Origin of the sequence: Chitinophaga skermanii (genome assembly GCF_003259335.1) — a bacterium.
GTDB classification, from domain to species: Bacteria; Bacteroidota; Bacteroidia; order Chitinophagales; family Chitinophagaceae; genus Chitinophaga; species Chitinophaga skermanii.
Genome location: NZ_QLLL01000004.1, coordinates 15,689 through 246,374, shown reverse-complemented (window position 1 = coordinate 246,374; position 230,686 = coordinate 15,689). Strand labels below are relative to the sequence as shown.

Sequence of the window (230,686 nt, the reverse complement as noted above, 5' to 3'; positions counted from 1 at the left end):
AACCCGTACTACGGTAGCATGTGGGGCATGAACCCATACTGGGGTAGCGGTTGGGGTTATGGTTATCCATACTATGGCTTCAGATCAGGGTTTTATATGAATATTGGCTTCGGTTGGGGCTATAATAGCTTCTACGATCCATTCTATAATCCTTGGTACGGTGGCGGATTTTACGGTGGTGGTTTCTACCCACATTACTACTATGGTGGTGGTGGAGGTTACTACGTGAAAAACCCGAACAATCGTAATAGCTCTTACGTAAGAACAGTTGATAATAAATGGGGCAATACCGGCTACGCACCAGCGCGTGTCGATAGGAGAAATTATACGCCGAATCCAACTGCTAGAACAATGGGTAACACCGCCAGCACAGTTGGCGCTAGTGCACCTAGAAGAGTGTTCACCGGCAGTAATACGGAACGTACAATGTCTGCTCCTAATCGTACCAGCAATGGCTATGCTCCTGCAAGAGTTAACAGGGGTAGCAACTGGGGTGTTGATAACAACAGCCGCAGTAATCCATCTTGGATGAACCAAAACAACAACAACTCTAGGCCAAGTCAACCTAGTTACACACCATCAGCACCTTCCAGATCATCTTGGGGCGGTAGCTCAGGTGGTTCTACTGGCGGCTCAGGCGGTGGATCAGCACCGGTAAGAGTACGTAGGGGATAATTTGTAGACTTTTCGAAATCATTACATATGACCATACCCCGTCTCTAATAGAGACGGGGTATTTTTTACCATCAACTTATTGCCAACAGAACAGATGTACAACTTTACAAAGCAAGTCCTTATCACCTTTATTAGCCTAACATTCGTTTCCAGCCTACACGCACAAGAAGCCAGCGATGGTATTAAGTTTGCACAACGCCAAGCCACAGGAACTGCACGAAGCCAAGCCATTGGCGGTGCCATGGGTTCATTGGGTGGTGATATTTCAGCGGCAGGCGTAAACCCAGCAGGCTTGGGATTCTTTAAAACCAGCGAGTTTAGCATAACGCCCGGCTTCAACTTCTTTACGAATAAAACAGCGTATCCATATACTTCAGACAATTTAAATCAAAAAGGAACTTATTCGAACGACCGTAGTTTGCTTACCATTCCAGCCGCAGGCTTGGTATTACCACTCGGCGAAGCAGCAGGAACGAACTGGCGTAGCTTCACATTGGGTATCAACTTCACCCCAACAACGAACTTTGCCAATAAAACGTACCTAGAAGGCGATAACTACAGGTATTCGATGACCGACAAATGGGTGCAAGACCTTCGAAACCAAACAGCAACCGTTAACCACGTACTGGGCGATTATACACACGAATTATATTCCGATGGGGCTAAACTAGGGGTAGCTACTTACCTACTCGACATCATGACACTCAACGGTAATAGTGATTGGTATTCCAGTGCAAATGCCGCAAATGGCTTATTGCAAATTGACCGGGTAACGGAGAAAGGCTTTTCTTATGAACTATCGGCCGCTGTAGCAGCTAATTATGGTGATAAATGGATGTTTGGTTTAACCGTAGCCAATGAAAACCTCACATATAAAAAGGAACGCGCTTATTCGGAAGATGATATTTCTGGCGTAAATGATAACGAATTTGCGTTCTGGGAATACCAAGTTAAGCAGAAAACCAAAGGTGATGGCTATAATGTAAAACTCGGCGTCATCTACACCCCTACCAGCAGCATTCGAATTGGCGCAGCCTTTCACACACCTACTTGGTATCAAATGGTGACTACAAACGATAACGTGATGATAACCAATACCGAGAACTTCGAAGTAGATGGCTCTTCGGAAAGGTCATCCGCCACCCGCAACTTCTACGGTAACAATCCTTCAGAATTGATTTACAAATACCGCACACCTTACAAGGCGTTGGCGAGCGTATCTTATATATTTGGCACCAGGAAATTTGAGCCCAAAGCAGTAGGCTTTATTACCGCAGATGTAGAGTATATCGATTATACCACCACTCATTACCGCATTACAGAACAAAAGTATAACCAAAATGTACTGAACGCTGAAATCAAGCAAAACTACAAGAGCGCCTTTAACACACGCATTGGCGGCGAGTTAAAGATCGATTGGTTAGCATTGAGAGGCGGTTTCGCGTACAATGGTTCACCTTATAACTTTGGCGATGCCGATGGTAGCACGAAAAAGATTTCGGGCGGTGTAGGCTTTAGAAAGCATGGTGTATTCCTCGATCTTACATATGTGCATACGATGAGTAGCATCCCTTATTACAGCTTTAATATAGCACAACCGAAGGGTACGCTTGCTAATTATGGCGGTGTAAGCGATATACGAATGGGAACGGTCGCCGCAACATTCGGTGTAAAATTCTAACAAAGGAAAGTCTCTACGAAGTAGGGACTTTTTTTATGCCTGTACAGTAGATTGGATATGCGACATCATGCCATCGATATCCGTGGCATCGAACCATTGCATAAGGGGATCTCTACGGAACCAAGTGAGTTGGCGTTTGGCGTATTGGCGGGTATGGGTTTTAATTTCCTCTACGGCTTTAGGAAGATCAATTTTTCCATCGAGGTAATCGAATATTTCGGTGTAGCCTACTGTTTGTAGGGCATTGTGATGACGATAAGGCAGCACAGCTTTTACCTCTTCAACAAGACCTTGTTCCATCATGATATCTACACGTTTATGAATATTGGCGTGCAATTGTTCTTTGGGCAATGTAACCCCGAGCTTGATAATATTAAAATCCCGCTCTGCTGTATTTCCCTTTCTATACGTTGTAATCGATTGACCGGTAGCTTCTAGCATTTCCAAGGCGCGCATTAATCTTTGCGGGTTTTGGGTTTCCGCGCTGGCATAAAACACGGGATCGCGTTCTGCGAGGGTTTGTTGTAGCCATAATAAGCCATTAGCTTCGTATTCGGCGCGCACTTTTTCGCGGATATCAGCGGGAATGTTAGGCATATCGTCCATCCCTTCACAGAAGGCTTTGATATACAAGCCTGTTCCGCCGCACATAACGGCGATATCGTGGTGTTCGAAGATATTGGCAGCATAACCAAGTGCTAATTTCTCGTAAGTACCGGCGTTAACGAGTTCTTGGATGGAATGCGAGTTGATGAAATAGTGATGAATAGCGGCGAGTTCGGCGGCATTGGGTTTAGCCGTGCCGATGCTGATTTCGCGGTAACACTGGCGCGAATCGGCTGAAATAATTTCCGTACCGAACTGCCGTGCAATACGAATAGCGGCAGCTGTTTTACCGGCAGCTGTGGGCCCTCCTACTATAATAACCGTCTTCTTTTTCATCATCTTACGCCAATAAAAAGGGTGGAACTACGATAACATAGTTCCACCCTTTGCTATCTTACAATCAATTAAAAATTATCTTCGTTTCCACCTTCATCCATCATACCATCATCACCATCTTCCGACATTTCATCTTCTCCTTCTTCTCCATACCCTTCGGCATCCATGCCTTCGCGGTTCAGATCGTATTTCTCTTCCATTTCAACGAGTTTATCGCCGATGATGCCTTTTGTACCGTATTGACTAGGTGCTAAACCTTCTTTACGTGCACATAAAGGATAAGTGGATTTAGTACTTTCTTCTTTCGACACACCAATTAACTCTACAAGGAACGTCCATTGCTTTGCATAGTCGTACATGTAAATAAACTTTTGGTTAGGCGCTTTTACGGCGGAACCAATTGGTGTATCGGCCATTAATAATGGCTCTACTTGGCGAACCTGGTCGTCAAATTCCAAAACAATTTCACGTCCACGTTGCCAGTTATCATTACTGCGGAAGAATGATGCTTTGTGTTTCGCATCGAATTCGTATGCAGTTAAAATCGCTTGATGCAATTGCAAGAAGCTTTGATCTGGTTTGATGGCAATATCCCTGTATACACTTTCGTCTTCTTCCCAATAAACCCTGAATTTCAGAACCGGCATATGTAAAAGTTATAGGTGTTTTGATTTTAGCTTGAAGTATTAATTTGTGTTTGTCCCTGTTGCATGCAATGCTCGAATCTCAACATGCGGTACTGTAAAATTATGGAATTTATTTTACAGGCGTCAAGTTTAACTCGGCAGCTTTTTCTAACATGAACTTATATGCGTCATCGTAATTGTTGGTAATCACGCCATCGAGTATTGCTTCGCGGATGGCATTTTTGAGATCACCTACGATTCTACCCGGTGGTAAATTGAACACTTCCATGATCATTTCACCCGTGATAGGTGGCTGCCAGTTGCGGATGCGGTCTTTTTCTTCTACATCTTTCAGGCGTTGCCTTACTAATTCGAAATTCTCGAGGTGGCGGCGCACTTTGGCTTTGTTTTTCGACGTTATATCCGCTTCGCAAAGCATCATCAACGCTTCAATGTCATCACCGGCATCGAATAATAAACGACGTATAGCCGAATCCGTTATATTCTCTTTAGTTAAACTAATAGGACGCAAATGTAGTTCGACTAATTTCCTTACCAAGCGCATTTTAGCATCTTGCGGCAACTTAAGCTTGGCGAAGATTTTGGGAACCATTTTGCCTCCCACTGCATCGTGCCCGTGGAACGTCCATCCATGGCCTTCCTCGAAGCGTTTGGTGGCAGGTTTGCCAATATCGTGTAATAATGCGGACCAGCGCAACCACAAGTCGCGTGTATTCCGGGAAATATTATCGATTACTTGTAAAGTATGGTAGAAATTGTCTTTATGCCCCTTCCCTTCTACCATTTCAACGCCCACTAAATCAACCATCTGGGGGAAGATGATCTTTAAGATGCCTGCTTTATACAACAAATCCAAACCTACGGAAGGCACCGGGGAGAGCATAATTTTATTCAGCTCGTCGGTAATGCGTTCTTGGGAGATGATTTTGATGCGTTGGGCATTTTCCTTGATAGCGGCGAAGGTATGTGGCGCAATAGTGTAACCCAATTGGGAAGCAAACCTAATGGCGCGCATCATACGCAAGGGATCGTCGCTGAATGTGGTGTTAGGATCGAGGGGCGTTTGGATGTTTTTAGCTTCTAAGTCGCCTACCCCGTTGAATGGGTCAATTAAAGTACCGTAATCCGCCTCGTTTAAACTTACGGCCATGGCATTGATGGTAAAATCTCTACGATTTTGGTCATCTTCCAAGGTGCCGGGTTCTACAACTGGGTTGCGGGAATTTCGGCTATAGCTTTCTTTACGGGCACCTACAAACTCGAGTTCTACATCGAACCACTTGATTTGCGCGGTACCAAAATTCTTGAAGAAGTTTACTTGTGGCACAGGGTCGAGGCGTTTCGCTACTGCTTCGGCCAACTGAATACCATCGCCAATGCACACAATATCAATATCTTTTGTATTTCTATTAATGAGTTTATCTCTTACAAACCCACCCACGACATAGCAGGGTACACGCTGTTCAGCGGCGGCATCTGCCACCAGTTCAAACAGCTTGCGCTCTTTCATTGTACAAGGTATATCCAATTCTTTCCTGCTCATTGTGGTGTATAAATTATTATTTTTTCGAGGCGCGAAAATAGGCAATCGAAACGTAACTAGGTGATATGATGGTGAATTTATATGATATTATGGTCTTATTACAGTTAATTCCCCTTCATTGTTGATTTTCACGATAGTAGAAGCCACTTGTTGAGCAAGATCGTTTTGCCTGTATTTTACTACATAATCTACGCCGTTTACAATTTCCGGGGCCACTTCGGTGAAGTTAGCCGGGGAAGGCCGGCCGCTGATGTTGGCCGACGTAGACACGAGGGGTTTACGTAAACGCTTCACGAGGTGTTTACAGAATTCGTCCTTAACAATGCGAATGGCAATGCTGCCATCTTCATTGATTACATTGGAAGCCAGGTTGATAGCTCCTTCATAAATCACCGTTGTAGGCTTATTAAAACGACTGAGAATATCTGCTAATTCGGGATATGGCGCTACGATATACTGTGATAATTCGCGTAAATCGGCCATGAGAATAACTAGACTTTTCTTTTCATCGCGATTTTTCAGTTGATAAATTTTCTTTACAGCCTCTTCATTTGTGGCATCGCAACCAATGCCCCAGATAGTGTCGGTTGGGTACAAAATATTACCACCATTGCGCAAGCTGGCAAGGCAATTGACAATGTCTTGTTCAAAATCCATAGCTGCAAAAATAATAAATCCGCGCTATTACCGCTTGATGGCCGTTAAAGTATTCATTACGCCCTTCGCAAAGTTCTGAGCAGAAAACTTTTGTGCATGCATAATGCCTCGTTCAGTCATGTCGGCAGCCATGTCGCGATCCGTTAACAGCGACATCATAGCTTCGGCAATAGACGCGTGGTTGAGCGGGTCGATATAAATAGCCGCATTACCACCGGTTTCACTGAAACACGAGCCTTGGCTGGTAATAACAGGCGTTTTGCTCCAGAGGGCCTCCAAAATAGGAATGCCAAAACCTTCAAAAAGAGATGGATATATAAGACCTGTAGCACATTGGTACAGGGCGGGCACGTCGTGGAAGGCGAGTTTCCGGGTATCGTTGATCCAGATAAGGCGATCTTGTAGGCCATATTCCGCGGCGGCGGCTTGTACTTTCTTTTTATAGGTGGTCCCTTGGCCGAGAATGACCAATGGCACATCGGTTTGATCGCCCAGCAAATGCATGGCTTCAATAATACCGAGGAGGTTTTTACGCTCGATAATGGAACCTACATATAGGAAATACTGGTGTGGTAGGTAATATCTTTCGCGGAAGCTGGCTTTTGCGGCAGCGGGCCAAACGGCTTCGAAAATCGGGTTACAACATTGGTAAACGACATCGATTTTGCTGGAAGGTACATGATAGAACTGGATCAAATCTTCCTTGGTTTGCTCGGAAATGGCGATGACGCGATCGGCCGCATTACATGCATAACGAGCTTTTCGGCGGTAAGTAAATACGTCGATCGGGTTATATTGCTTCGGGTAGCGTTCAAAAATAAGGTCGTGCATGGTTACAGCACTTGGGATGCCGGTTTTATGAATCCCAAATGGGAGTTCATGACTTAAACCGTTGTATACGTCGACATTTTCGCGGATAAGGTCCTTTGTCATCCATCGACTTCTCCATAAACCTTTCAATTTACGTTCGAAAGCGGATTGTGGGCCGTGGAAGATGGTACCGGGAACGTCCTTTTCCTTGAACATTTGGCTATGTTTCGGAGCGAACAATAGGTATTCGTGTTGCGGATAGTATTTTGCCAACGCTTCAATTAAAGCACGGCTATAGTTACCTAGGCCGGTATTATTTTGATAGGCGCGTTTGGCATCTAAACCAATTTTCAAGGGCGACATGTTTATGTGACAATTATACGTGAAACCTTCATAGTGGCGGGATAAGCCTGGAAGTATTCACATGAATAGGCGGCAAAATAATTAAAACTAATCAATTAATAGAAAAATTCGATAGAACAAATCGTTATTAGATTTGATCTTTGCGTCCTATTTTTGCGTAAAATTTACAAATAATGGAATTACAACAATTGATACTGGCTGCGTGGAACGACAGGGCGTTATTGCAGGATAATACATATTCCGATGCAGTAAGAGCGGTGATTGAAGCAGTTGATAAAGGTCATTTAAGAGTAGCCGCACCCACTGAAAACGGCTGGACAGTGAATGAATGGGTGAAGCAAGCCATCCTCATGTACTTTAGCATCCAACCAATGGAAACGTTGAGCGTACCTCCATTCGAGTTTTATGATAAAATGAAATTGAAGACCAATTACAAAGAATTGGGTGTTCGTGTAGTGCCGCACGCGGTAGCACGTTATGGCGCTTTCATTGCGAAAGGAGCTATTTTGATGCCTTCTTATGTAAACATTGGTGCTTATGTTGATGAAGGAACGATGGTTGACACATGGGCAACAGTAGGTTCATGCGCACAAATTGGCAAACATGTACACTTAAGCGGTGGTGTTGGTATTGGTGGTGTATTAGAACCATTACAAGCGAGCCCAGTTATCATTGAAGATGGCGTGTTCGTAGGTTCACGTTGTATCGTGGTAGAAGGTGTTCGTGTTGAGAAAGAAGCGGTATTGGGTGCAAACGTAGTATTAACACAATCTACAAAAATCATTGATGTAACAGGTCCAGAACCAATAGAATACAAAGGTCGTGTACCAGCACGCAGCGTTGTAATTCCTGGTTCATACACAAAGAAATTCCCAGCAGGCGAATTCCAAGTGCCATGTGCATTGATCATCGGTCAGCGTAAAGCTTCAACTGATTTAAAAACTAGCTTGAACGATACATTGAGAGAATTCAACGTAGCTGTTTAATATCCATAAGGCTGGGTACGAGGTACTTCGGCGGGATAAAATATACTAAAGGCCGTTTCTACATATGTGGAAACGGCTTTTTTAGTTGGGAGACCAGGAAATCCTAGTTTTGAACCTAATAACTTTGTTCTTCTTCATATATACCTCAAAACATATCTCTATCCTGTTGGCTTTATAGGAATTTTATAAAACATAGCCATAATAGTGTAACACATCTGCCTTATAAGCATGCTACCTTTGGTTCATTGAAACTTAGCATGAAAAAACAAGGTATACATACAAGCGCCATGGGATTCTTCCTTCTTTTCAGTTTACAACTGGCAGTGGGATTTATTTGCTCGCTCGTTATGTTTCCTTCAGCACATGCCCAAAGCAAGCAGCAGCATGCCCAGCATCATTGTTGTACCGAGCAAGGACAAGCTTACACGCAACTAGCGAAAATCCTAGCCGATAACGTAGAACACGCTGCGCAACCGCAATGTACAGTACCTACGCATTTGTTTGCACAAGAGCAAATGGAGCATACAGCTTATACATTGTATGATACTGCCAGCTTGTACAAGGGTGCGTTTCACCGGGTTATACCCGATATTAGGGTGGCTATTCAAAGCTTCCAAGTCTGATCTTCGTTATTGATTTCACTTCTCTACACGACCCAAATTTCATTACCATAAATCAATAACACATGAAAAAGATTTTCTTGGCACTAGCTGTATTCGCTTCCACTGCTACTCACCAATTATTCGCACAACAACAAAAACTATCTTCCTTATTAAACCAATACTATAGCATTAAAGATGCCTTAGTAAGCAGTAATAGTAAATTAGCCGCTACCCAAGCAGCCGATTTCGTAAAGGCAGCCAATAACGCCGAGCTTACAGGGGAAGATGCGAAAGTATTTGCCAACTTGAAGGACAAATTAGTAGTAGCAGCGCAAGAGATTTCTACAGCTAAAAACATCGACCAACAAAGAACTTCTTTCATTACATTATCTAACGAAATGTACACTTTGGCGAAAGGCGCCCATTTGAGTGAAACACCGATCTACCAACAGTATTGCCCGATGGCAAAAGCCGGTTGGTTAAGCAACAACAACAGCATTAAAAATCCTTACTACGGTAACCAAATGCTCACTTGCGGTAAAGTGGCCGACACAATCAAATAAGCAATTTTCAACAAATTACTTGCGGTGCTGGTTGTAATTATACCGGCACCGCCCTTTTACACAATGGATATGAAAAGAATTTCTTTCGTCGTGGTAATGTTGCTTTGGGTAACGCAAACATTTGCACAACAAACTTCACGACCCAAAACAGTTCGATACGACTTATACATCAACGATACAACCGTAAACTACAGTGGAAAAACCAAGCAAGCGATTGCTATAAATGGCAGCATTCCTGGTCCTACTTTGGAGTTTACTGAAGGCGATACCGCCGAAATTTACGTGCATAACCAAATGCACCATGAAACTTCTATTCACTGGCACGGCATTATATTGCCGAATGAGCAGGACGGGGTTTCATACCTAACAACAGCGCCTATTAAAGGGCATAGCACACACAAATTCGTATTCCCTATTGTACAGCATGGTACATATTGGTACCATAGTCATACCATGTTCCAAGAGCAAAGCGGGATGTATGGCGCACTCATTTTCCATGAAAAAGACAAGCCCAAAATGCCCGAACAAACGCTATTACTCAGCGATTGGACCGACATGAATCCGCATGAAGTGAACCGTTACTTGCACAATGCGAATGATTGGTTTGCCATTAAAAAAGGTTCTACTCAAAGCTATGGTGAAGCAATTAAACATAAGCATTTCGGTACGAAATTGAAGAATGAATGGAAACGAATGAATGCCATGGATGTGAGCGACGTTTATTACGAGAAATTCTTGAGTAATGGGAAGAACGTCGATCAGAACACCTCCTATAAAAAAGGCGATAAAGTACGCTTACGTTTAATTAACGGTAGCTCTAGCACTTATTTCTGGGTTAACTTTTCAGGCGGTAAAATGAGCGTTATAGCAAATGATGGTGCGGATGTGGAACCCGTTGAAGTAGATCGCCTATTAATTGGGGTGAGTGAAACATACGACGTGGTAGCTACCATCCCGGAAGACATGCAATATGAAGTACTTGCAACCGCCGAAGATAGAACCGGCAGTACTTCACTTTGGTTAGGCAATGGCATGAAAATGCCCATGAAGCCATTACCCAAATTGAAGTATTTCGAAGGAATGAAGATGATGAATGGCATGATGAAGATGAATGGCAACTTGGATACCAGCACAGGTATGCAAATGAGTAATCAAACCATGGACATGAACACCGTGATGTATCCCGAGATTGTAGACGCCGGCAATGATGATATGAAAATGGATCATCAACACGGCGATCATATGCAAATGGGTGCACAAGACATTGTTACCCTCAACTACGGCATGCTAAAATCGCCTACTAAAACCACTTTGCCCAATGCACCTACTCGCACGTTGCAATTTGAGTTAACAGGTAATATGAATCGTTACGTATGGACGATCAACAATAAAACAGTTTCCGAAACCGATAAAATTCTCATCAAAAAAGGCGAAAACGTCCGCATCGTATTGTTCAATAACACCATGATGCGCCACCCGATGCACTTGCATGGGCACTTCTTCCGGGTATTGAATGGTCAAGGTGAATATGCTCCTTTGAAAACAGTACTCGATATAATGCCGATGGAAGTAGATACCATCGAATTTGCCGCAACTGAAAGCGGTGATTGGTTCTTCCATTGCCATATTTTGTACCACATGATGAGTGGCATGGGCCGGGTATTCTCTTACGAAAATTCTCCTCCTAACCCGCAGATCCCAGATAAAGAAGCCGCTTATAAGATGATTAAGCGCGATGATAAGATGATGCATTTCCAAGCCCGTGTAGGTCTTGAAAGCAATGGTAGTGATGGTGAATTGATGTTAGCGAATACGCGTTACCAGCTAAGTACGGAATGGCGTTTGGGATTGAAGGATAGTCATGGTTACGAAACAGAAAGCCATTTCGGGCGATACATCGGTAAAATGCAATGGTTGTTTCCTTATGTGGGATGGGATGTTCGTTACCGTAAGATGGATAAGCCTGAGAAAAACTTATTTGGTCAAACCAATACGAAGAACTTCCGCCAAGTATTGCACGTGGGTGTGCAGTATACGTTACCGCTATTAATTGTAGCCGATGCTAGTTTGGATACGGATGGAAGATGGCGCGTACAATTTAGCCGCGAAGACATTCCCCTTACCCGTAGGCTCCGTTTGGATGCTAGGTGGAATACGGATTATGAGTACATGGCCGGGTTAAGGTATATCGTAGGAAGACGTTGGGCAGTAAGTACCCATTATGATAGCGACATGGGATTCGGGGCAGGTATCACCTTAAGCTATTAAAAAAATATATACCCAAATATTTGGATGAGAGCAATAACTCCTTACCTTTGCAGCCCTGGACTGCCCAAGTGGCGAAATTGGTAGACGCACTGTGTTCAGGTCGCAGCGTTCGCAAGGATGTGCTGGTTCGAATCCAGTCTTGGGCACCAAAAGCATAAAGCCCGCTCTTAGAGCGGGCTTTATGCTTTTAAACCTTCCTATTTCGCTGTTTAATTACCCAGGCTTAAACAACAGTCAATCCCCTATTGTTTACAGTTCCCTAATAACTCAATCCCATTCAGCCGACATACCTTCATTTCCATGAATCTCAATATCGTTTTATCATCTTTTCTATCCATTGGGCGGCTTGTCTAATAACACGTTTCAATTTTTAACGCATCTTTCCTCTTTAAATGGCAATTTATTATTGTGTTGTTTCTATTTTAATAGCTCAATACAAGTATCTAATAAAATCTAAGCCTTATTATTCTCCACGATTAAAGAACAGATGGGCTGGAGATACATCCTTAATAGGCTACATCTACCCTTCCCTCAACCATACAACCACCTTTTTTACCAATTGATTGATTTTCGGCAGCAATGATTTGATTCTTCATATTTCACCCTCCTTATCCGTACTACTTTTGCATTAGTGAAAACAACGAAGCTGGCCAGCAACAAGCGATTATAACAACTTAATAAATCATCAACTTAAAAAAGAAATATCATGAAAACTAATCAAGAAATCACAGCATTAGCACAACAAGCATTCAAAAACCACCTCGAATATCTTTCATCCGGCCGTATCCCAGAATGGGTAGATCTTTTCACCGAAAATGGTGTGCTGGAATTTCCTTATGGCCCGGCAGATTTCCCAAAGAAAGTTACCGGTAAACAGGAATTGTACGACTATATGAAGAATTTCCCAGAACATTTTTCAGTTACCTTCCAAAACCTACACTTCCATGAAACCAAAGAACCTACACTTGTGATCGCAGAATTTACAAGCGAAGGGTATGCACTTTCTACCGGTAAACCATACCCGCAACGTTACATCTCCGTGGTAACCACCACACCCGAAGGCAAGATTGCTCGTTACGTAGACTTCTGGAACCCAATGACTGCATTAGAATCAATTAATGCGCCACTTAGTGCTTTCGTTGGTAAAGAAGCATAATAATCGGCAGGCTGGTGGAAACACTGTACTACCGGCCTGCTATATTTTTAAAAAATGAGATCATTAATTAATTTTACTGCCTGGCCCCGTTTATTCACTAACCGAAACAAGGCAAATGATATGGCAAAGCCGGAAACAGTAGAACAATATTACAGCAGTCGCCCATTTATTCCTAAGCCGTCTATCGACACTGCAAATGGGCATTTTAACGTATTCAGACTTGAAGAACGCGGAATGGAAGAAGAGGCGCCGATTGTATTCGGAAGGAAGAATTACTTTAAAATCTGTTTGACAACAGGTAAAAGTATTATCCACTATGCGGATAAAAGCATGGAAATACAGAATCACGGGCTATTTTTTGCCAATCCACAGGTTCCTTATAATTGGGAACCACTGAGCGAAGAACAAACAGGGTACAGTTGTATTTTTACGGAAACCTTTTTTGAGAACTACGGGCGTTTAAAGGATTACCCCGTATTTAAACCAGGAGGTGTACCGGTGTACGAATTAACACCCATAGAGTATCAAACCGTGGCTGGAATTTTTAGCCAGCTTTCCGAAGAAAAATCTTCCAATTTTGAGTTTCGTGACGATGTACTGCGCAACCTAGTATTCCAATTGGTACACCATACTTTAAAAATGCGGCCAGCTGCTAATGTAGTAGTGGAGAAATCGAATGCAGCTAACCGGATCGCCGCGCTGTTTACCCAACTATTGGAGAAACAGTTTCCCATTAAAGACAGCATGCACACCATAGAACTTCGGTCGGCCTCCGACTTTGCCCAACAATTAGCTGTTCACGTAAATCACCTGAACAAATCTATAAAGCAGGTGACAGACAAAACAACATCCGAGATCATTATGGATCGGCTGTTGACAGAAGCAAAAATCCTACTGAAACATAGTAGTTGGACGATTGCCGAAATATCATATGCCCTGGGTTTTGAAGGCCCTACCCACTTCAGTAGTTTCTTTAGAAAACACCTGCAATTAACGCCGACACAATTCAGGAAGGAGTAATGAAGTAATATTCGGTTGGGTAACAAATACTAAGGGTATTAATTATTGGTATAAAATAGTTCGAAAAATAAACAGTCATTGTACGCATTTCAAAGGTTGTAAATTTCAAATTTATAACCTTTGAAATTTACATCTCTTTACAATTCAAGTTCGCTAAAGTAATATTCTAAACTACCCAATCTGCATACTTTAACTCCAGTACAGTAAATCAAGTTTCAATCATCATTTCTATCTTATCTTGCGGTGATAAAACCTCCTTTTTCTTGACCTTACACATGCTCCTTCATCGATTCTTCCTACTCCTACTCAATACTTGAATGATCACCATTCCTAGCACATCCATCTGTAACCTATACCAAGATGAAAATTGAGCATCTCCACGCCACTAAGGCAAATTCTTATTCGCGAAATAATTCATAAAAGTGTTCACCGCGTCATCGCGAAACCGGGGTACCATTTCGATGTTCGACTTCACCACGTATGGTTTAATCATTCCCCCTTTCATGGCTGTCAACAATTTTCGGGCAATTTCCTTGCCACCCTTTGCTTCATAAATCTCTACTATTCTTTGCCAATACCATTCTTCCGATGCCTGGACCACAGCGTCTTTAGCAAGTTCTGTCCAAACCGACTTTCCATTAACGAACTGAATATCATACGAATTAGTTTTACCGAGCTTGGTTCTTAATCCTCCTTTTACTTCCACCAACATAAATAGGCGCTGCCCTGTTTCCAAATCTGTTACCTGGTATACACGGTCCAAAATAGGCACTTGGTTCGTGCGTGATGGAATATTAACTAAGACAGTATCAAGGTGATTGCTAAATACGAAACTATCAGTTATATATTCGGCATTGGCTTCTTTGGCTTTATTCAATAACGTAATAACTCGTTTCTCAGCTATGGTAATACCCATTGTTTTATTAGCCAAAGCTGAGAAGATTTTGTCCATTTCTGCTCTTTGTAAACGCGCCATGTCAACCGATAAAACATCCTGGAACTTTTCCCATAGTTGATAGTGGGGTGATTTTCGGATTTTATTCTCTGCGGCGCTTTGTACCCGGCTAGTACCTGTTCCTTTATTGCTGCCGCCAACCCCACGACTCTTTTGTACAGCGCTCGTATGGGTTCTAAAACTAAGCCCTTCGTTAGTTACAAGCATTACTGGAGATTCCATTTCTATTATTTCGGCTATGCTAGCTTTTACCATGCGCGCATTTTCCTTCGTTAAGGCAGGTGCTTTACCTAGGGTATCCCTGGCTTTGTAGTACGCTTGTTTAACGCCAGATTGTAACGTAAAATGATCGTCTATTACTTTAAAATCCTCCTCCAATTCTTTTGCTACCTGTGCTACCGTTGGTGTTTCCACTTGCATGATCACACTTTTAGATTCATCCAATAAATCATCCACCTTAGTTGGGGTATTTAATACATCACTCAAGCCCGTTTTATCTGCTTTCAGTGCTCGTGGACTTTCAGGGGCTTTGATTGTTGGCTTATTACTACGTTTAGGGGGAACAGCTATGGCAAAAATGGCATCAAAAATAGTGGCTGCTAATGGACTCATTTTTTCAATTTGCTCGCGGATCTTACTGGATACATAAAACATCACCACTTCATAAATCAACCCCGCAAAGCCGGCTGTTACAAATGCTTGCAAAAAACCAAAGGCAAATAATACCAACTCCGGAAGCACTAATATCCCCTGCGTACTTTTGTAAATCTGAAGAATCATGGCGCCATAAAAGTGCTCGCTAATATAATACTGGTTCACTTTAAACAAGTGTGGTTTCAATCCTTCAAATTCAATATACACACGGTCGGTATTCGCAGGGTCTATATACACGATCGTAATTCCACCATAATTGTTATTTGTTCCAACATGACTTCCCGCCGCCACCACTGCCTTGGCCAATTCTGCCGATTGCTGGTTGATGGCAATCGTTGTTAAGCACATCGTTCTAAAATGCACAATTGTACTTGCATTAGCAGGTGCTTGTAAGATTGCTTCTAATCGATCTGGCCGCCAACTATTCACTGCATCATTAAGGTCTTGGGTAAATTCATGTACATTATGCCAAACCTGTTGAATTCGCATGGTTTCGGCAAGATTAAGCCAATCCATGCCTTGTAATTGACATGCATTAATTTGACACATATTTAGAAACAACTTCAATTCACTGGTCAAGGAATTAACATTCACCTTACCCACCACATGTGTTTTGAATATTTGTTCAAAATTGGAATAGTATTCATACACGCGAACAGGCCCCAAGAACCAACGTACTTCCTCCTGGGTAAAACCTATACGGTTAGCCTTGTACCGCTTAACTTGTGCTATTGCTAACATCCGTAAGGCAGTTAAAGTGTACAATACGTAATAAAAGTTTGCCTTCCGGTGATGCGGTTTCTTGATATAAACTTCTACTATACCACTTGCTTTAATTTCCTTCGTTTCGATGATCGGCATAAAAACATCGCGCAAATACTTAAGCATTTGGAACAGTATCAATATATCTCCTTTCGCTTCCGATTTAACATACTCCGAAAAAGCATCCACAGCTTTATCCATTTCTATTGCATCTTCTTCCCCCCAATAATCTTTCCCTTCTGCCGCCATCCACTTTTTCTCAATAATGGATACTTGCCTTTCTAACCTCGACCTTACAGCAACATTTGTGGCAGGATCAAAATTGTATAAGTGGTCGTTTGATGCCACGGGGTAGCCTATTATTCGTGCATATTCATCTTTTAACAGATCAAGTAACGATTTGCTTTGTAAACGCTTTTCCCTTGCCCTTTTTCGGAATACATCTATATTATCTCGTATTGTAGGGTTAAGTGCCCAATACCTACGTTTGATGGTATTGTAATGGTCGGATATAGGATGACCAACTAGCTGCTTATCCCAAATTTCAAATAGATCGCCGCGCGTTTGGTCTACTTTAATACTCTGGCTCACTAATAACTCGAACAACACATCCGACATGTAAAAATGTACAGCCTTGTAGTTATGAATTAGCTTACTATACATCTCCAAGTAAGCCTTCATCAACAACTCCAATATGACAGATGTTTTTGTACCAACAACAATACTCATGGCACGATTATAATCTGTCATCAAGGCTTGCTGCTGGTGGTTACGATTATTCGAAAGTGTTAAGTGTTCCGCCTTGGCTGCAAATACTCGTTCCATGAGCTGCCGAAACACTGTTACTTGTTTAATTTCTGCCATCGCCAAGGTGATTAAATATCATTGATATCTATATTGGGTTGTACGCTTGTTCCATGTACAACGATCTTCTTGTCTGTTTTAGGGTCTTCGTACTTCTTCGTTACAAGTCGTGCTGCACGGCGAATATTGTCTAACTCCATACTGCGCACTTCTGCCTGTGCTTTCTTCACATCTTCGAAGCGATGCGCCAATTTGTAGTATTCTAATACGGTATGCGATCCAGGCAAGGCTTCTATAAAAAGAGAACCGGTAGGTACGGTTACTATATCACCGCTTCGTAAAGGATCTTGTAATAATGCAGCATACATTTCTTTCAGTTCTTCTTCAATCTCTGCAAACCCGTTCTCGCCTAGTTGCTTACGTAAGTTGGCTACATAGTTTTCAAAATCATCCAAACTCCAATTACCTAAGTTATCTGGATCAGTTAAACCAAATTCTGTATCAATGTAGGGTGCCATCATAAAGTCGGTCAGAACATTCGACTGAAGGAGTGGGAAGATCATATAATTCCCTTTGAAGCCTAACATATTATCCAAGTCTGCCACTTCTTTTAAGGTAACCTCTGTAACCTCCATGTCTACTTCCAAAGTGTATGCATGCCGGGTTTTGTTAGCTACAGCATAATCGTTTAATCCTTTTGCTTCCGGGGTACTGTTGATGCTTATTTTATAGGTACCCTCAAAACCAGGCACCTTTGTATCCAATAAGCGGAAAAACCTTTGATCCGCATATTCACTGCTCCATATAATTTGCATATAATAAAGGATGTTCGCTTTTATGTGCTCCAATAAACGGGCAATGTGCGTTTCTTTCTCTATGATGTCTTTCCGCTTTTCCGCTAATTCTTTACTTAAGCTGTTAAGGGTATTGTTCTCATTTTCTAAACGCGCCATTAACTCGCGTCTTTCTTGTTCTGCACGTTGATATGCATCTGTGGCTGCTTCCCGGCGGATACGTGCAGCTTCCGATTTTTCCATTGTTTCATCATCACTATCTCCAAAACCTAGTAATTGCCCCGCACCTTTTACCAAGTTGTTATCCATGATACCGCCTAATACGGGTATGTTGTCAAACAAGCCGTTACTACTGCCTCCCAAGGCATTCGCTTGGGCAGTAACGGCCGCTTGCATTGCTCTACTCAATATCCCCACCTGGTCGTTGTAGAACTTTACATTTTGTCGTAATTCTTTAATGATTTGTCGTTGTTCTTTGACTGTTCTTTCTAATTCATCCAAGAGGAGTTTCTCACCATTGATGATGTATAGGTACTCCATGCCTGTTTTGAAGCTATCGTCGACCAATGCACGTTTTAATACCCAATCGTGCGCTATTACCCATTGCGGTGTAATCTCGTGAGGTGCAGGCATTTCTTGGGCCACCAATATTACCGGGCGCAACCTGTACAAACGTTCGCTGATTTTGAATAATCGTTGCAGCTCGTAAAACAAGTAGGTGACCATCAACTCGTCATTAGTGTTTTTTATTTCCCCCCATTCTGTTGTAGTTGATTCATACATTTCATCTGTTGATATTTCGATCTTCCTTTCATGCCTATATTCTTGAGAAGCTTTTATAGTAGCTTCCCGGAAATCTTTCTTCGTTTGTTGCGAATCTCTACCGGCATCGGAACCAAGTTTAATGGTTGCAGTAGAACCACTCACTAATGGCCCCGAAGTAAGTCCCGATTTTGTGTCGTACGATGCATCTGACGTATCTCGCTTACTTGCTTTATCTACAATATCCGATTCGGCCCTGGTGCTGTTCGAGGTATCTGATTTCGAGATTCTTAAATTATCTTCCTGCTCTTTTTTACTCCTCGTTTTTTTCACAGTAGTTTTAGTTTCATACTTCTTCGATTCCCCGGGCGCCAATGGAATAGTACGTACTAGCTCGCCAACTTGGTAATTCTGTGGGTCCCACTTCTGCTGGTATGTCAGCAACAATCCAAAATTCACACTTCGTTCAGTACTGTTTGCCGCATAGTATTTAAAGGAATAATTAGTATTTAATTGAGCCTGTAAGGCTGTTACGAGGCTATTAGCATCACGCAAAGAAGATAACTCATCATCAATCTCATCACGCTCATTCAAACGTTCTATTGCAGCACGAATAAGGTTGCTACCTTTTTGTTTAAAAAGAGCGATCGCTTGTTCTTTGTTGGTCCCTATTGGTACTGTATTCAAATCTGGAACAGCTCTATTAACTGTGCCATAACCTTCCGCTAAAAAATCGGATAAATTGGTGTTGTAGTTATATGTAATAGTTAACGCTAGCATATTCAACACCGACCTTTCTAACGGCAATAAACGATTCCAAATAGACAATGCTTCGGGGAATTCCAGTATAACATCCTGGGAAGGACTGTCAATTGGTGCGCTTGTTGGTGTGTATCCTGCCCAATAACCATTAAGCAACATAAACGGGTTGCCGCCATTGGATTCAACTTGATCATACGACCGCTCTGCCAAATTGATTAAACCGAGATCAATCGCTTCTTGCCATACGTTTTCAAATGCGATTTTTAAGGAATGAAAATCATAATATGCCGGCACATCAGCAGGCCCCTTTTGGAAGATGGTATTGCTAATATTCTGACCAATATCCTCGTTCGTAGGTCGCTTCTCTAAAGAAATTTGAGGTAGCCCAATCGACAACTGTTCTTCCGGGGAAGTAACAGTCGACATTTGATGCGCTACATACTTAGGAATATCATTTTCCGTGGTAGGCGCAATAGTAGGTGTAGCTCCTGCATTTCCCGGGCCTGTAGTAGTTGCAGGTGCACTAGCGTTTAATTCGCGGGATAAACGATTATTGGGATGATCTAACAGTATATCCTTACCCGATCCTTCACTATGCTTTCTAAATATTTTAGGCAAAATATCCGATTCAACAATAGCACTAGGCAACACAAATTTCCCTTCACCTGGCAGGAGATAAGGTTGATATTGGAGGATGTCTTGTTCCGATAAATAAATATAGCCTTGTGCCTGCTTATTAGATGTAGGAACAGATGGACCAAAGTTGTGCTGCACTTTGGTTTTGATATTATTCGAGGTAACATCTTTTACACTCATACCTTGTTTTACAAAGAAAGCGCTATCGCGGAAGCTGCTAGGTACTTTGGAAATTTTATCGATAAATGGTTGTACGAAGGTGCTTTTCCTCTTTTCGTGTTGCGTATCTTGCTCTTTTACGATATGTTGACGTAATAGCTTCTTTTTCTTTTCAGAGAATTCACTATGCTCTTTAATGTTTCTTTCTAACGAGGTTAATATGTTTGTAGCACCCATAACAGGTGTACCTACTACCGGGATAGCAACACCTTTTTCTGCCAATAAAGATGTTTTTAATTTGATGATATGTGCTTCATTCGAACCTGCATTTAATCGTACATCTAACGAATAATACAATAGTCGATCTTGTACGGATAGACCCGGTTCTTCTGCCACTAATACAATTAATAACAAATCGGGCTTAGTTTCCTTGGATGTGCCTAAATTATAATCCCGCGGTATTATATCGATAGAGAAAGCACCATCGCCACCAGTGAGAACAGAGCCAATTCTATCTCCACTATTTATCAAATCGTTTATTTGAACGCTATTACCACCGGCCAGGGCACTTCTATAAATGGTATTGCTCGCAAATTCGGGATCAGACCACTTATCTAGGTCGACCAAAATAACCAACAAATCTGCCAGGCCGAGATTCGTTTCTTTATGCAGAATTTTTCCTGAAACCATATTAGATTTCGATAATTGGGGTTGCTGCGTAGCTTTCATTTTAAATAAGTTATAAGGGAGGGAAATGGGGTTAAATACACTAGTAAATTAACTAATTGCAGAACGGAACAGTAACCCTACTTATCATGTGGCGGCATTCTGCGTATTTCCGGCTATATATTTCACTTGAACGGTATAGAAATGCATGTCTATATGTACCACACGCGCCAACAAGCTTCTATTTAATCTAATAGCACGTAACTAGGTAAATATGCTCCTCTAAAACACACTTATTCAATACTAAACGAATAGAAAATCTTCCTACTCCAACATAATCCATGTTATAGAAGTCGATATTCAAAATATACTACTGAATACGACTTATTCCAACTAATTTGCACCGTGTAGATAGTGCAATGCTTTGTATCATACTAGCATCTACTTTATCAATAATCTATTCAACATGTTGGAATCAAATAATATAATTATGCCACCAAACTGGCAACTACCAATTGATGATACTTATCTTGCCATATATAATGATGATTCTATTCAGTATGTTAGCGAAGATGAAAGCATTATTATCTTTATTTCGATAATTAAGGGTGCAGAAAATACCAACCATATATTAACCAATACACCACCTTCTATAGCCTTCTCGGAAGATAGTTGGTTACTGAAAGGCACTAAAACGGGTGGGCAAGAGATATTGGTTTGTGTTATCTCCTTTTCTAAGGAAAGCGATACGCAAATGGTGAAAGAATTGTTTGCAAGTATTGTATATATTGGTAATTAACACTTAGTTATTCGTCCTTCTACATGTAATTCATCGCTATGCTCCACCGCTTTCCACCTACTCCTACCCAAGCTTTGAATGATCCATCATTCCTCGCACATCCATCCGAAACATACGCCAAGTTGAAAATAGAAAAACTACCCGGTAAACGAACGGTTCTTATGACCGAGCATACCCTCATTTTCGTACAACGCGGCATTAAACTCCTGCATTTTCCCGGTGAAACGGTAAGGGCATCACCCGGGGAAGTTTTCTTACTACGAAAAGGCATCTATGTGATGGCAGAATACATCGAAGAAAGTGCCGATTTCGAAGCCATGATGTTATTCTTGCCATTGAAGCAACTACAAGCAATGGCAATGCACAGCAATGGCACACATCCCAAGCATGCCGAACCGTACCTCGTATTCCCCGCTACCCCCTTACTCAATGCCTTCAAAGAAAGCTTCCGGCAATACTTTGGTCAGCCACCGGCACAATTGGAACAATTAATGCGCTTAAAACAACAGGAAGTATTATTACTATTATTATCGGGGCCACAAAGAAATGCTGTACAAGCTTTCATTCGTTCGGCCATCGATAACGAAGTAGCAACGATGGAACACATCGTTTCCCAATACCTCTTACAACCAGTAACAATTGAAGAATTAGCCAGCCTTTGCAACCGTAGCCTTGCTAAGTTCAAACGCGATTTTCAAAAACAATACAATTGCCCACCCCGTACTTGGATTAATAACCAACGGTTAGCACATGCACACCTACTACTGCAAAATACCGATCAACAAATAACCGGTATCGCAATGGATTGCGGCTTCGAAAATACATCGTGGTTTATACGGCTTTATAAAAAGAAATACGGTCATACCCCCGCTACAGAAAGAGCCAAATAAGCTATCATCTGAGCTACACCAGCTACCATTCACCTACCTTCCTACACGAACTTTGTTGAAAATTACAAGTATGAAGATATTACTGATTGGTGGCGAAGGCACCATTGGAAAAGGAGTAGCAACAGCGTTCCGTTCACGTGAACAAGAAGTTATTACAGCAGGTAGAAACAGTGGGCAAATCCAAGTCGACATTACCCAACCTACTTCTATCGAACAAATGTTTCAACAAGTAGGCCCGGTAGATGCGATTATATGCACCGCCGGCACGGGGTATTATGGTCCTTTCCATACCATGACTACCGACTTGATGCTTCCCGGCATACAAGGCAAACTCTTAGGCCAAATCAACCTCGTACTCATAGGAAAATCATATCTCAACAAAGGCGGCTCTTTCACCCTTACCTCCGGCATTGCTGCAGAACATCCTGCCCGTAATGGCACCTGCGTAGCTATGATCAATGGCGCCGTGAACAGCTTCGTGCTGGGTGCTGCACAAGAAATGGTCGACGAAAAACGCATCAACGTTGTAAGCCCGGGATTAGTAGCAGCCAGTGCAGAACGCTACGGCGCCTTCTTTCCCGGCTATAACTTGGTACCGATGGATAAATTAGTGAACGCGTATATTCTAAGTGTAGAAGGAGCTGTAAATGGCAAAATATTGAAGGTGTATAATTAACCATCCCAAAATGGTAACCAACGATGCAAAGTCGTTGGTTGCCTTCATATAAAAATTAGTAACGCCTAAGTTTTACAGGCTTATACACTTCTTAACTTAAGTCAAGGCCGAAGATAAAGCACTCGCCTACTTTTGGGGAAACAACCCACTATGCGTTACTTGCTAATAGTAAAAATCACACTCATACTTGCCGGTATTATTGGTATCACTGTCGGCATAGGCCAATTATTCTTTCCCATTGCTTTTGAAGGATCAACGGGTATAACACTCAGCAATAACACCTCTTTACTAAGTGAATTCCATGGCGCTGGAGGTACATTGCTTGGCGCGGGCATTATCATACTAATAGGCGCCTTTTCGACCGCCATAAGAGGCTTTGCTTTAATGCTCACAGCTTTATTCTACTTGGGATATGGTATAGCACGCTTATATGGTATGTTGGCAGATGGGTTACCCAATGAAGGACTAATTGTTGTAACAGTGATTGAAGTTGTGATAGGTACATTAGCATTGGTACTTTACCGGCAATACAAGCGGCAACAATTTGCCCGGTAATTAGGCTTTCCGGGTATTATCGACAATCCTTTTACGAATCCTGCTGAGCGATTCGGGGGTAACACCGATATAAGATGCAATGTATACGAGCGGCACACGGTTCAATAAACCCGGCTTTGTTTGTAATAATGCTTGGTAACGTTGCTCCGGGTTGTAGGCATTCAGGAGATGAATGTATGCTTCTGCTTTGCGGTAATCGGCTGATAATAAATTGTAAATAAGATGACCGGTAGCCGGGTATGCTTTGTGCATCTCGGCTTCTTGTGCCTTGGTTCCGCTCAGCAATAATGTATCTTCCATGCATTGGATACTGGTTTCCGATGGTTGTGCACTCATATAACTGGAATACAGTACAATGGGATCTTGTTCTACATAAAACGCGCTTGTCTTTTCCAAACCATCCACGATTCGGAATTGTCGTAAGCAACCTTGTAAAACAAAATAGCACTTGTTACAAATCCTGCCTTCTGCTACCACTATATCGCCTTTTGCAAAGGATTCTACAGTTGTAAAAGCCAGTAAAGCGTCGATCTCCTCGTCGTTAAATTCGGTATATTGTTGTACTATTTTACGGGCAATATCTTTCATACTGGGGGTTTAAGTACAAGCTTGGATAGACCTTTTTTTATGCTAGCTTAAAGATATAAAAACCTAAGCACATACCCTGCTATACTAGTGAGTAAATACACAGATTGCATAATAAAGTGTAATTTGCCCTTCCTTAAGAATCGTTATCGTATGAATATTTGGAACATTTTCGCCGCCGTCGTTGCTATTTTTACCCTCTTCTTTGCACAAGAAGCGTATACATTATATGCAGCAGGACAAGCAGGTTCCAAATTACAAACCTTGCTTTTACTTATTGCCCTTTGTGTGATCCTCACGGCCTTCTTCCTTATTAAAGGAAGGCGTATTAAACGCTAATTTCTCTCCTCTATTTTGTGACCAAGTGCTAAGAATTCTTGTCTAAGTAATGGATAGCAGCTCATATCTGCACCAATAAATGTATTATTTGTACCAAGCATATGATCACATGAAAAACAGACATTCAAGATCGAAACGACTTGCCCAGATGCGCTATAGAAAACAATTGCGTCACGGTATACAGGTGCGCACATCCAATACGGAATATTAAGCGCAGGTATGCTTAGATGTGAAATAATGGCCAAAGCGCTTGCTTCAGAATGATGCAGCTTGCTAATAAGTTCAACGTGTGCTGGAAGATGGTTATTAATATGTTGTAAATGTGCAATGCCTGCATTCATGATGGAAAATATCGCCTCCATTCGTTGCTTTTCATCAGCTGTCAATACCTTGCCATTTGCCACACGTCTCGACAATCGCTGATATTCGTTCCATTCTTCTAATGAAGCTTGTATAAACGAATCGCCCCTATTAAAGGAATAGGTTTCAATGTATTCAAATTCGAATGTATGCAGGTATTCGTGCGAAGTAAGAGGACGTTGCATAGTATAATATTGGGTATTAATGTTAATAATTGAACTTGTAATAAAGTTATAAGCCGGTAGCTTGAAAAAACGATCACCATGCTAGTGTCTCATGTTTAAAACACAACTTGTAAAAGAAGAATCTATCAAGATGCACTAATATAGTAATGACCTTTTGATGTTCCGTAGCAAAGGAAAGCTGTTAAATAAATCATTTTCAATTATTTGATTGCACTTAGAAAAGAACTGCATATGATAGTGATATCCAGCTGATAATCCAGCTTGGAAACAAAGCTGCTAACGTCCAATACAATTCGTGAATATATACAATAGACGTGTTTTAAGCGTTACCTTGAAAACCCATGCAAAATAGAGGTACAAATGTATTCTGTCATTCAATAGCACTTTGTAAATGACCTCGCAACAATCAAGTCATTTGCAACGGATGCCCCAGCTTTTGGAGATACCTTCCTAACATCCCAAACAATTCGTGCCCTACATGAAATGAATGCGTTTTACTGGTTGCCATGAAAGCACATTCAAAACAGACGTACAACTTGCCAACCATACAATTAGCAGCATCGTAAAACACCATCACATCCCTGTAAATAGGAATACAAGCAGCATAAGCTACAGGCGGTGGCATAATCGTTGATAATATACAATCCAATTCCATCGCCAATGAAGTACCTACCTCCACCCTTGCTACCTTATCTTGAAAAGGCGTGTATTCATCCAAGGCAAGTAGCTGGTATTCTATAGGCAACAACGATTGTAAATAGTCATAACGCTCCTTCTCCTCCCGCTCTAAGGGTATCAAACGACCCTTTTTCAACAATACCTCTATTTCCTGTTCAACTAGCTTTTTTGAATTGGTATAAGCTGTATTCCTAAACAGGGAATATGTTTCGAAATAGGCGTAATTGATAGTGCCAATATGTTGTATAATAGAAGATGGAGTTATCATAATCACTGTATAGATTGATCTCGATTTTTAATAAATTCTTCTCTTTTTTCTAACCAGCCCGGCTGCATGTATTTACGTCCTTTACGCTCTACTGTATGCCCATTCTCAAACAAAAAATCTACCAACCAATCCAGCACAATAAAATCAACATCTAAGTAACCCGTTTGCTTCGTTGCTAGAAAGCCACATTCTAAACAAAGATTCAATGTAGAAATAACATGGTCATGCTTGTCATAAAATACAATCATATCCCTGTAAACAGGCCCACAAAGAAATAAAGCAGCCGCCACGGGTTCCGTTTGGAACATCTTATGTAATTCAATCCCCTCTTTTGAATGGCGTTCAAAACGAGCCATCTTTTGAGCAAAAGGATGAAACTCATGTACTTCATACACTGTACCTTCTATACTCAACTATTCCTGTATCTCCTCGATACGCTCAACTACGGCAGTAGATGCAACACCGATTTTTGTCAACGAGGTTAATTCTGTTTGTAATCCTTGTTTATATGCTTTATACTCCTCGCTACGCAACATTGAATACGTTTCGAAATAAGCAATATCCAATGCATTGATATATTCAGCTGTCGTCGTTCGCTTGTTACTATTTCCCATCACGCAAGATTTTCTTTATCACGGCTATTTGTCCTAAATGGTAATGTGTATGCTCAATAATCCCTAATAGGTTCCTGTAATAATTGCCATATGCTTCCTTTTCGAAAACTTCGAATAGTTGCGGTTCATGTAAGGTAGTAATGGCTGTGGCAAAGGCATCTCCTTCTGTTAATGCTTTATCAACCAATAATCGCCATGCTGCTTCATTCGTAATAGCAGGTACATCAAAGCTTACTTTATCACTCGCTTGTAAAGTACCACCTTCCAACACTTTCAATACAGCGCTTACATAATAGTTCATGTGGAATACCAAGGCTGCAATTGTGTTCAACCCATGCACAGGGGTAACGGCTTCTTGCCAAGTAACATCCGATAATACCGTTTTCAAATCAACCGTTGTCCAGTTACCACCAAAATGAACATCTTTAAAGTGTTTGGCGATTTGTGTAAGATGGGTCATGAGGAATTGTATTAGTTAGGTGTTGGAATAAAGATTAACAAAGTAAGTAAATTTCCTTGCACATAAAAAAAGAGGCCGAAGCCTCTTTCTTTCCAATATTATTGATCCGCATTTTTCTTTAACCAATCCAATCTTCTTTGATCGGGTAAGTGCTTCACGGAGAATTGTTCGAAAGTGGCGTTAAAACCTTCACCATCCGGGCAAGCGGCCATTAAGCCTACCATTACCGGGTGGTTATCTTGCAAGTGCGCATTACGCATCATCACATAGTTTTTATCGTCGAATGAATAGAAAAGCTCTACTGCATCGAGCCTGCGAACGGCTTTGATCCAAATGTAGCGCGGAATCTTCTCGAGCTGAATCACACTCCAATCGCTCGTTTTATGGGTTACCACGGCGCTGATATTCAACTTACCATCTACGAATTCTACACCGGCTTTGATCCAGTTTTCATGATCCACACGAATCATTAATCCCATTTGATCGAAACGCGCTTTGTAGTCGCCTATCAACTTCACCTTCGTTTCAAATTCACCACCATACGTGGTGTAATAAAACGGGGCATCGTCTACCGTAAATCCATAATGCGAAATTCTCCAGTAGTCGCTGTGCGGGGTAACGAACATCGAGAGGTTGTTGTTTTTGATGTTCCATTTCTCTGGTTCATTGAACCATTGCATCTTGTCCAAACTCTGCGCACGCGCCGTTTGTACGGCAGCTAATAGGCACAGGCTGTAAAATAGTTTCTTCATGATTGTAAATTTCCCTGGCTTTGGATGATCTTTAATAGAACGACGAAACTACTGCAATAAATGGATAATTTCATATTAACGATGACAGGTCTCTACAACTAGATAAATTATTACAATGACCACCACTACCATGGCATACCCCAATACTTCTTGTTTCCAGTGCTTGGAAGCGTCGAAGGTGTATGCTTGGTGATCAATACTGAAATGACTAAATACTGCCGGGCTAACAGTTATATCCGGCCTAAAATGCCGTAATCCCAATAAAAAGCGGGCCATCACTTCATACCTATTCGTATAATAAATAGATCCCAAACTCGATCCCAAAAAGCTATTCGTACAAAGATTACGCCCTGCCGGCCGACCCTTCATCTTCCAAGCCAAGCGGGGCATAGATTTAGACCGCTGTTGAATAAATACATCATGTGCATAAGGCCCCGGCTCATGCGCTATATCCGACCATTTGATCGTTTGTACAAGCTTGCCCGTTCGCGTATTGTTAAAATGTAAGCCATCCTTGTCCACCCTAATCTCCGTATACCCTTTTTGCCAAGAACGATAAGCACCCCACACCATCACCACCAATAACCCGGTGATGATAATTGCCGGGAAAGCAATGCGCCAATCTTCCGTAAAAGCTAAATACGTTACGTAAATGCTCACTCCAAGTAAAGCCAAGGCACAAAGCCCCATCAACACTAACAATAAATTGTTCTTCAGCGCGTGCGGTTCCGATTGAATAGGTGTGAAACTAGGATATGGTAATTGCATGGAGTACTATTGGGTGCATGCAATAATATCGATTTTTTACAACATCCCCCTAACGCGGGTAACCCGGGATATGTAAACCGAGTATAACATCTTGTTGTACTTCTTGCACCCCATTCACTTTGCTCACTTTCATGATACCATTACCACCCCTATTTTCCATTTTTGCTCTTATACTAGGCTTCAATAACGGATCATCGTTAAATACCCATTCATCGATGTAATATTCGTTTAATGAGGGTTCTTTTATGGCTACATGAATATGTGCCGGCATGGTGTCCTTGGGATAAGGCGCCGGGCGATTCGTGTAAATATGAAAGGTACCATCGGCACCGGTCTTTACCCAACCACGTGTATGCCCATGCCTTTTAGCTGCCACCGGCGTTGCTGCACCCGGTGAATAATACCCCGATACATCTGTTTGCCAATAATATAACACAACACCCGCTGCCGGAAGTTTACCACCCGGTTGTAATATACGCCCGGCAATATGCAAACGCTGCCCTTTCTCCTTCCATCCATCACTCGTATCTACAGGCGGTATGTGCTTAGGCATACCAACATACAACAATTCACAACCATCACACCCACCCCCTACAAGGGTCGATTTCGACTTTGATTGACCATTACAAGCAGTACAAATGAAAAAAACTAAGATCCAAATTACATGTTCCATAACAAATTGTTTATGGCGAATATCGGGATCAAACGAAAGCTGGTGGAGCTTATTAGGCTAACACGATGAGTTGTTATGCCCAGTGGAGGAGTTAACATCTAAGCGTAAATGGCCGCTGTATAATAACAAAGCTAAACGCCTTTCATTTTTTCCTTAAACCTTGCAACATACGTTCTACTTAAACGCAATAAGGTACCATCTTGTAAATACACATCATAGTCCCCGTTCAGCCTTGAAACATATTGCACCACGTGCTTCACCTGCACAATGGTAGAACGATGCACTTGCACAAACCCCGCTACTTCCAATACCTCCATCATTTGCTGTAAACTGGTATTATGTAAATACGCCCTTCCCTGCACATGCAAACGAATATAAGGCTTGGCCGATTCGATATAGGTAATATCCTTCACCGGTAATGGTATATATGTTCCTCCCTGCTGGATCGTAATTGTGTCAATAGGTACCGGCGCAATGGGTATTATCTCAACTGCTTCTCCCCTTTCCAACAAAAACGGTACCCCATATAGCAATAACAACAACAAGGCATACGTAGGCACCGCGTAAGCGATCGTGCCCCATACATCATACCGATGATCTAAAAAACACGCGGAAACACTCCACACCAAACAGGCATACAATAACAAATGCCCTGCTGCCAATAAAGGGATAAAGCGCCATGTTAGCCGCCAACGTTTCACCAACCACCAACCCGGCACAAACAATACCCAAATGCTGGCAAATAATACCGATTCTTCTACGTAAAACGGGTAACGATTAAAGTAAGCATGCCATATATCCAATACAATTGTTATTACCGCTGCTGCCGGTAAAATCATAGCCATCTTTGGTATTGAAGGTAGTCGCAATTGCATACCTGTAAGTTACGGAAGTTTTAGGAGGCCTTTTATACACCTAATTGGAACTTTTTTGTTTTTTTATTAATTTACTGCTGCCTGTTATGCTATAGGGAAAGGAGTTCAGTTAACCATTTACAGCAACTAGTCATGATAAATCCCACTGAAGTCATACTCGTCAATGAGCAAGACGAAGCCATTGGCACCATGGAGAAGCGCGCCGCTCACGAAGAGGGCCTGCTACACCGTGCTATTTCTATATTCGTATTCACCCCGCAGGGCGACCTAATTCTACAACGCCGGGCTCACAATAGGCAACATTGCGGAGGCTTATGGTCGAACACCTGCTGCGGGCACCCACTTCTTGGTGAAGATATTACCGAAGCAGCCCACCGGAAATTACAGGCCGTGCTGGGATTCGATACCCACCTCGACAAACAATTCGAATTTCGCTACAGGCTCGCCGTTACCAGCGGAATAGTTGAAAATGAATACAAACACATCTATTTTGGTCAATATAATGGCCCTATTCACCCCGATCCCAAAGAAGTAGTACAAGTAGAACCACGTTCTATTGCCCTCATTAAGCAACAAATACAGCATGCTCCCGGTCAATTTACCCCTTGGTTTCGTCTCCTCATGCCCAGCGTGCTCAATTATTTATAAATAATTTCCCGGCTGGTGTGATATTTTCCTTCCCCCAACGAATAATGATCCAAACACGTATATTGTATACAACGACCGTGCATTGCTCATTATTTAAAACATTTTATGAACGAAACGGGAAAACAAGCAACTTTCCTCCAAGTACTACAGGGGCACAAAGGCATCATTTATAAAATTGCCAATGCTTATTGTAAGAACGACGAAGACCGGAAAGACCTTGTACAAGAAATGATCGTACAACTATGGCGATCGTTTGAGAATTATTCCGATCAATACAAATACTCTACATGGATTTACCGGGTCGCGCTGAACGTGGCTATTTCTTCATACCGGAAAGAAAGTAAACGCAAAACCATTCCCATACCCGGGGAAATCATTCAGCTCGTTGATCAGTCCAGTAAGCTGGAATTAAATGAACACCTCCGTTTATTACAACAATTCATTAGCGAACTAAAGGAAGTCGACCGCGCATTGATGCTGCTTTACCTCGATGAACGACCGTATAAAGAAATATCCGAGATTATGGGATTATCGGAAAGTAACGTGGCTACTAAAATGGGTAGAATCAAGAAAATCTTGCAACAAAAATTCGAACAACATCAAACTTCTTCATATGAACGATAACGATATACGCAGTGCTTGGCAATCTTACAGTCAATTGCTCAACGATAGCCTGCAACTGAATAAACAAAATGCGGAAGACATCACGAAGCTCAAAGCAAAATCGTTCTTACAAAGCATGCAGCCTATTAAAATATTTACCGTGGCGGTGGGCATCCTGTGGGTATTATTCGTGTTCACATTATTAGTAGGCTCGTGGTCGTATTCCAGCCTATTCTTTAAATCTGCCGCCCTTATCCAAGGTAGCATTTCAGCGATTGCGATTATTATTTACTTGTACCAACTGTATTTGATTCAACAAGTAGATATTAACCAGCCCGTGATGGCTGCACAACGCATTATCGCGCAAATAAAAACGAGCACCATTTGGGTAACCCGCATTTTATTTTTACAATTGCCTATTTGGACCACCTTCTACCTCACCGCTGCTACCTTCCAAAACGGGCAAACGGGTTGGCATATTGTTCAAATTATTATCACCGGCGCTTTTACATTGGCAGCCTTGTGGTTGTTCTTCAATATCAAATACGAAAACCGCCATACAAAATGGTTCCAGCTTATATTCAATGGAAAAGATTGGTCGCCGTTAATGCAGGCCATGTCGGTACTGGAACAAGTAGAAGAGGAGAAAGTGTAGGGTGAAACGAGCGGTGGGTGCTTTGTTGTAACATCCTTGCTACGCTCAGTTCATCGATTAGCGCTTTATTGATCTATCAATAGTTGATAATATTAAAAATGGTCGGCGTAATGCCGACCATTTTTGCATACAGTTAATGATGCGTAAAAAAACTAGTTAATTTTTGTAACAACTAAATCATCATAGTAAACATAACCTGTTGTAGACGACATCCAGTAATCTTGGCTACCACCACGGAACGTGTGGAACGACAAGTTACGGATCAAACGTTTAGCATCGTTGGTTGTCCAACGCATAGCCCTATCTAATACGGTCGTACCGTTAATAATCATGCGTGCGCGACCGTCGGTGTTAGAGCCGGTATTACTTTTTACATACATGGTAACGCTGTAAGTAGTACCTAAAGCTAAACTACCAGAAGAAGGATAAGACACGCCGAAGTTATCGCCGTATTGACCGGCTTGGTCGCGGTGATATACATATGGGTGGAAGTATACGCGGCTACCATTGTTGTACCACATTAAGCGGAAGCTACCGCCGTTACCATCCCAAGCAGGATCGCCACCGGCGTTACCATCGCCCAAGAAGAAACCGAAGCCGAGTTTACCACCGCGGCTCCAATCGAATGCGCTATGGAAGCGAATGGTGAAAGATACTTGGTATTCCGATCCATCAGAAATATCTGTGTTGGCTACCATACCACCGGCACCGGAAAGGGCCCATGGCAATAATGTAATGCGCAAGTTTCCATTGGAAATCATGGAACGAGAATCGACCCAACCGCTTACGTTACCTAAATCGTAACCGGCTTGGCCAGAAGTGTAAGTGCTTTGATTTGCGTAGCTATTCCAGTTTTGTGAGAAACTACTAAGAATACCTGGAGGAGGTGCTACCTCTTCTTGTTGATCAACGGGTAAATCAACCGATTTTTTGCAGGATGTAAAACTTAGGCCGACGAATAATGCAATGGCTACTGAAGAGGTGTTCAGAATTTTCATAATCGAGTGGTTTTCTTAAACGTGAAAAATTGGGTTCGCAACGAATTAACTGTACCTACAAATTAGTGCAAAACCCCACCGCGGCAAGCCCCTACAAAGCCGTTTTACGCATCCAGAAATAGCACCGAAATTCCAGAATTCATATAACCCACTTCACCCCTTCCAAGCAAATACAACCCAGTAGCCAACTTTCCTAGTAAGCCCCCATTTCGTTACGTATGCATTTCTAGGCCTCGTAAATTGCAATCGATTGCGATAATGTAGAGGTAATGTAGGGGTTATGTTTCTCCCCGGGGCGAAAATTCGGACTTGTAGGGCTAGGATATTAGCAATAAAATACTGGGCCTTTCCATTCTTATCGTTCATTACCAGCAACACCGAACGCCTGTAGATGCAAGCCCGCTTGCTTGCTGGAAGCTATTAGAAGCATTCATTTACAAGCCTTTACAAACCTGTAAGCTACCTTTGCCTCCTATTCATCTCCCGTAAGCCACTTGTTCCCCAAAATTCAATTTCCCCATCTAATATTTATTCCCTATTTTGCTAAAAATATTAGCAAAATGGCAGTAGAAACGGAAGAAGTGATGTTGAATACCTATTTCGGCTATCAAGGCAGTGTTGTGCTTATTACAGAACAACATCTTGCCAATGTTCACTTCATGAAGCACCAGCTTTTACGTATACACATTAGTACGGGTAAACTAGCACAACTGGGGTTTGTACCTATTTCGGGTACGGGGGCAACCCAATTCTCCATCAGCCACGAAGGCATCACCTTCTACATCAAAATGGGTACAAAAAATAAATGGATTTTCCAGTTCAACGGGCAAACCATTACCCGTATCGAATATTTACACGAATTACAAATGCTTTGGTATGCACTTACCCAAGAATTCTTATTACGCAGGATCGATAAAAAAGAACTCGTAAAACCCAGCTATTGCTACGCCGAAAAAGTAAACATCGCCCTACCAGGTGCTATGACGCCTAAAATGGTAGATCCTACCCCGCAACCTTTTTATGTTACACCCGATTGTATGCTGCTGGTAAGTACGAAGCCTTATACCATATGGGAAATTAACAAGGTAGGTATGATTGAAGTAGACGGGAAGAAATGGGGTATTAAATATATCGCCGGTGAGAAAGACCCCTACGGCGCTGCCAATGCTTTAGAATGGCTCAAAGATCATTTTAAAAGGTATCCACCCAAAAAGCTATAACTACAACAAAGGGCGGTATCCCCGCCCTTGTTATGATTTCTTTTACTCCTCGTGCACCCCGGCCCCACGCAATTTCCCTAGCAACGGGGTAAATTCCCCTTGCCCCTTTACCCGGTCGTTCAAATATGCCGATACCAAGTTTATCACTGTTTCGTAATACGGCGTTACCGTGCAATTACCCGAAGTATGCACGGCATTGGGGTACGACGAGAAATCGCCATGATCAGCAGAATCGATATATACCACTTGCTTATCGGCACGGATGTGTTGCAAATAAGCATACGCATGTTTCTTGTAAGCTGAATCGCCCCGCCTATCGGCCGATAAACGGAGATACGGGATAGCCAATGTATCGGTTAATCGATGCATACGAATCAATTCAAAATCCACATCTTCCTCCCGGTTTTGATTGTACACGTGAAACTCCGAACCATCCAAACTCACAAAACAAGCTACGTTCTGCAAGGCTGGTAAGGCTACAGCGCCTGCCAAGCTACCCCAACTATACCCCATTACTACCAACTTACTCATATCGAAATGCGCACTATCTTTCAGCATTTTGATGGCGTACAATCCATCGTTCACTTGTTCCATCAAATCCTCTTCTTTCACGGTCATATCCCCGGGGAAACGACCAATAGAACTCACCGCCACTACAATATAGCCCTGCTTTGCCAAGCGTTCGAACAGGCTGTAGTTCTCGTAACCCATACCGTTGTAGCTCGCGAGGTAAAGTATAACGGGGAATTTGCCGGTAGCAAACGGTGCATTTTTAAAGCTCGCAGTTTTTAGGTGTAATAGTTTCGTTGAATCGGAACAACCCAGTTCTTCCACGATACTTTGTGCGATCATTTGTGTAGCGCCCGTAGCAATATCCGACGCGGTAAAGTAATTCGCGCGCACTTCTAACAAATGCAGGAGATCGTAAAATTGTAACGCCGTATCTGTAGGTGCAGGTGTTGCGGGATACCATACATCGTACTCCACCGGGCGATAATACAAATAGTAATCTTTCCCCGGCGCAGGTTTATACAAGCGCGAAGTATCTTCTCCTTGCAAGATTTTAAATCCTGCAGCAAATGTTTGTGCTGGTTGCTTCGGAACGTCCTTACATGCCCATAACAAGGCAGCGGCGGCCATTGTCATTATACAGCCAATGATTTTACGCGGCATACATTTTCCAGTTTGGATGAATGCCGAAAATAGTAGCTGAAAGATTAAGCATTTGTTAAAGTCGACGAACCCGCTATTCGCAACTATCTTTTAACATTTTCATATAGGCCAATCCTTTTTCATGGGCAAATTGAATGTTACGGGAAGGAATGGAATCTGCTGCCCCGGGAAACGATTTCACGACTTGGTGAATACTTTTCTCGCGGAGTAAATGCAACATGGGGTAAATGGAACGGTTGGTATAGTTAGCTGCATCGTCGGCATCTGCGCCTGCAAATTGGTACAAAGGATGGAAGGTGGCTACCTGGTAAATACCCTCGTACTTTTTACGATGTATCACAGTTTCCACTTGCTCCACTAGTTGTAAATATTGCTGGAAATCTTCGAAACCCGCTGGGAAAATTAGCAAGGTAGTTTCGATCGATTTATCACGGTCGAGTTGTTGACAAGCTTGTAGAAAATCATCTTTCGCGGCCATGAAAGTAGTCGCATCACTTACGATATACGCCATACTATCTTTCTTTACTACGCGCGAGGCAAAAGGACAAAAGTTGCACCCAATCACAACTTTCTCTACCCACTTCTTTGTTCTTTCGATGATAATTTCTTTCGCTTCCATACGCCGAAAGGTACGCCCATTATTCCGAAACGCCTAATTATGCACTTGCCTTACGTATCACTCACCTTCGCTTTAATTAACTTCCGCGCTACGTGAACACGGCTTTTAATTGTACCAATTGGCTCACCCGATTGCTGTGCAATTTCAGCATACGTAAATCCCTTGCAATACTTTTGTAAACAATCTCTAAAAGGTGAGGGCAACCCGTTAATCATGATCGCTAATTCTTTTACTTCCATGTGTAATATTCTTTCATCTACGGCATCAAATTCTGCCACCGGCAAACGTTCTTGAAAAAGTTTGTACTTCGCGTACAGGTGTTTTCTTTTTAACTGGTTGATAAAGGTGTTGTACATAATTGTATGTAACCATGCTTTCATGTTGGTTCCTGGGATAAACTGCTCGCGGTGCGATAAGGCTTTGCAATATGTATCTTGGTACAAGTCCTTCGACATTTCAATATCACCGGTCAACTTAACCGCGTAAGCGCGTAACAAATTCGTGTGCAGCAATAGGTGGTGATTGAATTCTGTTGGTAACATAATCATTCGTTTTGTGTTAAGATCTCCTTGCAGGTTGGTTGCTATGGCAAGTAGGTGGCTGCCTCGCGGGTTATTATGCTAGCAGTTTGCCACATCAACCATTCAAAATTAGACAAGCTAATTGCCTTACTCAATGCTCCGATGGGTTACTTTGTTGCATATTTTCGCAATGATGACGGGCATTTACAATATTTGAGCGGAAATATACAATGCGGCAGATGCTGTATATTTGTAACGCTTAAAAAGAATAGGATGAAGAAATTTGTATGGATTATCAGCATTGGAATAACGCTTTTTGCTTGTCATTCCTCCAATCAAGAGCAAGCTCTTCAACCTGCTGTAGAGCCTGTGGAAGCGACGAAGGATCTCATGGCGTATTTACGGTATGAACGCGATTTTGTACAACTCGCCCGCACTTTTAAAGCATACGATACCTTGGGTAAGCCTATGCCAATCGAACAATTCTTGTCTACAGTAGCAAACGGCCAATACTTCCCTTTAAGGGTAAATGCACACGATAGCAGCCTTGCTTACCAACTATATCCTATTCAATACCAAGCCAACGAAGAAATGCAGGGATATATCCGGTCGCAAGGCGATTTGTATCTCTCGCGTTACAAAAGGCTCGGCTCCCCTATCCCTACTTTCAACTACACCGATCTCAACAACCAAGCGTTCAATAACGAGAATTTGAAAGACAACATCGTATGGATCAAAACTTGGTTCATCTCTTGCAAACCTTGTATCGAAGAAATGCCATACCTCGATGAACTGAAGTCGAAGTACGCGAACCAGCCCAACATCCAGTTCTTAGCACTTGCTTTCGATAAACGGGAGGCTTTGGAGAAATTCCAAGAGAAGCGCCATTTCTCGTTCAACGTTATTCCCGTTACGCAGCAATACCTCGCCGATTCATTGCAAGCCAACATCTTCCCATCCCATTACCTCTACAAAAACAACCGCCTCATGGGTATCTCGCATGAAGCCAAGGAAATGGCCGCCTTGCTTAACGACGTGCTACACGAAAAAAACTAAACCATTCTTTCAAAGAACAAGGCTACTTCACACCACACTTTGCCCCCGCGTACAAGTGTGCCCTAACTCGTCTACCATCGAAACTACACCTTCCTACCGCCACAAAAAAACACCGTGCCGGATAATGCCGCTTTTAACCGCTTTATGCCGGAAATGACCGCTTTATGCCGGTTTATGCCGGTTTATGCCGCTTTATACCGGAAAATGCCGGTTTGTGCCGGAAAATGCCGCTTTTTGGCATTACTGCGCTAGGAACTACAATTAAAAAATCGAGTAAAATCAAGGGTTTCAGCAAAAAAATGTCGACAAAAGGCTTACTGAACCCCTGTAAACACTGGAAAAACACCCCAAAATGTCGGAGAAGTGTCGGTAAAAGGCTTACTAAACCCTTACAAACACTGGGCTGCTCTCGGTGGAGAGTCGGTGAAGTGTCGGTGGAGAGTCGGAGAACTGTCGGTGAACGTTCGATATTGAGTGGGAAAATGATGCCTATCGAATGAACCGGGGGCGAATATATTTTGCATACTGCTTTGCAGCTTTGAACAGTTGTATACATCTTTAAAACACGAAAGGTTACACGGGCTATACCGTGTAACCTTTCGTACAATCACGTCATTATCCTCTTATTGCATGCCTGGTAATTCCGGCGGAAAAGGCTTTCTAACAGGCGTTGTTAAGGTTCTTAAAAACGCTTCTACAGCTTTTACTTCATCGGTGCTTAAATCCAGTTTGCGTAATATCGCTGATGGTATAGGCCGCATACTTTCATCTACTTTTACAAAGCGTTGAATGGGGGCAGGGTTACCATTGTTGTAATATTCTACCACGTCGCGCAGTGTAGGGAAATTCCCATGATGCATCCACGGCCCTGTTTGTCCTACTTCCCGTAACGAAGGCGTTCTGAAAGCACCAATGTCTACTTGCTTTTTTGTTAGATGGTAACGACCAAAGTCTTCCATTTTCGAACCATAGAGTGCTTGCCCATCATTGTGAAATTGGTTATCGGAAAACAGCGGTGTGTTATGACAGTTAATACAACGTGCTTTCGTGCGGAAGAGGTGTAAACCTTGCACTTCTTCATCCGTCATTGCCTTGGGATGACCGCTAACAAAAGCATCGAAACGACTGCTATTGCTGGCAATACCGCGTTCGAATGTGGCAATGGCGTATTGGATTTTCTGTACGCTTACTTCATCATTCCCAAAAGCTGCAACAAACAAAGGCTTATACGCCTCCACCGCTTGTACGTTTGTAACCATCGCTGTTAATGTTTGCGCCATCTCTACTTTGTCTTGCACAGGAAACACCGATTGCTCTTCCAAGGTAGCAGCGCGGCCATCCCAAAAGAAAGCAGTAAAATGACCAATATTAAACAAGCTCATCGCGTTGCGTTTACCCGTTTGGCGGTTATGCCCGTACGATACGCGTCTTCCATCGCCCCAACCCAATTCAGGATCATGGCAACTTGCACAAGCCACTTGTTTCGACTGGCTCAATCGGGGATCATAGAACAAGGTTTTACCCAATGCTTCTTTCTCCTTCGTATAAGGGTTGTATACTGGGTAAGGCGCTGTACCCAGTTTCCCAATATCTTGGAACCCTATGCGCACAGCACTATCTAAAAACGGTGCAGGCCATTTCGCAGGGTCGCCGCTGCTATACAAAGCACGCAGCTCTTCAATCGAATAAGTAGGCTCTAAAGAAGCTACCATAAACGATAGCAAACTCATCGACATCACTAACGAAACACCAATAACCGGTAAACGACGGATCTTCATGTATTCTATTGAATTTTATCTACGCTGATCTTGTAATCGTATTTATTCACCGCGGCACCACCAATGGCAGTATCATCGAAATTCATTGTTAACTCAATCAATTTCGTATCTAAACTGAATGTACCGGAACCGCTAATACCAATTTTGAAGGTAGTACCGTCCTTACGGGTTACAACTACATCTTGCTTAATCACTTCTACAACACCACTACGTGCACCTGCACTAGATGGGATCAAACGCAATGCTTTGGGTACGTTAATGCGCGCTGTTTTAGCAGATACACTACCACCGCCCATTTCTTCAGTATAAATACGCACCATGTTGAAGAAGGCAACACCACTTTCAGCCACATAATTATTCACGAAACCTATTACGGTGGCATCTGTAGAATCCAATACAGAATAATGGCCCGCTAACGTAGCGTATTTCTGGGTAGAGGTATTGAAGTAATAAGTATTCGGTGCGTAGTAAGGCTCGTTTTTGAACCAAGTAGCTGCTGGTGCAAATGGCGCAATTCTAATCGCCATTTCGCTGTTCGTACCGATGGTCATGGGTTGCATGCTTTCATCGAAACGGGCAAACACTGTGCGCTTTATTACAGCTAAGCTTTGCTTCGCGGTTACGTTAACTGTTACGGTTAACGGATTTTCTGTAACAGTGGTACTGTTGAGTGTTAAAGTTGTATCTACACTATTACTAGCAGAATCAACGAGCTTTAATTTGAAACGTGCTTCTAATTCTGCTTTCGTCATATCGGCTACAACAGGTACCACGATATTGAAAGAGAGATCATTTGTATTCAAATCTACGTTTTGCGAAGTAGCTTGGAATGAAATGCCTACAGAAGGTTTTACGGGTGCCACTTTCTCGTCCTTGCTACAAGCTACCGCACCTAGTAATGCTGTGGCAGCTACAAAATATTTCCATTGTTGTTTCATACTGAATGTTGATTTATACTTTAATAATCGTCGTTTTGTTTTAATTGAGGATTCACGTTGGTGCTAGCTTTCGGAATCGGCAATACCATCCTGTAATCGGTAAAGGCAATGTTGCGTACACCTAGTTTATAGCGTGCCCTGTCGAACATATATTCCCCTTCGAAGGCGAATTCTTTTCTACGTTCCAGTAGAATAGCATCGATGGCTTGTTGTGGTGAACTGAAAGAGGTGGCGGTTAGGTTCGCATCTGCACGCATGCTAATAGCATCAAAATCTTTACCTGCTTGCAATAAATCGTTCTTGTGTGCAGCAGCTTCGGCGCGAATTAAATACATATCTGAAAGGCGTAATACTTTAATCGGCGTGGCCTTTGTTGATACGCCGGTGTATTTGCCTGTAAAATAGTAGTTGCCTTTCGGGATGAATAGGCTGCTTCTACCACGGATATCAGTGGCAGAATATATGTTCATGAGGTCGTCGGTAGCTGCATATTGTTGATCGGAACCATTATCGCCATAATACGTACCCAATGTTGTACCGGCGAAAGTGGCTTCTAAGTTCAACTCGAATATCGATTCTGCACTAGGGGTTTTATTCGTCCACGATGCTACGTATTGTGCGCGTGTCATTAAAGTATAGGTACTCGAGCGTATTACTTGGTCGGCATAGGTATACGCATTATCCCAATCGCTTTTATACAGGTATACTTTCGCGAGTAACGAAGCAGCACTGGTGAAGTTGAAGGTATTTTGTACGTAACCATTGCTAATAATACCGTTGGTAGATGTGAACAATACGAGTGCTTCGCGGAGGTCTTGAATGATGGCGTCGTAGGTTTCTTTTACGGTGCTGCGTACCGGTAATGGATCGTTATAAAAACGTGGTTTCAAATTCACTACAATCCCATCGTGCGAAGCATCCGGCGTATAGCTATAGGGCCGTGCAAACAATTTCACCAAGTCGAAATGCAGCAAAGCACGTATGCATTTCGCTTCTGCTTTTATTCTTTTTACTACGAGGTTAGTACTATCGAATTTTTCAACGGCAGTAAGGATGTTGTTAATATTCGTAAGCACATTGTAAGCTTTCGAATACGTAGCATTCATACTACTGCTTTCTGCATCTTGTAGAAAGCTATAGATGTCCATCATTTTCACGTTCGTGGTTTTGCTGAATTGCAAGTTACCACTCGCTAAATCGGGGTATACCATGCGGTTTACATGGTAGAGTTCTGTTGTTAATAACGAGCTGTACGCGCCTACTAAAGCGGTTCTCGCACCGTCTATATCGGCAAAGGTGGCCTCGTTGGATAGTTTATCCGACGGTTCTTTATCGAGTAATTTTTCGCAACTGGTGTGAAGGAAACATACCCCCAGCAGCCATAATCCTATGAATATCTTTTGCATGTTCTTTTCTTTTAAAGGCCCAATCTTAATCCGAAAGTGTACGTTCGCATTTCGGGATACACAAATCTCAATTCGGCAATGCCGTTCCGGGTACTGCTCTTGTTATCACCCTTGTACCAATAGAACAAGTTCGTGGCATTGGCAAACACGCTCAATTGTTCAATGCCTATGCGTTCTAACCAGGCCTTCGGTAATTGGTAACTACCCGATAGGTTCGATAATTTGATATAGCTGATCTCGCGTAAATAGCGCGATGAATTCACTACTAAGCGGCGTGGGAAATATAATTTCGGTACATCGGTAATATCATTCGGCTGCTGCCAACGATCCATCAAATCCACAATTTGATTGCGGTGATTGAGGTTACGACCGTCCGACTGGATATCTTTGTTCAAGAACACGCTGGCACCGTAAGAATATTGGAAGTTGGCTGTAACTGATAATTTCCCGATGCTGAATACATTCACTATACCACCTTGAAATTTCGGTAAGTAGTTCCCCAATATGGTAGCCTGCGAAGTAGGCAGCGCGTTAATCGTAGCGGCGTCTACTTTTTTACCACTAGGATCAAACCAAGTTTCTTCTCCGGTACTAGGGTCTACGCCGGCCCATTCCCATCCCCAAATGGTAGAGGTGCTTAACCCAGGGCGCGCTACCGTCATGCTCTCGCTGGAATACATCGGCTGGAAACCATCGTTGAAGCGTAAGATGACGTTCTTATTAAACCCTAGGTTGAAGGAAGTATTCCACGTAAAGTTGTTGCGTTGGATATTCGTACTGTTGATGGTTAATTCAAATCCTTGGTTACGCATATCTCCTGCATTCACACTCATGGTGCTATACCCTATTTCCAATGGCACCTGTATGCTGGAAATCATATCGCGGATGGTGTTATTATAATACTCCGCTGTTACTTCTATACGTTTGAACAAGGTGAAGTCTACCCCGAAGTTGGCTTTGTAATTCTTCTCCCAACTTAAATCGGGGTTGGGTGCTGCCGTACCATCCGGCACAGCGCCTGTATTACCATTGTAGTTATTCGAACCAAAGGAATACAATCCACGGGCAGCATAGGTACCAATACGCGAGTTACCGGTGCTACCATAGCTGGCGCGTAAGCGTAAGAAACTAAGCGTATTGTTGTTTTGCAAGAAGTTTTCATTCGACACGATCCAACCTACTCCCAAACTGGCATTCATGGCTACTTGTTTATCGCCCCCGAAGATGGACGATTTATCGGCGCGAACATTTACCGAGGTGTAATACTTCTTACGATAGTCGTAAGCTAATTGCGAGTAGTACGATACCATCGCGCTACTCATGCTAGAAGAAGCCGCTGTTTGAGATGCTGCGTTGTTAAGGTTATGCAACTTATCGTAAGAGAAGCCCGTACCCATGCCTTTCAGCAGCTCGGTGTTTTCGTCTTGCACCTGCGTTCCCACTAAAACATTCACATGGTGTTGCTCGCGGAAGGTTTTCTCGTAGGTAGCTTGTAAGAAGGCCGTCCACCCTAAGTTCCTACGGTCGAAAATTTGCAGGTAACCATTACGTGTACGCCCCGTGGCATTCAAACCCGATTGGTAAATATTTTCTTTATTGGAGTAATAGCTTGTACCTACGTTCGCCATTACTTGTATATCGCTGTTTACTTTGTAAGTGCCTTGGATATTACCGATGAACGACATGCCTTTATGCTTATCGGTGTTTTGGTTCAACACGGCAATAGGGTTTGGTACGTTTAAGTTCGCCAATTCATTATAGCTGCCATCGGCATTATACGGCGAAATATTCGGGGGCAAAATCACGGTGTTATAAATATTCAATGCGTTCTGCATGGTTAAAGTAGGACTCATATTCACCGACATCGAGAACTTGTTACTCACTTCATGATCCAAACGAAACCGTGCGTACATCTTCTCCAAATCATTCGCCAACGAACTCGCATTTTGTTGCAAGTAACCACCCGATAACCGGAAGCTCGTACCCTGCTTTCCACCCGACACATCAACGTTTACATTCTGGTAGCTTGCATTCCTGTTCGTTAAATCGAACCAGTTGGTATTAATGGTTTTACTGCCCGACAAAGCCTCTGCCGCTGCCGGTGTTAAACCATTATTGATATATGTTTCGCGCAATAGCTCGTAGTATTGCGGCCCATCTAAATACTTAATTTGGTTAATGAAAGTAGACACCCCCGATTTATAATCTACATTCAGTTTTGTTTTTCCCGCGCTACCATTTTTAGTGGTAATAATAATCACACCATTGGCCGCGTTCGCACCATAAATGGCGGAAGCTGCTGCATCTTTCAACACCGAAATACTTTTAATATCGGCTGGGTTAATATTCGAAACTGGGTTCAAGTAGTTTTCATTCGCAAAGCTGGAATGTTCATCACCACGTTGTTGTTCATACAACGGTACACCATCCACTACGTACAACGGTTGCGTGCTGGTAGTTCTGCCGCCCAACATAGCTGTTAAAGAACCCTGGCCGCGGATATTCACTTTCACCGGTGTATTTAACGATGTATTTGTTTCTACATACACCCCTGCTACCAAGCCTTCCAACATTTTATCTACACTTTCAATAGGACGAGAAGTTTGTAACGCAGCCGCGTTCAATTGCGAAATACTGCCCACTACTTCCTCTCTCCTTCTTTCTTTCGTGTAAGAACTAGTTACCACCACTTCTGCTACCTTCAACGGATTTTCTTCAAGTTGTACCACCAACTTCGTTTGCCTACCGATCACAATTTCGTAAGGTTTCATCCCAATGTAGCGAAATACCAAGGTAGCTTTCGCAGGCCGCTGTTGAGGGAATTGGTATTGAAATATCCCGTTTTCATTCGTAGCAAATACATCACCTGTTTCTTTTACCAATACACTTACATTCGGTAATGCCTGCCCATCCGACTTCGAAGTAACCGTACCACTAATATTGGGATCAATAGGCGTAGGCACTTTGTATGCCGCTGTAATGGCGTTGCCAATTTGCTTGTACGTAGTATGCGTAGCTTCACCGAGTTGTTGCAATACTACATCTAAGCCACCGCGCACTTGTAAAGTAACCAGTTGGTTCCCTTTCACGGTGTTCTCGTCGTAGTTAAATGCTATGCCGGTTTGCTTTTCCAAGCTGGCATAAATCTCTTTCAACGGTGTTTTATTAGCCGCTATTCGAACACTGTAATGTTGCCAAGGCTTCAATTGTGCAATCACGCTACTAGCGGTGAGTAGGCATAAGAAAATAAGTATCGCTAGGCGATTGAAAAACCGCCTCCACGAAGGAAGTGTGTAATGCATAATGTATAATGCTTTAACGCGTGCAGTGCTGTATTAAATAATGCCTGCTATTGATTTTTTAAAATCACAGTATCGCGGGAAACCGTGTAGCCGAGCCCGTTGGCAAAGCAAATGCTCTCTACTACTTGTTGGAACCCGGCATTTGTAAAATGCCCTGTGTACTGCATATTGTTCACTGTCGAACGGTTGATCAAGGTAATGTTGTACATCCTTTTCATCCTTTGCTTGATCTCCGCAAAATTGGCCTTTGTAAAATATAGTTGATCCTGCTGCCAGCCTAGTACTTCTTCTTTATTGAATGCGCCTGTTGCAAATGATGCCGATGTTTGATCGAAGCTCGCTGCTTCGTTTGGTTTCAATTCCACGAGGTGATCGCCTTTCGCCGATACGCTTATTTTACCTTGCACAAGTGCTACAGTCGATTTGCCTACCTCGGGGTAATAACTCATGTTAAACGTTGTACCCAGTACTTTCACATGCATGTCGCCACCATGTACTAAAAATGCACGGTTCGCATGTTGACTCACATTAAAAAATGCCTCGCCATCCAAATATACTTGTAACGAATCCTTCGCTGCACTCATCGCGTACCGTATGCTGGTACCGGCGTTCAACATTATGGTCGACCCGTCGGGCAACTCGATGGTGGTTCTTTGTGATGGGGAATTCTTAAAGTAAGTCCATCCCAATTCCGCTGGGTTGTTAGCCGGCTTGTGGTATATGTACAAAGTAACAAGGATAATAAGGAGTCCACATGCCGCTACCAGGTATGGTCGCAGCATTTTGACAATTGATTTTTTGGGTGTGGATGAAGGTGGCGTATAGCTGGAAGCTGTTTGCAAGAAAGCTTGCATCCGTGCTTGTTCGGCTTCGAATGCTGCTTGTGGCAGGTGCCCCATTAACTTACTCAGCATCATCTCTGCGAGTACGATCTCATCGATTTTACTGGGGTGGCAGCGCATCCAGTTTTCCCAGAATGCCACTGCTTCCTCGTCTGTTCGTTGATAGTACCGAATAAACGACTCGTCTGCCGCAAAATCTTCCGCCCTGTATAAAGTATAATCCATGTAATCGATTCGCTTTTTATAACAGTGTAAGAAAAGGACGATTTTTACCCCGGAAATGGAAACTTTTTTTAAAAAAAGTTTAGCGGCGCTAGCAAAACCAATACCCGCAAGCTTTTACGCATTAACTTCAAAGCTTCGTACAGCTTATTATACACGGTGCGTGGTTGCAATTGTAACTGTTGAGCAATTTGTTCGTAATTGAGATTCTCGTAATACTTTAAGCGCAGGATGGCTTGTTGGGTAACAGAAAGTTGGCGCATGAAATTGTGCAGCTTGTATTGCATCTCGGCATCGTGCTCGGCTCGTACAATCATTTCTTCGTACGATTGTTCGATTCCTTCGGCGGCTGTTACTTCACCGGTAGTGATGGCTGAAACTTTTACTTCTTTGAGAATTTTGCGCTTTAAATAAGTGAAGAGGTAAGAAAGCGGTTGTTGTACAGTGGGCAACGATTGGCGGCCCGCCCACACTTCGCAGAACACTTCATGGATGCTATCTTTTACCAACTGGGGATGAGCATGAATACGGCACCCGAAGCTATACAATGCTTGGTAATAGCTATTGTAAATCTCCATAAACGCTTGCTGATCGCCGTTTTTCATCTCTATCCAAAGTGCTGCTGCATCCAAATTGTTCCTATTTTTTCACTACAAAATACAAAGAGCTGGCAAAATTCCGATAGTAGCAGGAGAATTCAACTACTATTTAGGAAAAAAATTTACGCAATCGGGAAGAACAACACTGTAAAAGGATTTCGTATTATATTTAAGCCATGAAACCATCGCAACGTTCCCTATACATCATTATTTTTGTTGCCTGTTTAGTAAAATTACTTGTACATATAGGCGCCGATATCCGCGCAGGATTTCATGGCGACGAGTTCCTACATATTGCCACGGGCAACCACCTTGCTTGGGGCTATATGGAGTTCCCTCCCATGATTGGTTGGTTAGCCTACCTACAGAATTTGAGCGGTAGCACTGCCGTTTGGGTACATCATATTTTCCCACACATAGCCATGGTAGCCATTTATGTAGTTGTAGGCTTAACAGCCATACGATTGGGCATACAGCAGCGTGGGTTGATATTGTTATACCTAGGTCTTTTTTCAGCCCCGGGATTTAGTATAAACCACCAATTGTTTCAACCCGTTGTATTCATACACCTCGCATGGATTGTTGGGTTTTACCAATTAGCCGGGTTTGTAAAAACACTACAACCGAAATACTTACTCTACCTTGCTATAACAGCAGGATTGGGCATGCTTACGAAATATGATATGCTCTTCTTCCTAGCAGGACTCAGCGGTTTGCTCTTCTTTCAATCTACCCGCAACGTATTACTGCAACCTAAAAGTTGGCAGTATATATTGGTAGCACTGCTTATCTTCTTACCAAACTACATTTGGCAACTACAACATCATTTCCCCGTTGTACAACACATGGCTCGCCTATATGAAAAACAATTATCGCTCGTCAATTCTAGCAATGTAGCGAAAGAGGTTTTTATTGCGATGAATCCCATAGCGGCTATTATGTGGATCGGTGGCGTACTACTCGTGTTCATAGAGAAAGATCGCATTATCCGCACTTTGGGTCTATGTATTTTCATCTCTATTGTGCTATTAGATTACAAACAAGGAAAAGAATACTACTTCTTCCCTGCTATGATGTGCCTCTTTATATTAGGCGCCTTATGGATGGAGAAATATGTTTTACCAAAAGCCAAATGGGCTTTCTATCCAATCAGTGGTTTGTTTGCGGTAAGTGCTGCCGGGTTCACGTTGATTGTAATGTCGTTCTTACCGGTGGAGAAATATGTAGCCTTAGTAGGTATTAAAAAGAAGGAAGTAGATCGCTACCCCGTGCGTTTCGCAGATATTTATTCGAAAGATATGTGGCATCACATTATGCTAGATCTTAAGTCGGTGTACGACAGCCTTCCCCCGCAAGAAAAATCTACCGCGCTTATCTGGGGCAAACACTACAGCCAAGCCGGTGCCGTAGAATTATATAAAAAAGAATACCAACTACCCGGCGCTATTAGCTACCACGGCAGCTTCTATTTATGGGCACCTACAACCGGTACTATGCCACCAACCGTTATTGCCTATAATAAAGGCGATGCAGGGAAAGATTTCTGGGATGGGTATTATAAAGATGTGCAACTCGTGAAAACATACCATAACAAGTATGCCCGCGATCCCGAAGATGAATACATTACCATCTACGTATGCAAACAACCTTTGCAAGATTATGCTCGTATGAAGGAACTATTTGCTAACCGGGTGTATGAATAACTATTTCATCACCTGGTAAGTGGTAAGTTTCTTCACCTTGCCATCTTCCATTTCAAATACCTCGCAGAAAACGGCGTTCATGAGTTCGCCCGTGCTCATGTTAAACATAACAGTGCCCTCTACGGCTACTACGTCGTTTTCTTCGATCATGCGGGTAATCACAATAATGGGTTTACCCGTAAAAGCTTCATTTCCGATCTCCTGGTCGAAAGCGGCGATACCTTCGTGGTAAAAATAGCCCGGCATGTCCCAAATCACGTCTTGCGCTAAGCACGATAATATCATGGCATGATCCTTCTGCCGAAAACCCTCCATGTAACGTTCTACGGTTTCTTTGTTGTTATGCATATCGTTTTTCTTTTTCTACTTCAATAACGATGCCCAATAAGGCTTTGTTGGTATGTTCATTGTGGTGGTAAAAATATTTTTGAAATACTTTTTTTCCTACTGACATACTGTTGTCACACCCCCATCGGAATTTTACATCAACAACGAAATAATTCATCAATTAAAACCTTATTTACCATGCAAACATTAACTGCCACCACTGCTACTGTAAGCCTCCAAGATTTGATCGATAACTATGTTGGTCACCGTGGCTTAACCCGCCGTATTATCGATGCATTCCCAGAAGATCAACTTTTCAGCTTCTCTATTGGCGGTATGCGCACTTTTGGTGAAATGGCGTATGAATTAACGGTGATTGGAGAAGGTATTAAAGGCCTTGTAAATGAAGAATGGCCTACTTACTTAGAAAACGGTAAAGACGTATATAATACAAAGGAGAAAATTTTGGCCTACTTCGACGAAGTAACCGCGTTGATTGCAGATTTAGGCAAACAATTAACCACGGAACGCTTAGAAGAACAAACCAATGCATTTGGCTTTTATCCAAATAGGGTGATCAAATCATTGTTCTACTTCATCGACAACGAAATTCACCACCGTGGCCAAGGGTATGTATACTTACGTGCTTTAGGCATTGAACCTGCCCCATTCTGGGATCGTAAATAAGCATTGTATACGCATCTTGATAAGTGCAAGGTGGCTGTCCTTTAAAGGATAGCCACCTTTTACATGCACAATTGCCTGGTTTTTATTTTACTAATGTACACAATCAATAACATAACTAAGCATGCCACTCCATCATGAAAGCATGATAATCAATTCATTATTAGCTTAAAACTGGTCCTTATTCACTAACCCATTGGTTGACTGCTGTTTAATACCCCGAGCCTTTGACTTCCCTTTGACGAGCCTTTAACGACCCTTTGAAAAGCCTTTGACTTCCCTTTGACTTGCCTTTGAAAGACTTTAACCTGCCTTTGAAAGACTTTGACTTGCCTTTGCCGGGCCTTATCGTCCCTTTGCCTTTACTTGCCTCCAAATGGGCATCATCCCATTAAAAAAGGCCGCCCTTATAGAGCGACCTTTTATAACTGCTTTATGCCTTTTTCTTGGCCTTACTGCCAAGCGATATTTTGTACTTATCCGGCGTTCCTGATATCCCAAGATGCATAAACCGCCCCGATTTCCCCTTATCCAAACTCTCAATAGCATCTACCTGGTCGGGATCAACTTCTTCCTTCTTGCGACCAAACAAAGCCTGCCAACCCACATTCGTTACCAACTTCATGGGCACCCGCAAATAATACTGCATGGTTAAATCCATCGATTGTTGTCCACTTACTTCAATATACCCGATCGACGAGTTAATACTCATGTTAGGTATCTCTAGCACCCCGTTGGTAAAACTTAACTTGTTACGCAATGTATCAAAACGGATAATCTTGAGGTTCTTGTCTTTGAAGTAGGCACTCATCGCCTGCATAGGACCGAAATTAACCAGTTCACCATCATGGATAAGAATATCCAAGCTAGCCCGGGTATCGTTCAATACCGGGGTTAAATCTGGATGCAAGGTTACACTACTGCGAATTTTCCCGGTTAGCTTGCCTTTTAGGTTATTGTTCAGCACCATGTCTTGCCCGAAATTGTCGAATTTCAAGAGCATTTTGGTCATATCAACAGTGTCGAGTTTTATACTACTACGGAAGAACAACTTCTTAGGATCGCTTGCGTTTAAAGTACCGCGCATCGCGATACGGCCACCGGCCATGCGTACATCAATAGTGTCGATCTTGATCTTTTGATCTTCTTGCATATGGGCTTTTGCCGTTAGGTTACGCAGCCATAGCTTGTTATAGCGGATCTTGCCTACACTTATATCTGTATCGAAATTAACGAACTTCAATTTGAAGATATTGAAACCCGCCGCGGCATGTAAACTGTCGTTTTCGCGTTTCGTGGTTTGCTTTACCACGACGGTTTGAGCAGGATCGGGATGTTCCGCGAAATCGTAATTCATTAACTCATCCACGTTCAAGTACTTCGATTTCAAACTGAAAAAGTTATTGCGCTTATTACCTTGCCTATCTGGACCGGCATAGAGTTTCAAATTCATATCGAAATCGCTCTGCCCGATTTTACCTTGCAAGGTATCTACTACCAAGTATTTATTCGTGCCATAGCGAATACGCCCTTTAATGCCTTCCAACTGGATAGGATGCACTTTCAAACTACCGGAAATATTAGCAATATGCAGATCGGCACGTTTGAACACCGAATCGTAACTCATTTTAATGCGGGCACGGAGCCATAGGTTATTGGCCTGCTCGAACCAGTATCCTTTCGGAACAATTTGCCTACCACGGTTGCTAATTACATCGTGTACTGCCAGCCTATCGGATTTCAAGTCGAACATGAATTCCGTTTTGCCGCGTTTTACATTCTTAAACCACAATGGGTAGTTATTCAAACGACCTTTAAACGCAAATCCACTACTATCTACCCTCCCTTCGAAATTCTTCACCATTAAACTGGTATCGTTAATGGCAATATCGGCGGCAAAATCGTGGAAGCGGTGCGGGTATTGCTTAAACGCCGCAAAGAACTTGTTAATTTTAAAGGTACCACGCGGTAATGGGTTCGGGTTAAGCAATTCTTTCACGCTTGTTTCCAAAGCCACGGCTAATTGGAAGCCCGTCATTTCCTCCTCGCGCAATTTCTTATGCGTGGTATCAACTTTCATTAACTCGGCCGGTAATAACTTATTCGAACTAACGTTGAACGTTAAGCGAACCGGTTTTTCTTGTTTATGGAATACAGCCGGTAAATCGCTCAACGAGCCACTAGCGGCAATATCACTTTTACCTACTTTGAAGTTGAGGGTATCTAATTGTAAAAACCCTTCTTTCAACGTAGCATGAATATTCATTTTCTCTACAGGCAAATGGTAGTTCGGGATACGGAAAGCAAGGTTGGTCACCGTTAACTCGCTTTGCACGCCTTCTTTCAACTTCGCTAAATGTTGTTCCGGTACTTGCATGTCTACCAACTCGCGGAAGTTCATAATTAAGCGAATATCGCCTTCAATCTGCTCCAAATCTTTCACGCCTAAGAACTCGCCGATATAACGGATGTTCAATTCCGAGAATACCTGCATAATGATATGTGGATCAGTGAAATCTTTCATTACGAAGTTCCCTTTAAACATGCCTTTACCAGGACGGGCGTTGATGTCGAGCACATGTAATTCGGATGTTTTCATGGAACGACCGGCACCATTGGTATAATAGCCCCTGAAACCCAACGAATCGAGTTTCCTATTGGCCACTTTGTTTTGGAACCAAACGTTCTCGCAACCGAACTTCAAACTAATAGCCGGCATTATATCCTTCCCTACTTTCCCTTTTACTGTACCATCGAAGTATACACGGCCATCGCGGTTGTATTTATCCAATTGCGCAGCAATATCATTCGGGGCAAAGGCAAACAAGAGGTTTAAATCTGGACGGTCGCCGTTGATGGTAAAGTCTACATCGGGTTGATCGCCGAGTAAGGCTTTACCGGCGATGTTGAGTTTCGCATTTTCTAATTGCAGGCCTGCTTTTTTCAGTTGCAATTGGGCTGTTTGCATGTTGTAGTCGCCCGAGAGATCGAGCGCTATGTGTTTATTCCTGAAGAGCGTTGTATCGCTTTTACTTTTCAAATCCAACACCCATTCACTTTCCAAGCTAAGCGACATGACATCTTTTTTCATGCTAAAGGAAGAAGTAATCTTCTCAATCTTCGTATTCACATGAAACCCGGAAATATGATCACTATAGTAAACGTCGATATTCTTTAAAATGATTTTCTTCAAGTCGAGGTGCAACACTTCGCTGGAAGTATCGGCCGGGGCCGTGGTGTTGCTGGGCAATGTATGGGCCTTCACAATATCCAGGGTACCATCGTTGGCCCGGTTAATATGTACCGTACCATTGGCAATGGCAATAATTCGCACATCGTAGTTTTGTTTCAAAATACCGGGCAAGCTAAAGCCTGCGTACATTTTCTCCACTTCATATAGCGGGGTACCGGCCATTTTCTTGCTGGCATAAAACTTTACATCGTGCAACACAATGGATATATATGGGAAATGCTTAAAAGGCGCTATAGAACTATGTCCTAGCACCAATTCTCCCCTAAACTGCTTATTCAATTCCTTGATAGCCAATTGTGTTAGCCGCTGCTGTTGGGTATATAAAATAGTGGCGGCAATGGCAATAATGAGTAGAATGGTTCCCAAACTCCAGCCGGCTATTCTAAAGATTCTCTTACGTAATTTCTTCATGATATGGCGTTCGCGCGGTAAAAATATAAAATTTTCTTATGCGTATTCCATTCCAAGAATGATTGAAAACGTTAAAATTGATGACTGGACAATTTTTACCTGTGGAATATAACATTCAATCTGCGTACTACTGTAGAGGAAATCCCCTTGTAAACAAGCATTATGCACCATTCTTGCCCGTGTTGGCATGCGGCACGCCCTTTGTTCCCTTTCCTAGTAAAAACGATTATGTTTTTCATGCTAATCACATTAATTGTAGTAGTAGCCATTGTAGTTACCTACATCGCACGGCAAACAAACAAGGAATCGCGCGATGATACTTCCAATAACTAACCCATTCTTACTTTATTTTTCACTAAAAAACATGCACCATGAACGAGCAAAAAGAAGGCAAAGTAGCCAAAGCGATCGAGCAACAAACATCGAAAGTATCGAGCGATAAGTTCTTATGGGCATCGCTGGGTGCCATGGGCGTTAGCCTGGCTTGTAAAATGATGAAAAAGGATCACCTTGCCCTGTTTATCGGGCAATGGGCGGCCCCTTTCTTATTACTGGGTATTTATAACAAAATCGTTAAAGTGAATGAAGAACCCGAACAGTAACATGGATAAAAGGGAAGGTTGTAAGGGTCCAATCTTCTCTTTTCCTTTGTAAGTCGACCGTTTATACCTATGTAGCCCCCGTTGCGTCGCTCCGTTCAACACCATACCCCTACCCATCAATATTTGACACATCAATATTTAGCATTCCTCACTGTAGCATTTTAGCATATAAATCATAAATCTTAAAAATTATCTCCTTCATAGTCAACTAGTTGATATTTACGCAAACGTTTGCTCTAGTATTTACAAAATATATTTTCGATATTTAAGATAGAACGTCGATTGCGCTATTTTTTATCCCCGCCTTCTACAAAAAATACGCAGTACGGCGATGTAAACCCACATTTATTTCACGTTATAATTTTCACATCAAATGAAAAAACAAAACACCCATTTGTTTTCCATTATGCTGGTATGTATAATGGCGTCCACACTTTTTTCATGTAGCAAAGATGCTAGTGTAAACTCTCCAGGCAGTAACAACCAAGCCCCAACAGCTGCTCCTCCACCCGTGTACACCCTCGTGTGGCAAGATGAGTTCGATGGTACTTCCTTGAACACCAGTAAATGGTCGTACGAAAATGGCAATCTCGGTGTAAACAACGAAAAGCAGTATTACCAAACAGCGAACGTAGCTGTATCGGGTGGTAAGTTGTTAATCACAGCCCGCAAACAAACCGTAGGTGGCCAGCCTTACACTTCTGGTCGTATTAACACCAATGGTAAGTTCTCTACCAAGTACGGCCGTATCGAAGCTTCTATTAAATTACCGGCTGTACAAGGTACATGGCCGGCTTTCTGGATGCTGGGTTCTAACATCGGCGATCCAAACGTAGGATGGCCTAAATGCGGGGAAATCGACATCATGGAACAAACCAATACCAGCAACACGGTACTGGGTACTATCCACTGGTTTAACACAGCGTATTCCTACTATGGCGGTAACACCACCACCAACGGCGTTACCAATTTCCATGTGTATGCCATCGAATGGGATGCTTCTTCTATTCGTTGGTATGTCGACGGTGTATTATTCCACACCGCGAACATCCTCAACAACATCAATGGTACAGAAGAATTCCACAACAACTTCTTCATCCTCTTGAACATGGCCGTTGGCGGTAACTTACCAGGCAACACCATCAATGATGCAGCTTTACCATGTACCATGGAAGTAGACTATGTAAGGGTATATTCTATTACCCAAAGCGGCGGCTCTGCTCCTATTGGTAGCACCATTACCATCCGCGGTAATAACAACTCGTTCGTAAGCGGTGAAAACGGTACACAAGCCATGACTTGCAACCGTGCCACTGCCCAAGCATGGGAACAATTTACCGTAGTAGATGCAGGCGGCGGTAAAGTAGCCTTACGCAGCCAAAACAAATACATGTCGTCTGAAAACGGCACCCAAGCTATTACTTGCAGCCGCGCTACAATTGGCGACTGGGAGAAATTTGATTGGATTAGCAACAGCGACGGTACCTTCTCGCTTCGCGGGAATAACGGTATGTATGTAAGTAGTGAAAACGGTGCACAAGCCATGACTTGTACACGCCCTACCATCCAAGGTTGGGAGAAATTCACGTACTAAACATATGGAACAGGCAGGCAACATTGCTTGCCTGTTCTTATATTTATTACATGAAATACCTTGTTATCTTATTCGGCACCCTATGCTTGGCTACCCAACTCAAAGCCCAAATCCCATCACAGCTATTACCCCCCATACGCACCACCCTCGATAGCATCTTCATAGAAGATCAACGTTACCGTAACTATATGGATGCTGTACGGCAACACTTCGGCGGCCATTCGCCTGAAATGAAAGCACTCGTACGCCAAATCAACAATGCCGACTCCCTACATTTAATCTACGTCACACACCTACTTGATAAGTACGGCTGGCCAAAGAAATCCGAAGTAGGTGGCCGTGGTCAATCTACCTTGTTCATTGTTATCCAACATAGCGACCTTCCCCATCAACAAAAGTACCTCCCCATGTTCCGCGAAGCCTTCAAGCAGCAAGAATTCAAAGGCTCGTCGTTGGCGTTAATAGAAGACCGTGTGGCCATAGGAGAAGGCCGTAAACAAATCTACGGCTCGCAGTTAAGTTGGGACATGGCCAAAAACGTGTACACCTTACTGCCCATCGACAACCCTGCCGAAGTAGATAAGCGACGTGCAGCCATGGGTATGGAACCTTTGGCAGCATATTTGGAGGTATTTGATATGACCTGGGACGCGGCTACACATACGGCCGTGCCTATTAAAAAAACTAATTGATATATCAACTTTTAGCATCACCATTTCTTTGTATGTAATTTCATCCTACATTGCATACTAATTACGCCTAATTTATCCTACCACTGAAACCCGGGGCTTCCTTTATTAAAAGGAAACGGACGCAACATTCCGGCCTTGGTGATTGTTTATTTCACAGCTAGTTATTTTTTCTAACAACACCGGTAAAACATATCATATGAAACAAACACGCTTATTAGTGGCGCTGCTCCTGTGCATATTCTTCATTGGCAAGCAGGACGCTAACGCACAATTGAAACGATTCAGCATTGGTCCTTATGTAGAAGCTGCTTTCCCAACGGGCAACTTTAGCGACACGCACAACACGGGCTTCGGTGTAGGTTTAGGCGCCGACATTAAATTGGTAGCTGGCTTAACAGCTGTAGGCTCTGTAGGCTACATGCGTTTTGGCGGTAAAGATGTATCGAACGGTACAGGTGGCTCCATTAGCATGCCGGCGGCACAGGCTATCCCTATCCGCTTAGGCTTACGCTACAACTTGATTTCCATTTTGTATGTAAAAGTGGAAGGTGGTACTGCGCAATTCGTGGGCGATTACAATAGTGGCACAGGTGGCTTAATAGCGCCGGGTGTAGGTATTCGCTTATTGGGATTGGATGTGGAAGCTAAGTATGAAGCATGGTTCAAGAATGATACACATAGCTTCTTTGGGTTAAAAGCCTCGTACAACTTCTAATTTGAAATAGATCCATTTTCATTTGATAAAGGCTGGCGCTACGCTGTAGTGCCGGCTTTTTTTGTGCCGCGCATCCATTACCTTTGATGTCCTTTTATGAACTGTAGGTGTACCAAAACCGAACATATGACATTATTATTCATATATATAACATTTGATAATTAATGCTATTTTTCTTGGCATCTAAGTTGAAACGCCTTTGTACATCGAGGACAATCAAAATTTAAAAGACGACATGTATAGAAATTATTTTAAAGTGGCTATCCGGAACCTATTGAAACACAAGATGTATGGCCTACTCAACATCATGGGATTGGCACTTAGTATTACCTGCGCATTGTTGATTTTCTTGTTGGTGAAATACCATATGGGTTTCGATAATTACCACAATAACCCAGAACGCATTTACCGCGTGGTAACGGAGCAACACCGCGATAACGTGATGTATACCTTTAGTACACCACCGGCTTTGGGCAGTGTTTTAAAATCTGATTTCGATTTCGAAGAAAATATATCCCGCATTGTAAATTTTGAAAATGCCGTTGTAGGTGTAGAAACCGCCAATGGAATAGAGAAATTCAAAGAGCCTGCAGGTGCTGCCTTTGTAGAACCCGGCTACTTTGGGATTTTTAAATACCCCATGTTGAACAATGGCAACCCAGAAGCTGCCCTTACCGACCTAGGCGCCGTGATTATTACTGAGCGATTGGCTAAGAAATACTTCGGCAACGCCTCTCCTATCAATAAAATAATACATGTCGATAACGTACTTACCGTACGTGTAACAGGCGTTTTGAAAGATATTCCAAGCAATACCGATAACCGTGCAGAAATATTCATGTCGTTCAAAACGCTGAAAGAAGTAGAACCTTGGTTTACCCAGCCCGATGCTTGGGGTGGTATTACTACTGCCTTACAACTGTACATTAAATTAAAACCAAACGTAAGCCCGGCACAAGTAGAAAATGCATTACCCGCTTACGTTAAGAAGTTTAGAACTTCTAATAAAAACGTACACGTTTATAAATTACAACCGCTCAACGATGTTCACTTTAACCCGCTATTTGGTGGTGTAATTGAGAAGAAAACAATCTGGATTTTATCATTTATCGGCATATTCCTCATCATAACTGCTTGTGTGAACTTTATCAATCTTTCTACCGCCCAAGCTTTGCGTAGAAGCAAGGAAGTAGGCATCCGTAAGGTATTGGGTAGTATGCGTTGGCAATTGTTCTGGCAGTTTATGGCCGAAACAATTATCATTACCGTGGTGGCTTCCGTGATTGCTTTTGTGTTCACTACACTCCTCGTTCCATACGTTAATAACTTATTCAATGCCCGTTTAGCACTCGATACTTTCAAAGACCCTATATTATTAGCGTTTATGCCGGTACTGATGCTGTTTGTAGCTTTCTTGGCAGGTTTCTATCCAGGGTTAGTATTATCGGGTTTTAAACCTATTACGGCTTTGAAAGGGAAAATGTCGTTCCAACAAATTGGTGGCTTCAATACACGCCGTGTATTGATTGTGACACAGTTTACAATTTGCTTGGTATTGATGATTGGTATGATTGTGATTACACGGCAAGTGCGCTTCACACAAAATACCGATCTCGGGTTCAAGAAAGATGCGATCCTAATGGTGCCATTACGCCCAAGTGACGACGACCAGAAAGGGAAGTACTTAAAAGAACAGTTGTTAAAAGTACCCGGCGTGCTGAATGGCTCTTTATGTTATGCAGCACCCTCTTCCGCAGAACAATGGAACACCAACATCCGCTTCGATACACGCACCGAGCAGGAAAACTTCTTGTCTAACATTAAATCATCCGACGCCGATTATATCAATACTTTCCAAATCAAACTAGTAGCCGGCAGAAATTTATTCCCTTCCGATAGTGTACGCGAAGTATTGGTAAATGAAACCTTGGTGAATAAACTTGGGCTCACTTCTCCCGACCAAGCACTGAACCGCATGTTGTACATTGCCGGGGGCGATCAAAAAGCGATGATTGTTGGGGTAATGAAGGATTTCCATGATGGCTCTTTACGCCGTGACATTCATTCAGTAGCGATCACGACCATCATTGAGAACTACAATAACGTAGCGCTTACAGTCGACCTCAACAAGCTGAACACCATTATGCCGGCAATTGAGAAAATCTGGACAGCCACTTATCCCGATTATGTATACGAATACACTTTCTTAGACCATAACATCGCCCAATTCTATGCCACAGAAACTACCATGCTAGAACTTATCCGTGTGTTCTCGTTCATTGCCATCTTTATCGGTTGCCTGGGCTTATACGGCCTTATTTCCTTCATGGCTAGCCAGAAAACAAAAGAGATTGGTATTCGCAAATTACTGGGTAGTAGTATTGGTCGTATTCTTTGGATATTCGGGAAGGAGTTCTCTGTATTAATCGGCATTGCTTTCATCATTGCGGCTCCTTTAGCGGGTTGGTTAATGTCGAAGTGGTTGGAAGATTTTAAATACCATGTGAAGATTGATGCAACGGTATTTCTCATTGCCGTGGCGGCTACCATTTTCATTACTTTATTAACGATTAGTTACCAAGGTGTGAAAGCGGCCTTAGCGAATCCAATTAAGAATTTACGTTCAGAATAAACACGCGCTATACATATTAAAAGCCCTGCAGGCGGAAGTTTGCAGGGCTTTTTGTTTTTGGGGAAGGAAGATTAAACATTCATACCACCGTCGACCGTTAAAGCCGCACCTGTGATATAACCACCTGCTTCGCTTGCTAAATAACTCACGAAGTTGGCGATATCTTGTGGCTTACCATATGTTGGAATGGTCATACGTGAACGAAGGAAATCGGCTAACTCGGTGTTATCGGGATTCATATCTGTATTCACGGGGCCAGGTTGTACCAAGTTCACCGTAATTTTACGGCTACCTAAATCGCGGGCTACACCTTTCGTTAGCCCAATTAATGCCGATTTAGACATGGCATATAATGCACTGTGTGTTCCCGGCACGAAATCGGCCATACAACTACCAATATTGATAATTCTACCACCATCCGCCATGTGGTTCGCTGCAAATACACTCGCCTCAAATACAGCTTTCACGTTTACATTGGAAGTACGATCAAAGTCTTCATACGTATGCTCACCAATGAGCTTACCAATGTAAATCGCCGCATTGTTCACTAAGATATCGAGCTGACCAAATTCCTGGAAAGCTTGTTGTAATGCTTTCGTGATGTCACCTTCTACGTTACTATCTGCTTTAATAGCTAATACTGTTGCTCCTTGGCTGGTTAGTTCTTTCGCCAAAGCTTCTGCCGATGCTTGCCCGTTTACATATGTAAAAGCCACCTTCGCTCCACGGTTTGCAAAATCTCTTACCATTGCCGCGCCCATACCACGGCTGCCACCTGTAACGAAGGCCACTTTGTTGCTAAAATTTTTCATGTCGTTGCAATTAAAATCATTGAATAATTGAGACACGAAAGTAGCTGCGTCTTAGATGAAAAATAAGAACGTACACAATTGTTAATCGCTAACAAACTTGTTAGTTATGTAACTGTGGAGGGTTTCAGCTTATAGCAAGTTTAATAATAGCGGGCATGTTATTTTCGATTAGATCCTAATGTGTTACTTTCTTTGCTTCTCCAAAGAAAGTAACCAAAGAAAGGAGGACCAACGGCCAAACACTGCGTGGCCGTTGGATCGGGGCTGTGATGGGGCTTTTGGAGTACTTTGGTGAAGGGCATTGGGTCGTTATTGTGGGGAGTTTGTTGTTAGTATTGGTGATAGTGTTTTGTGTTTTGTGTTTATTTCTTTTCTTGTAGGAATCTATCCATTTGGGCTAGTATTTGGCCTTTGGTGAAGGCGGGGCCGGCGTCGGAGAAGTCGGCGTGTTGGGTGTTTTGCATTTGTACGATATCCATTTTGTATTGTTGTATGTCGGCAGGTGAAGGGAATACGCCTTCATCGGCGGTGAATTCGCTGGAGCGTAAAGAGAGTAAGCGAGGGGTGGCGCTGCGGGGAACGTCCATTCTGCGGTGATCTAAGGTGATTAAGTTTTGTACGAAGTTGGGGTGTTCTTTGGCGAATAATACACTCATATCGCCACCATTTGAATGGCCTACTAGGGTGATGTTTTGCGGGTCGAGGTTTTTATATTTCTTCAAGTAATAGTCTCTTACAAACAAAATATTATCGGCTCCGCGTTGCCAGAAGGGCATGCGTACTACTTTGATCTCGCCTTCTCTTGGGATAAGAGGATCGGTAGCCAATTCGTGTTGAATGGAAATAACAAAATATCCTTTTACGGCATAATGGTAGGCTATAAACGAATAACCCATGTATGGAGAGCCTTGGTTGGCATTGTAGCCGTGGCTGATGATCATAACGGGTTGCCTTTCTTTGAAGGATTGATCGTGGTACAACATCACGGGAATTCCTCTTTTTCGTGCTTTATCGTACAGCGAATCCGATTCCACTACTAAGTCGGAAGATGACTGTGCCCAACAATCTTTTGTCATCACCATCAATAACACCAAAAGGCATGCACGTAAGCATGAAGTAAACATAACAGTAGGATTTTACTTAAAATTAAACCAGCTGGTTGAATACGCCAACGATTTTAGTGTTCTTCGGTAAGTAGATCGATTAAGGTTATATGCAAAACCCCGCTGCTGCGGGGTTCTACTGTTGTGTGCATGTATTTCCAATTATTCTTTTATCAAGATCGCAATGTCGTTAATCAACTTCTGTACACTCGTACTATCTGTTGCATTATAAAAGCCACGAATACGGCGATCTCTATCCAATAAACTCACGTATTCCGTGTGTATAAAATCGTCTTCAATTGCTGTAGGTGGGTCTTCTACAGATAGTAAATAAGACTGCCGAGCCATGGTGTATAGCGCCTCTTTATCGCCTGTTAAGAAATGCCAATTTTTGCCATAGGCATGTATGCGCTCGGCATAAGCGCGTAGCACGCTTGGTTCGTCCGTTTCGGGATCTACTGTATGCGAAAGGATAGCAAATTGTGGCTCGTTTTGATACACTTTATAAACGCGTTGTAATTGGGTATTCATCACCCTACAAATGCCAGGGCAACTGGTGAAGAAGTATTCTACAACGGTTACTTTACCGGCTACGTCTTGGTTTGTAAAGGTGTTGCCGTTTTCGTTAGTGAAGGAGAAGTTAGCAGCTACATGCTGGGGAGGCCCCACCACCGGTAAGCTCGCCTTCTTCGTCCAACTGGAGAATACAGCATAACAAACGCCCAAGGCTGTTAACAGCATGAACAGTATCGACATCCATTTGTACATTGGTTTCATACGCTTGTTTTAAAACATGAAGGCAACATGTACCATGGCGCGGTTATTGGCTTTCACATAACCATTGGCAAGATGTTGTTTACTCACAATTTGATAGCTGCCGCCGAAAGAAATGCGCTTCATGGTAATTTCTGCGCCCATGGTAGTTAGTAATATATCGCCACCACTTACATCCATTTGGAATTTCCCATCGGCATCTTGCTGGCCATTCTCGTACAATACACCAGCATTCGGGGCAATGGTCGTATTTAGCACGCGGAACTTGTAATAGGCTTGTGCGGCGCCGGTGAATTTATTGCCATAACGATATTCTTCTTTGTTGCGGGTGTTAATTTTATAGCTCGCGCTGGTATTCACACCAAAGTCTTGCAAGCGAATATCATACATCCCGTTCAACGTAAAGTCGAGGCTACCGGTGCCTAATTGAAAGGTGTTAATCACTTCCTCCATGGCACTATTCTTCGCCGGTGGTTCGTATTTGCCGGTGGGTAATTTTACGCCACCACCTAACCATAGCGATTGCACTAGCAGCTTATTCCCTACTGCATGTCGATCGTTCACCAACTGGTAATAGGCTTGGGCGCTAATATCGCCGATGCCATTCTTCGTTGTGGTGTTACCTTGGTTTATTTTCTCGTTGAAGTTATATGGTACACTGGCCATGAGGCGTACGCGGTTGTTGATTGTCCAGCCACCCCAAAGTTCGGCGGTACGGTATACTTCTTTCGTGGTCAAATAACTGGTTTGCCCGCCTGTACCGATGTGCGTATGCAAGCTATTGTAGCGGTAACGGAGACCGATTATTTTCTTATTGAAATCGGGCAAAATACCGATGTAATAACTTCCCACACCACAGCCGCAGATATCGCAGGCTTGGGCGATAAATGGGCTGGCGGATAATAGGATGATGATAACAATCTTTTTCATATCCATTGATATTATTGTTCTGCGAATAACGGGTTCTTGATGAATGATTCGTCGTTCAGTGTTTTTAGAAAATCTATCAATTGCTGTTGTGCTGCCGGCGTTAATGGGATGCCATGTTCCAATAAAGGATCAAGACCTGCTACTTCTTTTACACCATTCGCATAATGTTCCAGCACACCTTGTAGGTTGAGGAAACGACCATCGTGCATATACGGCGCCGTGTACGAGAGGTTACGCAAGCTGGGCACTTTGAACTTATAACGGTCGGCTGGATTGAGCGTAACGAGGTACCGACCTTCATCGTTATTCGGCCCTATCCCAATCCCGTTATTGCGGAAGCTTTCATCGGTAAATAAAGGTTCGCGGTGGCAAGTATTACAATGTTGTAAAAACAGCTCGTATCCTGCTTGTTCGCTGGCGGTGAAAGTGGCCCCTTCATGACGTTTTACTTGGTCGTACTTCGACTGGTCACTTACCAACATAACCATGAATTGCGATAGCGATTTTAAAAACCTTTCTTCATTGATGTCCTTTGTACCAAAAGCCTGCTCGAATAACGATGGATATGTTGGGTGCGCCCGTAGTTTCGCTAACACGTTATCCATGGTTTCGTCCATTTCAACAGGGTTGATAATGGGTGCTACCGGCTGCAAGTCTAAATCAAATACACCGCCATCCCAGAAGAAGCTCGTACGCCAAGCTAAATTCATGATCGGTGGTGAGTTTCTACTACCTAAGCGGTCGTCGATACCATGCGATACATCATGACCATGGTGTGTAAACCCGGCCGATTGTATATGACAAGTACCACAACTCACCGTATTATCACGCGATAACCGGGGTTCATAAAACAGCTTCCGCCCTAGTTCAAACTTTGCCTTCGTTATTTCATTCGTATTGAAATGGTAGGTAGCAACCGGGAAATTGGCAGGCTGTGTAAATGAAAACATTTTATCAACCACCTCTTTCGAACACGACGCCAACAAAGCAATACAGGTAATAATAAGTATAGCTTTCTTCATCATACCCATTAGTTTTCTGTGTGATCGTGCCTAAACATCCCGAAGAAATTATTCGCCACCAGCGTAGAATAAGTGCTAAACATAACGGTAGGATTATTGGCGATACTCACCTTGGTTGTATGATCAAAAAACTTAGCAATATCGATCATAAGGTGCACATTGCTTTCTCTACCTGTACGCACTTTTGCTACGCCACCGGCACGTAAATCGATGGTAATAGTTTTGATATTATTGATCGTAGGAGCGCTATAACCACCAAAGCCACCGATGTGGTAACGGAATTTATGTTGACCGCTAGGATCTACAGGCGCGGCACTAGACAGTCCTTCCATTTTGAAGAAAATATAGCCGCTGTTCCAACCCCAATACATACCATCGTCCATACCACCACCAGGAGCTAACACACCTGTTCTGCGGCTTATATCCATTGTGCTGCGTAAGCTATCTACACCAAGTACAAAACGTAGGCTGGTGTATTCGCCTTCCGGTACTTTTACTTTGGCGAAGCGCGTTAATGGGTCGGCTTCTTTGATGAGGAAATAACTGCTGTCTTGTGGTACGGTATATATAGAACCGTCGGCTTTTTGTACTTCAATATTGCTGATATAATACTGTAACAAGCTCAACGAAAACTTTTCGCCGCTACTGTTGGTATACTCGCCCGTGTTGAGTTGTAGGTTCATATTACCAACAATGTTATCGAACTCGATCGATAGCGGTGCTAGTTTGTTTTCTTGGAAGTTGGGGGTTTCATCTTTAGAACAACCCATCCATACGATACTAGCAATAAAAAGAAAAATATATGGTTTCATAATAAGTGTAGATGAATAGGCATGGCATGGCCCTTACGTTACATAGCAGCAACGTTTACAATAGGCCAAAGCATAGCCATAACGACTTTTACAGTCGAGTGAAAAAAATAAGCATAATAACTAACACCATCAGTAATCCTAACGATGCCAATTGAATCAATAAAAAAACAGGAAAAATCTTAGGTAATGGCTTTATGCAATGGGAGGTCTAAACACCGCGCCACAAAAGCCTTTCGCGGAACGTAAATCTTGGGAGAGGGTAAAATCTTGTGTGTAAGTGGGGCAAGCGTGCATAGTAAATACGGGTGGAACATCACAATAATCGATGAGGGCCGTTTTCGTACTTTCCTTTTCGCCTTGCGTGCCGGGTACTTCCGTGGCTTTGTTCAATTGTTTTTTGAGATGACATTTACCGTTACAATGCATTTGCGGCTTATTCTTGTTTTCGCACAAATTAGCTGCAATGTAGGCTTGGTTGAGGTTGTATTCGAGTAACAACAATGGCAATGCCATCATCTTCAGCGTTAGCAGCAGAAGAAAGTAACTAGCCATCATATGTTTTAACGATTTCAACATAACAACGTTGCAAAAATAGTGTGCGTTGCCCAATAATGAGCACAAATGATAAAAATCATTTTTAATAATTACCCGCTATTTACTTGAAAGCGTATGCATTATAAATTTTCCGTTGAAAGTTGCAGTCACACACATTTGTATAGAACTAATACCATAGCGGATTACAAATTGCGTATCCGCTGAAACCCTTATAAAATAATATCCGCTAATGTTAGTTTAATGTTCTTCTAATGTTATACCCCTGTTATTACAATATGGTAGATATATCCAGGATATATTTCCCATCGTATGCCCATCTTTTGACGATATATGCAGCGCAATATTTCAACTACTTGGGAATGAGTATAATAAAATATTCCTTGTTGTTAAATGAATAACGAGCTTGATTGGATTGCTTTGATGGTGAATCTATTACAAAGCAATCCGGCATAAAGCGGCATAAACCGGCACTATCCGGCACGGTGCTTTTTTACTTCGGTAGAGTGAGTTAGTTTTAAGTGTACGTTGTAAAGTACTTGTTATGCGTAACCTTTTTGCTACAGCTATTGCTTCCTCACTTACGATATGCAGCCTGCCTCGGTGGCTGCTTTTCGTTGTAGTGCAGTTGAAAAGTTTACGGCCATCTAAACTTTTGTATATTGATGGGCAAATGAGCCTTATGGAATTTTACAAAGGGAAAGTAGTATGGATTACGGGCGCTTCTTCCGGCATTGGAAAAGAACTTGCACTACAACTCGCCCACACCCAAGCTAAATTAATCTTAACAGGCCGTAACGAATTGGCCCTCGCTACGCTACAAGAACAATGCTTGGCATACACGCCTAGTTGTGCCATTCTTCCTGCCGATCTTGCGCAACCCGAATTACTGGAACCACTCGCACAACAAGCGATTAAAACCTTTGGGCATATAGATGTGCTCATAAACAACGCGGGTGTTACCCAGCGCGATTCGGCAGAGAATACGCAACCACAAGTCATTCGGCAACTCATGGAAATTAATTTCTTTAGTCCTGTTTTATTAACGAAGGCTTTGTTACCGCATTTCCGGGCGCGTGGAGGTGGTGCAGTGGCGGTGGTAGGTAGTATGGCCGGCTTAATGGGGTTCCCTTACCGTACATCGTATTCCGCGGCTAAACATGCATTAAAAGGTTTCTTCGAAACGTTACAAGTAGAGCACATGCTGCCGAACTTTCATATTACCATTGTTAGTCCCGGCCGTATTCAAACCCCCATCTCCCTGCGGGCACTCACGGGCGATGGACAAGCATACAACAAGATGAACGACGGCCAACTACATGGCATTCCTGTAGAGATATGTGCACGGAAAATTATAAACGGTATTGCCAAGCATCGCAAACATGTAATAGTAGCACGACAAGAACGCATTTTATGGCTTATGCGTAAATGGTGTACCCCGTTATACTATTACGTAGCACGGAAAGCAGGTAAAGCAGATGCATAAAAAAAGCAAGACGTACGCCTTGCTCTTTCTATATATTTGATATATCAATTTTTAACCAATTACCTGTTGAATTTCGCGGTTATATTTATTGCGGTATTCAATCGGTGATAAACCTGTTGTTTTCTTAAATACAGTACGGAAGGCTTTGGTGTCGTTATAACCAACATTGTACATTACCTCGTTCACATTATCGCGGGATGATTCCAAACTTTTTTTAGCGTACTCGATTTTCACACGTTGAATATATTCTAATACAGTATTAGAAGTAGCTTTCTTGAAACGACGTTCAAAGTTTCTTCTACCAATAGCAAACTGTGCGGCCAATTGATCCACCGTTATTCTATTGGCATAGTTCTGCTCGATGAACTCTTGTGCTTTGATGATCGGTTCATCATCATGTTCTTTCTGGCCTTGGAAGATCATGAAAGGTGCTTGGCTATCGCGTTCAATTTCAATTTGGAAAATCTTTGCACACATAACAGCTACCTCGCGGCCGGCATACTTTTCAACAATGTACAATACTAGGTTGAGGTAAGAATAAGCACCACCGCTAGAATAGATACCGTCTTGGTCGATGATGATTTTATCATCTGCCAATTCAATTTGAGGGTAGGTTTTCTTGAACAGCTCTGCCGCATACCAATGGGTAGCGCACTTTTTACCATCCAACAAACCTGTAGAAGCTAGCAAGAAAGCACCTACACACAGGCTGGCTACTTCTGCTCCCATATTATACTGCTCCACAATCCAAGGAACAAAGGCTTGGTTAATGGCAGTACCCTCGCGCAAATCGCCACGGATGGCGGGCACTAGGATAATATCGGTTTTATTCACTTCGTCCAACACCTTTTCAGGATATACAGCAAACAAACCATCTTGTAATGCTGTTTTCTTAGAAAGTCCCACGAGTTCTACTTGGAACGCAGGTGGACGTTTCATCTGCGCTAAAAGGTTATTCACTTCCGTGAATACTTTGTGAGAACCTTCAATGCTACCTAAAATAGCATCATTGAGGACCAGGATAGATATGTGCTTCATGCTTTAAAGTTATAAATAATTAGCCGTATTTCCGGACTAAAAAAGTCGGATTTACACCCGGCCTATTTCGAACAACCATCGTAGGTTTGTATGGTGCCAAATTCAATCTCCTAGCACAATTCAGCAAACGTTGATACATCAACTAAATACATGTACCAACATCTATTTTTCACAGTAACTTAATAAACATGGAAAACGACACCCTGGTACAACTCATCCAAAAAAACACCGATGCATACATTGCGGCCTTGTCTTCTTTCGATGCCCAAACATTCAATAAAGCACCGGGTCCAAAAATTTGGACGGCCGGGCAATTAGCAGAACATTTACATTTATCGGAAAGTGGCATCCCGAATGTGCTGGAAGATACCGTAGAACACACCGATCGTAATCCCAGCAAAAAGTTCGATGCTATCGACGCTGTGTTCCTCGATTATTCACAAAAGTTCCAAGCTCCCAAAAGTATTACACCCGGTAACGGCCCGTATGAACAGCAACACATGATCGACCAAGCCAAGGCCGATCGGCAGCGACTTATGCACTTGGCGCGAAATCTCGATTTGGCCAAGCTATGCACGTCGGTACCCTTTCCAGGCATGGGCGAGTTTACCCGCTTAGAATGGTTACATTTTATGCTGTCGCATGCTACGCGGCATACCAAACAATTAAAGGATATTAAGGCAGCTATATAGCTACTACTGCTCTTGGTAGATCATAATTAGGTTACCCACCGTGTCTTCCAACTCGGTAATAATAACAGCACCCGCCTCTGTAGGCTCTTTCGCGAATATTACACCCAGCTTCTTCATACGGTCATATTCAGCATAAATATCCTCTACCATGAAAGCGGTAAAGGGTATGCGTGCCGTGAATAAAGCTTGCTGGTAGGTTTGCGCGGCGGGGAAATGTGCAGGTTCTAATAACAATTCAATTTCGCTGGGGCCCCCGGGGGCCTTCACCGTTAGCCAACGGCCATCGCCCATGGGTATATCTTTGTGCAATTGGAAGCCTAATACTTGGGTATAAAACTGTAAGGCCTTCTCCTGGTCGTTAACAATAACGCTCGTTAGTTTAATCGTCAAGCTCATGGTTTATAGATTGGCTGTTTTGAAAGTATATATTAAACGTATAAGTTATGAAAAAGATGTATGCAAGCCATGTTAAAATTGTAATAAACATCGTACCCTTTCATAACTTTGCAGGATGGATTATTTTAAAAAGCTACAGGAACTTTTAAAAATAGAGCAGGAAGAGGATAAAAAGCAATATGAAGAGCTATCACGGAATGCCAGCACAAACGAGCGTAGAGCCAACGGTTTAACCTGGTATCCCATTGCTATAAAAGATACGGAAATTGGTCGTGGCGATTACATTACAGTGGAAGTAGAGCGTACTACCCACCAGGACATTGTACACCAATTACGCCCCGGGGTATCGGCCGCCCTTTTCTCTAATTTCGATCCGAAAGTAGACCGGGTAGAAGGCACTATCACTTGGCAAAGCGGCAACCGCTTGAAACTCGCCCTCCGTTCTGATGAGCTGCCCGACTGGGCACGCGATGGCAAGCTAGGCATCGATCTACTATTCGACGATAATAGTTACGACGAAATGAATGCTGCCTTGAAACAAGCCATTACCGCCAGCGAGAAAACAACGACCAATCACCTGGTCCAAGTTTTAACAGGTGAAAAAGCCCCTACTTTCCACGATTCCCTCGCGGTACCCAGCTTCCCGATGCTAAATGAAAGCCAGGAAGCAGCCGTGCAAAAGATATTACGAGCCAACGAAGTAGCCGTGGTTCACGGCCCTCCAGGTACCGGTAAAACTACGACCCTTGTGCAAGCTATTAAAGCCATGGTACAACAAGAGGGTGGCAAAATATTGGTGGTGGCGCCCAGCAACGCGGCGGTAGACCTTTTAAGTGAACGCTTAGCTACGGCTGGTCTTAATGTGTTACGCGTAGGTAACCCCGCCAAGGTAACAGAACGGTTAATGTCGCTTACTTTGGATGCGAAAATTACCACGCATGCCAGCATGAAGGAAATAAAAGCCCTGAAACGCCAAGCCAGCGAGTTCCGCGACATGGCACATAAATACAAACGCAACTTCGGATTTTCCGAACGCGAACAGCGCAAGGCTTTATTTGCCGAAGCGCGGAAAATTATGCAATCGGTAGAACAAACGGAACAATACATCGTAGACGACCTCGTGAGTAAAGCGCAGGTGATTACAGCTACACTGGTAGGTTCCAACCACTACACGGTGCGTAATCAACAATACAAAGCCGTGGTGATAGATGAAGCAGGCCAATCGTTAGAACCGGCTGCATGGATTCCTATTCTTAAAACGGGGAAAGTAATTTTCGCGGGCGACCATTGTCAATTGGCACCTACCGTTAAATCACAAGAAGCAGCGAAAGCAGGCTTAAGCACCACGTTAATGGAAAAGGTGATAGCTAAACACTCGCAAGCAGTGGCTTTGTTAGCAGAACAATACCGTATGCATGCTACCATCATGGGTTACTCATCCGCTTCGTTCTACGATTCACAATTGAAAGCACATGCCAGCGTGGCGAATCATTTACTATTTGCCGATGACACGCCGCTTTCGTACGTGGATACAGCCGGTTGTGGGTTCGACGAACAGTTAGAAGGCACCAGTACGGTTAATCCCGAAGAAGCGGCCTTCCTATTCAAACACCTTTCCCAGTTTGTAGATACGCTTACCACGCATTACAACAAGCAAGACTTCCCTTCTATCGCCATCATTTCCCCTTACAAACAACAAGTGGAATTACTGAAAGAACAATTGCGCAACAGCGCGCACCTGCAAGCCTTCGGCGATAAAATTAATGTGAATACGATCGATAGTTTCCAAGGACAAGAACGCGATATTGTGTACATCAGTATGACGCGTAGCAACAACGATCAAAGTATCGGTTTCTTATCGGATATAAGAAGAATGAACGTAGCCATGACACGGGCGAGGAAGAAACTCGTGGTAATTGGCGATAGCGCTACTTTATCTCAACTACCTTTTTACGAAGGCTTTATTGCATATGCTGAAAATAACGAGGCTTATAAGAGTGCTTGGGAGTTTATGGACAATTAAGCGAGTTATGATATTTTAAAAAAAGTGTGTACTTTTTTCGCTTAATTCCACACCAATGACCAAATTCAATTTTCTCATCGCTTGCTTTATGTTGCTGCTGGCTAACGGCTATGCACAAACGAAGCAGCCCAAGTTTAAAGTGCTCGCCTTCTTTACAGGCAAGAGCGATTTAGCACACATTTCCTTTGTGAAAGAATCGCACGATTGGTTCTTCAAACAAGCTGCCAACAACGGTTTCCAGTACGACACGACCAGTAATTGGAACAAGATGAACAACGATACATTGTCGAAATACAATGTAGTTGTATTCTTAGATACCCGCCCTCCCAAAGCCGAACAGCGAGCAGCTTTCGAACAATATATGGAGCATGGCGGTGCATGGATCGGGTTCCATTTTTCGGCATTTGCATTAACACCGTCGGCTTTCCCGCAGGACTGGGATTGGTATCATGAAAAGTTCCTGGGATCGGGTCAATACGGTAGTAATACATGGCGACCAACGAGCGCTATTTTACGTGTTGAAGATAAAAAGCATCCTGTTACAAAGGGTTTGCCTACTACCTTCAAAGCATCGCCGAACGAATGGTACCGCTGGGAACATGATTTACGGAAGAACAAGGATATTAAAATCTTGTTGGCTGTAGATAGTAGTAGTTTCCCATTAGGTACGGGTCCTAAGCAGCATGAAATCTGGCACAGTGGCTACTACCCTGTTGCATGGACGAATACGAAATATAGGATGATCTATGTGAATATGGGTCATAATGATATGGATTATGAAGGCGGCACCAATGCTACCCTTTCACATACATTCGATAATGATGTTCAGAACAAGCTCATTTTACAATCCTTGCTGTGGCTAGGCAAAGGCAAGAAATAATTACTCACTTTTTTTATCGGAATGGCCCAAACTTTTCCCGGGATGAACGATGTCGCGCACTAATTGCTTCAACTCTTTAATCTCGGGGAAACGGCCTTCCCGCTTACGATCGAAAATTACTTCATCGTTGATTAAGATGCTATAGCGGCCTGCTACATCTGCGGGTTTCAATGTTACCCCTTCTACATCTTCTTCAAAAGTCGTTAATAACTCCTGTGCCATGTAAGCGGCACGTAACAACCAGCCACATTTTGGGCAATAGTAAATAGTAACCAGTGGTTTCATATGGAAGCTTTATTCTTGTTCTTCAGCATTTTTTACATGTCCTGATAATTCAATTAAAATCCTTTCCCCTTCACCTATACCTGCCACAGGAATCGAGTTCGATAATCGAACAACCAGTTGATTCCTTTTCTTATCAAAGCTCACAATCCTTGGCTCTTTCATCATACCATATGCCTTCAAGGTATCGTTGTATTGGGCACTGAAATCGGAGAATTTAATAGTCGTAGTAACAGGCGCATGTTGATTCACCCGGATGCTGACATCGTATTGAAAAGGGTGTGTCATGAAATCTTGCGTTGCATCCATTTGATTCAACGCAGCGGGTACTTTGATGGTATCGCTTAATACTGCGTAGTATTTTGTTTGGATGAAGATGGAATCTGCCCTGTTATTGACGAATACTTGGGAATCGACCACCGGTGTATTGTATTTACTTTCTAAATCAGCTATCAAAGCTGTGTAAGGAGATGATGTTTGGGTAGAATCGGTTGTAATGGTAGTAGGTGTTTCAGCTTGTTGACAGGCCACGAAGGCCATGGTACAAGCCAAGAATAGGGAAAATCGTGTCATAGGTATCAGTTTACAAGACCAAAGTTAGCTAATCTACAATTTTGCGCCACAATATTTACAGAACACGGCATCATGTTCGTGCCCTTCTTTACCACAAACGGGGCATGCATTGTTCGAATGTTTATGTCGATAGCGTACCGCCAAAGCCATTTCCGTGGTAACAATACCTGTAGGCACGGCTAGGATACCATAGCCCAGTAACATAATAAAACTAGCAATGAACTTTCCTAACGTGGTGGCGGGGGCAATATCGCCATACCCTACCGTTGTAATGGTAACAATGGCCCAATAAACAGATTGCGGAATGCTGGTAAATCCACTATTCTCGTCTTCCACCAAGTAAATCACCGAACCTAAAATAACCACCACCGATAGCACAAACAGAATGAAAATGCTGATTTTGCGTAGTGAATTCAAGATAGCCACCGATAAGAACTGCATTTCCGAAATGAAGTGTACCAATCGAAATATCCTAAACACGCGTAATAACCGTAACACGCGTAATACCAATAACGATTGCGCCCCTACAATAATAAAACTCAAATAGGTAGGAACGATGGCCAGTAAATCGATGATCCCGAAAGGACTGAGTACATATTTCCAAGGTTTTTTAATAGACACCAAGCGGAGTATATATTCTATGGTGAATACAATGGTAAAAATCCATTCAATTACGTACAGGTATTGCCCATATTTAAGATGGAACTTGGCCACGGAATCGAGCATTACTACTATAATACTGCTGATAATGAGGAACAGCAATACAATATCGAAGGCTTTGCCGGCCGGGGTTTCCGATTCGTAGATGATGGCGTGTAATTTACTTCTCCAATTGTTTGTGGGTTCCATGGTAGTTTGTTGTGTCCATTAAAAAACCGACACTTTAGTGCGAGTGCCGGCCGATTGTTTGTGTATCGCTACACAGTTTACATAAAAAATCTTTCCGCAACAATTTTGCCATCTTTCGTTTCGTACACACATAGCTCGTCCATGTCCATACGGCCGTGTTCTTTCATGGTTACATCCATCCGAAGTTTGAAAGCGAATGTATTGCCGGCCACTACGGGTTCGGTAGCTTCGCAAGCGTGTACGCTTTCTACCATGCTATCCCACTTCTTCCCTTTCTCGCGGATGGCAGCAAGGCCTTTTGTTTCTTTAGAGAACTGCGGCGAATCGTGCTGTTCATAACTAACGGCATTATCGGCGAATAATTCGTTTTGCGCGGTTTCAAATTCGCCGCGGCTGCATAATTCTGCCGTGCGGGCAGCAATCTGGGCAACTGTCATATGCATGGTTTTAGAAATGGTTATTGTAAGAAAACAAACAAATAGCCCCCCTTGTTCAACCTTATTGATGGCGGTTTTCGGGGTGAATTGTGGCCAAAACTTCGTCCTTCCCCGAATTAATGATAATTTTGCAGAAATTATTTGATTTGAGTGCTACTGTTTTCTTAATTACTCCCCCTTTTACGCAGCTGAATACGCCTTACCCGGCAACAGCCTACTTGAAAGGATTTTTAAATACCAAAGGGATTACTTCGTTCCAAAGCGACCTTGGGATTGAAGTAACGCTCGCGCTTTTCAGCAAGGAAGGGCTTACTTCTTTGTTTGAACACATTGAAAAACTGGCACCCGCATTAAATGAAAACCTTGCCCGTATTGTATTATTGAAAGACGATTATATACAAACGGTTGATGATGTGATCCATTTTTTACAAGGACATAACCCCACTATCGCGCACCGCATTGTGAAAAGGGATTTTCTCCCGGAAGCGAGTCGTTTTGCGCAATTGGAAGACCTCGATTGGGCTTTCGGGTCGATGGGCAACCAAGATAAGGCCAAGCACTTGGCTACCATGTATTTGGAAGACTTATCGGATTTAATTTCACAGGTAGTAGACGAGCACTTTGGGTTTAGTCGCTACGCGGAAAGATTAGGTCGTTCTGCCAATTCATTCGACGAATTATACGCGGCGTTACAAACGCCGTATACTTATATTGACGAGATATTAATCCGTTTATTGCACCAACATATTGAACGTATTCAACCGAAGATGTTGGCGCTTTCTGTGCCTTTCCCGGGTAACTTGTATACTTCGCTCCGTTGTGGTCAATACGTAAAAAAGCATTTCCCGCATATTAAAGTTGCCATGGGTGGCGGCTTCGCTAATACCGAATTGCGTTCGCTATCAGATCCCCGCGTATTTGAGTTTTATGATTTTATTACGCTCGATGATGGAGAAGCGCCGGTAGAGAATTTGATTGCTTATGTGCTAGGCGAGAAACCACGGGAAGAACTTAAACGAACGTTCACCCTTGTAGACGGTGAAGTGAAATACTTCAACAACACAAGCTGCCGCGATTACAAACAATCGGAAGTAGGCACACCCGATTATAGTGACTTTTTACTGGATGAATATATATCCGCCATCGAAGTTGTGAATCCCATGCACCGCATGTGGAGCGATGGTAGATGGAATAAATTAACTATGGCACATGGTTGTTATTGGGGAAAATGTACCTTCTGTGATATATCGTTAGATTATATCCGTTTGTACGAACCCATAGCCGCCGGTATTCTTTGCGACCGTATGGAGGAAATAATGGCCCAAACCGGCCAAAATGGTTTCCACTTCGTAGACGAAGCAGCACCGCCTGCCTTAATGCGGGCCTTAGCCATCGAAATCATCCGCCGGAAACTAACCGTAAGTTGGTGGACGAATATTCGCTTTGAAAAGAGCTTTACGCGTGACTTATGTTTATTGCTGAAAGAATCGGGCTGTATAGCAGTATCGGGAGGTTTAGAAGTGGCATCGGATCGATTATTGGGATTGATCAACAAAGGCATTACCGTGGCACAGGTGGCCCAAGTAAACCGGAATTTAACCGAAGCAGGCATCATGGTACATGCGTACTTGATGTATGGTTTCCCTACCCAAACAGCACAAGAAACCATCGACTCGTTAGAAATGGTACGCCAGCTGTTCAAAACAGGCATTTTACAATCGGCTTTCTGGCACCAGTTTGCCATGACAGCACACAGTCCTGTTGGTATTGAACCGGCGAAATTCAACGTTAAAAAAGAAACCGAAGCAATCGGCACCTTTGCAAATAATGATATTGTGCATATTGATGAAAGTGGTGCGGAGCACGAGTTATTTAGTTATGGATTGAAGAAGTCGTTATTGAACTTTATGCATGGCATTTGTTTAGATGATCCTTTGCAGAAATGGTTTGATTTCAAGATACCCAAAACGAAAGTAGCACCAGATTATATCGAGAAATCGCTAACAGAAGATTTATACGCCAGTAGCAAACCTACCAGCAAAGTGGTGTACTTGGGTAAAACACCTACGGTGGAAACCCTTACCAAATCGAAAAAAGGTAATACTTGGGAAGTAAGCTCGCTCACCTTCCAAAGTAAGAAGGAGAAATACAACATTAGCGTGGGCCAGCCAGAAGGTATTTGGTTAGCGGGCATGTTGGAGAAGTTATCTGTGAAGAACATCAAAACATACACTTTGCAAGAAGTAAAGGACAGTTACGAAGCAGCGGGCTTAGAAGATTTTGAGCTGTTTTGGGATAATAAACCGGTAAATACTTTACACAGGTTTGGGTTATTGAAATTGTAAATGTAAAATACATCATAGCACGTCCTTGTACTTCCATACAAGGACGTTTTTTTATACCTTGCATACCATCATGAAATACGTAGTTTTCTTCTTTTTCTTACTATTGGGCAAATGGGCAACAGCACAGCAATATTATACGCAAGCGATTGTGGTAGATACGGACCGGGATTTGCGGTTCACTTTGGTGCAAGGCACTACGATAAAATTCCCTGCCGGCTGTTTCTCCACGAAAAAGAAGAAAGTAACCATCATAGTAAAAGAACCTCTTTCCATTCCCCATACATCCAAAAACGATATCAGCGAAGAAATTCCAAAGCACGTTTGGAGTAGTGATTTCAAATTCTCTATTGAACCAGCACGCGGGGAGAAATTCACCATCCTTCAACCCATAGAAGTAGCCATCCCTTACCGCCAATTTGGACCTACCGAGCAAGTATTTGAACCTTATTACACAGCTGGCAACAAGGTAAGTTGCGAGCAATGCAAGAAGTACGTGTATGACCATGGATACAAACTTGATAAGATCCAAGTATTCAGTTTACCCAACTTCGAGCAAGTGTTTAATATGGAAATCAACACCTTTGGTACAATAGATATGAGGGAGAAAATACAGAAAGAACATGGTGCTATTACGCAACCCTAATGGGTGACATATATCATTTATTTATTGTCTAAAGCGTAGTAGATTCGGTTAAACCACTTAACCGAATGAAATATCTAGTCCTTCTTATCGCCTGCTTACCGGTATTGAGTTGTAATACCAGTCACCCTATTCTTTCCCCATCTTCTTTACCACAACAATACATTGCTGTCAATACAGAGAAAGACACCGTTGTTACTTTACAATTTGGTACACGGCTAACGATTGCAGCACACACCTTTTCCGCTAAAAACAATGTGGCAAAAATAGTTATTAAAGAAGCCATTACGCTCGACCAAATGTTGCGTGGAGGATTGGTTACCAAGTCGGGCAACCATGTATTACAAAGCGGCGGGATGATCCAAATTATGCCAGCTAACGGGGAAGATGTAAAGATTGTAAAACCATTCAACATAGAGATCCCTACTCCGCAAGTAAGGGAAGGAATGCAATTATACAAGGGAGTAGAGAAAGATGACCGTGTAGATTGGGTAAACCCGGTACCTTTAGACACACCTGTTAGTCCACTAGTGGAACCGCAGGTTGTACAAGGAGCTGTACTATATCAACAAAATTGTGCTGTTTGTCATGGTATCGATAAAAAACTAACAGGGCCGCCATTATATGGTTCCATGGAACGTTGGGCGCATGATACGGCTTCGCTTTACAGGTTTACGCGCAATGCGTCAAAAGTAATTGCAGCAGGTGATGCATATGCTACCTGCTTATTTACAGGCTACAATAAAGCTGCCATGACAAGTTTCGACTCCCTATCAAACGAGGAAATAAAAGCCATCTATCGATATATAGATGAAAAAGGGAAAGCCATATATGGCACTGCAATACCTAATGCTTTCTTACGTAAAAGTGATTGTGATAAATGTGATGAATACATGCAAGCATATCAGCAGATTTTCACCGATACAACACAACCCAAGCAAGCTATTTCCTCCAAAGAAATGAAACAAGCCTATAGGTTTCATGTGATAGACTTCGCTTGGTATAATGTAGATGTTCAACTTCCTTTGGAAAATGCGCCTCCCATCTTTGTGAACTTACACCCTAATCCTCCAGGTACAAAATTGTATATCGCCATCCCCCAACACAACATTTTAATTGATGGACAAGAAGAAAATGGTGCATTCAAACTGTACGCCAATATGCCTAGCGGGGTTGTTGATTTTAAGAATGGTACCCTGGCTTATGTAATAGCGGTAGCGGGAAACCAACCAACATCTTTGCAACTGGCTTTCCAATCCTTCACTTTATTACAAAGCGACAACAATTTAACATTAGAATTGAAACCTGCTACTGATCATGATTTACAAGCTTGCTTTGAAACGGTTAAGCATAGTGGATTTACCCAACATCACTTTCAAACATACTTTGAGAAATTGAAAAAAAGCAACCGCGACTCTTTAGAAACAGCCATAAAAGATCTACGGGTAAAGTTGGAAAGGTGTGGCCAAATAACCGACGCCTTAAGGCCGGGAACGCTTTAAAAGCGTAATTAATCGTAAGCGGTTGTATTGTTGTAGTAATAATGGATAGAAATTATAACAAACATTGTTTAACAGCAATACAATCGCCCAAACGAATGCTTGCCGGTATAGAGTAACCCCCAACACCATCAGCATGTACATGAGTACCATAAAATGAAACCTTTCATACACGTATGTTCTACCAATGTACCGGATAATGGCATCGCGGGATTCCACTACTTTATAAAAAGGGTATTTCTTACGTACTTGCTGGATAATTAAATCGCCATCTTGGCTGTATTTCCTGATCATTAGAATGCCTACTTTCTTGTAAGCCGCGGTTGTTTTGCTGAATTGCATCCAATTGTAAAACCCGGCGGGCAAGATACCCAATAGTACGCTGATACCTAGTAAAATGTAAATTTTAAACGGTTCAATTTCATTCCAACTATAAACAACCACCGGTGTTAAATGGAGAATTGACCAAACTAGGTTGGGCACCATGTTATAGACAGCCGCGAGTTTACGGGCTTCGATATAGTCTTTTTTTGTAGGCCGGGCTCGTTTCATATGGATGTACAATAGGGGTACTGAAAAAGTACGGATTTTATTTCGCTTGTACAAGCGCCCTTTCCAACACATGATCTACATCCCGCAACCAGGCATAGCGATGATGTACATCGGCTTCCATGGCAGCCAGCACCGAGGGAATAAAAATGGCCGGCACAAAGGCAAATAAAACCTGTGGCTGTATAATGCCGTGTTGTGGGTAGTTTTTCACGATATAGAACCATGTATCCACAGGCGGGAGACCTTTTTCGTCGAAATAGGTAGATCCAGCTACAGCGGGGTGGTTCAATGTTTGAATCAACAATACGCGGCCGTAATCACCTAATTCCTTAAGATCTACATTTCTACGGGTAGCGCGTTTTATCATAGCTAGTGCCAGTAGTTTCTCCACCAACTGGTTATCGAACGCAGCATTGTAGGCAACAGGCTGGGCTTCGTAATTGAAGATAGGTTGTGCTTGAATAAGCGGGTTGGTTTGTCGCAAGGCATCAAAGCCTGCCATGGGGGAACGATCCATTAACTTTGCCGTCCATTTTACAACTTGCTGTAATTGGAGTTTGAAAGTGGCGATCTCGGCTTTCGTCCATTTGTAGTGTTGTGTCCCGTTGTGCTTGCTTTTGCGGGGTAAAATTCTTTGCATCCATCCAAGTAATCCCATGTAGCGAAAATATCATAAAAAAATCATACGCCCAGCTTCGCCCTACCTACCCAGCTTCTCGATCCTAGAATAAATGTTAAAAACACCCCTTCACTACCATAATTACGCATACAAATGTATATTTGCAGGGTATGCTCAACCGTGCGGCGAATTATCTTTCATCAAAAATAAAAGAGTATTGGCAGCGTCTCGTTAACGTGGGCGTTACGCCGAATATGCCTTTTATAGAAGCCAGGAGGACAAAGTTGCTGAATTTGCTCACTTTGCCCTGCATTCCATGCATGTTCTTCTTTGCCGTACTTAATTTTATCCAGGAACGATACTTACTGAGCGCTATCAATATAGTGACTACGCTTACTTGCGTAACGGTTTACTATTTGCATACACGCCGCTTGTATTTAAGTGCGCGCTTGGTTTTAATTTTATTAAGTATTGCTGTTTATACGTTTACGGGGATCTTTTTCCACAATGGCTCGGAGTACTTCATTTTGAATATTCTATTTGTCACCATCCTTATTTACGATAATAAATGGATGTTGCTCGTCTTAAGTGTACTTACCATTCTTGCCTTTTGCGCGATCGTGTTCTTCCCACAGCATTGGGAATACGCCGACCCGGTGCCGCAAGAACGGGTATGGACGAACGTGGCGGTAGCATTATCGTTTATCGTAATAGGCTTGAGCTTTTTTAAATATATCCAGAACGATTATCAAAGCGAAGTGGAGCATCAAAGGCAAACTTTGTTGGCCATGAATAAGGATAAGGAGAAGTTATTTTCGATTGTGGCGCACGATATACGTAGTCCACTCGCTACCTTGGAAGTATTACTCGATATGTTTGCCAAAGGCGAATACCCCGAGGAAGAGATGAATGATGCCGCGTTGGTGTTACACAAGAAAGTACAGCAGTTGGGCACTACCCTAGATAATTTGCTGCGTTGGAGTACCCGTAGCATGAAAGGCATTCAAACGAACCCAACCCAGTTCATCATCTTGCCATTAACCACGGAGACGATGCAGTTCTTCGGGCCGAGTATTGCCCAGAAAGATTTAAACGTGGAAATAAAGGTCCCACCTAATTTGAGCGTGTACGCCGATAAAGACCAAGTATCTGTCATCATCCGTAACCTTTTCAGCAACGCTTTGAAATTTAGTTACCCTGGTGGAAAGATTACCATGATGGCGAAATCTACGCCGAACGGGGTGTGTATTAGCATATCCGATGAAGGCACGGGTATGTCGCCAGAGCAATTAAAGAGCTTATTTTCCTTCCAACATCAACCGGGCTTTGGCACAGTGGGCGAGCGGGGAACGGGCTTAGGTTTAATGCTTTGCATGGAGTTTGCCCAAGGAAATGGCGGCACTTTAGACGTTAGCAGCACCCCTGAAAATGGGACTACCTTTACCCTTACCCTCCCAGCATTTCAAAATATGCACCCGGCACAAGCCAACTAGCACCATTCAACAAAAAAATTGCATATGAATAAAAGATTTTTCTAAATTAGGTTTCTACCTAAACCTACTAGCTAATGCCTTTTATCAACCCACGCTGGACGAACTTAGAAAAGATCGCATTTCGATTCTTTTTCATTTTCATATGCTTAAACATTTTCCCCTTTCCTTTAAATGCCGTTTCGCAATCGTTGGCGTTCCTGCAACCTATTACCGGGATTGTAGACACGCTTTGGGAGCAGTTTATTCCTTGGGCGGCACAGCACATTTGGGGATATAGAAAGGTGATATCCATATTCCCTAACGGTAGTGGTGATACCACCTTTAATTATTATCAAATACTTACGCAATTTAGCATGGCGCTTGTTGGTACGCTTATTTGGAGTATGGTGGATAAGGAGAGAAAAAGTTACAACAGGGCTTATTACTTACTGCGTTGGTTTACCCGCTTTTTCTTAGCATTCAATATGGTGTTATACGGCTTTATTAAAGTATTTCACATGCAAATGCCCACACCTTCGTTATATACATTATTACAACCTGTAGGCGATAAATCGCCCATGGGCTTAGCTTGGACATATGTAGGCGCTTCTGCTGCTTTTAGTGCTGTAACGGGTTGGGCGGAAGTGATATCAGGATTCCTATTGTTCTTTAGAAGGACCACCACCCTCGGTGCTTTACTAACTTCCATTGTGATGTTCAATGTGGCCGTTATTAACTTCTGTTTTGATGTACCTGTGAAGATTTTCTCTTCCTTGCTTTTCCTTTGGGCCATGTTCTTACTGGCACCAGATATTAAACGATTAACAGCTGTGCTGTTAACCAACAGGCCCACTCGCCCGAAAGTGGAAGTACCCTTTTTTAAAAGCAGGAAAGCACAATTGTTGGCACTTGTTGCCCAACTATTGTTCGTGGCATATATAGTTATTTCCCAAGTAAGTGCCGATATGGGTATGATGAATATTTATGGCGATAAAGCACCGAAACCTCCCTTATATGGCATTTACAATACTTCACTTATTGTTCGCAATAACGATACTTTGAAGCCCCTTACTACCGATACTAGCTATTGGCGGCAACTTGTAGTGAATTACAAAGGTTATGCTCGTGTGAAGATGGCCAATGACACACTTCGCTACTATACATTCAAAGTAGATACGGCTTTACAACGTATTACCATTGCAACCGGATTTGCCCCGAATGATTCCAGCTACTTATACTTCTCAAATGATAGTACGCTAACTTTGCGCGGTAAAATTCAGCAAGACTCGGTGTATATGCAGTTCACAAAGCATGACCTTAATTCGTTCCGTTTGCTGAACCGTGGATTCCATTGGGTGAATGAATACCCATATAATCGATAAGAGTATCAATATTTGACATACAAACTTTTTGAATCTAAAAAGAAAATCCCCTGCTTCGAGCAACAGGGGATTTTTTATTGTGTAGCAACTTTTTCCTGGGCATCTTTAACAGCCTTCGTATAAGCCATCTTCCAACGAAAGAAGAGGGCTACGGCCGCCAAAATTGCCAATAGTAATAGCGTTAATTGGTTTTTACTTCTTCTCATATACAATAATTAATAAGCACGGCCAATGGTAAATGCCACCATTTCTTCTAAGCAATCGCGCACTTCCGAAGGTGGGAAGGTTTGCAATACTGCCAGCGATTCATCACGAAATGCGTGCATTTTATCTTCTGCATAACGCATGCCGCCGTTGGCTTCTACGATATTGATGAGCTCTTTTACCTTGTCGGATTTGGTGTTGTGATGCTTCACAATGTTCAATAAATACGTTTTCGTACGGGCATCACAATTGTGCAAAGTATATATAAGCGGTAAGGTAATTTTTTGTTCTTTAATATCGTTCCCAGTGGGTTTGCCAATGTCTTGCTGGGTATAATCCAATAAATCGTCTTTTACTTGGAAAGCCATGCCTAGCTTTTCACCGAAGGTATGCATACGAGCTATAACAGATTCGTCGTCCGTTACAGAGGCAGCGCCGGCCGAGCAGGCAGCTGCTAGGAAGGAAGCGGTTTTGCCTTTTATGAGGTCGTAATAGGCTTGTTCGTCGTATTGTATTTTCTTGTTCTTCACCATCTGCAGCAACTCCAATTCGCTCATTTGCCTGATGGCTTCCGTGTATATCTCCAATATGCGGTGATCGCCGTTTGATAACGATAATACCAAGCTATGTGCGAATATGTAATCGCCGGTATAAACAGCACTCCGGTTTTTCCAAAGGGCATTTACAGAGTATTTGCCACGGCGTTCCATAGAATCGTCCACTAAATCGTCGTGTACCAAGGAAGCGATATGCAACAGCTCCACGAGCAACGCGGCACGGTAGGTTCTATCCGTTACGCTGCCAGCCATGCGTGCTCCTAATAATACGAAGATCGGGCGCATTTGTTTCCCCTTATTCTCTAACAAATAACTGGTAATGCGATCGAGCAAGGCCGATTTCCCCTTTAACGACGTATCAAAATAAGTTGAAAACGCTTGTAATTCCTCTTGTAAAACCGATTTAGTAAACTTCATATTCGCTAACGGGCTGATCTCCCCCACTACTTTCCAATGACCATTTTTAAAAACAAGATGTAATAATAAACAATATATCCATACTGCCTTGCCATGAAAGGTGATTTTATCATGATTTTTATAGGATTATAACAACTTTTTAACCCCTTCGTGATATGGGAAAGCATAAAAAATAGGCGTAAATTTCTGCAAATACTCCCTTTATGCAACCAAATCCCGGTAAGCGTATTTCCTCGATCGACTTCGTAAGAGGTATCGTCATGATCATTATGGCACTAGATCATACCCGCGACTTCTTTCACATCGACGCCCTTACGCAAGACCCACTCGACCCTACAACTACGCACCCATGGCTCTATTTCACGCGATGGATTACACATTTCTGCGCACCCACGTTCTTGTTGCTGAGTGGTGTGTCGGCTTATTTATCTTCACAAAAGAAATCTACCACCGAAGCCAGCAACTTTCTCATTAAAAGAGGTCTGTGGCTTATACTAATGGAAATAACGGTCATAACCCTCGCCCTAACCTTCAACCCTTTCTTCAACTTTATCCTATTACAAGTAATATGGGCGATTGGTGCTAGCATGGTATTGTTAGGGATTGTAACACGCTTTAGCAAGAAGGCCGTTTTGTTGATAGGGATCGTTTTGTTCTTCTTTCATAACATTACCGACCTCCTTAATTTACCAACCACTGGGCCTGCCGGCATTGCTTGGCAAGCATTGCTCACAGCAAGAGGAACTGTTGTGCCATTAGGTGCAACACACTTCCTAGGTATTTTTTACACTGTATTACCATGGACGGGCGTAATGTTCACCGGTTATGGTTTGGGGCAATTGTACCAGGGCAATTTCCCAGCCGAATTAAGGAAGAAAATGTTATTCTATTTAGGCTGTGCCCTTACAGCCCTGTTCGTAGTATTAAGGTTCACGAAATTCTATGGTGATCCTACCCCGTTCGCCAGCAGCCCGAATATCTTAACAAACATCTATAACTTCTTCAACACAAGTAAATATCCGCCATCACTACAATACTGTGGTATGACGCTCGGCCCAATATTGATTTTATTATCGCTCACAGAACAATTAAAAGGCCAATGGATCGACCGTGTTTCAGTGTATGGGAAAGTGCCGTTTTTTTATTACGTGTTACACTTTTACGTTTTGCATGCATTAACAGTCGTAGCGTTTTTTGCCTGTGGTTATAATATGTCGCAAGTATCGGATAACGCATCTATTTTCTTGTTCAGGCCGGCGAGCTTTGGGTTTTCGTTGGTATGGGTGTACGTAATTTGGATTGCGGTGGTGATAGGATTATATATTCCTTGTAAAAAATTCCTCCGTTATAAACAAACACATCAACACCCTTTTCTATCGTATCTATAAACAATTTTATTACATAAAAAAGCCTTATCTACAATGTAGATAAGGCTTTTTTATGTAATAATGTATCATTATCCTGCGTTTCCAACACGTTGTGCTTCATCGGAAGGGCCGCTATTATTGCGCTTAAAGCCTTTAATTGGCTTACCAAAACGGTACGTAAACGACAACCCTACATTTCTTGTATCTCTACGCAAAGTAAATGGTTCTGTAGAATGTTCGAAAGTGGTAAAACCTTTCAACACTTGCGTGTATAAAACATCCCGTGCAGATAATTTGAGCGTACCTTTTCCCTTTAGCACCTGCTTTGCTAAACCAAGTTGTAATTGTCCCATGGGATCTAATACTTCTTGAATATCTACCATCGACTTCGACTCGTACCAACCAGATACTTCTGCAGTCCAATCTTTACCTAAGCGCAATTGGTTCGATATATTGAGTGATAGTTGTGTACGACGTTTATCCATATGCTCCCACAACGTACCTTCTAAATGCTTAAAGTTCACTACCGCCGTTCCATTAAATGCCCACCATTTCGTAATATCCTTTGAAACGGTAACCGTTCCAACCCAACTACTATAATCACCCAAATTACCGTGAGTAAATAACAGCGTTCCATCATCACGTGTTAAAAACATTTGCATGAAATAGCCCGATGTTTTTACGTACCCAAAACTAGTGGTTAACCATTCCTTGTACACATGCGAAACAGTAGCCTGCCAAGTGTATTGTGGTAATAGGTTAGGGTTACCCGATTGGAAAGAATATTTATTAATGATAACTACAAAAGGATTGAGGTTCTGGAATACCGGGCGATCAATTCTTCTTCCTCCACTAAACATCAACTGGTGGGAAGAATCAAGCTGGTAAGTGAGGTTCAGCGTAGGAAAAAGACTATTATAACTTCTGTCGAACGACGAGCTGCCTTGCGACTTATTACCGATTTGGTTGGCAGTATACTGGGTAGATTCGAAGCGTAAACCACCACCAATTGTCATTTTACCGGCTTTCTGTTCAGCACTGGCATATGCTGCGTAGATATTTTCTTTATAAATGAAATGATTCGTTTGGTTATCGTCACTTACCCAATCATCATGGGTATCTTTCACATAATATTGTGCATCATTATCTGTATCAATTTGCGACACTTTTGCCCCCGCACTGAAATTAGTTTTATCACTGATTTGATACGTGTAATCTATTTTACCGGTTAGTATGCGTAAGTTTGAAAGAATATCACTCCTCGACGATTCGATGTACCCTACAGGTTGCATTAATGAATTGGTAAAGGATTGGTCTTGCGCGATACGATACTTCGAAAAGTCGACATCAGCTCCTATATCTTGCCGTTGATTAAGTTTATGTCGAACATATAATGTTGCTCCTCCATTGCGCCATTTATTCTCTACACGGGAGTCGGTTCGGATAACAGAATCGATATGTCGTTGGCCATCTAACCAATTAACATTTGCGAAGCTAGGCGCATCGCGTTTTTGGAGGGTACCCACTAAGCCTACACCCACACTAGTGTTCTTGCTGAGCGTATAATCAACCCCGGCACGTACCGTGTTGTTCAAGCCATTTAAGTACGACATTCCATCTTGCTCCATAAACTGTGCATAGTTGTTCGTACCAGCTTCCTTAAATTGGCGACTGGCGGTATAACGCATATAGTTATCGAACTTTAAACCGCTGTAATTTAAGTAGGCATTGAGATTACCCGATTTGTAGTTCAAATTTACGTTACCGGTTTCACGGGCATATCTTCCTTGGATGTGACCAATAGTGGCGTTGCCATTAAACCCGTACTGTTTGAGTTTTTTGGTTTTGATATTAATAACACCTGCTCCCCCTGCCGCGTCGTACTTGGCAGGTGGATTATCCATTAGTTCTAATTGTTCAATCTGGCTAGAGTTCATGCTACCCAAAAGGCTGGCAAGCTCTTGTCCACTCAAATAGGTTGGCTTATCATCGATAAGTACCAGCACACCTTGTTTTCCTTTCAAACTAATGTTCCCGTCCCGGTCAACACTTACGCCCGGCGATTTCTCGAGCAATTCCAGCACGGTTGTGCCCGCATTGGTAATTGCAGCTTCCACGTTCACCGTAGTTTTACCCGGCGATTGTTGAATAAGGGGTTTCTTTTTGTTGATCGTAACGGTTTGCAATTGTTGGGTGTTCAGTTGAATGGTAAAACGCTGTTGAGAAGAAGAGAATTGAACGGGCAAATACCCCGTATTATGGTTAATCATCTTCCCCCGCAATAAATAATGACCATAAGGAACATCAAAAACCGTTGTTCCAATAGAATCTGACATTTGACCTTTTACCAGGCTAGAATCTTTTACCCGCAAGACTTCAATGCTTGCATAAGGTAGGGGTTGTAGTTGTGAATTACTAACGGCGACCGTTAATTTTTGCTGCGCGAATGTAGGCAAAGCAATAAAGGTTAGGATGGCGAGAAAACCAGTACGCATAAAATAATTGAATAAAAATTGGTTGAATCAAGCGAATAAGGTCGAATGGTATAGAAACAAATAAAGTGGGAAATTATTGCGAAGTAAGATTTATTTAATTGACATAACAATGATTACTTTACGAACGGGGCAAATTCAATTATTACAGGTTTCCCATTCCGCGAAATAGCCCTATCTTGTTCGAAAATGAACACATCACCTCATGATCCGTATTGCCCACATCGCTGATATCCCTGTACTAGAACGCATACGTTTAAGTGTAAAGGAAAACGTGCTGTCGAACCCCAACTTGGTAACTAGGGCCGATTACACCCGCTTTTTAACCGTTGATGGGAAAGGATGGGTAGATGAACAGGACCATATAATTACGGGGTTTGCTGTGATTGATACAACCCATCATAATATCTGGGCCTTGTTCGTAGACCCGGGTTTTGAACAACAAGGTATTGGTAAGCAATTACAAAACACCATGTTACATTGGCATTTTACCCACTCAAACGAGATGCTTTGGCTTACAACGGCGAAGGATAGTCGTGCTGCGGAGTTTTACAGGCGTACCGGCTGGCGAGAAGTGGGTGAAACTACTAATGGGAAAGAGCTGCGTTTCGAGATGTACCAAGAAGATTGGTTGCGACATGGTTAATATTTCCTTTATATAAGAAATTAGCAGAATAGGATTTGGAATACTAGCCACTAACAATTATTTTTACTTTGTATTTCAAAGTGAATTAACCTAACATATATGCCTTATTACTTACAGCGTTTAATAGCAACGCACAAGCATTTCATACCTATCAGTATGATTGGCGCTAGCATTTACCTCCTTAGTTTCGTATCCTTTATTGTATTTGCTTACATATTGCCATCTGAAAGGGATGTATCGATGACCATAGCATTTACCAGTTATATTGTTACGGTCGTTTACTTTATTATTTTAGCATGCAAGGGGTATTGCAAAAGAGTAAGCGCCAATACACCGTTTATGTTGTTATTAGCAAGTTGCTTTGTAAATACTTGCTTATTATTCAACATTGGTTCCGAAATCTTCCCTACCCCTTCCATAGGTTTATTCGCATTCATTTCGATTTGCTTGTTGAATGGGATGGGCATGTTGTTTCACCGGGTATTACCAGCCAACATTCAACAAGTACAATTTCTTTTACTTGGTGCTGGTGTAATGATGGCATTGTATTATGTGCTGAGCACTCCTATAGACAACTACTTGCTGCTAGCTTATTTCTTCATTTTGGGTTTACCATTATTACTTATTACTCCCCACCTCTTATTTTTTTATTATGTCGTTTCGCTATGGCGGAATAGAAAACCTTCATTGCGAATTTTTCCTGTCATCGGTATCTTGCTTACGTTATTGCCTTTTGTCGTGTACACGTTTTACTGGCACATGGAAAAAAAAGCAATTGAAAACATCCATACGAATTTGCCAACTACAATGGTAGCACAAGAAAGAGCAGAAATATTAGCGAAGCGGGTATATCCTTCTCTTATTACCAAACAAATTTTCAGCACGAATAATAGCTTGTATAGCTTCGAAGATGAAGAAGAAATAAAAAATGGCCGTAGGTCATTCAAACCTATATACGACAATCCCTTCATCACTATTGCCAGGTTTATAAATGGGGACCTCTATTTAGAAGATGACCTGAAATCTATGGTGCTAAAACTATGGAAACAACAACACTCCTCCGTGCAACAACACCCTGGAAACATTAATAAATTCAATCCCCCCGTGTTAACAGATAGCATTTCCAAATGAAACCACGTACATTTATCATTAACCTAGTATTTTATATCATTTCCTTCTTTGGATACTTATCCCAACTTGTATTCAAACCAACGTATAGCAAGGAATTGAATACGCCTTTATTAGCCCTCAGTTTAGTGGGTATATTGATCCTCTTTTGTATGTTTGTTTACTTATTCTTCCAAGTATGGGAGAAAGGTGCTGGGGTTATGATGCCAGCTGTATATTGCTGGGCGGGCACATCGATGAATGCAATGTTTATTTTAAACCTGTGCATTCCCTATTTCCTTTCACCATCTTTACCATTATTCTGCTTGTTGGAAGCGAGTATTATCGTAACTACCATTTGCACTTACTATCAACGTGATCACTGGGTAGTATTCTTCATAGCAGGCATTAGTTTATTTATAAACATCTACTATTTTGTATTATTAATTTACTTTTCGCACAATGGTATTGCTGGGTTATTTTGGTTCCTCTTATTGTTATTTCCTTTAGGGGCTATGTTGATGGCGAATGGTTTGCTCTTCATATCGAGCTTGCCTACTTATAAGTGGAAAGCTGGCTGCTTAGGTTTCGGTTCGTTGCTATTAATAGCCCTTATTTATACAATTGTTTGGCGCACACATTTAATGAAGATTGAATACCAGCTAGGTCAATTGCATACCATTGAAAATGTTGAAACGAAAGTGGAAGTTTTTACCCAAATAGTGCATCCTTCCTATTTCAACAGCACATTAGTCAAGTATTTCCAAACGTATGATCCTTATAAAGACACGCATTCCCACATGGAAGATATTACGCAAACAACCACATACGATTACCTTTTCCCACAAATAGCCATGCTTTGTACAGGACCAGTGGATATGGATGTTTTTACCCGCTTAACCATTCTTCAGCATTGGGATCAACAGGAAGCCGGTCGATAATGGAACCTAATTTTACTAGATAATGGCTCTTTTTACAATGCCAATATCCCGTTACATTTGAGCCACAATTAAACCGACAGGCTATGAAATTTGCTTATGTATGCTACTATGTGAAGGAAGTGTATTCCGCCGCTTCCATGCCCGATGAAGACAATAACTTACTACAATTCTTACAACATAAAGAACTGGATATTACACGTGAAGTTTGGAATGATCCCACCGTGCAATGGGAGCAATACGACGTTGTACTGCTGAAATCGCCTTGGGATTACCACGAACAAATTGATACTTTCAAAGCATGGTTAGCCGACTTAGATGCTAAAAACATTCGCCTCCTTAACCCTTATAATACCGTGCTATGGAATGCAGATAAGCATTACTTGCAAGAGATTGAAGCTGCTGGTTTACCCATTATTCCCAGCACCTTTATCGAACCTCATACACCTGTAAACTGGGATCAATTATTCGAGCAATACAACGCCCTAAAGCTAGTTGTAAAGCCTTGCATTAGCGCAGGTGCCAAGGAAACCATTGTATTAACAAAGGAAAACCTTCCTGGCTTACGACCGCAACTTGCTCAAATGCTGGCGAAAGAAGCCTACATGGTTCAACCATTTATGGATACGATCGCTCATTTCGGGGAATATTCGTTGTTGTATTTCAATGGGGTATTTAGTCATGCTATTGTGAAAAAACCTAAACCTGGCGATTTCCGGGTGCAATACCAATATGGAGGAACAGTGGTGAACATAGCGCCTTCTCCTGCCCTTAAAGCTACTTGTGATGCCTATGTATCCAAATTCGCAAAAGGCTGCTTGTATGCCCGTGTAGATGGCGTAGAAGTTGACGGGCAATTTCAATTGATGGAGTTGGAAATGATCGAACCATATTTATTCTTGAGTATGCATGAAGGAGGATTTGAAACTTATTACCAAGCGCTCATGCAATTAACGCATGCAGCCAGCTTTGCATAATTGTATTACCCGCGTTCAATTATGTATGATTGCGGCGCGGGTTCTTTATCTTTGTGTGGAAACATGCACTTTATGCCCATCCAGCTTTTAATAAATCATTTCAATTCCATTACGCCCCTTTCTCCCGCCGCACAAACGGCATTACAAGCATGCTTATTCTTAGAACACTTCCCCAAGAAAACCATCTTACAACAACAGCACCGCCCTGCTCAATACATTTACATGGTACATACAGGCCTTCTACGTTCTTTTTACCACCGCAATAACAAAGATATTACTGCCGTATTCGGCACGGAAAATTGCATTATGTGTTCCCTAGCCAGCCTCCTTTCCGGGGAACCATCTGCTTATTCCATTGAAACATTGGAGGATAGTGATATTTTCTTCTTAGAACTAGCTGCCCTCGAAAAGCTCTACGATGCGCACCATGATATCGAAAGATTAGGCAGGCTTATGATTACCCAATATTACCTCGACCAAGAAAAAGAGCTACGTGCTATACGCTTTCAAACGGCTGAACAACGCTACCAAACACTCCTGCAATCACAGCCATCGCTTTTACAACGGGCTCCCTTGGGATATATCGCCTCCTATTTAGGTATTTCACAAGAAACGTTAAGTCGCCTCCGCGCCAAATATTAATCATAAGAGGATTTGACATAGATCAAAAAATTTGTGCTGCCGGATGATGAATTTCGTGGTACAATGAAAAAGATATTAATTATCCAAGGCAACCCGCACCCCGGTAGTTATTGCGAAGCATTAGCAAACGCATATTACACAGCGGCCCAGGCCAATGGCTACGATGCCGAAATCCTACATTTACACAGCCTCCAATTCAACTTAAACCTCGAACATGGTTATCATACCCGTACGCCGTGGGAACCCTGTTTAGAAGCTGCTTGGCATTCCATTCAGCAGGCTAACCATCTTGTATTCGTATACCCTACATGGTGGGGAACTATGCCTGCCTTGTTGAAAGGCTTCTTCGATCGTTTATTTCTACCAGGAAAAGCTTTCAAATACAGGGATAATTCCCTGTTTTGGGATAAATATCTCAAAGGCAAAACCGCCCGTATTGTTACCACGATGGATGCACCTCGTTGGTACAATTATTTCTTCTATCACGACGCAGGTATCCGTGCCTTAAAAACCGCTACTTTACAATATTGCGGTATCTCGCCGGTGAAGGTAACCGTCTTCGATTCCGTTCGAAATCGCCAGCAAGAGTATTTAGCAAAAGGCTTGCAAAAGATGGCGGCCTTGGGAGCTGCAGGACGTTAAACCGATATAAAATACAAAGGGTTGTATGCTTGCTTACATACAACCCTTTGCAAATGCTTTCATGTATATTTTAATAATCGCCACCAGCACCTCCGCCAATGGTCGATCCTCCACCAAAACCACCCGTGTCCGTTGGTGTTTGTGGGGCCGACATGGTTTGCGCGATAATCAGCGATTCTAAGATGGATTTCTCTTTACTATGATCGATATGTTCTTCCGATGTTGTAAACCCATGCTTCGGTGTTTTCAAATAACGGAGCAATAACGCTGCTATTCCTACCATTACAAACCCGGCAATACACATCACGGATTCAACTGGTAATAGGTAGTAATATTGTCGTACTGTATATACGGTGGCGGCCACCAAAGTTAACCCGGTAACTAAGCATACCCTGGATTTCTTAGTAATGCCCAGGTAAATGTAAATTAAAGGCACCACGCAGGTGGTAATCCAAAAGAACCAACCTAGCGGTAATGCTTCTCCAGGTTCTAATGCCATCATGTTACCTCCTATTTCACGTACCACGAAATAATTAACACTGGCGTATAAGGATAACAATGCCGCGTAAGATACCCAGCTAATTGGCTCACTGTAGTACCGGAAACGATATTGTGTAATCACCTTCCTAGTGAGCATAAATGTAGCAAGGGAAAGTATGAAAATAACGATCGATAATACCAAGGCTGGAGCCGGTATTACATTCACTAAAAAGGCAAATACAAATGCCAAAATCGATCCATAAGTAAATACCCCTAACCAGCGCAAAGGGAATCTTACAAAAAAGATAATCGACATGAACATCGTTAGAAAAGTAACCCCTGTAGGATTCATTTCCATTAAAATAAAGCCTGTTATCATCATGCCTCCAGTAACTATAATCAACCCATCATCAATCCCACTAAAATAATGTGGCTTAGCATGTGTATATAATTCCAACAGAAAATAGCAAACTATACCGAGAAAGAACTCTATCCCGGCAACTGAACTAGCTGCTCTTAATAAATCGGTACCCATTAAAAGAAACAACCCATTCACTAATAAAGCACCTATAATTACCGCCAAGGCCAACCCAATCCGCACAAAAATATTAGGCGTATATAATTTTACAGGATGTTTTGCCTGTATCGCTTCCCATTCTTCTTGTGAAATCAATCCTTTTTCTTTCACCGCTTCCGCTGCTTCTTGGATCATGAAATTATCCAACTGTTCTTTATTATAAGCTATCATTTCTTCTTCATTTTGCGGTTAATGGTTACTAATGCATAGATCAACAGGCCTGTTAATAATAAGCATATAAACAAGTACCCGCCAATATCACCGATGTTGGTTTCTGTTATAATGATGATGAGTTGTACATAGATATACAATGCCATCACAACGAGGAAATACGCCGAGTTCCGTACAACTGGGAAAAAACGGTATAACAAGTAGCTAACTGCCCCCATCATCAATACCCATCCAAAAAACGGCCATCGCAACAATGTAAAATGTGCAGCAATCATACTCACATACAACACATGTACCCCGAAGTTCATATAAGTAAATTCAAAGTGCGCTTTCCATTGTTTATGTTTCGACAACCAACTCATCCCAATACAAATTAATCCCAGTAATAAACCGGCATACACAATCCGTTCACTACTAAAATCATTAGCTGTTATCAAGTATCGCGGAGTAACATTCACTCCCATCCAAGCGGCTAAGTTTGTAATAGCCATACACAACACACCAAGATGATCGAAGTAATAGGCACTAAAAGTCAATACAATTAAAGGAATAAACGTAGCCGTTCCATACAAGGTTCCAAACACATTATACTGTGCTTGTAAGTAGGTAACAAAGCTCACAAACGTTAGGCAGCCTAACAATACCAAGTAATCGTATAACACACTCGGTGTTCGCATCTTTTGCCAAGTAAAGGCAGGTTTCTTTTTAGCTGCGTAGATAAAACATCCCAAGGAAATAGCAGCAATAAGGGCTATTATGGCCATGTGGCCAATGGTATCAATATGTTTATAGATGAGAATACCCAACCCAGAGCTTAACAACAATACCCCCAAGTATAGAATTGTACGCAACTCCCATGCAACAGGGAATAATTTCGACGTTTCCGCCGCTCTTATTTTGTTCATGGATTCCTGCGAAACAAGGCCTTCGTCAAATAGGTTTTCAAAAATGCGCGTGTTCATATTGAAATATAGAATTTTTTTTGCTGCACGAACACTTTTTTATAAATTGTTCTATGCAAACCATCGAAACACCACGTTTAACTTTACGGTATCTTACACCCAGTGATGCCGACTTTATTTTTGCCCTTTTGAATATGGAAGATTGGAAGAAATACATTGGTGATCGTAAGATTCACACGGTCGACCATGCACGGGCATACATCCAAACAACCTACATGCCTCATTACGATCAAAATGGCTTTGGTAATTTTGGTGTGGAACTGAAAGAAACAGGCCAACTCATTGGTACATGCGGAATATTCAAACGCGATGGCCTCGATCATGTTGATGTGGGCTTCGCTTTCCTACCTGGCTATGCCGGGAAAGGATATGCATTTGAAGCAGCTAGCCAACTATTAGATGTAGCGAAAAACACGTACAACATCACCACTGTACAAGGTATTACAGTGCCTTACAACAAACGTTCTATTGCATTACTCGAACGCTTGGGTTTACAATTCGTAAAGCATTTAATGTTGCCGGGAGATGATGAAGTATTAATGTTGTTTGAAAGAACTTTATAATATCAAAAAAGGCGCGGACTCCGCGCCTTTTTTGATATATCAACTATTGCTTAGGTAACGAATTAATCCATTCCACAATCAACTGTACCCCCTCTTTATGTATCACCGTTCGCGCCAATTCAGGCATGGCTGTTCCCGGTTCCACACTATTCATTCGGTAGGCTAAAATCGACTGGTGTGCATGACCCGGCACAATATCAAAATCCATTCCACCCGCTCCTGCTCCAGCCGAAACAGGGTTCTTCATAAAGCCTAATTTATTCTTATCATGTTGATCGTATTCCAGGAATAAACCCGTGTTAAAGGCATCGCCCGTTTGGGTATGACAATGAGCGCAGTTTACATCCAAATACGCCCTGGCTCTTTCTGCCAAAGTATACTTAGCCGAATCTTGCCAGTTAGGCAATGTTGGAATTTGTTCTTCCGCAGGCAATCCTTTTAGATACCCAGCTGTAGCCCATTTTCTCAACTGGTCGCCTATATGCATGTTCCGAACTTTAGGCCCAATGGGTTGAATATCGCTATTGTTGATATGACAACGTTTACAATCATTCGTATTCGGTACTTGGTAAACCGTTTGCTGAAGTTGATTATCGTCGTCGAGGAATTTTATTGGCACCTTTTTACCAACAATTAGCTTTGTTGCGTCTGATTGCTTGTCATCCCAAATGTAGTTCATCACTTTCCATTCGTGCGACTGTGGATCTTTAAATAATAAGCGGGTTTCAATCATCACCTTTGCCCCTGCCTCGTTACGGTAGGCGAAGTTTTTAATGATGAAGGTAGAATCTGGAAAATCGAGCACGCCGCTGTCTTTGTATTGCATTTCCTTATTCGCCGGCACCACAATGAACCTGTCCTTCAAAGCGTAATCGGTGAACAACGGGGTGTTCAAAGTGTAATGCAATACGCGGGCAGCGGGTTGTAAGTTCTTCGTTTCTCCAACAAAAAACCCGTAACTCGATAATTTATCAAGAAATTCAAATGGTCCTAATTGGCTAACTTGCTGCTGGCAGGCTTGAACACAGGTAATAGCTGCCATACCTACAACAAGCATCAACATGATTAAATGCTGTCTTTTCTTCATAATATCTATTTACACGTAAATGGCGTCACATCAGTATTCGGAGCCCATCCTTTAGTGCCAATACGCATAGCGTCGGCGTTTACAAATAAGTTACTTTCGGTTTGACGAATACAGATTGAATCTGGATTGATGCCCTTCTGCATGGTGAGCATATTAGTAGAAATACCATCGTACAAAATATGCGGAATACGGGCATTTTTCCTAGCAGGATCCATCGCATTCAAAGCTTGTTCTATGGCTACAATTACCTGCCCTGTACGATGCTCGTATATAGGTTTCGGGAAGGCCGTATCCATTTTCATTTCATTTTCATAGATCGAAATATTCCGAGAAATCGGGAAGTACTGATCATTGATTTTATCACCCGAAGTAGGATCAACAAAGAACCCCGATGCAATGGTAATAGAGCTACCGTTGTTATTGATGATTTTATTTTTATAAATCGCCACATCAGAAGTAGATAGAATAATCACTCCACTACCCGGTGCCGCGTTACCAACGCCTGTAGCAGTGCCGAAGCTACCCGCTTTCGCAAAGTTGCGCTCGTTGTTATCGTGTATATGGTTATTGTATGCTTTTACATGGCCTCCACGTTGCGATAATCCCGGTAAATCGAATACTAAGAAACCTGCTGTATTACCCCAAAACTCGTTGTCGTACACTTCTGCTTGGCTCGTATTCTCAATCTCGCAACCGGCTACATTCCTATAGGCTTTCGATCTACGTACAATGGCACCTACTGTTTGGCCCACGTAAATGCCTGCATCACTGGCACCTTCAGCATAGCAATTTTCAATTACCACATTCTTACACATCACAGGGTAAATACCATAACCACCATTAGATGAATCAGCCGTTTTCCAAGTGGTACTTACATCGGCAATAACAATATCTTCACTTTTATTGATCTTCAACAAATCGCCCTTTGCATCGCGCAAAGTAATACCGTTTATGTTGAAGTCTTTTAAATTCGTTACCCGTAATCCTTCGCCCCCTTGGGTTTGACTGGAGAAATCGAATATAGTTTTGTCTTTACCCGCGCCTTGGATTTTAATATGTTTTAATTGCGCGATACTGAGGTTATCGAAACGATAAAGGCCTTCCTTCAAGTACACAACACTACTATCTTTCAAAGAAAGAAAAGCTTCGTTGATCTTTTGTTCTTCACCAGGCCCGAAGGTTAATTTCGTTGTATACGTAGGATCAGTTGCCGGTTTCGATTTACACGACACCATCACACTACAAACAGCAACAACAACAAGGGTTTGCAAGATTTGAATACGTTTCATAAAACAAGGAATCGGTTTTTTATTTAGAAAACATTGTAAGCAAAAGTCACGTAATACATCGCACCTATGGCCGGGCTACCAAAGCCTGTGCGGTAATACTTATTGGTAATATTCGTAGCCCCTAATTTCACTACAGTATGAATTTCCCGGAACTTATAACTCACTTGCCCGTCGATAACTGTCGATGCTTGTACAGTACCACTAGCGAAACCAATTTGATAGAAATAAGCCGGCCTGTAGCGCAAGGTGGTGTTAAATGCGAATAACTGTTTCTTCCCTAGCCCAGCATTTCCAAAATCGATATTGAACTTATAATTCGGGGTATTGAAATTATTCACCTGGCTATTGTTTTTGTTTTGTAGGAAGTCGGATGAGAAGTTCGCCTTGGCCATGAAATTCTTAGGCAATTCTACACTAACACTGGCGGCATATCCGTATGTATTTACCGCTTCTGCACCATTATAGGCGATATTGTATTGCATATAGGTGCTATGATCTTTAAACGCTTCAGGATTATTTGTTCCCGGCGTATTGGCCACGTTTACGTATCCAATAAAATTCTTCCATGTGGAATAATAGCCTAGTACATCAATTAATACACGTTTACCAATTAAAGCAGCATACCCTAGTTCAAATGCATCAACAGATTGGGGACGAATATCGTTGAATGAGAATTGCTTCAATTTGGTAGGATCATTTGTTTGCTGGTATTCTTGTACACTAGATAATAAGTACGGCGGGTATTGCGTAAACTTGTATTCCCCGTTCAGCAAACGATCCGAACCTCCCGATGCATAACTGTTATAATCGACTAACGTACTTTGTAATGATTGTATATTGGAAGGAAAACTATACGCATTTTGATAAGAGAAACGGATGTAGTTCTCCTTTGCCACTTCCACTACAGCCGATGCCCTAGTAGTAACGCGCGGCTTACCGAATAAAGTATTTTTATCGTACCGGAAAGCAGCATTTAAGCGGAGCTTATCGGCCAATAATTTCTTACCCATCGACAAATACGCACTATATTCCGCTACGTGAATAGGCCCGTTATGATCGGGGAACAAAGTGCCTTTGGAATCGAGTTTATATAAACGGTAATTCAACCCGGCAATTACATCCAACACCTTTAGCATCTCGCTAAAATTGTATTGCGCTTCGGCATTATACAACTTGCTTTTATCGAGGAACAAAGTACCCCCTTGTGAAGTAGGAATTTTAGATATGCTATCTTTCAACTGGGTAAACCGTGTACTACCTACTTCTGGCCTACCTTGATCGGCAAAAGCACGCGCTGCATTATGTGCCGATGGTAAATCGGCCCCTGTTGCAAGTGCTTGCAAAAGCGCACTGGTATATTCTGGATACCAGCCTTCGCCTGTCGACTCTACAAAAGAAGGCTTCCAAGCTTCGTTGATCAATTGTGCCGTAGGACCGGCAATTATTGTGTTGCCCGAATTCTCTTGGGTAGTATAAGCCCGAACGAACCATTGAGATCCCCGAACTTCTAGCCTGTACTGGCCAATTTTATACCCCGTTAACGCGTACCTTGTATCATTGCTATACACCGCATTTCCGGTACCATATGTTCCCGATAAAATTGCTTCTACAGTAGGCCGAATTTTATAGCGGAACTCCACATTCGTTTTAAACAAACTGGCGTTTTCATCTAAATAACCATGCTCTGGATACCCTGTACGCGCCACGTAATTAGATGGGCTTGCCAACAGCGGGTCGATAATAGGCGCCAAACCTGGATTATTCATTAATGCATATTGCAAGAACGGGTTAATATCAACAGATGTTTTGCTACCATACATATTCACCCCATTGTAATTGGGATCGGTTTTACTATTGCCTAAACCATTGGTATTGGTAGTATCGTTGGCCGACCAATCTTTTGCACGGGTATACTGTGCATTTATTTTGAAGGCGAATTTATCATTCACTTTCTTACCCCAGCGCAGCGTCCAGTCGTAATAAGGCGATGGCCCCATCGGGTCGTTACTATTGCCTTTCTTGATGTGATTAACGCCTTGGGTAATTTGCACACTCAATCCTTGGTATTTAAAAGGATCTTTGCCTGTCATTACCAATGTACCGTTTAACCCTCTCGACCCATATAAAGCCGAAGAAGCGCCCGACAATACTTCGAGGTTATCTACATCTAGTTCTGTTAAACCAATAGCAGATCCCAAGGCAAAGTTTAACCCGGGTGCTTGGTTGTCCATCCCATCTACCACTTGGGTAAAATTGGTATTACCACTGGTATTAAAACCGCGCGTGGTAACAGTGGTAAAAGTTAAGCTGGATGTGGTGATATCCACGCCCTTTAAGCCTTGTAGCATGTTAAAGTAATTGGGCTGAGGCGATTGGATAATTTCTTTGTTACTGATTCTTTCCACCGTAACGGGTGATTCGATTTTCTTTTGTACGAATCGACTGGCATTCACGACTACTTCTTTACCAAGAATAGAAGCAGGTTGTAATTCGATCGTTAAAGGTTGGTTGTTGTTGACGGTTACTTCTTTAGATTCGAAGCCAATAGAAGTAATGACCAAAGTAATGGGCAACGCTTGTTGCAGCGTAATCTTAAATTGACCTTGGTCGTTGGTATAATCACCTTGCAAGCTGTTTTTCACCTTCACTGATACCACCGGTACGGCCTCTTTAGTTTCGCTGTTGCGGATTTTACCGCTGATGATGGTTTGGGCATAGGTGTGCGTGCCAAGTACCAACAAAAGCGGGAGTAGTACGATTTTGTTCATAGAGCAGGATTAATAAGTGTATAGTGCGTCGTTCGGCTATATATTGATAACCGTTCGATGATCGCTTACAATGAAACGATACACATGGAAGCCATTAAAACGCCGGAACTCCTCGTTGGCAGCAAATCATTTACACTGGAAATTTTAAAGCAATTGTGTTTGGGCCTACAGATCTAACCAATGGCGTTGGCAGGGCTGGGGGCGATGTTGGTTGAACGTTGTTTTGGTTGATACGTTTGGGTCTATTGTTTCATAATCGTGGTGGCAGCAACGTACCGTTTTCCTTATTAAACTAAAAATAAGATCAATTTTTCATTAAACAATATTTCAAAGAGGTATTTTTTACACTCTTTTATATAGCTAGATAATATTTATCCCCATTTTTCATAATCGCCTGGTTACTACTTGTAAAGAAAAAAATTACTACTATATTTAAACGCGAAAACTTGAGAGCACCACGCTATTATGCTAAAAAAATTCTTTACCGGGATGCTAGACTGCTTCCAAGCAGTACTAGTGATCTTAGCTGTCTGCATTTTTATTCCAGCAATGCTGGTAATTGCATTACCTTTTGCATTACTCTTGCATAACCCTGAAGAAAAAAATCAATTTGAAGAAAAGTATAAGGCATACCTCGATAGTATAAACGGGGCTTGTATATTCTGTTATACGAATAATAAAATCAGTGCGCCCATTATTGAAAACATGATCCTCTCTCTATTACCAAGTTGTATTCATGTTGTTAAGTTGGAAGGTAAATCCGTGCAGCCCTCTAGCTTGGATAAAAACCAAGTATCCAGTATGCTATATCGCCATGCTTACAAAAAAGGCGGCTTCCCCTATTTATTAAGAGTAGAAAATGGAGATGTACAAGTAAAATCATTAAAACGGATCTTCTTCGATTTACTCAACCAGCAAAAAGATCTTCCTACATATATTCTACAAGAAGTAGACAGCTTTTTTTCAACGAAAGAAGTGACAGTTTAAACTGTATATCAAATATTGCTATACCGCTTATTCAAAAACCACGGTTTTGTTGTTATATACAAATACCCGGTCGCTAAATACCATTTGCAAGGCTTTTGCTAAAGCAGCTACTTCAATATCTTTGCCGGCTTTTACCATGGCGGCCGTATTGTAAGTATGATTAACCGGGATAATTTGCTGCGCGATGATCGGGCCTTCATCCAGTTCGTTAGTTACAAAATGGGCAGTAGCACCAATTAACTTCACCCCCCGTTCAAAGGCTTGCTTGTATGGATTGGCGCCTACAAATGCAGGTAAGAAAGAGTGATGAATGTTGATAATCTTACCAGGATATTGTGCCACGAATTGAGGTGACAATATGCGCATGAATTTCGCTAAGATGATGTAATCGGGTTGATAAGCTGCTATATGCGCTTGTACCTGTGATTCAAAAGCTTCCTTCGAATTCCCTTCTGTCAGCACAGCATAGAAAGGAATATCGAAACGTTTACAAATATCACCCAAGTGCGCGTGGTTCCCAATTACGCAAAGTACTTCGGCGCCTAGCGTTTTAAAATAATGCCGCACCAATATATCGGCTAAGCAGTGGTACTCCTTCGTTACCATTACCACTACCTTCTTCGTTGGTACGGGGTTTACCTTCACAATAGCACCGCCTGGTAACACTTGCAATATAGCTGTTTCTAATGCATCTGCATCGCTGTCTTGCTCTACTTCAATACGCATAAAAAAACGGTTCTCGGCCTTGTCTACGTGCTCTCTTAACGATACAATATTCAATTGTAAGTTCGCCAACACGGTGGAAATGGCCGATACTAACCCTACTTGGTCCTTACTTTGGATAACGATGATCATACCCGGAAATTAAAACATTCCCCAGCAGCAAACAAGCCCTTCATTAAAAATTATTCATCATTTAGCAAATACACCGCAACTTCATCCAAACATTCAACCACACTATTGAATAAAATCAAAAACCCGCCCCTACGAATAGAGACGGGCATTGATACAAATCAAATCTGTTGCTATTTGAAAAACCCGCTGGCAGTGGTGTTCTTTTCTACCCACATGCCCGAATTCGGTAAAATCACAAATTCACTACACCCTTCTTCCCTCGCCCCCGGTGCCCAGTCGTACGTATAACCCAAACGTGTCCATGGATAATGGAAATCCGAATCGCTCGTTAATGTACGGTAATAGGCAAAGATGATATAATTATCGAACCAAGTTTTGAAATCATTCGAAACCGTCGTCATTAATGCTACGGGCGCAGTTGTAGTAGTAATATCGGGGTTACCGGCCGGGCGGTATAAACGGCTAGGTAATACCCACACTTGTGCAATATGCGTATTACTACGACTATTTCTTGGCGGCAATCCTAACATTTGACAAACGCGTTGGATCGTATCCGAAGAAGCGGTGAATACACCGTTTGTTTTTGTTTTCATTTGGCTAGGTGCAAACACCCAGCTTTCACCCCAACTATTCGTAATAGAATCGCCCACAGGGTAACTACCCGGGAAGCGCATAAATGTGGCCATCAATACATACTTCTGTCCATTAATCACTTTCCATACCATGGCTGGGTTAGCATCCGTTACCGCCATCAAGCCATTCGACACTTCATTGTCTTCCGCTACCATGGCATCTTTAATCGAATTCGCATACAGGGTATTTAAATCGCTGGGATTCGAATTATTATCATCGTCATCTTTCGAACATGCTATCAATACAGTTCCTAATAATAATACGGGGTAAAAAATGGAAGATAATTTCATGGTTTTTCTTTTTTGAATTAAACAGGCCGCAAATACGTGAAATATTGTGTATGCACCAACAATCAAATAAAATGAACAAAATGAACAGGAAGGGATATGGTGAACAGGAATGAATAAAAAAGCACGCTAACATAACGGATGGCGTTCGCTTGCTAACGTGCAGTAGTTGTTGGAATAATTTCTTGTACGCAACACATGATGCAAGGATTTATATTTTCCATAAAACTTTTCTAAATATTTTATTGACATGTCATACAAATAAAAAACACGGCCATGGTGTTGACCGTGTTTTTTATACATTTATTTATAGTGGTTGCATAATCTTACCCTATCTTCACCCTATCCCCTTATTATCGTCACCCTATCTTTAGCCTATCCCTACCCTATCTAAAACCTAGTAAAAGCCTATCTAAAGCCTATCCTAAGCCTATCTAAACCCTATCTTTTAGTGCGTTTATACTATATAACACACTATCTATGAATGTTTTTGGGCGAATATCCATATTCCTTCTTAAATGCGTGGGAGAAGTGAGTGAGGTCTTCAAACCCCAAATCCAAGTAAATGTCCGACGAGGTTTTGCCCTTTTCAGTGAGTAAATAATACGCTTGTTGCAGTCGCTTTTGTTGCAGCCATTTCCGGGGCGAGGTGCTAAACACTTTTTCGAAATCACGTTTGAAGGTAGCTAAGCTCCTGCCTGTTAAATAGGCAAAGCGTTCCAAGTTTACATTGAAGTGGTAGTTCCGGTTCATAAAGGCCTCCAAATCGATTTTATGCGGCTCAGAAAAGTCGAATAGGATGTCTTTAAAAGCGGGGTTGACTTGCAATAATAATAGTATGCCTTCATGGATCTTTAGTTTCACCATCGCGGGATCTTTTAAGTAACCAGCCCCATCATAGGCCAATAACGATTGCATGTAATTTTCGAGGATGGGGGTTTTATTGATGTTGAACACCGTTTGCTTCTGCAAACTCGGCGAAGCATGTATATTATACAGTAAACTGAAATCTTGCAACGTTTGCTGGTCTAAGTAAATACTGAGCGATTTAAAATCGCCATGCTCCGGGGGCTGCTTTACAAACTTCAGCAATTGGTTCCGCCTTATAAAACGAAAAGCGCCTTTGGAAGATGGATAATCTTTTATGCCATCGTGCAAGGTTAGCGAGCCATCTACCTGGTAACTAAACACATGTTCCGGTACAAAATGCTCGCCATCGCGTGAACGACTATGGTAACAAGCGTATACTATACCTGCTTTATATGGCTTAACTTCTTGTAATTCCATCCTTTTGCTGCTTTAAGTCTATAAATTTACTGAAACATGTGCTTATACATCAATACCTTTTGTGGCAAAGTATTTCTTACCTTCCTCGGTATCTTGGAATCTAACGGCCTGGTCGTGGTCGGTTGATAAACTTACCGGCAACCATTTTTCAAATTCAGCCTTGCGGTTTTCATCTGCCTTACGAAGAATGGCGGCTGCTTCGCTACCAAGTACCAAGTGTACAGGCGGTTCGGGATTGTTCGCTAAGTCGATCAGTACTTGGGCGGCCTTGTTAGGGTCCCCAATTGGTAAGAATTTACCTGAACTAAGGAATTCTTTTGTTGCATCTACTGTACTTTCATATCCTTCAACATGGGGCGCAAAGCTCATAGATGCACCTGCCCAATCGGTTCTAAAACCACCGGGCTCTACGGAGGTTACTTTAATACCCAAACTCGCAACTTCTTTACTTAACGACTCGCTAAAGCCTGCCAATCCGAATTTCGCAGCTTGGTACATGCTTAATCCCGCGTTACCTACTCGCCCTCCTACTGAGCTAATCTGCAAAATACGGCCACTTCTTTGTTGACGCATAATGGGCAATACCACGCGTGTTACTTCAATCGGTGCATACAAATTTACGTCTAATTGGCTACGTACTTGTTCATCTGTGAATGCTTCCGCGGCACCTGTAATACCAAAGCCCGCATTATTCACCAATACATCGATACGACCAAAATGCACTACTGCTTCATTTACTGCCGCTACAATCTGTGCTTTATCGCTTACATCCAATGATACAGGCAAAATAGTGCCTGGGAATTTGGCTACTAAATCATTTAATTGTTGTGTATTACGTGCAGTGGCTACCACTTTATCGCCGCTGTTCAACACGGCTTCCGTAATACTTCTGCCCAAACCTCTTGAGCTACCTGTTATGAACCAAACTTTTTGCATATTCTTTGTTTTTGTTACCACAAAGTTCAGCAAGAATGCATGCACAAAGTTGGCTGTATAGCTCTAAGTTACTTGGCTAAAAAGCTCATGTATAAAAAAAGCAAATCACCTCTAAAAGAGGTGATTTGCTCGTATATCTTGTATAAAGAAGTTGCTTATTTCTTCTTAGCACCACGGGTTTTAGGCTTCCCGTATTTAGCATGCATTTTATCGGCATGACTAATCTTACGGTTCACCTTCTTGTTCTTGGCCTTTTTCTCGTGGAAGGCCGCACCACCGGGTTCCCATTTAGGCAACTTAGCTGTAGGCAAGTTCTTTACCGGAATCTTTGGCATTTCATCTTCGATTAAACGCTTCGAGATTTCTACTTCTCCAGAAATAGGCAACACGGGAATTTCGTAGTTCATCAACTCCTCGATCTTTGCTTTTAAAGGCAATTCCTTTTTCGTAGTGAAAGTGATGGCAATACCTTTACTTTCAGCACGACCCGTTCTACCAATACGGTGAATATAATTCTCTGGAGAGTCTGGTGTATCGAAGTTAATAACGTGCGAAACGCCTTCAATATCAATACCACGGGCTATAACGTCGGTAGCAATAATAAACCTGTACGTACCTTCTTTGAATTGCTTTACTACGTTGAAACGGTACTTCTGGTCTTTATTAGAGTGAATCACCCCTACTTGGCCTTCATACTTTTCCGCCAAAGTTTCGAATAACTCGTCGGCCAGTGCTTTAGTGCTGGCGAATACAAGTACTTTCGACATTTCGGCGTTATTGGCTAGTAAGTGCTCTAGTAAATTAACTTTTGTATAGAAGTTAGGCACTTTGTAGTTGTACTGGAGGATGTTTTCCAAAGGTGTTCCCACTGGCGCAGCTTCTACGCGGGCTGGGTTATTGAAGTAATCTTCAATGATGGCATCTACTTCATCTGTTATCGTTGCAGAAAACAACAAGTTCTGGCGACGAGCAGGCAGCACATCCATAATCTTCGTTAACTGTGGGCGGAAACCCAAGTTCAGCATTTCATCTACCTCGTCGATTACTAGCTTCTTCACATTCTTCAACTTCAATACGCCCGTAAGCACTAAATCGTACAAACGACCCGGGGTTGCCACTATAATATCGGCGCCGTTCTTTACGGCCTCTACTTGTGGGTTCATGTTCACGCCACCGTAAACACCTAATGTTTGAAAACTTGTGTAAGCATTCAATTTCTCGGAAGCTTCTACTACTTGGGTAACCAATTCGCGCGTAGGCACAAGTATCAATACTTGTGGGTAACGATCTTTCGAAAACTTCAACTGGCGCAGAATGGGCAGCAAATAAGCATAGGTTTTACCCGTACCTGTTTGTGCAATACCGCATACGTCCTGCCCCGACATAATCACAGAAAATGCTTTATGCTGGATGGTCGTAGGTGTTTCAAAACCCAGTTCATCCAAAGCGTTCAACAAGGATGTATTAAGATTTAACTCTTTAAAAGTCATAGCGTAAAAATGAACGGCAAAAATACGGCTAATCTTCCGCAGACGCAGCAAATCGGTCAAATATTTTCCAATTCGTTGAAATTCTCCTGAAATATCCAATACCTTTGCGCCTCCAAATACCATCACCTTATGCAACAAAAAACCTTATCCCCATTTTTCTTATCAGACGATTTCTTTATCGACGAAAAAGTAGGGTTTCTCAAATTTCACAATGCCTATAAAGTATTCAACCCGAACGGCGAACAAATCGGTAACATCGTACAACATGTTCCTACTTGGCATAAATTCTTGCGCATACTTTTCAGCAAAAAAGTAATGCCTTTCACCTTGAATATCACCGACATGAACGATCAACAGCTAGCTTCGATCGAACGTGGCTGGACATTCTGGTTATCTAAAATCACGATTAAAGACCAATACGGCACACCTGTTGGCGGCATCAAACACAAATTCAGTTTCTTGAAGCCTAAGTTCGTGATCCATGATCAATTCCAAATGGATATTGCCCACATCAAAGGCGACTGGAAGGCGTGGGAATTCTCCATTACCGACCAGCACGAAAGAGCACTCGGCCGCATTTCTAAGAAATGGGCAGGTGCCATGAAAGAGATTTTCACGACGGCCGATAAATACCACGTATCTATTGCTTCGGAATTCCCGGAAAACGAGAACAAAATCGCCCTCGTAGCCGGTGCTATTACGATTGATATGGTGTTGAAAGAATCTAAATAAACGGTATTAAAAAAGCCCTTCGTACTACAACGAAGGGCTTTTTTAATGTGTATATACTAGGTTTAGAAGCGTGTTACTAACGCTATTCCATTGTAGGTTGCTAATGAACCACTGTCCATAAACACCACTTGCCCATCGTGCTTCAGCACAGCTTCAATAATTTTCAGTGTCACATCTTCATCTTCTTCATGACCGCTGAGCGTAATGATGCCATTTTCAATTTTACCTAGCTGAATAAAATCACGTTCGATATACAGCGTATCGCCGCTGCCGCTATTGGCCGCACGGTAAATATCGTTGAGGTCATCGAATACTTTTTGTGCCCTTTGGCCATTTTCGATTGCCAATAGGTATTCTGCTTGCTTGGTTTGCATGTACTCGAGAATATGTGGATACGCAAGGGCCGGCAATTCTTTAGCGTCGGTGTTATCATAACCGCCTTCTACTTCACCAATAATCAACCCTTTGATATCCATTTCCTCTTTATAGTGAGGCAGGTTCCGTACATCGCCCATAATGACTACAGGCAGCGGGTTGTTATGATAATATGATTTGAATTTCTTATCCGCAACATTGAAAAACTCCTTCAACAAATTATCCGTTACACCCGATTGGATCGTGCGTGCATGATCTGTTGTATAGTATTGTGTGTTATCGAACGGGAACTCTTTATCCTTTACCTCGTGCACGATTTTATCATTGAAAGCCTCGATCAAGCGGATTTTTTGTGAGCTGATAGTGATGATATAATAGTGTTCGGTTTGTTGAATGGCCTTCAAAATAGGACGCACATCGAACGTATCGCTCACAATTACACGGGGTGCAATGCCTTCTACCGATAGCTTTACCACGGAGGAGAAATGTGGGCTGGCATAAATAATAAGTGTGTCGAGGTTATATTCGTGGTTAATATCCTTCTCTGCCACTTCAATATTCTCAATAACGGGCCAAACTTCGCGTTTATCGTATTGAGCATACAGGCGTTCTGTGGCGGTTTTTACGATGTTCTTGAGTTGAATAGCATCTTGCTTATTTTCTGGGTGAGTGCGGTGGGTAGGAAACAAAATCGTTACGGCAGGTGTTCCTTTCTGTGCCACAAGCGTGTCTATAAGTGTTTTCATCTTTTTATTCCTTTTTAAAGATGATAAACAATGCTATCCCGATATTGTTGCCCAAGCAAATGGTTCGTAACGAATTGTTAAAAGTTAGGTTGAAGGAAGGGAAAATGTAATGTGTAATCCCATCACGCTAAGACTCCCATGAAAAAGCATCACCTCCCACCCTTTGAACTTGCCTGTACTTATCGTAAATTTACACAGTAAACCAGTATTTAAGATTTAGTAATGCCGCAACAAATACTCTTTGAACCGTACCAATTAGGCACACATACTTTAAGTAACCGTATTGTAATGGCTCCCATGACAAGAAGTAGGGCTGTTAACAATCTCCCTAATGAGCTCATCGCTGCCTATTATAGTCAGCGGGCTAGCGCAGGCTTAATTATCGTGGAGGGCACTTCGCCTTCCCCCAGTGGTACTGGTTATTGTAGAATTCCCGGCATTTATACCGATACCCAAATCGCGGCATGGCAATTAACCACGCAAGCCGTACACGAGGCAGGCGGTAAAATCTTCTTACAAATCATGCATACCGGTCGTGTGGCCCATGCGCTAAACATCCCAACAGGCGGGGAAATTATTGCCCCTTCTGCTATTGCTGTAGATGGCAATATTTATACGGATGCAAAAGGCATGCAACCCTACTCACTACCACGCGCTATCGAGATCCACGAAATCCCGGGCATTATTGCGGAACATGTACAAGCCGCTCAAAATGCCATTGCAGCTGGTTTCGACGGTATCGAAATCCACGGCGCATACGGCTATTTAATAGAACAATTTCTAAGCCCTAATAGTAACCTCCGCACCGATGCCTATGGTGGCACCATTGAAAACCGTACGCGCTTTTTATTCGAACTCATGGAAGCTATTACGGCAGCCGTGGGGCCCGATAAAGTGGGCCTTCGCTTATCACCATACAACACAGCATATAGCATTGGCGCATATGACGCTGCCATTGTACACGATACATACGCATTCATCGCCGAGAAAATGGCGGCATTGAACATTGTATATTTACACGTTTCTACCAATGCAGGCACCGATGCACAAACCTTGCAAGCCATTCGTGATGCTTTTCCTAACACCATTATTCAATGTGGTACGTTAACGGCAGCTACTGCCAGCGAGTTAATACACAAAGGGGCGGCCGATTTAGCGGCCTTTGGTAAACCGTTTATCGCCAACCCCGATTTAGTATTGCGCTTTAAAAACAACCATACTTTGAATGAATGCAAACCACAATTATTCTACACACCCGGTGGTGAAGGCTTAGTGGATTATCCTTGCTGTTCTTAATCGTTTAAGCATGCGCGTTCGTAGCATATGTTCCTGCAGCAACCGGCTTACGGGTTAACTGCCAACGCAAGTAAAGTGATACAGCCAGCGTAAAAACCTCTGTGCCTAACCACGTCAATACAAATTGATTCGGCATCCCATCTATCAATATCCCGCTTAAGCGCCCTATTACATACCCACCGGCATATAATATCAACAAGCCCAAAGCATTCGCTGGCGCTTTAAATGCCCCGTATACACAATAAGCACCAAATACAAAGTGCATCCCGGCATATACCGCCCTGATGGTACTTAACGCACTATTGGTGTTCAATACCATATCAACATTCGCTACCACGGCCTGCGGGTTCATGAATGTTTCAATGCCTACTTTCAAAAAAGCCAATCCAATGAGGCACAGGAAAATCTTGGTAAAAAGTTTCATCTTGGAAGAATTTATAGGGCAAAATTCGCGGGTAATTTTTTGTCGCATGGGTATATAGAACGACAAAAAAGGGATATTTTGTGCCATCAAATCGATCGCACCATATGTGGGTTAAAACGAGTGTAGTACGGGATATTATTCAAGGCGCCGCGCGCTATGGCACTAGCGTGCAAGCATTATGCGCAGCTTGTAGTATCTCGGAAAGTGAATTATCCGACGGTGATGCTACCATGGATTGGAAACGAGCACAAAACGTATGGCAACAGGCTGTTGCTTTAACGGGTGAACCGAACCTAGGTTTACTGATTGGTACCCATACCAGCACTGCCAGCATGGGATTAGTAGGTTACTTGATGGAGAATAGCCCTACCCTACGAACGGCCTTCCAGCAGTTGTCGGGCTTTAATAGCTTAGTAACGGATATGTTCAGCTATGAATTGAAAGAAGACACTTTGGTGTTAAGCCCACACCCTATGTGGACTTCTACTTACCCGGCCACTGCACAACAAGCTGTTATGCAAGCTGTAGCGGGATGTTTACATGTAAGCCGCGTGTTAACAGGTAAAAATATTACGCCTGTTATTATCACGTTTTCCTTTCCTAAACCGCCTTCCCTTCAACAATACCAAGAGATATTACACGCTTCGATCGTATTCCAATCAGCCCACAACACCATCGTATTCGGTCATAACGATCTCGACAAGCCCGTCATTGGTTACAACCAAGCCTTGCGCACACTGTTTCAGCAAATTTTAGCGCAAGCCTTACACACCACTACCCAAGAAGCAGCTATTACAACCGACGTAAAAAACCTGCTATTCAAATTAGCGCCCGTTTTCAACCTCGCAGATGTAGCAGCAGCTTTGCACCTTACCCCGCGCACCTTGCAACGGAAACTCCACGATGCAGGCAGCACGTTTAACCAAATGTGCGAACAAGTAAAGCAAGAAATAGCCACCGGTTTATTAGAAAAAGGGAAGATTAGCATCCAGGAAGTAGCCTATATGACTGGATATGCTGATGCCCGTATTTTTCGAAACGCGTTCAAAAAATGGACGGGCACCAGTCCTACTAATTACTCGCGGCGTACGAATAAATAGCGTAGTATAATTATTGAAAAGAGGAATGCGTAAAATTATTTCGTATAGGCGAATTCGTTAGTATTACTTATTGATATCTGCAATGTCAACTTTTCTATTTTCTCCCAACACGATATCGGTTGTGTAAGTGTACACTTTATCGCCATTGGCATATTCGAAATACATTTCCAACGGCATAATTACCGGTGGGAAGCTGCCTTCGATTTTCATGATTTCCATTTCTGCTTTGTAGCCATCGGGAATGCTGCTATAAGCTGGGAATACGGAAGCAGGGTCCATGGGCATCCACATGTGCGCGGTAACAGGTTCGTGCGTGCCGGAGGACGATTTAATATCGAGCTTTTTAGAGGTAGAGATGTACTCTTCGCAAGCTACGCCGGCAATAACTTTCTTATTGCCTGTTTTCGACAATTTCGTTAAGTTATTGATTTCACCTGGGTAAGCTGGGTCCATTGTTTTCAGGTCGAGCAAGGCTTTATCGCCGCTGGCCATTTTGTATAAACCCGTCATGTTTAACTGCGTACGTTTTTCGAAATCGCCGAAGAACTGTCTACGGGCGTTTGTGCTACGGTTCACCATTTGCACACTGAACTGTGGTTTGTTCGAGCTGTAGTATACTACAATGTAATCGCCGCTATTTTTAATGCGGTTCTTGCCTTTGTACTCGATCGATTCTTGGTAAACGGCTACATCGTATTCGAAAGTTGAATCGATGTGCAAGCTTTCGTCGCCACCAATTTCCAACACGGTTTTAGCCATCATGGTTTTAGTAGCAGCGGATTGGAGTTTTGTTGCGAACGATTTTTCTGCGGCTAATGCACTGCGTAGGTTGCTAACTTTGTTCTCTGCTTCGTTGGCACCTTTCGCGTGTTGTTGTGATTTGTACACCGCGGGTTTCGCTGCTTTTGCTACTGTTACGGAATCCTTCGCAATTGGTTTCGCTACAGTAGGCTTGTCTTTTACCACTTCATTTTTCTGTGTTGCTTTTCCCTCGGCTGATTTTGCCACCACTTTTTTCTCTGCAGTAGTGTTGGTCACCTTTTTTGAGGAAGATTTAGCGCTGGTAGATGTTGCGTTGGCTTTAACTGTTTCTTTCTTCTGCGTTTGTTGTTTGGTCGTGGTGGGTTTGGCCACTTGCGCGAACAACGCAGGTGCACACAGCATAAGGGCTGCGGCTACAAGCATTTTTCTTTTCATAGGTGTAGTATTTCGCAACACGAACTTATGAAACTTTTTTATCTTATTAGGATTTTTATTTATAAATTTTTCACTTAGCTCACCATCAAACTACATCCGCGTAGCGCCGATTGATCTAATCTTCCCAATACCTCGAAGCGCCCGTCTTCTTTCAGTTTACCAATGTCTTCCGTGGCTATAAAGGCACTGGAATAAATGTTAGCTAAGTCTACTACGTTCATGACTCCCGCACCACTGGTTTTAAAATCAAAAGGATCATTTTCATCGCGCAAGATCACTTTCATCCATGGTGGGCATTGGAATATGCCTTTGCCTTTGGAGTAGGCCTGGGATAATAATTCGGTCATCCCGTATTCGGAATGTATGGCAGATACACCGAAGCGTTCTGATAAAAAGCTATGTACTTCTTCCCGTGTCCACTCTTCCCGTCTACCCTTCATACCGCCTGTTTCCATGATAATGGTATTAGGTAATTGCATGGTATATTGGTCGGCAAAATCGAGCAAACCAAAGGTTACCCCGATAAGCAATGTTTTGTCATGACTACCGGTTAACACGTCCTTCAGTTTATCATGTTCATATAAATAGAAGCCGCTTTCCGGGTGAGCACTTTGCTCGATCATGTCTTTTACCATGTAAACGAGCGAGGAATGTTGCCTTTCCAAGTAAGAAGGCAGTAGGCCTATTACGCGGTACTCTTTTACATCGCCGTAGAAAAGTTCGAAGGCTTTGCGAAAGCTTTTTTCGTAGATGGAAACATCTTTCACGAGGTGTTGACTATTAACCGACTGTGTAGTACCACTGGATTCGAAGCGCACTTGTGGTTCGAATTCGCCGCATACTACCTTGTGCGATTTGAAGAACTGGATAGGTAAAAAGGGAATGTCGGCCAAGGATTTCACATCGGCCGGGTTTCTACGCAGGGCATCTACGTACGCACGGTAAATGTTGTTCGCTTGGTATTGAAAGTGAAACAAATCGATGGCGGCGGCTTCAAATTCGCCGGGTGTTAAGTTCAGTATACGGTCTACAAATGCCTCGTTCATATGATATTCCTTCGTCTAATGCGCACAAAGTTAGTGATTAGGAAGATGCCGACGTACAAATCCTTGTAAACCATGCCCATCGTTCATTAAAATTATTTCTACTTCCACGTAACAATCAATGAAATACAAGCGTTATATTGTAACATGAATACTTTTGGATATTCCTTAATTTAATGTACGTTTGTTATATGAAGAAGTTATTCCTATTGTTGGCGGTGGTGATCGTTGCCTATGCTTGTTCAAAAGACAGTAGCGGAGATGGTAAGCCGTCGATAGCTTTCAGGAGCTATAATATGTCAGAAATACCTAACCCGGCTCCTCCTATTGTTGTTTACTTAAACTTGAAAGATTCTGATGGTGATATTGAAGACAGGCTCTTCGTGCGATTGAATTATTTTAGTGATGGTGGCGATACCATTACTTATAACTTCGAACCATTTAACTTACCGAAGCTAGGTTCTTACCGTGGTTCTAATATTAATGCCACGATAGAATTCCGCCCGAATGATACGTATTTAAACCCGAAAGAAAATATGCCGCTTGATTCGGTATGGTTTAGTATGTATGTGCAAGACAATGCAGGCAATATTAGCGATACCATTGCTACGCCACGCATCTTGATACATGGTGAATAAATAAAAGATACACACTGTATAAATAAAAAGGACATCCTCGCTGGATGTCCTTTTTATTTTTTAGCTTTACCCCTCATTATTAATGCAATGAATAAAATTGAACAACTCCATAACAAAGTAGCACAAGCTCATTTAGGTGGCGGACAAGCGCGTATTGATTCGCAACATAAGAAAGGCAAGTTAACAGCAAGAGAAAGGTTGTTATTGTTGCTCGATGAAGGTTCATTTGAAGAGTTGGGTATGCTGGTTGAAAACCGCAACAAAGGCCTTACTACGGAACAAGAACAATTCTTGGGCGATGGTGTAGTAACCGGTTACGGTACCATTAGCGGTCGCTTGGTGTATGTATTCTCGCAAGACTTCACCGTGTATGGTGGAAGCTTATCGGAACCTCATGCGAAAAAGATTTGCAAGATCATGGACCTCGCCATGGAGAACGGTGCCCCACTTATAGGATTAAACGATAGTGGTGGTGCACGTATCCAAGAAGGCGTAGTAAGCTTAGGTGGCTATGCTGATATTTTCTATAGGAACACACGCGCTTCTGGCGTAATTCCGCAGATTTCGGCTATCATGGGTCCCTGTGCGGGCGGCGCCGTATACTCGCCTGCTATTACCGATTTTATTATGATGGTGGAACAAACCTCTTACATGTTTGTAACCGGCCCGAACGTAGTAAAAACCGTTACCCACGAAGAAGTTACTTCCGAAGAACTCGGCGGAGCCAACACGCATGCATCTAAAAGCGGTGTTACCCACTTTGCCTGTGCAAACGAAGTAGAATGTATTCAATACATTAAGCAATTATTGAGCTACGTACCGCAGAACTGTGAAGACAAAGCCCCCGTATACCCGTATACGTTAGGCAATGAAACCCGTACTGCCTTAAATACATTGATCCCCGAAAATCCTAACCAACCGTACGACATGAAAGAAGTGATCGCCGAATTAACGGACGAAAACAGCTTCTTTGAAGTACACAAGGATTTCGCGGAGAACATTATCGTAGGTTTCGCTAGAATCGCGGGCCGCAGCATTGGCATCGTGGCCAACCAACCTGCACACTTAGCAGGTGTATTGGATATCCACGCTTCAGTAAAAGGCGCGCGCTTTACACGCTTCTGCGATGCCTTCAACATTCCATTATTAGTATTGGTGGATGTACCGGGCTTCTTACCGGGTACCGACCAAGAATGGAATGGCATTATCACCAACGGTGCGAAGTTATTATTCGCCCTTAGTGAAGCAACCGTACCAAAGTTAACACTCACCACCCGCAAAGCTTATGGCGGTGCGTATTGCGTGATGAACTCTAAACATATTGGTGCCGATTTAAACTTCGCCTTCCCGAATGCAGAAATTGCTGTAATGGGAGCGAAAGGAGCCGTAGAAATCATCTTCAAAAAAGAGATCGACAGTTCTCCTAATCCAGAGCAACGCATGAATGAACTGGTAGCCGATTACACAGAAAGATTCGCGAACCCTTACTTGGCTGCCGAGAAAGGTTATATCGACGAGGTAATTGTACCAGATCAAGCGAGGATTAAACTGATCAAAGGATACGCGATGCTCGAAAATAAAGTGGTTAATATGCCGCGCAAGAAACACGGCAACATACCGTTATAATCCGCGATGCTAAGAGCTTTCATTAATTTCGTACTCTTTAGTTCCATCTTTATTGCCATTTGTGCAATTATCATGACGTGGCAAACGAACGAAATCCTACAATTGCGTTACGATGCAATTGACTATTACCGTTTCGTTTTCTTTGCCACGTTATGTAGTTATAACTTTCACTGGTATTTAACACCCGCCAACCTAGATGCTTCGCATAGAATACAGTGGGGCATCGGGAAACGACGACTACAACTCGCCTTCACGGCCATTGGCGCCATCGGCTCCGCTTACTTCATTTTACCCTTGCTACAGCATTGGTTACCCATCCTGGGAGCTATTGTGCTTACCTTCCTTTATTCTGCCCCCAAACTACCGCAAACCATCTTCCATCACCTCCGCAAAATCGCGGTAGGCAAAACCTTGTTTCTCACGTTCGTATGGACGTACGTAACAACGGTGCTACCTGCCTTAATCGACGGTCATGCACCCGTGATAACAACCGTGTTATTATCGCTTCACCGGTTTGCGTTTATTTATGCCATTTGTATACTATTCGATTGGCGTGACAAAGTGCCCGACAAAGCAGCAGGCATAAGAAGCTTGATTACTTACTTGGATGATAAGCATTTATTCCAATTGTATTATTTATCCTTGGCAGTAGCAGGTTTAGCGGCATTGTGCATGTTATTCTTTGATGTATCAATCATGGTGGTTTTAACATTTATTGTACCCTGTTTCGTGGTAGGATTTTTAAAGGGATATGCGCAGCGGCACACGAACGATTATGTGTATTATTTTTTGCTGGATGGGTTAATGATGCTATCGGGGCTATTGCATTTATTGCTCTTTTTATAAGGGTATTGGCGTAATGTGAATATCCTTACATTTGTAACGAAATAATTAGAATCCAATGTCAAAGAAACAGAAATCCATACTTAATAAAAACTCGCTTGCTTTCTTAAAGCAATACTTAAATACACCCGCTCCTACCGGCTTCGAGAAAGAAGGCCAGAAAGTGTGGTTAGAATATATTAAACCTTATATCGATACGCATATCGTAGACCCGTATGGTTCTGTTGTAGGTGTGGTAAATCCAGATGCTCCTTTCAAAGTAGTAATTGAAGCACATGCCGATGAGATTAGCTGGTTTGTGAATTACATTTCGCCGGAAGGTTTGATTTATGTAGTACGCAACGGTGGTTCGGATCAACAAATTGCACCGTCTAAACGTGTGAATATTCATACGGAAAAAGGCATTGTTAAAGGTGTATTCGGTTGGCCGGCGATTCATACCCGTATGAAAGGTGAAAAAGAGCCACAACCTAAAGTAGATAATATCTTCATCGATTGCGGTGCCCGTAGCAGGAAAGAAATTGAAGACTTGGGTATTAAAGTTGGTAACGTTATTACGTTTGAAGATGGATTTGAAGAATTAAATTACGATTATTATATCTGTCGTGCTATCGACAACCGCGTAGGTGGTTTTATGATTGCCGAAGTAGCGCGTTTGTTGAAAGAAAATAAAGATAAACTGCCTTTTGGATTGTATATCGTAAACGCGGTACAAGAAGAAGTAGGTTTACGTGGTGCAGAAATGATTGCGAAACGTATTAAACCAAACGTAGCGATTGTAACCGACGTAACACACGATACTACTACGCCTATGATCAACAAAAACGTAGAAGGTGAAACCAAATGCGGCGGCGGCCCTAGCATTACTTATGGTCCTGCTGTGCACAACATTCTCCGCGACATGATCATCAAAGTGGCAGATAAAAATAAAATCCCTTACCAATTACGCGCCGTAAGCCGTAGTACAGGAACGGATACCGATGCGTTTGCATATGCGAACGATGGTACACCATCGGCATTAATCAGCATTCCTTTGCGTTATATGCATACCACCGTGGAAATGGTGAAGAAAGATGATATTGAAAACACCATTTTATTGATATATCAAACATTATTAACGATCACACCTAAAACGAACTTCTTGTATTTATAATGGTTGCAGTAGCAATCAATGTTACAACAAGTACAACTGGGCTTTTTAATAAAAAACCCATAGGTTTGCCTTTATAAAATTTTGAACTATGCAAGAGGTGCAGATTCGTCACGACTGGACTTTAGAAGAGATCAAGGAGATTTACAACACGCCGTTGTTGGAATTGATATTCCAAGCGGCCAGTGTTCATCGCCAACATCAAGATACCGGTGAGGTACAGGTATGTACTTTATTATCCATTAAAACGGGCGGTTGTTCTGAAGATTGCGCGTATTGTCCGCAAGCAGCGCGTTATAATACGGGTATTGACGTGAAAGCGTTAATGCAGAAAGACGAAGTATTACAATTTGCCCAAAAAGCCAAAGACGCGGGTTCTACACGTTTTTGCATGGGCGCCGCATGGCGCGAAGTTCGCGACAACCGCGACTTTGATAGGATCATCGATATGGTGAAAGGTGTGAACGAGATTGGATTGGAAGTATGTTGTACACTCGGTATGTTAACCGAAAGCCAGGCACAGCGTTTAGCAGAGGCGGGCTTGTACTCTTACAACCACAACTTAGACACCTCTAAAGAGCACTACGGCGAGATTATTACCACCCGTACATACGACGATCGTTTACAGACCCTTGATAACGTACGAAAAGCAGGCGTAACTGTTTGCTGTGGCGGTATTATTGGTTTAGGCGAATCGCACGAAGACAGGTTAGGTATGTTACATACCTTATCGAACTTGCCGGAGCACCCGGATTCAGTTCCCATCAACGCCTTAGTACGCGTAGAAGGCACCCCGCTTTCACACTTACCAAAGGTAGAATTCTGGGACATGGCCCGTATGATTGCTACTGCCCGTATCTTAATGCCGAAAGCCATGGTACGTTTAAGTGCCGGTAGAGCCGAAATGAGCGTAGCTGAACAAGCCTTCTGCTTCATGGCTGGCGCCAACTCTATCTTCACAGGTGAGAAGTTATTAACAACACCAAACCCTAGCTTCGACGAAGATCGTATGATGTTCGAAATGCTAGGTCTTACAGCCCGCGAAGCCTTCAAAGAAGAGAAAGCGGCTGCTTGTTGCTAAGAGTACGCTGCACACAACTAAAAAACAACATAAAAAAGCTACTAAGCACACACCGCTTAGTAGCTTTTTTCATATAAATTGTACATGAAGGCTTGTTAGCAATAATGGCATCAACAAGCAAAAATTATAAGGGTACAAAAAACGTTTTAGCCATACTGCGAAAAGTAGCATTTTAGCATTTTAAGCACGATTCCTTCATCATTTCCTCATCATCCACCTCGATATACCAACCAGTAAATTCAACGCCTTCTAATGGCCTTAAAACTACTTTTTACATGAAATCAAAGATCCTTCCAAGGCATTTTAAAGGGAAGTCAAAGGGAAGTTAAAGTCTTTCAAAGGCAGGTCCAAGTCTTTCAAAGGGTCGTTAAAGGCTTTTCAAAGGGTTTTCAAAGGCTCGTTAAAGGGAAGTCAAAGGGAAGTCAAAGGCTCACCCTATTTCCCCGGCAGTAACACAAACGGTAAAAGTACAGGTAAACTATAGGGGGTATATATCCAAACCATTGAAATAACATTAGAAGAACATTGGGAGAACATTAGAAGAACATTAAAGTATATTATAAACCCCATTGCCCCTCCTTTCAAAGATTTAATATTCAATTCATTAAAAAAATAAAACATACTGCGTGCGCACTTCCTTGCAACTTTCGTAGTAAACTCCGTAACAAGGAAGCCATGTTCGGTTTTTATGCGTAGCCATATGCCTACCGGCAAAAAAAATCCCGGTAAGCAAACACCTACCGGGAAGAATTATATGATCTAAACGAATTTTACATAAAATATCGCACCGCCAGCTCATACCCCTTCATGCCTAAACCACAAATGCTACCTACACATTTAGGCGCAATAAGTGAAGTATGGCGGAACTCTTCGCGGGCATATACGTTAGAAATGTGCACTTCGATTACCGGGGATGTAATGCCGGCGATAGCATCGCGGATGGCTACGGAGGTATGGGTATAACCACCGGCGTTGAGTAAAATGCCATCTACGCTAAAACCTACTTCGTGTAAATGATTGATAATTTCACCTTCTACATTGCTTTGGTAGTAGGTGAATTCCACTTGTGGAAACAACTGTTTCAATTGCTCGAAGTACGTTTCGAATGATTCGCTGCCGTAAATGCCAGGCTCGCGTTTACCTAAGAGGTTTAAGTTAGGACCGTTGATGATGGCTATTTTCATGAGAACAAGATAAAACAAAAATTAAGATTCACTGCCCCAGCGGTAAGTTTTTTGCTGCAAGCCGGCCAAGTCGATAATACGGTCGGTAACAGTGGCCGCTACCTCTTCCAAGGTTTGTGGCCTGCTGTAGAAGGAAGGCGTAGCGGGGCAAACAATTCCACCCGCTTCTGTAAGCGTTTGCATATTGCGTAAGTGAATAAGATTATATGGAGTTTCGCGCACGACGCAAATGAGTTTCCTTCTTTCCTTTAATACAACGTCTGCGGCACGCGTTACTAAATCGTTGCTAATACCTTGTGCAATGCGGCCTAGGGTGCCCATGCTGCACGGGCAAATAATCATGGTATTATATAAACCGGAGCCGGAGGCAAACGGTGCATGGAAATCTTGCTGTGCATACACGGGGAAAGGCAGTTGTTCGTAATCCTTATTTCCTAACTCGGTTTCCCATACAGTACGGGCATTCGTGGAAAGAACGATGGCTACTTGCTCGATTTGATCTTGCAATTGCACCAACTTTTCCAGTACTTGTTTTGCATAAATGGACCCACTGGCTCCCGTAACGGCTACTACTATTCTATGTTTCATGAACCTTCCAATTAAATTATTACAAAGCTACACCGAAAAGGATGAAAATAAGAAAGGGAAATGAACACAAGGCTCATTTCCCTTCAAATAAGTTTTTCCCTGTTTAATACACTACTGGTTAGCGAAGGCTTCCAGCTCTTCCATGCTAATGCCCATATGACTCTCAGCGTGTACACATTCGCCGTTCTTGATCAACAAGGCTTGCGGAGATTCATGTTCGATGGAGTATTTTGAAGCGATGTAATTGCTTACATTGCGGTAGCGAATTAAGTCGAGGTAATAAAATAAGATAGGTGCTGTTGTGACAGAACGCTCTAAACGCGATTTCACCATGCTGCTGATGCTGCAACGAGTGCTGTGCTTAAAAATGACAACCGGTTGTTCGAAAGACAAGGCCGTAATGTCGTTTACTTCTTCTTCAGTGGTGAGTTCAAGCCATTCCATTTTAACTAGATCAAAAATTTTTGTTAGAAATGAGTGCTCGGGCATCCCATTTGACGCTGCGATACGCAAGAACTGAACATCGCCATCGTTAACAAGATTCCGAGTGAAAGAATCAAAACGCGTTTGTTAATTTTCATAAAATTAGGCTTTAAAAATAAGAACGTTTTTTCATCACAAATATGATATTGCTTTGCTATTCATTTTTTGTGATGTTATTTTGCAAAGATAACTATTACATTAAAAAAAACAACACTATGTATTAAGCCGCGCTTTTTCGTAGTATAAATATATGGCAAAAGTACATTTTATAGCAATTGGCGGTAGCGTTATGCACCAATTAGCCATCGCTTTACACCATAAAGGTTACCAAGTAACCGGTAGCGATGACGAAATTTTTGAGCCCGCCCTATCCAATTTGAAAGCTGTAGGCATCCTTCCCGCCACGATTGGTTGGGACGAAGCCCGCATTACACCCGACCTTGATGCAGTTATCCTAGGCATGCATGCACGTGCCGACAACCCAGAATTGCTAAAAGCGCAAGCGCTTGGCCTTAAAATTTACTCGTTCCCAGGGTATATTTTCCAAGAAAGCCAAGATAAGAAACGTGTTGTGGTAGGTGGCAGTCATGGTAAAACCACTACTACCAGCATGATTATGCACGCCTTGCAGCAGCAACATTTGCCATTCGATTACCTCGTAGGGGCAAAATTGGAAGGGTTTGCACAATCGGTACAGGTAACGGATGCACCTTTGATTATTTGCGAGGGCGACGAGTACCCGGCTTCACCTGTTGAAAAACGGCCGAAGTTCCACTTCTTGCATCCCCACATTGCCATTTTAACGGGGATTGCTTGGGATCATATCAACGTGTTCCCTACTTTCGAAAACTACGAAGAACAATTCGCCATCTTTATCCGTTTAATAGCGCCAGGTGGTGTTTTGATATATAATGAAACAGATCCAGTATTGAAAGCGCTGGTGGAGAAGGAAGGACAGCATTTGAGATTAATCCCTTATGGAATTCCTACCCACATGATTCACGATGGTATTACGAATGTTACCTTTGGGGCGGCCTCCGGCGATTTACAAATCTTCGGCGACCACAACTTAATGAACTTGAATGCAGCGAGGTTGGTATGCGCGGAACTGGGTATCGGCGATGCGGATTTCCTACACGCTATGCAAACCTTTAAGGGGGCGGCTAAGCGCTTGGAGTTAATTGGCAAGAACGACACTTGCGCGATTTACCGGGATTTTGCCCATGCGCCATCCAAAGTAAAAGCTACGATAGCAGCTTTAAAGAACCAATATCCCAACAGGCGATTAATTGGCGTGTTGGAGTTGCATACGTATAGCAGCCTTAATAAAGACTTCCTCGGCGAGTACCATGGTGCCATGGACCCTGCCGATGTGGCCATTGTTTATTATAGCAAGCATGCTTTGGAAATAAAACGGTTACCGGAATTGTCGGCCGACTTAATCGTGGAAGGCTTTGCGAAACCGGGGTTGATTGTAATGAACGACCGCGCAACGTTGGAGAACTTCTTGGATGCACAACAATACGACAATACGAACTTATTAATGATGAGTTCTGGAACATACGACGGGATGGAGTTTTCATCCTTGAAAAAATATTTATAACTGGGCGTGACCGCGCGAAATTTACATCAAAGCATATGTGTGCATTACAATTGAAAAGGCCTTTAGCCTTTATTGACCTGGAAACAACGGGCACGAACGTGGCGTCTGATCGCATTATCGAGATTGCAATCGTGAAAGTGTTTCCTGATAAGAGTGTTCAAACGAAAGTAAAAAGAATCAATCCCGGCATGCCGATTCCCCCGGCTTCAACAGCTATCCATGGAATTAAAGATGAGGATGTAGCGAACGAGCCTACGTTTAAGCAATTGGCCAATGAATTACGCCAGTTCTTAGACAATTGCGATATCGCGGGTTACAACTCTAACCGTTTCGATATCCCGGTATTAGTAGAGGAATTCCTCCGCGTGGAGCTTGATTTCGAGGTAGCCAGCAGGCAATTCATTGATGTACAGAAGATTTTCCACTTAATGGAGAAACGTACATTAGGAGCCGCTTACAAATTCTACTGTGAAAAAGAATTGACCAATGCCCATAGTGCGGAAGCAGATGCTAGTGCTACTTACGAGATTTTGGAAGCACAATTAGGCCGTTACGAAGCATTGGGTAGCGACGTAGATGCGTTGGCTAAATTCACGAAAGAAGACGATTACGTTGACTTTGCCCGTAGGATTGTTATGCAGAATGGCGCTGAAATCTTCAACTTTGGTAAATATAAAGGTCGTGCCGTGCGCGACGTATTAAAAATTGAGCCACAGTATTACGATTGGATGATGAAAGCTGATTTCCCGTTAAATACTAAGCAAAAATTAACGGAAATATACCATAGCATGATGTTAAAAAAATAAAAATGTTATTGTAAAACATGCTGTTTTGCAGTCAAATATTAGTAATTTCGCCAACCTAAAAATGATCCAGGCGCTTGGAAAAACTCGTCATCATACCCACATATAACGAAAAGGACAATATCCGGAAGATCATCTCGGCAGTATTTAACCTGCAACAAGGTTTCCATGTACTGATCGTAGATGACGGCTCACCGGACGGAACAGGACAGATAGTAAAGGACATGCAAACCGATTATCCAGGACAGCTTTTCATCGAGGAGCGTTCGGGTAAGCTAGGTTTAGGAACGGCTTACATTCATGGGTTTAAATGGGCGTTGAGGAACGGTTACCAGTTCATATTTGAAATGGATGCCGATTTTTCACACAATCCCAACGATTTACCAAGACTGTACGATGCTTGTAAGAACGGTGGTGCCGGCGTTGCTGTTGGCTCTCGTTATGTAACAGGCGGGAAAACGGAGAACTGGCCTTGGGACCGTGCCGTATTATCGTACGGTGCCTCGGTGTACGTGCGTTGCATCACTTGGATGCCTGTGAAAGACGCTACCGCCGGCTTTGTATGCTACAAAAACGAAGTATTACAAGCCATCAACCTCGACGAAATTCAATTCGTTGGGTACGCTTTCCAGATCGAAATGAAGTTCACCGCATGGAAACTAGGTTTCAAAATTAAAGAAGTACCGATCACCTTTATCGACAGGAAAGAAGGCTACTCGAAAATGAGTAGTGGCATTGTGAAGGAAGGCATCCTTGGGGTGTTGAAGATCCAATGGCAAAGCTTGTTTAAGAATTATAAAGGCAGGGTTACCAAGTAAACATTGCGTGTTCCCAGCCTATCGAGGCAGGTGGAGCACTAACAAATAAACGCAAAAGGCGCATCCACGGTCGTGTTAACGAATACGAGGAGCGCCTTTTTGTATACCGTGGCGGTGGGAATTTGTCCGCATAGCATTATGAAAAAAGCATTTTTACAACTACACCTATCCGTTTTTCTAGCGGGTTTTACAGGTGTACTCGGGAAGCTGATCACCATGAGTGAAGGCTTATTGGTATGGTATCGCCTCCTGATTACAGTGATTATTTTGTACATCGTGTCGCGCTTTAGGGGCACTTTTAAACTGTTACCACTCAAAAATATTATACCTATTGGGTTAACGGGCTGCGTAGTGATGTTGCACTGGTTGTTTTTCTATGGTAGTATTAAATACTCGAATGTATCGATCGGCGTTGTGTGTTTCTCGCTGACGAGTTTATTTACCGCCATCTTCGACCCGCTGATTAACCGCCGGAAGTTCGATACCGTAGAGCTGTTGTTAAGTTTGCTAACCTTGTGCGGTATCTTACTCATCTTCCACTTCGATACACAATACCGTACGGGCATCATCTTGGGTATAATATCCTCGGCATTTGCGGCCTTATTTACCGTGTTTAACAAACGTTTAGTGGCGAAATACGAAACCCATACCATCACGTTTTACGAGTTGGCCAGTGGGTTCTTAGCATTGAGCTTGTTACTACCGGCATACTTGTACTTCTTCCCGCAACCCTCGTTCTTCCCCTCATTAACAGATACAGCGTACTTGGTTATACTTGCTTGGTTCTGTACAGTGTTGATGTACCAATTGAGCATGGAAGCCTTGAAGAAGATTTCGCCTTTTACGGTGAACCTTTGCTTCAACTTGGAACCTTTGTATAGTATTTTGCTGGCCTTTGTTTTATTTAATGAAGGGAAGTATTTGCATAATGGGTTTTATGTGGGCTTAGGGTTGATTGGCTTATCGGTAGTATTGCAAATGGTGCGGGTAGCCAGGCAGCAGAAGAAAGGTGTAACGGCTGGGTTACACGGGTAGTAGCGGTTTCTTATAAAGATTTTTAAAAGTCGTTTCTTTTTTGGGAACGGCTTTTTTTTGCGTGTAGCCCAGGGGGAGGGTTAATAAGGGATTTTTTGATAAGGGGGGCGGGGTTGTTGTTTTAGCAATGATCCTATTTGTTACTTTCTTTGCTTCTCCAAAGAAAGTAACCAAAGAAAGGAGGAAAAACGGCGAAAGACTGCGTCGCCGTTTTATCGGGATGTTGATTAGGCGGTGGTGCTACTGTGGTGAAGGGCGTTAGGTCTTTGGGGGGCGTGTTTTGTTGGGTGGCGGGGTGGTTTTTTTTTGTAATTATTTGCTTGATAACTTGTTGTATTGCTACATTCGGTACATTTGCATAACCAGTTATGTAATTAGTTATATCATGGAATTATTTGAGAAAACAGGAAAAATGGCTTTAGGAAGTCGTTTGAGATTATTTACGGCGCGCATTACGGATGATGCGGCGAAGATTTACGAGATGTACCATGTGGATTTTATGCCGAAGTGGTTCCCGGTGTTTTTTGTGTTGAATGAGGTTGAGGAGGGGAAGACGATAACGGAGATTGCGCAGGAGATTGGGCATTCGCAGCCATCGGTGAGTAAGTTGGTGAAGGAGATGATGAAAGCGGGGTTGGTGAAAGAGAACCAGAAGTCGGCAGATAAGCGGAGGAATGTGATTGTGTTGTCGAAGAAGGGTATGTCCATTGCGAATAGTTTGGCGGAGCAATTTAAGGATGTGGATGCGGCGATTGAAACGGTAATTAGGGAGGCGAGGCATAATTTATGGGAGGCTTTGGCAGAATGGGAATATTTGCTGGATCAGCAATCGTTGTTGGAGCGGGTGAAGGAGCAGCGTAAGTTAAGGGCTTCGAAGGATGTGCAGATTGTAGATTACGAGGAGAAGTATCATGCTGCGTTCAAGGCCTTGAACGAGGAATGGATTTCTACTTATTTCGAAATTGAAGAAACAGATTTGAAGGCTTTGGATAACCCACAATCATATATTTTAGATAAAGGTGGGAAAATATATGTAGCCTTGTATAAAAATGAACCGGTAGGTGTTTGTGCAATTATTAAGATGGACGACCCGGATTATGATTATGAATTGGCTAAAATGGCGGTTTCGCCTGCTATTCAAGGGAAAAGTATTGGATGGTTGTTAGGCCAGGCTGCTGTGAACGGGGCGAAGGCGTTGGGCGCTAGGAATGTGTATTTAGAAAGCAATACTTCGTTGAAGCCAGCTATAAACCTGTACCATAAATTGGGATTCAAGAAAGTGGTGAGCAGGGCTACACCTTATGCACGGGCGAATATACAAATGGAGTTAATTTTCGAATAATATAAAGTTGGGAAGCAATGCTTCCCAACTTTAACATGATTTATTATTAAACCCTTTCCACGTCATGTTACAAACTAAAGCAATTACCAAAGTTTCTACCCAAACATTGCTCGCCATGAAAGCACGTGGCGAAAAAATTGCCGTTTTAACCTGCTACGATTATTCAATGGCTAAAGCGCTCGACTATGCAGGCATTGATATTTTATTAGTAGGCGATTCGGCCGCCAATGTGATGGCAGGTTTTGAAACAACACTACCCATTACGCTCGACCATATGATTTATCATGCCCAGTGTGTAGCCAGGGCTGTTGAACGGGCGTTTGTGCTAGTTGATTTACCTTTTGGAACTTACCAAGGTGATCCCAAAACGGCGCTCTCATCGGCTATTAGGATTATGAAAGAAACGGGCGGTCATGGCGTGAAATTAGAAGGGGGTATAGAAGTGATAGACTCGGTAAAAGCGATTGTAAATGCCGGCATTCCTGTAATGGGTCATCTCGGGTTAACACCACAATCAATTAACCTATTCGGTACTTATGCCCTGCGAGCTAAAAGTGATGCAGAAGCACAAAAGTTACTATACGATGCCCAGTTGTTGCAAGACGCGGGATGCTTCTCTGTGCTACTCGAAAAAATCCCGGCCCAACTGGGGAAAGAGGTTTCGGAACAATTATCCATCCCCACTATCAGTATCGGGGCGGGCAAATACTGTGATGGGCAGGTATTGGTGATCCACGATATGCTAGGCCTCAATAAAGATTTCAAACCCAAATTCCTTCGGCAGTACGCCGACCTGTTTGGCACGATCGCCCATGCTGCGCAAAGTTATATTAGCGACGTGAAAACCAACGACTTCCCCAACGAGCAAGAACAATATTAAACACCTTGGGCAATTACTACAATTGCCTAAGGGTACTTTTCACCCTTCCTATCTAACCATTCTTCCTAAATCACTCCCCAACGCAGCAATTATTCCTTATTTTACTGCCCTAACCTGTTTATAGACACATTCTATCTAAATCGTATGAATAAATATCTACAGTGGGCAAGCGTACTTATGCTGGCCGTACCTTTTACTGCTTCGGCACAAAAGAAACCCCTTGATCATTCCGTGTACGACGCTTGGCAATCAACAGCAAACCGTCTTGTATCTAATAACGGTCAATGGGTTACTTACACCATTATGCCACAAGAAGGCGACAACCAATTGGTGGTAGTGAACACGAAGAGCAACCAACAAATTACCATCCAAAGAGGCGCAGGCGCCCAATTCACGGCAGACAATAAATATTTAGTCTGCAATATCAAACCTTTCTTCGCTGATGTACGCCAAGGCAAAATCAAGAAGAAAAAGGCAGATGAAATGCCCAAGGATTCTATGGCTATTTTACAACTCGAAAATTTCGAGTTAAGTAAAGTTCCAAATGTTAAATCCTTCAAGGTACCCAGCGAAGGTAACAGCGTATTCGCCTACCTCGTAGAGAAACCCAAGGATACTACTTCCGCTAAAAAGCCCTCCTCTACCAGCGCGAAAGCAAAAACCGATGGTATGGATGCCGACGATGATAAGCCCGGCGGCGGTAGCGGTGCAGATGTTGGCGACCTCGTGATTTTCAAATACGGCAAACAAATAACCCGCGATAGCATTAAGCACGTAAACAGTTATACGATTGCCAACCCAGGTAATAGAATTTTGGTGGAAATAACCACGTTTAAGAAAGATTCTTTATCGAAACCCGGCGTATTGTTATACACCGTTGCTACTAGCAAACGCGATACAGTAAGCCGCGGCAATGGCGACTTTAAACAATTTACTTTCGACGATAAAGGAGAGCAATTCGCTTACGTGGTTAGTCGTGATAGCAGCAAAGCTTTGCAGAAATTCTACCACTTGGCTTACTACCAAGCGGGCTTTGATACTGCCCGTACGGTAGTTACAAAAGCTACGAATGGTATGCCTGCGAAATGGGCTGTGTCTGAAAACGGCAACATCAGTTTCAGCAAAGATGGTAGCCGCGTGTTCTTTGGTACGGCCGCCGTTAAACCACCCAAAGACACTACTATCGTAGATTTTGAAGTGGCGAAATTGGATATCTGGCACTACAAAGATGATTACTTGCAAACCATGCAGTTGAAGAATGTAGACCAAGAATTGAAACGTTCTTACGCAGCCCTGTACTACCCTTCTACCCAAAAATTCATTCAATTGGCCGACACCAATATGGAAACCTTCGTGCCTTCATTAGAAGGGAATCCTAATTGGGGTGTTGGTTCTACCGATAAAGGCAACCGCATTCGCATTCAATGGGAAGGCAATTCCTTACGCAATATCTATTTAGTAAACACGCAAACAGGTGAACGCAAATTGGTGGTAGAAAAACATACCGGTTCTGCACAACTCAGTCCTGCTGCTAAATACATTATGTGGTACAACGAAGCTGCGAAGCAATATTATGCTTACGAAGTAGCTACCGGTACTACGCGCAATATTACGAGTCAAATCCCTACCCCGCTATACGACGTAGAAAACGATGTGCCTGATGAGCCAAATGCTTATGGTAATGCTGGTTGGTTCGCAAACGATCAATACGTTTACATCTATGATCGTTACGATATTTGGCAAGTAGATCCACTCGCCAAAGCTGCACCGGTAAACATTACAGGTGGTTTAGGCGCAAAAAATAAAATTGAATTCCGTAATACACGTTTAGATAGGGACGAGAAATTTTTCTCTCCAAAACAAACCTTGTATTTAGGTGCATTTAATACCGTTACTAAAGACGCAGGTGCTTATACCTTGGTATTAAAACCCGGTGCACAACCACAACAAATTGTAATGGGCGCTTACAGTTTTGGTGATTTAATGAAAGCTAAAAATGCCGACTTCTTCGTATTTACACGGAGTACTTATGTACAATCGCCGAACGTATACGCAGGTAAGAGCATTGCTACAGCTGTGCAATTGAGCGATATTAACCAACAACAGAAAGACTACAATTGGGGCACAGCCGAGTTATTTTCTTGGCAGACTTTCAATGGCAAAACCACGCAAGGTATTCTTTACAAACCGGAAGACTTCGACGCGAGTAAAAAGTACCCTGTTATTCTTTATTTCTACGAGAAATTAACCGACGGTTTACATGGCTACCAAGCACCGGCACCAACGCCTTCCCGCTTGAATATATCGTTCTTTGTAAGTCGTGGCTATATTGTAATGGCGCCAGATATTACCTACGAAAAAGGTCATCCTGGTCAAGGTGCATACGATTACATTGTAAGTGGTGCAGAAGCATTGGCGAAGCTGCCGTATGTAGATGGTAAAAACATGGGCATCCAAGGTCAAAGCTGGGGCGGTTACCAAGTGGCTTACCTTATTACCCGTACAAACTTATTTAAAGCAGCATGGGCAGGTGCACCGGTGGCAAATATGACCAGCGCTTACGGAGGTATCCGTTGGGAAAGTGGTATGACACGCCAGTTCCAATACGAGCATGGTCAAAGTCGTATCGGTGAAAACCTGTGGGACAACCAAGCTTTGTATATTGAAAACTCGCCGTTATTCTTCTTACCGAAAGTAACCACACCATTGGTAATTATGGCGAACGATGCAGATGGTGCTGTACCTTGGTACCAAGGTATCGAGTTATTTACAGGCTTACGTCGTTTAGGTAAACCGGTGTGGATGTTGAACTACAACAACGAAGCGCATAACTTAATTCAGCGCCAGAATAGAAAAGACATCCAAAGGAGAGAACAACAATTCTTCGATTATTACTTGAAAGGCGGTCCTAAAGTAGAATGGATTGAAACAGGCGTGCCGGCAACGGAAAAAGGAAAGAATTGGGGTTGGGATGAAGTGAAATAGGCTAACAACAATACTTTATATAAAAGGGAAGAGCGTACAAACTCTTCCCTTTTTTTATGCTTCGTTTTTTCTTTTAAAAGGACCTTGTGGTGCAATGATTTCTAAGTTTGTACCATCGGGATCTTGGAAATAGGCCACCGCTGTGCCGAAGCCTGCCTTCAAACCATCTTCTTCTTGAAATACAATTGGTTCCCCTTCTGGTTCCACGCCAATTGCTTTCAACCGTTGCAAAGCGGCTTCCATATCATCTACTTCGAAACAAAGGTGCATTGCACTAATTTGGTTATTCTTATAGGAAGCTCGATCGGGAGCAGGCTCTACGTATTCTAGGATATCGATATTGAGATTGTCGAGATGAAGGTTGGCATATTTAATCAAGGTTTTATCGAGGCCTTGCACTTTGGCCATCCTGGCGCCGCCTATTTCATCCACATTACTCACTTTTACACCTGTTAGCGCTTCGTAGAATTGAATAGCTTTATCGAGGTTCTTCACCGTAATACCTACGTGATTGGCACGAGAGAATCCATTTACTGTTTTCCTTTCCATGGTTATACATTTGAATGAATACTATCATAACAAGCATTGTGCGCTACTTGTTATAAAATTGCAACGGGGTTAATGTTAACTTGGGTGGAGCCTATGTATAGCGGTTGCCCTAACACGAATAAAAATTCCCACGCTTTTTCTTTCACTAATGCCCTTGTATCGATTAATTCCAAATTGTAAATACCTTTCTTAGCTAACATAAATTGATTGATGGGGAACTCTTCTTTACTGGATGGATTTGGATATACTTCAGACGCCCAGGTATCGCCACCAAAAGCTACGATGCCTTGATCTGCCAACCATTTAGCGGCTTCCATACCAATACCGGGCTCTACTTCTAGGAACTGTTCGTTGTCTTTGCCGATCAATTCTAGCCAGCCGGTGTTGAACAATACTACGTCGCCTTTACGGATCGTGAGCTGTTGTTTTTTCAGCACGGCTTGGATATCGGCTACGGTAAATTCCGTTCCGCCGGGAACAATGGGCTTATTGTAGTAAGCCGTCATATCTAGCACAATACCACGTGTTACAATAGGTGGCACTTTTTCGATACCCAGTTTCTTCACGCCTTCAACTGTTACAAAGTCTACAGCTTTATTTCCATTGTAGTATACGTTATCGATGCCAATATGACCAATGCCGTTTAGCTGTGTACCAACGCCGGTCCATGCGGTTACTAATTCATCATTTAAGCTAAATTTATTGGGGCCCAATGTTTTGCCGCCCTGCTCGCCGGGTTGAATATTGTATAGGTGAAAACTACGGTGTCTATATGCGGGTAAATGTTTATCAACGGGCACAGCCAGCGGGAAGGTTTTTCCTTTTTTCACCAATTTAATAGCTTGTAACACGGTTTCATTATTTAATAAGTTCGCAGCGCCTATTTCATCTTTCTCACCGTATGCCGAAGGATACCATTTATCTTGTTCTGCTTGTGCATATGTTGCCTGGTGTATGCCGAATAATAAGGTAGCGGCTAATAATATGTGTGCTTTCATGTTCTAATGATTTACATCTTCGAAGGCAAAATTAGGCCAGTAAATACCATCAGAGAAATAATGTAAATAGTAGCTTACCATCATTAATATAATAACACATCAACAGCTCATATATTACATTTATATTGAAAATGAATGCTTTAATTTCCTTCAAACCCAAGCCAGCAAAAATTTTCGTCATATTTAATATTTAACGTATATTTGATTCAGCAATGAACTTGCTGTTAGCACTATATCTATCCGATTGCTTCACCTAAAAGCAAACAAAAACCTATGAAACACCAGTCGTACTCTGCCGATGCATCCTTGCATCCTTATGTTTTGCATTACAGTTTCGTGGAAATGAATGAATATGACGAGTTCTCGCACGATCATAAATTATTCGCATTGGGGCAACAGTTCCTCGTGTTTGTATTATCGGGCACATTGGCTTGTCAACCGCAACATCATGCGCCATTCGAATTACCGAAAGCGTCGGTGGTAGGCCCATTTAGTTCGCGCCATACTACGCATGCAACGGGGAAAGTACGGGCGGTGATTGTGCATTTGAATACCTATGGAAGTTACCGTTTGTTGGGTTTAAGCATGGATACCGTGGTGAATTATTACCGGGATTTACAAGTGATTGAGCCAATTACATGGCAGCAAACTTGGCAAAGGTTGGCTTTCTGTACAACAGATGAAAAAGCAGTGCATATCTTGAACGATACCTTAAAACATACCATGAGTTTACATTTGAAGTCTTTGAAAAAGGTAGACGAAATGGTGGAATATATTGGCGCATTGAAAGGAAACATAGATGTAATAACCATGGCGAAGCATTTCAAAACCTCGCGCCATACGATTGAACGACAGTTTTTGGAAGTAACGGGCTTAACCCCACATATGTACAGCCGTATTTTCCGTTTTAACAATACGATGCTACAATTCCATCAACTGCATACACCGGCTTGGCGAAATGTTTTACAAGTATGCGGTTATCCGAATGCTGCTTTATTTGTAAAGGATTTCTACTATTTCGGTGCTAACCACGCGAAAACACCGGCGAAGAAATCGCTTCCATCTACGCAAATTTCCAGTCGCAAAATCCATAAACTCGCGCAAGCTATGTACCCGCCTGTTTCACAGGTGGTATTTGGTTGACAACATTTTTAGCTCACCGCGAAAGAACGAGGCCGTCTCTACAATTACGAGGTAGCCTCGTTTTGTTTTTATGTCAATTTAATGACCCATTCTCCCCTGCTAGGAAAGCATACCGGTTTTCAATTTTACCCCGATTTATTATCTTCACGGCTTCATTCATTATATTAACTTTTCCTGATGGGCCTATATCATGTGACCCGTGGTAAATACACGGTATCCGACGATCGTACTAAATTAGATTTAGACATTATTCATGCTTTTCTCAGCAACACGTATTGGGCTAAAAACATTCCCCATGAAATAATTGAAAAGAGCATCATTAACTCCATGTGTTTCGGTGTATATGAAGGGGAGCAACAAGTTGGATTTGCCCGTGTTGTTACCGATCGTGCTACCTTTGCATATTTAGCGGATGTATTTATATTGGAATCGCACCGTGGCTTAGGATTATCGAAATTTTTAATGGAGGTGATCATGGAGCACCGTGACTTGCAGGGGCTTCGTCGTTGGATGTTAGCCACCCGGGATGCACATGGTTTGTACGAGCAATTTGGGTTTATGAAAGTGGAAGATCCTACCCCGTTGATGGTTATTCATAACTCGAATATTTACCAACCCAAGGAATAACATGAAAAATGCACAATATTGGCGAACAGCCTTAGCACTATTGCCCCATCCAGAAGGCGGTGCCTACCGGGAAACCTACCGTGCTACCACCTTGGTTGACACCCCGAATGGGCCAAGGAGCGCTAGCACGGCGATTTACTTTTTATTGGAATACGGTAATTTTTCTGCTTTTCACCGGATACAATCCGACGAGGCTTGGCATTTTTATGATGGCGATGCATTAAGTATTTATGAGATTACACGGGATGGGGTGCTGGTTGAGCACAAATTGGGGAAGGATATTGAAAACGGGGAAAGCTTGCAAATTGTGATTTCGGCCGGTAATTGGTTCGCTTCCAGGGTGAATAACGCCGGCGGCTATACGTTGGTTGGATGTACGGTTGCCCCGGGATTTGATTTTGTGGATTTTGAAATGGCTGAACGAGCTGCATTACAGCTGGAATATCCAGCCCATGCGGGCATCATTGAAGAACTGACGCGAGTGTAATGGTGTGAAAAAAAATCTTATATTGAGGATTAGGATGCTTTATTATGAAAAAAATTATTAGCTGGATTGTGGTGATCGGCGTATTGTTATTAGTGTTTTGGTTAGGACAAAGAGTGGGTAGCCGCACCGTCAATCAACAAATTTTATCTAATAGCCTCATTGTACGAGAAATAGCAGAACTAGCCACTTTAGAAGTACAAGGGAATGCCAGCATTAAAAGAAGTAATGTTGAAAATGATGGCTCGTGGACGGATAACTTGAAGAAAGTATTCGCCGAAAATACCGTGTGGGTAAATGTACCATACACGGCTAAATATGGCGTTACCATGGATGAGAAAGATTTCAAACTCACACCAAAAGAAGGTGCCGTTCTTATAGAGTTACCAGCGCCACGTTTGTTGAGTTACGAATTACGCTTAAACCAGATGGAAACAGGCAATAGCAAAGGCTGGCTCATGTTTTCGGATGATGAAACATATACCTCCGTACAGAAGAGCTTGTACGAAAGTTCACGTCAACAATTACAAGACAACAACCTCTATATCGATCAATCGAAAGAAAAAATCCGTAAGATTATTACGCAGTACTATGCACCTCTAAATTTGAAAGTAGAAGTAAAGTTTGCAGGTGAAAGAGGTAACATTATCACGCTTCCTTAAGCGGCATGCTGGGTAATGTATTTTACCAAGGAGCGTTTAGCAATCGGTAATAATGTTTCCGTGATCGGTAATGCCAAGTCGGTTTCAATTTTATATACAGCGGGGTTGGGCAATGCATCTCTATGTTTTTTGATCAACTCCGACTTAATACTTTCATACGTATTCCCCACGCTTAATTTATAAGCATCCATAAAGTCGGTATGAATACCCCGGTATTTCTCATCGTGCCGCTCGAAAATAGTGATGCGGTATTGGTAAACCAGTGTTTGTTTTTGTCCACTATCTCTTAATAATAAATATCCCTCGTTCATTTGTAAAGGCACAATGCCTACAGGCGCCACCTCCAATTTACCTTCTACAAACTCGTAAATCTTAGTTCCATCGGTGATGGTTTGTTTCATTTCATTTAAACCGTATTCTATAATAGCCGCCAGTTCTTCCATCAGTTCATCGTCGGCGGCAATTTGTTCGTAGATCAATTGTAATTGTTCTAGGTTGAAGCCGGTGAGTTGTTTGGGAAAATGTTGTTCCAAGAGGTGTTTATTCTCCTTAAAGGCAACGAGGTTATTATAATGAAATATAATATCGCCAAGGGGAGGATATAATTTCGACTGGTTGAATTGGCGGTTGATCTCTTGCAGGTATGCAAGGAGGGTATATTTTTTCAATTCAAAATCGATATAGCCGTCTGCAAACCAAGTTTCGCTAAGATGTTTCATAAGCAAATCGAATTAATGGGCCTTCTATAATTTACGAAAAAAAATAATACAAAGCTGTTAATCAGTCATTTTGGATATTTTTTCTATAGTGGGAGAATAAGCGAAAAGTCTTGCTAATGGGGTGTTTTAACATTTTTGTGTCATCAATTTGGTATTTACTATGAAAATATTTATTGCCATTTGTTTTTTTAGTTCAATTTTTCTTATCTTCAAGAATATTATTTCATTTTTTTAATTTCATTTATCATGAACATCTACGTAGCCAACCTGCACTACAGGTTGAACGATGGAGACCTTCACCAGATCTTCAGCGAATTTGGACAAGTTACCTCCGCAAAAGTTATCAAAGATCACGAAACTGGCCGCTCACGTGGTTTTGGTTTCGTTGAGATGCCCAACCAAGAGGAGGGTGAGAAAGCGATGGAGAGTCTGAATGGCCAACAAGTTGAAGGTAAACAATTGATGGTGAACGAAGCACGACCTAAAGCACCGAATAATAATTCAAGAGGTGGTGGCGGTAACCGCGGCGGATTTGGTGGTCCACGCGATCGTCGTTACTAATCAATATTTTTTATTTATTCGATCGAAGAAAAGGCACCTATTACTAGGTGCCTTTTTATTTTGTACTATCTTCCTCTTCTCCTCTTCATTGTACCTGCCCTGCCCTTCTATTCTTACCAACAGCATTTCCAACAATAGGTCAATCGTTTCATAAGTTGACGCTCTACAGCCCATTCCTTATAAAATTATTCCAATAAAAAAGCGGCCTCTACAAGTAGAGGCCGCTCGATTTATTATTGCTAATACGTTGATTAGTAAGGGCGTTGTGGATCGAAGTTTTCCAATTCCGCTACAACTGCGCTTAGGAAGCTAGCACCGATAGAACCATCTACGATTCTATGATCATAGCTCATAGATAAGTACATCATGTGCCTGATCGCGATAGCGTCGCCTTGTGGTGTTTCGATAACAACCGGGCGTTTTTTGATAGCGCCTACAGCAAGGATTGCTACTTGCGGTTGGTTGATAATTGGTGTGCCACCTAAGCTACCGAAAGTACCCACATTGGTAATGGTAAATGTGCCGCTTTGGGTATCTTCTGGTTTCAATTTATTGTTACGGGCAGCGTTAGCCAAGCCGTTCACTTTTTTAGCTAAACCTACCAAGTTCAACATATCCGCGCTTTTAATTACAGGCACGATTAGGTTACCACTAGGTAAAGCTGTAGCCATACCGATATTAATATCTTTCTTGATAATTACTTTATCGCCATCGATAGAGCAGTTCACCAATGGGTATTTCTTGATACAACGAACAATTGCTTCGATGAACAACGGCATGAACGTGATTTTTTCACCTTCGCGTTTTTCGAAACCACCTTTCACTTTATCGCGCCAAGTTACCATGTTTGTAACGTCTGCTTCTGCGAAGCTGGTTACGTGCGGGCTAACTTGTTTGCTTTTCACCATGTGATCAGCAATTAACTTACGCATGCGATCCATTTCCATGATTTCTACATTGCCACCGTAGTTCGTATGGCTAGTAGGAGCAGTAGTTGCAGCAGGTGTAACCTGTTGTGCAGGTGCGGCAGCTGGCGTTGGCGTAGCAACCGGTGCTTGTACAGGTGCTACATTACCTGCTTTTTTATCGGCGATGTATTGAAGAATGTCTTTTTTCGTAACACGACCTTCATTGCCAGAGCCAGGAATGTTTTCCAATTCTGCGAAGCTGATACCTTCTTGTTGCGCGATCGTTAGCACGAGCGGTGAATAGAAGCGAGGTTCGCCAGCAGATGGTTGTGCAGCGGGCTGTGGCGCCGATGCTGTTTGGAATTGGGCCTCTTGTGGTGCGGCAGCGGTTGGTGCTGTAGCCGGTGAAGCACTTACTGTAGCATCAGCACCTGCCGTTTTAATACGGGCGATTACTGTTCCTACAGGTACTACATCATTTTCGTTGAATAAAATTTCGGTTATTTCCCCCTCCGCTATAGAAGGCACTTCGCTATCTACTTTATCGGTAGCGATTTCCAACACGGTATCGTCCACTTTTACATGGTCGCCCGGTTTTTTGTGCCAGCGCAAAATGGTTGCTTCCATAATGCTCTCCCCCATCTTGGGCATCATCAATTCGACTATAGCCATAATACGTGTTTTAGTGTGTTTTTTAGCTCGGTCACAAAAATAAGGGAAATGTTATTGAATTCGTGCGTGGCTAAACGTTTGTTTATAATTGTTATAAAACCTCGTCCGGCTTTAGATTTCATGCAATTAAATCTTGCCTTCGATGAATTTTTTCAATTGATTCATGGCAGCATTGATGGTTAAGGCAATATTCCTTTTTCGATCGTAACGCATATGGTGTTTCACTGCCACGATACGATTTTTATCGCCTGAAGCGATCCAAACAGTACCTACCGGTTTATCTTCAGAACCGCCATTAGGCCCCATGATACCCGAAACCGCCATGATATAATCTGTATTCAACACCTTCAATGCACCTGCCACCATTTCTCGCACCGTTTCTTCACTTACGGCGCCAAATTGTGCCAAGGTTTCTTCTTTCACTCCTAATACGTTCTGTTTAATTTCATTGGCGTAACTAACAATTCCCCCTTTGAAATAAGTAGAACTGCCGCTTAACGAAGTAATGGCAGCCGCAATGCCACCGCCCGTGCAACTTTCAGCTGTGCCAACCGTAGTACCACGCGCTAACATCAATTTGGCTATCACTTCCGACATTGGAATGTCTTCTTCTGCCACTGTAATATCTTCTAGTAATGCTTTTAGCTGCTCGAATTGAAGGTCTAAATCCCGTTTCGCCTCTTCCCTATTCTTTCCATTTGCCGTCAAACGCAGCTTTAACAACCCAAAACTCGGTAAGTACGCTAATTTTATCGTACCCGGTAAGCCGGCTTCAAAATCCACTAATCTTTCCGCTACGAACGACTCGCCCATTCCAGCAGTTAGTAATGTTTGGTGCAATAAACCCGGCGGGTTAAAGCGTTCTACCAATTTCGGGATCACGCTATCTTCCATCATGCCCTTCATTTCAAAAGGCACACCCGGCATCGACACAAACACTTTTCCATCTTTATCAAACCACATACCTGGTGCTGTGCCTCGCATATTATCAATCACCGTACACACATCTGGTACCATGGCCTGCGCCATGTTACGGTCGAGCGTAGGTAAACCACGCGATGCAAATAATGCGGTAATTCTTTCTTTCGTGGGTTGATGTTCTACCAGGCGCCCACCAAAATATTTGCAGAGTGTAGGTTTCGTGATATCGTCGGCAGTGGGGCCGAGGCCGCCTGTAATTAATATGATGTTGGTGGTTTGACTTTCCTCGTTCAATGCTTGTACAATGGCTTCTACACTATCCCCTACGGCTACTCGTCGTTGTACCCAAATTCCTACCGCGTTTAAGTGTTGTGCCATCCAGGCTGAATTCGTATCAATCGTTTGTCCTATTAACAATTCATCGCCGATGGTGATGATTGTTGCTGTAACTTTTTCCACGCGAAAAATAATTTAGAGGTTCAATACAAATTTACAGGAGAAAAAATTGCCATCGCCTTATTAATTTCGTAGCATGAAAAAATTCTTATCCATTGCATTCGGTTGTTGTTTACTACAGCCCGCTATGGCCCAAGTAACAGAAGGTAAGCTGCAAAAAGCGCTGTCTGTTCTTATCAACGACGAACAATTTAAATACGCTTCATATTCTTTCTACGTGATGGACGGCAACACAGGAAAGAAAATCTTTTCTGTGAATGAAAACCAAGGACTGGCACCGGCCTCTACCTTGAAAGTAGTAACTGCTACCACGGCATTCAAACGATTATCGCCTACTTATCAATACAAAACACGTTTACAATATGTGGGTACCATTAATCCGCAAGGCGTATTAACCGGCGATTTAATCATCAAAGGTGGTGGCGACCCCACTTTAGGCAGCCCACGTTGGCAAAATACCATGGAAGATGCCGTGTTAAAAGAATGGGTGAACACTGTAAAAAAAGCCGGTATCAAGAAAATTTCAGGGCGCATTATTGCCGATGAAAGTATATACGATACCCAATCGGCCCCCGATGGATGGATCATTCAAGACATGGGTAATTATTATGGTGCAGGCCCCAGCGGTTTAACTTGGCGCGAAAACCAGTTTGATATTCTTCTACAACCTACGCAGCCGGGTAACAAAGTAATCTTCTACCAAATGCGCCCTTGGATGCCACAATTAACCATTGTGAACGAACTTATTACCGGCCCTGCAGGTACAGGTGATAACGCGTACGTATATTCGGGTCCTTTCAGTAATACCATGTACCTGCGTGGTAGTGTTGGTGCCGATGAGAAAAACTTCGCGATTGGCGCTGCCACTACCGACCCTGCACTTGATTGTGCATTCCGGCTACGTTTGGCATTAAAGGCCGATAGTATTGATGTGTCTAACGAGTTTACGACCACGCGCTTACTAATTAAAGACCAACATCCTTTGCCAGAAGATGCCACTACGTTGAGTATCACCCAATCGCCTACGATGGAAAAGATTGTTTACTGGTTTTTGCGGAAGAGCGTGAATTTATATGGCGAGCACTTCGTAAAAACCTTTGCCGTAGAAGATAAGCTCCCTGTTTCTACTGCCGTTGGCGTACAACAAATGCGTAGGTTTTGGCAATCGCTTGGGATTGATAGCAATGCATTAAATATATATGATGGTAGTGGATTGTCGCCTGCGAACCGGGTAACTACTGCCAGCTTAGCACGCATTATGTACTTGGCACAGAAAGAAACTTGGTATAAATACTTTTATGAAGCCTTGCCTACTATCAACAATATTAAAATGAAAGATGGGTATATCAACGGGGTGCGTGCTTATACGGGCTATACCACGCCGAAGGATGGGCCGCCGTTGGTGTTTGCTTTAATCGTGAACAACTTTTCAGGAACACCAAGTAGTGCAAGGGTTAAAATGTGGCGATTACTAGATGAATTGAAATAAAAGAAAAATCCCGTCTCTCCAATAGAGACGGGATTTTTTTATGTTGATAAGTTGACTATCTATTTAGCAAAAAGTTGTAGGAAAGCTGGGTACCACTCATCGATTGTTTTACCCGGGTTAGCAGCACGTGCTTTTAACAAGTTATCGGTAAACACCTGCATACCAATGAAACCACGATCTTTCATTACACTTATTATACCATTCTTTGCCTCTTCGAATGTGGCGGCATCGTAATGGTCTTGTACATACAACACAAATACGCCGTAAGTCATGTACTCGTCGAACACTTTAACCGGTGTTGGATATGCGAAAGTACCTTCCGTTTTTTCATCTACCCAAGCAGCACGTTCTTTGAACAATTCGTTGATAGTAGCTTTATTGGCTTGCGTGGGAGGTGTAACATAATTGTGATCAATTTCTGTAAACATCACGCGGGTATTGAATATCTCCAGTTGCATTTTGCTCATTGTAGGGAAGCTATCCAAAGGAGGTAAAACCATGTAAATCACTTTGTAATCGTCTTGTTTGAATGTGCTGGTGTAGTTGAGGCTATTCGTTAGAGGAGAACAGAAAATGATGTACTGGTTGATACGATTTTGGAAATTTTGCTCTAACCATTTCCATTGCTTACCGAGGTTTGCGTTTTGCGCGTACTTACGTTGTATGCTGGTATAGTAAGGTTTTTGTTGCTTGTAGAATTTGCGGAATTGGGATTTCTTGGCAAATGCTTCAATCTCCTTTTTATAGGTAGTAATGGGATTTTCGGTAATCGTTATTTTATTAAGACTCTTTGCAGGGAAAAGGAATGTTTCGCTCGGTACTAATTTGTCGCCTTTGAAATTATACGAGAAACCATTACCGGTTAAAAAAATGAAATTAAAGGGTGAAACATTCATCAATGAGTCGAATGTATGGATAATAGGTTCATTTTCGAAGGGTTTGAAATACGCGCGTACATCTTTGTAGTATTGGCCTTGTTGCTGAATCATGTCGTCGTTATCCTGGCCATTCTTCGTGATGGCCGTCATAATTTGGATCAACTCTTTAACCTCGTTTATTTCTACTTGGTACTTGCCGTTGTTTTGTTGACGATATTTTTTAGAAAAGTTCACTTTTTCATCTTGAGCGAACGCGTTGAATGCCGATACAATCAACAGTAAGCATAAAATACTCTTCTTCATAAGTCTAAAATAGGTGTAGATTTTTTGTAGTAGGAAGCGTCACTGTACACTTCTTTCTCTAAAAAGGCGATTGAAATTGGTTTAGGGAGGCAAATATACTTAAAAAGTAAAGGTTGCCATAGTTTGGCAACCTTTTGCTTTTTATGCTTTCGAGAAGAAGGGTTCCAACCTTTCTTTGAGGGCGGGCGGTAAGCCTACTTTCTGTTTTGTTGTAGCATCAATAAATACGAGGGTGGTTACCCCAACATTCAGTAATTCCCCTTTTTCGTTGTACAATTCGCTATGGAATTGAATCTTCGAGGTAGTGGGTAATTCCTTCAAGATGGTTTTTACGGTAATCAAATCATCGTAATACGCCGGGCGGTAATACTTCACATTTAGTTCCGCTACGGGCATTATTACACCCTGCTCTTCCAATTGTTTATACGTAAAGCCCAATTCACGGATGGCTTCGGCACGTCCCACTTCGTAATATAGTCCGTAGTTGCCGTAGTACAAATAACCCATTTGGTCGGTTTCACCGTATCTCACCCTAATTTGTGTGTTGTTTGTAAACATGGCGATATATGCTTTTATTATTTCTTCCCAATAAGGCCGTCAACCGAGTATTTACCCGGGCCTGTGATTAACAGTGACAAGAACACCACTAAATACATAATACCCGATTCTTTCTTTGCCAACACATCGGCACCGTGAATATGGAACACGATTACCAGCATGCAAATAATCACGGGAATAGTAGCTAAACGGGTAAAAAGACCCAAAGCCACGAAGCCTGCGCAGAACACTTCTGCGAAAATAGTGAGGCTGAGCGCTACTTTAGAGCCTAAACCGATCGGATCTGGGAATTGACCAGACATTTCAGAGAAACCTTGCAACTTCATCCAACCATGCGTAATCAACAAAACACCGAAAGTAACACGCAAAAGTAAAAGTGCGAAACTAACGCCACCATTCGTATACCCAGCCGAGAATAGTTTTTTCATAGAAAGTAATTGTGGTTTGATTCTTGTGTGTTTATCACCTGCAATATAAGGAATTGCGGTTTTATTGCAGCCCGAGTTATCCACATCACAGCTTATCCACATACCTGTAGATAACCTATTGCCAGGTAAAAAAGTATAAACATTTATATTTGTTTTATTTGAAAACCTGCATTTTTGTGGCGCGAAATATTTCGCCGTCGTTTTTACGGGTCATGCTTTAGAGAAAAATACCGGTTAACTGGCAGGATGTATTCGTAATAAAATCGCGCAACATACGTTTTAAACGCAAACAATTAAGGCTTAACAGAATATCAGCATGAAGCAATTCATAACACGCATTTTTATTTCCAAGCAAGTAGCTTGCTGCGTAGTCGCCACCGGCGCTGCTTTAATAGGTTCCACCGCCGCCATCGGCCAACAAACCCGGGTCTACACAGATACCGACAAAACTTTTAAAGATGCGCAACTATTGTATAAAGAAGGCAAATATGCCGTGTCTATGCAATTGTTCAAACAAGTGATCGATGAAATCGGGAGAACACAGCAGTCGAGCCGTAACCTCGTTTACACAGATGCCCAGTACTATTATACAGTATGTGCCCTGAAACTAGGTAACCCCAATGCAGAAACACTCGCAGAACAATTCGTAAAATCCAGCAATAATGCAGCCCGCGAACAACTCGTGAGCTATCAATTGGCGAAATACTACTTCCAACAAAACCGCTTCAAAGACGCCATCCCGTATTATGAAGCAGCCAGTATCGATAATCTCAGTAACGACGAGATCGCCGATGCGAAGTTCGAATTAGCCTATTGCTACTTCAACGTAAAAGATTTCAATAAAGCGCAACCACTCTTCGCTTCTATCAAAGAAATCCAAAACAAATATTACATCCCGGCCAACTATTACTACGGCTTCATCGCGTACTACAAAAAGCAATACGCCGAAGCATTGAAAAGTTTCCAACGGGTAGAAAAAGAACCTAAGTACGCGACGATCGTTCCGTACTATATCGCCGAAATCTACTATTTCCAACATAAACACGACCAACTCATCGCCTACGCACAACCGTACTTATCGGGTAGCAACAAGGTATACTACGACGCGGAAATGAGGAAATTGTTAGGCCAGGCCTATTTCGAGAAGAAAGATTACCCGAAAGCGCTCCCATTCCTCCAAGAATACAACGAGAATGCCGACGCTGTAAGTAAAGAAGATGTATACCAACTCTCCTTCTCGTACTACCAAACAAATAATTTCGCCAAAGCGATCAGCGGGTTCAAGCAATTGAGCAGCGAAAAAGACTCTTTAGGCCAGAATTCTATGTATTTATTAGGCGATTGCTACTTACGCACGAACCAAAAAGCCAATGCCCGTAACGCCTTCGCTTTCTGTGCACGCAACAGCTCTAACCCGGAACAACAAGAAATCTCCCGCTTCAATTACGGTAAGCTTTCTTACGAATTGGGTTACTCAGATGCTGCTTTGCAAGAGTTAACACAGTTTGTAACCACTTACCCTAATTCTAAATACAATAAAGAAGCACGCGAAGTATTGGTAGGCTTGTTCATGAACACGAACAACTACAAAGACGCATTAACTACGATCGAACAAATCAAGGATAAAAATATCACGGTACAAAAAGCACATCAACGTGTGGCTTACGGCCGTGCTACGCAATTGATCAACGACTCGCAACTCGCAGAGGCCGACCAATTGCTTGATGTTGCCATTTCCTACAACCACGATGCTGAAATCAAAAGCCTCGCACAGTTCTGGAAAGGTGAAATCGCCCTCCGTCAAAATAACAGCAACAAAGCGATCCCGCATCTCCGTGCTTACCTCGGTACTTCTACCCCACCGGTTTCTGGTGAAGCGAATGCTCAGAATGCCAGCTACAACTTGGGATACAGCTTGTTGAAAAACGAACAATACAGCGAAGCATTACCTTACTTCGAATCGGCACAACGCGCCAGCGGCCCTAATGCCGGAAGGATTGCCAACGATGCTGCACTTCGTAGCGCAGATTGTTATTACATGCTGAAAGATTATCCTAAAGCCAATGCTTTATACGATCGTATCATCAATAACAACGAACAAGGTGCCGATTACGCTACTTATCAAAAGAGCGTGATCATGGGTATCCAAGGTAAAGACACGGAAAAAGTAAACTTGTTGAAACAGTTGAACTCGAAATATCCTTCTTCTAACTTCAACAACGACGCTACTTTCGAAATTGCTAATACCTACTTAGCCAACGAAAAATACAACGAAGCCATCCCGTATTTGAAAAGCATTTTGGACAAACAACCCAACGGTCCGAATGCGCCGAAAGCTTTGTTGAAACTTGGTACTGCTTACTACAATGCCGGCAACGAAAGCACTGCATTAAACTACTACCGCCAAGCGGCTGAGAAGTTCCCGAATACAACAGAAGCTGCCGAAGCGTTGGATAATATCAAGGAAATTTACGTGAGTGAGAACAAAACCGACGAATACTTAGCGTTCTTACGTTCTACCGGTAGAACATTGAGCGTAAACGCAGAAGATTCTTTGGCTTACGCAGGTGCTGAAAACAAGTTCACCAACGGCGATTATAAAGGCGCCGGTCCTGCTTTCGCTGCTTACTTACAGAAATACCCGAATGGTAACTTCGCTTTACCGGCCAATTTCTACAAAGCAGAAAGCTATTATAATGTAAAAGACTTCAGCAGTGCATTGCCTGGTTATGAATTTGTACTTAGCAAAAGCGCTAGTCCTTATACAGAAAGATCGGCTTTACAAGCGGCTAGCTTAAACTATACACAAACGAAGAACTACACCAAAGCGCGCGAATATTATGCGAAATTGAGAGAGGTATCGACTTCGAAAGAAAACAGCTTGGTAGCTACTCGTGGTTTATTACGTGCTAACTACCAATTGCAAAACTGGAACGATGTATCCACTTTCGCAGAAGCATTGTTATCGAGCAGCAATATCAGTACGGATGATCAAATTATTGGTCATTACTACCTTGGTAAAGCGCAACAAACAAAAGCAGCATATGATGAAGCGATTGCAGAATACAAGATCGTGATTGGTATGACTAAATCTGAAATTGGTGCCGATTCTCGTTATAGCATTGCGAACTGTTATTTCTTGAAAAATGACTTAGCAACGGCAGAGAAAGCAGCTTTTGATGTGATTAAGAACACGCCATCGTACGAGAATTGGATTGCGAAAACTTATATTTTATTGGGAGATATTTATGCGAAACAAAAGGATTACTTCAATGCCAAAGCTACCTACCAGAGCGTGGCAGAGAATTGCCCAATCCCGGAATTCAAGAATGAAGCAAAAGATAAATTAGCGAAAGTAGAGGCAGAAGAAAAGGCGAACTCTAAAATCAAAAAACCGTAACAGTGGCAAGTCGATTTATCGACCGTAAAGAAAGTGATCCTTCACAAAAAAGAAGTAAAAGCATGCATCGTACAATTAAATATACATCGAAGATTTTTATAGCGGCTGCCGCGGGATTGTTTATCCAACAATCCGCCAAAGCACAAGACACGCTCAAAGAAGCAACGATCGACATCATTACGAACTACCAACCTAAACTCCGCGACGCCGCGAAGCTGAACTTAACTGCGAGCTTACCGGCAACGGATTCTAGTCGTTCTAAAATGAACTACAACATTCCAGCCCTCAACTTGAATTTCATGTACCAACCCGTACCGCTGAAACCTTTGGCACTCGGCAAGGATTCGTTGAACGCTTTACAAAACAACTTCATCAAAGTAGGTTATGGTAACCTTTCTACCCCGCTCATCCAAGCGGGTGTAGGTAGCGGCCGTAACGATCAATATAACCTCGGTTTATTCTTTAACTACACAGGTTCTAAAGGGGATATCCAGTACCAAGACTATAGCACAATGAACATCTTGGGTTCCGGTACTTATTTCGCCGAGAAGTTTGAAGTAGATGGCCGTGTTGGGTTTAACAGGAACCGTGTGAACTATTATGGGTACGACCATACCCTTATCGATTTGAAAGAGGAAGACGTGAAGCAAGTATTCAGCGAAGTATTTGCAAAAGTGGGCTTAAGAAACCGTCCTGCTGATCCGAAAGGCTTTAAAATCAACCCGAACGTAGAATTCATCGCTTTTAAAGATTCGTACAAACGCCAGGAAAATACGTTTGTAGCCAATATCCCGGTAAGCAAGGAGATTTTTGATGATATCCACGTGAAAGTATCGGGTGTATTCGATTTATCGGCTTATAAAATGGACGGTGGTGAAACAATTAACAACAATGTGTCGAGCGTACGCCCGGCTGTTGAAATCACGAAACCTTCGTTTTACTTGCGTGTGGGTGTAAATCCTACGTGGACTAATAAAGAAACGTATATCTTACCTGATATCACCAACGACATCCACATAGCTGAGAAGAAATTGATTTTATCGAGTGGTTGGGTGAATTACATCAACAAGAACAACTTCCGCAACTTGGCGAATATGAACCCGTTCATTGCCGATTACCCGAATACGATTTTGAATACGAAAGTGCAAGAAATCTATACAGGTATTAAAGGTACTTTGGGATCACACTTCAACTATAACACGAAAATTGGCGTCATTAACTACAAAAACATGCCTTTATTTGTGAACGATGCAACAGATCCTAAGAAGTTTGCCATCCGCAACGAGGCTTCCTTGAAAGCAACCCAAATCCATGGCGAAATTGGGTATATCGATGAAGAGAAATTCCAAGTACGCTTAGGCGCCACTTACTTCGATTACGGCAAACAGGAAACAGAATTGAAACCTTATGGCTTGGTACCATTGAATGCAAACTTGAACATTCAATACACCATCGCGAAGAAATTACAATTGAAAGCCGACTTGTTTGCTTTCGGTGGTAACTATTACGTGATTCAACCGAATGACTTCAATAAAACCGACGGTGCATTCGATATGAACCTTGGTGCTTCGTATGATATTACAAAGAATTTTGGTCTCTGGTTCAACGCTAACAACTTGTTTAACAGCAAATACCAGCGTTGGAATGGCTATCAATCTTACGGTGTTAACGTATTGGGTGGTTTAATGATTAAATTTTAATTGTAAACTTGTACCCAAAATCCTGTGATACATGTTGCAACAATACATAACAGAAGTACTGTTTAAACAACAAACCTGTTGTGTGCCCTATATTGGCACGTTTACGATCGAGCACATCCCGTCGCAATTCGATGTTGCAGATAAAACGTTGCTCCCGCCCCGCCAGCAGATTAAGTTTAGCGAGGCATGGATCGACGATGGTTCTTGCGTGCAATGGATTTCGCACAAGGAAAACTTGATTTCAAGCGTAGCAGAGTTAAAGCTGAAGAAATACCTAGAAAGTTTTAAAGCGACTTTACAAACCGGCCAGCCTATTATTTTACAAGGCATCGGGGTATTAAGGTTAGATGCGCAAGAACACATTCAATTCATTCCCCAGCACATGCCCGATACATGGGATTCGCTGAAGGTACAGCCGATTTACAAATCGGAACCGGGACCGGTGAATGTGCGTATTGGTGAAGCTGTAACCGTAAATAAAGAAGTAGTAGAACACTTACAAGCTGCCCCAAGTGATAGTTTTGAAGAAGGTTCTCGCTTAAAATGGTGGTGGATAGCATTACCTGTTTTGGCAGTTGGCGCTGTTGTTTTTGTGTGGATGCGTTATAAAACGGTGATCCCAGGGCAAGAAAGCATTATTCCTGCCACACCCAATACAAAAGACCAACACATTCCAGCAGTAAAAGCCGACTCTGCGGCGTTATCGCCAGCCCCGGTTGACACGGTTGTAAGCGAACCCGTTCCGCAACCGGTACACGTTATCTCGCCCGATTCTACTATCCATTATAAAGTGGTATTCGAATCGAAACCCAATTTAAAAGCGGCAGAAAAACGGGTGAACCAGTTGAAAAGCTTCGGTGCCGATGCAGAGTTTATTAAAGGCGTAGATTCTACCGATTTCAAAATTGCCATCCGCACTTCTTCTAAAGTGAAGGATACAGCAGACAATGTAGAAAAAATTAAGCGTAATTACGGCTCTAAAGCGGCCAGCATTATATACTAACTTTCTAACTTTTACAATAAAAAAGGGCCTCTATTATGTAGAGGCCTTTTTCGTTTATATGCTTTGATGCATTACATCAATGCCTTCATCGAAACTTCGCGGTTGGTACCCGAGTTCCTTTTTTGCTTTATCGATGATAAAACCCGTTTTGGCAGGTCGCTTCGCCACTTGCGTAAACGTAGCGCTGTTCACCGGAACCAATAATGCTTCCGGTAACTGGTAATGCTTCGCCACTTTCTGGGCCATTTCGAAAGGTGTAAGCCCCTCTTCACCCGAAATATGGAAAATACCTTGTGCCTTGTGCTCCATTACTAATTTACAGCCAATGGCTAAATCGTGCACGAGCGTTGGGGTTCTGAATTGATCCGTTACTACTTTGATCGATTGTTGCTTGGATAAATTGTCTTTTACCCAAGTAATAATATTCGACCTACGCGCATCGTCGGACAAACCGTACACTAATACTGTACGTACTATAGCCCAAGGTGTTTTCGCCGCCGCAACAACTCGTTCTGCGGCTACTTTCGAGGAGCCGTAGTAATTCACAGGGTTTACTAGGTCGGTTTCTATGTACGGGCCATTCAACCCATCGAACACGAAATCGGTCGATAAAAAGATAAAGTGTGATTGGTATTTCTCGGCCAACTTTACTAAATCGGCTGTTGCCGTAACATTAGCTTCCCAGCACATATCGCGGTTGCGTTCGCAATCGTCGGCTTGTGTCATGGCGGCGCAATGGAAAATAACATTGAATTTGTATTGTTCCATTAAAGTTGCCATGGCCGTATTATCGGTAATATCGGCTTGTACGTAGGTATAGCCTGCCTGGTCTTTTAGCCTATTCTGTCCTTTTCCTATGGCAATAACGGAGTGTGCAGGATCTTTCTTCAATAAATGAATCAAATACTGTCCTAACAAACCATTACTGCCTGTCACTAATATTTGCATACCGTTATTTCATTGTCATTCCTAAATTATACATCGTGAAGCCCCAAATATCGGCACTTTCTTCGATTACTTTGGATACCGGTTTACCGGCACCATGACCTGCTTTTGATTCAATACGGATTAATACCGGGTTTGTGCCATCGTTGGCCACTTGTAGTGCTGCTGCAAACTTGAAAGAGTGTGCAGGTACTACGCGATCGTCGTGGTCGGCAGTGGTAATAAGCGTGGCGGGGTATTTCGTGCCTTTTTTCAAGTTGTGTAAAGGGGAATACTTGATAAGGTAATTGAATTGTTCTTCGTTTTCACTGCTACCATATTCTACCTTCCAAGCCCAACCGATGGTGAACTTTTGGTAGCGTAACATATCCAATACGCCTACTTGCGGAATGGCTACTTTGAACAAATCGGGCCTTTGCGTCATACAAGCGCCTACAAGTAAACCGCCGTTAGATCCGCCACGGATAGCGATCTTATTAGCATTGGTATATTTTTCTTTGATCAAGTATTCGGCTGCCCCTATGAAATCGTCGAACACGTTTTGCTTTTTACCTAGCATACCGGCTTGGTGCCATGCTTCGCCGTATTCGCCGCCACCCCGTAAGCCTACTACTACGTAAATACCGCCTTGCTCCATAAAGAACAAGTTCGACGTACTAAAGGCTGGCGTTAAGGAGATATTGAAACCACCGTAGCCGTACAGCATCAGCGGGTTATTACCGTCTTTCTTGATGCCTTTTTTATAGGAGATGAAAACGGGTACGCGGGTACCGTCTTTGCTGTGGAAGAATTCAATCTTGCTTTCATAGTCGTTGGGATTGAATTTTACTTCGGGTTGATGGTAGATATCGCTTTTACCAGACGCTACATTGTATTTATACACCGTAGCCGGGGCAATATACGAGGTGAAGGTGTAGAACAAGGTTTTATCTTCTTTTTCACCCCCGAAACCCGATACTGTACCTACGCCCGGGAAATCGATTTTACGTTCTAATTTGCCGTTGATATCGTATTGAAGTACTTCGCTGATCGCATCTTTCATGTAGTTGGCGAACAGTTTTCCACCCGACATTTGCACACCGCTCAACGTTTCCTTCGCTTCTGGAATAACGGTTTTCCAAGCAGCTTTCGCGCTGTTTTTCGTATCGATGCTAATCAATTTATAGTTAGGAGCATCCTCATTGGTGTACACTAATAAGTGATCGCCTACATTATCCACTACGCTAGGATCGTATTTAAAGCCGGGCACTAATAATTGGAAAGATGACTGGCTGGGATTTTGAAGGTCTTTATAATACAACTCAGCCCCGCTGGTACCTTCCGAAAGGTTAAGTACCAAGAAGCGTTCATCTTCCGTAGTAGCGCCGTACACATTGCGTAATGGGTGGTCTTTATCAACGAATACCAGTTGGTCGTCCGATTGTGGTGTACCAATTTTGTGATAGTAGAGTTTATGGAATTCGTTTTTGCCAGATAAGGCTTGTGCTTCGGAAGGCGCATCGTAGCGACTATAATAGAACCCGTGCCCTTTATATGCTACGCCGCTAAACTTAATCCATTCCAATTTCTCGGGTAACAACTGTTTAGTTTCGGCATCCATGATAAAGTATTCTTGCCAATCGCTACCCGATTTAGCCACGCTGTACACGCAGTATTTACCATCCTTTGTAAAAGAGATACCACTGAGGGCCATGGTACCGTCGGCCGATAAGGTATTGGGATCGAAGTATACTTCGGGGGTACCATCGAGGCCAACTTGCCGGTACATGACATTTTGGTTCTGTAAGCCGTTATTTTTGAAGAAGTAGTAATATTTTCCTTTGCGCCAAGGATTGCTATAGCGGGGGAAATTGAGCAATTCCGATAAGCGGGCTTTTATTTTATCGCGGTAAGGAATGTCGGCTAGATAAGCATCCGTTACTTTGTTCTGTGCTATTACCCAAGCTTTCGTGGCTTCGCTGTTATCATCTTCTAACCAGCGGTAGGGATCGGCAATATCTTTCCCAAAATAATGATCAATTGTATCAACTTTCGCAGTTGAGGGGTATACCAAGGGCTTTTGCGCCATCAAATTTCCTGTCATCATACTTGCCATTGTTATGCCCAAGAAATATTTAATGTGATATTTTCCTAGCATAAGGTTAAATTTTTAAAAAAAATGTGCTTTTTATTTGATTAAAATTAAAAATTATGGTTATTTCATCAGATAAATATTAGAATTAGAACTAGAAAATGTTATTTTTGTGCGCCCTGTCCGGGTTTATTTTTTAACGTAGTCTATGAAAAAAGTGAATAACATCGCGGTTCTTACTTCCGGTGGCGATGCACCGGGCATGAATGCTGCAGTTCGTGCAGTGGTGAGAACAGGCATATATCATCAGTTGAATGTTTATGGTGTCATGTATGGTTACAGAGGGATGTTAACAGGTGAGATCTTCCCCATGGAAAATAAGACCGTAGCCAACATCATCCAAAGAGGTGGCACTATCCTTAAAACCGCACGCTGTAAAGAGTTTTACGAATATGAAGGTAGAAAAAAAGCCTACGAAAACCTAAAGAAATTCGGTATCGACGGGATTGTTGTTATCGGTGGTGATGGTTCTTTCAAAGGTGCGCAAAAGTTCAGCCAAGAATTCGATATCCCTTGCATAGGCTTACCTGGTACTATTGATAAAGATATTGCTGGTTCTGATTTTACCATCGGTTTCGATACGGCTGTGAATACGGCAGTAGAAGCAATTGATAAAATCCGTGATACGGCAGATGCGCACGATCGCTTATTCATTATTGAAGTAATGGGTCGTGATGCCGGTTATATCGCTTTACATTCTGGTATTGCAACAGGTGCAGAACACATTTTGATGCCTGAACGCAAAACTAACATTGATGATGTGATTGATGATTTAGCGGCCAATGAGCGTCGTTCTAAATTGGTGAACTTGATTGTTGTAGCGGAAGGTGATGAGTTTGGTGGTGCGAATGAAGTAGCTAAACACGTAAAAGAGAGATTACCTCACTTGGATACAAGAGTATGTATATTAGGACATATTCAACGCGGCGGTAGCCCTACTTGCTTAGATCGTTTGATTGCCAGCAGAATGGGTTATGCAGCAGTTGATGCCTTGCTGAACGGCCAACATAACAATATGATCGGTATTGTGAACAACCAAATTCATTATACCCCCCTCGATCATGCCGTGAAAGCAACACAGAAAATAGATCCCGAATGGTTCAAGATTGTAAAAATACTTGCGAGTTAAAAATAAAGCTATGAGTACAAAAGATTTGTCGAAATACTACCACAAGCAGATGGATAATGCTGCTGGTCGTCAACATTCTGCGGGTAAAACCAAAATTGTTGCAACTGTTGGACCAGCTTGTGATACCTATGAAAAATTGCTTGAATTGGTACAGGCCGGTGTAAACGTTTTCCGTTTGAATTTCTCGCATGGTTCCCATGAAGATAAGTCGCGAATCATCTCTTACATTCGCCAAATCAACAAAACAGAACCTTACAACATCGCTATCCTAGCGGATCTACAAGGTCCTAAACTTCGTGTAGGTGAAATCGAAAACAATGCACTTCCTTTAGTAGCAGGCGATTTACTCACCTTCGTGAATGAAAAAGTAGTGGGTACAAAAGAAAGAATCTACGTTTCTTACCACGACTTACACAAAGATGTAAAAGTTGGTCAAAAAATATTGTTGGATGATGGTAAAATTGAAACCATTGTTCGCGAGGTAACGCCTCAACACGAAATCAAAGCGGAAGTATTATTAGGTGGTATCTTATCGTCTAAAAAAGGCTTCAACTTACCAGAAACAAAAGTTAATCTCCCGGCATTAACGGAGAAAGATGAGATCGATTTACAGTTCATCATCGATAACGAGTGTGATTGGGTAGCCCTTTCATTCGTTCGTAGCGCGAAAGACTTGATCTACTTGCGTAAGAAATTGAAAGAAAGAGACTCAAAAATTAAGGTGATCTCTAAAATCGAGAAACCTGAAGCCATCTTGAACTTGAAAGAAATTATCTGGGAAAGTGATGGCGTAATGATCGCTCGTGGTGACTTAGGTGTTGAATTACCGGTAGAACAAGTACCGATGATTCAAAAAGACATCATCCGCAAATGTATCCACCGTGCGAAGCCTGTAATTGTGGCTACGCAAATGATGGAAAGCATGATCGACCGTACTCGTCCGAACCGTTCTGAAATTACCGACGTTGCTAACGCGGTATTAGAAGGTGCTGATGCAGTAATGTTGAGCGGTGAAACTGCAACTGGTCAACACCCAACCTTAGTTATCCAAACGATGAGAAAAATCATCGCGGAAGTAGAGAAAGAAGAAATCATCTACAACCGTAACTTGATTCCTCACCGTCACTCACCAACCTTCTTGAGCGATGCATTGTGCTACAATGCATGTAAAATTTCTGAAGATTTGGAATCAGATGCCTTGATTGGTATGACACAGTCTGGTTACACAGGCTTCATGTTATCGAGCTACAGGCCTAAATCGCCATTATACATCTTCACAAAAGAAAGAACATTGGTGAACCAATTGAGCTTGAGCTGGGGTGTACGTGCCTTCTACTATGCTGAAGAAGAAAGCTTAGATGATATCGTAACCGACCAAATCAACATCTTGAAAGAACGTGGTTTCTTACAAGCCAAAGACGTAGTTGTAAACACAGGTTCTACCCCTGTAAAAGATCACCTTCCTACGAACGTGATCAAGATTACACGCGTTGACTAATAATTGCGCATATTTTTAGATGGATTATATAAACGTCCCGGGTTCTACCTGGGACGTTTTGTATTTATACAAGTGCTGCCTTTCCCCTCCTTTTCCGTTCAAATTCAAGCCCACATTCAATCTACAAACATCCACCTTCAGGGGTTGATTATGACAAACCCTTGTAATGAACTATATATGAGCATGTTGCACTATACCAAAACGCTGAAACCCAGTAAAAAGATAGGGTAAGGATAGGGTCGAGATAGGCTTTAGATAGGCTTGGGATAGGGTATGTGATAGGAAGTGAATAGGAAAGTATAGGATATCGATTAAGAGAAGATAAGGTAAAGCATATAGAACACCATGTGAAATACGATGCTAATACGAGTAAACTACGTGGATTTACATGGAAATCACATGGAATTACTTGGGAGTTACTTGGGAGTTACGTGGAAACTACTTTAGAATATGCTTGTTCACCTAGTTAAACACAGGGAAGCTACTAACTTCCTATAAATAAAAGTACGTACTGTAGCGTAACCTACCTTTCATTTACATGACATTCCTATTACACAACACCTTATAAAAAACGCCCCGCAGGCTTTCACCCACGAGGCGTTCATTTATCACTACAATAACTTATTTATATTGCCTTTTTAACCATTTGTAGGTACTAGTTTCTGTGGGGCTTTTTTTTTGTAGGTCGACATATATATCAAGAAGGCTACAGCCATGATACTTAAACCTGCGATACAAACGCCTGTCCACTGTGCTACATCCCACACCCATAAGCCGATACCCGAGCCGGCCGATGTGCCAATGAAGCTAACCGTCATAAATACGGTGTTCATCCTGTTCCTAGCTTCTGGGAGGATGGCGTAAATACGGGTTTGGTTCGATACGTGGATACCTTGTAAACCTAAATCCAAGCCTACTACGCCAATTACTATGCCGATAATGCTTGTACGGAATAAGAAAAACAGTAAATAGCCCAATATCATAAACGCGATACCTATGCCGATGGCGATTCTTGGGTTGCGTTTATCGGCTATTTTACCAATAATAGGGGCTAATAAGGCACCCATTGCCGCTGCTAAGCCCATTAAGCCAATTACTTCTGCACCGAAGTTAAATGGAGGGGCGCCTAGCAAAAACACTACAGTAGTCCAGAATAACCCAAATACGGCAAAACTACAAGCGTTGATCGCTGCGGCTTCCCTTAATACGGGCTGCGTTTTAATAAGGGTTAATAACGATTTCATTAATCCACCGTAAACACCCTCGAAAGATGGCTTGCTTTGTGGGAAAAACACCGACATTAACACCATCAATATCAACGATACACCACCTGCTATCCAAAACATGGCTCTCCAACCGAGCTGACCTCCTACGAAACCACTAATGGTACGCGATACTAAGATACCTACCAGCAACCCGCTCATAATAGTACCAATTACTTTACCTCGTTTACCGGGGTCGGAAAGGTGTGCGGCCATTGGTAAAATCAATTGGGGTACAACGGAGGTAAACCCTATTGCCAAGCCCGTTACCTTCAACATAAAAATGCTTTGAGATAAAGCGGCGGCAAAAAGAGAAATAACGGCGAGGCCCGTCATAATTAAGATTTGTTTCTTCCTTTCTAACATATCACCCAACGGCACACAAAACAACAAACCAAGGGCATAACCAATTTGGGTGAAGAAAGTTACTTGTCCTGCATTACTTTCAGATACACCGAAATCTTTGCTGATCAAGATCAATAAGGGCTGACTGTAATAAATGTTGGCAACGATCAAGCCCGTACAAAGTGCCATGATCGTAATATTCAACCTGCTTAAACTCATATATTCCTATTTATATTAATGCTATTTAATTGGGTATACAAAATTAGTGAACGCTGCAAATTATGTGTTGTACAATTGTCTTGAATGCTAGGACTTTTCACAACTTCATCCTTTCTTAACCACAATTGCCGTATTTTTACATTCACCGTATCGTTCTCTTTCTAAACCCTGCATTTTATGAGTTTTAAAAGCATTAACCCGTACACCAGCGAGATTATCGCTACTTACGCGGCCGATACGCCGGCGGCGATCGAAGAGAAATTAGCCTTAGCACATCAACAATTCAAGGCCTTCCAACAAACATCGTTGGAGCTACGGCAATCGTTGATGCTATCATTAGCCAAACAATTAAAAGAACATGCTGCCGATCATGCTGCCGTTATTACTGCCGAAATGGGTAAAACCCTCGCGGAAGCGAAAGCGGAAGTATTAAAATGTGCAACAACGGCTGAATATTATGCAGAACATATTGTAGAGATGTTAAAGCCACGGCTGATTGTTTCGGATGCATCGAAAAGTTATGCATCGTACGAAGCCAAGGGTGTTATTCTCGCCATTATGCCATGGAACTTCCCCTATTGGCAAGTGTTCCGTTTTGCTATTCCAAATATTTTGGCCGGCAATACCGCTATATTGAAACATGCAAGTAATGTAAGTGGTTGTGCTTTAGCGATAGAAAAAGTATTCATAGAGGCCGGTTTTCCTGCCGGGTCGTTCCAAACAGTACTTGTGAATTCGAAAGATATAGAACCTATTATTGCCGATCCGCGTATCCAGGGCGTTACCTTAACAGGTAGTACGCCTGCTGGGATGAGCGTAGCGTCTTTAGCGGGTAAATATATCAAGAAAACGGTGTTGGAATTGGGTGGAAGTGATCCCTTTATTGTATTGAAAGATGCGGATGTGGCGAAAGCTGCTAAAGTGGCTGTACAAGCAAGGATGCAGAATGCTGGTCAATCGTGTATTGCTGCGAAACGATTTATTGTAGAGAAAAGCGTGGTGAATGCTTTTACAGATGCAGTAATTGAACATATACAGGCTTTGCATCAAGGTGATCCTACAGACACTGTTACTAACGTTGGGCCTATGGCGCGTTTGGATTTAGCCAACGAGCTGATGAAACAACTACAACAAAGTATTCGCCAGGGTGCAAAACTAGCTACCGGCGGCCAGCAACAAGGCTGTAACGTGTTACCGGCTTTGCTTACAGGTGTTCAGCCGGGTATGACGGCTTTTGATGAAGAAACCTTTGGTCCGCTTGCGGTGATTGTAACAGCTACGGATGAAAACAACGCTATCCAGTTGGCCAATCAAACCGAATTTGGATTAGGGGCATCATTATGGAGTAAGGATCTTGAAAAAGCGGCGAAACTGGCTACCCGTATAGAAAGTGGCAACGTGTTTATTAATGCTATGATGCGTTCGGATGCACGTTTACCATTTGGTGGTATTAAGCAATCGGGTTATGGCCGTGAATTATCGATGGAGGGGGCGCATGAATTCCTAAATATTAAAACCGTGTATATTCAATAATATATCATTCGTTTATTCGTTACCGTTATACTATGCAAACGCAAGCCGTAAGAGCAATTATTGAACAATTGACACCTTTGGAGAACAAAGATTGGCTTGCGTTTGAATCGATCTTATCTCCCATCTCCTACCCTGCACAACATACTGTATTAAAGATTGGTCATACTTCGAATGCCATCTATTTCATTACCGAAGGAGCCATGAAAGTGTACACGAAAAATGGGGATGAAGAGATTAGTGTAGACTTTGCATTTCCCCGGATGTTTATCACCGCGTATCATTCCTTCATTACAAGAAGCCCGTCGCTCGTAGCTTTAGCAACCATTACACCTGTGGAAGGATTTGCATTTCAATATGCAGATTTACAACAACTCTATCAACAAAACCATACAGCAGAAAGAATCGGTCGCCTATTGGCCGAACAACAATACATCCGCAAATACCAGCGTGAACTGGCTTTTCTACAACATACCGCGCAAGAAAGATACCAGCAATTACTCGCTGAGCATGCGCAAATTGTACAACAAATTCCCGTTAAAAATATTGCTTCGTACCTAGGTATTGCGCCTGAAAGTTTGAGTAGAATACGAAGACAATTACGGGCTAAAAACTAACATATGTTAGTTCGAGTAAGTACTTAATTGTTGCACATTTGTAGGTATAAAATCCTTTACAATGGCTTTCTTTCTTGGTTTAATTGCGTTTACTTTCATGGCTTATTTATTAGGCTTGTTCATCCCTATTTCACTGTTTGCGAATATACCAGCCAACATGCGTGTAGCCATTACCGTTATGTTTGTAATAATTGGAATAATGCATCTAAAATCGCCGGATAAATTGCGGTATATGATAGATCAATTTGTGCCTTACCCTACTGCTGCGATTTATGTGAGCGGGGTATTGGAGATATTGTTCGGCATACTAATTATTTTCCCTACGACGAGGTTATTCGCGGCTTGGGGATTGATATTATTATTGGTATTGATGTTTCCTGCGAATATTTACGTGGCAGTGAAGCAATTACCTGCACCGGGGGGCTTACCTTCAAGCCCATGGTATACATGGAGCAGGCTGGCTTTTCAACCGCTTTACATTTATTGGATATACTTGGCGGCGATAAAATAATTTTTAGTCGGCGTTATAAGCGTGCAGGGAATTTCGACTTTACCCCTACGCCGATTAAAAATTTTTAACTAGTTCTTCTCAAAATACCCTCCTAGCTTCGTGGCGATTTTTTGATTTATTATTCATCATCATGGCGTCGCAACCTACAACTACTCTTATTTCAGAAACGCCTGTCAAAACGCGCTGGTACCAAAAACCGGCCCTGTTAATGGCAGTTTATGCCCTTGGAACCATCATTTTATATATCCAGTCGATAACGACGGGTCGTTATAATAATTTTATCATCTTTAAAGCCTCTTTGGGCCACGTATTACACGGGCAGCCTTTGTACCGATTGTACCCGGCAGAGTATTTTGATTATTACTTATATCATCCCAGCTTTCCTTTATTATTTGCCCCTTTTGCCGTTTTCCCGAAGGAGATCGGCTTGTTTATTTGGTTGATGAGTAGTACGGCGGTGTTCTTATATGCTTTATATAAGTTGCCGATGAAGCGGAGCACGCAAACGGCTTTGGGATGGATGTTGGTGTTGGAATTGTTGAATGCTATTCAATCGGCACAAACGAACCCAGCGATGACGGCCTTTATGTTATTGGCCGTGATGAATATGGATAGAAGAAAACCGGCATTGGCAGCACTTTTTACATGTCTATGCTTCTTTATAAAAGGGTACGGGGCTATTATTGGCTTATTATTTCTCTTCTTTGAAGATAAATGGAAGTACCTACTGTACTGCGCGTTCTTCGGAATCGTGGGAACGTTGCTGCCTTTGCTGTTTCTTTCGCCGGCACAACTTATCCAAGAATACACCGATTGGTTCCACTTGATTACCAGCAGCACCATCAAGGAAGATGGTTCGGTAATGGGTATGATCCATGCTATTTTCGGCTTGCAGCAGCCTTTTGCGGGGCAGGTCGACAAATACTTGTTGCTGGTAGCAGGTTTGGGGATGATTTGGGCCTTGGTTAAAACCTGGCAACGCCCAACGGCACCGTATACTTGGTTAATGTTGGGGTATTTGATGCTTTGGATTGTGTTATTTAACCAAAGCACGGAGTCGCCAACTTACATTATAGCTGTAACGGGCGCTGCAATGGGGTTACTGATGTTGCCGAAGGGAAGAACGATTCATATTTTACTTTGTTTGCTGGTGGTTATCTGCTGCTTATGTCCTACCGACCTTGTACCTAAATTCATTAACCGTATAGCCATTACATACCGTTTGAAGGCATTGCCCACTTTCCTCGTGTTACTATATTTTCAATACTATATAGGGGTAAAACCGCGCAACGTCGTCTTATAGAAAACTAAACGGAAACATGCTTTATCGCACTGCATGGGGCTTTAGGCCTTATGGGTTAGCCTGTTCTATGTTTACTCATTGCTTGTTTTTATTCCTCACAATTTTTTTTCTACGGTAATAGGGGAAGCTAATATCGGCCTGCGTCATATTTATACTGCCATCTATTACTGATAGAAGAAAGGACTAGAACCTGTTGGATATGTCGACAAACATTACATCGCATAATAATACAATGCAAATTGCTTTTACACTACCTACAACTGTGCCTGTTTTTCATAACGACACGTCATCAATACCTACAACCGTAAAAGCAATGGATTTAATCGTGCCCTGCTGCAATCCGCCCTTACGTTGGGTGGAGCAGCTGGTGGCCGACTACGAAGCTGTCCAAGAACTGATGCCGGATGTGCGCATTCAATTGATCGTGGTGAATGATGGTTCGGAAAAGAATTTCTCTATTTCCCACCGCAGTCAACTGAAGAACGCCATTCCGCATGTCCGCATCATTCACCATCCAGTGAATCGTGGTAAAGGTTATGCGATGAGAATGGGGGTTGCTATCGCAGAAAATGAATACCAAGTATGTACGGATACCGATTTCCCGTTCGGTGTAAATGCGATCAAGGAAGCGTTTGAGCAATTACAAGCTGGGTATGATGTGGTGGCTGGAGAAAGAGGCAACCAATACGTTGAATTATTACCTTCCAAAAGGAAATGGATTACACGTATTAACCGCCGCATGAATCAACACGTTCTGCGTTTAAAAGTACAAGATGCACAGGCCGGCTTAAAAGCATTTAATGCCTCCGGCCGTAAAGTGTTCTTGTCGACCCGCGTAGAAGGCTTTTTGTATGATAGTGAATTCGTACACAAAGCCGGCAAAACGAAAGATCTACGTATCAAAAGTATTCCTATTAAATGTCGCCCTGGTATCCATTTCTCCGAGTTCAAATCCAAAACGCTTTGGCGCGAGCTCTTCAACTTCATTGGCATATTATTCAGGTAACATAGCAACATGCAGCGAAAACAGAACAAAATATTGATTAGCGTTGATGTCGAAGAATTCGATATCCCGGAGGAATATGGGCAATCGTTGACTTTGCACGAGAAGATGGGGGTTTCTTACCGGGGACTCATGAAAACATTGGCATTGTTCGAAGCACACCGTGTGAAGGCCACTTTTTTCATTACAGCTTACTGGGCGCAACATTACCCGAACCTAGTACAGCAAATTGCCCGTCACCACGAGATCGCATCGCATGCTTTTTACCATCATTCCTTTAACGAGGAGGATTTACATAATTCGCGGCAAGAACTACAATTAATTACCGGTAAACCGGTATACGGCTTCCGTATGCCCCGGTTGAAGCCGTTTAATACCCGTGCTTTGAAGAAAGCTGGGTATACCTACGATGCTTCCATAAACCCTACTTGGCTTCCTGGCAGGTATAATAACCGCCATTTGCCTCGTACAGTGTACCGTAATGAAGATATGTTGGTGGTTCCGTCTTCCGTAACACCACTTACCCGCTACCCTATCTTCTGGCTAAGCATGAAAAACATGCCGCTTTGGGTAACGAAACATGCTGCCAAGAATGTGCTGCAAAAAGACGGCTATTTATCCTTTTACTTTCATCCTTGGGAAATGGAGGATTTGTCGGCCTACGACTTACCTTCCGTAGTGAAACGGGTTTCGGGCACGCAAATGCAGAAGAAAATGGACCAATTCTTGAAATTTTTAGGGGAAGAAGGGAATTTCAGCTCTCACATCGATTATTTACAGCAAAAAGCTTTGCTTTACACCGACCGTAATTAAATTTATCTAGCGTAAAATCTTGCAACATTGGGTGCGAGGGTGATGTTATTTATAGGGGATCATTTCCCCCATCGCCGCCATTCTAAATGTTGCATCATGAAAACAACCTTCTTTCACCGGTGGGCAATCTGTGCACTCTTCTATTTGCTTCCCGGCACACTCGCATTTAGCCAAGCTCATAACAAGGTCATGTCTGGCATGCTTTCGCCGTTAATGGGTACGTATAATGTATCGTTCCGCGCGGAAGGCATTGTTCAACATTACATCTTAGCCATCGACAAAATCGACGGTATGTATTTCTACGGCGAATTAATCGCCGATAAGAAGTGCCATCCTACCAGCACTACGCGCTGTAAAATAAAGGGGATGATTGCCGGGCATAAGAAGTACGAATTTGTACTTCGCCCCGATTTGTCGTATGTAGGCAACTACAATTTGCATTGCCGCAAGGCAGATTTCGTGTTGAACAATACGTTGAAATTCTCGCTCGACAATGACTCGAACGAGTTGCATGGCGTGATGGTGACCAATAACACGGAAAGCTTGCGTGCTTTGGTATTCAACGGCAAACGCCGCGAGCCTTAACGATTTAGAAGTTCGGCCCCCGTTCCGTTTCCACTTGCGTAGAAAATCTTACCATCTACGATGCGGATACCTGTTGCTGTATCTTCCGCCAATAATAACGGGCCGTCCATATCTACAAAGTCGAGTAAGGGTAGCAAATGAGCTACAGCTGAAGTACCTACGGTACTTTCATTCATACTGCCCGTCATTACTTGCATACCCAGTGCTTTTGCTTGGTGAATCATGCGAAGCGCAGGCGTAATGCCTCCACATTTGGTGAGTTTGATGTTGATACCGTGGAAATAGCCAGAACAGCGTGCTACATCGGCTTCTACAATACAGCTTTCATCTGCGAAAAGCGGTAGTGCCGACTTTTCGTATACTTCCTTCATACCTTCCCAGTTGTCGGCAGCCAGGGGTTGTTCAATAAATTCTACGCCTAGGTTTTTAAGCGCGGCCGCATTTTTAATTGTTTCTTCCACGCCCCATGCACAATTTGCGTCGACCCTAAAAGTGGCCGTGGTATGGGCACGCAGGGCTTCAATAATTTTGATATCTTCCTTTGTGCCGAGTTTGATCTTATAAATGGGCCATGGGAACTCTTGTAGTTTCTTCACCATGTTTTCAATGGTATCGATGCCGATTGTATAATCGGTTAATGGATTATTTGATATATCAAGATTCCATAGTTCGTACAATTTCTTGCCTTGTAGTTTTGCATGTAAGTCGTACGCAGCAATATCTAATGCACATAAAGCAAACATATCATCTTGTAGCAAAGGATACATATCTGCCCAGAATTGTGCCGGTGTTTGTAGGCGATATTGCTCGATGTAGGAACGATGTTTTTCGATTGAAGCCATCAGCATTGGTACCGTAATGTGGTAATAGCTATTATCGGCTGTTTCGCCTAAGCCATGCATCCCATCTTGCTTTAGTTCCACTACTAGCAAAGGTTGTACGTCTTTCGATTTACGAGAGATGGTAAAGGTGTGTCTGAATTTTAACGCGTATGGAAATAAATGAAGTTCCATTTCCTATCAATATTTTGGCTGAATAAATGTGAAAACGTTGATGCCCAAATGAATGCTATATTCTTCCGGCGGCCTTCACTAAAGTCAACAAGTTGGCTTGAAAAGTTGGGTCGTTTTGCAATGTTTCCAAGGATACGTGCATGCGGTATTGCCAATAGTGCGCCGAGTTAACCGGGATGTTGATCCTTTCCTGTTGAGGGTCGGGTACATGGTAAGCGGCATTCATGGCTAATACATCTTGCAATGGAAAGATACACCACATTGCCGGTGATTGCAAGTGTTGTTGTAAGATCAACTGGATCGTTCCTGGGTTGAGTTCTGTAGGAGCCTCACCGTAATGATGTAGGATTTCGCTGTAGAAATATTGGCGATTAGTAAGCGACTCGTCGCGCCACCATTGACGGAGTACATCAACATCGTGTGTACCTGTTGTTACGACCGATAAATACGGTGCTTCAGCAGGATGGCCGTACTGTGCGTGTAATGCTTTGGGCATCCGTTGAATTTCAAGTGATAGAATCGCTAAGTCTTGCAGCACGCTGGGTACGCAAGCGGGAATCATACCGAGATCTTCTGCGCATACGAGCATATTGGTGGCTTGTTGTAAAGCAGGCAACTTTTTGAGCGCTTCGAGGCGCCATAATTCATCGGAGGCAGTGTAGAAGTATTCGTCGTGCATAAGGGCAAGCTTATGCTGTAATGAAAAGTCGAGCGCTTTGTAGGAACTGGTTTGCATTAACTGGAACCGTGGATGGAAGGAGTATACACCTTTATCGTCGATAGCAGTAATAAACAGCACATTCGCAGCGAGTTCGAGGAGGCCTTCTAGCATGGGGCCTTGTATTTTCTGTGCTTTGGCGTATTCGACGATAGCGGATTGGGTGCTTACTTGGGGTTTTAGTTGGAAAGTACCGTCATACTTTTCGTCGAGGAATTGTTTTTTCACAGCGCTTACATCTTCTCCAAAGATCTCCCACAACACTTTCCCATCGATATAAGGAGTACAAAACCGTTCCCGGTTGAAGGTAATAAAACGATCATCAAAATCCACCAAGCTAAAAGCCTTCGCCGGTTCGAAATATCCCAAGATACCTTCTACCTGTTCGCGTGGCACTTGCCATATCCTAAAAAATCCAAGAATATGATCAATCCTGTAAGCATCGAAATAATGGGCCATCAGGCTTAAACGCTCTTTCCACCAACGGTATCCATCCTGGGCCATCGCCGTCCAATTATACGTTGGGAAGCCCCAATTTTGACCTTTTACAGCGAATACGTCGGGAGGTGCACCTGCTTGGAAGTTGGTATGGAAAAGTTGCGGGTTGGCCCATACATCGGCGCTGTGAGGGTGTACACCAATGGCGATATCGCCTTTCAGGGTAACCCCGAGTGCGTGCAATTGTTGGGTGGCGGATTGGAGTTGCAAATGCAACTGGTATTGCACAAAGCGGTAAAACATGCCACGGGCACGTAAACTGGAGGTGCTATTCTGTGTGTATGTTTGGTAGTTATGATGCGACCAAGTATAAAAGTTCGCGGTGCCGAATTCATCCCTACAACTACAAAAAGCAGCATAAGCAGCTAACCAATGATTATTCTGTTGACTCCAAGTATTAAACCCTTCATCTTTTAAAATGGCCTGTAAGTTCAACTGGAAATACGATTCCAAGTACGCCATTTTATAGCGCATCACCGTTTCATAATCCACAGTAGGCAAAGCGTTCAATGCTTGTTGTTGACTAGCATATTCTTGCTGTAAAGGATGTTCTGCAGGTAGTGTACCCACAGCCGGCAGATGCACAAATAATGGATGCAATGCAAATGCCGATATAGCTGCATAGGGATAGGAATCGCGCCAACTAAGCGTGGCGCCGGTATCGTTTACGGGCAGGAGCTGTAATAGGTTAAAACCCGCTTGCTTTGCCCATAATCCCATAGCAGGTAAATCGTTGAATTCCCCTACGCCAAAACCTTTTTCAGAGCGTGCACTAAATACGGGTAAGGCAATGCCTGCACCGTGCCAAGGAGTAGTAGGTAAGCGAATAAACCCATCATGCAAAACAACATGTTGATCACTGTTTACTACGTAAGGCACAGTACGGTTTTCACCATTTTCATATTGTATGAATTGCTGTTGCGCAGTATCGTAAACACCATATTTATATTGAAAGCCGGGTTGTTGTTCCGGTAAATGTAAGCTATACCAACCATCACCAACATGCTCCATCAATCGCGGCTGCGTTGGGTTCCAGTTAGATAACAAAGCTGTATCGCCAAGTACGCAAACGGTTTGATGAGATGGCAAAAGGGGGGCTACAATTCGTAGCGTATACCCATTGCCGTTAGTAATTGTATTTGTTGGATGATTGAAATAAACGTCTGTAAAAGGCTTCGTGCTAAGCGGGTTACGCACATCACTTGCGGGCATCCAGGTGTCGGCAACCGTGATGGGTGATGGGTTTTGGGGATCGATAAAAATGGCGTACGATTTCCCCGTGCTGCTAATAATACCGTCTTGCAACATGCCGTACCTGTAGGTAAGTGTAAATGGTTCATTCGTGTGAATGTCGACGTAGGCCACCCAGTATTGCTGGTTGTAGTATTGCATGGCGTAGCCTTTTGCAAAGTCGTTATGGCCGAGGTTGGCAACATTCCCGGTGATGTACAATTGTTGTCCCCATTGCGATTGGTACTGAACGTAGAAGCGGATTTGCATAGTCCTTATTTACGGAATAATAAACGAATATAGCGTAAGCAATTTATAAAAAGCTGTGAAATTTGGGGCACAAAAAAGCCCTTCCGTTGCGGGAAGGGCTTTTGTATTTTTGAATTTGCTATTGTTCGTAGCGATTATTTTACTTCTTCGAACTCTGCATCGGTAACACCTGGATCGGCAGCACCTTGTTGTTGCTGGCCACCGTTTTGAGCGCCTGCAGCATTAGGATCCTGACCTTGTGTTGCTTTGTACATTTCTTCAGAAGCGGCTGTCCAAGCTGCGTTCAATTCTGCGCTAGCAGTTTCGATTTCAGCGAAGTTTTGAGCTTTGTGTGCTTCTTTCAATTTGTTAGCAGCTGTTTCGATAACGGTTTTCTTCTCAGCTGGGATTTTATCGCCAAACTCTTTCAATTGTTTTTCTGTTTGGAAAACCAATGAGTCTGCTTGGTTCAATTTCTCGATTTGTTCACGTTGAGCCTTATCAGAAGCTTCGTTAGCTCTCGCTTCCGCTTTCATTTTTTCTACTTCTTCTTTGCTCAAGCCGCTACCCGCTTCGATACGGATGTTCTGAGATTTACCTGTACCTTTATCTTTTGCCGTTACGTGCAAGATACCGTTCGCATCGATATCGAAGATTACTTCGATTTGAGGAACACCACGTGGAGCTGGTGGGATATCATTCAAGATAAAGCGACCTAATGTTCTGTTTTGCGCAGCCATTGGACGTTCACCTTGCAATACATGGATTTCCACGCTCGGTTGGTTATCTGCCGCTGTAGAGAAAGTTTCAGATTTTTTAGATGGAATAGTGGTGTTCGATTCGATCAATTTCGTGAACACACCGCCCATTGTTTCGATACCTAATGATAAAGGTGTAACGTCGAGTAACAATACATCTTTCACTTCACCGGTTAATACGCCACCTTGGATGGCAGCACCTACGGCTACTACTTCATCAGGGTTTACACTTCTGTTCGGTTTTTTACCGAAGAATTTCTCTACTACTTCTTGAATCTTTGGAATACGTGTTGAACCACCTACCAAGATTACTTCGTCGATTTCAGAAGTGCTCATGCCAGCATCAGATAATGCTTTGCGGCATGGTTCTAATGTTCTTTCCACTAAGCTATCGCTCAATTGCTCGAACTTAGCACGTGTTAATTTCCTCACTAAGTGTTTAGGAACACCGTCAACAGCTGTGATGTATGGTAAGTTTACTTCTGTTTCAGAAGAAGAAGACAACTCGATTTTTGCTTTCTCTGCTGCTTCTTTCAAACGTTGCCAAGCCATTGGATCTTTGTGTAAGTCAACCGCTTCGTCTTTTTTGAACTCTTCAGCTAACCAGTCCATGATCACTTTATCGAAGTCATCACCACCTAAGTGCGTATCACCATTGGTAGATTTTACTTCAAATACGCCATCGCCTAATTCCAAGATAGAGATATCAAATGTACCACCACCTAAGTCAAACACAGCGATTTTGCTGTCTTGGTTTTTCTTTTCTAAACCGTACGCTAATGCTGCAGCTGTAGGTTCGTTGATGATACGACGAACTGCTAAACCTGCGATTTCACCCGCTTCTTTAGTAGCTTGACGTTGCGCATCATTAAAGTAAGCAGGAACTGTAACAACAGCTTCTGTTACTTCTTGGCCTAAATAATCTTCAGCCGTTTTCTTCATTTTCTGCAAGATCATCGCCGAAATTTCTTGCGGCGTGTATAATCTGCCATCGATATCAATACGAGTGGTGTTGTTTTCACCTCTCACTACTTTGTAACTCCAGTGAGGGATTTCATTTGAAACTTCATCGAAATGACGACCCATAAAGCGTTTTACCGACATAATGGTGTTGATCGGGTTCGTGATAGCCTGGCGTTTTGCCGGGTCACCTACTTTCCTTTCGCCGTTTTTCAAGAAAGCGACAACAGAAGGGGTGGTTCTACGTCCTTCGTCGTTTGCAATTACTACCGGTTCGTTACCTTCCATTACGGCAACGCAAGAGTTGGTAGTACCTAAGTCAATGCCTATGATTTTTCCCATAATTATAAATATTCTCCTTGTGTATGTTGTAAGATTTACCCAACTAAGCAGGTATGCTTGCAATTAGTCAATGATTATGCCAAGCGAAGAAATGTGCAAATATGACAGTTTTCATATCATACACCTCAATTATTGACTCTTTTTGTCTTATGTAACCGCTTTACACTGCCTTCTTTACAGCCCAATCAGCCGTTAAATACCCTAGCCATCTACAATAGCGAGGATAATACAGTAGAAAATTTTCCCCTTATTCATGGTTAACTTCCCCCACAATAAAAATATCATACAACCCCATTTCAATACACTGACAGGTCTTAAGGCATTGTGTCAGTTATGGTCTATCGATAGATATCTATATTGATTTTTAATTATTTACCTACAAATTGAACATTCAGGAGTAGTCTTTTGTTGAGGATGGTTAAATATTTAATAACACAAAAAAGGCCCATGAAAAACCTTAGAACTCTATCTTTTCTAGCGGGTGCTTCTGTTGCTTTACTCATTGGAAGTACATCTGCTCAAGCCCAAAATGCCAACCCTTCTACTTCTTCCTCGAATAATACCGTATTTAATGGGGCAAGTGGATTTCGAAAATGGTCGATTGGTGTAAATGGTGGCGTATTGGCTCCAGTTGCCGTAACTGGCGGTAGTAACGATTTCACAAAATGGAATGTATCTTATGGTTATGGTGCATATGTGAAATACCAAATCATTCATGCACTTGGCATTAAAGCGAACTTCACCGGTGGGCAAATTACCGGCAACAACGATAATAAACTGGGCAATGGTCAACCGCCCAATTCTCCCTATAAAGAATTCACCACCAAGCTCAATTGGTCGGGCGCTTTAAGCGCGGAAGTCAACGTATTTACCATCAACTGGTTGCACCGCAAAAACTTCGTGCAACTCTATGCTTCCGTAGGTGGTGGTATTGCCGGGTACAAACCTCGCTTAACAGATTTAAGCAACAACGAATTCGATTACAAAGCCAATGGCGATGCGATCAAAGAATTCTTTATTCCTGTAGGAGCGGGATTGAAATTCAAGCTGAACGACTTCATGAATCTCGATTTAGGTTATACAGTACATTATGTGGATGGCGATAACCTCGATGGGTATGTGAAAGGACCGAATAAAGACAAATTCTCATATGGTTATGCGGGCTTGGAGTTCTCTTTAGGTCAGCGTATTAAACCACAATTAGCATGGACGAATAGCGCTGCCGTAGCTTACGACGAGCTAGTAGCCCAACGCGACCAACTCCGTTTGGAAGTAGATGCCGCTAAACAAGAAACCGCGCAACTTTCTTCCCAAGTAAGCAAACTCACGACCGATTCTGATAAAGATGGCGTATCTGATTTCTTCGATAAATGCCCAGATACACCGGAAGGCACTAAAGTGGACGGATCTGGTTGTGAATTACCGAAACCTCCTGTTCCAGAAAAAGTGGAAATCCGTGTAACTGAGGAAGATAACCGTATTGTGCGCGAGGCTATTCAAAACCTCGAGTTCGAAACAGGTAAAGCTAGTATTAAACCATACTCTTACCCTCCACTCGACCGCGTAGCCGAATTACTCGTGAAAAAAGGCCTGAGTCTCAAATTAAGCGGCCATACCGATAATACCGGTAACGCGAACAAAAACTTGATCCTCTCTCGCCAAAGAGCAGAAGCAGTGAAAACATACCTTGTATCCAAAGGCGCGAATCCTTCTAAAATTGAAGCCGTTGGGTATGGTCAAACACAACCGATCGCCAGCAATAAAACGGTTGCCGGTCGACAAAAGAACCGCCGTGTAGAATTCACTTTATATTAAGCGATACTATCCTTTTAATACCCTTTCAACAGCACTGTTGCCTCAAAAGCACAGTGCTGTTTTGTTTTAGCAAACTGGCCAATTTCAACATATTTTAAAAATCGCCATGGATTACGGCATATTTTTTGCAAACTTTGCGGCATACATTTTAACATATCATGAAAAAAGTCTGTTTATTAGCAGTAGCCGCATGCCTAACTTTCGCTGCCAACGCCCAAAAGAACGTAACGTTCGGCGTAAAAGGCGGTTTGAACATTGCCAACGTTTCCAACACTAGCAGCGATGCTACGCGTACTTCCGGTTTTGCCGGCGGTTTAGCCCAAATCGAAATCAACGAAAACTGGTCAGTTCAGCCAGAAATCATGTTCTCCGGTCAAGGTTTTAAGTACAACGACATTGCCCGCCGCGAAATCACGGGCGCTATTAACTACATCAATGTACCCGTTATGGTGCAGTATTACCTAATTCCAGAATTCAACTTGGAAGCCGGTGCACAAGTGGGTATTAAAGTAGGTGCCAAGTACAAAAGAAATGGTGATTCTAACAATGTGAACAGTGATTTCACAACGGCCGACTTCGGTTTAGGCTTCGGTTGTGCGTACGAATTCCCGATTCATTTGGGTATTTCAGCGCGTTACATGTTCGGTATTACCGACATTGCAAAAGCTGGTGTAGCTAACCTCAGCGATGGCGCTCAACGTAACTCAGTTGCGCAAATCGGCGTTTTTTACAAGTTCAGATAGTATTCGCTTGAACATGCAAAGCATTAAAAAAGGCTCCCTCTTATACAGGGAGCCTTTTTGTTATACAACATATAACCGTTTACGTTATAATATTTTATGTAGCGAACAGTAGCTCGCCCCTCGCCCGCCGTTGTGTCACACACTTGAACGGTAGACGGGTTATTAAGCAATTTCCAATAATGGAGCAAACGAGCGTTGATCAACAATTACATCTGCTACCATATTCACTAAGCTGCTGGAGGCGTTGTAAGCAATACCAATCCCAGCCTGCTTAATCATACAAATATCATTCTCACCATCCCCTATTACAATAGAGTTGCGCGCATCAATATCATATTGCAGCAGAATGTGGTTCATCATGTTCGATTTACAATAATCATGTCCACAGAAACTAACATCATTTTTCAAAAATTGCGAGGGAATTTTCACTTCTCCCGTTGCCACTGAATCTGAAAACTCGAGCACATTGGCCAAAGAGAAATCCATACCCAGCATGTTTTTCACGTGGTTAGTAATACAATCGTAACTATCGCTGATGATACCGCATACATATCCCTTGCTTTTCAATTCTTTAATTACTTCAGCTGCATCTTCTACGATAGGAATAGATTCCACAACTTTGATCAAATCCCCAAAACTCTTGCCTTCCAACAACTTCGCGATTTTCTTTGTGCGGATAAAATCATTGTTATTCTCCGTGATGATGGTTACGAGTTCTTTCTTAAACCCAAATTGCTCGGCCGCTGTGTGAATAAAGCTTTTGGTAAGTACCGTGTTATCCATGTCAAAAATCACCATCTTCTTCAATTCCTTCGCCGCTTCGCGTAATGCATACTCCATTTGACCTTGGATTACATTGATGTTCTCTAATGTTTCCAAGTTGGCATTTACTTGTGCTCTTTTAAAGATAGTTTTTGCCACTTCGCGGCTCATTTTACTGAGGGCCATTAAGGGCTGCATATCGTTTTCAATCACACCAATATTTACTTCTGCAACACGGGCTCCATTCCGGTGCATATCGATCAAAATACCGATATCTACACCATAATCATTTTCAAATGTCACTTTTTCGAACAACGATTTCTTACCCGCAATCATACCACTTAAGGGCTGTTTATAGTGCGACATATCTGGAAAAAGAATGCTCAATAAAGGCTTCGCCACTAATTCGGTAACCCTGCCAGCTTGTCGATCGAAGTACGATTTTACGAAGTCGGCCTCATCGTCCATAATAGGTGAAGCTAAACGTAACAGCATATCTGCCGGGTAATTAGCAATATCTGCATCGATGTATATAATTATATCGTTATTAGCGATCATTAACCCTTCGCGCATACTCCCGCCTTTGCCCCGTTGTGGACTCGTAATCACGCGTACACCTTCATCGAGTGCATGCGACACCGTGTCGTCCATAGATTGATCGTCGACGACGATAATCTCGCTGACTTGCGGGGTTCTTTTTACGTGTTGAATCACTTGACGGATTGTTTTAGCTTCGTTTAATGCAGGAATAATAACTGAAATCATGCGCGTTAAACATTGGTTTAAAAGGTGAAAAAATACGTGGGTTAACGGGTTTCCGCTTAAAAGCGACAACAGAAATACATTACTAGAAGATTGCTCAAATGGCCCATGATTGGGCGTCTTACAATGCAATATACGAAATTAATTTCTCCTTCTGGGCCATGGATGAGCATTTCCGCGGAATTAATAATTACATAATAGTTTAAAAATGGCTATAGTTATACATTTGAGCCGTTATAAAAAAATCGTACTTTAACACTACTTAACAAAAAGTGCCACAGGGCTTGGCTTGTTATTTCGGATAATTGGAATTTCGGATTACCTTTGCTGTCTGCATTTTTTGCATTAATTTAAAAACATGAGTGTAGTTTCAGCCATCAGGAAGGCCACTATAGAGGCCGTTCAATCGCTTTACCAGCAAGAAGTTGGAGAGCAAGATATTGCAATAAACGTAACGAAGCCCGAGTTTGAAGGCGAGTATACGATTGTTGTCTTTCCATTTGTAAAGATGAGCCGACGAAAACCTGAAGAAACAGGTGCCGACCTTGGTGAAGCGCTCTTGAAAGTAGCACCAGGCTTGATTTCAGGCTATAACGTGGTGAAGGGGTTCTTGAACCTCAACATCGCCGATGCATATTGGACAAAATTCGCCCAAACTTCGTTCTTAAACCCACAAGTGGGACAAAAACCGGCTAATGGCAAGAAAGTAATGGTAGAATATTCTTCTCCCAACACCAATAAACCATTGCACTTAGGGCACTTACGTAATAACTTCCTTGGTTACAGTGTTGCTGAAATATTGAAAGCAAACGGTAACGAAGTTGTAAAAGCAAACTTGGTAAACGACCGTGGTATTCACATCTGTAAATCCATGTTAGCGTGGCAGATGTTCGCACACGGCGATACACCTGCTTCAACAGGCATCAAAGGCGACCACTTAGTAGGCGATTATTACGTGAAATTCGAAGCTGTATTGCGCGACCAAGCAGAAACGGTGAAAACACGCATTTTCGCAGGTGATTTTCAAGACTTTCAAGGTGAAGACTTGGTTAAGATTGAAAAATTGACAACTGCTTTCCATAAGTTGGAAGAAGAACTCCAACAAGCAGGCACTAACAACATTACCGACGAAACCGAAAAGAAAAAAGTCGATAAAGAAATCGCTAAGTTGAAAGAGAAAATCGCGAAAGCGAAAGACGACATCAACGAAATGGCCCGTAACAGAACTGAGATCATGCAACAAGCAAAGATCATGTTACAGCAATGGGAAGCCGGCAACCCGGAAGTACGCTCCCTGTGGGCTACGATGAACCAATGGGTGTACGACGGTTTCGAAGAAACATACAAAAGCATGGGCGTCGATTTCGATAAATTCTATTACGAAAGTGATACGTATTTACTTGGGAAAGACTTGGTAGAAGAAGGTTTAGCCAAAGGTGTACTCTTCAAAAAAGAAGACAACTCTGTTTGGATTGATCTAACTGCCGATGGCCTCGATCAGAAATTATTGTTACGTGGTGATGGTACTTCTGTATACATGACGCAGGATTTAGGTACCGCCCGTTTGAAATATGAAGACTATAAAATCGATCAAAGCGTATACGTTGTGGCAGATGAACAAAACTACCACTTCAAAGTATTGCAATTGATCTTACAAAAACTCCAAGAACCTTGTGCAGATGGTATCTTCCATTTGTCGTACGGCATGGTGGAATTACCACACGGTAAAATGAAAAGCCGTGAAGGTACCGTAGTGGATGCGGATGATTTAATCCAAGAAATGATTAACACTGCCAAACAAGCTACGCAAGAATTGGGTAAGGTGAAGGATTTCGCAGAAGACGAGTTAGACCAATTGTACTACACTTTAGGTGTGGGTGCCATGAAGTTCTTCTTGTTGAGAGTGAACCCTAAAAACCGTATCATCTTCGATCCAAGCGAGTCCATCGATTTGCATGGGTTTACGGCGCCGTTTATTCAATATTCTTATGCACGTATCAGGTCGATCTTAAAAGACTTTTCAGCAGCAGATATTGAAGCATTAAATGCGTTTGAATACAAGGGCAGCTTACTTCCTTTAGAGAAAGAATTAATCATCTTGTGTGAGCAATTCGGTGGTATTATCGATGAAGCAGCAAGAGAAATGAGCCCGGCTACAATCGCGAACTATGCGTATAACTTGGCACAAACATTCAATTCATTCTACGCGAAGAAAGAGGAAGGTAAGTATGTATATGCAGTACAAAATGCAGAAGATAAAGAGAAGCAAGCCTTGCGTATTCAAATTGCATCCTTAACAGCGAATACAATTGCACAAGCGATGAAGTTGTTAGGAATTGGTGTTCCGAATAGAATGTAATTTTTTAAAATAACCAGGTGTTAGCAGGAGGAATAATTTGCTGGAACATTTCTCGAAATGTTGTTCTATGCATGCTCCCGGGTCGAGCGCTGTAACACAACGTTTACCCAAATGGCGTTTGAAGCCATTACTAACACCTGGAAAAAATACCACGATCAAAGTAAAGCGTTACTAAATAGGAATGCTTGCCTTTTTCCCACTCTACCTTACTTACTTACCGCGGCGGTATCTTTATTTCAAAGAGAGAAAATAATCTTTCATTATTTCACATCACCTACGATCAATGCTTGATCGCAGATACGTTGCCCTTTCAATACTTCACCTGAACAGATATATGATTTGCCCAGCATGAACATCACAAAGGCGTTTTGCGGCTGCAAAACTAATATGTTATTCCATTGTACAATAGCTTTTGCAAAGTTTTGTTTCTTAAAATATGCATCTGCTAAGGATAACATTATTTGAATGTCATTGGTACGCAAAACGTGTGCCGATTCTAAACATTCGATGCCTTTTTCGGTTTCATTTTGCTGTATGTAACTAATACCCAAGTGGTAATAATAATCTGCGTCGGCGGCTTTTCCATACTTGGCTGATTGCTCAAATGCTTGCGCCGCATTTCTAAAGTTTGCCATAGTAAAATAAATCTTTGCCATCGCGAAGCTCGCATCACCAACCGATTTGCCGGTCGCGATAGCTGTTTGATAATATTGAATGCTTAAGTCGTACTGTTGACGAAGCCCGTAGACCTGGGCTATTCGGCAGGCGGCTTTTTCATGTTCCGGTGATACTTGCAAAGCTATTGTATATGCCTGCAATGCCGAATCAGCTTTCCCTTCTAGGAAATAACACTCCCCTATAAAGAAACCATCGGCGGGCGCACCGTACCTCGTGGCCAGTTCCCTGTACATACGCGCAGCTTGGAATTGTTCTTGGTCGAACTTCAACCCGGCCAACGCCATATACGCCTCCTTAAAAGCCACATCTGCCTGGATGGCTGCCAAATACTTCGTTGTTGCAGCTTCCAGCTTACCAGCCTTTTGTAACAACAATCCCTCTTCGAAAAATAGTTTTGCCTTATCTACACCGTGAGCAAGCGTAGTAACGGGACCAATTCCCGCTAAGCAAAGAAGCAGTATGCATAGGACATAGGTATTTTTCATCTACAGGATATGGAAACATCAACAGGTTTCGATACCAAATATAATAAAAATTTATATAATATATCAAATTATTTCATGTCGTCTGCCGAGAAAGAGAGAGGCAACAAATCATTGGCATTCTCTACCACGAAGATTTCTCCTGTTAAACCACCCAAAATCAACCGAATAGGATGTTTTAAGCGTACTTGGTATTCGGCTAATGATTGCCTGCAAATACCGCACGGAGAAATGGGATGATTACTTTCACCTTGTAGGTTGTGATAACTAACAGCAATGGTTTCAATAGGTACATCAGGCCAAATAGAAGCTGCTGCTGATAATGCTACTCTTTCCGCGCAAATACCTACGGGAAACGAGGCATTCTCTTGGTTCGAGCCGGCAATAATTTCACCGTTGATTAAACGCATCACGGCGCCAACTTGGAATTTGGAGTATGGAGCATAAGCATGGCTGGTTACATCGCGGGCTTCTTGTAATAACCACGCGTCGTTTTCAGGTAATTCGCTTAGGTCGTTATATCGTGTATATGTGAATGATTGTAAGATTTTTTCCATGGATATCTATTAGGGAACCAATTTAACGAAAAAAGGGACATGGCCCGCGCCATGCCCCTATAAAACATGATATATCAATCATTTTAGGCTATTTCTGCCCATATTGTTCCATGAGTGCTTGTAATTCTTTTACGATAGCAGGGTATTGTGCTGCCACGTTATATTTCTCTGCAATATCTACATCCAAGTTGTATAATTCTACAACTTGCGGTTTCGTTTCTTGTGCCACGCGTAACTTCCATTCTCCTTTTCTCACAGCCTCCAGCTTCGTTAAGTGATTAAGATAAAATAAAGCCCTGTCTTTCTTAAAAGGTACCTTCTTCGTGAAATTTGGCCATAAATTTTCTCCATCTAAGTTACTGGGTAAAGGTTGTTTATACCGAATAGCGGCTGCTATAGTTGGCAGCATATCGTTGATATTGAATGGTGCCGTTGCTAACTGAGCAGGAATGCTTTTCGGGTTCCATGCAATAAATGGTACCCGGTGCCCACCTTCATATGTATCAGCTTTACCTCCCCTGAAAGGGCCTACAGATCCATGATCCCAAGGTTTCACAATATCACGACCAAACATGCGTTGCGGCATGTTATTCCAAGGACCATTATCGCTGGTAAACACAATCAATGTTTGTTGATCTATCTTTAATTGATGTATCAATGAATATATTCTACCTACACAATCATCCAATTGCTCAATCACATCGCCATATACCCCGCCTTCAGAATGCCCCTTCCATTTTGCCGGGGTGGCTACCGGTGCATGCGGCATGTTAAAGGGCAAATATAAAAAGAATGGTTGCTCACTTTTACTCGCTCTTTTGATATAGGCAGTAGCACTATCGGTGTAGAGGTCCATGAGCTTTGTCCAATCGGGTTTTTCCCATACCCGTTGTGTATCATAGAACACAGCAAGCGTGGTATCTGTTTTCACAAACGGATCTTGGTAATCGTGCGAGTAGAGCATGCCCAAGAAATGGTCAAATCCATGATCGTTGGGTTTTGTATGGGCATGATCGCCTAGGTGCCATTTACCGATCATCATAGTGGCATAATTGGCTTTTTTGAACATCTTAGCCATGGTAAAAATACTGTCTTGCAGGCCGTTCGGGTTGCCGGGGCCAATGGCGTAAGGAATGCCTACACGGTTAGGATATCGGCCCGTTAGCAAAGCTGCCCTAGAAGGCGAGCATGTAGGTGCCGGTACCATAAAACTGTTCGCTTTTAAGCCTTCTTTCGCTAATCGATCTAAATGCGGTGTTTTAATGAGTGGGTTACCATAGCAGCTGAGATCTGCATACCCCATATCATCCGCCAAAATAAAAATCACATTCAGCGGTTTCCCCTTTTGCTGTGCTTGTAAGCCAATTCCGGCCAACAGCAACATCCATATGAGTCCTAGTTTCTTCATACGTGAAAAATTAATTAATCTAAGCGCGAAAGATAATACCTGCAAACGGTATCTCATAAAAAAAACGGTCTCCACTTTCGTAGAGACCGTTTGCAAAATATGTTGCAGTTTTTTAGTGAATTGTTCTAAACAAGCGGTTCCAACGGATACCATTCTTACCGTAGCTCATCCAAATCATCCAAGCCTTCCCTACTACGTGATCTTCTGGAACGAAGCCCCAATAGCGAGAATCTAATGAATTGTTCCTATTGTCACCCATCATGAAATAGTAATCCATTTTGAAGGTATAGGTTGTACTAGGTGTACCGTTGATGATGAATTGGCCATCTCTCTCTTCCAAAGTATTGCCTTCATATACACCAATTACACGGCGGTAAATGCTAATGTTTTGTGGTGTTAAGGTAACGGTAGCACCTTTCTTAGGAATATATAAAGGACCAAAGTTATCGAGGTTCCATTTGTAGTTCGCTGTATCATGTGGGAAAACATCGAGTTCTACACGGTCTTCGATGATAGGCTGAATACTTACTACATTAGGTTTCCACTCGCCGATGGTTTTTGCCATGTTTTCGGTGAGGTTATATTGATAGAAGTAACCTTTTTTCATAGTGCCGTCGGGATTAAATACACCGAATGGGCTACGACTAGGGCTATTATCTTCCAAACCGTCTACCTCCATTTCATCCAATTTATCGTTGCTGAGTGGGCCTTCCAAGGTTTCAGCGTAGTATAAATGTTGGCTTTCTGGTGGAACTGGGGCCGGTTTACCGTTAATAATTACGTTACTATTCACGATTTGGAGGGTATCACCGGGGATGCCAAGGCAACGCTTAATGTAGTTGTCGCGTTTGTCAACCGGGCGGCTAATTACGTGAAAACTGTTCCAAATCACATCTCTTCCGCTAGCGCGTACGAGTTGATAGTAGGAACGGTCGCTATATTCCAATGCAACGGTATCACCTTCTGGGAAGTTGAATACAACTACATCGTTATTCTTTATTTGGCTAAAACCCGGAATACGCCTATATTTCCAAGTTACAGCTTCAGAATAAGCTTTTGTATATTTGGTGAACGGCAAAGTGTTATGCGTAAATGGCACCGATAAAGGCGTCATTGGGATGCGAGGGCCATAACTAATTTTGCTTACGAATAAGAAATCGTTTACTAGCAAGGTCTTTTCCATAGATGGAGTTGGAATCGTATATGCTTCGAAAACGAACGTCCGTATTAAGGTTGCTGCGATGATGGCGAAAATAGCTGCATCAAACCATTCCCTAATGGCCGATTTCTTTTTCTTCGGCTTACTGTCATCCTTCTTTTTCTTCCAAAATGCCAAGTTCATTAAATTGCGTTTAGAGTTTCAAATAACAAATATAATATTCTGTTAATTGTAAGCTAATTTTTCCTGTGATAAAGTTTTCTTAAAAATCACACGTTTGTTAAACTAGTTTATTTCTATTTTTGTTTAATCCTATATCTAGAACATTGAACAGTTTTACCATAAAAGATATTGAGAAGCTAACGGGTATCAAGGCACACACGATCCGCATTTGGGAGCAACGATATAATATCCTGCGACCAAAGCGCAAGGACACAAACCATAGGGTCTACGATAACGATGATTTAAAGCACATTATGCGTATAGCTTACTTGTACCATAACGGGTACAAAATTTCCAAGCTAGCCCAAATGAGCGAAACAGAGGTCATCCGCCTATCTTTAGAGCAGCCTACCGGCCACAATGATTACTACCAATTACAGGTAAATCAGTTAGTAGAAGCGATGATCGATTTTGATCAGTCGAAGTTTGAAAAGATTTTCCATTCGGTATTATTGCGGATCGGGTTTGAACAGTGTATCCTCCAAGTTATTTACCCTTATCTCGAAAAAGTAGGCCTCCTTTGGCTTACAGGCAGCGTCGTGCCTGCACAAGAGCATTTTGCCACGAATATTATTCGGAAGAAGATTTTAGTGGCGATTGACGGTTTAGAGCTATCTAATGAAGGCGATAAAAATTTCTTATTGTTTTTACCCGATGGCGAATACCACGAAATACCGCTGCTTTTCTCGCAATATTTGCTCCGAAATAAAGGTGTAAATCTCGTAAATCTTGGTCCTAGTGTACCTTTAGAAGATATCGTTTTCTATTCTTCTCGCAAAAAAGTAACACATTTTTATACGCACATCATCACCCAACACGGCAAAAAAGAGATGGATAATTTCGTGCAGGAAATGAGCACACATTTCCCTTCAGCATCGATTATCATCTCTGGCCCAGCGGTCGCTAATATTTCAACACCGGCACCCGCCAATGTTGTGCTATTGAAGTCATTGAACGAAATCTTGCAATTCATACAAGCCGTTTCGTAATAACCCGCGTATTTATAGGAAGCCTGCTAAGATGTGATTTATTTCCTTTGACCGGTTCATCACCATAAAGTGACCTGCGCCATGCAATATATGCGTGGGGTGCACATACTTTATGGGGAAAGGCCTGTCTTTATCGCCATGGATATGAATAAAAGGCTGTTGTAGCTCATCATCATTCTTCCATTGCATAATGGTGCCTACTGCCCAACGCAGGTAAGTATAATCGTCTTTCTTGAGATAATCGGCCACCAACTTGTTTTCTTCGTGTGATTTCGATTGTAGGAACAATTTGACGAAGAATGCGCGGTTTTTGAAGATGAGCTTGTCGGGTAACCTTTTAAAAACAAAGGTGGTAAAGCGGTTGAAGATGGGAGGACGCTCTTTGGAGTTCTTGATGGTAGATAATAACACCATCTTGTCGACTTTTATTTGCCGGGCTATTTCAATGCTCATGATGCCCCCGAATGAGAGCCCTACTAAGCTAACAGGTTCAGTCGTGTCAATGTCTTTCGACATGCGAGCAGCATATTCTTCAATGGGCTCGTCATCGTACATGGGTGTAATCCACGGCAGGAAATGTACATCATAACCTGCCGGGAATTGAATATGACTGAAAACTCTTTCATCGGCCCCTAGGCCGCTAATGCAGTAAATTTTCTTCTTTTGATTCATGGGGAATACCTATCGTTTAAAGCAGTTCCCTTCATCACCCTTAAGCGTTCTGTTTGCGCTCTTTGCTAGGCACAACATAATCCGCTACGTCTTCCGCCGTAATTGTTTTACCCGAAAGAATGACGAGGCGTTCTACAACGTTTCTTAGTTCACGGATATTACCCGACCATTTGTGTTGTTGCAATGCTTTTACAGCATCTTTATCGATGCCTTTTTTAGCGATGCCATATTCGGAGCACACACCTTCCAAGAAGTGGTCTACGAGTGCCGGGATATCTTCGCTACGCTCGTTTAATGATGGAACATGTATTAAAATAACGCTCAACCTGTGGTACAAATCGAGTCTAAAGTTTTTGTCTTCTACTTCTTTCAGTAAATCTTTGTTCGTGGCTGCTACTACGCGTACATCTACACTAATCTCTTTATCGCCACCAACGCGGGTTATTTTACCTTCTTGCAACGCACGAAGTACTTTTGCTTGGGCGCTGAGGCTCATATCACCAATCTCGTCGAGGAATAAAGTACCACCGCTGGCTTGTTCAAACTTACCGATGCGTTGTTTGATGGCCGAGGTGAAGGAACCTTTTTCATGACCGAATAATTCACTTTCGATGAGCTCGCTTGGAATGGCGGCACAGTTTACTTCGATCATGGGGCCGGCAGCACGTCCACTATATTCGTGAATCCAACGGGCTACCAATTCTTTACCTACGCCATTTTCTCCTGTTACCAATACACGGGCATCTGTAGGTGCCACTTTTGCAATGGTTTCTTTGATCTTGCTAATCGGTGCCGATTCGCCGATCATGGCTTGGGTTTTACTTACTTTCTTACGCAAGGTTTTCGTTTCTGCTACCAAGGTAGTTTTGTCTAACGCGTTGCGTAAAGTAATGAGTAAACGGTTTAAATCCGGTGGCTTCGAAATGTAATCGTAAGCGCCTTTCTTTACCGCGTCTACTGCTGTATCGATATTACCATGACCCGATACCATTACGATCGGAATATCAGGGTTTACTTCTTTTGCTTTTTCAAGGAACTCGAGACCGTCCATTTTAGGCATTTTAATGTCGCAAAGCACTGCATCGTATGCTTTCTCTTTGTACATTTTAAAGCCTTCTGCGCCATCGGCTGCTTCATCTATTTTATATCCTTCGTAACTTAATATCTCTGAAAGTGTTTTACGAATTGCCTTTTCGTCGTCGATGATGAGGATGTTAGCCATAAGTTTGCTTAATAATTTAACAGTGCCAAAAATAGGGAAATGTTTACTCGTATGGGTACAATTCTTTTCGTGCCGCACATTTCAATAGGTATTACATTTCGCACTACAACCCATGGTTGCAAATTCTATGCCGCGTTAAGGCTATGTTAAAAAAGCTCATTCCCCGCTCATCAACATGACAAATTCATCTTCATCCCAAAACGCGCAAACCTAACGTGACTAAAGTCACTCCCCTACTGGCTTTTTTTATCGAAACTGCGATCATATCACTGTAACAAGTTGTTACTTCAAGTAAGGCATTATCTTTTCAAATAAAAGTCTACCAAGTTTATATACTTTTGTACGTAAATTTGGATTGCACGGGTAACTATTCAATTATGAAAAATTTCTTGCAAGCGCTACAAGAGCGCCATGCGGCCGCCTCGGCACAGGCATTCCCATCTACCGAGCAAGTGAATGTATTTTGCAATCACCTCGTTAACTGGTTATTTCCTGAGCATACCGGGAAAGTGATGCAGCCTGCCGATATCGAAGCCTACGCTATTACTTTAGAACATCAATTAACGCAATTATTGCTTCCAATAGAAGGGTATTTGCCTACCAACGCCGTGGATACGAGTGCCCAGTTTATGCGCATGGTGCCCGGTATCTATGATTACTTGGTAAAAGACGCGGAAGCTATTTTATTAGGCGACCCCGCCGCTACTTGTTTGTACGAGGTTATTCGCACCTACCCCGGGTTTTACGCTATTGCAGCCTACCGAATTGCAAACGGCTTGTACCAATTGCAAGTGCCATTGTTGCCCCGTATTATCACGGAATTCGCCCATGCACGTACAGGTATCGATATTCACCCGGGTGCCACTATTGCCCCGTATTTCTGCATAGATCATGGAACCGGCATTGTTATCGGGGAAACGAGCGTAATTGGGCAACGTGTGAAATTGTACCAAGGGGTTACCCTCGGGGCATTAAGCGTAGATAAGTCGATGGCCCAAAGTAAACGACACCCTACCATCGAAGAGAACGTGGTTATTTACGCGGGCGCTACCATTCTAGGTGGCGATACGGTGATTGGTCACCATAGCGTAATTGGCGGTAATGTATGGCTCATTAAGTCCGTAGCGCCTTATTCACGTATTTATTACAAGGCCGATGGTAGTATGAATGTTATTGAAAACCGGAACATATAAACTTATGAATCAACTTCCCAGGAAAACTGTACTCGACCTAGTTGGTAATACGCCCATGGTGGCGTTGAAGCATATCAACCCCAATCCTGCCGTTACCATATATGCGAAGCTGGAAGGTACCAACCCCGGCGGTAGCGTGAAAGATCGTGCCGCTTATGGTATGATTAAAGGCGCTTTAGACCGTGGTGAACTAAAACCCGGCATGCGCTTAATCGAAGCTACCAGTGGTAACACAGGTATCGCCCTAGCCATGATTGCTAACCTATTTGGGGTAGAAATAGAAATTGTAATGCCTGAAGATGCCACCCGCGAAAGGGTGCTTACAATGGAGGCTTTTGGTGCCAAGGTAACCCTTACACCCAAAGAGAAATCTATGGAAGGCGCCATCGACTATGCCGTAGCACAAGTGGCAAAAGGCGGCTTCTTTAACCTCAACCAGTTCGGAAACCCCGACAACTACGGGATGCACTATAAAACCACCGGCCCCGAAATTTGGCGTGATACAGAGAGCCAAATTACCCATTTCGTAAGCGCAATGGGTACTACCGGTACCATTATGGGTGTATCGAAGTTCTTGAAAGAACAGAACCCCAACGTACAAATTGTAGGCTGCCAACCAACAGATGGCTCTAAAATCCCGGGCATTCGTAAATGGCCGGAAGAATACTTGCCTAAAATCTTCGACCGTAGCCGTGTTGATAGAATAATGGATATCGCCGAAAGCGACGCCCGCATTATGACGAAGCGCCTAGCGAAAGAGGAAGCTATTTTCTGTGGTATGAGCAGCGGTGGTGCTATTTCGGCAGCCGTACGCCTAGCGCAGGAATTGAAAGAAGGCGTGATCGTGGCCATTATTTGCGACCGGGGCGACCGTTACCTCTCTTCCGATTTATTCGATTAATAGCCGGGATTATATCACCGGTTCATAAAATACTGTACCCAATCTTTCGAAATGCGCCAAGTTATGGAGGCGGTTGAAGGATTGGGTTTCTGTTGTAGTACCGTCGGCAATGGCGGTAGATAATACATAATCTTGCTCAAACTGTATCTTCACCCCGAATGGCTCCCGGTTCGGTAGTTTTACATAATCGACTTGTTGGATGGTTTGGCCTACTATATGTTGGAAAGCCGGGTCGTTTGTAATTTCATAGTATTCAAATCCATAGTACGCTCCCATTTCCGAGTGACGCCATTGTTGCATGCGTGTTTCGAACTCGCTATAATCGTATATTCTTGTAGGTAAAGCCTCGCCAAATACAACGGGCGACCAGCGATCGCGTTCGTCGGTGGCTACAACAATGAGTTTTCCTGGGTTGAGGGTGAATACGAACCCGAATGACAGGTCGGTTTGCAGGGCATCGGGTTCGCCGAATGGTGGGTATACAACAATAAATAGGCGCTGAACAGTAAGCCCAGGGAGGCCATCGAAGCGGATGTCGTATTCGTGGTGAATATGGTGATTATGCATAGTGGGGGTGCATCTTTCGTTTAAAAACAAGAACGTCCCGGTGGTGTACCGGGACGCAACTTTTGGAATATGTTCTGTTAGAAGAAATTACTTCTTCATGTACATGACTTCTTTTACCAATTTCACAGTACGCTCAACATCTGGCAAGTATAATTTAACCAAGTTTGGTGCGTAGTGCATTGGAGCATCCGCAGCTGTAATACGACGGATAGGTGCATCTAAGTAATCAAAACCTTCTTTTTGGATACGGTAAGAAATCTCAGAAGAAACGCTAGAGAATGGCCATTGTTCTTCAACAATTACCAAACGGTTTGTTTTCTTAACAGATTCCAAGATCGTGAACCAGTCTAAAGGACGGATGGTACGTAAATCGATTACTTCTGCTTCGATACCTTCTTTTGCTAATTCTTCAGCAGCACCCAAAGCAACTTTCATCATTTTGTTGAAAGAAACGATGGTTACGTCTTTACCGGCACGTTTGATATCAGCTTTACCGATTGGGATGATGTATTCTTCTTCAGGCACTTCACCCATATCGCCATACATTTGCTCTGATTCCATGAAAACAACTGGGTCGTTATCGCGGATAGCGGCTTTCAATAAGCCTTTCGCATCGTACGGGTTAGAAACTGAAATTACTTTAAGACCTGGTATATTAGCATAATAACTTTCGAATGCAGTAGAGTGTTGTGCACCAAGTTGACCAGCAGAACCGTTAGGGCCGCGGAAAACGATTGGGCAACCTACCTGTCCACCACTCATAGCGAGCATTTTAGATGCTGTGTTCAAAATTTGGTCGAGTGCCAATACAGCGAAGTTCCATGTCATGAACTCCAATACTGGGCGTAAACCATTTTGGGCAGCTCCCACGCCAATAGCAGTAAAGCCAAGTTCTGCGATCGGGGTGTCGATTACTCTCTTAGGACCAAATTCATCCAGCATTCCCTGGCTTACTTTGTAGGCTCCATTATATTCTGCCACTTCTTCTCCCATCAGGAACACGCTTTCATCACGGCGCATTTCTTCTTGTAGGGCTTCTCTTAAGGCTTGTCTGAAAGCTATCTGACGCATTTTACTCTAAAATAAAATTTGAACATTAAGTTTTCCTTTTTATACAAAAGGCTGGGCAAAAATATCGTTTGTTCGCGAAAAAGCAAAGGAAAAAGGATAAAGGTGCGGTATTACTTCCACCATTCTTTCGTAATATATAGCACAACGGGCTTCCTTTCCTCCCGTAAACACGCGTTCACAAAAGGTTTGAAGCCCGAAGTTAAATATCTCTATTTTTTATACTTTTTCTATAATTATAGCGCTAGCGCCACCACCACCGTTGCAAATTCCCGCAACGCCATACTTTCCATTGTGCTGGTGTAAGATCGAATTCAAGGTTACCACAATCCTAGCTCCGCTACAACCAATAGGGTGACCCATTGATACAGCACCGCCCCAAACATTCACTTTGTCGTGCGACATACCCAAATCGCGCTCATTCGCAATAGGAACGCAAGAAAATGCCTCATTCACTTCCGCAAAATCCATATCCGCTACCGTTAAGTTCGCTTTCGCTAATGCCTTATTGATCGCTTTTACAGGGGTCGTAGTGAACCATTCCGGTGCTTGGCTGGCATCTGCGAAGCTAATGATCTTCGCCAACGGCTTCACACCCAGTTCTTTTACCTTCTCGCCACTCATTAATACCACGGCAGCGGCCCCATCGTTGATGTTCGATGCGTTTGCGGCAGTAATAGTACCATCTTTCTGGAAGGTAGGTTTCAAGGAAGGAATTTTGTCGAATTTTACTTTTTTGTAGTCTTCGTCTTCTGTAACTGTTACCGGCACTTTACCCCCGATTTCTACCGGTACTACTTCCTGGTTGTAATAACCTTTCTCCCACGCTGCTGCAGCCCGTTTATAACTTTCGATGGCATAAGCATCTTGGTCTTCACGGGTAATTTTATATTCCGTGGCACATAATTCGGCTGCATTACCCATGTGGAAATCTTTATAAGGGTCCCATAAACCATCACGGATAATACCATCGATTACGGTACCATGACCTAATTTATAACCATTACGCGCTTTATCTAAGTAGAAAGGTACATTGGTCATACTTTCCATACCACCGGCCACTACTACGTCATTCTCGCCCAATAAAATGCTTTGTGCGCCTAACATAATCGCTTTCATACCGGAAGCACATACTTTATTAACCGTAGTACAAGGTACTGTATTGGGCAAGCCTGCATAAATGCTCGCTTGGTTAGCGGGGGCTTGACCTAGGTTGGCGTTAATTACGTTACCCATATATACTTCTTGTACTTCATTGGCGGCAACACCGGCACGCTCTAAGGCAGCTTTAATTACAATAGCACCAAGCTGTGTTGCCGGTACTGAAGCTAAAGACCCATTCACACTCCCGATGGGCGTACGGGCTGTTGATACGATATATACTTCTTTCATTTGTCTAGCTATTTTTTGAAGCTTCCAAATTTAGCGATTTTGGGAGCCAAACGAACAGTCATTCAACGAAATACAAGACACCTATTATTTCGGCATGAATGATGAATTTTTTTCAAGGATTTAGTCATTTGTTTCGACCTCGTTAAATTTCCTTAGATTTGTACGTTTCAACGTACGTGCAATTTTGATTACACAAAATACCATACAGCAAATATTAAGTCGTATCGACGTTGTGGAGATCGTTGGTTCCTTTGTTCGTTTGAAGAAAAGGGGGACGAACTATTTGGGCTTATGTCCTTTCCACAACGAGAAATCACCATCGTTTACCGTATCGCCCAGCAAGGAAATTTACAAGTGCTTTGGTTGCGGTAAAAGTGGTAACGCTATTAACTTCCTCATGGAACACGAAAAGTATTCCTATGTAGAAGCATTGCGTTGGCTAGCGCAGAAGTATAATGTGGAGGTGGAAGAAACGGAGGTAAGCCCGGAAGTGCGGGAACGCCAGTTATTGGCCGATAGCTTGTATATCATCAATAACTTCGCGCGCGACTACTTCCAAGAAACGCTTACTAATAGTGAAGAAGGACAGAACATTGGTTTGTCGTACTTCGAAGAAAGAGGCTTTACGGCGGAAACCATCCAGAAATTCCAATTAGGCTATTGCCTCAATACCCGCGATGCCTTTGTAAATACAGCTATACAAAAGGGCTATAGCCTCGAGTACTTGCAAAAAACAGGCTTGGTAACCATTCGGAATGAACAACCGGCGGATAATTACCGCGGGCGTGTTATTTTCCCTATTCATAACCAATCGGGCAAAGTACTAGGCTTCGGTGCGCGTATTCTCGGTAAGCATGACAAAGCGCCGAAATACATCAACTCGCCCGAGAATGAAATCTACTTCAAGTCGAAAGTTTTATACGGTACTTACTTCGCTCGCCATGCCATCGATAAGCTCGATGAGTGTTTGCTAGTGGAAGGGTATACCGACGTTATTTCTTTACACCAAGCCGGGATCGAGAACGTGGTGGCCTCGAGTGGTACATCGCTTACGCAAGACCAGCTACGCCTTATTCGTAAATACACCAATAACCTCACTATTTTATACGATGGTGATAATGCCGGTGTGAAAGCGGCTTTGCGTGGTTTGGATATGGCAGTGGAAGAAGGACTGAATGTGAAGTTGGTGTTGATCCCTGATAAGGAAGATCCTGATAGTTACGTGCAGAAGATTGGGGCGGAAGCGTTCCGGGAATTTATTGCACAAAACAAGCAAGACTTTATTCTCTTCAAGTTGCATACATCATTGAAAGATGTGGGCAACGATACCCAAAGAAAATCGCAACTGGTAAACGAGATCGCGGAAACCATTGCGAAGATCGACAAGGTAGAGGATTTCACGAAGCAGCAAGATTATATTCGTCAATGTAGCACCCTCCTCAACATCGACGAAACCGCGATGGTGCAGTTGGTGAATAGGTTCATCCGCGAGAAGGTAACGAAGTTCGAACAAAAGAACCTCCCGCAGCAGCCACTTCCGAGCGACGAGGAAATGATGGCGGTGGACGATGCGCCTGTTGATAGCGAGTACTTATTTCATAAAGTAGAGAAGAATGAAAGGGAGTTAATTAAAATATTGCTTCGTTTCGGTGATAAAGTGTTCGACATAGAAGCCAATTCTTCCGTAGCGGATTATGTATTTAACCTACCGTATGATTTTGAATCGTTGATGGAGAACAGCCTTATTAAACGCATCCTCCACGATTACAAGGTATTGTATGATGAAGGCAATATCCCGGATAGGAAATGGTTCTTGTACCATGCCGACCAAGAAGTATCACAAATAACGGCCCGCATCTTAGAAGACAAAGAAGCTGAATTGAGTGCTAACTGGAAAGATCGTTTTGAGATCGACACTGTTTTCGGTGACAAAGCCTATAAGAAAGACACCATTTCTGCTACCAATTATCTTATTCTCCGTAAGATAAATGTGCTCATCCAAGAGAACCAACAAGAAATGGCGAATGCAACTGATTATGAAACCCAGTTGAGGTGTATAGAGGTACATAAACATCTGAAAGACTTAGTGAAGGAGTTAGTAGATGGTTTGGGTACTGTAATTGTGAAGTAAAGGGTATAAGAGCAAATCTAAAAAGGTAGGAAAGTAAATTTTCGTACTAACAACTTACACATTACTTAGATTATATAACGATAGAATATTTGTCTACTGTAGGCAAGAAATATCCTTTGATACAATCATGATTTCGAATACAGATTTGGATATGATCTTTTTCACGGAACCCTGCATTAGGGTAAAGCTCATCTCCTTCCCAGCATACTCCCCGGACGGAATCGAAAGAGGGTGAATTTTCATCATTCCTAATTCTGTGTACGCCTTCAATGACTGCACAATCAAGCCTTCGCAAGATTAAATCATCTCCATTTTGTAAAGGGCTATTAATTGGTATTGACAAATTATCATCTTCATAATTACCATAGATTAACTCATAAGCATTTTTTACGTGAGAAAGATTCTCATAATCCAGCAAATCCAAACAATTTCCCAAATCAATAACAGCTCCTAATACAGTAGGCTTAGTAATGGAATTTTTTAGTCCAGGTCGCTTACTTAAATAGGTTGCATATTCCAATGCCCTTGACGGGCTATTATCCCAGAAATAAATTCCATAACCTAACCAATCATCATCATTTTTACTTGGGAGTAATTTCTCCTTTCCAAGTATAATGGCATGTGCAACTTGCTCATCGCAGCCATGAAAGCCTAATACTAGACCACTTCTTTTTGAGTACATAATTTGGTTTTAGATTTTCTTTCTTTAATTTTTGCTTTGACTTCTGCTTCTGTTAAATATATAGGCGCTTCCTTCGTTCCAAAATTGAACTTATAAGGAGGCTGTAACCCTTTAGCTCGCCATGGTTTTCTAATAACACCTTGTTTATTAATTATGCGTATCCCTAGTAGAAAATCGAATCGCAGGTACTTATCTGCCATAATTCGTTTTGCGGCTTTTACCTGTATTGCTAGGTCTTCTTCGAACGTAAGGGGTTTTTCAAACTTTGGCATTCTCCTCATGTTAAAATTTTAAAATGTTATCATTATTGTGGACTACATTATTGGCGGTTACAAACTGTAATTTCTTCATACATATGGTTTTTAAGATTAACAATTATATCCCTGCATCTCTCATCACTAACAAACAAAATTCTACTGCATCGAGCTTCTTTTTTTATGCTCGAAGTGCATCGTATTTCAAAGCTAATAATTGGGAAAATACAAACATCAAAAACAAGTGATTTTTTAAAACGCACAATTTTAAATTCGGCTGTAACAGCCTACTGTATTATATTACAGCGAATCAATTATTTTTATTTTTGAAAACTAAGGAGTGAAAATAGAGGGAAAAACGGGATCTATAATTATTGTTTTATAGATCGTATGATAGTTATAAAATGATGTTGATGTATAGATAAAAATATGGGTGATAAACGGGGTATTATTATGAGAATTTTAGACACAATTATGCAAACAATACAAGTCCATTTCGATACTTTACATATCAATCAATTTAAAAAAACATACACCACAACATGCCTAGTCTTTCAATATGCGCTCCCATTTCTGGAAGTCATAATCATATTCGTTCTTCTCATCGGCATGATGTAATTCATTCGAAATAAGTTGCCATTCGCTGGCAGGAAGTGCGGGGAAATAAGCGTCGCCCTCTATATGGGCTTTTACGCGGGTGAGGTATACCCTATTGACGAATGGAAAGGCTTGTAAGAATATTTCTGTACCGCCGGTAATAAAGGCTTCTTGTACATCCCAAGCCTGCGCAGTAGCAATAGCAGCCTCAATAGAGCCTACTACTTGTACGCCTTCCGGTTGGTAGTTGGCTTGGCGGGTAATCACAATGTTCTGCCTGCCTGGTAAAGGCCTGCCGATTGATTCATACGTTTTTCTACCCATGATGATCGGGGAACCCCATGTCGTATTCTTGAAAAACTTTAAATCCGCGGATAGCTTCCAAGGTAATTGGTTATTGATGCCAATAACATTGTTCTCAGATGCTGCTACGATAATCGACAATAACATGATATGTAAAAAGAATAATAGTAAAATGAATACAAGAAAATAATAAAAATTATACTGCCACAGGTGCTTTAATGCTTGGATGCGCTTGGTAATCTTCCAACACAAAGTCTTCAAATTGGAAAGAGAAAATATCTTTCACAGCAGGATTAATTTTCATGGTAGGCAAAGAGAATGGTTGACGCGATAACTGCTCATTCGCCTGCTCTACGTGGTTGTTGTACAAGTGTACATCTCCAAATGTATGGATAAATTCACCCGGTTCTAAGTCGCACACCTGGGCAATCATCATCGTTAGCAATGCATACGATGCAATGTTGAAGGGAACGCCTAAGAACACGTCGGCACTACGTTGGTATAATTGGCAATCTAAACGACCATTTACCACGTTGAATTGGAACATACAATGACAAGGTGCCAATGCCATGTGCGGAATATCACCCACGTTCCATGCGTTCACAATTAAACGACGGGAATCGGGTTTGGTTTTAATCTGCTGAATTAACTCCGTAATTTGATCAATCACCGTACCATCAGCCGCTATCCAACTACGCCATTGTTTACCGTACACAGGACCGAGGTCGCCGTTTTCATCGGCCCACTCGTCCCAAATACGTACACCATGTTCTTTCAAATACTTGATATTCGTATCGCCTTGTAGGAACCACAGTAACTCGTATATAATCGATTTTAAATGCAACTTCTTCGTCGTTACCATGGGGAAACCATCTGCTAAATTAAAACGCATTTGGTAACCAAACACGCTGGTGGTGCCTGTTCCGGTACGATCTGTTTTCTTATTGCCTGTATCGATGATATGTTTGAGAAGAGCGAGGTATTGTTCCATGGGGCAAATATATATAAGTAATAGTAGATTTCATGGGGCTGACTTACTTATGTGATTTCCATTACAATACACTTTTTACTATCACCTCATTCCAGCAGGCTATATTTTGTACCAATAAGCGAGCGGTGTTTTTTACGGGTATTTACAGGTTGAAGCATGTGTTGCTCCTTTTTGCGCGGGGCAATACGCTTGATAGCCACGGTAGATTCCCGGTGAATGGTTTGTGGTATAACGTTTGCCAATGGTACTTCTTGCGTTACCGGCTTGGGATATACGCGGGCAATGCACACGGCGTTTTTATGCCCGGCTTTGATGCTGTATTCCCGGCTGTTTAGGATTTCTATGAATTCAATCCCGATAGAAACGAATAAATGCCTGTTATCGCCTGCTTGGAAGGGTACTTGTAAGGTAAGCCCATTGGGTAAGGCTTCATTGATAGCTAATGTGCTCGTTTTCACACACACGGTGTTCGTTTCATTTGTATCGAAATGAAGGGCATGCACGGCTGCCACCATTTTAAAATGCGTGGTGTTTTTGGGTGCGCGTATGTCGTACTGGGGATTGAACGAAGGCAGTGTTAATTCTGCCATTCCCGCTTTCCTGTTTAGGTGAATAGTGGGCGTTACATGGCACACCCTGTAGAAGTTAACGTCTTTATTAAACTGGAAATCGAGCAAAGCGTGCATATCGCCCCCTTCTACGGTACGATCGCCACGGATTAGCGATGTATCACTTTTAATGATTTCCAACAATTTAGACGACATCCGCCTATACATGGTTGTATCAGGACAAACATCTATAATTTGTTTGAACGCCAAGCGGATAGCCGCAGCCGTTTGTGCAGCCCTGCCAAATTCTTTACGATGGGAACGGATCTTTTCGTAACAATCGGCCTGCCAATTGGTAGGCTTGCGCTGGCGCGTGACGGTAAGATAGCCATTGGCTGTAGGGTAAAAAGCTACTTTATGTAAGTGCTTTGGATGGAGGTACATAGCGTTACTCATGGATGCAAATTTTATGGTGAAGCAAACTGGGTTATTAGCTATTATAGTATCAAATTTGGGTCCTTTTGAAGCGAAAAATGCCCTACCGGAAGTATATTTTATGTGTTTATATATAGCAGGTTCATCTCATCGATAGGTAGGAAAATGGAAGACGGAATTGGAGTAACCTGTCATAAGAAGTAACGATGGCAGCGCCGTTGAGAAGTAACAGCACGCTAAGGGTAAAACAAGGGAAACATCATCCCAATTAGCGTCAAAATACAGTGAATTTACACAGAAAGCACCTTGTAATTACATGGAATTTACATGGAAAGTACTTTGAAACTACGGTAGAAAGGCTCATTCACAATTAGTTAGGTACGAATCGCCCCTTATACACACCTTTATGCCACCAAATAATCCTACTTTCACCTTACTAATCAACGATATGCATACTACAATATTCAAAGAAATATGGCAGCGCGACATTATGCCATTGCAAGGCACCACCATCAAAACCCAAACCCGCCAACTTACCAATGAAATAGTAGCCGTTACCGGCACCCATCTTACCCGTATTAGCTCCAATCACCGCGAATCGTCTATTCCATACGAAAAGTTCGAAATCGTCTTTAACGAGCTTTTAAAGAACGGTACCATTACGCGGAAACAAATTGATACGTTGAACAAAAGCATACATCCAAAAATTCGGGCAGCTTCGATTATGATGGCGGTATTCGTGAAGGTGAAAGGAACGCATTACATCCATGAAACGGGGGAACTGGTTTGGTTGGATAGCTTCTAAATTACAAAAGGCCAGCTCTACGCGTAGAGCCGACCTTTCTCTTTATAATGTACAATAATATTTTCTCTAACAGTTACATTTTCCTGCGCTTCATTTCTTCTTTGATGAAACTTAATTCGCGGCCCATTTGCCCGCTCATTGAAGTGTTCTCTTGCGCACGGCGCAGTAGGTACGGTAATACGTCGCGTACTGGGCCATATGGTAAATATTTAGATACACGGTAGCCGGCATGTGCTAAGTTGAAGGAGATATTGTCGCTCATGCCATACAATTGTGAGAAGCTCACCCTTGGGTGTTGGTGTTCGTAGCCATTTTCATGGAGCAAGGTAGCGGCTAACATACAGCTATCTTCGTTGTGCGTACCTACGAAAAGTGCTAAATCTTGCAATCTTTCGATGCAATATTTTACACCTGCATTATAATCTCTATCCGTAGCTTCTTTATTTGGTTGGATCGGTGAAGGATACCCCATCTCTTCTGCGCGTTTGCGTTCTTTCTCCATATACGCACCGCGAACGAGTTTCGCGCCGAGTAAATAGCCTTTTGCTTTCGCTTTTTCGAAGGATGTTTTTAGGTAAGCGAGGCGATCGTGACGGTACATTTGGAAAGTGTTGTACACGATAACGGTTTGTTTGTTGAACAACTCCATCATCTCGTCGGTAAGATCATCTACCGGTTGTTGAATCCAAGATTCTTCGGCATCTACTAATACCCACACATTGTGTTTCGCGGCTGCTTCGCAGATTTGGTAGATACGTTTTTTAACGCGTGCGTATTCTTGTTGTTCGCTTTCGGTGAGTGTTTCGCCGGCATGGAGTTTTTCTAATAAAGAGAAACGAGCAAAGCCGGTAATTTTGATGCTCACGAATGGAACGTTTGGCTTGCTGGCGGCAAATTGAATAGCGCGGATGAATTCGGGCACTGCTTTATCGTAGTTTTCCTCTCCTTCCATCGCTTCTACACCGTAATCCAACACAACGCCTACATGGAACTTGTGTAAGTGGGCAACTGCTTTTGAAGCTTCTTCCAACGTTTCACCGCCACAAAATTGTTCAAAAATGGTGCTTTTAATAATACCCGTAATGGGCAAATGTAATTTTAATGCGATTGGTGTAAATATCCCGCCCAATTTCACTAACCAAGGCTTCCCGATATTGCTAAAAAGGAAATTAGCTTTTTTAAGCTCCTTATCCGTTTTGCTCTCGAAAGCGATGGCTGTATTCTCGAACGATAATGATAGCTGCGTTTTCATGGCCTGCAAAGTTAGGGCGCTACTGGCTACTAAACAAAAACTTAGCACAACATTAACATGTAACACTTTCATGCGATGTTGAACGCTATCAAATCAATACTATAAATTGTTGCGAAACGTTTAATAATAGCGCAAAAACTTTGTAATTCATCATTTGTACAAACAAAAAAATAAATGCAATTTTAATGCGAAAGAATTTTTCGTTCTTGACCGATCAATCTATCCATGGGCGCAATTAACACACAGCAACATTCTATAGCGCAAAAGCGAACCACAAATATGAAAAAAAGTAATAAGGGACAACGAAATGCCATTATCTTATTTGCTTTGATCTTATTGGCGGGCGCAGCTATCTATTATCCACGTATTGTCGTAACAAAACCTTCCACTTTACTTGACACAGCCGAACACTATACCAGCTATGAAAGTATTTCGGCACACCGTAAGAAAATTACCCTGCCAGATGGTTCCACCGCTATTCTCAACTCTTCTTCCCGGTTGTATGTGCCGAATTCATTCAGCCAATCGCACCGCGAAGTGATCTTAAACGGGGAAGCGTATTTCGACGTTAAACAAGACACTCAACACCCGTTTATCGTGAAAACCGATAAACTAACCGCCACTGTACTGGGCACCTGTTTCAAAATGCGGTCGCTTGAAACACAAAATGGCGCTACCCTGTATGTTATGTCGGGCAAGGTAAAAGTGGCCAAAAGCTACCACAGCGACACCGATAACCAGCCGGAAACATTGGAATGCGGCCAGATGGTGATGGCGAACAAACAAATCGACCTCATGGAAAAAGAAACCTTTGAAGTGAACGATTTGGAAAACTGGTTACAAGAAAAGGTGGAGTTCAAAGAAACCACCCTCCCACTCGCCTTGCGTAAAATCGAAGACTGGTACGGTATTGAAACGGAAATTAAAGGCTCTTACGATCCAAGCACCTTGGTATCAGCGAGTTTTAAAAATGCCAGCTTAGAACAAGTACTAGATGCACTGGGCGAGAAGCTTAAGTTCGACTATAAAGTAAAGGGCAACAAAGTGATTTTGAAGTTCTAAACAGCACTGATAGGGCTTTTCAGTGAACAATCTTACATTTGAATTGCCATAATCAATATGTTTGTTTTTTATTTAAACGACTGTATCCTACATAAAAAAATGCTGGCCGAGATATATTTCAGCCAGCATTTTTTTATGATATCATTATAGGATTATTCTTTATACAATAAGTGATCTTCCCGGTCTTCCACCTTCATATTACGAATCATTTCATCCACTTTATCACCTTCGTAATCGCTATAAGCACCGTACGCGTTAATGAAATAGCCAATATGACCTTTGGAATCTTCTACCAAGTATAGGATAGCCGAATCGCTGGGATTGGAATCGCCTTCAAAACGGTAGGTTTTAATAATGCTTAAGTGCGATGCATCGTAGACCTTTCCATCGCTTATACACTCAATTTGTCCACCTGGCGTAGGTCTGAACTCGTTATCATATCCCCTCTCTTTTAAAACTTCTAAAACCCCGGTGAGGGTTGTCATGCGATTTGATGTGTCCATAATATAAATTTTGAATCGTTTTAATAAAACACGTTGGCTATTATAAAGTTCACGCTTAAAAACGTATTAATCATTATACATTTCAGCTCATCGTTTACATATTTACACATTATTTTCCAGCATACAAACTTATCTTTTGAAGGAGGGGACAATGAAGAAGATACGTTGCCAATCTTACAGCATCATTGTTTAAAAAAATGAATCATTATACCTAGTAGGGCCGCTATAAGAATAACCAATGGTTCTGGTATTTTTTTAGATTGCCAAAGAACAATGGCGGTTATTAAGGCCATTGCAAGGGTATATCCATCTACAATGGCTCTTTTACCTAGCACAATTACTGCTCCTGCAATAGTGCCCGTTGCGGCCGCTGTTACGCCGTCTACGAAAGCTTTAATGCCGGGGTGCTTCCCATATTTTCGGAAATAAGGAGCGGGTAAAACAGTAAATAAATAACAAGGGAAAAATGTGGCAATAGCAGCTACGCAAGCACCCGGAAAACCGCTGATTAAAAAACCGATAAACCCAACTGTGATTACCACGGGGCCCGGCGTAATCATGGCTACTGCTACAGCATCCATGAATTGTTGTTCGTTTAACCAGCCATGCTCTTTCACTAAGCCACCATATAGAAATGGAACAATTGCTAGTCCACTTCCAAATACAAAAGCACCTGCTTTACAGAAAAAGAGGAACATTTGCCATAACGATTGCCCTTGCGGTGTGAATGAACTACTTAGCAGAAGAGGGATGGCAAAGGAAGAGGTGGTTTTACCGGTGAGTACTTTCTTATATTTCAAGCCATAGTAGACTATCCCGGCTGCTATGAAAATAACAACGTTTTCTTGTTCCAAGATCACAGTATAGCTTCCTGCTATCAAAAAAATACTCCATAACAGTTTATCCTTTCCTAACGTTTTCGTTGTTAGTTTATATGCACTAATTGTAATGATGCCAATAACAGCGGCGCCCACTCCGTAGAAAACTGCTTGCATTTGGGGAATGCCTTGGAAGGTGATGTAGATATACCCAATTGCAAGTACCATTAAAAACGAGGGTAGTACAAATGCTAGTCCTGCTAAAGTGGCGCCCCAAACACGGTAATGAATATAGCCAATATAGATGCCTAATTGGGCTGCTAAAGGGCCAGGGGCCAATTGGGCTAATGCCAAACCTTCTTTATAGTCGGCTTCTGTAATCCATGCTTTTCGTTCTACTAAGTCGCGGTACATATAGCCAGTGAGGGCTACGGGGCCGCCAAATCCCCATGTGCCTAGTTGTAGGAAGTATACGACCAATTGAGATAGCGTATATACAGGTACTTGTTGTTGCATGGTAAAAGTATTAGAAGGCTATACCAAATTGGAATCCTATCCCCACGGTAGAAGGTTTCTCGTTACCAAAGCGTGCGTTAACAGGGAGGGCTATAAAATAACTATGGTCTTTCTTTTTAAGCACTACTTTATTCAGTACGGCCGTTACACCATATCGTCCTGAAGTTTCAAACGCTGCCCGTTGAGCGAGTGTAAAGCCATTTCCTAGGCCAATGAGTACGCCGGGGTGGAAAAGCAGGTTATTCATTTTACTGGTACCGTCGGCGGCTCGAATAAATGGTACCACTTCTAATGAAAAGCCAATGGAAGAAGATTTCCAGATATTAATGCCTGTTGGGAGTCCTGCTACGTAAGCCCCATCAAAATTAAAATGGGCACCGCCATCACCGGCTGTAACAATGGGATGTAAGATGCCTACATACCCTGTAATACGTGGGTAAACGGGCGTGGCTTGTTGCGCGCATGCTGGTTGATGCGTGTTGAATAATAAGTAACCTAGTAGTACGAAAAGAAGATAAGTAGGTTTGAAAATAGACTTCATGACAGTATAAATTATACTGCAATGCTAGGAAGTGTATTACTCTTAGAATAGCATAGAATTAACTATTAGAATGCTTTTTACTTTTTAGCAGGAATTTCCTGTATTGTGATGGGGTTTGGGAGGTTTGTAGTTTAAAAATACGGGTAAAATGACTTTGATCTGAGAAGCCTGTGAGGTAGGCAATTTCAGTGAGATTGAGGGCTGGATTGGATAGTAATTCGATGGCTTTGTCGATCCTGATTTTCCGTATATACTCGCCGTAGGATAGGTTATCAAAATACTTGGAAAATTCGCGTGATAGGTAGGCTGGATGTAGGTCGAGGTCTTTCGATATTTCTTTCAAGCTTAGGCTTACACTGGTATCGATTTGATCTTGAATAAGGTGACGTATTTCTTTTGCCCATGCAGGTACTTTTTGTGTTGCATTTTTTTGCAGGTACTTATTGAATATTTCAAGTAGCATACTTTCTACCGGCCCTGTTTGTGTATGTTTTTGTTCATACAAATAGGTAGCCCAACTATATAGGCCATCGTAGATCGTCATGCCCAATTCTAGCAATTCATTATCATCCTGGATGTTATACGCTAAGCCTGCAAAGATGGCTTCTAGGCCCGCCGATTGTGCAGCAAAATCGTGTCGATCTGTATCTGCCCCTCTAACAATGGCAGCGATACGATCGAGGGCAGCATCTTTGATTTGATGTTTTTTTAGGAAATAGTCGAACGTACATTGATTTTCGTAATGGGAGTATTCTACGCCCGGCATATCGAAGGGAATAGCATCTTGAGCTATAGCTTGAGCAGCCACTTGGTCGTACGGCACATAAATGATTTCGCTAGTAGGATCGATAAAGCGTTTAATCAGCCAAGGACAGGCGATGCGGTCAATTTTTGGGCGATTCCGGGTGATCCATTTCATAAGGATTGTTTGAGTACTATAAAAGTAAGGAACGAAATCTATTCTTGGTAACTTCTAGTACTGCTTCATAATGGGTTGAATAAAAAACGGCCTTCTCTTAAAATATGAGAAGACCGTTCGAATGTTTTCCTGTTGTGATGGAAGAATTAACTTAATGCACTACCGTCTTTAATTAACAATGCTTTGGTTAATTTGATACCTTCTTCTTCAGAAACGGCTGTTCCTTCGTATTCGATACCGATGTGGCCGGTATAACCTGCGTCTTTCACAATTTTCAACATCTTAGCATAATCCGATTCAACACAGTTACCATTGGCGTCGAAATTGTATGTTTTAGCGCTTACACCTTTTGCGTATGGCATTAATTCCGTTACGCCGGTATAACGATCGTATTCTTCCAAGCATTTAGTAGCAGCCCACCCTGCCGGTGTATTTTCTGTAGGTTTTGTTCTGTTGATGCAGAAGTTACCGAAATCTGGTAAAGTACCGGCGTTTGGTAAGTTTACTTCTTTCATTACACCCGCCAACCATTTACCATTGGAAGAATTGCCGCCGTGGTTTTCAACGATCACGTTGATATTAAAATCTTTTGCGAAAGAGGCGAGTTTATGTAAACCTTCTGCGGCTGCTTTAGCAACAGCTTCTGGCGTACCTTCACCGGCAGCGTTTACACGGATAGCGTGGCAACCGAGGAATTGAGCCGCTTCTACCCACTCGTAGTGGTTTTCTACTGCTTTAATACGGGCAGCGGCGCTAGCATCGCCTAAGTTACCAAGCCCGTCGCACATGATTAACACGCTTGATACGCCGTTGTCGGCACAACGTTGTTTTAAATCGCCTAAATATGCCTTGTCTTTCGCTTTGTCTTTGAAGAATTGATTTACATATTCCACCGCATGAATATCGAATTCCTTGGCTGCACGTACAGGGAAATCGAGATGCGTCATTTTCCCTGCAAATAATGCATTATGGAACGACCATTCCGCTAATGAAATTTTGAAAAATAAGTCTTTGGCTGTTCCGGCAGCGCCGGCATTGGAGGTAGAGTCTTCGCTTTTCTTTTCAGTAGAACTGTTGTTGCATGCTGCTAATACAGCCGGTGCTACGGAGGCACCTGCCGCGAAAATGCCTAGCTGGCGTAAGAATGCCCTACGGTTGTTGTTGTTTGTCATAATGTAGAATTTAATGCGGTGAAGAAACGTGGAATATGTTCTTACTAACAAAATACAATTATATCCGGGTATTTTACCCATTCGTTCCAAAAAATTTCCATCGTACATTCATACTATGAAGAAATACAATAGCGGTGCACCGACGGGTGTAATTAGTTACCAATACGGGGCTGGTTATATTTCGATTTTATTCGAGGGAGGGCATACGTATACGTATACTTACCAGTCGGCCGGTAAAGTACATGTAGAACAAATGAAGCGGTTAGCGGATGCACAAAAAGGTTTGAATACTTATATCAACCAGCACCACCCGGTGTTTGCAGAGAAACGATAAGCTACGCTTGCTCTAACATCCATTGGTAATGATTCACCAAGGCGCGTAGTTCGCTATAGGAATACCCATCCCCAAACTTCTCTTTCAAGGCATTTAACCCGAAGTTGCCGGTTTGCTTAATATACTCCATTACCCCGCGTACTTTGGCTGGTGCCACTAATTGCGTTACTTCCAATTCGCCTGTACGAACAAAGGCGGTTAAGTGATTTTCGACCGTGCTTTGCGTGATACCCCGTTCTGCCATGATGGCTTGAATGGAAAGGCCGTCGATATATAATTGTAGCGTTTGGCGGGAGCTGTCGCCTGCTGTGGGTTTCGATTTCTTGGCAACGGGTGTAGGCTTCTTCCCTACTTTGGAATGCATTTGCGTGGGCAAATGGTTGCGAAGGCAATAGTCTTGTACTTCTTCTAGGAAAGCATCGCCATACTTTGCCAACTTCACATCACCAAAACCGGAGATACCCGAGAGATGGGATTTTGTTAACGGTAAGAAAGTGGCTAGTTCTAGCAAGGTAGCATCTGAGAAAACGATGTAAGGTGGTACGTTTTCGCGGGTAGCAATGGTTTTACGTAGTTGCTTTAATGCTTGTAATAAAGGTTGTTGTACCGGTACAATTTGCGATGGTGCGAACTGCGGTTCGAAGTTGGCGAATGTACTGCTTGGCGCCACGGGTTTCATGCCCGGTGCTTTCGGTAATGCCTTCGTCGTGGTTTTACTTGTTTTGCCTGCTTTGCCTTCTTCAAGGGAGCTGGCAGTAAGCATAACAGGTTCGTTATGCTTAAGCACGTTCCAACTTTGCTGGGTGAGTTGCAGCACGGGGTATTCGCCTTGCGATTGTTGCAAGTACCCGAGTTGCACGAGTTCACGGGCAATTTGTTTCCATTGATCCTTGCTGTATTCTTTACCGATACCATAGGTTTTCAGCGCGCTGTGTTCGTGCTTTACGGCGGCGCCTCCACGTAAAAGATCTATTACGTAGTTGATGCCGAAGCGTTCTTGCAAGCGGTATACGGCGCTAAGTATTTTTTGGGCGGCAATGGTACCATCGGCTTTATCGTTATTGCTAAGGCAGCGATCGCAGCTACCGCAATAATCGGGGGCTTGTTCGTCGAAGTAATTCAGTAAGTACTTCCGGCGGCACATATAGGTTTCGCAGAAGCCGGCCATTTGGTCGAGCTTCTTTTGTAGTACTTCGCTTTGCGCCGTATTGCCTTCTACTACTACCATTTTCTTTAGCTTGAACAAGTCGCCTGCACTGTAGTAAAGAATGGCTTCACTTGGCAATCCATCGCGACCGGCGCGGCCTGTTTCTTGGTAGTATCCTTCGATGTTCTTGGGCAGGTCGGCATGCATTACGAAACGCACGTTACTTTTGTTGATACCCATCCCGAAGGCGATGGTAGCCACCATTACGCGTACTTCATCGCGGAGAAACTTCTCTTGGCGTTCGTCGCGTATACTTCTTTCTAAACCGGCGTGATAGGCCAGGGCTTCGATACCGGCTTTTTGGAGATCTTCTGCGAGCGATTCGGTACCTGCCCGGGAGAGGCAGTAGATAATCCCGGAATCGTCGTTATGTTCATGCAAATACTCCAATACTTGTTGGAAGTATTGTTTCTTCGGTTTTACGATGTATTGAATATTAGGCCTGTTGAAAGAGTTTTCGAATAATCGGAAGTTCTTCAGGGCCAGTTTCTCTATAATATCCTTCCTTGTTAATGCATCGGCTGTGGCGGTGAGCGCGATCATGGGCACTTTGGGGAATTGGGATTTTAATTGTCCTAATGCCAAGTATTCCGGTCTAAAATCGTGCCCCCACTGGCTAATACAGTGTGCTTCATCGATGGCGATGAGGGATATATTGAATTGCGCAAGGTATTGTAAGAATTTACCATCGCCGCCGATGAGTCGTTCCGGGGCGAGGTATAACAGTTTAATATCCCCTTTCCGGAGCTGGTGGAAAACCGTGGTTTGTTCCGTGCTGGATAAGGAGGAATTGATGAAAGCAGCGCCTATGCCGTTTTGTTGTAAAGCATCTACTTGGTCCTTCATCAACGCAATTAAGGGCGATACTACGAGTGTAATACCTCCCAAGGCCAATGCCGGCAATTGATAGCAAATGGATTTACCGCCGCCGGTGGGCATAATCACCATCGTGTCTTTACCGGCCATTACATGCTCGATAATTTCCTGTTGGTTGTGCCTAAACTCGGTATACCCGAAATGATGCTTTAAAAGAGTTAACAATTTCTGCATAGCTCACACATTACATCCTGTTTGCGACAAATATATGATAACGGAATAATTGCTTCGGAACTATTTAAATAACAAAAATTCATATTTATCCAAACATAGCTACCACCCTACGTTTGCGCGGAATTATTTTTTTAGGTTTTAAAATTTTGAAAGGAATGAAAAAAGCGTTAATGCCTTGCTGTAATAGGAAACCCCGGGGAACGGCCGGGTTTCAAAGGAATAAGACAATTCCCTTACATTTTTCTCTTAAAAAATGATTCTCTTTGGGGAATATATGGATAGATGACTTAATTAAATTTCAGCACGATGAGAAAGATCCAATTAAGCATCCTCGATCAATCGCAAATCAGGAGAGGAAGTAATGCAAGGGAAGCCATTCAAGAATCCAGCGCGCTTGTACGCTTAGCCGATGAGCTGGGCTATACGCGGTACTGGGTATCGGAACACCACAATATCGTTTGGTTAGCCGGTTCTACACCGGAAGTATTAATCGCGCACCTAGCGGGCGAATCGAAACGCATCCGCGTAGGTTCTGGCGGCATTATGTTACCTAATCATAGCACATTGAAGGTGGCAGAGAATTTCCGCATGTTGGAAACCATTTTCCCGAACCGCATCGACCTAGGTATTGGTCGTGCCCCCGGGGGCGACCGTATCACGGCTTATTTACTAAACCCCTCTAATCAATTCAAGGAAAGCGACTTTATTCAGCAACTAGCTGATTTAAAAAGCTTTTTAAAAGACGATTTGGACATGGGTGGTACACATGGCTCTGTAACAGCCATTCCACAAACAGATACGCAACCCGAGTTATGGATATTAACGAGCAGCGGCGGTAGTAGTGCCATTGCGGCACATTACGGCATGGCTGTATCATTCGCACAATTCATTAACCCGTATGGTGGCCCGGAAGCCTTAGACCATTACCGTGCACACTTCAGGCCTAGCCCCGAATTGCAGGAACCTACGGCCAACGTGGGCATATTTGCATTTGTAGCAGAAGAGGAAGAGAAAGTACGGGAATGGCAGATGCAAATGGATCACCGCATATTGCATATCGAGAAAGGGAGGAATGAAGCCATGCCTTCGTTGGAGGAGATCAAGGAAATAGAATATACGCCGGAGGAAAGTGCCCGTATACGTTATAACCGTGGCAGGATGATATGTGGAACGCCGCAAGAGATGCAAACGAAATTGCTGGCCTTGGCCGACCGTTACGATGTAAATGAACTGGTTATTTCCACCATTGCCGACGAGGTGGAAGACCGCATGAACTCGTACAAGATTTTAGCGAATTTATTTGATTTAAAAGGATAAGGATGTCCCCGTTACGCAAAGTTGCTTTGCGTAACGGGGTGCCTACTTAGCTTCTTGTTACCCATACCTTCAGCGCCATAAAGCACCTACTTTGGAAGGTATTCCAATCCCATTCTTGCCGCGATTGGTTTGTTGGCCAAGGATCGCGCAACACTACTTTATCGGGTTGGTAGCCGATAATATTCCCGTAATTATCGTAGACATTGGAATAATAAATAGCCGTTAGCACGTACGCATGACCTACCCCGCCGTTCGGGTTATTCAGCCCTACGATTAGTGGCCATTTACCAGATAAACCTGTTACAATTTCGTTCACCGTGGTAACACCGCCCTGTGCGTGAATGGCGGAGTAACGGCCATTTGCATCGGGCGCCCAGCCGGATAATGCGCGGAGCATTTTTTGTTCATCGGCGGGTTCATTGGCGAAAGGAGAAATAAAGATCCGCTCTACAATTGAGCTTTGGAGCACGTATAGGCCATGGTAATTGAGCACCATTTGAATACAGGCCGCCCAGCACCAGTTCGACTGTTGTTGTCGCCCACCGTTTACGGCATTGGCTTGCATAGCTTGGAATTCGGCAGAGGGAACGCCGCAGCTGAAATAGTTCTGACCGAGTTGTTGACAGGAAGTTTGTGCATGTAGATTTGTGGATAGCAGGATACAGGCGCATCCTAGCCATACGAGTAGCTTTTTCATTGTTGCGATTTTGGGGTATAGAATTTAATTTTTAGTGCTTACGCTTTGGGGTGGAACCAGTATTCCAAATAAAAGCTACAACAATTTACGGCAACCGGCAAGATTTGGTTTTAAAAAACCGGTCTTCCCCCTAACAAAAAATCGTTCACACATCAATCATTGACATGCAAACGATTTCAATATACGAAGGAAGATTATCCCATTTGGTGAATAAAAAACCCGATAATCATTAACGACACAATACCGCAGAAACTTACAAACAGCACGAAGTTCAACTTCTTCACTTGTTTCCGATCGCCGGGTGAAAGTTTATCAACCGATTCTACTTGCGCATCCGACACAATTTTCGCGATTTTCCGCCTGATCGATAACAATATCACTATCCATAGAACGATTAAGGCAATGAAAAAATAGCTGAGAGATGACATGACTGTAACGCGTTAAAATTTAAAATATCCCAAATGTAATTCATCTTCCGCTATATCTTTCGCAGGCGAGATATGTATTTGGTAGGTATTTTTCTCTTGGGCGGATAGAATATCCATCACGGGGTACACATCGTCTACATCCACACCGTATTTATCATCGACGTGGGTGGAGTAATTATGTTTGAAGAACGCCGTTTGTTTAGCTGCCGCGATGGCATCGGCCATAGAGGGATTTACACTGAGTATTTTGTAGTGAAATTCTTCCATTTCGCCGGGTTTATAGCCGCCGAGGTTAAGGAAATAGAGTTGTTCAGATGTAGCTGTAATTGGCAGCGTACGTGGTTCAACGGAAATGGCATAATCGCCTACTTTGGTTACTTCGCGCCAAGCATCTACGTGCATTTTACCCGATTGTGGCCAGAATGCGAGAATGGCGGGTTGTAATTGTTCCCAGGTATCGGCAATGCCAAAGAATACGTCGTGCTGCTCGGTATGCCTGCCGGGAGGTTTACAACCTACCACCAGCATAAATAATTTCTTGTTCGACATTCAAAATGATTTATGCTTACAAAGTAAGTCGACAACTTGGAATTTGCGATTTTGTTTTATAAGTGGAAGATTTTTTGGAGGAAGCCTTTGCGTTCTTTCCGTTCAATGCCCCAGAGGTAGAGTGTTTCGTGGCGGATGGGATCTTCTTCGGCATGGCCGAATGCAAATCCTGCTTGGTTGGGTTTACCTCGTAAATCGCCTATGCTAAAGTGTTCGGGCAGTTGTGCTGCGAATTCCCGCAAGGCAACATCGTTACTATCTTTTGCCATGGCATGGTCGAGCAGGGAATTGTGTTCGGTCCATACATTATACACTACTATTTCCTGCACGGTATTGAGCGTAGAATGTTGCATTTTTTGCCCGAATTCGTGTACTTGGAAGATGAATTCGGTTAAGTCATTAGCTTGTTTTATTACCACCCCGGGATCGTGGCAAACGAAGAATACACAGCCAAGCTTTCCATCTTTATTGATATCTAAAAGCCAAAAATTTCCGAGGTCATCGCCTGCTAATTGTAGCGCGAAGGGGAATAATTCGTCATAATCTTTAGCAATAGTGGAGAAAGAGATTTCTTCTATCCCCCAAAAATCAAACCCGCGGGCAAATGCTAATAATTCGCGTAGTTCACCGGGGAGCTGTTGTTGGGGAAAAAGTTTCGCGAGTGCTGTTATTTCTTCTTGGGTAAAAGGTTCAAACAATGCCACTTGAAACTGATCGCCATCTATGGAAGTATATTCCACGTGCAGCATCGACTGCAATTGGGCCAAGGGTGTTATCATAAAAAACAGTAACAGGTTTAACTTTACTACATGGTTTCCATCTAAGTTAGAAAATTTATCGCTGTTTTTTGTATTTTGACAGCATCAACCTTTATTGTATGCAAAAATCAAATCGTAGAAAATTCCTAGGTACAGCCGCTGCATTAGCAGCAGCAACAGCCGTTTCGGGCAACCCGGTTGCAGATGCAAAAGCCAAATACCCAGTTGTGCACCATGTGTTCTTTTGGTTGAAAAACCCGGACTCGGAAGAAGACAAACAAAAGCTGGTTGCCGGTGTAAAAAAACTGAAGAACATCCCCACTGTGAAGGTGCTACATGTAGGCGTTGTAGCTAGTACAGAGAAACGCGAGGTAGTCGACAATAGTTGGCATGTATCGGAGCTGATGTTCTTTGCTGATTTAGCAGGCCAAGCTACCTACCAAACACATCCTTTGCATTTGGATTTTATCAAAGAATGCGGTCATTTATGGGAGAAAGTACTAGTGTACGATATGCTGGAAGTATAACCTTTCACGCACCCAACTAAACTAATAGATCTTTCTTATGAAACGTTTCATCACCACGCTCCTCTTATCCGCCACCACCCTTATTTCGAAAGGGCAGGCCACCCAGAAACCGCCATTACATGGCAAGCATTGGATGGCCATTACCGGGAAACCATTAGCTGCTACAGCCGGCAGCATGATCTTCCAACAAGGCGGCAACGCCGTGGATGCAGCATGTGCCATGTTGGCCGCTACTTGTACGATGTGGGACGTGTTAAGTTGGGGTGGCGAAACGCAAGCATTGATCTACCACCCGAAAACGGGTAAAGTTATTGCCATTAATGCGTTGGGCGTTGCTCCTACCGGGGCTACACCGGCGTTCTTCAAAAGCAAGGGCTATAATTTTCCACCGGAATATGGGCCGCTGGCTGCCGTCACACCCGGCACGCCTGGCGGGTTGTGTTATATGTTAGCACAATATGGCACCATGAGCTTACAGCAAGTATTGGCGCCAGCCATAGAAATGGCAAAAGGTTACCCTATTGAAGCACAAACGGCCAACAGCATAGAACGTGCGAAAGACCGTATTAAAACATGGCCTTACAGCGCGAAAGTATTCTTACCACATGCCGGTGAAAAGCGTGAAGCACCGGAAGCAGGCGAAATATTTGTGCAAAAGGATTTGCTACTCACCTTGCAAAAATTAGTGCAAGCAGAACAGCAAGCCCTTCAACAAGGAAAGTCGCGTAAAGATGCGATAATGGCTGCTTATAACCGCTTTTATAAAGGCGACATAGCCCAAGAGTTTGTTCGCGGCAGCCAAGAACAAGGCGGCTTAATCACCCTGCAAGACCTCGCTAATTGGCGCGTTATTGAAGAAGAACCAACGCACATCAACTACAAAGGCATCGACGTGTACAAATTGCAAAGCTGGACACAAGGCCCGGCCATGTTGCAAGCTTTGAATATCCTCGAAAACTTTGATTTGAAAAGTATGGGGTATAATTCCCCCCAGTACATACATACCGTGTTCCAAGCGATGAACTTATCGTTTGCTGACCGGGATTTCTATTACGGCGATCCTTACTTTACGAAAAACATTCCCATGCAAGGATTGCTTAGTAAAGCCTACGCAAAACAAAGGGCACAATTAGTAAACCCACAACAAAACTTGGTGAATGTGCAGCCGGGTGATCCTTTCACTTTTGAAGGCAAACCAAACCCCGTAAAGGCATTACTGCTTCGTCATGCGGGTTTAACCGACAGCACCCTTCAAAACAACCAAAGCGCTACGCCCAAGCACGACGTAGTGAAAGCCGATATCGACTACCAAGATCGTTTATGGCGCGGCACTACCAGCATAGAAGCTGCCGATGCCGAAGGTTGGGTAGTATCTGTAACGCCAAGCGGTGGTTGGATTCCTGCATGTATTGCCGGTAATACCGGCGTGGGGATGAGTCAACGTATGCAAAGTTTCGTATTAGACAGTGCATTAGCCCCTTATAACGTGGTAGCACCGGGTAAACGTCCTCGTGTTACTTTAACGCCTTCCTTGGCCCTTAAAAACGGCCAACCGTTCCTTGCCTTTGCCGTGCAAGGTGGCGATACGCAAGACCAAAACTTGCTACAATTCTTCTTAAACATGGTGGAGTTTAATATGTCGGTTCAACAAGCTACGGAAGCAGCCAATATCAACAGTAACCAATTATGGTTATCGTTGGGCGGTACGGCATTGAAAGACCGCCAACCGCGTGATGGTAGTATTCTCGTACATAGGAACACGCCAGATTCAACTAAGAAAGCACTTCAAAAAATGGGCTATACCGTGCAAACGGGGGATCGCACAAGTGGGCCTATCAACGCTATTTACTTCGACTGGAAGCATGGGTCGTTATGGGGAGGCAGTAGTAATAACGGGGAAGATTATGGTATTGGTTGGTAACTAGAGCAACCAACCACCACCGGGTGTAATGGTGATGAATACTTCATCGCCTTTTTGGAAATTACCGCCTACGTTCCTTACGGTTAGTACTTGATTGTTGCTACGGATCTCGATTTCGTAATGGCTACCCATGTAATTCACCCTTTCTACATTTCCTTTAATAGCTTGGCTACCGCCTGCTACCAGTCGGAAATTTTCGGGGCGTACGAGTAATTGTTTGCCATCTTGTTTCATACCGGGTAGGGCTGCAAATACTTGTGCATTGGCATCGTTTAAGAGGTTAAACGGGCCGAATAAGCTGGCTACGTATTCGTTTACCGGCTGTTTGTACACTTCTTCCGGCGTACCTTCTTGTACAATTTGACCATTTTTCATCACAATAATTCTATCGGCCCAAGCGAGGGTATCGAGCGGGTCGTGGGAAGTAAGGATGAAGGTGGTATGTAATTGTTCGCCTAAATCGTTTAATACGCGTTTGAGGATTTGTTTATGGCCTAGATCGAGGTTCGAGAAGGGTTCGTCGAGAATGAATAGTTTAGGAGCACCATTGAGCAATCTTGCCATGGCGATGCGTTGTTTTTCGCCGCCAGATAATTCGTTTGTTTTACGTTTAGCGAGGTGATCGATGTGCAGGGTGCGGTATAAAACTTCCGATGCTTCATCGGTTAACTTATTGCTGTACGATAGAACTTCTTCTACCCTATAGTTATTCCACAACTCGAAATGTTGCGACAGGTATGCAATACCTGGGTGGCCGGGCATGAGTTTCTCGTGTACCCCGCGTACGCGTTTGTCTTCTAACATAACAGTACCTTCATCGGCTTGGGAAAGACCGGCTACCAATTTCAGCAAAGTGGTTTTACCTGCACCCGACTCGCCTACAATGGCCAGCTTTTCGTTGGTTTGCAGTGTGAAATCGATTCCTTGCAAAATGGGGTTTTGTCCTTCTTTCTTTTTTAGCCCTGATACCGTTAGTAAGTTCATAAATTCAAGCAACGCGTTAATAATGGCGCAAATTACGCAAACTTGTCCGAAAGGTGGGATTTGTTTTCAAAGAGCCTTAAAATCACAAAGACCAGCGAAATGGGCTGGTCTTGTGTACGTGTAGACGGGAAAACAGGTTGTGAAAATTGAACTGTTTATGGTTTCCGCTTATTTAATTTTTGGGTGGAATGATAATCGGTATGCCATTCTTTTGGCAACTTCTTCAAGGCATTTTCTTGTTGCATGGGTTCGAAATATTTGTAGTACGATTGCATGCGGCTGTCGCCTACGAGGATGCCGTTTGCAAAGAACGTGGCATTGTCGTTACCGGGTTTCGGGTCGTTGCTTTCACATTTCGACAACGCTAAGTTCCACACTTCGCCATCGTACTTTTCGTGTTTAAGACTGATAATAGTGGCTTCGCCTTTATCGGTTTGGATTTTATCTTTCTCCTTCAAGTCTTTTGCCGGTTTAATGAAGCCAACACCTACAATGGGGTGGTCTTCTGTTACGAGCAATTGATGGCCTTTATCGTCTTGTATACGGATCAAATCTTTGGGTTCTCGGCCGATGGTATTGTATTCTACGCAGTAGGCGGTTTTATCTTCTCCATTTTTCAGCTTGGCGAGCATGGGTACATCTTCAATTTTCTTTTGTAAGCCGTCGGCCAACGTAATCATTGTACCTTTTGCAATACAACCAGATACGATATTCATAGCTGGGATCTTCTGTTGATTGGCGTTGGTTACGGCATCGGATGCATTGGTAACCGTTGCGAAAGCGGGTTGATAAGTTGGTCCTACTTTCACGAAGAGCGTGAGCTGGTAGAGTACGCTATCGCCGCTGGCTAAGCAAGTGTTTTGGAACATAGCACCGGGGATATTCCAACTAAGCTTATTACCTGTTACGGTTACATAATCGAAGAAGTTTCCGCTTAATGGAATGGCAGCGCAGCCACCACCGGCGGGCAGCTTCGTAACGGTAATATTGGCGAATGCGCCGTTATTGGGTTTGCCATTACCATCTACACTTACGTTACCATCGTAGATCACGTAACCAGTTACGGGGAACATAAAGTTGGGTACAAGGCCGGGACTACAATAAGTGCAATTAGGTGTTTTCCTGGTCATGCATACAGTTATGATATTTGTATCGCCACAGGGGTTATTATCGCATGCATTCACAGGTTGACCTAAAGTGCATGGCATGGGGTTTATGTTGATGATACTATCGACTACGTTTGTGGTGGTGGCGAGTTGGGTACCGTAATGGGCCACACCATCCGGGGTCATATAGAAATACGCGAAGGTAGCATACACGGTATCGTATTTCAGTTTATCGGCGATGGCTGCGGAATCGATCCCGAAAGTACTGCCTTGCAAATCGCGACTGTAGTTGTACACGGTTTCAGTAATTGCAGGACCGATTGTATCGCCATTGGGAACATACAATGATAACGAAATAGTTGAGGTTAATACTTCGGTGGGGATGGATGATAAGCCGGATACGTTGTATTTAATATGATCATTAGTATTGAACGAGGTAATCTGTTGAATAGGTTCGGTAGTGCTACCTTGTGCTGCACGGGACTCGAACATTTCGGGCGCTTTAGCAACGTGTGCTAAGCGGTTTTGTTCGAGCACAGCGAAAAATTGGGGGTGAGATGTTTCTGTGTAACCAGAGCGGCGTAATAGGTTTTTATAGAATCGTAATTGTATACTGTCGGCGAAATTCAGGTTTAATGTTCTGCCTTCTTTCAACTTAGCAAACATATATTTCGCGTCTGCTTTCTCTTGTTCGTAATTATTGGTGTGCGCGTTTTTATCAACCGTTTTGCAACCCATCCAGCAAAATGCTGCTAGTGTTGCAACGATCAACATTCGTTTAAATTGTTGCATTCTTATTATTTACAAGTTTTCATAAAGAGTAGTAACAAAAAGCTGCTGAGCATGTAGTAGAAACAACACTTGCGGGCAGCTTTTCTTACGTTGCTATAAACATCCCATAATGGACTGAACTAAGGCAGGACCGGCGCATGTTGCTAAGCAAGCGGGATTTGGTCCGCATGAAGCCAAGCAGGATACTCCTTTCGGGCCGGCAGCTGCTAACACGCAGGGGGCTTTACCAATAACAGCAGAGCCAATATCTTTGATAATATCAAAGATACCTGCGGGTTGTACTTGTTGTGCAGATTGGAATGATCTGCTAGCATAAAACTGGCCGCTATTGCGTACAGTTGTGCTGGATGTAAATGTAGGTAGCTTCATATGTGAAGATTTAACTGAAAAAATTAAATACCGGGATAGTATTTCGCCCAAGGCACCACAATGAATGGGAACTCGGTCGACACATCTACCGTTACCGCATAATTGATTGTAGCTGCTGAAATTTTACTTTGGTAGGTGAATACGATGGTGACAATTTTCATTTCACCATATACTTCTACGGGGTTTGCATTCACACGTTGCAGCGAATATTCATCTGTATTCTTATACTGCATAGTCCATGTTTCAACATAAAACACCATGTAACGCAATACAATGAAATTGAGCGCGCGGTATTTATCGTCGTCACCTGTATTTTTAATCAACTGTAATGCGTTGTAGAAGATTACGGTAACTTGTTGTGTTAAGTCATCGCTGCCGCTCCCCCCGCTCCCACTTCCACTACCGATACTACTGATAATGGCACCTGTTTTCTGGATGGCTTTGATAATTGCTTTTACATATTCAGTAGCCGTTATTTCGTACAACTGTGTCATGGTGACGTATTGCAGTTGTTGCGAAACATTTACCTCCAGGAAGCTGGGCATTTTTTCGCCGAGAAGAATATCGTATACAATTTCATTCGGGCGAGGCGCGATAGATTCGATGAGTTCGCTGAGCATGCGGTTGGTGGTAACCTTGATAGCGTACATATCTAGGAACCCATACACTTGGAAAATCCAGTTCATTTCCCGGGCGATGTACAAGTTGCGTGGTTCACGCAAGTACTTGAACGCGATCATGGAAAAGGGTAGATTTTTATCTGCCGGGTCGGTTACAGCTACTTGGTAAAACTCGTTTTCCAAGCTTTGAGATGGAAACCGGGGAATGATATCACCAGACACGTACACATACTCTTCCGTTCCGCCATGGCCGCATGTACAACCGCCACCGGTTGGGGCAGCATTACCGGCATTACCTTGACAACCGCATTGAGGTTGAATAAGTGTTTTATTGGTGTTTTCAAGAAAACGAGCCGTATCGAATTTGGGCGTTTTCATGGGATAAGGATGGTTTTGCGGGTGTTGCAAAACACCGTCATTTCCCCTTGTATATTTCATATGAATGTGTTTGTGAGTGAAGAAGAAAGATCACAAGCCTTGATATTGCTTCATGGCAGCTTTATTACAATTCATGATACACTTTGCAGCACCTTCCCCGGCACAATTACTCCAACAAGCATAGTCTGTTAAAGCACATCCAGCACATGCGGAAGCAGCGGAACCGGCGCATTTTTCGAGACATCCTGAAGATGTTTGTAATGACAAGGAAGTACCTGCACGGTTCATCCATCTATTCGTATAAACCTGTTGAGCAGTATGTGCATTGTACATGGGTAGTGAGCGATGCAATTTCATGGTTATTTCTTTTTAGATGATGAACGAGTAGCAGCTTTCTTAGCCGGTTTCGCGGCGGCTTTAGCAGCTGCTTTCTTAGGAGCGGCGGCAGCTTTTTTGGGAGCTGCAGTTGCTTTACGCGAGGTAGTAGTACCACGGCTGCGAGTAACTTTACGAGCCCTTACGGATGCTTCTTCTGCGATTTTTTCCATCAACCCTTCACCAATGATAGGGCCCATGGCTTCTGCTTTTTCTTCGAGGTATAATTGCTTACGAACGTGGCTACTGATATATGGAATGAGATCTGTATTACTTTCGATAAATTGTGGCGAACGAATGATGGTAGAGATTTCCCATGCTTCTTCGTCGTTGTACGTGGTACAGCCGTAGATATACGCATTGTTATCGTTACCCGAATAATCGAACCCAAAGCAACCGTATCCTTCATTCAACTGCCAGTTAATCACCATTTCCATGTTCACCGATGTGCGGAAGGCTAAGTTCGATGTAGTAACCGCCCAGAGTTCATAATTAATCACATTAATAAACGCTATATCCAACATCGAATCAGTAATTAACTTCTTCCAAGTCACCCTTTGATCAACGGAAATATATACCTCGCCTGCTAATGTTAATACAGCTACAATGTTATTATAGGTTTGCACCATTTTAACAGGGTTAGTAAAGTTCGCTACGGGTGCGAATGAACCTGCTTTACCACCAGAGGTAGAAAACACCAATTGATTAGTAGTCGTAACGGCGTATATAACACTCGGCATTAAGGCACTCACCCAACTATATTTATAATCGGCATTTAGTTGTGCAAAAGGCGCCCCGTTTACCATCGCCCATAATGAACTATCTGTACCAATGCCTACCATTAAATTGGGTACAGCAGAATTGATCGACATCATGGAAGCGGGATAAGTATTCGTCCAAGTAGTTCCCCCGTCGTACGAATTATAGGTATTATATGAAGAGTTGTTTAAAGATGCCCACACCGTATTACTTTGCTGCTGAACGGCGATATTGTAGTAGAGATTATTCGGTTTCGGCTTAGGATCTTCCCATGTTAAACCGTTATTTAGCGACCTAATAAGATATGTTTCACCATCATATGGCTGAGGTACTACTGCCAACAAAATGGATTGCAAGGTATTATTCTGCATAAACCAGCCCCCGGCAATTTGATTAACTTCTGCATCGAGGCTCGACAATTGCCAAGGCACCAACATACCATCGCCGTAAATATTACGGTTCATATCTTGCTCTACATTATATGCCGGGCGTACGTTATTCCATACCCTAAACTGGGTGAGTTTCCCTTTAAAAGAACTACTCATATTCCCACCTGGCGAACCTTGTAATTGACCAATTACGAGGGAGCCTCCGGGTTGAATGGTAGTCATGGCCGCCAATATGGAAGAGTATACTAGCACCCCATCTTTATACAAAAGCAGTGTACCTGTTGTATTTTCCCATGATAATGTGAAGTAGTGCCATTCATCGATTTCAGTAGTCGTATTCACGAAACTAACATTCGTGGCCGCTACTTGAATGTTGTTGATATAAATGTTGATGTTTGAAGGGTTGGTAATAACAAGTGACTTCTCACCTGTTAATGTATACGAGAGGATGGTGCCGGTTGAATTTGTGTTGGCCAACATCCAAAACTCGATGGTAAACGCCGTACTAACGAAGTCTTTTACAGGATTTGTTAGTAGGTAGTCTGTAGTTGTACCGCCCAGTGCAATGACCGTGTTAAATACGGGGTCGAATTTGGGAATGGTGATTTTAGTCATATTGAAATGCATTCATTACATGGAAAAATATCATGGTGCTGGGTAGTAGCGTGCTAAGTGCCTGCTTGCCATGAATGGGAACATACCGGTTACATCTACTTTTACGTAGTAGTAAATGATATCAACGGTATCACGTGCTTGGTATTGGAAGATCACGTCCATAATGCTTCTATTACCTTGTACATTGCTGCGTTGAACATCTACACCTTGCAGGAAGTATACGCCTGGTGGGTATGAAGGGTCTGGCGTTGGGTTTTGCATTTGCCAAGCCATGTAATAAATTTCTTTGGAGCGGATGGTGAGGTAGTTTAATGCACGGTGTGCATCTGTTTCGCCGGCATTATCGGTAATGTCGAGCATTTGAGAAAGCATGCTTTCTACGATGGTTCTAGGAATGCCCGGGATATTGCTCACCATGGCATCTACGAATTGATTGAACGTGAAGTAGTACGTTAAATCTGCAACGGCAGTAGGTAATTGTAAACCGTTACAACGTTCTGGTGAAGCGAGTGGGCCTCTTGTGCCTACTACTACGTCGAACTTTCTTTCACCTACAAATACCGGTTCTAAAGCCGCGATAAAATGGTAGAGTTCTACGTTGGAACGTGGCGTTAGAATGTAACTGTCGACCCCTTGTATACTCAAGATCCAGCACATACGTTCGGCGATGTACAGGTTTTGGCCTTGACTTAATACTTGGTAAAACAGTGCATTTGGGGGGCCTTGGGCTTTGAATTCTTGGTAGGCGTACATGTATTCTTCCTCTAAGCTTTTATTAGGGAAAGAGGGATAGATGTTACCGATTGCGTATACATAGCCTAGATTATCGGGCTGAATGCCCTCCCCGCCTCCGCCGCAGCCACATTGTGGATCAATGCTTGCAATGGGTTGCGATTGCGGTATAATCTGTTGCGTAACAATAGGCGCTTCTGCAACCGGGGTTACGTACTGCGCCGGTGCAGGTTGAATGGTTGGAGTGATGTCCTGCATAGATTGTTCTACATTCATAACATGATTTTATTTTACCGGGTTTTGATGATTCGTTCTAAATGCGCTTTGCTTTGCGCCACGTTCAGTAAAGGCGGAATGATGCCACGCTTGCCTGCTTGTGATTTGGTGAAAGCTGCGTGAATATCACCTGCTTTTGCTTCGGGGTATAACGACCATAACAACGAGATGCTTCCTGTAACAAAAGGCGCTGCAACACTGGTGCCTGACAGGGCGGTATGACCGCCACCAGACTTAATATGTTGCATTTGCCATCCGGGTGCCATTAATCCACGTAAGCCTATACTACGGCCAATATTCGACGCTGCCACGGGGCGGGCTTGTTGATCGCATGCTACTACGGGAATTACCCAGGGATGATCGAATAACGGGTTGTGCCCTATTCTTCCATGGTTACCGCTAGCTCCAACAATAATTACCCCTTTCCGAAATGCTTCATCGAACGCTGCTTGTAGGTTGTGCTGATCTTCTTTTTTAAACCCAACACTCGATAATCCCAAGCTGAGGTTGATCACTTTGGCACCCTTGTTCATCACAGAACGAACGGCCGTTGCTAAATGATCCATTGTTACTTCGGGGCATTGGTTAATATCGGCTGCTTCACAGAAAATGGGACGTGCCCAAAATGTACAGGCAGGACTAATACCGGGGCTTTGCGCTTGGCGATGTGCGCCTAGTATGCCCGCTACGAAAGTGCCGTGTGTACAAGCGTAACTGGTATTTGAACGACAGGTAACACCTGCATCATCGGCTGCCTGGAAATTAGACTGGGCAAGGTCGTGATGCGTAGTATCTACTGGTCCGTCGATTATACCTACATGAATGTTTGGTTGGCCGCTGGTTTGATGCATCAAGTCGTTTAATTGCACCATACTGTACGCAGCATTCATATCCGATGACTGCATTTAATTGCTATATCAATGATAAATACGATGATTATTTTTTAGTTGTAGGGATGCCGACGCCCATATTTGCTCCACAAACAGTATCGGGTGGTGTAATACCATTTAACTGTAACACTTTGTAAGTACAAGAACAGCAGTTATTGGATGTAACACTGTACTTACCACATTCTTCAAATTGTTTGGCCATTTGTTGGAAGCGGGCCATCGTCATAGTACCCACCTTCGTACATACAGCTGAAGCATGATCGGGGGCCATATCGGGTGTACCTTGTTGTGTGCTACTAAAGGAAGCCGAATTCACGGTTGTATTGCCTTTTTTTGCACTGAGGTAACAATGTTTCAAACCTAATGAAAACGAGGCACCACCCAAGTTTCTATTACAGGCATAGATATCGAATTCCTCTTCTTTTGCGGAGGCGGCTGTATGAATGCCGACTGTTCTTCGTTGAACGGTTTGTGTATAATGATAATGCGAAAAATAAGTGGAAGTGGTTTCGAACCGAAGTTTCATGAACAATGATTTTCTTTGTTAACAAATCACACATCTCTTTCTATCAGTACCGAACTTATGATTGACTGTAAAAAACTTTTGAGGGGCATCTAATCCATTTCTTGCTAAAACACTGGTAGCACAGGTACAACAATTATTAGAAATCACATCATACTTACCACAGTCTTTGTACTCTTCTTTCATTTGCAACCACAAGTCGCTACTTATTTCTGTAATGGGGTAGGCAACATTTTTCTTGTGTCCTTGCCTAACATCTGGTTGACCACCACCTGATTGTCCGTATGACACTGATTGTAGGATATTATTACTTTCCATAAAGGTGGGTGTGATTTGTAGGAAGCAATGATCGCCTACAAGTCCTTTGATGCCTATGAGTGGCCTTACTACTCCCCATAAGTATACTTTACTTGGCAGCATACTATCGGGTGTATTAATTTCATTCCTAGATTCATCTAACAATGCTTCGCCCTCACCTTCTTCATCAGCAGCCAAGCGAATACCCTGGTGTAAAGCCATTCTTCCTCGAAGTATTCTTTGCTGCGAAGCTTCGGATCTCTTCCTGTATACATCGCCGGTGGTCATTCTCAGTTTCATACAAGTAGGTTTTGGTTTACATTACTGCGCACTGCCCTGTAGTACCGATATGATGATTAGCGTCGGTAATAATTGTAGGAACAGCCAACCCTTGATTTAGAAGCGCATTTCTTGTACAAGTACAGCAGTTATGTGAAAATAGATGATATTGGCCGCAATTATTATAATAGTAGTTTTTAAGATTCAGCCATGTTTGCCTTGGAATTGTTTGTACGTAGGCAGTTGTATTAGTTAAATCGTGGAGCGCCCTAACATCTGGTCCTGCTCCGTTAGGGCCATAAGAAATACTTTGCAACACTTCGGGTCCATCACCTTTTACCAATAGAAAGCAATGTTCACCGAAATGTTTTTTTATTCCTAATAGCGGTCGTTGTACAGCAAACAGGCGAAGGTTCGCTGGTAAATCGTTATCATTAGGTACAGCGTCGGCAGCCAAACGAATGCCTAATACATCAGCGACTGAACGGCCCGTATAACGGCTTCTTCTAAACTCGCTTCCATCATATGTTCCAATCTTTAACTTCATACAGATAGCTATATTATTGTGAATGGAGAATTATGTTGTTGGGTTTGCTTTTGTAACGAATGCGGGTGCCCGTTCACCAATGGTATTGAGGGCACTGGCGGTACAAGTACAGCAATCGTGTTTACGGAATTCAAATTCTTTTGTACCGCAATGTTCGCGGTAATAGCTTTTTATTTTTTGCCATGAAGCAGGTGAAATATTCTTACGCACGAGGTGACAAGCATTGGGTCGGTTAGGACGCTTGTCGGGGTTGCCCGTTTCATCCGGTCCAAAAGAAATACTGTCTTCAATTGAGCCATTATTCCCAATGAGTCGTATGTAGCAATGGTCTACAGGGTTTCCATCCAAATTTCCGGTACGAACGCAGGCTTCAATATCACTTTGTAAAGAAATACCGTGGGTATTGCCACGATTAGCATTTCGTTGAACCGCACTTATTCCGTTATAGCTGCCTACATTCTTCAATATAGCAGGTAACTTCATAAAGAGGTTTTATATGGTTTCCAAATTCGTGCATGAAATTAAACAAGAAACTTTACATGTGGCTATCCCATGAAAGGGTGGTTTGGCTTACATAAAAGGGTGATAAGTGCGTGTATCCATCATCTTAGACATGATTTCGCCTTTGGATTTAATATCGAGCTTCTTATATAACCGCTTGATGTGGTGGCGTACGGTTTCAATAGAAATTTCTAAATCGCTCGCGATCATTTTGTAGCTGGCGCCTTTGGTAAGATGATGTAATATTTGTTGCTCGCGCTTGCTTAGATCGGCATCGAAAGGCTGTTTCGCGTCGGCAACAAGTACTTGTATAATACTTTGTGTAATTACGTTCGAGATGGGAAAGCCTTTGTTGGGATAGGTGTTTACAATATCATGTATGAAGGCTTCATTCAACTCCTCTTTCATCACAATACCCCGCATCCCGATCCGCAGGAAGCCAATCGCTTTTTGTACATCACTATCCGCCGTGATAGCAATGACTACCATCTGCGGGTAACTCACTTTTTGCATGAAATGCATGAGCGTTGTGACGGCATAATCGTCCACATCAACAAACAACATTAAGGCTTTATCAACGATGCGAAATAAATTAAAAATCTCGTGCACACCAGGTGATAACAAACACATATTCTCCAATCCAGGCAAGCATTTCAAGGTTTCAAACAACGTTTCGTTTGCACTGATAATAAACGGGGAATATGATAATATACAGGTGGCAAAGCCACTTTGATTCATCATAGAACGCTATAATTTAAGCGGGGTTACAGATTGGTTTCTATAAAAATAAATATATCGTTGCAATTGTGCAGACGAATATTTATATATTATTTCGATACATATAATCGGAATCATATTTCTTGCCATCATGGCATCATGATTGTAGCTGCAATAGAAAAGAAAATATGTCTACTTCTTATCGTAAAACTAGCTTCCCCGTTTCCGATGTACGCAGGTTTTTAGAACCGGGGCCTATTGTATTGGTGAGTAGCTGTTATAAAGACCAGCGTAATATTATGACGATGGGTTGGTATACCGTCATGGAGTTTACACCTAGCTTAATTGGTTGTATGATCACTGCTTCGAATCATAGTTTCGAGTTGATTAAAAAGAGTAAAGCATGCGTGATAAATATTCCTACGTACGATTTGATTGATACCGTTATTGGGATTGGTAATACTAGCGGTGCTACCATTGATAAGTTCGAAGCATTTGGGTTAACACCGGGAAAATCGCTGCAGGTAAAAGCTCCACTGATTAAAGAATGTTATGCGAATTTTGAGTGCAAGGTGGTAGATACGAAACTACTGAACAAGTATAATTTCTTTATTTTGGAAGTAGTGGAAGCCCATGTTGCGAAGACGCCCAAGTACCCTGAAACGGTTCATTATAGAGGCGATGGTGTGTTTATGGTGAGTGGCAAGAATATTAATAAACGGAAGTTGTTTAAGAAAAGTATGCTGTAGATATTTTAACAATCTATTGTGCTTAAAAAGCAATATCTTTAGTTAGATACACAAAGCGAAAGATTGGCCCCGTTGACTAGATGTGTGTTCTGTATTCGATCCCGTTTATTGTACTTATGAAAAACCTAGTATCATGCCGCTTTCGAGAATATTAATCATCTTCTTGTCGTTTGCTTTTTACTTTCCGGCAACTGCGCAACAAAAAGATTCCGTACAACAAGTATTTCATGAAGAATGGCAGGTGGCCCTTCACCATTTTGCGGCACATCTCGATTCCAATTATGCTAGCATATATACGTTACCGGAAAAATCTTTTGTCAGCAAAATAGATGCTGCGAAAAAAGTATTCGCTACCCTGGCATCGAAATACAAAACGCAGATCGACCCGCGCGATATGGCGGAGCAACAATTAGCGACTAAGTATTATTTTGATAAACTGTTGCTCGATTATCCTGTTCAACATGATATTTATACCGAGAAAACACAAGTTTATACTCCTTACTTCCAAGGTGTAGTAACGAGTCATTTGAAGGATTTCAACCAGCCGCAATTATTACAGCAAAGCTATTTTACCGATTATGGGAAATCGTTCTTCACTTATGCCATTCAACAAGAATTAAAGAAGCCTATTTACAAAAATCTCGACAACCAACAATTGTTAGCTGCTTGGCACGTGATTGCGCAGTATGTATCAAACCAAGTATGTAAAGATTATTGGCAGGCAGAATTTTTGTACCAACATATCGACTATAACGGGATTAAAAATATTCAAACTGTTTATAACAATTTTAAAGCGACTTGTAAGGATACTGCTGTCTTACATAAAGTAGTGAACGCTTATGAAGAAGATGCAGCGGGAAGAAAAGGGCATTTGATAAAAACGTACAAAACGGTGGGTGCTTACAACTTGGATATGCATATCTTTTTGCCCAGTGGAGAAACGGTTGTGAATAAAAGAAGGCCGGTGATTGTATTCTTTCATGGAGGGAATTGGTCGGTGGGTAAGCCCGATTGGTTCTTTGAGACTTGCGAGGCCTATGCGCAAAAAGGTTGGGTAGCTTGCGCTGTGGAGTACCGTACCTTTCGCAGGCATGGCACCCTCCCCTTCGAAGCCGTGATGGATGCTAAAACAGCTATTCGCTGGATACGGGAGCAAGCCAATGATTATAACATAGACGCTAACCGGGTAGTAGCCTCTGGTAACTCCGCAGGAGGCCATTTAGTGCTATGTACGGCACTAGTTGACCTTTGGAACGAGAAAACCGATAATTGGACGTATAACCCCGTTCCAAACGTATTATTGGTAAACGCCGGGATCTACGATTTAACAGGCCCCAATACCGCCTGGATGCGTAAGGATTTGCGTAATAAGAACAGTGTGAAGGAGATATCGCCTAATTACTTAGTAAATGCCGGCCTACCTCCTACTTTGCTAATACATGGAACCGCTGATAGCACCGCTCCTTTTGTGGCGGCGAAGTATTTCTTTGATCATACCAAGCAAGCGGGTAATGCCAACTTGGAATTTGTACCATTGGAAGGTGCAGGCCATTTCATTACGTCGGACCCGAAATATGCCGGCGAGGTAGAGAAATTGCGGGCGGTGTATTTATCGCGGTTTGGGTTGTGATCAATACATTTACGCTCGCTCTTAACGTATATTTAATTGACTGTAATCGTCTTTTTAGGTGATGGCGTGCAAGTTGAACTGCCCCTTGTGAGCTTAATGCTGGTTGTTACGGTGTAAGTTCCGGCTGCAGTATACACATGGGAGCTAGTTTTTGCGGTTAATGTTTCTGTAGTACCATCTCCATAATTGTATGTAACTGAAGCAACTGTAAGTGAACCACTGTAATTGACCTCTACATGCACCAGTTTAGGATTGGTAGCATCTACATTTACTTTAATGCTAGTTAACAAGCTCTCTCCTAAGCAATCGACCACGGCGTCGGCCGATTTTTTACAATTGAATCCCAACATGGCTAGGCATACAATTCCCGTCAGGATTGTCCAAAGTTGATTTTTTCTCAAAATATAGCGGTTTTGTGGTTGAAATAATAGCGCTTCATGGTGGTAGTCATACGGTTGTGCGTGACAGGTTTCAGTTACAAACAACCTGTAGCATAATTTGTTGAATGGGGATGATGGCTTTATTGGGGGAAATAAGTCATTGATAGGGATATATGAAGGTTAATACAACATCATTCCATAGCTACCAATATGGGAGGGAGCAGAAGGAAATACAAGGTATATAGGGGTAACACGTGGAATTTACTTGGTAGTTACATGGAATCACATGGAAACTACATGGAAATTACTTAGAAGTTACTTGGAAGCTACTTAGTAAACAGCTGCTAGCTACCTAGTGTGAATAGTCAAGTAATAGTATATTAACAGGGAATGAGTAGGGAATAGATAGAAGGTGATACGGTATTCTACATGGATGATTAAACCAGCTTACAGTGAGTATTGGGAGTGGATAGGAAAGCATACAGTTAAAGCCCAAAAGTACTAACAAAAAAGGCAGATAATCGATGATTACCTGCCTTTTAGTGGAGTCGGCGGGAATCGAACCCGCGTCCAAACATATTCTCCAATAGCTTTCTACATGCTTATTTGCGCATTGATTTTTCGAGACTCAGCAGGGGCACAACAAACCAACCTCGTCCTTATCCGTTTGAGCTTCGGTATTTACTCACAGAAACCATAAATACCTATCCCGTTTTTTTTGATGATTCGGCGGCGGACACTACAACAGGCGGTAGTTATCGGCGGCTATAATGGATGTCTAATCTCTGATTAGGCAGCCATGGCGTAGTTATTTTCGCCATTTGAAGTTTGAGCATTCAGATTAACGTGCTAATTACACAACGCACGACATGCTTACACTATCAAAGACCCTATGCTGTCAAAACCAGGCGACCCCAGGTTTCTATGTTTAATTAAAAACAGCTTGCAAAGATAATGATTTTTCATCATTCCTGCAAGCTGTTTTCTATTTTAACAAAATTCTATTTCAATTACTTAAATATGGCGCGCCATACATCCAAGCCATTCGCAAATAACAAGAGGCCGAATAATAACACCATACCCACAATTTGCGCGTATTCCATGAACTTAATGCTCGGTTTACGTCCTGTTACCATTTCATATAACAAGAACAATACGTGACCACCATCTAATGCCGGGATCGGTAATATGTTCATGAATGCTAGGATAATGGATAACAAGGCCGTTAAGTTCCAGAAGCTATGCCAATCCCATGCATCGGGGAATAATTTCGCGATACTACCGAAACCACCTAAGGATTCAGATGCTTTCAATTCGCTGCTTTTCTTGAATAACAAACCAATTTGTTGTACATAGGTTACCAACGTTGAAATTGCTTTGCTAAAGCCGGCTGGAATGGCTTCTATGAAAGAGTATTTCACGGTTACTTGGTGGAATACTCGTTGCATTTGTTCTTCCCCAATGCGCATGCCCAAAATACCGTCGGCCGGTACGTTTGCTTTGATTTGCATTGTATCGCGCTCGTTCCGTACTACTGTTATGGTAGCGGCTTGGTTTTTAAGGCCTTGCATGGCCGTAATTACCTCGTCGTTGTACTGTGCAGGTTGACCGTTGATCGCGATGATTCTATCATCTACTTTCAAACCGGCTTTCTTACCTGCGCTATTTTCAGTAAACTCACCAATAATAAAAGGCATTCTCAATTGGAAGGTACCGCCGCCTTGTTTCGAGCTGGCTAATGCGCCTCTAAAACCGGCCGGTAATACCAAGTTCAATTGCTGTCCTGCCCTATCTACTTGGATGCTTTTAGCTTCATTCAAAATAACTTGTGCAGGAATTTTGTGGAAAGCTTCTACTGGTGAATTATCTACAGAAATGATTTTATCGCCGTTTTGTAAACCTGCTGTTCTACCTAAAGAATCGGTTACGATACCATATACAGCATTCTTAGTAGGCAAATAAGATTCGCCGTAATGCCATAAGATCATCGCGTAAATGAGGAATCCAAGAATTAAGTTCACCGTAACACCACCAATCATTACAATTAACCTTTGCCATGCCGGTTTCGCTCTAAATTCCCAAGGTTGCGGCGGTTGCATCATCTGCTCTTTGTCCATACTCTCGTCGATCATCCCGGCGATTTTCACGTAACCACCTAAAGGAAGCCAACCAATACCATATTCCGTTTCGCCTTTTTTAAACTTAAAGAGGGAAAAGCCTGGGTCAAAGAACAAGTAGAATTTCTCTACTTTGATTTTGAATAACCTGGCAGGGATAAAGTGCCCTAATTCATGCAACACAACCAATATCGATAGCGATAAGATTAATTGAGCTGCTTTAATTAATATAACTTGGATTGTCATGTACTGATGGTTCTTTTTCTAAAATTTAAATGGTAAGGGGCTTTATGTCAAAGCGTTGATCAAAGATGCGGCATGTTCACGCGCTGCAGCATCAGTTTGATAATAATCGTGTAGCGTTGGCTTTTCGATGAAAAGTATCTTATCTAATGTTTCTTCAATTACTTCTGTCATTTGTAAGAAGCCAATCCTATTCTTCAAAAACGCGTGTACCACTTCTTCATTCGCAGCATTCATAATACAAGGTGCATTCCCCCCTTTCTTCAACACATCCATAGAGATGGCCAAGTTCCGGAACGTTTTCACGTCGGGTTGCTCGAAGGTTAAGGAAGGGTAGTTTTTGAAGTTGAAGCGTGGGAACTCGTTATCCAAACGGTTCGGGTACGCTAAGGCATATTGGATAGGCAATTTCATATCGGGCAAGCCCATTTGCGCTTTCAAGGAACCATCTGTAAACTGCACCATCGAGTGAATGATGGATTGCGGATGTACGATTACCTCTATTTGCTCGGCTTCTAACCCGAATAACCATTTTGCTTCGATCATCTCTAAACCTTTGTTCATCAAAGTGGCAGAGTCGATACTTATTTTGGCGCCCATGCTCCAATTAGGATGTTGCAAGGCGTGGTCTTTCTTAACGTTGATTAAGTAGTTGGTTTTCTTACCTAAGAATGGCCCACCCGATGCTGTTAGGATCACTTTTTCGATCTTGTTCATCGGCTCGCCTTGTAAGCATTGGAATATAGCCGAATGCTCGGAATCCACAGGAATTACGGGTACATTCTTTCTCGCAGCTGCTGCCATCACAATATCGCCGGCTACTACCAAGGTTTCTTTGTTGGCTAATGCAACAGGGGTACCTTGATCGATGGCCGCTAATGTTGGTGCCAAACCGGCAAAGCCTACGATGGCTGCCAACATAAGGTCGATCGTGCTCCAAGTAGCTACTTCAATCATAGCTTGCGACCCGGCAAATACTTTAATGCCTTTGTCGAATAGCACATTTTTCACCTCGTTGTACTTGCTTTCATCTGCAATAACTACCGCGTTGGGTTTGAATTGCAATGCTTGTGTAATCAACAAGTCGGCATTTGAATTGGCTGTCAAGACTTCCACCTCAAATAATTGCGGGTGTGCTGCAATCACATCCAACGCCTGCTTCCCGATAGAACCGGTAGAACCGAAAATTCCAATTCGTTTTTTACTCATGACGTGTATACAAATGAACAGGTACCGTGGCACCTGTTCTGAAAATAATTTTAAAAATCAATGTGTTAATACGGGAACCGAATTTAGGTATTATATAATAATGACCAAAATCCTAGTTACCGGCCACGAATTTTGATAATTCGTCGGCTATTTTGCGGTCGTTACTCAAGCGTGGTACCTTATTTTGGCCACCTAGCTTGCCGATAGAGCGCATATAATCGATAAAGCCATTCTTCTTTAACGGCCTGATTTTCAGCGGTTGCAAAATGCTTCCCGTTAGTAAATCGTTATAATAAATATTCTTTTTACGCAGGTTTTGATCCACTTTCAAGGCAAAAGCATGCATATCTGCCGGCATTTCCTCGAATTCTACGAACCATTCGTGGTAAGGTAATTCGCCATCTACTTGTACGCGTGGGGCTACTGTGAATTCCGTGATATGCACATTCTCTTCGGCAGCGGCCGTCATCAAACTATGTTCCACCTCTTCCCCGATCACGTGTTCTCCAAACGCAGAAATGAAGTGTTTAGTACGACCTGTTACCACGATTCTATAAGGATCGGTAGATACGAACTTCACGGTATCGCCGATATTATAGGCCCATAAACCCGCGTTGGTATTAACTACGAGGGCGTAATTTACGCCAACTTTCACATCACGAAGCGAGAGGCGTGTTGGGTTTTCGTTAAAGATTTCTTCGGCAGGAATGAATTCGAAGAAGATCCCGCTATTTGTATTTAACAGGAGCCCTTCGTGTTCTTGCGAGTCTTGGAAAGCCATAAAACCTTCGGAAGCCGGGAATGTTTCCACGGTATGGATGGGTCGGCCAACGGCGTCGAATAACTTGGCTTTATAGGGTTCAAAATTCACCCCTCCGTGCGCGAGCACGCTCAGGTTTTTGAATAATTCGCCTACTTTTTTGCCGCTTCTTTCGATGAGTTCATCGAAATACATTTGCATCCAAGGTGGTATGCCGCTGATGAGCGTCATATCTTGGTTAATTGTTTCGTCGACGATTTTGCCGAGTTTGGTTTCCCAGTCTTCTATACAATTGGTAGTGTAAGAAGGTAATTGGTTGGAACGGAGGTACTTCGGCACGTGGTGGTTCACGATACCGCTTAACCGGCCTGTTGGGATATTACCGATTCTTTCCAATTCGGGGGAGCCGGAGAGGAAAATCAGTTTCCCGTCGGCAAAGGAGGTGTTTCCTGTTTCGTTCATATAGCAGAGCAGGGCATTGCGGGCCGTGTCGATATGATTCGAAATAGACTCTTTGCTGATAGGAATATATTTAATACCGCTGGTGGTACCTGATGTTTTTGCGAAGTAAATAGGTTGGCCTTTCCACAGCACGTTGTGTTTACCTTCCTTTACTTTATTAATATATGGTTTCAGTTGCTCGTAATCGCGAACTGGAACGGCTTGTTTAAAATCATTGTACGACTGGATGGCGCCAAACTTATGATCTTGTCCAAACTCTGTTTTCTTACCTACTTTAACGAGGTCCTGCCAAATAGCGTCTTGATCTTCTACCGCCCTGTGCATTTCTTTCTTGATCCTATTGGCAACAAGGGAAGCAAATGGTTTGGCCAGCAGTGCTTTAAACTTCATGCCCAAATTTTTAATAAATAATGAACGTAAATAACAAAAGTATAAAAATTAAGCACGATTGCATGCGGTGTGGATAGATTTTAACAGGTTGGCTATATCGGCCCTAGTATTGGGTTCGGTTAAAGATTGTATGGTGGAGGTTATACATACGAATAAGAACAATTGTTAAAAAAATCTAAAATTGTAAAAACTGCGTATCTTTGTACGTGTTAAGGTGTTATTCATGGGAGTTTAGTCTATGGGTAACATTATCCTTTTAAAAAATCTGCAAATTCTTTGTTTGTTTAGAAACAAAGCATACCTTTGCAGGAAATTATTTTTGGATTACTATGTTCGCAGTTGTAAAAATCGCAGGTCAGCAATTTAAAGTACAAAAAGACCAGGAAATTTTTGTACACCAGTTACCCGGTAATGTAGGTGACAAAGTAGAGTTTCCTGAAGTATTACTGTTAAACAATGATGCCCAGCTGACTGTTGGTACTGATGTAAAATCAGTGGTAAAAGCAGAAATCTTAAGTCACGTACAGGGTGATAAAGTAATAGCTTTCAAAATGAAGAGAAGAAAAGGCTTCAGAAAGAAAGTTGGTCACAGAACTCACTTTACTAAGATTAAAATTAACGAAATCGCGTAAATTGATTTCGTTATGAAATTATTACGTACATTAATAACTAGATTCTAAAGTATATCATACAATGGCACATAAAAAAGGTGAAGGTAGTGTAAAGAACGGTCGCGACTCCCAAAGCAAACGCTTAGGTGTTAAAATCTTCGGTGGCCAAGTAGCAGTTGCTGGCAATATCATTATTCGCCAAAGAGGTACTGTTTATCATGCAGGTTCAAACGTAGGAGTTGGTAAAGATTTTACCATTTTCGCGTTGACTGACGGTGTGGTTGAATTCCGTAAAGGAAAAGAAAACAGAACTTACGTATCAGTTAAAGAATTTGACACCATCGCAATGGCTTAATAGCCCTTGTGATGTTTGCCATAAAGTTTTTTTCTAGCCCAAATTTTAATTACTAACCCAAAATTCAAAAAACAATGGCAACAATCAGAAAAGGTAAAGCGGCTGCTAAGAAAGCTGCTCCTAAAAAAGCTGCTGCAAAAAAAGCTGCTCCTAAAAAGGCTGCTGCAAAGAAAGCTGCTCCTAAAAAAGCTGCTGCTAAGAAAGC

214 protein-coding genes, 1 tRNA gene and 1 other RNA gene (1 of these 216 only partly in view) are annotated in these 230,686 nt (G+C 42.6%); 94 read left to right on the top strand and 122 right to left on the bottom strand.

Translation table 11 applies throughout. From position 1 onward, the window contains the following. Together LX64_RS11690 and LX64_RS11685 are read left to right on the top strand one after the other, a co-directional pair. Window positions 1-675, top strand: the 3' portion of a protein-coding gene (locus LX64_RS11690) for a hypothetical protein (protein WP_111597838.1). The gene continues 351 nt to the left of window position 1, outside the view; the window shows 675 of its 1,026 coding nt (coding positions 352-1,026); its start codon lies beyond the left edge, outside the window; the stop codon is at window positions 673-675. A 94-nt stretch (window positions 676-769) separates the two neighbouring features. Next, window positions 770-2,356, top strand: coding sequence for an OmpP1/FadL family transporter (locus LX64_RS11685; protein WP_111597837.1), 1,587 nt, complete (start codon window positions 770-772; stop codon window positions 2,354-2,356). Between the two features lie 33 nt (window positions 2,357-2,389). On the opposite strand, the gene miaA is transcribed toward LX64_RS11685, so the two are convergent. The 5 genes from miaA to LX64_RS11660 form a co-directional block, all read right to left on the bottom strand. Continuing rightward, window positions 2,390-3,301: a tRNA (adenosine(37)-N6)-dimethylallyltransferase MiaA gene (gene miaA, locus LX64_RS11680; protein WP_245952632.1), complete on the bottom strand. Its 912-nt coding sequence runs from the start codon at window positions 3,299-3,301 to the stop codon at window positions 2,390-2,392. A 65-nt stretch (window positions 3,302-3,366) separates the two neighbouring features. Further along, complete coding sequence (locus tag LX64_RS11675) at window positions 3,367-3,945, bottom strand: IS1096 element passenger TnpR family protein (RefSeq protein WP_111597836.1); 579 nt, start codon at window positions 3,943-3,945, stop codon at window positions 3,367-3,369. Between the two features lie 109 nt (window positions 3,946-4,054). Further along, a complete protein-coding gene (locus LX64_RS11670) occupies window positions 4,055-5,488 on the bottom strand; it encodes a CCA tRNA nucleotidyltransferase (RefSeq protein ID WP_111597835.1) in 1,434 nt (477 codons plus the stop codon). Between the two features lie 87 nt (window positions 5,489-5,575). After that, complete coding sequence (locus LX64_RS11665; protein WP_111597834.1) at window positions 5,576-6,145, bottom strand: L-threonylcarbamoyladenylate synthase; 570 nt, start codon at window positions 6,143-6,145, stop codon at window positions 5,576-5,578. Between the two features lie 27 nt (window positions 6,146-6,172). Further along, window positions 6,173-7,318 (bottom strand): glycosyltransferase family 4 protein, encoded by a 1,146-nt coding sequence (locus tag LX64_RS11660; protein ID WP_245952631.1) that lies wholly within the window; start codon window positions 7,316-7,318, stop codon window positions 6,173-6,175. A 173-nt stretch (window positions 7,319-7,491) separates the two neighbouring features. Between LX64_RS11660 and LX64_RS11655 the strand changes: the two genes are divergently transcribed. The 7 genes from LX64_RS11655 (at window position 7,492) to LX64_RS11625 (ending at window position 13,913) form a co-directional block, all read left to right on the top strand. Continuing rightward, complete coding sequence (locus LX64_RS11655; RefSeq protein WP_111597833.1) at window positions 7,492-8,304, top strand: 2,3,4,5-tetrahydropyridine-2,6-dicarboxylate N-succinyltransferase; 813 nt, start codon at window positions 7,492-7,494, stop codon at window positions 8,302-8,304. A 257-nt stretch (window positions 8,305-8,561) separates the two neighbouring features. Continuing rightward, entirely contained in the window at window positions 8,562-8,927 is a 366-nt protein-coding gene (locus LX64_RS11650; protein ID WP_111597832.1) for a hypothetical protein, read from the top strand. A gap of 62 nt (window positions 8,928-8,989) precedes the next feature. Continuing rightward, window positions 8,990-9,469, top strand: coding sequence for a DUF3347 domain-containing protein (locus LX64_RS11645; protein ID WP_111597831.1), 480 nt, complete (start codon window positions 8,990-8,992; stop codon window positions 9,467-9,469). A 69-nt stretch (window positions 9,470-9,538) separates the two neighbouring features. Next, window positions 9,539-11,737 carry a multicopper oxidase domain-containing protein gene (locus LX64_RS11640; protein WP_111598141.1) on the top strand — a complete coding sequence of 733 codons (2,199 nt, stop codon included), beginning with the start codon at window positions 9,539-9,541 and terminating at the stop codon, window positions 11,735-11,737. Between the two features lie 62 nt (window positions 11,738-11,799). Continuing rightward, a tRNA-Leu gene (locus tag LX64_RS11635) sits at window positions 11,800-11,886 on the top strand. Between the two features lie 557 nt (window positions 11,887-12,443). After that, a complete protein-coding gene (locus LX64_RS11630) occupies window positions 12,444-12,893 on the top strand; it encodes a nuclear transport factor 2 family protein (protein ID WP_111597830.1) in 450 nt (149 codons plus the stop codon). Window positions 12,894-13,013: 120 nt separating this feature from the next. Then, complete coding sequence (locus LX64_RS11625; protein WP_158538602.1) at window positions 13,014-13,913, top strand: helix-turn-helix domain-containing protein; 900 nt, start codon at window positions 13,014-13,016, stop codon at window positions 13,911-13,913. A gap of 385 nt (window positions 13,914-14,298) precedes the next feature. Here LX64_RS11625 and LX64_RS11620 read toward each other — a convergent pair whose 3' ends face one another. Then, the gene (locus LX64_RS11620) at window positions 14,299-17,148 is read right to left on the bottom strand and encodes a hypothetical protein (RefSeq protein ID WP_111597828.1); all 2,850 of its coding nucleotides are present in this window, start codon (window positions 17,146-17,148) and stop codon (window positions 14,299-14,301) included. An 11-nt stretch (window positions 17,149-17,159) separates the two neighbouring features. Next, window positions 17,160-20,930 (bottom strand): hypothetical protein, encoded by a 3,771-nt coding sequence (locus LX64_RS11615; RefSeq protein WP_111597827.1) that lies wholly within the window; start codon window positions 20,928-20,930, stop codon window positions 17,160-17,162. 403 nt (window positions 20,931-21,333) lie between these two features. Here LX64_RS11615 and LX64_RS11610 point away from each other — a divergent pair, with 403 nt between their 5' ends. From LX64_RS11610 to LX64_RS11595, 4 genes are all read left to right on the top strand, one after another. Continuing rightward, window positions 21,334-21,666 carry a hypothetical protein gene (locus LX64_RS11610; protein WP_148707287.1) on the top strand — a complete coding sequence of 111 codons (333 nt, stop codon included), beginning with the start codon at window positions 21,334-21,336 and terminating at the stop codon, window positions 21,664-21,666. A 38-nt stretch (window positions 21,667-21,704) separates the two neighbouring features. Beyond that, window positions 21,705-22,556, top strand: coding sequence for a helix-turn-helix transcriptional regulator (locus tag LX64_RS11605; protein ID WP_111597825.1), 852 nt, complete (start codon window positions 21,705-21,707; stop codon window positions 22,554-22,556). 70 nt (window positions 22,557-22,626) lie between these two features. Then, complete coding sequence (locus LX64_RS11600; protein ID WP_111597824.1) at window positions 22,627-23,232, top strand: short chain dehydrogenase; 606 nt, start codon at window positions 22,627-22,629, stop codon at window positions 23,230-23,232. A gap of 150 nt (window positions 23,233-23,382) precedes the next feature. Further along, complete coding sequence (locus tag LX64_RS11595; protein ID WP_111597823.1) at window positions 23,383-23,787, top strand: DUF4345 family protein; 405 nt, start codon at window positions 23,383-23,385, stop codon at window positions 23,785-23,787. On the opposite strand, the gene LX64_RS11590 is transcribed toward LX64_RS11595, so the two are convergent. Further along, a complete protein-coding gene (locus LX64_RS11590; protein ID WP_111597822.1) occupies window positions 23,788-24,375 on the bottom strand; it encodes a Crp/Fnr family transcriptional regulator in 588 nt (195 codons plus the stop codon). A gap of 150 nt (window positions 24,376-24,525) precedes the next feature. Between LX64_RS11590 and LX64_RS11585 the strand changes: the two genes are divergently transcribed. Then, complete coding sequence (locus LX64_RS11585; RefSeq protein ID WP_111597821.1) at window positions 24,526-24,711, top strand: hypothetical protein; 186 nt, start codon at window positions 24,526-24,528, stop codon at window positions 24,709-24,711. On the opposite strand, the gene LX64_RS11580 is transcribed toward LX64_RS11585, so the two are convergent. The 9 genes from LX64_RS11580 to LX64_RS11540 all read right to left on the bottom strand — a co-directional run bounded on the left by LX64_RS11580 (window position 24,708) and on the right by LX64_RS11540 (window position 30,314). Then, on the bottom strand, window positions 24,708-25,256 hold the full coding sequence (locus LX64_RS11580; protein ID WP_111597820.1) for a hypothetical protein: 549 nt from the start codon (window positions 25,254-25,256) through the stop codon (window positions 24,708-24,710). The two genes, LX64_RS11585 and LX64_RS11580, sit on opposite strands and share 4 nt — an antisense overlap. Before the next feature lie 406 nt (window positions 25,257-25,662). Next, on the bottom strand, window positions 25,663-26,202 hold the full coding sequence (locus LX64_RS11575) for a hypothetical protein (RefSeq protein ID WP_111597819.1): 540 nt from the start codon (window positions 26,200-26,202) through the stop codon (window positions 25,663-25,665). Between the two features lie 2 nt (window positions 26,203-26,204). Continuing rightward, on the bottom strand, window positions 26,205-26,615 hold the full coding sequence (locus LX64_RS11570; protein ID WP_148707286.1) for a hypothetical protein: 411 nt from the start codon (window positions 26,613-26,615) through the stop codon (window positions 26,205-26,207). Next, a complete protein-coding gene (locus tag LX64_RS11565; protein ID WP_111597817.1) occupies window positions 26,616-26,816 on the bottom strand; it encodes a hypothetical protein in 201 nt (66 codons plus the stop codon). Continuing rightward, window positions 26,806-27,276, bottom strand: coding sequence for a DUF1572 domain-containing protein (locus LX64_RS11560; protein WP_111597816.1), 471 nt, complete (start codon window positions 27,274-27,276; stop codon window positions 26,806-26,808). The genes LX64_RS11565 and LX64_RS11560 overlap by 11 nt, the downstream gene beginning before the upstream one ends. 98 nt (window positions 27,277-27,374) lie before the next feature. Further along, a complete protein-coding gene (locus LX64_RS11555; protein ID WP_111597815.1) occupies window positions 27,375-28,028 on the bottom strand; it encodes a DUF1349 domain-containing protein in 654 nt (217 codons plus the stop codon). A 75-nt stretch (window positions 28,029-28,103) separates the two neighbouring features. Continuing rightward, window positions 28,104-28,796 (bottom strand): hypothetical protein, encoded by a 693-nt coding sequence (locus tag LX64_RS11550; RefSeq protein ID WP_111597814.1) that lies wholly within the window; start codon window positions 28,794-28,796, stop codon window positions 28,104-28,106. 49 nt (window positions 28,797-28,845) lie between these two features. Then, entirely contained in the window at window positions 28,846-29,469 is a 624-nt protein-coding gene (locus LX64_RS11545; RefSeq protein WP_111597813.1) for a dioxygenase family protein, read from the bottom strand. 131 nt (window positions 29,470-29,600) lie between these two features. Continuing rightward, window positions 29,601-30,314 carry a LytR/AlgR family response regulator transcription factor gene (locus LX64_RS11540; protein ID WP_158538601.1) on the bottom strand — a complete coding sequence of 238 codons (714 nt, stop codon included), beginning with the start codon at window positions 30,312-30,314 and terminating at the stop codon, window positions 29,601-29,603. Between the two features lie 162 nt (window positions 30,315-30,476). On the opposite strand from LX64_RS11540, the gene idi reads away from it, so the two are divergent. From idi to LX64_RS11525, 3 genes are all read left to right on the top strand, one after another. Then, entirely contained in the window at window positions 30,477-30,992 is a 516-nt protein-coding gene (gene idi / locus LX64_RS11535) for an isopentenyl-diphosphate Delta-isomerase (protein WP_111597811.1), read from the top strand. Window positions 30,993-31,097: 105 nt separating this feature from the next. Beyond that, the gene (locus tag LX64_RS11530) at window positions 31,098-31,616 is read left to right on the top strand and encodes an RNA polymerase sigma factor (RefSeq protein ID WP_111597810.1); all 519 of its coding nucleotides are present in this window, start codon (window positions 31,098-31,100) and stop codon (window positions 31,614-31,616) included. Beyond that, complete coding sequence (locus LX64_RS11525; protein WP_111597809.1) at window positions 31,606-32,250, top strand: hypothetical protein; 645 nt, start codon at window positions 31,606-31,608, stop codon at window positions 32,248-32,250. The genes LX64_RS11530 and LX64_RS11525 overlap by 11 nt, the downstream gene beginning before the upstream one ends. A gap of 152 nt (window positions 32,251-32,402) precedes the next feature. On the opposite strand, the gene LX64_RS11520 is transcribed toward LX64_RS11525, so the two are convergent. Further along, the gene (locus LX64_RS11520; protein WP_111597808.1) at window positions 32,403-33,248 is read right to left on the bottom strand and encodes a polysaccharide lyase; all 846 of its coding nucleotides are present in this window, start codon (window positions 33,246-33,248) and stop codon (window positions 32,403-32,405) included. Between the two features lie 560 nt (window positions 33,249-33,808). Here LX64_RS11520 and LX64_RS11510 point away from each other — a divergent pair. Then, entirely contained in the window at window positions 33,809-34,468 is a 660-nt protein-coding gene (locus LX64_RS11510) for a hypothetical protein (RefSeq protein WP_111597806.1), read from the top strand. Between the two features lie 42 nt (window positions 34,469-34,510). On the opposite strand, the gene LX64_RS11505 is transcribed toward LX64_RS11510, so the two are convergent. The 3 genes from LX64_RS11505 to LX64_RS11495 form a co-directional block, all read right to left on the bottom strand. Next, complete coding sequence (locus LX64_RS11505; protein ID WP_111597805.1) at window positions 34,511-35,641, bottom strand: dienelactone hydrolase family protein; 1,131 nt, start codon at window positions 35,639-35,641, stop codon at window positions 34,511-34,513. 73 nt (window positions 35,642-35,714) lie between these two features. Continuing rightward, on the bottom strand, window positions 35,715-36,260 hold the full coding sequence (locus tag LX64_RS11500) for a DUF1415 domain-containing protein (RefSeq protein WP_111597804.1): 546 nt from the start codon (window positions 36,258-36,260) through the stop codon (window positions 35,715-35,717). Window positions 36,261-36,310: 50 nt separating this feature from the next. After that, entirely contained in the window at window positions 36,311-36,802 is a 492-nt protein-coding gene (locus LX64_RS11495; RefSeq protein WP_158538600.1) for an RNA polymerase sigma factor, read from the bottom strand. A 252-nt stretch (window positions 36,803-37,054) separates the two neighbouring features. Here LX64_RS11495 and LX64_RS11490 point away from each other — a divergent pair, with 252 nt between their 5' ends. Further along, window positions 37,055-37,837: a TlpA family protein disulfide reductase gene (locus tag LX64_RS11490; RefSeq protein ID WP_158538599.1), complete on the top strand. Its 783-nt coding sequence runs from the start codon at window positions 37,055-37,057 to the stop codon at window positions 37,835-37,837. 623 nt (window positions 37,838-38,460) lie between these two features. Here LX64_RS11490 and LX64_RS11480 read toward each other — a convergent pair. From LX64_RS11480 to LX64_RS11455, 6 genes are all read right to left on the bottom strand, one after another. After that, window positions 38,461-39,615, bottom strand: a complete 1,155-nt coding sequence (locus LX64_RS11480) for a cytochrome-c peroxidase (RefSeq protein WP_111597800.1) — start codon at window positions 39,613-39,615, stop codon at window positions 38,461-38,463. Window positions 39,616-39,620: 5 nt separating this feature from the next. Next, window positions 39,621-40,553 (bottom strand): hypothetical protein, encoded by a 933-nt coding sequence (locus tag LX64_RS11475; protein ID WP_111597799.1) that lies wholly within the window; start codon window positions 40,551-40,553, stop codon window positions 39,621-39,623. A gap of 20 nt (window positions 40,554-40,573) precedes the next feature. Next, window positions 40,574-41,959, bottom strand: a complete 1,386-nt coding sequence (locus tag LX64_RS11470; protein ID WP_111597798.1) for a RagB/SusD family nutrient uptake outer membrane protein — start codon at window positions 41,957-41,959, stop codon at window positions 40,574-40,576. 11 nt (window positions 41,960-41,970) lie between these two features. Further along, window positions 41,971-45,261 (bottom strand): SusC/RagA family TonB-linked outer membrane protein, encoded by a 3,291-nt coding sequence (locus LX64_RS11465; RefSeq protein ID WP_111597797.1) that lies wholly within the window; start codon window positions 45,259-45,261, stop codon window positions 41,971-41,973. A gap of 47 nt (window positions 45,262-45,308) precedes the next feature. Then, a complete protein-coding gene (locus LX64_RS11460; protein ID WP_111597796.1) occupies window positions 45,309-46,328 on the bottom strand; it encodes a FecR family protein in 1,020 nt (339 codons plus the stop codon). 68 nt (window positions 46,329-46,396) lie between these two features. Continuing rightward, window positions 46,397-46,957, bottom strand: a complete 561-nt coding sequence (locus LX64_RS11455; protein WP_111597795.1) for an RNA polymerase sigma factor — start codon at window positions 46,955-46,957, stop codon at window positions 46,397-46,399. Between the two features lie 143 nt (window positions 46,958-47,100). On the opposite strand from LX64_RS11455, the gene LX64_RS11450 reads away from it, so the two are divergent. Next, window positions 47,101-48,627 carry an ArnT family glycosyltransferase gene (locus LX64_RS11450; RefSeq protein WP_111597794.1) on the top strand — a complete coding sequence of 509 codons (1,527 nt, stop codon included), beginning with the start codon at window positions 47,101-47,103 and terminating at the stop codon, window positions 48,625-48,627. On the opposite strand, the gene LX64_RS11445 is transcribed toward LX64_RS11450, so the two are convergent. Further along, the gene (locus tag LX64_RS11445; protein ID WP_111597793.1) at window positions 48,628-48,975 is read right to left on the bottom strand and encodes a nuclear transport factor 2 family protein; all 348 of its coding nucleotides are present in this window, start codon (window positions 48,973-48,975) and stop codon (window positions 48,628-48,630) included. A 177-nt stretch (window positions 48,976-49,152) separates the two neighbouring features. Between LX64_RS11445 and LX64_RS11440 the strand changes: the two genes are divergently transcribed. Then, the gene (locus tag LX64_RS11440; protein ID WP_111597792.1) at window positions 49,153-49,641 is read left to right on the top strand and encodes a DinB family protein; all 489 of its coding nucleotides are present in this window, start codon (window positions 49,153-49,155) and stop codon (window positions 49,639-49,641) included. Between the two features lie 430 nt (window positions 49,642-50,071). Here LX64_RS11440 and LX64_RS11435 read toward each other — a convergent pair whose 3' ends face one another. Beyond that, entirely contained in the window at window positions 50,072-53,302 is a 3,231-nt protein-coding gene (locus tag LX64_RS11435; protein WP_245952630.1) for an AsmA family protein, read from the bottom strand. 371 nt (window positions 53,303-53,673) lie between these two features. On the opposite strand from LX64_RS11435, the gene LX64_RS11430 reads away from it, so the two are divergent. The 5 genes from LX64_RS11430 (at window position 53,674) to LX64_RS11410 (ending at window position 59,537) form a co-directional block, all read left to right on the top strand. Beyond that, window positions 53,674-53,904, top strand: coding sequence for a hypothetical protein (locus LX64_RS11430; RefSeq protein ID WP_111597790.1), 231 nt, complete (start codon window positions 53,674-53,676; stop codon window positions 53,902-53,904). Window positions 53,905-54,277: 373 nt separating this feature from the next. Beyond that, entirely contained in the window at window positions 54,278-55,498 is a 1,221-nt protein-coding gene (locus LX64_RS11425; protein WP_111597789.1) for a family 16 glycosylhydrolase, read from the top strand. A 50-nt stretch (window positions 55,499-55,548) separates the two neighbouring features. Further along, window positions 55,549-56,190 (top strand): DUF6624 domain-containing protein, encoded by a 642-nt coding sequence (locus LX64_RS11420; protein ID WP_111597788.1) that lies wholly within the window; start codon window positions 55,549-55,551, stop codon window positions 56,188-56,190. 196 nt (window positions 56,191-56,386) lie between these two features. After that, window positions 56,387-56,905, top strand: coding sequence for a hypothetical protein (locus tag LX64_RS11415; protein ID WP_111597787.1), 519 nt, complete (start codon window positions 56,387-56,389; stop codon window positions 56,903-56,905). A 235-nt stretch (window positions 56,906-57,140) separates the two neighbouring features. After that, window positions 57,141-59,537, top strand: coding sequence for an ABC transporter permease (locus LX64_RS11410; RefSeq protein ID WP_111597786.1), 2,397 nt, complete (start codon window positions 57,141-57,143; stop codon window positions 59,535-59,537). Between the two features lie 71 nt (window positions 59,538-59,608). Here the strand turns inward: LX64_RS11410 and LX64_RS11405 are convergent, their stop codons facing one another. The 7 genes from LX64_RS11405 to LX64_RS11375 form a co-directional block, all read right to left on the bottom strand. Next, the gene (locus tag LX64_RS11405) at window positions 59,609-60,349 is read right to left on the bottom strand and encodes an SDR family NAD(P)-dependent oxidoreductase (RefSeq protein WP_111597785.1); all 741 of its coding nucleotides are present in this window, start codon (window positions 60,347-60,349) and stop codon (window positions 59,609-59,611) included. Between the two features lie 362 nt (window positions 60,350-60,711). Further along, window positions 60,712-61,473, bottom strand: a complete 762-nt coding sequence (locus tag LX64_RS11400; protein ID WP_148707285.1) for an alpha/beta hydrolase — start codon at window positions 61,471-61,473, stop codon at window positions 60,712-60,714. Window positions 61,474-61,614: 141 nt separating this feature from the next. Further along, window positions 61,615-62,229 carry an SCO family protein gene (locus LX64_RS11395; protein ID WP_111597783.1) on the bottom strand — a complete coding sequence of 205 codons (615 nt, stop codon included), beginning with the start codon at window positions 62,227-62,229 and terminating at the stop codon, window positions 61,615-61,617. A gap of 9 nt (window positions 62,230-62,238) precedes the next feature. Then, entirely contained in the window at window positions 62,239-63,156 is a 918-nt protein-coding gene (locus tag LX64_RS11390; RefSeq protein WP_111598140.1) for a transporter, read from the bottom strand. Between the two features lie 11 nt (window positions 63,157-63,167). Further along, window positions 63,168-64,181 (bottom strand): cytochrome-c peroxidase, encoded by a 1,014-nt coding sequence (locus tag LX64_RS11385; RefSeq protein WP_111598139.1) that lies wholly within the window; start codon window positions 64,179-64,181, stop codon window positions 63,168-63,170. Window positions 64,182-64,186: 5 nt separating this feature from the next. Next, window positions 64,187-64,990, bottom strand: a complete 804-nt coding sequence (locus tag LX64_RS11380; RefSeq protein WP_111597782.1) for an MbnP family protein — start codon at window positions 64,988-64,990, stop codon at window positions 64,187-64,189. Between the two features lie 192 nt (window positions 64,991-65,182). Further along, window positions 65,183-65,545, bottom strand: coding sequence for a hypothetical protein (locus LX64_RS11375; RefSeq protein ID WP_148707284.1), 363 nt, complete (start codon window positions 65,543-65,545; stop codon window positions 65,183-65,185). 679 nt (window positions 65,546-66,224) lie between these two features. Between LX64_RS11375 and LX64_RS11370 the strand changes: the two genes are divergently transcribed. Further along, complete coding sequence (locus LX64_RS11370; RefSeq protein ID WP_158538598.1) at window positions 66,225-67,028, top strand: SDR family oxidoreductase; 804 nt, start codon at window positions 66,225-66,227, stop codon at window positions 67,026-67,028. Window positions 67,029-67,079: 51 nt separating this feature from the next. Here LX64_RS11370 and LX64_RS11365 read toward each other — a convergent pair whose 3' ends face one another. Continuing rightward, window positions 67,080-68,066 carry a GlxA family transcriptional regulator gene (locus LX64_RS11365; RefSeq protein WP_111597779.1) on the bottom strand — a complete coding sequence of 329 codons (987 nt, stop codon included), beginning with the start codon at window positions 68,064-68,066 and terminating at the stop codon, window positions 67,080-67,082. 188 nt (window positions 68,067-68,254) lie between these two features. Here LX64_RS11365 and LX64_RS11360 point away from each other — a divergent pair, with 188 nt between their 5' ends. Next, window positions 68,255-68,758: a DinB family protein gene (locus tag LX64_RS11360; protein WP_111597778.1), complete on the top strand. Its 504-nt coding sequence runs from the start codon at window positions 68,255-68,257 to the stop codon at window positions 68,756-68,758. A gap of 3 nt (window positions 68,759-68,761) precedes the next feature. Here LX64_RS11360 and LX64_RS11355 read toward each other — a convergent pair whose 3' ends face one another. Next, a complete protein-coding gene (locus LX64_RS11355) occupies window positions 68,762-69,154 on the bottom strand; it encodes a VOC family protein (protein ID WP_211324794.1) in 393 nt (130 codons plus the stop codon). Window positions 69,155-69,269: 115 nt separating this feature from the next. Between LX64_RS11355 and LX64_RS11350 the strand changes: the two genes are divergently transcribed. Together LX64_RS11350 and LX64_RS11345 are read left to right on the top strand one after the other, a co-directional pair. Next, on the top strand, window positions 69,270-71,177 hold the full coding sequence (locus tag LX64_RS11350) for an AAA domain-containing protein (protein WP_111597777.1): 1,908 nt from the start codon (window positions 69,270-69,272) through the stop codon (window positions 71,175-71,177). 55 nt (window positions 71,178-71,232) lie between these two features. Continuing rightward, window positions 71,233-72,057 (top strand): ThuA domain-containing protein, encoded by an 825-nt coding sequence (locus tag LX64_RS11345; protein ID WP_111597776.1) that lies wholly within the window; start codon window positions 71,233-71,235, stop codon window positions 72,055-72,057. On the opposite strand, the gene LX64_RS11340 is transcribed toward LX64_RS11345, so the two are convergent. The 4 genes from LX64_RS11340 to LX64_RS11325 form a co-directional block, all read right to left on the bottom strand. Next, on the bottom strand, window positions 72,058-72,342 hold the full coding sequence (locus LX64_RS11340; RefSeq protein ID WP_111597775.1) for a SelT/SelW/SelH family protein: 285 nt from the start codon (window positions 72,340-72,342) through the stop codon (window positions 72,058-72,060). Between the two features lie 9 nt (window positions 72,343-72,351). After that, window positions 72,352-72,912, bottom strand: a complete 561-nt coding sequence (locus LX64_RS11335) for a hypothetical protein (RefSeq protein WP_148707283.1) — start codon at window positions 72,910-72,912, stop codon at window positions 72,352-72,354. Between the two features lie 33 nt (window positions 72,913-72,945). Then, window positions 72,946-73,761, bottom strand: a complete 816-nt coding sequence (locus tag LX64_RS11330) for an ion transporter (protein ID WP_111597773.1) — start codon at window positions 73,759-73,761, stop codon at window positions 72,946-72,948. 77 nt (window positions 73,762-73,838) lie between these two features. Next, window positions 73,839-74,198 carry a nuclear transport factor 2 family protein gene (locus LX64_RS11325; RefSeq protein WP_111597772.1) on the bottom strand — a complete coding sequence of 120 codons (360 nt, stop codon included), beginning with the start codon at window positions 74,196-74,198 and terminating at the stop codon, window positions 73,839-73,841. Between the two features lie 128 nt (window positions 74,199-74,326). Between LX64_RS11325 and LX64_RS11320 the strand changes: the two genes are divergently transcribed. From LX64_RS11320 to LX64_RS11310, 3 genes are all read left to right on the top strand, one after another. After that, window positions 74,327-76,543, top strand: coding sequence for a B12-binding domain-containing radical SAM protein (locus LX64_RS11320; protein ID WP_245952628.1), 2,217 nt, complete (start codon window positions 74,327-74,329; stop codon window positions 76,541-76,543). Between the two features lie 70 nt (window positions 76,544-76,613). Further along, window positions 76,614-77,186, top strand: a complete 573-nt coding sequence (locus LX64_RS11315; RefSeq protein ID WP_111597771.1) for a hypothetical protein — start codon at window positions 76,614-76,616, stop codon at window positions 77,184-77,186. A gap of 65 nt (window positions 77,187-77,251) precedes the next feature. Further along, the gene (locus tag LX64_RS11310; protein WP_111597770.1) at window positions 77,252-78,685 is read left to right on the top strand and encodes a c-type cytochrome; all 1,434 of its coding nucleotides are present in this window, start codon (window positions 77,252-77,254) and stop codon (window positions 78,683-78,685) included. Here LX64_RS11310 and LX64_RS11305 read toward each other — a convergent pair. Then, complete coding sequence (locus LX64_RS11305; RefSeq protein WP_111597769.1) at window positions 78,665-79,234, bottom strand: glycosyl-4,4'-diaponeurosporenoate acyltransferase CrtO family protein; 570 nt, start codon at window positions 79,232-79,234, stop codon at window positions 78,665-78,667. The two genes, LX64_RS11310 and LX64_RS11305, sit on opposite strands and share 21 nt — an antisense overlap. Before the next feature lie 37 nt (window positions 79,235-79,271). Beyond that, the gene (locus tag LX64_RS11300; protein ID WP_111597768.1) at window positions 79,272-79,874 is read right to left on the bottom strand and encodes a hypothetical protein; all 603 of its coding nucleotides are present in this window, start codon (window positions 79,872-79,874) and stop codon (window positions 79,272-79,274) included. A gap of 149 nt (window positions 79,875-80,023) precedes the next feature. Between LX64_RS11300 and LX64_RS11295 the strand changes: the two genes are divergently transcribed. Both LX64_RS11295 and LX64_RS11290 read left to right on the top strand, forming a co-directional pair. Next, a complete protein-coding gene (locus LX64_RS11295; RefSeq protein ID WP_111597767.1) occupies window positions 80,024-81,346 on the top strand; it encodes a sensor histidine kinase in 1,323 nt (440 codons plus the stop codon). Window positions 81,347-81,420: 74 nt separating this feature from the next. Next, a complete protein-coding gene (locus LX64_RS11290) occupies window positions 81,421-82,707 on the top strand; it encodes a hypothetical protein (protein WP_111597766.1) in 1,287 nt (428 codons plus the stop codon). 74 nt (window positions 82,708-82,781) lie between these two features. Here LX64_RS11290 and LX64_RS26350 read toward each other — a convergent pair whose 3' ends face one another. Continuing rightward, window positions 82,782-82,913, bottom strand: a complete 132-nt coding sequence (locus tag LX64_RS26350; RefSeq protein WP_262511791.1) for a hypothetical protein — start codon at window positions 82,911-82,913, stop codon at window positions 82,782-82,784. A 9-nt stretch (window positions 82,914-82,922) separates the two neighbouring features. After that, a complete protein-coding gene (locus LX64_RS11285; RefSeq protein WP_111598136.1) occupies window positions 82,923-83,885 on the bottom strand; it encodes a polyprenyl synthetase family protein in 963 nt (320 codons plus the stop codon). Window positions 83,886-84,088: 203 nt separating this feature from the next. Here LX64_RS11285 and LX64_RS11280 point away from each other — a divergent pair, with 203 nt between their 5' ends. Next, window positions 84,089-85,273, top strand: a complete 1,185-nt coding sequence (locus LX64_RS11280) for a DUF1624 domain-containing protein (RefSeq protein WP_111597765.1) — start codon at window positions 84,089-84,091, stop codon at window positions 85,271-85,273. A gap of 68 nt (window positions 85,274-85,341) precedes the next feature. On the opposite strand, the gene LX64_RS11275 is transcribed toward LX64_RS11280, so the two are convergent. After that, the gene (locus LX64_RS11275) at window positions 85,342-87,747 is read right to left on the bottom strand and encodes an outer membrane beta-barrel protein (protein WP_111597764.1); all 2,406 of its coding nucleotides are present in this window, start codon (window positions 87,745-87,747) and stop codon (window positions 85,342-85,344) included. 202 nt (window positions 87,748-87,949) lie between these two features. Here LX64_RS11275 and LX64_RS11270 point away from each other — a divergent pair, with 202 nt between their 5' ends. The 6 genes from LX64_RS11270 to LX64_RS11245 all read left to right on the top strand — a co-directional run bounded on the left by LX64_RS11270 (window position 87,950) and on the right by LX64_RS11245 (window position 92,696). Continuing rightward, a complete protein-coding gene (locus LX64_RS11270; protein ID WP_111597763.1) occupies window positions 87,950-88,390 on the top strand; it encodes a GNAT family N-acetyltransferase in 441 nt (146 codons plus the stop codon). Between the two features lie 99 nt (window positions 88,391-88,489). Beyond that, window positions 88,490-89,521, top strand: coding sequence for a hypothetical protein (locus LX64_RS11265; RefSeq protein WP_111597762.1), 1,032 nt, complete (start codon window positions 88,490-88,492; stop codon window positions 89,519-89,521). Further along, complete coding sequence (locus LX64_RS11260; RefSeq protein ID WP_111597761.1) at window positions 89,518-90,438, top strand: hypothetical protein; 921 nt, start codon at window positions 89,518-89,520, stop codon at window positions 90,436-90,438. Before LX64_RS11265 ends, LX64_RS11260 begins: the two co-directional genes overlap by 4 nt. Window positions 90,439-90,521: 83 nt before the next feature. Further along, window positions 90,522-91,412, top strand: coding sequence for an ATP-grasp domain-containing protein (locus LX64_RS11255; RefSeq protein WP_111597760.1), 891 nt, complete (start codon window positions 90,522-90,524; stop codon window positions 91,410-91,412). Between the two features lie 72 nt (window positions 91,413-91,484). After that, window positions 91,485-92,054, top strand: a complete 570-nt coding sequence (locus tag LX64_RS11250; protein ID WP_158538596.1) for a Crp/Fnr family transcriptional regulator — start codon at window positions 91,485-91,487, stop codon at window positions 92,052-92,054. 63 nt (window positions 92,055-92,117) lie between these two features. Further along, on the top strand, window positions 92,118-92,696 hold the full coding sequence (locus LX64_RS11245) for an NAD(P)H-dependent oxidoreductase (RefSeq protein ID WP_111597758.1): 579 nt from the start codon (window positions 92,118-92,120) through the stop codon (window positions 92,694-92,696). A 70-nt stretch (window positions 92,697-92,766) separates the two neighbouring features. On the opposite strand, the gene LX64_RS11240 is transcribed toward LX64_RS11245, so the two are convergent. Continuing rightward, window positions 92,767-93,924 carry a hypothetical protein gene (locus LX64_RS11240; protein WP_111597757.1) on the bottom strand — a complete coding sequence of 386 codons (1,158 nt, stop codon included), beginning with the start codon at window positions 93,922-93,924 and terminating at the stop codon, window positions 92,767-92,769. Next, window positions 93,921-94,886 carry a DUF2157 domain-containing protein gene (locus tag LX64_RS11235; protein WP_111597756.1) on the bottom strand — a complete coding sequence of 322 codons (966 nt, stop codon included), beginning with the start codon at window positions 94,884-94,886 and terminating at the stop codon, window positions 93,921-93,923. Before LX64_RS11235 ends, LX64_RS11240 begins: the two co-directional genes overlap by 4 nt. 53 nt (window positions 94,887-94,939) lie before the next feature. Between LX64_RS11235 and LX64_RS11230 the strand changes: the two genes are divergently transcribed. Further along, on the top strand, window positions 94,940-95,449 hold the full coding sequence (locus tag LX64_RS11230) for a GNAT family N-acetyltransferase (RefSeq protein ID WP_111597755.1): 510 nt from the start codon (window positions 94,940-94,942) through the stop codon (window positions 95,447-95,449). Window positions 95,450-95,492: 43 nt separating this feature from the next. On the opposite strand, the gene LX64_RS11225 is transcribed toward LX64_RS11230, so the two are convergent. Genes LX64_RS11225 through LX64_RS11215 form a run of 3 tightly spaced genes read right to left on the bottom strand, consistent with a single transcriptional unit; the run spans window position 95,493 to window position 100,593 of the window. Beyond that, complete coding sequence (locus LX64_RS11225; protein WP_111597754.1) at window positions 95,493-96,536, bottom strand: SO2930 family diheme c-type cytochrome; 1,044 nt, start codon at window positions 96,534-96,536, stop codon at window positions 95,493-95,495. A gap of 5 nt (window positions 96,537-96,541) precedes the next feature. Beyond that, window positions 96,542-97,825 carry a parallel beta-helix domain-containing protein gene (locus LX64_RS11220; protein WP_111597753.1) on the bottom strand — a complete coding sequence of 428 codons (1,284 nt, stop codon included), beginning with the start codon at window positions 97,823-97,825 and terminating at the stop codon, window positions 96,542-96,544. A 23-nt stretch (window positions 97,826-97,848) separates the two neighbouring features. Further along, on the bottom strand, window positions 97,849-100,593 hold the full coding sequence (locus LX64_RS11215) for a TonB-dependent receptor (protein WP_111597752.1): 2,745 nt from the start codon (window positions 100,591-100,593) through the stop codon (window positions 97,849-97,851). A gap of 489 nt (window positions 100,594-101,082) precedes the next feature. Between LX64_RS11215 and LX64_RS11210 the strand changes: the two genes are divergently transcribed. Then, on the top strand, window positions 101,083-101,580 hold the full coding sequence (locus tag LX64_RS11210) for a hypothetical protein (protein WP_148707282.1): 498 nt from the start codon (window positions 101,083-101,085) through the stop codon (window positions 101,578-101,580). 27 nt (window positions 101,581-101,607) lie between these two features. On the opposite strand, the gene purU is transcribed toward LX64_RS11210, so the two are convergent. The 5 genes from purU to LX64_RS11185 form a co-directional block, all read right to left on the bottom strand. After that, window positions 101,608-102,435, bottom strand: a complete 828-nt coding sequence (purU, locus tag LX64_RS11205) for a formyltetrahydrofolate deformylase (RefSeq protein ID WP_111597750.1) — start codon at window positions 102,433-102,435, stop codon at window positions 101,608-101,610. A 170-nt stretch (window positions 102,436-102,605) separates the two neighbouring features. Continuing rightward, window positions 102,606-103,358, bottom strand: coding sequence for a hypothetical protein (locus LX64_RS11200; protein WP_111598135.1), 753 nt, complete (start codon window positions 103,356-103,358; stop codon window positions 102,606-102,608). Between the two features lie 471 nt (window positions 103,359-103,829). Beyond that, a complete protein-coding gene (locus LX64_RS11195) occupies window positions 103,830-104,642 on the bottom strand; it encodes a helix-turn-helix domain-containing protein (protein ID WP_111597749.1) in 813 nt (270 codons plus the stop codon). A 42-nt stretch (window positions 104,643-104,684) separates the two neighbouring features. After that, on the bottom strand, window positions 104,685-105,578 hold the full coding sequence (locus tag LX64_RS11190; RefSeq protein ID WP_111598134.1) for an oxidoreductase: 894 nt from the start codon (window positions 105,576-105,578) through the stop codon (window positions 104,685-104,687). A gap of 155 nt (window positions 105,579-105,733) precedes the next feature. Then, window positions 105,734-107,068: a DEAD/DEAH box helicase gene (locus tag LX64_RS11185; protein ID WP_111598133.1), complete on the bottom strand. Its 1,335-nt coding sequence runs from the start codon at window positions 107,066-107,068 to the stop codon at window positions 105,734-105,736. A gap of 129 nt (window positions 107,069-107,197) precedes the next feature. On the opposite strand from LX64_RS11185, the gene LX64_RS11180 reads away from it, so the two are divergent. Further along, complete coding sequence (locus tag LX64_RS11180; protein ID WP_111597748.1) at window positions 107,198-107,800, top strand: LURP-one-related/scramblase family protein; 603 nt, start codon at window positions 107,198-107,200, stop codon at window positions 107,798-107,800. A 62-nt stretch (window positions 107,801-107,862) separates the two neighbouring features. Here the strand turns inward: LX64_RS11180 and LX64_RS11175 are convergent, their stop codons facing one another. Then, entirely contained in the window at window positions 107,863-108,921 is a 1,059-nt protein-coding gene (locus LX64_RS11175; protein ID WP_111597747.1) for an AOC03_06830 family ribosome hibernation factor, read from the bottom strand. A gap of 222 nt (window positions 108,922-109,143) precedes the next feature. Between LX64_RS11175 and LX64_RS11170 the strand changes: the two genes are divergently transcribed. Next, entirely contained in the window at window positions 109,144-110,217 is a 1,074-nt protein-coding gene (locus LX64_RS11170) for an alkene reductase (protein ID WP_111597746.1), read from the top strand. A 4-nt stretch (window positions 110,218-110,221) separates the two neighbouring features. Here the strand turns inward: LX64_RS11170 and LX64_RS11165 are convergent, their stop codons facing one another. Further along, entirely contained in the window at window positions 110,222-110,641 is a 420-nt protein-coding gene (locus LX64_RS11165) for a DUF4345 domain-containing protein (RefSeq protein WP_158538595.1), read from the bottom strand. 104 nt (window positions 110,642-110,745) lie between these two features. Here LX64_RS11165 and LX64_RS11160 point away from each other — a divergent pair, with 104 nt between their 5' ends. Then, entirely contained in the window at window positions 110,746-111,741 is a 996-nt protein-coding gene (locus LX64_RS11160) for an AraC family transcriptional regulator (RefSeq protein ID WP_111597744.1), read from the top strand. Between the two features lie 63 nt (window positions 111,742-111,804). On the opposite strand, the gene LX64_RS11155 is transcribed toward LX64_RS11160, so the two are convergent. Together LX64_RS11155 and LX64_RS11150 are read right to left on the bottom strand one after the other, a co-directional pair. Further along, entirely contained in the window at window positions 111,805-112,938 is a 1,134-nt protein-coding gene (locus LX64_RS11155) for a hypothetical protein (protein ID WP_111597743.1), read from the bottom strand. A gap of 74 nt (window positions 112,939-113,012) precedes the next feature. Next, a complete protein-coding gene (locus LX64_RS11150) occupies window positions 113,013-113,984 on the bottom strand; it encodes a long-chain-fatty-acid--protein ligase (protein ID WP_111597742.1) in 972 nt (323 codons plus the stop codon). 188 nt (window positions 113,985-114,172) lie between these two features. Here LX64_RS11150 and LX64_RS11145 point away from each other — a divergent pair, with 188 nt between their 5' ends. The 5 genes from LX64_RS11145 (at window position 114,173) to bioB (ending at window position 119,319) form a co-directional block, all read left to right on the top strand. Continuing rightward, window positions 114,173-114,619, top strand: a complete 447-nt coding sequence (locus LX64_RS11145; protein ID WP_111597741.1) for a hypothetical protein — start codon at window positions 114,173-114,175, stop codon at window positions 114,617-114,619. An 87-nt stretch (window positions 114,620-114,706) separates the two neighbouring features. Next, complete coding sequence (locus tag LX64_RS11140) at window positions 114,707-116,245, top strand: acyl-CoA carboxylase subunit beta (RefSeq protein WP_111597740.1); 1,539 nt, start codon at window positions 114,707-114,709, stop codon at window positions 116,243-116,245. Between the two features lie 72 nt (window positions 116,246-116,317). Further along, a complete protein-coding gene (locus tag LX64_RS11135) occupies window positions 116,318-117,091 on the top strand; it encodes a UbiA prenyltransferase family protein (RefSeq protein ID WP_111597739.1) in 774 nt (257 codons plus the stop codon). A 55-nt stretch (window positions 117,092-117,146) separates the two neighbouring features. Beyond that, window positions 117,147-118,241 carry a M42 family metallopeptidase gene (locus LX64_RS11130; RefSeq protein ID WP_111597738.1) on the top strand — a complete coding sequence of 365 codons (1,095 nt, stop codon included), beginning with the start codon at window positions 117,147-117,149 and terminating at the stop codon, window positions 118,239-118,241. 88 nt (window positions 118,242-118,329) lie between these two features. Continuing rightward, window positions 118,330-119,319, top strand: a complete 990-nt coding sequence (gene bioB, locus LX64_RS11125; RefSeq protein WP_111597737.1) for a biotin synthase BioB — start codon at window positions 118,330-118,332, stop codon at window positions 119,317-119,319. 770 nt (window positions 119,320-120,089) lie between these two features. On the opposite strand, the gene aroQ is transcribed toward bioB, so the two are convergent. From aroQ to ytxJ, 3 genes are all read right to left on the bottom strand, one after another. After that, on the bottom strand, window positions 120,090-120,503 hold the full coding sequence (gene aroQ / locus LX64_RS11120) for a type II 3-dehydroquinate dehydratase (protein ID WP_111597736.1): 414 nt from the start codon (window positions 120,501-120,503) through the stop codon (window positions 120,090-120,092). Window positions 120,504-120,524: 21 nt separating this feature from the next. Continuing rightward, window positions 120,525-121,091 (bottom strand): UbiX family flavin prenyltransferase, encoded by a 567-nt coding sequence (locus LX64_RS11115; RefSeq protein WP_111597735.1) that lies wholly within the window; start codon window positions 121,089-121,091, stop codon window positions 120,525-120,527. Between the two features lie 111 nt (window positions 121,092-121,202). Then, a complete protein-coding gene (gene ytxJ / locus LX64_RS11110; RefSeq protein WP_111597734.1) occupies window positions 121,203-121,535 on the bottom strand; it encodes a bacillithiol system redox-active protein YtxJ in 333 nt (110 codons plus the stop codon). Window positions 121,536-121,824: 289 nt separating this feature from the next. Between ytxJ and LX64_RS11105 the strand changes: the two genes are divergently transcribed. The 7 genes from LX64_RS11105 to LX64_RS11075 all read left to right on the top strand — a co-directional run bounded on the left by LX64_RS11105 (window position 121,825) and on the right by LX64_RS11075 (window position 131,040). Beyond that, complete coding sequence (locus tag LX64_RS11105; RefSeq protein ID WP_111597733.1) at window positions 121,825-123,177, top strand: UDP-N-acetylmuramate--L-alanine ligase; 1,353 nt, start codon at window positions 121,825-121,827, stop codon at window positions 123,175-123,177. A 35-nt stretch (window positions 123,178-123,212) separates the two neighbouring features. After that, window positions 123,213-123,983, top strand: a complete 771-nt coding sequence (locus LX64_RS11100; RefSeq protein WP_111597732.1) for a 3'-5' exonuclease — start codon at window positions 123,213-123,215, stop codon at window positions 123,981-123,983. Window positions 123,984-124,057: 74 nt separating this feature from the next. Then, window positions 124,058-124,798: a polyprenol monophosphomannose synthase gene (locus LX64_RS11095; RefSeq protein ID WP_111597731.1), complete on the top strand. Its 741-nt coding sequence runs from the start codon at window positions 124,058-124,060 to the stop codon at window positions 124,796-124,798. A 138-nt stretch (window positions 124,799-124,936) separates the two neighbouring features. Then, window positions 124,937-125,833 (top strand): DMT family transporter, encoded by an 897-nt coding sequence (locus tag LX64_RS11090; RefSeq protein WP_111597730.1) that lies wholly within the window; start codon window positions 124,937-124,939, stop codon window positions 125,831-125,833. 385 nt (window positions 125,834-126,218) lie between these two features. Then, on the top strand, window positions 126,219-127,175 hold the full coding sequence (locus tag LX64_RS11085; RefSeq protein WP_111597729.1) for a bifunctional helix-turn-helix transcriptional regulator/GNAT family N-acetyltransferase: 957 nt from the start codon (window positions 126,219-126,221) through the stop codon (window positions 127,173-127,175). A 64-nt stretch (window positions 127,176-127,239) separates the two neighbouring features. Continuing rightward, window positions 127,240-128,055, top strand: a complete 816-nt coding sequence (panB, locus tag LX64_RS11080; RefSeq protein ID WP_111597728.1) for a 3-methyl-2-oxobutanoate hydroxymethyltransferase — start codon at window positions 127,240-127,242, stop codon at window positions 128,053-128,055. 144 nt (window positions 128,056-128,199) lie between these two features. Then, complete coding sequence (locus tag LX64_RS11075) at window positions 128,200-131,040, top strand: alpha/beta hydrolase family protein (RefSeq protein ID WP_111597727.1); 2,841 nt, start codon at window positions 128,200-128,202, stop codon at window positions 131,038-131,040. Window positions 131,041-131,094: 54 nt separating this feature from the next. On the opposite strand, the gene LX64_RS11070 is transcribed toward LX64_RS11075, so the two are convergent. Continuing rightward, window positions 131,095-131,589, bottom strand: a complete 495-nt coding sequence (locus tag LX64_RS11070) for a VOC family protein (protein WP_111597726.1) — start codon at window positions 131,587-131,589, stop codon at window positions 131,095-131,097. A 50-nt stretch (window positions 131,590-131,639) separates the two neighbouring features. After that, window positions 131,640-132,587 carry a cyclase family protein gene (locus LX64_RS11065; RefSeq protein ID WP_111597725.1) on the bottom strand — a complete coding sequence of 316 codons (948 nt, stop codon included), beginning with the start codon at window positions 132,585-132,587 and terminating at the stop codon, window positions 131,640-131,642. 273 nt (window positions 132,588-132,860) lie between these two features. Between LX64_RS11065 and LX64_RS11060 the strand changes: the two genes are divergently transcribed. The 4 genes from LX64_RS11060 (at window position 132,861) to LX64_RS11045 (ending at window position 135,503) form a co-directional block, all read left to right on the top strand. Further along, window positions 132,861-133,730: a DUF6597 domain-containing transcriptional factor gene (locus LX64_RS11060; protein ID WP_111597724.1), complete on the top strand. Its 870-nt coding sequence runs from the start codon at window positions 132,861-132,863 to the stop codon at window positions 133,728-133,730. Window positions 133,731-133,907: 177 nt separating this feature from the next. Beyond that, on the top strand, window positions 133,908-134,357 hold the full coding sequence (locus tag LX64_RS11055) for a GNAT family N-acetyltransferase (protein ID WP_111597723.1): 450 nt from the start codon (window positions 133,908-133,910) through the stop codon (window positions 134,355-134,357). A gap of 1 nt (window position 134,358) precedes the next feature. Then, window positions 134,359-134,844 carry a cupin domain-containing protein gene (locus LX64_RS11050; RefSeq protein ID WP_111597722.1) on the top strand — a complete coding sequence of 162 codons (486 nt, stop codon included), beginning with the start codon at window positions 134,359-134,361 and terminating at the stop codon, window positions 134,842-134,844. A 44-nt stretch (window positions 134,845-134,888) separates the two neighbouring features. Further along, the gene (locus tag LX64_RS11045; RefSeq protein WP_111597721.1) at window positions 134,889-135,503 is read left to right on the top strand and encodes a DUF4230 domain-containing protein; all 615 of its coding nucleotides are present in this window, start codon (window positions 134,889-134,891) and stop codon (window positions 135,501-135,503) included. Here the strand turns inward: LX64_RS11045 and LX64_RS11040 are convergent. After that, window positions 135,500-136,222, bottom strand: coding sequence for a hypothetical protein (locus tag LX64_RS11040; RefSeq protein WP_111597720.1), 723 nt, complete (start codon window positions 136,220-136,222; stop codon window positions 135,500-135,502). The two genes, LX64_RS11045 and LX64_RS11040, sit on opposite strands and share 4 nt — an antisense overlap. 246 nt (window positions 136,223-136,468) lie before the next feature. On the opposite strand from LX64_RS11040, the gene LX64_RS11035 reads away from it, so the two are divergent. Beyond that, window positions 136,469-136,783, top strand: a complete 315-nt coding sequence (locus tag LX64_RS11035; protein ID WP_111597719.1) for an RNA recognition motif domain-containing protein — start codon at window positions 136,469-136,471, stop codon at window positions 136,781-136,783. A 251-nt stretch (window positions 136,784-137,034) separates the two neighbouring features. Here the strand turns inward: LX64_RS11035 and LX64_RS11030 are convergent, their stop codons facing one another. Both LX64_RS11030 and LX64_RS11025 read right to left on the bottom strand, forming a co-directional pair. Continuing rightward, window positions 137,035-138,363 carry a dihydrolipoamide acetyltransferase family protein gene (locus tag LX64_RS11030; protein WP_111597718.1) on the bottom strand — a complete coding sequence of 443 codons (1,329 nt, stop codon included), beginning with the start codon at window positions 138,361-138,363 and terminating at the stop codon, window positions 137,035-137,037. 126 nt (window positions 138,364-138,489) lie between these two features. After that, on the bottom strand, window positions 138,490-139,743 hold the full coding sequence (locus LX64_RS11025; RefSeq protein WP_245952626.1) for a CinA family nicotinamide mononucleotide deamidase-related protein: 1,254 nt from the start codon (window positions 139,741-139,743) through the stop codon (window positions 138,490-138,492). A 73-nt stretch (window positions 139,744-139,816) separates the two neighbouring features. Between LX64_RS11025 and dacB the strand changes: the two genes are divergently transcribed. Beyond that, window positions 139,817-141,229: a D-alanyl-D-alanine carboxypeptidase/D-alanyl-D-alanine endopeptidase gene (gene dacB / locus LX64_RS11020; RefSeq protein ID WP_111597716.1), complete on the top strand. Its 1,413-nt coding sequence runs from the start codon at window positions 139,817-139,819 to the stop codon at window positions 141,227-141,229. Between the two features lie 59 nt (window positions 141,230-141,288). Here the strand turns inward: dacB and LX64_RS11015 are convergent, their stop codons facing one another. The 3 genes from LX64_RS11015 to LX64_RS11005 all read right to left on the bottom strand — a co-directional run bounded on the left by LX64_RS11015 (window position 141,289) and on the right by LX64_RS11005 (window position 143,396). Further along, window positions 141,289-142,410, bottom strand: coding sequence for a DUF4932 domain-containing protein (locus LX64_RS11015; RefSeq protein WP_111597715.1), 1,122 nt, complete (start codon window positions 142,408-142,410; stop codon window positions 141,289-141,291). A 141-nt stretch (window positions 142,411-142,551) separates the two neighbouring features. Continuing rightward, window positions 142,552-142,968, bottom strand: coding sequence for an acyl-CoA thioesterase (locus LX64_RS11010; protein WP_111597714.1), 417 nt, complete (start codon window positions 142,966-142,968; stop codon window positions 142,552-142,554). A 17-nt stretch (window positions 142,969-142,985) separates the two neighbouring features. Beyond that, a complete protein-coding gene (locus tag LX64_RS11005; protein WP_111598132.1) occupies window positions 142,986-143,396 on the bottom strand; it encodes a DoxX family protein in 411 nt (136 codons plus the stop codon). 316 nt (window positions 143,397-143,712) lie between these two features. Between LX64_RS11005 and LX64_RS11000 the strand changes: the two genes are divergently transcribed. The 3 genes from LX64_RS11000 to LX64_RS10990 are packed head-to-tail and all read left to right on the top strand — an operon-like array spanning window position 143,713 to window position 149,499. Continuing rightward, window positions 143,713-146,796, top strand: a complete 3,084-nt coding sequence (locus LX64_RS11000) for a tetratricopeptide repeat protein (RefSeq protein ID WP_111597713.1) — start codon at window positions 143,713-143,715, stop codon at window positions 146,794-146,796. A 2-nt stretch (window positions 146,797-146,798) separates the two neighbouring features. After that, window positions 146,799-148,496 (top strand): TonB-dependent receptor, encoded by a 1,698-nt coding sequence (locus LX64_RS10995; protein WP_148707281.1) that lies wholly within the window; start codon window positions 146,799-146,801, stop codon window positions 148,494-148,496. Between the two features lie 31 nt (window positions 148,497-148,527). Beyond that, window positions 148,528-149,499 (top strand): HU domain-containing protein, encoded by a 972-nt coding sequence (locus LX64_RS10990; protein WP_111597711.1) that lies wholly within the window; start codon window positions 148,528-148,530, stop codon window positions 149,497-149,499. 54 nt (window positions 149,500-149,553) lie between these two features. Here the strand turns inward: LX64_RS10990 and LX64_RS10985 are convergent, their stop codons facing one another. Further along, window positions 149,554-150,447 carry an SDR family oxidoreductase gene (locus tag LX64_RS10985; protein ID WP_111597710.1) on the bottom strand — a complete coding sequence of 298 codons (894 nt, stop codon included), beginning with the start codon at window positions 150,445-150,447 and terminating at the stop codon, window positions 149,554-149,556. 4 nt (window positions 150,448-150,451) lie between these two features. Beyond that, on the bottom strand, window positions 150,452-152,530 hold the full coding sequence (locus LX64_RS10980; protein WP_245952624.1) for a prolyl oligopeptidase family serine peptidase: 2,079 nt from the start codon (window positions 152,528-152,530) through the stop codon (window positions 150,452-150,454). 193 nt (window positions 152,531-152,723) lie between these two features. On the opposite strand from LX64_RS10980, the gene pfkA reads away from it, so the two are divergent. Next, window positions 152,724-153,704 carry a 6-phosphofructokinase gene (gene pfkA, locus LX64_RS10975; protein WP_111597709.1) on the top strand — a complete coding sequence of 327 codons (981 nt, stop codon included), beginning with the start codon at window positions 152,724-152,726 and terminating at the stop codon, window positions 153,702-153,704. Window positions 153,705-153,714: 10 nt separating this feature from the next. After that, entirely contained in the window at window positions 153,715-155,202 is a 1,488-nt protein-coding gene (gene pyk, locus LX64_RS10970) for a pyruvate kinase (RefSeq protein WP_111597708.1), read from the top strand. 638 nt (window positions 155,203-155,840) lie between these two features. Here pyk and LX64_RS10965 read toward each other — a convergent pair. Then, window positions 155,841-157,028 (bottom strand): MFS transporter, encoded by a 1,188-nt coding sequence (locus LX64_RS10965; protein ID WP_111597707.1) that lies wholly within the window; start codon window positions 157,026-157,028, stop codon window positions 155,841-155,843. 177 nt (window positions 157,029-157,205) lie between these two features. On the opposite strand from LX64_RS10965, the gene LX64_RS10960 reads away from it, so the two are divergent. The 7 genes from LX64_RS10960 to LX64_RS10930 all read left to right on the top strand — a co-directional run bounded on the left by LX64_RS10960 (window position 157,206) and on the right by LX64_RS10930 (window position 163,390). Further along, window positions 157,206-158,561: an NAD-dependent succinate-semialdehyde dehydrogenase gene (locus LX64_RS10960; RefSeq protein ID WP_111597706.1), complete on the top strand. Its 1,356-nt coding sequence runs from the start codon at window positions 157,206-157,208 to the stop codon at window positions 158,559-158,561. A gap of 32 nt (window positions 158,562-158,593) precedes the next feature. Further along, window positions 158,594-159,175 (top strand): Crp/Fnr family transcriptional regulator, encoded by a 582-nt coding sequence (locus tag LX64_RS10955; protein WP_111597705.1) that lies wholly within the window; start codon window positions 158,594-158,596, stop codon window positions 159,173-159,175. A 61-nt stretch (window positions 159,176-159,236) separates the two neighbouring features. Beyond that, window positions 159,237-159,686, top strand: coding sequence for a DoxX family protein (locus LX64_RS10950; protein ID WP_111597704.1), 450 nt, complete (start codon window positions 159,237-159,239; stop codon window positions 159,684-159,686). A gap of 130 nt (window positions 159,687-159,816) precedes the next feature. Next, on the top strand, window positions 159,817-160,989 hold the full coding sequence (locus LX64_RS10945) for a glycosyltransferase family 87 protein (RefSeq protein ID WP_111597703.1): 1,173 nt from the start codon (window positions 159,817-159,819) through the stop codon (window positions 160,987-160,989). A 199-nt stretch (window positions 160,990-161,188) separates the two neighbouring features. Further along, a complete protein-coding gene (locus tag LX64_RS10940) occupies window positions 161,189-161,995 on the top strand; it encodes a glycosyltransferase (protein WP_111597702.1) in 807 nt (268 codons plus the stop codon). 9 nt (window positions 161,996-162,004) lie between these two features. Beyond that, entirely contained in the window at window positions 162,005-162,805 is an 801-nt protein-coding gene (locus LX64_RS10935) for a polysaccharide deacetylase family protein (protein WP_111597701.1), read from the top strand. Window positions 162,806-162,901: 96 nt separating this feature from the next. Next, the gene (locus LX64_RS10930) at window positions 162,902-163,390 is read left to right on the top strand and encodes a hypothetical protein (protein WP_111597700.1); all 489 of its coding nucleotides are present in this window, start codon (window positions 162,902-162,904) and stop codon (window positions 163,388-163,390) included. On the opposite strand, the gene LX64_RS10925 is transcribed toward LX64_RS10930, so the two are convergent. The 3 genes from LX64_RS10925 to dnaK form a co-directional block, all read right to left on the bottom strand. Beyond that, window positions 163,387-164,403, bottom strand: coding sequence for a dipeptide epimerase (locus LX64_RS10925; protein ID WP_111597699.1), 1,017 nt, complete (start codon window positions 164,401-164,403; stop codon window positions 163,387-163,389). The genes LX64_RS10930 and LX64_RS10925 overlap by 4 nt on opposite strands. 55 nt (window positions 164,404-164,458) lie before the next feature. Then, window positions 164,459-167,119 carry a 4-alpha-glucanotransferase gene (locus tag LX64_RS10920; protein WP_111597698.1) on the bottom strand — a complete coding sequence of 887 codons (2,661 nt, stop codon included), beginning with the start codon at window positions 167,117-167,119 and terminating at the stop codon, window positions 164,459-164,461. Between the two features lie 134 nt (window positions 167,120-167,253). Beyond that, entirely contained in the window at window positions 167,254-169,158 is a 1,905-nt protein-coding gene (gene dnaK, locus LX64_RS10915; protein ID WP_111597697.1) for a molecular chaperone DnaK, read from the bottom strand. Window positions 169,159-169,605: 447 nt separating this feature from the next. Here dnaK and LX64_RS10910 point away from each other — a divergent pair, with 447 nt between their 5' ends. Continuing rightward, window positions 169,606-170,973: an OmpA family protein gene (locus LX64_RS10910; protein WP_111598130.1), complete on the top strand. Its 1,368-nt coding sequence runs from the start codon at window positions 169,606-169,608 to the stop codon at window positions 170,971-170,973. A gap of 158 nt (window positions 170,974-171,131) precedes the next feature. Next, the gene (locus LX64_RS10905) at window positions 171,132-171,716 is read left to right on the top strand and encodes a porin family protein (protein ID WP_111597696.1); all 585 of its coding nucleotides are present in this window, start codon (window positions 171,132-171,134) and stop codon (window positions 171,714-171,716) included. A 162-nt stretch (window positions 171,717-171,878) separates the two neighbouring features. On the opposite strand, the gene LX64_RS10900 is transcribed toward LX64_RS10905, so the two are convergent. Then, window positions 171,879-173,243: an HAD-IB family phosphatase gene (locus tag LX64_RS10900; RefSeq protein ID WP_111597695.1), complete on the bottom strand. Its 1,365-nt coding sequence runs from the start codon at window positions 173,241-173,243 to the stop codon at window positions 171,879-171,881. A gap of 355 nt (window positions 173,244-173,598) precedes the next feature. On the opposite strand from LX64_RS10900, the gene LX64_RS10895 reads away from it, so the two are divergent. Next, a complete protein-coding gene (locus LX64_RS10895) occupies window positions 173,599-175,599 on the top strand; it encodes an arginine--tRNA ligase (protein ID WP_111597694.1) in 2,001 nt (666 codons plus the stop codon). 260 nt (window positions 175,600-175,859) lie between these two features. Here LX64_RS10895 and LX64_RS10890 read toward each other — a convergent pair whose 3' ends face one another. The 4 genes from LX64_RS10890 to lepB all read right to left on the bottom strand — a co-directional run bounded on the left by LX64_RS10890 (window position 175,860) and on the right by lepB (window position 180,066). Beyond that, complete coding sequence (locus tag LX64_RS10890; RefSeq protein WP_111597693.1) at window positions 175,860-176,762, bottom strand: tetratricopeptide repeat protein; 903 nt, start codon at window positions 176,760-176,762, stop codon at window positions 175,860-175,862. 68 nt (window positions 176,763-176,830) lie between these two features. Then, window positions 176,831-177,316 (bottom strand): cytidine deaminase, encoded by a 486-nt coding sequence (locus LX64_RS10885; protein ID WP_111597692.1) that lies wholly within the window; start codon window positions 177,314-177,316, stop codon window positions 176,831-176,833. A gap of 88 nt (window positions 177,317-177,404) precedes the next feature. Next, window positions 177,405-178,724, bottom strand: a complete 1,320-nt coding sequence (locus LX64_RS10880; RefSeq protein ID WP_158538594.1) for a sulfatase-like hydrolase/transferase — start codon at window positions 178,722-178,724, stop codon at window positions 177,405-177,407. Window positions 178,725-178,836: 112 nt separating this feature from the next. Then, entirely contained in the window at window positions 178,837-180,066 is a 1,230-nt protein-coding gene (lepB, locus tag LX64_RS10875; RefSeq protein WP_111597690.1) for a signal peptidase I, read from the bottom strand. 119 nt (window positions 180,067-180,185) lie between these two features. On the opposite strand from lepB, the gene LX64_RS10870 reads away from it, so the two are divergent. Continuing rightward, a complete protein-coding gene (locus LX64_RS10870; protein WP_111597689.1) occupies window positions 180,186-181,094 on the top strand; it encodes a MerR family transcriptional regulator in 909 nt (302 codons plus the stop codon). A gap of 12 nt (window positions 181,095-181,106) precedes the next feature. Here the strand turns inward: LX64_RS10870 and LX64_RS10865 are convergent, their stop codons facing one another. Then, a complete protein-coding gene (locus tag LX64_RS10865) occupies window positions 181,107-181,766 on the bottom strand; it encodes an alpha/beta fold hydrolase (protein ID WP_111597688.1) in 660 nt (219 codons plus the stop codon). Between the two features lie 40 nt (window positions 181,767-181,806). Then, window positions 181,807-182,988, bottom strand: coding sequence for a sigma-54-dependent transcriptional regulator (locus LX64_RS10860; RefSeq protein WP_111597687.1), 1,182 nt, complete (start codon window positions 182,986-182,988; stop codon window positions 181,807-181,809). 377 nt (window positions 182,989-183,365) lie between these two features. Between LX64_RS10860 and LX64_RS10855 the strand changes: the two genes are divergently transcribed. Together LX64_RS10855 and cysM are read left to right on the top strand one after the other, a co-directional pair. Continuing rightward, window positions 183,366-184,181, top strand: coding sequence for a serine O-acetyltransferase (locus LX64_RS10855; RefSeq protein ID WP_111597686.1), 816 nt, complete (start codon window positions 183,366-183,368; stop codon window positions 184,179-184,181). Between the two features lie 4 nt (window positions 184,182-184,185). Continuing rightward, a complete protein-coding gene (gene cysM / locus LX64_RS10850) occupies window positions 184,186-185,082 on the top strand; it encodes a cysteine synthase CysM (protein ID WP_111598129.1) in 897 nt (298 codons plus the stop codon). Between the two features lie 9 nt (window positions 185,083-185,091). Here cysM and LX64_RS10845 read toward each other — a convergent pair whose 3' ends face one another. The 3 genes from LX64_RS10845 to LX64_RS10835 all read right to left on the bottom strand — a co-directional run bounded on the left by LX64_RS10845 (window position 185,092) and on the right by LX64_RS10835 (window position 188,109). Then, the gene (locus LX64_RS10845) at window positions 185,092-185,649 is read right to left on the bottom strand and encodes a hypothetical protein (protein WP_111597685.1); all 558 of its coding nucleotides are present in this window, start codon (window positions 185,647-185,649) and stop codon (window positions 185,092-185,094) included. Between the two features lie 87 nt (window positions 185,650-185,736). Further along, a complete protein-coding gene (locus LX64_RS10840) occupies window positions 185,737-186,720 on the bottom strand; it encodes a pyruvate dehydrogenase complex E1 component subunit beta (RefSeq protein WP_111597684.1) in 984 nt (327 codons plus the stop codon). 216 nt (window positions 186,721-186,936) lie between these two features. Then, window positions 186,937-188,109 carry an acetyl-CoA C-acyltransferase gene (locus LX64_RS10835; protein ID WP_111597683.1) on the bottom strand — a complete coding sequence of 391 codons (1,173 nt, stop codon included), beginning with the start codon at window positions 188,107-188,109 and terminating at the stop codon, window positions 186,937-186,939. A gap of 184 nt (window positions 188,110-188,293) precedes the next feature. Here LX64_RS10835 and dnaG point away from each other — a divergent pair, with 184 nt between their 5' ends. Next, complete coding sequence (gene dnaG / locus LX64_RS10830) at window positions 188,294-190,240, top strand: DNA primase (protein ID WP_111597682.1); 1,947 nt, start codon at window positions 188,294-188,296, stop codon at window positions 190,238-190,240. A 70-nt stretch (window positions 190,241-190,310) separates the two neighbouring features. Here dnaG and LX64_RS10825 read toward each other — a convergent pair whose 3' ends face one another. From LX64_RS10825 to LX64_RS10800, 5 genes are all read right to left on the bottom strand, one after another. After that, a complete protein-coding gene (locus LX64_RS10825; protein ID WP_111597681.1) occupies window positions 190,311-190,922 on the bottom strand; it encodes a hypothetical protein in 612 nt (203 codons plus the stop codon). After that, on the bottom strand, window positions 190,898-191,194 hold the full coding sequence (locus tag LX64_RS10820) for a hypothetical protein (protein ID WP_111597680.1): 297 nt from the start codon (window positions 191,192-191,194) through the stop codon (window positions 190,898-190,900). Before LX64_RS10820 ends, LX64_RS10825 begins: the two co-directional genes overlap by 25 nt. Before the next feature lie 528 nt (window positions 191,195-191,722). Continuing rightward, on the bottom strand, window positions 191,723-192,223 hold the full coding sequence (locus LX64_RS10810; protein WP_111597678.1) for a dihydrofolate reductase: 501 nt from the start codon (window positions 192,221-192,223) through the stop codon (window positions 191,723-191,725). A 49-nt stretch (window positions 192,224-192,272) separates the two neighbouring features. Further along, window positions 192,273-193,067 carry a thymidylate synthase gene (locus LX64_RS10805; RefSeq protein WP_111597677.1) on the bottom strand — a complete coding sequence of 265 codons (795 nt, stop codon included), beginning with the start codon at window positions 193,065-193,067 and terminating at the stop codon, window positions 192,273-192,275. 86 nt (window positions 193,068-193,153) lie between these two features. Next, complete coding sequence (locus LX64_RS10800; RefSeq protein WP_111597676.1) at window positions 193,154-194,071, bottom strand: hypothetical protein; 918 nt, start codon at window positions 194,069-194,071, stop codon at window positions 193,154-193,156. 385 nt (window positions 194,072-194,456) lie between these two features. Between LX64_RS10800 and LX64_RS10795 the strand changes: the two genes are divergently transcribed. Further along, entirely contained in the window at window positions 194,457-194,855 is a 399-nt protein-coding gene (locus tag LX64_RS10795; RefSeq protein WP_111597675.1) for a hypothetical protein, read from the top strand. A 73-nt stretch (window positions 194,856-194,928) separates the two neighbouring features. Here the strand turns inward: LX64_RS10795 and LX64_RS10790 are convergent, their stop codons facing one another. Beyond that, complete coding sequence (locus LX64_RS10790; protein ID WP_111598128.1) at window positions 194,929-196,107, bottom strand: proline dehydrogenase family protein; 1,179 nt, start codon at window positions 196,105-196,107, stop codon at window positions 194,929-194,931. A 279-nt stretch (window positions 196,108-196,386) separates the two neighbouring features. Here LX64_RS10790 and LX64_RS10785 point away from each other — a divergent pair, with 279 nt between their 5' ends. Beyond that, window positions 196,387-197,169: a FecR family protein gene (locus tag LX64_RS10785; RefSeq protein ID WP_158538592.1), complete on the top strand. Its 783-nt coding sequence runs from the start codon at window positions 196,387-196,389 to the stop codon at window positions 197,167-197,169. A gap of 152 nt (window positions 197,170-197,321) precedes the next feature. Here LX64_RS10785 and LX64_RS10780 read toward each other — a convergent pair whose 3' ends face one another. From LX64_RS10780 to LX64_RS10760, 5 genes are all read right to left on the bottom strand, one after another. Continuing rightward, window positions 197,322-197,672, bottom strand: coding sequence for a hypothetical protein (locus LX64_RS10780; protein WP_148707280.1), 351 nt, complete (start codon window positions 197,670-197,672; stop codon window positions 197,322-197,324). A gap of 182 nt (window positions 197,673-197,854) precedes the next feature. After that, window positions 197,855-199,006 (bottom strand): chromate transporter, encoded by a 1,152-nt coding sequence (locus tag LX64_RS10775; RefSeq protein ID WP_111597672.1) that lies wholly within the window; start codon window positions 199,004-199,006, stop codon window positions 197,855-197,857. Between the two features lie 10 nt (window positions 199,007-199,016). Continuing rightward, entirely contained in the window at window positions 199,017-199,547 is a 531-nt protein-coding gene (locus LX64_RS10770) for a hypothetical protein (protein WP_111597671.1), read from the bottom strand. Between the two features lie 58 nt (window positions 199,548-199,605). After that, a complete protein-coding gene (locus LX64_RS10765) occupies window positions 199,606-200,466 on the bottom strand; it encodes a chromate resistance protein ChrB domain-containing protein (RefSeq protein WP_111597670.1) in 861 nt (286 codons plus the stop codon). 146 nt (window positions 200,467-200,612) lie between these two features. Then, the gene (locus tag LX64_RS10760) at window positions 200,613-201,638 is read right to left on the bottom strand and encodes a sugar phosphate isomerase/epimerase family protein (protein WP_111597669.1); all 1,026 of its coding nucleotides are present in this window, start codon (window positions 201,636-201,638) and stop codon (window positions 200,613-200,615) included. A gap of 115 nt (window positions 201,639-201,753) precedes the next feature. On the opposite strand from LX64_RS10760, the gene LX64_RS10755 reads away from it, so the two are divergent. Then, window positions 201,754-201,972: a hypothetical protein gene (locus LX64_RS10755; RefSeq protein ID WP_111598127.1), complete on the top strand. Its 219-nt coding sequence runs from the start codon at window positions 201,754-201,756 to the stop codon at window positions 201,970-201,972. Window position 201,973: 1 nt separating this feature from the next. On the opposite strand, the gene recQ is transcribed toward LX64_RS10755, so the two are convergent. Beyond that, on the bottom strand, window positions 201,974-204,229 hold the full coding sequence (gene recQ, locus LX64_RS10750; RefSeq protein ID WP_111597668.1) for a DNA helicase RecQ: 2,256 nt from the start codon (window positions 204,227-204,229) through the stop codon (window positions 201,974-201,976). A gap of 306 nt (window positions 204,230-204,535) precedes the next feature. Here recQ and LX64_RS10745 point away from each other — a divergent pair, with 306 nt between their 5' ends. Then, complete coding sequence (locus LX64_RS10745; protein ID WP_111597667.1) at window positions 204,536-205,546, top strand: LLM class flavin-dependent oxidoreductase; 1,011 nt, start codon at window positions 204,536-204,538, stop codon at window positions 205,544-205,546. Window positions 205,547-205,592: 46 nt separating this feature from the next. Here LX64_RS10745 and LX64_RS10740 read toward each other — a convergent pair whose 3' ends face one another. From LX64_RS10740 to LX64_RS10725, 4 genes are all read right to left on the bottom strand, one after another. Continuing rightward, the gene (locus tag LX64_RS10740; protein ID WP_111597666.1) at window positions 205,593-206,243 is read right to left on the bottom strand and encodes a papain-like cysteine protease family protein; all 651 of its coding nucleotides are present in this window, start codon (window positions 206,241-206,243) and stop codon (window positions 205,593-205,595) included. A 194-nt stretch (window positions 206,244-206,437) separates the two neighbouring features. After that, entirely contained in the window at window positions 206,438-206,671 is a 234-nt protein-coding gene (locus LX64_RS10735) for a hypothetical protein (protein WP_148707279.1), read from the bottom strand. A gap of 12 nt (window positions 206,672-206,683) precedes the next feature. Continuing rightward, entirely contained in the window at window positions 206,684-207,220 is a 537-nt protein-coding gene (locus tag LX64_RS10730; protein ID WP_111597664.1) for a DUF1543 domain-containing protein, read from the bottom strand. Window positions 207,221-207,276: 56 nt separating this feature from the next. After that, entirely contained in the window at window positions 207,277-207,999 is a 723-nt protein-coding gene (locus tag LX64_RS10725; RefSeq protein ID WP_111597663.1) for an SMI1/KNR4 family protein, read from the bottom strand. A gap of 98 nt (window positions 208,000-208,097) precedes the next feature. Between LX64_RS10725 and LX64_RS10720 the strand changes: the two genes are divergently transcribed. Together LX64_RS10720 and LX64_RS10715 are read left to right on the top strand one after the other, a co-directional pair. Further along, the gene (locus tag LX64_RS10720) at window positions 208,098-208,505 is read left to right on the top strand and encodes a Dabb family protein (RefSeq protein ID WP_111597662.1); all 408 of its coding nucleotides are present in this window, start codon (window positions 208,098-208,100) and stop codon (window positions 208,503-208,505) included. Window positions 208,506-208,542: 37 nt separating this feature from the next. After that, window positions 208,543-210,426 (top strand): gamma-glutamyltransferase family protein, encoded by a 1,884-nt coding sequence (locus LX64_RS10715; RefSeq protein WP_111597661.1) that lies wholly within the window; start codon window positions 208,543-208,545, stop codon window positions 210,424-210,426. Here the strand turns inward: LX64_RS10715 and LX64_RS10710 are convergent, their stop codons facing one another. The 13 genes from LX64_RS10710 to LX64_RS10650 all read right to left on the bottom strand — a co-directional run bounded on the left by LX64_RS10710 (window position 210,427) and on the right by LX64_RS10650 (window position 221,599). Further along, window positions 210,427-211,410 carry an ABC transporter ATP-binding protein gene (locus tag LX64_RS10710; protein WP_111597660.1) on the bottom strand — a complete coding sequence of 328 codons (984 nt, stop codon included), beginning with the start codon at window positions 211,408-211,410 and terminating at the stop codon, window positions 210,427-210,429. A gap of 155 nt (window positions 211,411-211,565) precedes the next feature. After that, the gene (locus LX64_RS10705) at window positions 211,566-213,308 is read right to left on the bottom strand and encodes a Hint domain-containing protein (RefSeq protein ID WP_111597659.1); all 1,743 of its coding nucleotides are present in this window, start codon (window positions 213,306-213,308) and stop codon (window positions 211,566-211,568) included. A 93-nt stretch (window positions 213,309-213,401) separates the two neighbouring features. Next, window positions 213,402-213,677 (bottom strand): hypothetical protein, encoded by a 276-nt coding sequence (locus LX64_RS10700; RefSeq protein WP_111597658.1) that lies wholly within the window; start codon window positions 213,675-213,677, stop codon window positions 213,402-213,404. A gap of 23 nt (window positions 213,678-213,700) precedes the next feature. Further along, window positions 213,701-214,735 carry a cyanobactin maturation protease PatG family protein gene (locus LX64_RS10695; protein ID WP_111597657.1) on the bottom strand — a complete coding sequence of 345 codons (1,035 nt, stop codon included), beginning with the start codon at window positions 214,733-214,735 and terminating at the stop codon, window positions 213,701-213,703. Window positions 214,736-214,765: 30 nt separating this feature from the next. After that, on the bottom strand, window positions 214,766-215,032 hold the full coding sequence (locus tag LX64_RS10690) for a hypothetical protein (RefSeq protein ID WP_148707278.1): 267 nt from the start codon (window positions 215,030-215,032) through the stop codon (window positions 214,766-214,768). 2 nt (window positions 215,033-215,034) lie between these two features. After that, window positions 215,035-216,813 (bottom strand): LamG-like jellyroll fold domain-containing protein, encoded by a 1,779-nt coding sequence (locus tag LX64_RS26025; protein ID WP_158538591.1) that lies wholly within the window; start codon window positions 216,811-216,813, stop codon window positions 215,035-215,037. A gap of 30 nt (window positions 216,814-216,843) precedes the next feature. Further along, window positions 216,844-217,821: a cyanobactin maturation protease PatG family protein gene (locus tag LX64_RS10680; protein WP_111597654.1), complete on the bottom strand. Its 978-nt coding sequence runs from the start codon at window positions 217,819-217,821 to the stop codon at window positions 216,844-216,846. Between the two features lie 14 nt (window positions 217,822-217,835). After that, entirely contained in the window at window positions 217,836-218,726 is an 891-nt protein-coding gene (locus LX64_RS10675; protein ID WP_111597653.1) for a S8 family peptidase, read from the bottom strand. A gap of 31 nt (window positions 218,727-218,757) precedes the next feature. Next, window positions 218,758-219,237, bottom strand: coding sequence for a hypothetical protein (locus LX64_RS10670; protein ID WP_111597652.1), 480 nt, complete (start codon window positions 219,235-219,237; stop codon window positions 218,758-218,760). Between the two features lie 18 nt (window positions 219,238-219,255). Continuing rightward, window positions 219,256-219,831 (bottom strand): hypothetical protein, encoded by a 576-nt coding sequence (locus tag LX64_RS10665; protein ID WP_148707277.1) that lies wholly within the window; start codon window positions 219,829-219,831, stop codon window positions 219,256-219,258. 16 nt (window positions 219,832-219,847) lie between these two features. Next, a complete protein-coding gene (locus LX64_RS10660) occupies window positions 219,848-220,357 on the bottom strand; it encodes a hypothetical protein (RefSeq protein ID WP_111597650.1) in 510 nt (169 codons plus the stop codon). A gap of 30 nt (window positions 220,358-220,387) precedes the next feature. Next, window positions 220,388-220,840: a hypothetical protein gene (locus LX64_RS10655; RefSeq protein ID WP_111597649.1), complete on the bottom strand. Its 453-nt coding sequence runs from the start codon at window positions 220,838-220,840 to the stop codon at window positions 220,388-220,390. Window positions 220,841-220,927: 87 nt separating this feature from the next. Next, window positions 220,928-221,599 (bottom strand): LuxR C-terminal-related transcriptional regulator, encoded by a 672-nt coding sequence (locus tag LX64_RS10650; RefSeq protein WP_111597648.1) that lies wholly within the window; start codon window positions 221,597-221,599, stop codon window positions 220,928-220,930. Window positions 221,600-221,763: 164 nt separating this feature from the next. On the opposite strand from LX64_RS10650, the gene LX64_RS10645 reads away from it, so the two are divergent. Both LX64_RS10645 and LX64_RS10640 read left to right on the top strand, forming a co-directional pair. Continuing rightward, window positions 221,764-222,324, top strand: coding sequence for a flavin reductase family protein (locus LX64_RS10645; RefSeq protein WP_111597647.1), 561 nt, complete (start codon window positions 221,764-221,766; stop codon window positions 222,322-222,324). 133 nt (window positions 222,325-222,457) lie between these two features. Further along, window positions 222,458-223,954, top strand: coding sequence for an alpha/beta hydrolase (locus LX64_RS10640; protein WP_111597646.1), 1,497 nt, complete (start codon window positions 222,458-222,460; stop codon window positions 223,952-223,954). Window positions 223,955-223,986: 32 nt separating this feature from the next. On the opposite strand, the gene LX64_RS10635 is transcribed toward LX64_RS10640, so the two are convergent. The 5 genes from LX64_RS10635 to LX64_RS10615 form a co-directional block, all read right to left on the bottom strand. Beyond that, a complete protein-coding gene (locus LX64_RS10635; RefSeq protein ID WP_148707276.1) occupies window positions 223,987-224,355 on the bottom strand; it encodes a PKD domain-containing protein in 369 nt (122 codons plus the stop codon). A gap of 519 nt (window positions 224,356-224,874) precedes the next feature. Next, window positions 224,875-225,250, bottom strand: a transfer-messenger RNA (tmRNA) gene (gene ssrA, locus LX64_RS10630). Window positions 225,251-225,344: 94 nt separating this feature from the next. Further along, the gene (gene rseP, locus LX64_RS10625; RefSeq protein WP_111597644.1) at window positions 225,345-226,697 is read right to left on the bottom strand and encodes an RIP metalloprotease RseP; all 1,353 of its coding nucleotides are present in this window, start codon (window positions 226,695-226,697) and stop codon (window positions 225,345-225,347) included. A 42-nt stretch (window positions 226,698-226,739) separates the two neighbouring features. Continuing rightward, window positions 226,740-227,903: a 1-deoxy-D-xylulose-5-phosphate reductoisomerase gene (locus LX64_RS10620; RefSeq protein WP_111597643.1), complete on the bottom strand. Its 1,164-nt coding sequence runs from the start codon at window positions 227,901-227,903 to the stop codon at window positions 226,740-226,742. A gap of 112 nt (window positions 227,904-228,015) precedes the next feature. Further along, window positions 228,016-229,515: a GH3 auxin-responsive promoter family protein gene (locus tag LX64_RS10615; RefSeq protein WP_111597642.1), complete on the bottom strand. Its 1,500-nt coding sequence runs from the start codon at window positions 229,513-229,515 to the stop codon at window positions 228,016-228,018. A gap of 329 nt (window positions 229,516-229,844) precedes the next feature. Here LX64_RS10615 and rplU point away from each other — a divergent pair, with 329 nt between their 5' ends. Continuing rightward, window positions 229,845-230,147, top strand: a complete 303-nt coding sequence (gene rplU, locus LX64_RS10610; protein WP_111597641.1) for a 50S ribosomal protein L21 — start codon at window positions 229,845-229,847, stop codon at window positions 230,145-230,147. A 61-nt stretch (window positions 230,148-230,208) separates the two neighbouring features. Next, window positions 230,209-230,481, top strand: a complete 273-nt coding sequence (gene rpmA / locus LX64_RS10605) for a 50S ribosomal protein L27 (protein ID WP_111597640.1) — start codon at window positions 230,209-230,211, stop codon at window positions 230,479-230,481. Window positions 230,482-230,686: the final 205 nt, after the last annotated feature.

What these genes read in the sequence shown, in the direction of transcription:
- LX64_RS11065 (WP_111597725.1), bottom strand. Translation starts at nt 132,587, where the DNA reads ATGAAAGCACACATATTATTAGCCGCTACCTTATTATTCGGCATACAC.
- miaA (WP_245952632.1), bottom strand. Translation starts at nt 3,301, where the DNA reads ATGATGAAAAAGAAGACGGTTATTATAGTAGGAGGGCCCACAGCTGCC.
- LX64_RS11370 (WP_158538598.1), top strand. Translation starts at nt 66,225, where the DNA reads ATGGAATTTTACAAAGGGAAAGTAGTATGGATTACGGGCGCTTCTTCC.
- LX64_RS11355 (WP_211324794.1), bottom strand. Translation starts at nt 69,154, where the DNA reads ATGAGCTTGACGATTAAACTAACGAGCGTTATTGTTAACGACCAGGAG.
- LX64_RS11615 (WP_111597827.1), bottom strand. Translation starts at nt 20,930, where the DNA reads ATGAAAGCTACGCAGCAACCCCAATTATCGAAATCTAATATGGTTTCA.
- LX64_RS10820 (WP_111597680.1), bottom strand. Translation starts at nt 191,194, where the DNA reads ATGCCAAAGTTTGAAAAACCCCTTACGTTCGAAGAAGACCTAGCAATA.
- LX64_RS11100 (WP_111597732.1), top strand. Translation starts at nt 123,213, where the DNA reads ATGTGTGCATTACAATTGAAAAGGCCTTTAGCCTTTATTGACCTGGAA.
- LX64_RS10925 (WP_111597699.1), bottom strand. Translation starts at nt 164,403, where the DNA reads ATGGAACTTCATTTATTTCCATACGCGTTAAAATTCAGACACACCTTT.
- LX64_RS11000 (WP_111597713.1), top strand. Translation starts at nt 143,713, where the DNA reads ATGAAGCAATTCATAACACGCATTTTTATTTCCAAGCAAGTAGCTTGC.
- LX64_RS11260 (WP_111597761.1), top strand. Translation starts at nt 89,518, where the DNA reads ATGAAACCACGTACATTTATCATTAACCTAGTATTTTATATCATTTCC.
- LX64_RS11555 (WP_111597815.1), bottom strand. Translation starts at nt 28,028, where the DNA reads ATGAAGAAACTATTTTACAGCCTGTGCCTATTAGCTGCCGTACAAACG.
- LX64_RS11230 (WP_111597755.1), top strand. Translation starts at nt 94,940, where the DNA reads ATGCAAACCATCGAAACACCACGTTTAACTTTACGGTATCTTACACCC.
- LX64_RS11425 (WP_111597789.1), top strand. Translation starts at nt 54,278, where the DNA reads ATGAAAAAACAAAACACCCATTTGTTTTCCATTATGCTGGTATGTATA.
- LX64_RS10735 (WP_148707279.1), bottom strand. Translation starts at nt 206,671, where the DNA reads ATGTCATCTCTCAGCTATTTTTTCATTGCCTTAATCGTTCTATGGATA.
- LX64_RS11185 (WP_111598133.1), bottom strand. Translation starts at nt 107,068, where the DNA reads ATGACTTTTAAAGAGTTAAATCTTAATACATCCTTGTTGAACGCTTTG.
- LX64_RS11240 (WP_111597757.1), bottom strand. Translation starts at nt 93,924, where the DNA reads ATGATAGCTTATAATAAAGAACAGTTGGATAATTTCATGATCCAAGAA.
- LX64_RS10660 (WP_111597650.1), bottom strand. Translation starts at nt 220,357, where the DNA reads ATGAAGTTAAAGATTGGAACATATGATGGAAGCGAGTTTAGAAGAAGC.
- LX64_RS11380 (WP_111597782.1), bottom strand. Translation starts at nt 64,990, where the DNA reads ATGAAACCATATATTTTTCTTTTTATTGCTAGTATCGTATGGATGGGT.
- LX64_RS11390 (WP_111598140.1), bottom strand. Translation starts at nt 63,156, where the DNA reads ATGAAAAAGATTGTTATCATCATCCTATTATCCGCCAGCCCATTTATC.
- LX64_RS11650 (WP_111597832.1), top strand. Translation starts at nt 8,562, where the DNA reads ATGAAAAAACAAGGTATACATACAAGCGCCATGGGATTCTTCCTTCTT.
- LX64_RS11160 (WP_111597744.1), top strand. Translation starts at nt 110,746, where the DNA reads ATGTGGGTTAAAACGAGTGTAGTACGGGATATTATTCAAGGCGCCGCG.
- LX64_RS11630 (WP_111597830.1), top strand. Translation starts at nt 12,444, where the DNA reads ATGAAAACTAATCAAGAAATCACAGCATTAGCACAACAAGCATTCAAA.
- LX64_RS11180 (WP_111597748.1), top strand. Translation starts at nt 107,198, where the DNA reads ATGCAACAAAAAACCTTATCCCCATTTTTCTTATCAGACGATTTCTTT.
- LX64_RS11275 (WP_111597764.1), bottom strand. Translation starts at nt 87,747, where the DNA reads ATGCGTACTGGTTTTCTCGCCATCCTAACCTTTATTGCTTTGCCTACA.
- LX64_RS10860 (WP_111597687.1), bottom strand. Translation starts at nt 182,988, where the DNA reads ATGGCTAACATCCTCATCATCGACGACGAAAAGGCAATTCGTAAAACA.
- LX64_RS11440 (WP_111597792.1), top strand. Translation starts at nt 49,153, where the DNA reads ATGCAAACATTAACTGCCACCACTGCTACTGTAAGCCTCCAAGATTTG.
- LX64_RS11670 (WP_111597835.1), bottom strand. Translation starts at nt 5,488, where the DNA reads ATGAGCAGGAAAGAATTGGATATACCTTGTACAATGAAAGAGCGCAAG.
- LX64_RS11585 (WP_111597821.1), top strand. Translation starts at nt 24,526, where the DNA reads ATGAATATTTGGAACATTTTCGCCGCCGTCGTTGCTATTTTTACCCTC.
- LX64_RS11285 (WP_111598136.1), bottom strand. Translation starts at nt 83,885, where the DNA reads ATGAAGTTTACTAAATCGGTTTTACAAGAGGAATTACAAGCGTTTTCA.
- rplU (WP_111597641.1), top strand. Translation starts at nt 229,845, where the DNA reads ATGTTCGCAGTTGTAAAAATCGCAGGTCAGCAATTTAAAGTACAAAAA.
- LX64_RS10965 (WP_111597707.1), bottom strand. Translation starts at nt 157,028, where the DNA reads ATGAGTTTAAGCAGGTTGAATATTACGATCATGGCACTTTGTACGGGC.
- purU (WP_111597750.1), bottom strand. Translation starts at nt 102,435, where the DNA reads ATGATCATCGTTATCCAAAGTAAGGACCAAGTAGGGTTAGTATCGGCC.
- LX64_RS11400 (WP_148707285.1), bottom strand. Translation starts at nt 61,473, where the DNA reads ATGTTTACTTCATGCTTACGTGCATGCCTTTTGGTGTTATTGATGGTG.
- LX64_RS11325 (WP_111597772.1), bottom strand. Translation starts at nt 74,198, where the DNA reads ATGACAGTTGCCCAGATTGCTGCCCGCACGGCAGAATTATGCAGCCGC.
- LX64_RS11640 (WP_111598141.1), top strand. Translation starts at nt 9,539, where the DNA reads ATGAAAAGAATTTCTTTCGTCGTGGTAATGTTGCTTTGGGTAACGCAA.
- LX64_RS10655 (WP_111597649.1), bottom strand. Translation starts at nt 220,840, where the DNA reads ATGAAGTTACCTGCTATATTGAAGAATGTAGGCAGCTATAACGGAATA.
- pfkA (WP_111597709.1), top strand. Translation starts at nt 152,724, where the DNA reads ATGAAAAAAGTGAATAACATCGCGGTTCTTACTTCCGGTGGCGATGCA.
- LX64_RS10720 (WP_111597662.1), top strand. Translation starts at nt 208,098, where the DNA reads ATGCAAAAATCAAATCGTAGAAAATTCCTAGGTACAGCCGCTGCATTA.
- LX64_RS10715 (WP_111597661.1), top strand. Translation starts at nt 208,543, where the DNA reads ATGAAACGTTTCATCACCACGCTCCTCTTATCCGCCACCACCCTTATT.
- LX64_RS11600 (WP_111597824.1), top strand. Translation starts at nt 22,627, where the DNA reads ATGAAGATATTACTGATTGGTGGCGAAGGCACCATTGGAAAAGGAGTA.
- dacB (WP_111597716.1), top strand. Translation starts at nt 139,817, where the DNA reads ATGAAAAAATTCTTATCCATTGCATTCGGTTGTTGTTTACTACAGCCC.
- LX64_RS11655 (WP_111597833.1), top strand. Translation starts at nt 7,492, where the DNA reads ATGGAATTACAACAATTGATACTGGCTGCGTGGAACGACAGGGCGTTA.
- LX64_RS11330 (WP_111597773.1), bottom strand. Translation starts at nt 73,761, where the DNA reads ATGGAACCCACAAACAATTGGAGAAGTAAATTACACGCCATCATCTAC.
- LX64_RS10730 (WP_111597664.1), bottom strand. Translation starts at nt 207,220, where the DNA reads ATGTCGAACAAGAAATTATTTATGCTGGTGGTAGGTTGTAAACCTCCC.
- LX64_RS10615 (WP_111597642.1), bottom strand. Translation starts at nt 229,515, where the DNA reads ATGAAGTTTAAAGCACTGCTGGCCAAACCATTTGCTTCCCTTGTTGCC.
- LX64_RS10940 (WP_111597702.1), top strand. Translation starts at nt 161,189, where the DNA reads ATGTCGACAAACATTACATCGCATAATAATACAATGCAAATTGCTTTT.
- LX64_RS11490 (WP_158538599.1), top strand. Translation starts at nt 37,055, where the DNA reads ATGAAGAAATTTGTATGGATTATCAGCATTGGAATAACGCTTTTTGCT.
- LX64_RS11035 (WP_111597719.1), top strand. Translation starts at nt 136,469, where the DNA reads ATGAACATCTACGTAGCCAACCTGCACTACAGGTTGAACGATGGAGAC.
- LX64_RS11495 (WP_158538600.1), bottom strand. Translation starts at nt 36,802, where the DNA reads ATGTTACCAACAGAATTCAATCACCACCTATTGCTGCACACGAATTTG.
- LX64_RS11195 (WP_111597749.1), bottom strand. Translation starts at nt 104,642, where the DNA reads ATGGAATTACAAGAAGTTAAGCCATATAAAGCAGGTATAGTATACGCT.
- LX64_RS11300 (WP_111597768.1), bottom strand. Translation starts at nt 79,874, where the DNA reads ATGCAAAGAATTTTACCCCGCAAAAGCAAGCACAACGGGACACAACAC.
- LX64_RS11215 (WP_111597752.1), bottom strand. Translation starts at nt 100,593, where the DNA reads ATGAACAAAATCGTACTACTCCCGCTTTTGTTGGTACTTGGCACGCAC.
- rseP (WP_111597644.1), bottom strand. Translation starts at nt 226,697, where the DNA reads ATGACAATCCAAGTTATATTAATTAAAGCAGCTCAATTAATCTTATCG.
- LX64_RS11090 (WP_111597730.1), top strand. Translation starts at nt 124,937, where the DNA reads ATGAAAAAAGCATTTTTACAACTACACCTATCCGTTTTTCTAGCGGGT.
- LX64_RS11415 (WP_111597787.1), top strand. Translation starts at nt 56,387, where the DNA reads ATGAAACAAACACGCTTATTAGTGGCGCTGCTCCTGTGCATATTCTTC.
- LX64_RS10920 (WP_111597698.1), bottom strand. Translation starts at nt 167,119, where the DNA reads ATGCAAATCCGCTTCTACGTTCAGTACCAATCGCAATGGGGACAACAA.
- LX64_RS11520 (WP_111597808.1), bottom strand. Translation starts at nt 33,248, where the DNA reads ATGAAAATTCTGAACACCTCTTCAGTAGCCATTGCATTATTCGTCGGC.
- LX64_RS10670 (WP_111597652.1), bottom strand. Translation starts at nt 219,237, where the DNA reads ATGAAACTTCGGTTCGAAACCACTTCCACTTATTTTTCGCATTATCAT.
- LX64_RS11350 (WP_111597777.1), top strand. Translation starts at nt 69,270, where the DNA reads ATGGATTATTTTAAAAAGCTACAGGAACTTTTAAAAATAGAGCAGGAA.
- LX64_RS11620 (WP_111597828.1), bottom strand. Translation starts at nt 17,148, where the DNA reads ATGGCAGAAATTAAACAAGTAACAGTGTTTCGGCAGCTCATGGAACGA.
- LX64_RS11505 (WP_111597805.1), bottom strand. Translation starts at nt 35,641, where the DNA reads ATGCCGCGTAAAATCATTGGCTGTATAATGACAATGGCCGCCGCTGCC.
- LX64_RS11255 (WP_111597760.1), top strand. Translation starts at nt 90,522, where the DNA reads ATGAAATTTGCTTATGTATGCTACTATGTGAAGGAAGTGTATTCCGCC.
- LX64_RS10745 (WP_111597667.1), top strand. Translation starts at nt 204,536, where the DNA reads ATGAGAAAGATCCAATTAAGCATCCTCGATCAATCGCAAATCAGGAGA.
- LX64_RS11430 (WP_111597790.1), top strand. Translation starts at nt 53,674, where the DNA reads ATGAACGAGCAAAAAGAAGGCAAAGTAGCCAAAGCGATCGAGCAACAA.
- LX64_RS11395 (WP_111597783.1), bottom strand. Translation starts at nt 62,229, where the DNA reads ATGAAACCAATGTACAAATGGATGTCGATACTGTTCATGCTGTTAACA.
- LX64_RS11410 (WP_111597786.1), top strand. Translation starts at nt 57,141, where the DNA reads ATGTATAGAAATTATTTTAAAGTGGCTATCCGGAACCTATTGAAACAC.
- LX64_RS10980 (WP_245952624.1), bottom strand. Translation starts at nt 152,530, where the DNA reads ATGATGACAGGAAATTTGATGGCGCAAAAGCCCTTGGTATACCCCTCA.
- LX64_RS11340 (WP_111597775.1), bottom strand. Translation starts at nt 72,342, where the DNA reads ATGAAACCACTGGTTACTATTTACTATTGCCCAAAATGTGGCTGGTTG.
- LX64_RS11575 (WP_111597819.1), bottom strand. Translation starts at nt 26,202, where the DNA reads ATGATAACTCCATCTTCTATTATACAACATATTGGCACTATCAATTAC.
- LX64_RS11225 (WP_111597754.1), bottom strand. Translation starts at nt 96,536, where the DNA reads ATGAAGAAAAGACAGCATTTAATCATGTTGATGCTTGTTGTAGGTATG.
- LX64_RS11685 (WP_111597837.1), top strand. Translation starts at nt 770, where the DNA reads ATGTACAACTTTACAAAGCAAGTCCTTATCACCTTTATTAGCCTAACA.
- LX64_RS10780 (WP_148707280.1), bottom strand. Translation starts at nt 197,672, where the DNA reads ATGGACACATCAAATCGCATGACAACCCTCACCGGGGTTTTAGAAGTT.
- LX64_RS10840 (WP_111597684.1), bottom strand. Translation starts at nt 186,720, where the DNA reads ATGCGTCAGATAGCTTTCAGACAAGCCTTAAGAGAAGCCCTACAAGAA.
- LX64_RS11595 (WP_111597823.1), top strand. Translation starts at nt 23,383, where the DNA reads ATGCGTTACTTGCTAATAGTAAAAATCACACTCATACTTGCCGGTATT.
- LX64_RS11510 (WP_111597806.1), top strand. Translation starts at nt 33,809, where the DNA reads ATGGCAGTAGAAACGGAAGAAGTGATGTTGAATACCTATTTCGGCTAT.
- LX64_RS11245 (WP_111597758.1), top strand. Translation starts at nt 92,118, where the DNA reads ATGAAAAAGATATTAATTATCCAAGGCAACCCGCACCCCGGTAGTTAT.
- LX64_RS11085 (WP_111597729.1), top strand. Translation starts at nt 126,219, where the DNA reads ATGGAATTATTTGAGAAAACAGGAAAAATGGCTTTAGGAAGTCGTTTG.
- LX64_RS11155 (WP_111597743.1), bottom strand. Translation starts at nt 112,938, where the DNA reads ATGAAAAGAAAAATGCTTGTAGCCGCAGCCCTTATGCTGTGTGCACCT.
- LX64_RS11335 (WP_148707283.1), bottom strand. Translation starts at nt 72,912, where the DNA reads ATGACACGATTTTCCCTATTCTTGGCTTGTACCATGGCCTTCGTGGCC.
- LX64_RS11420 (WP_111597788.1), top strand. Translation starts at nt 55,549, where the DNA reads ATGAAATACCTTGTTATCTTATTCGGCACCCTATGCTTGGCTACCCAA.
- LX64_RS11045 (WP_111597721.1), top strand. Translation starts at nt 134,889, where the DNA reads ATGAAAAAAATTATTAGCTGGATTGTGGTGATCGGCGTATTGTTATTA.
- LX64_RS11525 (WP_111597809.1), top strand. Translation starts at nt 31,606, where the DNA reads ATGAACGATAACGATATACGCAGTGCTTGGCAATCTTACAGTCAATTG.
- LX64_RS11220 (WP_111597753.1), bottom strand. Translation starts at nt 97,825, where the DNA reads ATGAAACGTATTCAAATCTTGCAAACCCTTGTTGTTGTTGCTGTTTGT.
- LX64_RS11015 (WP_111597715.1), bottom strand. Translation starts at nt 142,410, where the DNA reads ATGAAGAAGAGTATTTTATGCTTACTGTTGATTGTATCGGCATTCAAC.
- LX64_RS10825 (WP_111597681.1), bottom strand. Translation starts at nt 190,922, where the DNA reads ATGTACTCAAAAAGAAGTGGTCTAGTATTAGGCTTTCATGGCTGCGAT.
- LX64_RS10725 (WP_111597663.1), bottom strand. Translation starts at nt 207,999, where the DNA reads ATGATAACACCCTTGGCCCAATTGCAGTCGATGCTGCACGTGGAATAT.
- LX64_RS10935 (WP_111597701.1), top strand. Translation starts at nt 162,005, where the DNA reads ATGCAGCGAAAACAGAACAAAATATTGATTAGCGTTGATGTCGAAGAA.
- LX64_RS11500 (WP_111597804.1), bottom strand. Translation starts at nt 36,260, where the DNA reads ATGGAAGCGAAAGAAATTATCATCGAAAGAACAAAGAAGTGGGTAGAG.
- LX64_RS11660 (WP_245952631.1), bottom strand. Translation starts at nt 7,318, where the DNA reads ATGTCGCCCTTGAAAATTGGTTTAGATGCCAAACGCGCCTATCAAAAT.
- LX64_RS11170 (WP_111597746.1), top strand. Translation starts at nt 109,144, where the DNA reads ATGCCGCAACAAATACTCTTTGAACCGTACCAATTAGGCACACATACT.
- LX64_RS11625 (WP_158538602.1), top strand. Translation starts at nt 13,014, where the DNA reads ATGGCAAAGCCGGAAACAGTAGAACAATATTACAGCAGTCGCCCATTT.
- LX64_RS11470 (WP_111597798.1), bottom strand. Translation starts at nt 41,959, where the DNA reads ATGCAAAAGATATTCATAGGATTATGGCTGCTGGGGGTATGTTTCCTT.
- LX64_RS11200 (WP_111598135.1), bottom strand. Translation starts at nt 103,358, where the DNA reads ATGAAATTATCTTCCATTTTTTACCCCGTATTATTATTAGGAACTGTA.
- LX64_RS11055 (WP_111597723.1), top strand. Translation starts at nt 133,908, where the DNA reads ATGGGCCTATATCATGTGACCCGTGGTAAATACACGGTATCCGACGAT.
- LX64_RS11545 (WP_111597813.1), bottom strand. Translation starts at nt 29,469, where the DNA reads ATGGAACATGTAATTTGGATCTTAGTTTTTTTCATTTGTACTGCTTGT.
- idi (WP_111597811.1), top strand. Translation starts at nt 30,477, where the DNA reads ATGATAAATCCCACTGAAGTCATACTCGTCAATGAGCAAGACGAAGCC.
- pyk (WP_111597708.1), top strand. Translation starts at nt 153,715, where the DNA reads ATGAGTACAAAAGATTTGTCGAAATACTACCACAAGCAGATGGATAAT.
- LX64_RS10885 (WP_111597692.1), bottom strand. Translation starts at nt 177,316, where the DNA reads ATGGAAAAAATCTTACAATCATTCACATATACACGATATAACGACCTA.
- LX64_RS11010 (WP_111597714.1), bottom strand. Translation starts at nt 142,968, where the DNA reads ATGTTTACAAACAACACACAAATTAGGGTGAGATACGGTGAAACCGAC.
- LX64_RS10930 (WP_111597700.1), top strand. Translation starts at nt 162,902, where the DNA reads ATGAAAACAACCTTCTTTCACCGGTGGGCAATCTGTGCACTCTTCTAT.
- LX64_RS11315 (WP_111597771.1), top strand. Translation starts at nt 76,614, where the DNA reads ATGAAATACGTAGTTTTCTTCTTTTTCTTACTATTGGGCAAATGGGCA.
- LX64_RS11235 (WP_111597756.1), bottom strand. Translation starts at nt 94,886, where the DNA reads ATGAACACGCGCATTTTTGAAAACCTATTTGACGAAGGCCTTGTTTCG.
- LX64_RS11345 (WP_111597776.1), top strand. Translation starts at nt 71,233, where the DNA reads ATGACCAAATTCAATTTTCTCATCGCTTGCTTTATGTTGCTGCTGGCT.
- LX64_RS10770 (WP_111597671.1), bottom strand. Translation starts at nt 199,547, where the DNA reads ATGAAGTCTATTTTCAAACCTACTTATCTTCTTTTCGTACTACTAGGT.
- LX64_RS10855 (WP_111597686.1), top strand. Translation starts at nt 183,366, where the DNA reads ATGAAAAATTTCTTGCAAGCGCTACAAGAGCGCCATGCGGCCGCCTCG.
- LX64_RS11115 (WP_111597735.1), bottom strand. Translation starts at nt 121,091, where the DNA reads ATGAAACATAGAATAGTAGTAGCCGTTACGGGAGCCAGTGGGTCCATT.
- LX64_RS11060 (WP_111597724.1), top strand. Translation starts at nt 132,861, where the DNA reads ATGAAACACCAGTCGTACTCTGCCGATGCATCCTTGCATCCTTATGTT.
- LX64_RS11270 (WP_111597763.1), top strand. Translation starts at nt 87,950, where the DNA reads ATGATCCGTATTGCCCACATCGCTGATATCCCTGTACTAGAACGCATA.
- LX64_RS10900 (WP_111597695.1), bottom strand. Translation starts at nt 173,243, where the DNA reads ATGATTTCAGTTATTATTCCTGCATTAAACGAAGCTAAAACAATCCGT.
- LX64_RS11445 (WP_111597793.1), bottom strand. Translation starts at nt 48,975, where the DNA reads ATGCATAACAACAAAGAAACCGTAGAACGTTACATGGAGGGTTTTCGG.
- LX64_RS10865 (WP_111597688.1), bottom strand. Translation starts at nt 181,766, where the DNA reads ATGAATCAAAAGAAGAAAATTTACTGCATTAGCGGCCTAGGGGCCGAT.
- LX64_RS10790 (WP_111598128.1), bottom strand. Translation starts at nt 196,107, where the DNA reads ATGAAAACGCAGCTATCATTATCGTTCGAGAATACAGCCATCGCTTTC.
- LX64_RS11675 (WP_111597836.1), bottom strand. Translation starts at nt 3,945, where the DNA reads ATGCCGGTTCTGAAATTCAGGGTTTATTGGGAAGAAGACGAAAGTGTA.
- LX64_RS11310 (WP_111597770.1), top strand. Translation starts at nt 77,252, where the DNA reads ATGAAATATCTAGTCCTTCTTATCGCCTGCTTACCGGTATTGAGTTGT.
- LX64_RS11175 (WP_111597747.1), bottom strand. Translation starts at nt 108,921, where the DNA reads ATGAAAACACTTATAGACACGCTTGTGGCACAGAAAGGAACACCTGCC.
- LX64_RS11665 (WP_111597834.1), bottom strand. Translation starts at nt 6,145, where the DNA reads ATGGATTTTGAACAAGACATTGTCAATTGCCTTGCCAGCTTGCGCAAT.
- LX64_RS10890 (WP_111597693.1), bottom strand. Translation starts at nt 176,762, where the DNA reads ATGAAAAATACCTATGTCCTATGCATACTGCTTCTTTGCTTAGCGGGA.
- LX64_RS10640 (WP_111597646.1), top strand. Translation starts at nt 222,458, where the DNA reads ATGCCGCTTTCGAGAATATTAATCATCTTCTTGTCGTTTGCTTTTTAC.
- LX64_RS11070 (WP_111597726.1), bottom strand. Translation starts at nt 131,589, where the DNA reads ATGGAAAGGAAAACAGTAAATGGATTCTCTCGTGCCAATCACGTAGGT.
- LX64_RS10810 (WP_111597678.1), bottom strand. Translation starts at nt 192,223, where the DNA reads ATGTTATTGTCGATTATCGTAGCAGCATCTGAGAACAATGTTATTGGC.
- LX64_RS11075 (WP_111597727.1), top strand. Translation starts at nt 128,200, where the DNA reads ATGAATAAATATCTACAGTGGGCAAGCGTACTTATGCTGGCCGTACCT.
- LX64_RS26025 (WP_158538591.1), bottom strand. Translation starts at nt 216,813, where the DNA reads ATGACTAAAATCACCATTCCCAAATTCGACCCCGTATTTAACACGGTC.
- recQ (WP_111597668.1), bottom strand. Translation starts at nt 204,229, where the DNA reads ATGCAGAAATTGTTAACTCTTTTAAAGCATCATTTCGGGTATACCGAG.
- LX64_RS11590 (WP_111597822.1), bottom strand. Translation starts at nt 24,375, where the DNA reads ATGAAAGATATTGCCCGTAAAATAGTACAACAATATACCGAATTTAAC.
- LX64_RS10765 (WP_111597670.1), bottom strand. Translation starts at nt 200,466, where the DNA reads ATGAAATGGATCACCCGGAATCGCCCAAAAATTGACCGCATCGCCTGT.
- LX64_RS11405 (WP_111597785.1), bottom strand. Translation starts at nt 60,349, where the DNA reads ATGAAAAATTTTAGCAACAAAGTGGCCTTCGTTACAGGTGGCAGCCGT.
- LX64_RS11165 (WP_158538595.1), bottom strand. Translation starts at nt 110,641, where the DNA reads ATGAAACTTTTTACCAAGATTTTCCTGTGCCTCATTGGATTGGCTTTT.
- LX64_RS11005 (WP_111598132.1), bottom strand. Translation starts at nt 143,396, where the DNA reads ATGAAAAAACTATTCTCGGCTGGGTATACGAATGGTGGCGTTAGTTTC.
- LX64_RS10805 (WP_111597677.1), bottom strand. Translation starts at nt 193,067, where the DNA reads ATGGAACAATACCTCGCTCTTCTCAAACATATCATCGATACAGGCAAT.
- panB (WP_111597728.1), top strand. Translation starts at nt 127,240, where the DNA reads ATGTTACAAACTAAAGCAATTACCAAAGTTTCTACCCAAACATTGCTC.
- LX64_RS11305 (WP_111597769.1), bottom strand. Translation starts at nt 79,234, where the DNA reads ATGAAACGAGCCCGGCCTACAAAAAAAGACTATATCGAAGCCCGTAAA.
- LX64_RS10955 (WP_111597705.1), top strand. Translation starts at nt 158,594, where the DNA reads ATGCAAACGCAAGCCGTAAGAGCAATTATTGAACAATTGACACCTTTG.
- LX64_RS10795 (WP_111597675.1), top strand. Translation starts at nt 194,457, where the DNA reads ATGCCACCAAATAATCCTACTTTCACCTTACTAATCAACGATATGCAT.
- dnaK (WP_111597697.1), bottom strand. Translation starts at nt 169,158, where the DNA reads ATGGGAAAAATCATAGGCATTGACTTAGGTACTACCAACTCTTGCGTT.
- LX64_RS11050 (WP_111597722.1), top strand. Translation starts at nt 134,359, where the DNA reads ATGAAAAATGCACAATATTGGCGAACAGCCTTAGCACTATTGCCCCAT.
- LX64_RS11105 (WP_111597733.1), top strand. Translation starts at nt 121,825, where the DNA reads ATGGCAAAAGTACATTTTATAGCAATTGGCGGTAGCGTTATGCACCAA.
- LX64_RS11645 (WP_111597831.1), top strand. Translation starts at nt 8,990, where the DNA reads ATGAAAAAGATTTTCTTGGCACTAGCTGTATTCGCTTCCACTGCTACT.
- LX64_RS11610 (WP_148707287.1), top strand. Translation starts at nt 21,334, where the DNA reads ATGTTGGAATCAAATAATATAATTATGCCACCAAACTGGCAACTACCA.
- LX64_RS10740 (WP_111597666.1), bottom strand. Translation starts at nt 206,243, where the DNA reads ATGAAAAAGCTACTCGTATGGCTAGGATGCGCCTGTATCCTGCTATCC.
- LX64_RS11290 (WP_111597766.1), top strand. Translation starts at nt 81,421, where the DNA reads ATGCCTTTTATCAACCCACGCTGGACGAACTTAGAAAAGATCGCATTT.
- lepB (WP_111597690.1), bottom strand. Translation starts at nt 180,066, where the DNA reads ATGAACTTGGCATTTTGGAAGAAAAAGAAGGATGACAGTAAGCCGAAG.
- LX64_RS11375 (WP_148707284.1), bottom strand. Translation starts at nt 65,545, where the DNA reads ATGATGGCTAGTTACTTTCTTCTGCTGCTAACGCTGAAGATGATGGCA.
- LX64_RS10675 (WP_111597653.1), bottom strand. Translation starts at nt 218,726, where the DNA reads ATGCAGTCATCGGATATGAATGCTGCGTACAGTATGGTGCAATTAAAC.
- LX64_RS10905 (WP_111597696.1), top strand. Translation starts at nt 171,132, where the DNA reads ATGAAAAAAGTCTGTTTATTAGCAGTAGCCGCATGCCTAACTTTCGCT.
- LX64_RS26350 (WP_262511791.1), bottom strand. Translation starts at nt 82,913, where the DNA reads ATGAGAAGAAGTAAAAACCAATTAACGCTATTACTATTGGCAATTTTG.
- LX64_RS11550 (WP_111597814.1), bottom strand. Translation starts at nt 28,796, where the DNA reads ATGCAATTACCATATCCTAGTTTCACACCTATTCAATCGGAACCGCAC.
- LX64_RS10760 (WP_111597669.1), bottom strand. Translation starts at nt 201,638, where the DNA reads ATGACAAACAACAACAACCGTAGGGCATTCTTACGCCAGCTAGGCATT.
- LX64_RS11190 (WP_111598134.1), bottom strand. Translation starts at nt 105,578, where the DNA reads ATGCAAAAAGTTTGGTTCATAACAGGTAGCTCAAGAGGTTTGGGCAGA.
- LX64_RS11540 (WP_158538601.1), bottom strand. Translation starts at nt 30,314, where the DNA reads ATGGCTATGATTTTACCGGCAGCAGCGGTAATAACAATTGTATTGGAT.
- LX64_RS11030 (WP_111597718.1), bottom strand. Translation starts at nt 138,363, where the DNA reads ATGGCTATAGTCGAATTGATGATGCCCAAGATGGGGGAGAGCATTATG.
- LX64_RS10785 (WP_158538592.1), top strand. Translation starts at nt 196,387, where the DNA reads ATGAAAAAAAGTAATAAGGGACAACGAAATGCCATTATCTTATTTGCT.
- LX64_RS10710 (WP_111597660.1), bottom strand. Translation starts at nt 211,410, where the DNA reads ATGAACTTACTAACGGTATCAGGGCTAAAAAAGAAAGAAGGACAAAAC.
- LX64_RS10845 (WP_111597685.1), bottom strand. Translation starts at nt 185,649, where the DNA reads ATGCATAATCACCATATTCACCACGAATACGACATCCGCTTCGATGGC.
- LX64_RS11140 (WP_111597740.1), top strand. Translation starts at nt 114,707, where the DNA reads ATGAATAAAATTGAACAACTCCATAACAAAGTAGCACAAGCTCATTTA.
- LX64_RS11295 (WP_111597767.1), top strand. Translation starts at nt 80,024, where the DNA reads ATGCTCAACCGTGCGGCGAATTATCTTTCATCAAAAATAAAAGAGTAT.
- LX64_RS11450 (WP_111597794.1), top strand. Translation starts at nt 47,101, where the DNA reads ATGAAACCATCGCAACGTTCCCTATACATCATTATTTTTGTTGCCTGT.
- LX64_RS10950 (WP_111597704.1), top strand. Translation starts at nt 159,237, where the DNA reads ATGGCTTTCTTTCTTGGTTTAATTGCGTTTACTTTCATGGCTTATTTA.
- LX64_RS11250 (WP_158538596.1), top strand. Translation starts at nt 91,485, where the DNA reads ATGCCCATCCAGCTTTTAATAAATCATTTCAATTCCATTACGCCCCTT.
- LX64_RS11040 (WP_111597720.1), bottom strand. Translation starts at nt 136,222, where the DNA reads ATGAAACATCTTAGCGAAACTTGGTTTGCAGACGGCTATATCGATTTT.
- aroQ (WP_111597736.1), bottom strand. Translation starts at nt 120,503, where the DNA reads ATGAAAATAGCCATCATCAACGGTCCTAACTTAAACCTCTTAGGTAAA.
- LX64_RS11465 (WP_111597797.1), bottom strand. Translation starts at nt 45,261, where the DNA reads ATGCATTACACACTTCCTTCGTGGAGGCGGTTTTTCAATCGCCTAGCG.
- LX64_RS10895 (WP_111597694.1), top strand. Translation starts at nt 173,599, where the DNA reads ATGAGTGTAGTTTCAGCCATCAGGAAGGCCACTATAGAGGCCGTTCAA.
- LX64_RS10650 (WP_111597648.1), bottom strand. Translation starts at nt 221,599, where the DNA reads ATGATGAATCAAAGTGGCTTTGCCACCTGTATATTATCATATTCCCCG.
- rpmA (WP_111597640.1), top strand. Translation starts at nt 230,209, where the DNA reads ATGGCACATAAAAAAGGTGAAGGTAGTGTAAAGAACGGTCGCGACTCC.
- LX64_RS10620 (WP_111597643.1), bottom strand. Translation starts at nt 227,903, where the DNA reads ATGAGTAAAAAACGAATTGGAATTTTCGGTTCTACCGGTTCTATCGGG.
- cysM (WP_111598129.1), top strand. Translation starts at nt 184,186, where the DNA reads ATGAATCAACTTCCCAGGAAAACTGTACTCGACCTAGTTGGTAATACG.
- LX64_RS11135 (WP_111597739.1), top strand. Translation starts at nt 116,318, where the DNA reads ATGACGTGGCAAACGAACGAAATCCTACAATTGCGTTACGATGCAATT.
- LX64_RS10690 (WP_148707278.1), bottom strand. Translation starts at nt 215,032, where the DNA reads ATGAAATTGCATCGCTCACTACCCATGTACAATGCACATACTGCTCAA.
- ytxJ (WP_111597734.1), bottom strand. Translation starts at nt 121,535, where the DNA reads ATGGAATGGCTTGAACTCACCACTGAAGAAGAAGTAAACGACATTACG.
- LX64_RS10880 (WP_158538594.1), bottom strand. Translation starts at nt 178,724, where the DNA reads ATGAAGAAACTAGGACTCATATGGATGTTGCTGTTGGCCGGAATTGGC.
- LX64_RS10800 (WP_111597676.1), bottom strand. Translation starts at nt 194,071, where the DNA reads ATGAGTAACGCTATGTACCTCCATCCAAAGCACTTACATAAAGTAGCT.
- LX64_RS11265 (WP_111597762.1), top strand. Translation starts at nt 88,490, where the DNA reads ATGCCTTATTACTTACAGCGTTTAATAGCAACGCACAAGCATTTCATA.
- LX64_RS11280 (WP_111597765.1), top strand. Translation starts at nt 84,089, where the DNA reads ATGCAACCAAATCCCGGTAAGCGTATTTCCTCGATCGACTTCGTAAGA.
- LX64_RS11360 (WP_111597778.1), top strand. Translation starts at nt 68,255, where the DNA reads ATGGAAAACGACACCCTGGTACAACTCATCCAAAAAAACACCGATGCA.
- LX64_RS11435 (WP_245952630.1), bottom strand. Translation starts at nt 53,302, where the DNA reads ATGAAGAAATTACGTAAGAGAATCTTTAGAATAGCCGGCTGGAGTTTG.
- LX64_RS11130 (WP_111597738.1), top strand. Translation starts at nt 117,147, where the DNA reads ATGTCAAAGAAACAGAAATCCATACTTAATAAAAACTCGCTTGCTTTC.
- LX64_RS10700 (WP_111597658.1), bottom strand. Translation starts at nt 213,677, where the DNA reads ATGAAGCTACCTACATTTACATCCAGCACAACTGTACGCAATAGCGGC.
- LX64_RS10775 (WP_111597672.1), bottom strand. Translation starts at nt 199,006, where the DNA reads ATGCAACAACAAGTACCTGTATATACGCTATCTCAATTGGTCGTATAC.
- LX64_RS11385 (WP_111598139.1), bottom strand. Translation starts at nt 64,181, where the DNA reads ATGATGAAGAAAGCTATACTTATTATTACCTGTATTGCTTTGTTGGCG.
- LX64_RS11150 (WP_111597742.1), bottom strand. Translation starts at nt 113,984, where the DNA reads ATGAACGAGGCATTTGTAGACCGTATACTGAACTTAACACCCGGCGAA.
- LX64_RS11480 (WP_111597800.1), bottom strand. Translation starts at nt 39,615, where the DNA reads ATGAAGATCCGTCGTTTACCGGTTATTGGTGTTTCGTTAGTGATGTCG.
- LX64_RS11210 (WP_148707282.1), top strand. Translation starts at nt 101,083, where the DNA reads ATGCTAGACTGCTTCCAAGCAGTACTAGTGATCTTAGCTGTCTGCATT.
- LX64_RS10960 (WP_111597706.1), top strand. Translation starts at nt 157,206, where the DNA reads ATGAGTTTTAAAAGCATTAACCCGTACACCAGCGAGATTATCGCTACT.
- LX64_RS11530 (WP_111597810.1), top strand. Translation starts at nt 31,098, where the DNA reads ATGAACGAAACGGGAAAACAAGCAACTTTCCTCCAAGTACTACAGGGG.
- LX64_RS11475 (WP_111597799.1), bottom strand. Translation starts at nt 40,553, where the DNA reads ATGAAACAACAATGGAAATATTTTGTAGCTGCCACAGCATTACTAGGT.
- LX64_RS10945 (WP_111597703.1), top strand. Translation starts at nt 159,817, where the DNA reads ATGGCGTCGCAACCTACAACTACTCTTATTTCAGAAACGCCTGTCAAA.
- LX64_RS11605 (WP_111597825.1), top strand. Translation starts at nt 21,705, where the DNA reads ATGCTCCACCGCTTTCCACCTACTCCTACCCAAGCTTTGAATGATCCA.
- bioB (WP_111597737.1), top strand. Translation starts at nt 118,330, where the DNA reads ATGCAAGAGGTGCAGATTCGTCACGACTGGACTTTAGAAGAGATCAAG.
- LX64_RS10990 (WP_111597711.1), top strand. Translation starts at nt 148,528, where the DNA reads ATGTTGCAACAATACATAACAGAAGTACTGTTTAAACAACAAACCTGT.
- LX64_RS10665 (WP_148707277.1), bottom strand. Translation starts at nt 219,831, where the DNA reads ATGAAACTGAGAATGACCACCGGCGATGTATACAGGAAGAGATCCGAA.
- LX64_RS10755 (WP_111598127.1), top strand. Translation starts at nt 201,754, where the DNA reads ATGAAGAAATACAATAGCGGTGCACCGACGGGTGTAATTAGTTACCAA.
- LX64_RS10695 (WP_111597657.1), bottom strand. Translation starts at nt 214,735, where the DNA reads ATGAAATATACAAGGGGAAATGACGGTGTTTTGCAACACCCGCAAAAC.
- LX64_RS11565 (WP_111597817.1), bottom strand. Translation starts at nt 26,816, where the DNA reads ATGGGAAATAGTAACAAGCGAACGACGACAGCTGAATATATCAATGCA.
- LX64_RS11145 (WP_111597741.1), top strand. Translation starts at nt 114,173, where the DNA reads ATGAAGAAGTTATTCCTATTGTTGGCGGTGGTGATCGTTGCCTATGCT.
- LX64_RS10910 (WP_111598130.1), top strand. Translation starts at nt 169,606, where the DNA reads ATGAAAAACCTTAGAACTCTATCTTTTCTAGCGGGTGCTTCTGTTGCT.
- LX64_RS10985 (WP_111597710.1), bottom strand. Translation starts at nt 150,447, where the DNA reads ATGCAAATATTAGTGACAGGCAGTAATGGTTTGTTAGGACAGTATTTG.
- LX64_RS10680 (WP_111597654.1), bottom strand. Translation starts at nt 217,821, where the DNA reads ATGAATGTAGAACAATCTATGCAGGACATCACTCCAACCATTCAACCT.
- LX64_RS10835 (WP_111597683.1), bottom strand. Translation starts at nt 188,109, where the DNA reads ATGAAAGAAGTATATATCGTATCAACAGCCCGTACGCCCATCGGGAGT.
- LX64_RS11365 (WP_111597779.1), bottom strand. Translation starts at nt 68,066, where the DNA reads ATGAAGCACATATCTATCCTGGTCCTCAATGATGCTATTTTAGGTAGC.
- LX64_RS10645 (WP_111597647.1), top strand. Translation starts at nt 221,764, where the DNA reads ATGTCTACTTCTTATCGTAAAACTAGCTTCCCCGTTTCCGATGTACGC.
- LX64_RS11460 (WP_111597796.1), bottom strand. Translation starts at nt 46,328, where the DNA reads ATGGATTATACTTTATACAGGGCGGAAGATTTTGCGGCAGACGAGTCG.
- LX64_RS11580 (WP_111597820.1), bottom strand. Translation starts at nt 25,256, where the DNA reads ATGCAACGTCCTCTTACTTCGCACGAATACCTGCATACATTCGAATTT.
- LX64_RS10705 (WP_111597659.1), bottom strand. Translation starts at nt 213,308, where the DNA reads ATGCAACAATTTAAACGAATGTTGATCGTTGCAACACTAGCAGCATTT.
- LX64_RS11560 (WP_111597816.1), bottom strand. Translation starts at nt 27,276, where the DNA reads ATGACCCATCTTACACAAATCGCCAAACACTTTAAAGATGTTCATTTT.